The organism is Paenibacillus sp. MT124 (genome assembly GCF_058792755.1).
Map to the genome: position 1 here is coordinate 5,177,911 of NZ_CM179500.1, position 230,686 is coordinate 5,408,596.

The following is a 230,686-nucleotide window of genomic DNA, read 5'->3' on the forward strand; positions in this document are numbered from 1 at the left end:
AATCATCGCCGACACGAATGACGTCAGGGTCAGAATAATCGGCATGCAATATGGGGTTGCGATACGTCCCGTCTCCCTGATCCGCGACCCAGACGGCAGCCATTTTTTCCTGTTCTGAATGGGTTGTACTCATATGCGTCTCCTCCACATTTCCAAATTTATTCTTCAACTAATCCAATACCAGCCTCTTGCAAACTATGGCTATCCGAATCAAAATAGGTACCTTCGAGCAGACCAATCAACGTATTGGTGATGCGTACTTCAATCTCGTTGTCTCCTGAACGAAGCAAGGACGTTTCTCCACTCCAGCGATACGGAGACCAGCAGCGCACGCCAAGGCTATGACCGTTGACCAAAACCTCCGCCACATCCTGAACAAGCCATTCACTGAATTCAAGTTCAAAGGACTCGGCATCGGCGTCAGGCTGATCCAGCCAGAAGCTGCGTTTATAGCTCATCTCTCCTGCATAATACGGGTACAGGGGCTGTGGCTCAGGTGTGATTCGAATGGCCGTATCCGGATCACGGACCAAGGAGACCATCCCTTCGTGATGAAACTCCACGCCAAACCGTCCCTGCAAATACAGCGGATCGAGGATTCCTTCCTCATCCTTCGTGACCTGAACCGTAATCGTTATTTCATTCAAGCCTGTGCGCAGCCATTCATTGATATCACATGCAATGTTGGTATAATCTGTGATCTCAACAGACTCGAATTGATTAGGCCCAATCGTATGGCCGTTGATCTCCATGATCCATGCCCCTGCAATGGCTGCCTGATCCATAAATAGGCTGCACTCCGGCAAAGCCGTTCCCAGTTCAAAAGCTGTGGTGTACCGGCATTGAATCGGATAGGCAATTGCTGCTTTCTTCGGCGTGCCAAATACCTGATTAAACTGAACAGGCAAGTGATGATGTCCCGACAATTCAGCCGCTTGATCGATAAAAGGCTTCACGCCTGCATGCTTGTTCTCCAAGATCACGCCATTGTCATTCGTTGCCGTAAGACGGAACTGTCCAATCCGAAGGGTATTGGGCTGAATGGTCTCCAGTCGCCATGGCCCTTCTACAGGTAAAATAAGGGGCGCAGATGGCATATGTTCAGGATCAGGCTTGAATGGTGCAGCCACTTCGGTCTGAGCGATGTTACCCGGTATATCCTCAGAAGATTTTGCTTGCAGAGTCAGCCGCACAGCGTGTGCTTCATACCCGGCAAACCCGAGTGAAATACACCATTCGCCCCCGCTGCTGGTCAGCGGCAAGACTTCCCGTTCTCCTGTCTCCAGATTAAGCCGCTCTGCCAGCACACGTTTATCCGATGAGACATCCGTACTGCTCCATAACTGCTTGGCAACAACCTTCAATTGTCCCTTTAATTGCCCACCCTCCTGATTGGACAGGAACACCATATATTCACCATCCGATAATTGACGGGTCTGCATTAACAAGGAGGCACTCTCTTCCTCCATAATCCAACAGATAGGCTCTGGCAGCACCTGGTCCAGCAGCAGCGAGATTAATTCAAGCGTTGAATCATCCCCCTGACCTGCACCAACCGGAAGGAAGTAGGCTTCTCCCTCCCCTTGCTGCCACATTAATTCACAGCTGCCTTGTCTGAAATCCCCGGCATGACCCCAATACTCTTCCTCGGGTTGATCCCCTGCACCGAAGAAGTCTGCTGCTTCATTGCCTTCTGGACTTCCTTCCTGAATCGAGATGTACGGAGGCAGTCCGACTGATATGACGGTTCCTCCTTGCTCAGCAAAACGTCTAACCTGCTTCCAGGCATCTGCCTCCAGGTTTAGCATCGGCGGAAGGATAAGTACTTCGTATCTGGCAGCACCAATCCGAATCGTTCCATCCGCAAGTTCGGCTTCGGCCAGCAGCTCAGGGTCCAGATGGTCATAGTCACGTCTGTTCTCTAGCAGATGTACACCAATTCGCATCCAATCATTCGTAAGCCGTTCCAGTCTCGCCCGTTCGGCTTCATCCTCACCGCTGTATTCAAACCCATGCAGCGGATTTCCCATCAGGCTCCAGAAAGTGGTCGTCGGATCAAGAACGGCAATCCGAATATCGGCTGTCCCCGTGCTCATGAGATAACTTATTCGTCCCGTGTAATCTCCAAGCTGGCGGAAATGCTTCCAGTATGGATTTTGCAGAAACTGGGATGGCGGTGCATCATGCTTCGTTAACCCGCCAATTGTATAGAAAAAAGCGTGGAAATTATAGAAATTCGTGCCCATGGCTGCCATCCGGTCAATCATCCATTTCGCATCCTGCAGCGTCATCGACCAGCCCACACTATGAAAGCACTCGATCAAATTGCGGCTGCGTCCCAGCTGTCTGGCCAGGGAGCTCACCATCTTCGGATTATCACGCATTCTCTTGCCGTACCGTTCCAGAATCCAGGATAAGGGGCGTCCGATCTTCTCATGTGCGGAGTCTCCCCCGGGCATATGGCTGAACAACTGAGTCGTCATCCGTACGCCAGGAACCTCTGCGGCATACTGGATTCCCGCATCCTCGCACCAGTCATGCACCTGCTGATGGTATGACTCCCTGAGAAGCAGATGCAGCGATTGATAATAGTCATACCGAATACGGGCCGAGTCCGGAACATCACCGTATAACAGGGCAGGGAGCGAATCAACGAGACTGTATCCACAGCGTTCGCGGAAATATGCAGGCAGCTGAGGAGACCAGGGAATACGTCCGAGCGGCGCAATTTCATCCGAAAACATGCCTTTGATAACGCTGTCAAAATGAGTTCCAACAGCTGCCGCATATCGGTCATGTGTCAGTTCAATAAAACGGCTCATCGCTTCCCTGTGGCACGGGTCAACAAAATGGCCGTAATATTTGAAATCATCCATCTCCACTTCCTGAAACAGAATTACATCCCAATTCCCTGCCGGGGGGTCCCAAACCAGGCGGAAGGCCGTCCGATATGTAAAAAATCGCTTGCGATTATACGATGTCAGACCCGTCTCCTGATAGACCTGATCGGTCTGGATATTGCCGATGTGGTGCCGCAGATCGATAGACTCATCCCATAATCGTTTACCCTCTGTGTCTCTTGGAATGGCCTTGGCGACCAAAATTCGTCCCCACGGCAACTCATGATTCACAGCTTCTCCGCCCTGCACATGTAGCTGATGATGCACAAGCTGGCGCTGCTTGGCTTCAGGGAAATCCAGGGTGACTTCACCGCCTGCCATGCCGCTAGGATAAGGGTATTCGTCATACAGCCAGACTTGCATGCCACAGGTCTCGGCTGCTTCCACCGCAATCCGGACCTTGTCAAACCAAGCATCCGACAGATAGGGAATCTGCAGCCCCTGACGCGGACAAATAAAAAAACCGCCCACACCCTGTGCTGACATTTCATTCACTTGCCGTTGGATCTGCTCTTCCTCCATATCCCCATTCCAAAACCAGAAGGGATGAATCCGGTACTGCGCGGCGGGATTCGCAAATGTCTCTCCGTTCCACATGTCGCTTTCCTCCCTGTTTAAAAGAATCTTTTTCTTCCATTACGGTTCGTTTATGTTCATGTACGTTTGTTTGGCTATGATTATACCTTAAAAATGCGGTTAGGGAGCCTGTAAATACAAAATGTTTAAAAAATGATATAGATGGAAATACCCGACAGCTTCTGTTGTACTTACGTACGGCTGCCGGGCTCTGGTATTCTTCTACTTCAATGCAGCGTACAGTTCGTTGACTTCCTTCACGTACTCATCACCGCCACTGCTCTTCCACAGTGCGATTGCATCCTGGAATCCCTTCTCATCAATCTGTCCCACAATGAATTTGATACGGGCATCGTTGATGATGTTATCCAGCTGGGGTCCTTTCTGTGCATAAATGTCAGAGATCAAGGGTTCACCCGGATTCGGAACAACGATCTCCTCGTTGGCCTTTTGTACCTCTGCTACCTTCTCACGAACCGGCGTCGGCTCAACCCGGAAGGCGCGGTCTTCCGGAAGGAACATCAAAATTTGGTTCAGACCCTGCAGATCTCGCAGTGCAAGCTTGTCGGTGGTTGGAACAACATATTCCCCTTTTTTCTCATATTGTTTACCTTCCAGACCATTGGACAGCAAAGCCTGAAGCTCCGGCTCGTTCAATTGATCCAGGAATGCGAGCACCTTTTTCAGATCTTCTTCCGTTTTCACACCACTTTTGGAGACGGCAATCATACCGGAGTAGCCTGAGGTAGGCATGTCACGCAGCCCTTTGGGTCCTTCCACCGCCTGAAGCACATCCACCCGCCCTGTGGCCGATGAGTCCTTCTCCAGAATTTTCTGATCCATCCGCTGTGCGTTATCCGCTACATCGATCATGACACCCGCCTGCCCGTTGACAAACGGATCAGGCAGCTTGGTCGCATCCATCACGGCAAAGTCCTTGTTCACCAAACCTTCACTGTAGATCTGACGGAAAAATTTCAGTGCCTCCATATACTCGGGTGTTTCGTGTGCAGGAATCAAATTACCGCTGCCGTCATCGCCCCATTTATTGGGTGCACCAAACCAGATTTGCATATTATCCCACGGCCCGTTAAATTTGCTCGCTACCAAACCGTACGTATCATCCTTGCCGTTGCCATCCGGATCATCTGTAGTGAATGCTTTTAGCACATTATAAAGATCGTCCAGATTTTTGGGTGCTTCCAGACCCAGATTTTCCAGCCAATCCTTTCGGATCGTTATCCCGTTACGTCCCAGCGGTCTTCCCCGGTAGATGCCGTAGGTTTTGCCGTCAATGGAGGCATTGTTCGTAATAATTTCGTTCATCTGGCTCAAGTTCGGGTAGTCTTTCAGATAAGGCCCCAGCTCCCAGAAAGCCCCGGTACGTGCAGCGTTAATGAAGCTTGGGGATTTGCCAAGCACGACCATCACGTCGGGCAGCTTGCCGGAGGCCAGAGTAATGTTGAATTTGTCCTCATAGGAGCTGCTCGGCACCCACTGCAGATTCACATCCACTTTGGTTAATTCCTCAAGCTTCTGGATGACCGGGCTGTTTTCAGGCGGATTTTCGGCTTCAAAGTTCGGAAGCATGATGGTAATCTGATCAGTTCCACCTGCAGCCGCTTCGCCCGTATCGTTGGTTTTGTCCGTGGAGCATGCTCCCAGAACCGTGCTCAGTAACAATGCTGCCGAAAGTACAAGTGCTGTTTTTTTGATTCCCGCTATTTGTCCCATACGTTCTCCCCCTTGGCTTTTAGCCTTTGATTGAGCCTAACATGACACCTTTGGCAAAATGCTTTTGCAAAAACGGATACACGAGCAAAATCGGAATGGTACCTACCACGATGACGGCCATTTTAATGGACTGTTCCGGTGGCTGTACGAAATTGGGATCCATATTGGCCATATCCCCAACACTTGCCTGCGAGAGCAGAACAATCTGCCTCAGCATCACCTGCAGCGGCCATTTGTCACTGTCGGAAATGTACAGGAGTGCCGAGAAGAAGTTATTCCAATGCCCTACGGCATAAAATAACGCAAACGTGGCAATCACCGGTTTGGATAATGGCAGGACAATTCGCCAGAGTACCCCGAGATCCGAGCAGCCGTCGATACGGGCCGCTTCCTCCAGCCCGGGCGGCATTTGCTGAAAAAAGTTTTTGACAACGATTAAATTAAAAGCGCTGATTGCGCCAGGAAGCATAAGGGCCCAGTAAGAATCGAGCAATCCCAGTCCACGGATGACGAGATACGTCGGGATCATTCCTCCGCCGAACAGCATGGAGAAGATCACCATGTTCATCATGACGTTGCGTCCCCAGAAGTCGCTTCTGGATAGCGGATAAGCCATCGTCAGCGTGAAGAACAGATTGACCAGCGTGCCTGCTACCGTTACAAATACGGAGACGCCAATGCTGCGGAAGATGGTAGACGAAGAAAAAATATATTCATACGCGCTGAAGGAGAAGACTTTCGGAATGAGAAAGAAACTGCGTTCCGTAATCTCGGCTTCGGTCGCGAATGAATTCCCTATAATATACAGGAAAGGAAGGACAGTCAGTATGCCCAGAATACCCAGCATGACGTAGTTGAAAATATCAAATACTTTGCCGGCAGGGCTGTTGTAGAGACGGCTGTTCATGGGCTTTCCTCCTTATGAATTCATGCAGGATACCTGCTTAATAAATCCCCGGATGGCCAAATCTTTTGGCAAGTTTATTGCTGCCGAGCACCAGGATGATACCCACGACCGATTTGAATAATCCTACTGCGGTACTGTAGCTGAATGCCCCTTGCGTAATCCCTACCGTATAGACGTAGGTATCAAATACATCGGCCACGTCGCGGTTAAGCGAATTGGTCATCAGATAAATCTGTTCGAATCCCGTATCCAAAAAGTTCCCCAGTCTAAGGATTAGCAAAATGACAATGGTTGTGCGAATCGCCGGCAGCGTAATGTGCCACATGCGTCGTAATCGTCCCGCACCATCCACAATAGAGGCTTCATACTGCTCGGTGTCCACGCCTGCGAGTGCGGCCAGGAAGATGATTGTTCCCCAGCCCATCTCCTTCCACATCATCTGAATGATAATCAGTGGACGAAATGAACCCGGACTGGATAATACATCAATTGGCTTTCCCGTTATCCAGGCAATCAGGTCGTACAGTACCCCGCCTTGAGGGGTCAGGAAGACGTAAGTGATACTGGCGATAATCACCATGGACACGAAATGGGGTACATACACCAGCGTTTGAATCGTTCTTTTGAAGAACGCCACCCTAATTTCATTTAATAAAAGGGCAATGATGATCGGTGCCGGGAAAAAGAATATGAGATCATATATGGCAAGGACCAGCGTGTTACGCAGTAACCGGAAAAAGTCCGGATTGGAGAAAAAGGTCGTAAAGTTCTCCATGCCCACCCATTCACTGTTCTTGATACCGAGAAAAGGCTGATAGTCCTGAAAGGCAATGACGATTCCCCACATGGGCAAATATTTAAAGATAACAAAGTACAGAAATCCGGGAAGCACAAGCACGTACAGCCATTTGTTGCGCTTGATCTGCCTCTTCCAGTTGGACTCCCGCTTCATCGGCATGGTGGCCATATCTGCCTGGGCTGTCGCTGCGGTATTTCCATTCCATTTGGTCTTCCCGTTCATAATCTCTCCCCTCCCCAATTTATGTAAGCGTTATCAATTGAACTTGTAATTCAGACTATACAGAGCCCTCTTTTCCGGCAACCTTCATTTTTTGCTTACATACTGGGCGAGGCCACAAAGCCCGCTATGACGCCACTTTCGCTTCTATTTGGACATTTCGCATTGTACTCCATTGCACATTTTTGCAGCCTTATCCTTCTTTGTTTTCATTCTTCTCAACAAGAAAAACCGGAATCCGATGGTTCGGATCCCGGTGAGACGGCAAGGTGGTACACAGGTCATTTACCAAACCACTGATCCCGATACTGGCTTGGCGTTACCCCCTCCTGTTTTTTGAAGATGCGATTAAAATAACTGTGCTGATAGCCAACAGCAGCTGCGATGTCATTAATTTTCATCGTTGTCTCACGCAGCAGCTGTTTGGCCGCCTCCATTCGGACCTTTGTCAAATAATCAATAAAGTTCATGCCCGATACTTGCTTGAAGGCTTTGCTAAGGGCATAGGGAGTCATCTGTTCTGCATCTGCGCAGCCTTCCAGTGAGATTTCGTTACGATAATGCTCATCCATATACAGCATCGTCCGTTCCACCACCTGTTTCAGCGGCTCCTGCGATCGCAGCTCGATTTCCTGTATATAGGGCACCAGCACCTTACTCATCATCCACTGCTTCATCTGTGCAGGTTCGCGAATTGCAGACAATCGTTCGTACATATTGCTGCCTCCGAACAGCTTATAAGGTGTTACCCCCGTCTGAAGCATCATATGCTGAACACTTCCGAGCAGCTGCAGCATCATCTGCTGCACCTGAAACTCGGTACTGCCCGTCCGGGCGATTTCACCCATAAACTGTTCCAGCACCCGATCCGCTTCCTCCTGCTTACCGAGCCTGATTGCCTGAATCATCTCACGTTCCAAGCCCAGCGGATAAGCTGCTTCTTCCGCTCTGCGAAAACACTGCTCATCTTCCAGATCGAGTATCTGACTCCCTTCCTCTATGCTGCGATAAGCAACCGCCTGTTCCATCTCAACAAAGATGCCGGGCAGCTCATGCAAGGAATCTGTGGAGTGACTAATCATGACCGTGACATTCATTTTAAGCGTCTTCCCGATAACCTCTACCAGCTCCTGACCCCAGAGCAATGCCTGCGGCTTGAGCTGTTCATCCTTCGGTGCGATGACAAGCATGGCTGATGATAGGTCATGAAAGTTCATCATACTGACTTGGTTAAAATAGCTTTTGGCCACCTCTTCAATGATGTTTACAGCTGCAAAGGTCACCAGGCCGGTATCCTGGCTTCCAAATCGTCCCTGCAGCCGGGCATAACCCGTAAAATACATTTGCAGCAGCAAAAACTGCTGGCCCTCCACTTCGAATCCGAGATTCTTCATGCGCTTCTGGAGGTCTTCCTCGTTGTAGGCATATAAGTGTCCTTGAACCAGCTGCAATACAAAGCTGTCACGCAAATGAGGCAGCTGCTCCTGCAATTGACGGTGTGCGGTAAGACTCCGGGAAGTCAGCTCATTCCACTGCTGTTCCAGCAGCTGGAATTCGTCCAGCCTCGGATTGGCCTGAGCCTCATGTTTGCCTGGTGTCAGAAGATGAAGCATTCTCGCCACAGGGGAGTAAATCCGCCGTGAAGCAAGCCAGGATAACATGAGCCCCAGCAGCAGGCTGCCTGCGCTCGCAATGACAATAATTTTGGATACCAGTTTCACCGGTGATGTCACAGAAGTCAGCGGTGCAGCGGAGACATAAGTCCATTCGGAATCAATTCGGCTTAAGGAGCCGTAGGATACGGAGTAGGTCTGATCTTCATATTTGAACAAAAAAGACGTGCTGTCAGCATGCTGTGCAACCTCTTCCTTAAGCTGCTGTTCAAAGGCTGAATTCTGCTGGCCCCCTCCCGGATTACCGGTGACCAGCGTATTGCCTTCCTGATCCATAAGAAAGGTTAGACCTTCGTCATAAGGAGTAAGCGTTTTCAACAAACTGGCGACTTTTTCGTTGTCCAGGGTAATGATGAGTGCACCGAACGGATTATTATGTTCACCCGGGATTTTATGTACCAGAACCAGCGCGTTGCCTGCATCGGTATGCAGCAGACTGCTATTCATGGCAGCTGCTGGTTGAATGCTTCCGCTGGATACCCAGTCTGTCCAGTACACATGATTGCCCATGGCTAGGTAACGGTCATAGGCTTTTATTTTCGCATCATCTAATAATTCGTTATACTCCCGGTTAAACAGGATCGGCTTCGGTTCCTGCAAATACAGCTGTGCAGACTTAATCAGGGGATGTGACCCTTCCAGTACATATAATGTGGTGACGATCTCCTGCGTTTCATTAAAATAATAGACAAAGTCCAGGGTTCGCAGTGCATTGCCAAACCTTGGCTCAAAGGCCCAATGCGACAGGGTCATCTCCAGGTAGGCCAGCTGGTCGTCCACATTGCGTGCCCGATTCTCGATCTGGCTTTGATGCATGCGATTGAATTCATTTTCCATTCTGCCAACAACCAGCTGGTACATCACGATACCTGTAATCAATCCGGGGATGCTGGCAATGAGCAAAATAATCATCAGACTATTCCGGTAAAAACGTCCTTTGTGGCGTCCAGACGTGAACCCTGGGAAACGCGCCAATCGACCTGGCGGTCTCTCTCTTTTAGTCGTTTCCATCATCATTCACCTGCCTGCTTGCATGTGGTCTGACTATCATGGGAACTTCCCCAACTCCCCTGCTGAGAAAATATGGATGAAATCCGTTTCCTGTATTATACTCACAATTTCCGGCGGAATGGAACGATACACAGCCGATCATTTTTTAACCAATGTTTTATTAAGATGCCAAAATGGATTACAATAGGATAAAGCAAAACATGAAGGAGGCTTTTTTAATGAAAGAACAGACTTATTTTCAGGAGAATAGAGAAAAACATCTGGCAGAACTGAATGAATGGCTGTCCATTCCCAGCATTTCGGCCATTTCGGCTCATAAAGAGGATATTAACCGTGCTGCACAATGGGCGGCAGATGCACTGACACGTGCAGGCATGGAAAATGTAGAGGTTATTCAAACCGCTGGACATCCGATTGTCTATGCAGACCACCTGCATGCTCCTGGCAAACCAACAGCACTGATCTATGGACACTATGATGTACAACCTGTCGATCCGCTTAACCTATGGGAAACGCCTCCCTTCGAACCTACTGTTCGGGACGGAAAACTGTTCGCACGTGGAGCGACAGATGACAAAGGACAGATCTTCTTACATATCAAAGCCGTAGAAGCCCTGCTGGCTGAAAACAAGGAACTTCCGGTTAACGTGAAGTTCTGCATCGAAGGCGAAGAGGAAATCTCCAGCCCGAACCTGCCGATCTATCTGAATGATAATACGGACAAGCTTCGTGCAGACATGGTATTGATCTCCGATACTTCCCTGCTCGAAAAAGGAAAACCGGCGATCTCCACAGGCCTGCGCGGTCTTTGCTCGCTCGAGGTAGATCTGAATACGGCCAACACCGACCTGCACTCCGGCTCCTTCGGCGGCGGTGTACCGAACGCACTGCATGCGCTCGTATCCCTGCTCGCTTCACTGCATGATGAGCAAGGCCGCGTGAGCGTGGATGGTTTCTATGATGGCGTTCTCCCCCTCTCTCCGGAAATGAGAGAAGAGTTCGTGAAGCAAGGCTTCAATGAAGAGCAGCTTCGCCAGGATCTTGGACTGGAGCAATTGTATGGCGAGGAAGGCTACTCGTTCGTGGAACGTGTTGGCGCACGCCCAACACTGGAGCTGAACGGTGTATGGGGCGGCTTCCAGGGTGAAGGTACCAAAACCGTCATCCCAAAAGAGGCTCATGCCAAAATTACCTGCCGCCTAGTTGCCGACCAAGACCCGCAACAGGTGCTGGATCGCATTGAAGCACACCTGCGTGCACACGTACAGCCAGGTGCCACGCTGCATGTGAAACAAATCGAGAAAGCCTTTGCGTTCAATACCGATCCGACCGATCCGATCCTTCAAAAAGCGGCTGACGCTTACGAGCAGGTGTATGGCGTTCGTGCCCTGTTTACCAAAGATGGCGGTTCCATCCCGATCGTTGAGAAGCTCTCCCGTGTTCTCGGCGTTCCTGCCGTGATGATGGGCTTTGGTTTGCCGGACGAGAACCTGCACGCACCAAATGAACACTTCAACCTGGAGAACTTTGATAAAGGGTTGTTGACGATTGTACAATTCTTGAAGAGCTTGTAAGTTGAAAAACTCGTTACACGAGGACACTACGCAGGGAGAACAAGCTTCCGATCGCTGTTATCCCCGGATTTCTTTGATTCCCTTTGTTAAAGGGAGAAATCCCGGTGATAAACACGAACGCTCCGCTTCTTCAGCTTTTTTCTCCCCGCTCCGTTAATCGTGTAAATAGTTATCCAACTTAAGTATAGATAGAGGAATAACAAATAAAAGCGATGGCCCTAACGGCTGTCGCTTTTATTTGAGTCGATTTCGTTCCCTTCACTACTTTTGCAGCAATTGCCCAAACTTATCTTACGATTGAGGCCACCTTTACATGTGGATAGAGGTTAAGTGCAATTTAAAAAGAAGAGTGTCCCGTCTGTTTTATGACGGGACACTCTTTTTGTCGTTGAATTAGTAGCGCGAGGTTAGAAGTTAATGTTTAATCTGACACCTGGACCATTTAACGAACTGAGCGGGCGTTATTAGACTGATTACTTTGAAATGGTTGGTTTAACGAATTAGAGACGTGTTATTCCCTGCTGTGGACGTATCTCGAATAGGTAAACGTTGTATTAACGTGACTGATGTTCGTTAACTCTGGCATTCTGTACGAAACCTTGCGTTAAGGTGGCATGGATTCGTTAGACTGTTGTAATACAAAAGAGAGACTCCCCTTGAGGGAAGTCTCTCTTGGTTTACATCACTTATGTTCTAAACGTCGTAAATCTTAGCTTGTGCACCATCTGCGTCAGATGGGTAATCTCCTGCTGAACATTGGACGTATCCGTCCCCGCCATCGCCTGATTGGCCCGCAGTGTTCTACGGGTATTCAGCATGCCATCGATCAATTTCATGACGGTGTTTCGTCCACGATGATCGACAATCATATATTTTTTGCGTGCATCCAGCTCTACCCATACGATATTGCGGAATGAGTTAAACAGGTGTCTGCGGTACTGCTCCATATCGGCTTCATTGTAATGCTCACCATAAAAGGCATAATATCCGTGCACGTGCAGTTTTTCCGCCAGCTCTGTGAGGAATGGATCGAACTCGAGCATAGCGTTACGTTCCATGTTTCACGCCTCCGTTATGCGTGATCCGCAGATCCCGTCTTTTTTTGAGACTATTTTAACACATTACTCACCCGATTGCCTCTCCAGCGGAAAACCGTCATGCTTCTGATCTTACTCCTGAAAGTTCTGTTCCTTACCATACACCCTAACCGCCAATCATTCTGCCTTTAACCCATACACCCTCAATACCCAATTCCTGGTTAAGCAAAACGATATCTGCCTGTTTCCCTGCAGCCAGGGAACCGGTGCGATGGTCGATTCCGAGCAGGCGTGCCGGGGTGAGACTGGCTGCGCGAGATGCAGCGCTCAGGCTCATGCCCACGTCTTGTACCAGATAGCGGAAGCCACGAATCATCGTCAGTGTGCTTCCCGCTAGTGCGCCGCCGTCCTTTAATCTGGCTACGCCTTCCTTCACGATCACGGGCAGGTCGCCGATTTTGTATTCCCCGTCTTCCAGTCCGGCAGCCGACATGGCATCTGTGATCAGCACGAGCTGATCGTCAGACTGCTTCAGCTGGGCAAGGATGGAGATCGCCGCAGGGTGCACATGAATGCCATCAGCAATCACTTCAGCACTGATTCTTGGATCACTCAGCACGGCTCCCGCGGCTCCGGGATTACGATGATGCAGCGGAGTCATTGCATTGTACGTATGTACCGCGTGATGCAGCCCGGCTTCAACCGCTCGCTCCACCTCTTCGTAGGTCGCATCCGTATGACCGAGTGCCGCCGTAATTCGCTGCTCACACAGCCACGCAATGACTTCAAGTGCCCCTTCCCGTTCCGGCGCCAGCGTAACTTGGCGAATCAGGCCGGGGTACTCTTTTTCCCACGCTTCCAGCCAGGATACATTGGGCAGTACAATATGCTCCGGATTCTGCGCACCAGGCCATTTTGGACTAAAGAACGGTCCTTCCAGATGCACCCCCTCAAGCTGGGCGTATGGCATGGGCTTGGAACGATAACGGTCCACTTCAGCGAGCACCCGATCCAGTCTGTCCTTCGGAGCAGTCATGGATGTTGCAAGCATGGCAGTCGTACCCTGCGTACTGTGAAATGAAGTAATCTTGTCCAACACTTCTTGGCTCGCATCCATGAAATCCTCTCCATAGCCACCGTGGACATGGATATCAATAAACCCGGGGACGATAACGCCCCCATCGGGTACAGACACGGAGACCGCCTGATTACGAATAGATGCCGGCAGACCTTCCGGTGACCCGGCATATATGATTTTCCCTTCGGTCCAGGCGAGCAGGCCATCCTGCGCCAGACCTTCAGGCAGTACCATTTTACCGCGAAGAAGATAAATGGGGCTGCCGCTCTCTTTTTCCAAATGGGCTATGCCTTTATCGTTCATTTGACCAACCTCCCGGCAGCACGATCCAGCAGGACAACCACATTTGGATGGCATTGCAGCAAGGACGCAGGACACTGGGTTGTGATCGGCCCCATGAAGGCTTCGCGAATGATTTCGGCCTTTTCCTCACCGCGGGCGATCAGCAAAATTTGTTTGGCTTTCAGAATCGTACCTACACCCATCGTTATGGCCTGAGCAGGGACTTCATCGATACTTGCAAAAAAACGGGCATTGGCCTTGCGAGTCTCTTCTTTCAGATCCACCACATGCGTGCGTCCGGTCAACTCATTCCCCGGTTCGTTAAAGCCAATGTGTCCATTATGTCCGATACCCAGCAGCTGAAGATCTACAGGTCCCAGGTCATCCAGCCGCTGTTCATACATGGCACATTCCTGGTCCAGGTCGGCTGCTTGCCCGTTTGGTACATGCGTTTTCGCCAGATCGATATCAATATGATGAAAGAGCTGCTCATTCATGAAGCTGCGATAGCTCTCCTGATGCTCCACCGGAAGCCCGACATACTCATCCAGATTGAAGGAAGAAGCCTGCGCGAAGCTCACCAGACCCTTCTGATACAAGCTAATGAGCTGTTTATAAATGCCCACCGGAGAACTTCCCGTTGCGAGTCCGAGCACAGCCCGTGGTTTCGTTTGCAGCAAGCTGGCAATCAGGCCAGCACCTGTAGCATTAAGGTCTTCTTCATTTTCAAAAATACGTATATTCATCTCACGCACCTCCATGTTTTTGAACTCGATAGGACTGCACATTGTGATACGATTGTTCCAGTTTGGGGATAAAGCGGTCAAAATCGGCACTCATCATGCCTGTGAACAAAATATCAATGACATGCAGCAGCGCAATCCGGGAAGCCATATCTCCCCGTCTCATGCCCTCTTCCAGTGAAGACGTAAATAAAGGAATATCGGATACGCCGGCCAGCTTGTTGTTACCGTAGGAAGTAAGTGAGATTGTTGCAGCTCCCGCCTGTTTGGCGCAATGCAGGGCATCGATGGTCTCTGGCGTTTCCCCCGAGTAGGACACGGCCATGGCCACATCTCCTTCACTTAGCGAGGAAGCTGACGTAATCTGCATATGTGAATCCGAAAAGGCCGTACAGCTTTTGCCAATTCGCACGAGTTTCTGATAGAAATCCTGTGTCACGATGGATGAGGTCGCAACACCGTACAGGTCAATGCGACGAGCATGGCATAATAGCTGAACTGCATGCTCCAATCTGCCCAAATCCAGCAGCCGGGTGGTATCCGCAATGGAGGCAAGGTGGTTGGCTTCGATGGCCTCCACAATTTTGGACAACGGATTGCCTGCCAAGATATCCTGATAAGCCGTTTTGTCCGTCGAATGAGACAGCTCTGCGGCCAGCTTCATTTTGAAATCCGGGAAACCCTTGAAGTGAAAGGACTTACAGAAGCGGGTGACCGTTGCTGGACTGGTTCCGCTTTGTTCAGCAAGATAATTAATCGTCCAGCCGGGGATATCCGACGGAGATTGCAAAATAACCTCTGCAATCCGCCGTTCCTGCGATGGAAGTCCATCCAGCTCTTGCTGTAACGCATGTATGATGGCTGCCATAAGTCTTCTCCTCTGAAAATAATTTTTATATTTTTAAAATAAATAAAGAAAATAATTTTTATAATTTCATTTTAATCAAGCTCCATCTGCAAATCAAGGGAATTTACTCCATGTTCAAAATGAAAGTTTACATCAATGCTTCTTGAAGCAGACAAGACATAAGGCTTATAGTAAAGATGAATGCAGTCTATGGATCAACGAAGGAGCACCCTCAAGTGAATCAACGACAACAACAAAAGATGATCCCTTCCTCCTGGATTATTGCTGTCAAGCAAAGCGGTGGTCGGGACTATTATGCCCTGTATGCAGTCGACTGGAAACGTGGCGGAAGAATGAGCTGGGAAGGTTGGGACCGCCTGGAGGATTTGTTGCAGTTTCATATTCCGGTCAGGCGAAAAGCGGGAGGTCGGAAGTCTGCTTCGCAACCAGCTGCCAAAATCGCCAAAAAGGCGCTCTATCTACATCTGGATGAGGCCCGGTACGAGGCGTTTGAGCAGCTCTTTTATCAACCTTTTTCGAAGAGCTCATGGAGATTGTTTATTCGAGAAAACAGCCTTATGTAGGGAGTTCATTTCTTTTCAGGATATAACAAAAAAAGCCTCTCCCTAATCCGATTAAGAACAGGGAAAGACTTTGAAATGAAACCAAATATACTTCATTCCATTCCGTTAACTCATCTTATACATTGTGTGGCAAGGCTATCTTGTCTCCAATCAATAAACTACTCCAGACCATCATACCGCTTCAAAAACTCACTGGCCAGGCTACTTTCTGTCATCAATATAACCGATTGATTCTCCAGTTCTTCAGCCTCATCATCATCGGTCATGGACATGAAGAACGTAATGTCTGCTTTTGATTGTCCGTACCGGGCAAAAACTTCATTCGGTGTTTCACTCACAACCTTGGCAATAATATTAATCATCTCATCCTTATAATGCTGAACATCTTCCGTTGCATACAACAATCGGCTAATATGATTAAAATGTGTATCTTCGCCATACTGATATTCGGAGCAGCCCCATCGATAGTAGATTTCGTCCTGCTCACTGTCAGACAGTCCTTCTTCTTTCATCCTGGCAATATGCCTCGCTAGCGATTCCTCCGTATTTGCCGCCATAAACAGGGTAATCCAGTCACTGTCTGTTCCAAATGCGCAAGCATATACTTTTTCATCCTGCATCTCTTGCAGCGTTTGCTCCAGATCGGGAAGAAAGCCGGCTCTAAACTTGTCCTCAAATTCCTTTAAGAAGTGATTCATTTTTCTTTCCTCTCATTTCTTATGTAATCATGATCTATAAGCTTATTATGGTTGATTTTAACAATTGGAACAAGCTGCTATTTTCGTGACCTTGTTTGTCACTTATGCTTGCTTCCCTCGGCTAAAAAGCAAAAAAGCCTTGCCCCATTCTTCATCATTTAAAGAATAGAGAAAGGCTTTCATGCTGCTTCAACTTCCTAACTGTTATTCGCGTCAGATCTTCAGTTCTCCGAGCTTAATCAGCTCTACAACTGCTTGCGAACGACCCTTAACATTGAGTTTCTGCATCACATTCGAAATATGGTTACGCACCGTTTTCTCGCTGATGAATAACTGCCCTGCGATGTCACGCGTCGTTTTGTCCTGAACCAGCAATTCGAATACTTCGCGTTCACGGTGGGTCAACAAAAATTTGCTTTTATGATCGATACCCTTCAATGTTCACCCCTCCTTGCTCGGGTTGTGTTGGTGTAACAAGGTTAAGGGGATACAGTCAACTCATCTTATGTCAGGTCAAGGGCGATGGTTCAGTTTTATGAAAAAAATGGGCAGTCATTTGTTGATCCTTCGTAATGGAAGATACACACCGTTATGTAGTTCTGCTTTTTCTTAGATGTTGCGATAAAAAAATATGCCTTTGCCACTGATGTACCCATCAGCGCAAAGGCATATTTGTTTAGCTGTTCTACCGACGATTAGGATTCATAATGCCATCATTATTGTTGTTGTTGCGGTTCATCATGCCATCGCCGAGGATTCCATCACGACGCTGATCCATGGCATTCGTAGGGAAGATGCGCTCAACCATGGACTGGAACGTGTCGATCATACCGCTAACCGGCTTGCCGTTACGAATATCGTCGGCATATGTCTGCACATGATCAACGAAATCCGGGTTTGCCGATACATAGACATTCTCCACGTTTGGAGCAAATTGCTTGATTTTTGCAGCAACTTTTCCTTTGATCTCTTCAGAAGTATTATCATCCGAGCTGTCCTGGCGTTGCCCTACGCCTTGCCCTTCACTTTGCATTCCGTAATGACCATCACTCATGGTGCGTTCTCTGCCCGTGTTCGTGAGCCCACGCATCATGCCGAAGGTTCCGGTACCCATCGTTCCGTAAATGCTGCGGTCATTCCCCATATGGCTGCGGTCTGTAGCGGAACCGGTGTTCAACCCTGGCGCAATACCGCTCGTCGTGTACGGAGACATCGTTCCGTCGCCTGCATGCACACGCATACCACCCAGATCCTGATTCATGCTCTCGCTGCGCATGGTTCCGCTCGCACGATTACGCAGGTTACCATTCATTGTGCTGTTGCGACCACCGTTACCGTTACCATTCGCCTGGCTATCCATCTTGCCGGCATGACCATCTGTCAAACGGACAGCAACATATGCATTGCGATCGGTTAACAGTACATTGGCCGACTTGATCTCTTTCATTTCGGTAATGCGTTTTGCCAGTTCATCACTGGATTTCAGGTCAGTGACATTGTGCATGCGATAACTCTTGGCACGAATGCCATCCATTCCATTGGTCTCCACACCATAACGGTTGAGCCCTCGAACTTCCTGACCCGCATTATTGGTTTGCATATTGTTGTTATCCCGGCCATCACCACACCCTGTCAGTCCGGCCATTACAAAAATTGCAGTAGACAATGATAAGCTGATTGCTTTCGCCTTTTTGGCTGCTGGCATGTCTCATCCTCCAATGTGTATGGTTTAGGTCACAAGGATAGGATGCGCTTCTGGTGGACCCGATATGCTGAAAGGATATGGAACCTGTCCTGCACAACAAAAGAGCGGCGTCAGCACGTTATGTGCGACACCGCTTCTTTCCAAAAATAGCATATGGGTTTGGTTTACCTAAACCGGTTATATTCACATTTCCAAGACTACTTAGCGGATGAGGTTGAATCTTCACTTCCACTTCCTGCATCCGTCGATACGTCAGCTGCTTTCACCGTATCAGGAAATTTCTCCGCATCCTGCAAGGCATCTGCCTGAAGGGAATATGCCCACTGACCATCAGGTGTAATCACGTAAATGATACCGGGTTCCGATGCAACGGTAAGCCCCCGGTAGACGTCGGTTACATTCTCTCCATTTACCTTCTGCTCAACAGAAAGTGTGAATCGTGGCACAGCATCCTTGAGCTCGGAAGCTTTGCGAACGTCGTCCGCAGTGGAGAGATTTTTAATTTTGCCGATGAGGGATACGGCTTCCGTGGATTCAACCGTCTCACCATTTAGCGTCCATGTCCGCTCGGCCGCACCGTCTTCCGATGCCGACTTCAATACCCATGTCGCTGCTTCTCCTTCCCAGTCCAGAGAAGCTACATTCGTATCATCGAGATTAAACGGTGTCGTATCGAGCAGATCATGCCTTGTCAGCTCCATATTGCTGATCGACTCAGACTGCACAGCAACAATGGGCCCGGAATTCACCTGCACATAACGGGCGTCATCTGCCGGAAGCTGTCCGCCGATCTTTAATGTGATGTCACGGCTGTCCTTGGTTTTGATATCCAGACGGGAAGCAGTCGAACCCAGTCCATACTTCTCCAGATCCGTCGGCGTCTCTTCCACAACCAATTCCTGTTCTGCTCCACTTAGCGCGTCAAGCCAGCTGCTGATCGTGTAACCGTTAAGCGGATACCCTTTGGGTTCCACCATGCTCCACACACCGTCTTTCAGCTCCAATTGAGCAGATACAGAGGAAGAAGCCTCGCCTTCCGTCTTAACTGTACTCGGGTCATGAATGGTGATTGACTGGATATCATCAGACTGAATGCCAAGCAGCTGGACCTTCACCGCTTCTTCTTCGCGAAAATAATTCTGATTGGCCGCATAAATCCAGCCCACAATCAGTACCAACACGACCAGAATCGTCGGAATCCATTTCTTCATACGCGTCTGCGCCTCCACCATAAGAATACACCTATGATAACAAAGATAAGCGGGAAACCCACAATCGCAACGAAGAAAATCGTTCTGGCCTGCTCACCATTCAGGTAAGCCACTTCATAACCAGCCTGCACCCGCGGGCGAATGGTTAACCCTTCCTCTTTTTCACTTAAATAATTGATGGTATTCAAAATGAAGTCACGGTTGCCGCCATTCCCGATTTCCGAATCCTGCATGAAGATGGAAGATCCAAGAATCACGGCTTTTGGTTTGCCTTCGGTTGTATCTGCTGCATATCCTAGCTCGACAGGTCCCTGGATATCCTGATCCGGATCATTCTCTGTTTCGTTTTGCAGCAAGCCTTCAATATTCTTCTCGCCGTAACTATCATCCGAAGATTGAATGAGAGGCGACAGTGCATATTTCTCCTGTTCCTTGCTTGTCAGGGCAATGGACAGGGATAACATCGGATACAACTGACTTGCGGACAGTTTATCTGTAATGGCATGTGTACCGTATTCGGGTACAACCCATAGCGGCCCCATCGTGCCGGCCTGCTGGTTGTCCACCATCACGGCATGCTCATCAACCACTCCATAATCGGACATGAGCTTGTCGATATTTTTCCAGCTGGATTTCATATCCTCCACAAAACCAAGGGACAGCATCAGCTTGCCACCATTGCTCAGATAGGTTCGAATGGCTTTTAATTCAGCATCACTGAGATCACGCTGCGGGCCAATGATGGCGAGTACGTCCGCATCTTCGGGAACCACTCCGGCCTGATTGAGCTGCAGTTCTTCTGTTGCAATGTTGTTTTGCTCCAGGGACGAACGAAGTGTGGTCAACTGATCCAGACCAAGTTCCTCATGCCCTGTCAGGAATACCATTTTCTTCTTTTCGGTGGAAGACAGATTCATCAGAGCCTGCGTTAATTTTTCCTCCCCCGTGAACTGGTATGACCCATCACTGCCATCCCCGACTGCTGTAAACAGACTGGCGATATCAATCACTTTATATTGATCCCCCTGCTCCAGGACGATGGAACTGCCTGTGACGCCGTATTTGGAGGCCAGCGTTGGTTCCTGTGTCAGATTATACTGTTCCATCTTCAGCTTGCTGTTTCGCTTGGTATACTCTTGAACCATGTCCGTCACTTCGCGATTCAAGACGGTATTGTTGGCGTTCTCCACCGTTAATACCTTAATGCTCACATCATTCTTTACATTTTTGATCGCGGTCAGTGACTGGTCAGATAAGGTGTATTGTTTGTTTGCCGTCAGATCCAGCTGGAATCCGCCAAGTGAATTCAGAAACAGCGTAAGTAAAATAAAAATGCCGATGACCGCTACAGACAGCACCGTACTATTCGTATGACTTAACCATTTTTTCATCTTCTCACCTCCACCGCTTCCGTTCCACGATTTGAATGCTCAGTAGCAGAAATATGCCCGATAACGTCACATAATACAAGATATCCGGTCCACTGAGCACACCCTTCGTGAAGCTGTCAAAACGGTTCGTCAGCGCAAATGGATCAAGCCAGTTCTGCAGCGCAGAACCGGTATTGCCTGCGAATGAATCAAGCATCCACAATACGAGCAAAATAATAAAACCGGCCACCGCAGACACCATCTGATGCTGAGATAATGTAGAAGCAAACAATCCGATCGCCATCATACTGCCGCCCAGGAAGAAGAGTCCCAGCGCCGACAGCCAAACCGAAGTCACATCCAACGTTCCAAAGAACGACATGATGAACGGATAGACCAGACTGCACAGAATTAGCACGATCAGAATGGCCAGAGAGGCCAGATACTTACCAAATATAACTTCCGTTACCCGCGCCGGGGAGGTGAGCAGCAGCTCATCTGTACCCTGCCTGAATTCCTCAGCAACCAGTCTCATGGTTAATAAAGGCACCACAAACAGCAGCATGGATAAGGTATCACCGAGCACAAGGCGATAATCCACAATACTGGGCTGGTAATACACGAAACTGGAGTAAAATAATAAACTTGTCATCAGCACATAGACCGCGAAGGCGAAATAGGATGTGGGTGACAAAAAATACGCCTGAAGTTCCTTATTGCAAATAGCCATCATTCGTCTCATTTGGATTCCTCCTCTGTTGGCGAATCCGCAGAGTCTTCACTAACCAGGTCAGGTGTACCTTTATCAGATGACTCATTGTCTAGTTCCGTTGTAGTCAGCTTCAGGAAGATCTGCTCCAGACTGAGATTTTCCTTCTTCATTTCCAGGATAGGCAGACCCGCTCCAGATAAAAGATAAAACAGCTCTTCCCGGAAATCTTCGGATGATTCTCCGGTAAGCAGCATTTTAACCGTGTCCTGCTGCTCCGTACCGCGATTTCCATCCGTTGGTTGTATGACTTCACTCCGCACCTTCTCCCAAGGTGTGAGCAAGTTATGTAGCTGCTGCTCGGTTGCCTTAACTTCAATGGACACCTTAAACTGATCACCCATCGAAGAACCAAAGTGCTGTGGTGAACCGTCGAGTACGAGCTGTCCCTGGTTAATAATCAACATCCGGTTACATAGCGTGCTCACTTCAGGCAAAATATGCGTACTGAGCAGCACCGTATGATTTTCGCCGAGTTCCCGGATCAGATCACGAATCTCCATAATCTGATTCGGGTCCAGCCCCGATGTAGGTTCATCAAGGACGAGCAGATCAGGCTTGTGGATAATGGCTCCCGCCAGTCCCAGACGCTGTTTATAACCTTTGGATAGTCCACGCACCAGTTGTTTTTCCCGTTCCTGAAGCCCCAGCCTGCTGACCATCTCACTGACCCGCAGTTTAATCTCGCGTGCCGGAACATCCCTCAGGTTCGCGACGAATTTCAAATAGGACTGAACCGTCATGTCCGGATATAGCGGCGGTGTTTCCGGAAGATAACCGATTTTGGAACGAACAGCTCTGCCCTGATCATGCACAGATTGTCCATCAACCACAATCGAACCGGCGGTGGGTTGCAGGTAACCGGTGATCATGCGCATCGTTGTCGTTTTACCGGCACCATTGGGCCCCAGAAAACCAACAATCTCACCGCGCTCCATTGTGAAATCCAGTTGATGCACGCCGCGCCGTCCATCATACACTTTGCTGACCTGTTTCACTTCGAGCACATCATTCATCCTTTCCCGTTAAAATACCCGTGTGCCATCAAGCAATCCAGATGGTCTACACGGGAAGTTCCTTGTATCTTACGGGGTCTATCCTAAATCCAGCTTAATGACACTTAAAAGAAAGATTAAAAATATATGTCCAAAATGTGAACAACTTGGGTTTCACCCACACCCTGTGCATTGGGGAAACGTACCATACAGTACAGGAGTCAGCATTTTGCATCATTCGATTTCACTCGCTCCAAGGGACAATATTATAGACGAATAGGACCATTTCGATCTATATATTGAGGATTGGAAGTCGCTTATTGGATTTATGCAAAATGCTCAGGAGTATGAGATCCTGCACAAAAGTCAGAGGGTGAACCGTGTGAAAGTATTATTCACGTTTTTTGTACCAAGCGGTGGCGTGGATACCTTGAACCGATTGCGGACAGCAGTTCTGCAACGTCATGGCATTGAAGCGCATCTATTGTACCTTTATACAGGATCGGGTTTGCAGAACAGCACCGGCACTCCGGTCTTCACCGCGTCCAATGATGAAGAAATACGTTTTTTGATTCACAGCCAGCGTTATGACGCCATTATTGTGACTTCGGATATTTCCATGCCTGGTAGATTGAGAGGAATCGGCTATACAGGACGAATTATATTTGAAGCCCAGGGTCTCGGAACGAGAGATCAGGCACTGGAAACGATCCAGATGGCAATTCCTTACCTCCAGGCACATTGTGACGCTGCTGTTCTGCCTCCTACCGATCACTTGCTGGATATGTTTATTCATATCTGCCCTTGGCTGCACCGGTTTGTTATCCCCAATATGCTGGACACCGATACGTTTGCTCCAGTTCCCGTAGACACTCCACCCTACCCCGTTCTGGCTTGGGTCGGGCGGCTGGAACACAACAAAAACTGGCGAGAATACTTGAGCATATCCAGCCAAATCATCAAAAAAATTCCCAAAGCCAGACTATGGCTGTTTCATGATCCCAGCTTGGCCAATCCCGAAGACGAAGTGATGTTCCGTCATATGCTGGCTGAATATGGTTTGGAGGACCGCATCGGCATCTTTGTCAATGTTCCTCACTCGCAGATGCCTACGTTCTATTCCATGATTGCAGCTTCTGGAGGAATCATGCTCTCGACATCCCTTCTTGAAGGGTTTGGTTATGCGGTTGCCGAAGCCATCAGCTGCGGCTGCCCGGTACTCAGCACCGATTCGGATGGTGTACGTTCGTTCATAACCCATAACAAGACAGGCAAATTCTATCCTCTGGGCAATGTAAATGCAGCAGTAGATGAAGCGGTCGAACTCATGCGTAACCAAAAGTTGCGTAAATATATCCGTGAACAGGGCAGAGAGCATATGACAGCCTCTTTCTCTCCGGATCGGTACGCTATTTCCTTCCGGGAAATGATGACCGCCCTGAGCATCTTCTCATGAGCAATGCAAAAAGGCAGTTCAGAACATATCTGAACTGCCTCGGATTAAAGAGATTAAGCACCTATCCATTCAATAGGATGCTCCATTAGTGCCCCATCATCATGGCTGGATCAGGTTCATCCCCGCTCTGGAGCGTTTCTACCTGCATTCGTTTTGGTTTACGGAGGATAAGACTCAGTAAACAACCGAACAATGCAATACACGCGGCCAGGAAAAACGTGTCGTTGAAACCAGACACGAGACCCTTAATGACAGATGCAACGTCCGTACCACTTGTATTGATCGCAATTCGGGAAGTCAGGAACCCGGTCAAACCAGCAACCGCAAAAGATACAACGACTTGTTGCGCAGCAGCGGTAAGCGGTGTGACCCGACCAACCAATTTGCGCGGAGCAGCGTTTAGCACATGCGTATTCAGCGGCATCATGGATAGACCCATACCGAGTCCCATCATCACGAGACTAAGAATAATTAGACCCAGACCCGTCTCGGATGTAATGGAAGACAGGATAAAGAGTGCCCCCGAGATGATACCCAGACCCACGAATGCGAGGGGTCTCGCCCCGATTCTATCAAACAAACGGCCACCAAGCGGCATGCCTACACCGGATGCCAAGGCTTGTGGTAGTAGGATTAACCCTGTTTCCAAAGCTGTGTAGCCTTTGATCTGCTGCAGGTAGAGCGGAATCAAAATCATGGCCCCAAACAAAGCGATTTGTGAAACCCACGCCAAAATAATGCCTCGTGTGAAATCAGAAGATTTGAAGACCCGCAGTTCCAGCAATGGATTTTGGTGACGCAGCTCCACAATGATGAACAGGATCAACGCTACTCCTCCAACGATTACACCTGTCAGTGTTGAAGTGGAGGTCCAGCTTGTGCCTCCCTCACTTACACCATAGGCGAGCATAGAGAATGCGATCGGTGCGAGAATCATGCCAAGCAGGTCAAGCGCGGGTGTTCTTCCACGGTCCGTATCAGGCAGAAATTTGATACATAGAATAAAAGCAGCAATACCTATTGGCAGATTGATCAGAAAGATCCAGTGCCAGCTGAGGGACTGAATAAACCAGCCGGACAATACCGGTCCTAGCGCAGGAGCCAGCAGCATTGGAATCCCGAGCATGCCCATAATGGAACCCCTTCTTTCGGGTGGAGCCAGACGAAAAACCATAGCCATCCCAATAGGAGCCACCATTCCTCCGCCAAGACCCTGAATAACCCGATACACAATCAATTGCTCGGGAGACTGTGCAATCGAGCATAATACCGATCCGAGAGTAAACATGGCTATTGTGAACAGAAAGACTCTTTTGGCACCGAAACGATCCGTGAGCCATCCGGCTAATGGGATAACTGCAGATAAAGCCAAGGTATAACCCGTTACGGTCCATTGGATTGTCTTCAGATCCGTCTCGAAGTACTGTACCAGATTCGGAATGGCAACGTTCACGACCGTACTGTCCAGAATGACCATAATCATACCAACGATGATGGCTAAGAGCGGAAGAATAATCGTTTTGATCGAGAACTCCTCCGGATTCTGGTTAACTGCTGTTTGTTGTTTCATTGACCACTCTCTTTTCCGGCTTGGAGGAATTTCCCCTCACGTACAGCCTTATAATCATGACAGATTCAAACATTTGTTTTAAACCGTCGTTTTAAACTTTTGTTTTAACCATGGTTTTATTTTAATGAAAATACCTTTGCTGTCAAGCTATTTTCTTATGTAAAATGAAGTATAAGCAAACATAGAAAAGGGAACAGGCTCTTCCCTGCTCCACCGATTTGGCTAGTTTTCCATCATACGTTTTGCCTAACTAATCAGCCAGCTTAATCATCTGGTGTTCAGAGAGCACACCCAGCGTCTGCCCACAAGCGCTTCTGCAGTACACCCGCACCGCCAGATGATAGGGCCTGCTTTTGTTGCTGATAATTCGCAGTTCCCACATGGAGGATGAAACGTCCAGGTTATGAATGATGTGGTTACGGCTGCTACCGGTTGACTCAGCTCCAATATGAAAGATATGCCGATATAATTCTCCATTGGTTGGGCTGATCCCGCCCACATATACATCCGCCCCGTCGTCCCCTACAAATGCGACCTCCACATCTACGTACTTAATCGGAACAGCCGTTTGAAGCATGCCCTCATGGATTTCCATTATATATGCCCCCACACTTGTGCCTCCTTCTGCTGTGTACGACCTGGTAATAGTTTATGCTGCCCTACATCCTATGCCAGTTGTATTCACCCATTTTTGACAGATGTACCTTCCTGCCCGGCCTTTGGCACAGCTTCTCTCATAGAATAGAAGGATAGCAGAACCGCCTGTGCAGGCCGTGACAAGGAGGTACTTATGAAAGTTCTGCTCGTTACCTACTGGGAGCTTACACATATGGGAGGTGTCTGGACCTATGTAAAACAGCTCGCTGACAGGTTGATGGCACTTGGCGTCGAAGTCGATATTATGGGAACAAACGGCGCGAAAAATGAGGTTTACATCCGTAACCTGAATCGGACCTTTTCCAAAGAAAACGTATGGCCTATGCTGCAAGCCAAGCTCAATCCAACCGCTCTGCCGCAATTCACAGCCGACTCTCTTTTGGCGTACTACGAACTGAACCGATATGCATTTGAAATGGCTGCTGCCTGTCTGGGTGTAGATCAGTACGATATCATTCACGCACAGGATCCCGTTGCAGCGGTGGCGATGAAACGGATTCTGAAGAATAACACCCCCCTGATAACCAGCTATCACGGTGCACTTGCACGAGAAGCCTTTTATGATGAGCAGAATTCCAATCCGCAGCTCACTCTTCCAGCGTATTTGCAGTCCAGACGCGGACGCTATTTCCTCTCATTGGAGCAGCGCAGCGCCGCACAGTCCGAGCTGATTCTGGTCTCCAGCCGCTGGATCAAGAGTACACTGACATCACTGCAGGTTCCTGAAGAGAAGTTCCGCCTTATTCCTTATGCAGTCGACCTTCCTGCCTACCGCGCTCAGGCCGCGGTCAAGTTCCGTCAGCGCCCGCCGTCAGGCAAAAAAGTCATTGCCTTCACAGGCAGACTGGAGTTTATCAAAGGCGTTCATGTTCTGATCAAGGCTTTGGCCAGCCTGAAACAAGTACGTTCCGATTGGGTCTGCTGGATTGCGGGAGAAGGCAATCTGATGGAAGACCTGCGTTCCCAAGCCAAAGATCTTGGCGTCGGAGAAGACATCGTATTCTGGGGCAAATTGGACAACATCCCTTCGTTCCTGCGCCGTGCCGATATTTATGTACAGCCCAGCCTGCAGGACACGCAGCCCTTCTCGGTTACGGAAGCCCAGCTAGCGGGACTCCCCGTCATCGTAAGCGGTACGGCAGGTATGCCAGAGATGGTAGAGCCTGCACATACCGGTTGGGTCGTTCCCCCGCAGGATGTGGATTCCCTGAGCGCACTATTGAACGCCCTGTTGCAGGATGACGCCACTCGTCTGCGGGTTGGTGCACAGGCTAAGGCTTGGGCAGAGAAGCACCGCTCCCTAGAGGAAATGGGTATGCGCACACTACAGGTGTATCAGGAAGCAATTCAAAAAGGAGGGCACCCGATATGACCCTGCTCGTACCGAGTGATTTATATAATGGCTGGTTTTCCGTCCCTGTCTCTACCCCCCACATTGAAGTGAGTTACGAGATTATGAATGCCTTGGTAGAAACACTCCCCAAGGAGTATACCCTGCCTGATCCGGAGGCAATGGCTATTATGTGCTCTAATGATTGATCATATTGGGAATGCTGACCCTCTTGCTGCAAGAGGGTTATTTCCATTGAAAGACGATCTAAATCATGCAAAAAGCAAAAAGAGAGCATCCCACTGGTCCACAACTCAGGAGAACCAGAAGAATTGCCCTCTCTTTACGTGCTTTTTATCTTTCAAACGTCGGATTGTACCCATAATTACTGCCAATAACCGCCGATCTGAAGCAAATTCAGCAAAATGGGCCGATGTTTGGCCTGAACCATTTCCATCTCGGCTTTTAAGGCCTCAAAGTGTTTTTTGGTTCCCATTGAATCATGAACCCGGTAACACATCAAAGGCTCGTTGAAATAAAAAAGCTCATAGACCGGAAATAATCTCAGCCACATCTCATAGTCATGGGTATAGCGGAACTCGGTGTCAAACATGCCGAACTTCCGAAATGCATCCATCTCCAGCATCACGGTACAGCCGTTAATGGGACAGCCTTCGAGCAGCACCTGCAGCATTTCGAGACGGCTGCCTACTTCCGGCCGCACCGTATCCATCCATTCACTGTTTTCATTCACATAGTGGTAGGCTCCATGACAGAACGATGCCTTAACTTTCAGCATAAATTTCAGCTGTTTTTCCACACGGTCCAGCAGCATTACGTCATCCGAGCTGAGCCAGACGAAATAGTCCCCCGACGAACGCTTGATCCCTTCATTCAGAGCTGTAGCCGTCCCCCCATTCTCCTTTCGAACATAAATAATTCGATCCATAAATGGTTTCAGCTTCTCCACGTGCTTCGTAGAGCCGTCATCCACCACGATAACCTCGATATGAGGATATGTCTGGTTCAGAGCACTGTGAACAGCCTGCTCAATATAAGCACAGTTGTAAAACGGGATGACAATTGAAACTTTGGGTTCCATTCGGGCCTCCCCTTTCCTCGCCTGTCTCTATAAAACTCCTACCCTTATCATATGATGGAACTGCCTCCGATTCGCAGGCATCTGTGAGGGAAAGATTAAGAATTACGCATGAGCGGATACATAGAAAGAGGGTATTATGGCGACTTGCTCCCATAAACCCTCAATCCCTTCATAAGGCTCAACCACCCATGGCAGCAATTCGCTGCAGCAAAGGTTCACGATATCTGGACCAGACCATGGAGGCTTCCCTGCCAATCGTCTCCGCATGACGCACCGACCCCATCCCGCCGTGCCAGCGATATGCCGTAAGGGGTTCATTCAGGTATGGAAAACGATATCCATTCAGCAGGATACGCAGCCAGAGATCCAGATCATGCGTATATGGAAGCAGCTCATCGAAGAGGCCTACAGCTCCGAACAGATCCTTGCGGATCATGACGGTACAACCATTGACAGGATTGCCACCCACAAAACGGCGCAGCCATTCAACGTCAGCCATCGGTTCTGCTCCACCATGCAGCTTGGTAACCGCCGAATGTTCATTGATGTAATGAAAGTTGGTATGTGAGGCAAGCACATTTTCCCGCTGCATGAACTCGACCTGGTAACGTATTTTATCCGGATAGAGAAGATCATCCGAGCTTAGCCAGACCACATAATCACCCGAAGCATGACGAATGCCGTGATTAAGAGCCGAGGCTGTGCCGCCGTTGCTTTTGCCAAGCACATAGATATGAGGCAGGTAAGGCTGGAGAAGCTCCGCATACCTTGTCGAGCCGTCGTCCACCACAATGATCTCCACGTTGGTATACGTCTGGTTTATCGCGCTTTGAATCGCCTGCTGCACATAAGGGCAATTGTAGAATGGAATGACCACGGATACTTTTGGATTCATTTGGCCCCTCCCCCTTGCTTCCGAACATCGCTCAGAATATCCTGAAGGGATTGGGCAAATGGAATCTGAGGCTGCCATCCCAGTTTACGCAGCAGCGATAGTTCCTCCTCCTTGCCAGCCCCATCCGGTCCAGAAGAGGCTCCGTCCCAGCGGACAGGCACTTCTGCCTCTGACATGGAGAGCAAGGTATCCGCGATTTCGCCCAGACTGCGCTCTGTCCCGGAAACCACCGGATAGACAGTTCCCGTAGTTCCATGCACAAGAAGTGTGGCATAGGCTCTGACCGCATCCCGTACATCCAGGAAATCCCGTGTATTATCCCGCCCGGATAGACGAAAAGCTTCGCGTTTGCCCTCTTGCTCACAGGCAACCACATGCCTTGCGAGCAGCGAACAGATCCCTGTGGAAGGACCAGCCCCGATCAAATTCCCCGGCTCAGCCAGCATGATCTGCTGCCCAAACAGGGACATCCATGACAATGACACCATTTCTTCCAGCGCCTTGCTGAGACTGTAAGGATGAGGAGGCTCTGGTTTTCGGCCTGGTTCGACGGTGTATTTCAACCGGGATCCCACGATAACTGTCCGTGCTGATGGACAGCTTCGAAGAGCATCCAGTAAATACAGGACAGCCATCACATTCGTTTCCAGTACAAGCAGCGGGTCCGACCAAGAGTCAGGGACTGAGTTTTTCCCTGCGAGATGCAGCGCGTAATCCGGCTGCACCTCATCAATCAGTTGACGCACCTGCTGTTTATCATTAAGATCACACACATGTACAGCTACGCCTTCACCAAACGAATGCACGCCTGCTCGCCGGACCACGGCGGCAACCTTAGCACCGATGCTCTTAAAATATGCTACAGCATGCCGTCCGGTAAAACCGGAGGCACCTGTAATCAACACCTTCTTGCCCGTTAGCTCTGCTCCATCCATAATGCCAGCTCCTTCAGCATCGTAGAATAATCCGGAAGGTCTGTCTTCACATCCTCGCGTGTGGAAACGAGGGTGCGATCCTGCACAAGACTGTCATCAGGCACAATATTCACATCTTGCTTATTCCAGGTCTGCTGGAAAAGAAGCAGCAGATCGTGCTTGCTAACCGGTTCAGGATGCGCCAGATGAATCAGGCCGCTGACAGGTGACGCCAGATAATGATCCACCCATTTTGCCAGCTCCAGTGTAGTTACACCGTTCCAGAACACACGCGTATATCCACCCACTTCACCTGTGCGTGACATAAACCAATGCATCAGTCCGATGCCGCCCTTCCGGATTTCCGGCCCAATTATGGAGGTGCGGATCGTAAGGTGCCCTGGATCATGAACCTCACCCAGTGCCTTGGTAATCGCGTAGGATGATGTCCCATCCGTAACATCATTCTCCGTATAGGAACCACGGTCCCCGCTGAAGACACAGTCCGTGCTGATATGAATGAGTCGGGCACCAATGGTGTCGGCCACCCTCCGCAAACGATGCGGAAGGAAGCCGTTAATGTGATAAGCGGTAATTTTATCTTCATCTGCGAAGCTGTTCAGCACACCAACAGCATTAACGATAACGTCCGGGTGCACAGCCTCCACCAGACGATCCACCATATAGCTGTCATTTACATCCAGCAGCAGACCGTTCGGGTCAGACACATCCCGCGTGGTGTAGAAGACACTGTGCAGACCTTGACGGCGGAAATAGTCGACCATAACATGGCCGGCCATTCCGTTTCCCCCAAGTATCAGGAGCTTCATGACAGGAATCCTCCGCGTTTCAGAATGTCGCGAATCTCCTCTTTCGTCATCAACTGATGTTCTGAACTGAAGCTGCTAAAGGAAACCGGAGGGCAGTTCGTGTAATGCTCACGCAATCCCGGTATGCCGAGTGTAGGGAGAATGACCAGATATTGTTCGTCGTAAACAACCGTTGTCATGCTCTCGAATTCACTCATCAGAATTTCATGAATTTTCTCACCAGGCCGGGTACCACGTTCCACAATGGCCACGTTCTCTACGCCGGAATCCTCTATCAGCACTTCTGCAAGGTCCACAATTTTGCACGTAGGCATCGTCATGACAAAAATCTCACCGCCTACACTCTCCACGGAAGCCTTGAACAGCAATGTGATGGCATCCTTCAGTGTGAGGAAGAAACGGGTCATATTCATATCCGTGATGGATACTTGACCTTTCTGACGAATCTGGTTCTTGAAGAGATGCACAACGCTGCCGTTGGTGCCAAGTACATTGCCGCCCCGTACAGTCACAAATCGGGTATTGCTGTGCAGCAAATTCGCATATACGATTAATTTCTCGCCGATCGCCTTGGTCATGCCATAGAAATTGGATGGGTTGGCCGCCTTGTCAGTCGAGATATAAATGACCTTTTCAACATGGTTTTCGATGGCAGCCTCAATCACGTTCTGGGTACCAATCACGTTGGTTTTAAGTGCTTCATAAGGCTGATCTTCACATACCGGCACATGTTTGAGCGCCGCCAGATGGAATACATAGTCCACTTGCTGGCAAGCCGCCGTTAATGCTTCCTTGTCACGAATATCCCCAATTCGGAAGTGAAGACGAGGATCCTCGAACTCGCGGCTCATGGCCACTTGGCTTGATTCATTACGGGAGTAAACGATAATTTCCTTTGGATTTTGGGGCAGCAGTTGGGCCACGAGTTCATACCCCCATGATCCAGTACCGCCTGTCACGAGTATACGTTTATTTTCAAACATGTAGTTTCCCTCCAAGCAGAAATTTGACCACTTTACCGGATACATCTGTTGCCTTGTAACCTTGCGGGCATTCCCAGTCACTTGCCATCTCCGTCATGACCTTCACACATCCCGCAATGCGGGCTGCATCCAGACCGGAGACTACGTTGCTGCCGCAGTCCACCGTCTCCGGACGTTCGGTTGTGCGCCGCATGGTGACTGTGGGTACACCCATGATGCAGCATTCTTCCTGAACGGTACCGCTGTCCGTCAGTGCACAGCGTGCATGACGTTCCAACATGACGAAGTCAAAAAATCCGAACGGTTCGTGGAATTCCACAAGCGGATTCATCTCCAGCTGCAAATGTTCTGCGATACGGATGGCCGTTCGGGGATGGATGCTGCAGATCACCCGCAGGCCGTGTTCTTCCGCTACCTGGTTCAGTCCTTTCATGATCTCCAGCAGATGAGGCGGATGATCTACATTTTCTGCCCGGTGGGCGGTTACCAAAAAGTACTGCCCGGACTTGAGCTTGAGCTTTTTCAGTATTTTGCTGGCGTTCACCTGGGCGTCATAATGACGCATGACTTCATAGATCGGATTGCCCGTGAGCACAATTCGCCGACTGGGCACACCTTCATTAACTAGGTGCTTCTTGCTTTGTTCGGTATACGGCATATTAATGGTCGATATGGCATCTATGACTTTTCGATTTTTCTCTTCAGGTACATCCAGATCGAAGCATCGATTGCCTGCCTCCATATGGATGACCGGAATCCCCATGCGCTCAGCCAGCACGGCACAGAGTGCGCTGTTGGTATCACCCAGCAGCAGCACTTTGTCCGGCTTTTCCTGAAGCAGCAGATCTTCCATTTGAGTAAACATGGAGGATAGCTGACGGCCCAAAGAGGCAGCTTCGTCCTGAAGGACGTAGTCTGGCGCCCGCAGGCCCATCTCCTTGAAAAACTGACCGCTGAGACTTTCCGTGAAGTTCTGTCCTGTGTGCACAAGAATATGCTTGGACGCGTACTGGTCCAGCTTGGAAATGATCAGGCTGAGCCGGATAATCTCTGGTCTCGTGCCCAGCACCGTCATGATCTTCATCGTTATCCCGCCTTCATCGTGTATTGGAACCTTTCCGACGCGCCCGGCGCCTTGACCTGGCAGTCGTGCGCTTGCGAGCCGTTGGTTTCGCCCTGTACAGATGCTTTCTTTTTTGCTGAGCTGCCTTCCGGGTTCGCTTTTTTGCCCCCGTTTTCCGTTTGCTGACCCTGCTAGGCGGACGCTTTTCAACCACATCAGCGGGGACAGGATGGCCTACGGCAATCGGCGGAAGTGGGGAGAGTGGCAATGCCTGAATAACCGACAGCGGGAACAGAAGTGCTCTGACTGCCCCGGGGTCCAGAGCGAGTACGGTACGCAATCCGCCTTCTCCCCAGGTATACACCGGGCCATTCGGTGCCTGAATGTAAGGGAACCAGCCAGGGTACCGCAGCAACCACTGTGTCACCATCGTATGCATGCCAGCTCTGTAGGTTTCAATTCCATACAATCGTTCCGCTTCTGCCCGGCCTCGCCAGGCAATATCGGACGCCATCTCCGTGTCGTTCAGCAGGGTCGTCGCCAAAACGGCAAGTGCATTGCTGTCTCCCGGAGGAGCTAGAAATTGGCCGCTGCCCACCCCTTCCAGCAGCTCCGACAGGCCGCCCTGGGCAAAAGCAATAACCGGTTTGGCAAAATACACACCCTCCAGCGCAGTCATGCCAAAGCCTTCCTTGACCATGCTCGGGATAACCACCATATCCATCGCTGTATAGGCAAGAGATACATTCTCTTCAAATGTCGTAAAGGTAAATCTGCGTGCATATCCTGATTTCTTCACCCTTGCTACACATTCGTCATAGTACTTTTTGTCTGCTGGCGCACCAATGATCCAGTACCTGGCTTTCGAGTGGGTTTCGCAGAGCTGCAGAGCCATGTCGATAAAAGGTCTCAGCCCTTTGGCATCATATATAAAAGAAGAGATATAGCCGATACAGACATGCGAGTTCCTGAAACCGAGCTCCTTGCGCTTGCGTTCACGCAAATGAAGCCAGCGGTCCGGGGCAGGCAGTGCCGGGTCCCAGGTTGGTGGAAGAACTGACAGCTTCCCGCTCATGCCCGCATGTTTAAACGGGGCAGCAGCCGTCTCGGATATGCCGATAATCCAGTCCGAATACCGGTCTATCATCTGCACGGCTTCGTCTGTATGAGCATTGATCTGAATAATCTCCGTAATCTTCCAGATGACTGGAATCTGCAGCGATTTGGCTGCAACGGCAGGCAGCACATTCACACAGGTATTCGTCAATACCAGTGCAGGAGAAGTTTCCCTAATGAGGGAAACCACATCCTGATAAGCTGGTGTGTAGCGAAGCTGTTCTGCATCATTTGCAATGCCCTGGTAGGGTGTGTACACACCGTGAAGCATGGGCAGCGAGCATATCTTGACCTGAATATCGAATCTCCGCGCAAGTCCGGCGAGCTTGCCTTCCTGCGGGGCAACAAGCACGCAGTCGAAGATGGAGCCCATTTCCCGCATAAAATGGAGCAGCAGCTTCTCCGCCCCCGTAATACTCCGGGTATTGCACACATGGGAAAACAACATGAGTTTCGGTTTAGTCGCCATGGCTGCACGGACCACTGCATGCATATCGCATGCAGGTCTGTGCACACCTCCTCCCGACCGGAAATTAAGGGAATATGATCGTCAGCATTTCATTAATCCTTCTGCCATACGTGTGTTCCTTGAGCGTCCGTTCCAATCCGCGGAGGGCGATTTCACGGCGCTCTTTCTCGTGAGTAAGATAGTATTCCACCTTATCGAGCAGCTCTTGAGGAGAAGAATAGGTTTCGATCTCCACACCCGGTTTATAGAACCGCGCCAGGTCATCACGTGCATCCGTCAGCTGCAGTGTTGCGGAAGCCGAGATCTCGAATGTTCTTGGATTCGGCGAAGCTGGTGGTATTTTGAGATGGTTGTTATTGACGGAATCATCTTCGTGGGAACGGTGCAGGTTGATCACAATTTTAGTCCCGTTATATACATCATTGGTTTCCTGCGGACTCATCCAGCGTCCATGCTCAATCTTCTCGCCATAGGCTTCATAGCCAGGCAGACGGTCCCACCAGATGCCATTAAACACGGTATTGTGTGACATGATCTGTGCCATGATTGGATTGAAGAAGTAGACCCGATTCCAGTAGGCCGATCCGATAAAACTGACGTCCCGGTGCAAGGGTGATGGCGTCGTGATCGGGAAGTAATGATTGGTGAATGCCGCAAACGGCAGGTAGTGTACAGATGCACAGCCGCTCTGACGGTATAGTTCTACACAGTTCAATTCCAGTGTGAAGATATGATCGAAGTGATGGACACGTTCCATCGTCATATCCGTGTAGTACGGATCATCCGTCAGCCAGATTGCTGTGGGGATACCTGCCTGGCGAATCGCATCAATATGCTCAAGCGGAATGTCCATGCCATCCAGGACAAGAACCAAATCGGGGCGATTTTGCAGCGCAATTTCAGAAACCGGCTGCCGGGGATCAGTCAGCGTCACCTGAGCAACCATGCCTTGCAGGGTGGCCATAATCGCCTCATCCAGCGGTGAATAGGGGAATCCTTTACCCGAAGAGACGTACAGGACGTGGATCTGCCGGAAAGGCAGCGGTTCCTGTGCACAATTGACAATATAGTTGGCACGCCCGCGCAGGTATCCTTCTTCCTTGCCTGCATCATAACCGGCATGCTGCCCGTTTTTGCGTGCCTGATCAGCCAGGCTGAGTACTGGCGCATGAAAATTCCTCTTTTTACGGTGTTTGATAGACATACCGCCACTCCTTCTGTTTGAAATAACTTTCGCTGTATTCCTGGCTCGCTGTTCTACACATGTTCCAGCAGCTGGGCGATTCGGCGGGCAAACGTATGCTGGTTCAACGTGGTCAACAGCCCCCGCCAAGCCATGTCCTGCCGTTCTTGCTCATGCTTCAGGTAATATTTGATTTTGCTCTCCAGTTCGGCTGCTGTCGTAAACGTCTCAATGTCATAACCCGGTTGGTAAAAGCGGGGCAAGTCACCTCGTGCATCTGTAATCTGCATTGTGCCGCAGGCACTGATCTCATACGTTCTTGGATTAATGGATCGACCTTCCAGATGATGCGTATTGCGATTATCCTCACCATTCTCGCAGGTCCGGTGAACATTAATGACAATCTTGGCGCCGTTGTAATAATTAACAGTTGAGCTTGGATCGATCCATCCCTCATGGATAAAAGGGCCGAGCACATCCGACCGTGTCAGCCGGTGCCACTGGCCGCCGGCAATGAATACTTTTTTGTTAGCCAGAAAAGGGGCCAGTTCATCGAACAGAGCGATCCGATTCCAGAAGCCAGTGCCGATAAAACAAATATCGTATTGGTGCTGAGGCTCAATGCGACGAGGCTGGAACATGCCGGGATTAACCGCGAGTGGCATATAGATGACTCTACTCGCTCCGTTCCCTCCGTAAAATGGAACCGCCGCTTCTTCATGCGTGAACACCACATCGTAGTGCCTGCAGATGGTCGCCGTATCTTCGGTAAAATAGGGATCATCCACAAACCACACTGCTGTCCGAATACCGAGGGCCCGTATCCCGTCTACCTGCTCCAGGTGATCCGCAGGAAATACGTGCAATCCGTTCATGACCAACACGACATCCGGCCTGTGCTGACTTGCATCCTGCAGCATGGTTGCCGGCGACCCGACAACACATTCACGCACAGACTGCTGCAGAGCTAAGATGACACCTTCATCAATGGCATCAAATCCTTGCGGAATGTACAGTACTTTCATATCCCGCATAGTCGGCTCAAACATCTGAACTCGCTCCATCATGGCCTGACAGCCGCCGAATCTGCGGCCTTCAGCATATCCGCTGCGGTAAGCTATCTTCGCTTCCGGGAGCGATCGGTGTCGTTTTTTTGCCACATCCTTCACCCTGTCTTCCTTTCAGGAGATTCCGTATCCGTTTCTCCCCGAGATTGGTCTTCCCTCTAAAGGATATGCCCCGGGGTCAGATGCATCATGGACGGGTGTCCTGCAAGGCGCAAAATTGGCGTCTGCCCTCCACATTGGCCTGTACGGGCATGTCCGCTTCTGCGGCCATGCAAATCACCCGGGGGGAACTATCCCCCCGGGTGATCATATGTGCTGGACCTGCAGCAGTCCGTCTGCCGCTAATCAGGCCTATTCGGTTATTGTGCCTTGTACGCCAGCTGATGTCCGTCCTCGAAACCCTTGGCGAAACCCGCGTTGAATCCCTCGTTGTACGCCTCGTTGTAGCCCTGACTGTACGCGTTGTCCGGGTTCGGATCGGTAGGGGTAGCCGGGACGACTGGTTGTACCGGCTTCGGACTCCGGTGCCGCCGTACCGAACGTTTCTTTTTTTTGAGCCACGCACTACGTCCTTTAAGCGTGCGTTTGTGCAGTACACGTTTGCCTTTGATGGCACGCAGCTTACGGATTTTGCGCAGACGGGCACCACGTGCAAGCAAAGCTCTTTTCGTTCTAAGCTTCAACTTTTTCTTTCTCAACATATCAACATTCCTCCTGTATGTCCCGAACGATACGTACCGCATATTCAGGTTCTTTGAGCCACGGCAAGCCGGGCTCCCCTTGCTGAATTCGTGCCAGCCTGATCCCCGTAACCATACGGGACATTTCTTCCTGATACCTGCTCAGCAGACGAATGTTCTCGGCAAGATTGCGGGCAGATACTTCCGAATGAGCGGTTACGCTGGCTACACTGTCCAGAATGCGAGCCAGGGCCTGCTGGCTGTGTGCAATGGATTCAATGAGAGCCAGTTTAACTTCCTGCTCACGCTGCAGCAGACTCATTTTCCCATGTCTCCAAGATCCATGCCGCCAAACATGCCTCCGTCCATCCCGCCTTCTTCAGCACTGTTATCGACCATGACAGCTTTCAAGTTGTTGCAGAGCCCTGTTTCCATCCGGGTTAATCCTTCCAGCATTTCAACCAGTTGATCATGCATTTTCAGCGGTTCTGCCACCTGATCACCGTGCGTTAGAAATGCTTCACCGTTCAGGTGATTCAGCGCCCAATTCCGAACTTTCTCAGCTTCAATCGCCTTGGCTTCCAAGATCAGTGCGATGTTCCATTGCATCTTGGCTGCAGCATCCAGCATCAGTATGAGACTTTGTTCTCTGCTCATGTTCTCTCACCCGCCTTCCGGGCTTATTCTTCCTCTTGACCTGCCATCTCCCGCATGACCTGGGTCAGCGTTTCGGCAACAGCTTCTTCCAGATCCGCAAGGCCCCCCAAATAGGAGATGATGCTTTTGTTGATTTGTCCAGAGCTATCCAGCAGACCCTCTACGCCATCCAGCTCCGGTTCGATATCCGGCAAATGATTAATAATTTCAGACATCCGCACAGCGACTTGACGTTTGGCATCCAATACTCGTGCAAGCTGCTGGTGTGAGTGTGCAATATGTGTGAGTATTTCATCAACTTTGCTCTGCATGGTCCTCCTCCTTACCGTCACGGCCTGCTTCACCCATAGAAAAACCCGGCCTATCAGCATTTGCCTGCTACAGCATATGCCGGGCCGGGATCGTCAGTTACTCCAGCTTGCGCCTATATCGTTAAATGACATAACTCCAGTCAGATGAGTATCGGCTCAGGAATTGGCGGGTTCGTTCCTGCTTGGGCCGTAAAAAGATTTCCTCAGGTGTTCCTTGCTCCACGACATGCCCCCCATCCATGAAGATAACCCGATTCGCCACTTCACGGGCAAAACCCATTTCATGGGTAACAACGATCATGGTGATGCCCTCCTGGGCAATCGAACGAATGACCGATAATACCTCTCCGACCAGCTCTGGATCCAGGGCAGAAGTCGGTTCATCGAACAGGATGACCTCCGGATTCAGTGCCAGAGCACGGGCAATGCCGACCCGCTGCTGCTGTCCGCCAGACAGCATGCTTGGATACTCATTGATTTTGGCAGAAAGCCCTACTTGTTCAAGAAAACGCAGGGCACGTGCACGGGCATCCGCCTTGGACATCTTCTGTGCCACAATTAGCCCTTCCGTGACGTTATCCAGCACCGTTTTGTGTTTGAACAAATTGTAATGCTGAAAAACCATGGCCGTTTTCCGTCTGATCTGCATGATATCGTGTTTGCGCGCATGTTTGCAGTCCACGCCCAATCCGCTGATCTGGACCTTTCCTTCATCCGCACGTTCCAGGAAGTTCACACAGCGCAGCAATGTTGTTTTGCCTGACCCGCTGGGTCCAAGAATGGCGACCACGTCCCCCTGTTCTACCGTCAGATCAATGCCTTTTAGCACTTCCTGCTTGCCAAAAGACTTGTGGATATTGCTTAGTGTAATCATGAAACCCCTCCTTTGCTATACAAGGCAACCCGGCGTTCCAACAGAGCCGTAATCCGTTCGGCGATGATTGTCAGGCCCCAATAGATCACTGCCGCTGCAATGAAAGCCTCCAGAAATTTCAAACTGACGGATGCAACGACATCTGCCTTTCCGAGAATATCCATCTGTGAAACCGTAAAGGCCAGGGTCGATCCATGGAGAAATCCGACAAACATGCTGCACAGATTGGGCAATACAGCACCGATGGCCTGAGGGAGAATGATGCGCCGCAAGGCCTGTGAGGTACTCATGCCTACGGCATGCGCAGCCTCCATCTGTCCACGGTCTACAGCCAGAATACCCGAACGGATAATCTCGGACATATATGCTCCGGCTGTCAGCGAGAAGGCAATCAACACAAACACCAGAATAGGTATGGAAGCCGATTGAAAAGCCCATCCGTACCGTTCAGAGAGTTTATCAATTATCATCGGTATACCGTAATAGATCAGAAATAGATGCATGAGCATCGGCGTACCGCGCAGAAACGAAACGTAGAAGGCGGCTACCCGGTGAATCCATGGCACCTGATAGATTCGAATCAGCGCAGTGGCAAGACCAATCCCGAAACCTGCTATCAGCGGCACAATCGTGATCACGAGTGTCAGTGGCAATGCCGTTAGAATTTTGAAAAAAGACGTATAAATAAACTGGAGATCAATGGACATATGCTCACCCCGCTATTCGTTTCAGTCGTTCAGCTCTGACCGCTGGCTTAGGCATGGTGCTTTTGCGTTCATGACGCTGCAGTCTGCGTTCAGCAAGAGCAAACCCTTTTTCAAGGACAATAACAATGACATAATAAACAACCGACAAGCTGATATAAACTTCAAGCGCATGTGACGTTGCCGAGATCAGCGTCTGCCCTCTGCCCACCATATCCATGACACCGATGGAAAAAGCAAGGGACGTGTCCTTAAGCGAACCGATCAGCGTATTCGCCATATTGGGGAAAGCCACAATAAGCGCTTGGGGAACAACAATCCGCCGAAAGGACTGAAACGTAGTCATCCCTGCTGCATAAGCCGCTTCGGTCTGGCCCTTGTCAACACTGCGAACGGCTCCGCGGAAGATCTCCGCAAAGGAAGCAGCATCGCTAAGTGCATAGGTCACGATGACAAATACCAGCGGATCGGTTCTGGACAGGTCAATGCCAATTGGCTTAAGCAATTCGGGCAGGCCGTAATAGACCAGAAACAGCTTGATGAGAATCGGTGTGCCGCGCATGAAAGATACATACAGGGTGGCGAGCTGACTCAGTACCGGAATTCGGTAGAGTCTAGGAACTGCCAGCAGCACACCGCCTACTAGACCAAGTACAATAGACCCGCCCAGCACGATCAGAGTTATATGCAGATACCTTAGCAGTTCCGGGATGAAATCCAGAACCAAGGATATATCGAATGCTTTTCCCATTACGGCTTGCACACCTTTCTCATGCTACTCTTCAACCGTATAATCCGCGCCAAGCCACTCTGTGCTCAGCTTGCTTAATGTTCCGTCTTCCTTGATTGATTTGAGAGCTTCATCCACTTTGGCTTTGAGTTCCTGCCCGTCCTTGTTGAGGATGAAATATACTTTGGAATTCGATAAAGCTTCTCCCACCGTTTTTAATTGGGCATCCACAGCCTTATTCTGATAGTCAATGGCGAATTGCGTACTAATTGTTGCATCCACCCGGCCTGATTTGATCTGGGTAATCGTGTCTTCACCGGCTCCCGAGTATACGATATCAATGCTGTTGCCATTTTCCGCATTCCACTTCTCAGCCAGCACAGCCGCATTGCTCGTTGCACCCACAATCAGTTTTTTCCCTTTCAGATCGTCAATGGAATTCACATCCTGGTTTTTCTGACTCACGACTACTTTGTTGGGGAAAATATTATAAGCTTCATCATTAAACAGGAACTTCGCCTGTCTCTCTTCATTCACTTCCATCTGGTGAGCGATTAGATCAATCTTTTTCGTCTCCAGGCTGAGCAGCAGGTTTTTGAACTCCATGGTGCTGAACTCAAACTCATACTCAGGCAGCCGTTTATCAATCTCACGAATCAATTCCACATCGTATCCAGTCAATTTGCCATTCTCATCAATGAAGCACACATTCGGAAATTGCGTACCTGTACCTACGATAATCTTCTTCACTGTATCTTGACCGGACGCAGATGTGGTCTCCGCTTCATTTGAAGCATTGCCTGTGCTGCATCCTGCCAGCACCGCGAGCATAGTTACGAACAGCAGCGCTGTCCGAAATTGATGAATCCCCCATTTTTTAGCCATTCCCGATCTCCTCCACAGGCTGTGTTACACAGCCAATATAATGTAAACTCCCATTCTCCAAATTCTTAACTAACCATTCTTACTTGTATAGTCGGAATTAGGTTGATCAAAGAATATCACCCTGGGTTATCCTGAGGCAATACGAAGCCTAATAGGACATCCTGATAATGTTATAGAACTTCTCTATCCGGACATTGCCTATGAAATCCATATACCAAAAAAAGCCCCTCCCCGATCGGTCTGGCGGAGAAAAGGCTTCTTCGATTCGTGATGTTATCTATCTGCGACTGGCCCATTTAATTTTACGTGCGACTTCCAGCCGCTGGGATTGCAGGAGGCCAATTCGTTCTTGGCATTTGTCGCGTTCATCCTGGGTGTGTGCTGCATGCAGCTGGTTGCACAGCCCCGTTAGCTTACTGTTGATATAATCCAGCCGTGTCCATAATTCCTCTTCTGGTGTCCGCTGCTGCTCCGCTGCCGGCTGAAATATTTTGAGCTGGTGGATAAGGGACTGCTGCCATTCCTGATCCTGAATTTGGATGGCAAAATGCAAAAGATCCAGATAATCGTCGATTTGCAACGATACGCCGCAATCAGGTTTAGTATTCATTGTCGTCTCTCTCCTTATTTCAGTGCTTGGCTGGAATCAGTTACTTCTATTTTACAGGAAAAGGGCTGCTTTAGGCGAGGGTTGAAAGTACGAAATTTGGAAATTTTTTTGGTTTTTTTGTGCATAGAAGTTTTCTATCTACATACAGAACGTTCGGATTGGAGCATACAGCATAAAACCCGCTCCAAGGAGCACTCCTTGTGCGGGTCTTCATCATTTAATCCCTACTGTATCTGCCTTGCGCCCTTCAAGCCTTTTCCTGATTTGGCTGCCTCGTTAGAAGCAGCATGACAAATGAGATGATAATAATGGAAACGGTCCATGCCCATGCCATGGTCTGATTACCGGAATCCACTGCAACATAGATGGCTGTAGGTACGGTTTGGGTTTTGCCAGGAATATTACCAGCGATCATCAGTGTGGCCCCGAATTCCCCCAGTGCACGAGCAAATCCCAGTATAAAAGCAGTCATCAATGCACGTCCTGCAAGCGGCAGCGAAATGTAGCGAAACACCTGCCACTCATTCGCCCCGATCGACCTGCCCGCATCCTCCAGATCCTTATCAATACCGCTGAAACCGGACTTCATGGTCTGATAAATGAGCGGGAAGGCTACAGCCACTGAGGCAATCACCGCCGCCCACCAGGAGAAGATGACCGGCGCCGAGAAGATGGCTTCAATCCATTGTCCCAGCAGACTTTTGCGGCCCAGCAAAACGAGCAGCAGAAAGCCAACGACGGTCGGTGGAAGCACCAGCGGCAGCATAAACACGGTTTCCAGCACAATTTTGCCACGAAAAGAGCGGCGTGACATCTGCCAGGCTACCGCAATGCCGAGCACGCCTGCAATGATGCTGGACAACAGAGCAACCTGAAGTGACAGGCGGACAGGTGACCAGAACGCTGACCAGTCAATCTCCGTACCAATCATTCCGGAACAGAGAATCCGTATTTCGCAAATACATCCAGCACTTCAGGGGTTTGCAAATACGCGTAAAATTGTTCTGCTTCTGTCCGGTGTTTTGTGCCCTCAATAATGCCTACCGGATAATGGGCCGGTGTATAACTGTTCTTGTTCACCTCAAATGCAATTTCCACCTGATCCGAGGTCAGTGCATCCGTTTTGTACACAAATCCCGCGTCTGCGTTCCCGGTCTCTACATACTGCAGAACCTGTCTGACATCCTTGCCCTGCACAAGCTTGCTTTCGAGCTGATCCCACAGCTTGGCTTTCGTTAGTGCTTCCTTCGCATACGTTCCTGCCGGGACACTTTCCGGAATTCCGATAGCTACGGTTTTAACGGAATCCGCTGTCAGATCCTGCTCGCTCGATACTGCATTTTCACTACCTGCTGGAACGATGGCAACAAGGGAGTTTTGCAGCAAATTTTTCTGATCAGAAGCTGCAATCAGGTTCTCGTCCACCAGAGCGTTCATGTTCTTCGTTGCCGCCGATACAAAGATATCAGCAGGTGCACCCTGTTCAATCTGCTGCTGCAGTGCCCCCGATGCCCCGAAGTTAAAGTTGAGTTCAACAGAAGGATGGGCAAGCTCATAGCCTGTTTCGATTTCTTTCATCGCATCGGTCAGACTGGCTGCCGCGGAGATGGTTAATTCTACGGTTTCCTGCGGCTCGGTATTCCCTGCTGAGTTGACATCTCCTGATGTCGCAGGTGCCGAGGACACCGGCTCAACTGCTGTCGATGAATCCGCACTGTCCGCACCAGCACCACAACCCGCCAATACAAGTGTCATCCCTAGAGACATGCTCCCCAGTATGTATCCTATTCTTTTTTTCAATTCTTCTCCCCCTGATCCTTCTACACGTTATGTTTAGTTATATCTAGTTATAATTAATTATATTTCATTATACATAAGATCGATCAAATGGAAAGGTCTTGTTTCTGCACTCCAGCAGTTAATGGTATAGTACAAGAGACTGTTTCAAACCTTTCAGCAAACTACACATGATGTTGATGAACTTAATTATATATGCTTTTGCCATCCTGAAGGAGGATCTTCACACATGACAGAGGAGCAATCCTATACAACCGAAGAAATATCCAAGCTGCTCAAAATATCCAAACTAACCGTGTATGACCTGATTAAAAAAGGAGACCTTGTCGCTTATCGCGTCGGCAAACAAATGAGGATTGATGCCACCGACCTGGAAGCATATAAGCTGCGTGCCAAGCAGCTGCAGTCCTCAGCCGGACCGCTATCCGCTTCGAGTCAATCCTCGGGAACCGCGCCAATAATTGATCGTGCTGATTCAAGTAAATCTTTGGCTGCACCTGTACAAGACTATTCCAATGCCCCAGCCAGACCGGTATCCGAAGCATCCCGCATCGTACGCGGGGAGTCTCCTGCCCCCCATGCATCGCGGCATGTCGTCATTACCGGGCAGGATGTAAGCCTGGATATTCTCATGCGCCATATGGAGAAACAAACGCGGGACATTCGGCCACTGCGTTCTTTTATGGGCAGTCTCGACGGACTCATCTCCATGTACCGCGGTGAGTCTGACCTGGTCAGCACTCATCTGCTCGACGGGGATACGGGCGAATATAATTTGCCCTACATTCGAAAAATTTTGATTGGCTGGTCCTACGTCGTTGTAAACCTGCTCTCAAGACCAGCAGGATTGTATGTACAGCGAGGTAACCCGCGTGGCTTACAAGGCTGGGTAGACCTGGATCAGCCTGATCTGCGACTCGCCAACCGCGAGAAAGGTTCCGGGGCGCGTGTCCTGCTTGATGAGCAGCTGCGTTTGCACGGGATTCCTTCCTCCCGCCTGATCGGTTATAACCTGGAAGAAACCAGTCATATGGGTGTTGCCGCCAAAGTCAGTTCCGGTGAAGCGGATGTGGGCATTGGCATTGAAAAGGCTGCACGTCTTGTCGGTCAGGTTGATTTCATTCCACTAACTCAGGAGCGCTATGACCTGGTTATGTTAAAGAAACCGGGAAATGAGCTGTGGACCGATTCGGTCCTGCGCATTCTTCAATCTTCAGAGTTCAGACAGGAACTGCAATCCTTCGAAGGCTATGATGTTTCCCGTACAGGTGAGATTTTGTACGAAGTATAATATTGACTTCATGTACAAGTTTGCCAAAACACACACTTATGCTCCCATACGTCAACACTGTACAGCCCGTTAGTTAAAGAAAAGCAGCTGATCACATGATCAGCTGCTTTCTTAGATTTATTGAGCTATCGTTACCCTTTAGCCTGAACACCCTAATTAGAGCGTCTCAACCAATTTCTGAATCTTGAGTGGGAAATTAAATATACAGGACCCAATATTTCTATTTTGCCGTACTTTTACACGTATAGCGCTTTCCTGTTCTGCCGCATACACATCAATCTCTTCAGACAAAAGGAACAGGTAGAGATTCATAGGCAAATTGATCAGTCAATACCATCATAAATCGTAGTTGTTTCAACATCATTGCCAGTATTTGTGCAAGCTTAACCATTGGGCAGCCATGTTTAACGAGCCAGCACTAGCATACAGTATAACGGCACTGCTATTCTGAATCACATCCGATAATTCATAGTCCATTAAAAAGTCTTTTTGCAAAACCGGATAGCCGCCGCCTTGAAAAATGACTGAAGCGTTGTAAATGAATCGCTGGGCATCTTCCTTCTGCATGCGTCTGGTTCATTCATATTTAGCCCGCGTTCTAAAATCTTTGCTATCTCGATTAACTTTCATAAACATTTAGTATCGAATCTATTAAGCCAGGGAAGCGTTCATTCAGGTCTTCTGTTCGAAGTGACAACAAACGTTTGGTTCCTTCAAAGCGAGTATAAATAATTCCAGATTCCCGAAGTGTCCGGATGTGTTGTGACCTTGTAGAATTCGCAATGGGAACATCAAAATTCTTACAAGCCTGCTCTCCACTCCTATGCATTTGTGCCACCATATGAAGACGAATAGGATCACTGAGTGCATGCAGAACTGCTGGTAGCATGAAGTCTTTACGATCAGGATGATGTAGTGATTTCATTGTATTTTCCCCCATTATATTCCTATACCATATTTATTATTAGCTGATGTGAGCCTACATTTTAAGCTTATCTCCAAAAACAAATTCATGTTGTATTTTACAATACTACGATATATACTTCAATTGTTCGCTATTTTACGAACAACAAAACAATACGTATACATAAGTAATACAATCAGAAGGAGAGATCGTATGAGTTCAGAAAAAAATCCCTCGGCAGTTCAATCCGAGCAGCCACTTTTAGCCCGAGAAGGCTTTACCATTGGGGCCATATGCATTGCTATTGTATTGGCACTTATGAATACATCCATGTTTAATTTGGCACTGCCTAATATCATCTCAGATTTCAATATTTCCTCATCCACAGCTTCCTGGATTGTGTCCGGATATTCCATCATGTTTGCTGTTTCTTCGATCACATTCAGTCGGTTATCTGACTTCATACCTCTCAGACGGCTGCTGAATATTGGTGTCTTTGCTTTAGGACTAGCTAGCTTGATTGGATTCTTTTGTGACAGCTTTGTTGCATTGCTTCTATGTCGTATTGTGCAGGCAGCTGGTGCGGGCGGTATTATTTCCCTATCTATGGTGCTATATACGCGTTATATTCCTATAGAACGTCGTGGTGCTGCTATGGCCATCAATATGTCTGCTGTATCACTAGGACTTGGTGCAGGACCAGTTGTCGGCGGAGCAATTGTCGAAAATTTGGGATGGCACTGGTTATTTATTCTAACTTCATTCGTCTTGCTGCTGCTTCCATTATTTCTTACGTTGCTTCCAAAAGAGTTTCCACAGGCGGGATCCTTTGATCTGATCGGTGGGATATTGCTCGCTGTAGGTACGACTTCACTACTTCTGTTCACGACTAACCAGAAGGGGATTATGCTGATTGCTGGACTCGTTGCTTTGACACTCTTTGTTGTGCGAATTCGTAAAACCCCGGAGCCATTTGTACTCCCGTCGCTATTTGCAAACCGCCCATTTTTAATACTCGTTTTACTAGGAATGACAGGTTATATATGTAATTTTTCTACTTTGTTTCTCTTGCCTCAGATCTTAACTCAGAATTTCAACTTTACACCCGGAAATGCGGGATTAATCATTTTTCCTGGTTCGTTACTTGCTATCCTCGCTTCACGCCAAGTGGGTCGAGTAATTGACCGTTACGGAAATCGTACCTTTTTGAAATATGGACCTATATTGTTGTTAATCTCTACGATTCTCTTCGCTTTATTGATTGGACACTCTTGGATAGGAGCAATGATTACCTATATGATTCTTAGCCTGGCATTTACAGCACTTTCTAGCTGTTTATCCAACGAAATCTCACGTGTACTAGACAGGAAGTATATAGGTTCAGGAATGGGTTTATATCAACTTCTTCAGTTTTTCAGTGGAGCCTTTGGGGTCGCCATAGTTGCCATTGCTTTAGAAAAACAGCAACAACTCACCTTGGCCACAGCATATACGAATATTTACTGGGGCTTATGTATGCTAGCAGTCGTTGGTGTTGTTTCTGCTTTCATCTATAGAAAAAGCGGAAGTTTTACACAACCAAACTGAGGCTGTCACATACAATTTCATTGAATATCGTTGTATAAAAAAAGGAGCCGATCATATTGATCGGCTCCTTTTCCTCCCATTTTTCAACTAACGTTTCCCGTTAGTTGAATGAACCTCAATTATGCATTTGAATATTTAATCGAGACCAATCCTGGTTAACTACGGAACGAAGGAGTACCCCAAGTACCCGAAGAAGAACTTCGGCTCGTGCTCCTAGTTTTGCATCCTCCCATAGTTGAACGGTAAAGAAGTATCTTTATATACTAAATGTGAGACCTTTATATCTAAAGCAAACTTCAACTTCTTTAACAATAAGTTCATAACGTCTCTTTAACCATTTAAAGGACCTACTCATGATGTTTGTAATTATACGTGTATGAGGATCCGGTAGGACGTCCAAATTTTTTATAAAATAATCCCAACCTTTATTTCGCCTGGCACACTATATAATTGTCAGGAATTACAGATGCAACTATGGAGGCAAAAGATGGATTCAATTAGTAAAAACGAAAAAGAAGCGGCGGAAGCGATTCGGAGCTATGTCAAACCGATTTTCGGTTTTGCGTTAAACCGGGTCAAGCAGCGGGCCGAGGCGGAGGATCTGGCTCAGGAGATTATGCTGCAGTTGTTGAAATCCTTCTCCGGGGTGCGGGACATCAGAAGCCTTGACGCTTACGTCTGGACGGTTGCCCGATACACTTGGGTGAATTGGTTGAAAAAGCGTGCGCACGCTCCCCAAGCGATCGAAATCAACGGCATGTCCGAACTGTCTGCCGCCCCTTCCCGGGAGCCGCTTGACCGGCTGCTGTTAACTGAAGCTTACCGCGAGCTGCGCCGAGAAGTCGCGTTCCTGTCCGACATCCATCGCCGGATCGTGGTCATGCATTACTACGACGAGCTTAAAATCAGCGATATCGCGATTGCTCTGAACATTCCTGTAGGCACGGTAAAGTGGCATTTGAGCGAGGCTAAAAAAAAGTTACGGAAAGGGATGAAACGTATGCGTGCAACAGGAACTTTAAGTGTCAATCCGGTCAGCATGGGAGAAATGGGCCATTCCGGTTCGGCGGGCAGACTGGGCGAAACCAACGATTTTCTTGGACGCGCCTTGGCGCAAAATATCGTTTACGCGGCTTATCACAAGGCGCGGACCGTACATCAAATCGCGGAGGAGCTCGGAATGCCGCCGTCTTTGCTGGAAGGCGAAGTCCGGCACCTTGCCGATTATAATTTTCTCATCCAAACCTCTCCCGGCAAATATCAAAGCAATACTATCGTCTGGGACCTCTTCGAGTTGGCCGTAGCCGGTCATCAATTCTGGCAAGATTGCGCCGCCGAAGTGGCCGATGTTCATTTTGATGCGTTAATGGAAGTTCGCCGGCAAGTCGAGGATAGCGGAGTGTACGTTCCGGACGGCGACTATAACTTCCTGCTCTGGACCTTGCTGCCCAAGAACGTCGAGGAGCAATCTTGGCGGAGCATGCCGGCTGGCGAAAGCTTCGATGCGGTCGCACCAATACGAAAGGACGGAGGTCAGTATATTGCCTATGCGGCGTTAAACCGGAGCTACGATACCGATCCAGGTTTTGATATGAGTAGTTACGTCACCTTCGGTCCGTCGCTCCGCTACGTCGAAGACACTCCCTTATACTTGTGGCAATTCAATACGTACTGGAGTGACCGCCAGGTGGATTGGCGTTTCCTGGAGTACCGGAATGTCGAGATTTGTCATGCGTTCCAACAAGGGGAACTGCCCGACAACGAAGAGAACAGCGAGCAATATTCGTTCCTGCTGGAGAAGGGGTACATCCGCAAGACGGAGGAGGGGTACAAGTTCAATGCGGTTTGGATCGACTCTCCGCAAACGTTGGATCGGTTGAACAAGGCAATGCCGGATTTGTCCGCTCTGTATGCGCCTGCTGTCGGCAAGCTCTATGACAAAATGCTCAACCTGTTCCTGCAAAATCAGCCGAAGCATTTGGAGCCGCAGCTTGCTTACATGGTGAGAGGCAACACCGGCGGAGGTCGGCTGGTCGCCTATATTTTGAAGCATTTGGTCGATAACGGGAAGTTGAAACCGCCGTTGCCGCACCAGCAGAAGACGATCTCAACCTGGATGGGGCCGGTCAAGTAAGTCGGTTTGAAATGTATATGAAGAAAGGCCGTTCCCGGGCGATGGCCATTTTTACACAAAACTCTGTCTGTCCACTCTGTCTGTCCAATGAAGTGCTTAGGACATCGCTATTTCACACGGCCACCTCCTGAACGTATGGAAATGATCAAAACCTACCCATGACGCATGTGCGTCATGGGTAGGTTTTGATCGCAATCGTATCTACCAGATTTCTCCTTTACCTTACGATTTTTATCTTTCTTGTTCGCAACCAACTGTGAGAGGCCAGATGCTCCACATACTCACCAGATCTATTCAGCAAAACTGCACTGGCCGGCTTGAAGACACCTGGGCAGCAAATACCCCCTCATTGTCCGTTCCTGGCGCAACAATTGGGAGCACCTCTCCACCTTCTTCAAATACCCGCCGGAGATCCGTAAGCTGATCTACACGACGAACATGATTGAGAGCTACCATCGCCAGCTTCGTAGGGTCACCAAAGGAAAAAGCATTTTCCCAAGCGACGAAGCGCTGCTGAAAATGCTCTATTTAGCGACGATGGATGTCACTCGCAAATGGATTGGGCGTGTACAGAACCGGGGCTTTCGGATTTATCAGGTTTCCCTAACCCGTAACGTCATAATAGAAATTCCTTTTTTAATTCATTGAAATAGAAGCAAAAGCTTCTTTTAAAATCTCATACGCACGTATTTTTTTCTCAAAATTATACATATATGAACCAACGATCAGTTCATCTGCTTCATATGTTTTTTGCAGATCAAGCAACTGTGCTGTAATGGCTTTTGGATCACCGCTTAGCATTAGCCCCATTTGTGATGCATATCTTTTTTGCTCAGCTGGACTTAAATAAGCTAGACTCTCAGCAGACGGCGATAGTGGGTTATTACCCAGCGTCTTTATATATTGTTCGAACATGACAGCATATTCTTCTTCAACCTCCTTCTCCGTATCAGCCGCAATAATATTAAGACCAATCATCACGTACTGCTTTTGAAGATACGGCGATGGCTTGAAGCGCGCTCTATACAAGGCAATAGCTTCGCCCATAAGTGCAGGTGCAAAATGTCCGGCAAACGAGTATGGTAGACCTAACTCAGCAGCTAACATCGCTGAACTTATAGATGATCCTAAAATATAAATCGGTACGTTCGTGCCAGTGCCCGGAAATGCCTTTACAAAGCTTTGTTGCTCTTCAGGACCGAAATATGCAAGTAAATCTTTTACATCATTCGGAAATGAATGAACGGCGTCATTTCTTGAACGTCGAAGTGCTTGCGCTGTTAATTGATCTGTTCCAGGTGCGCGACCAAGTCCTAAATCTACTCGGTTTGGATACAGAGTGGCGAGTGTGCCAAACTGCTCAGCCACGACTAATGGTGAATGATTCGGTAGCATAATGCCACCTGCCCCTACACGAATTGTTTCACTATGTTCTAATGCATGTTTCATTAAAATGACAGTCGCAGAACTAACTGTCGTCGGCATATTATGATGTTCAGAAATCCAATAACGCCGATAACCTAATTTTTCAGTAGCTTTCAACAATTGAACCATTGATTCAATTGCTTGAATCGGTTGCTGTCCTTGATGAATTGGAACTAAATCAAGCACCGATAATTGAGGTTTTTTGAATACAGACATGCTATATTCTCCTTTTTAAAATAAACTTAATAATCGTTCAACGCCCCCCGGCAGACGCCAAGGCGCCGGCCGGAAGCATGCATTGAATGTGGCCTAAGGAGCTCAGCGAATGAATATAACCTATCCCTGATAGACGGCTTCCAGGTCGCCCCCGGACAAAACGCGCGTAAAGCCATCACGGCCAGCGTGAGAATGGTCCAGACCGCCGAGACCCACGGCTTCACCCGGGTCTGGTACGACGAGCATCACAACATGCCCGAGTTTGCGTCGTCTGCGACGAGCGTCATCATCGGGCACGCCGCCTCTCAAACATCAGTGATTCGGGTAGGAGCCGGAGGGTTTCATGCTTCCCAACCACGCGCCGCTGATCATCGCAGAACAATTCGGAACACTCGAAGCTATGCATCCCGGCAGGATCGATCTCGGGCTTGGTCGCGCACCGGGCACCGACATGGTAACGATACGCGCCCACTTCGACGATCGAGCTCCGAGGCCGGCAAGTGGAACACACCCGCCGGCCAGCTTTCTGCGGCAGTGAGCGCAGAGGCGATTCAGCCCCGCCAAGTATGACGGGGCTGAATCACAGGTCAGCTGGTGATGTCTCGGTAGACCTGGACGCCCCGGACCATGTCCATCGTCCCGGTCTCGGGATCGTAGATCGCCATGGACCCTGCAATCCGGTCATGGGCATGACGGGATCGATCGGCCCGGGCAAGTGCTGCTCGCAGGGTGTCAGCGTCGAGGTCCGTGCAGTAGGCCGGCGAGCCCGGCTCCATCCGCCACGACTCGGCAAGGTCGCCGGCGTCGACGGGTTCAAAGCCGGTGGCCTCGACGAGCTGCATGACGATCTTCTTCGCTGCCGGGTCATCGCCAGCTACTGGCAGTGCGATCCTGTCAGGCGCGCCGGCGGCAGTGCCCTTCAGTGCCAGGCTGCGGGAGAAGATGGTATTCCATGCCTTGACGATCGGACGTCCGATCTGCTCGCTGAGCCAGGAGCTATCGGAGGCTGTGCCCTCGATTCCCTCAATGACGCCGGCTTCGGGATAGTAGTTGGACATGTCCACGATGACGGTCGAGGCCGGTGCCTGACGCAGGGTTTCGGCCAGCGAGGGAATCGCGACGAATGGGATCGAGAGCACGACGACGTCCGCGGCGGCGATGGCATCAGCAGTGCTCATCGCTCGTGCGCCAAGCTCGCTGGCCAGGTCCGTGATGGTCTCTGGGCCCCGCGAGTTGGCCAGAATGAGGTCCTCGCCTCCACGTGCGAGAGCGCGTGCTAGCTGGCTTCCGATGTCTCCGGTTCCAATGACAGCAGTGATCATGTTTCTACTTTGAGTACTCCGGTGCGTGGTGCGCTCGGGATGTTTGTTGCTGTTCATGAAAACAACTCCTTATAAGTGTTTGATTACTCATTTATAGAACAATACAGTTCCATAAATGAATCATAGCAGGAATAATTATAGAACGCAACATTATCGAATTACCCTTAATAAAATGGTATAATTACATATGAGACAAAGAAGTCTACCTATTAGGAAGGGTGGCCAAGGTTTAATGTCAGATGAAAAACATCAGCAAACCGACGGAAAAAGAGGACGTCCTCTAGATTTGTCACGTAATAAAGTAATACTGGAAACAACGTTAGATTTATTAGCGGAATATGGATATGACGCATTAACAATAGATGCGGTTGCTATTAAAGCAAAAGTGGGGAAAGGGACCATTTATAGACGTTGGTCTTCTAAAATGGAACTTGTTATTGAAGCTTCCACTATGATGAGTCCTTTCGAGACATCGTTAGAGAAGTTGAATAAAAACCAAGATGTGCGAGGACAGTTGATTGACCTGCTTTCTCTACTATTTATGCAAGAAAATGAAAAGTATCAGAAAGCGATGAATGCGATTTGTAATGCTGTTAATAAACAATTAGAGGAAGGTATGCGTGATGCTTTTTACAGGCGTTACAGAAACGGTATCGAGTCGATTCTCAAACCCTATATAGAGAAACATCATATTACTCACGACGATTTAGAGATCATTACAGATATTGGCCCTGCCTTAGTTATGTATAGAAACAACTATAGGAATCAATCTGTTACTATTCATTATGTAGAGCGAATCGTTGATAAAATAATGATGCCAATATTGTTAAAACAAGTGTAAATGATGAACATTTCTTTTCTTCGATTTCTTAGTGACAAGCAAACAGTGCAACATCAGTAAGTATTTCAGTACAGATATTGAAAGATCTCAATCGACTTAACTCCTGAGAAAGCACTACGATTCCTGGGGCTGCTGTTGTCGATTATGTTATAGTCGTAATCTTGTTGGCTGTGATGATGAGTTTTTTAGGAAGTGGTAGCGATGTATCGCTTGGCTTATTAATCGGTAAGAAGATTATTTTCTTCGTTGTGATTGCTGTAGCTGGCTGGTTCGTTGTACCAAGATTTATGAAACTGCTTGAACGAATCAATGTGATAGAGCCTGTAATTACAATGGCTCTTGTCGTTTGCTTCGCGTTCGCTGATTTTGCCGACTTGATGGGGATGTCCGTATTACTTGCAAGTGAATATTTCACCTCTGTTGTTATCCTTGTTATTCTAAGACCTTATTTGCCCCTCAGTTGCTAAATGCATTTTTTAGCAAAACCGAAAAAAGAGGCGCACGCTGAAACCGGAGCCTCTTTTTCCTTATAAAACAGATTGTTTTCGTTAGTCTAAGATATCCCACCTTGGAGGTAACGAGGTGGCATTTCTTATTCAACGAACTTAAAATTTCCAATGTCAACTTTGAACTAATCTGCCCGTTAGCTTAATAAACTCGAGCAATTCGGTACAGTTCTTATAGAATTCTGTATATGGCTCATGTAAAATTCGTTGGCAGATTGCGATTGCGAACAGCGCCATACAGCATGGGAATAGTAATCAGAAGGCTGATGATAACCGGAACTACAGACCCCTCAAGTCCAAAGTCACCTCCAGTGAGAAGTGAAGGACCGGTCACTTTCACAATAAACAGACCGTCTGAACTGTGTCCAGAAACAGGGATCCCAAGCAAACCTTCAAGTGCATTCCAGGAAAAGTGCAGTCCCATGGCAAACCACAGGTTCCATCGCCACATAAACGCGGCTCCAAGCAGAACACCTGCTTCTAAGGTTATGGCGAACGCGCTCCATAATGTTGCTCCTGTATTCCCAAGATGGGCTATTCCAAAGAATAGAGAAGTCACAGCGAGTGCGGCCCAGTTTCCCAGCAATTTATTCATGGCTTGAAACATTAGTCCACGAAAGATAAGTTCTTCGACAATGGCTGCGCCTAAAGCTGCTTCAATAGAAGCGATTAGAACTGTAACCGTATCCACATTATTCACCCATTGAAAAGAGTAACCTCCCAATAAAACAATAATAATAGTAGATAAAGCAATAAAAACAACCCCGGTTAGTGCTCCCATAACAGCTTCAACCCCTGCGCCCTTTCTGGATAACTCAGGAATGGACCGACGGGCTAAATATTTCATGGTAAGCGTATAGACCATGATGGCCAGAAAGCCCAATATTAATGTCAACAGCAGAGAAAGCACGTCCGGTACTTGCTCTGCTAGCGGCCGGATGGACGCATCCACAACAATTATGCTGATAGCTCCCACAATCATCCAGATGATTGGAAAGCGCCAAAACAAACTCCATTTACTTAATTTCTCATCCATCTGCGAATGTTCTTTGTGTGCAGATCTTTTCTCCATGTCTTGAGTCAGCTCCTTTATAGCTTGATGATAGTTATGAGTATAGGCTGAAAAAGTCATAAAGTGATAGTGCACTTTGGTCATGATAAAGTCATATGATTAAACGCCTAAAAAGCCGGTAACTTTAAAAATTACCGGCTTTAGGATGTCGTCTTAGTAATTCATGATTCCCGACTCTCTGGCTTTACGGGCTGCCTCTTGTCTTCCCTTAACATTAAGTTTTGAGTAAATCGTTGAAATATAATTCTTAACGGTTCCTTCACTAAGAAACAAAGCCTCTGCAATTTCTTGATTACGCATGCCTGAAGCCAGCTTTTGCAATATTTCAATTTCACGGCTACTTAGCCCGTATTCATTATGTTTAATAGTGGATCCCGGATTCATACTTTTGATCATTTTACTCGCCATCTCCTGCGAAATTAACGTCCCTCCCGCATGAACCACCCGTATGCCTGCAGCTAGATCCTTGGGGTGGATGGCCTTGAGAAGATATCCTTCTGCTCCATTGCTTAATGCCGCCATGACATATTCGACTTCCTGATAGGAGGTCAGCATCATCACTTTGATGATAGGCATTCGCTCTTTGATCAGAGCTGTTGCGTCAACACCATTCATGACTGGCATATTAATATCCATCAGTACCATATCGGGCTGAAACTGATGACAGCATTGGACTGCTTCTTCCCCATTTTTAGCTAATCCAACGATTTCTATATCATCTTCCATGGACAGTACGATATGTAGGCTCTCCAGAATTAATTCCTGATCATCGGCAAGTAATACTTTAATTTTCCCCATGTAGCCCCACTCCTTTCAGGGGGATTTCACATCTGACTTCGGTGATCGTTTCATCTCCTACCTCTGATGATACAAACAGGCTGCCCCCCAGCCGCTCAACTCGATGTTTCATCGTAGTCAACCCGAAGCCATATTCCAATTTATCAATCGGTTTCCCATTATTTCGAATAAACAGGTGCAGAACGAATTCGGAAAATTGAAGCTCCATATCCAGTTGAGACGCTTTTCCATGTTTTAGTGCGTTCGTAATAGACTCCTGGATGACTCGCAGAATCGCCTGTCGTACTTCAAAATGCGTGTGTTGCTCTGTTCCTAGTACATTTAACGTCAGGAGAATTCCTGTATGTTCCCGAAAATTGGCCACATGTGCCTCAATCTGCCGTACAAGATTGGACTCCTCTTCTCCTCCAATCTCATGAACAATACTTCTCATTTCATCCAGATTTTGTTCAGCCAGTGCTCTTAAGCGAATTAACCGTTCCTTGACCTCGGCAGGCTTACGATCCATAAGAGCGATGGAAGCATCAAGACTCATAATGATTGAGATAAAGGAATGCCCCAGGGTATCATGAAGTTCCTTGGACATACGATTGCGTTCTTCAAGCAGAGTCATTTTCTCAATTTCAGCAGCGTAGTGGGTTAACAGCTTATTTTGCTGCTCTACTTCGACTACAAGTTCATTTTTTTGGTAATACGCTTTGGCCACGAAACTGGCCCATATGCCGATGAAGCAGAATAATACATTATCTGTCCCGCTACTAAAGGCTTGTTCCCAAGGTAACTTTAAATAAGACTGGAAGATAAAAGGAATGAATAGAATTGCGGGAATGACCCAGAATGTCTTCTTAATCAATAAGTACCCCATTGTTAGACTCGGCAGCAGATAGTCTGCTTTAGAAGTCAATTCCGGATGGATGACAGAGTTCACATAATAAGAACCTCCCAGTAATAGCTCTGCGATACAAAACCAGACCTTATTCATCCTTCGTTGAGGAAACCAGAATATCAGTGGAACGAAAAGCGCTGCCATTAGCCAACTGACGTTTAACCATGTTGTGTTCGACAGATCACTTTCTGTAAACAGTCGTGATGACAGCAAAATGTAATGGTACAAACGAAGAGCAAAAATACCCCAATCCATAAAAGATAATATCTTCCTCATGTCATCATCCTACACTATTTTTCATAAAAACATCAGTACCTGTGAATTTAGTGTATCACTATCTAATTTGGAACCCTTGGTGCGCAATTTTTTCCCCGAAGATAAGTGAGGATAAAACCAACGATAGACCTACTGCCATCTGCAGCACATAACCGTAAACTCCACCGTCGATCTCCTTAGTCTTAATCGTCGGAACCACAAGAATCGGAGATATCGATATGATCAATCAAAATGCGGAAATCGGTTGGACATAGCTTACACCAACTTACTAGCGTATAGGTGTAAATACCGAATGTAAGTTTTTATTGTTAAATTATTGCTTCGAACGATTAGAGCTAGTCCGAGTGCAATTTTCCATCAGCGGTCAAAAGACTAGGTCACAACGAGCGATAGAACGGATTGGAGCAACTAGAGAAGGGGCGGGACAATCAAGGTGGATATCATGATAATGTCTTTTATAGCATTACAGATAACGACTGGCCTGAGGTTAAAAGCACTCTTGAACATATGATCCATATAATATACTCGCCCAAAAACACGAAATAGATGTTTGTCCGAAGGAAGGTAAAAAAAGTACGCGATAGTTCCCCAGGCGAATGCCACTGGTAAGCTAGGAAAAATGCGCATCGCAGCATGGGCTTTTAATGAGCTATCCTGCCCGTTAGTTGAACAAAAGCAGCCGATCATATTGATCAGCTGCTTTCTCAGTTTTGTTGAGCTAACGTTTCTACGTTTGCGTAATTAGGCATCGATAAAATTCGCGACAACCCATAGTATTGGAATTAATCTCTTTTGCCTGATTTTAGACAAGAGGAACACATAGAAACCCCTTAAACCACAGTTATTGTAGATATCGTCTGAGTTGTCCTAAAAAGTTAACTATTCTTGTAAACTAATCGTTGTAAAAGTCGTTCTAACGGTCCATTTATTTTGTTTATTTCTAAGATTGTTGCCAATAAAACTGAACTGATCCAAATACCTACTGCAATCAGAGCTGCCACACCATTACTCACGCGTCCCCCTAAATCAAATGCGACTGGTGATAGATATAAAACTAGCAAAGCTTCATTCCACACAAAGAATGTCAGCGAACGCTTCCCTACAGCCATAAGAGACCGTGTGATTATTCCTACCTTAGCCATTTTGGCACCTATGATACCGAAGATCGCTGCATAAGCTGCACCTCCGGCGATTCCGGTTAGAATATGCAATCCGCTTAAAAAGCCTACTGTATGCGTTTCTGGATTCCATATGTCACCAATTAGAGATACAGGCAACGCTCCTACCAATGAGACTGCTAAGCCTATAATAGAAATATAGAGGAGTTTTTTTAAATGCTGTTCAGGTCTGGTCAATAATTGATACCTAGCCATCCACATTCCAAGCAAAACAGAAGGCAAGATAGGAAACAATACATGAATTAACAACGGATAAATAGGGAATACAATTAAATTAGAAATTGCTACATCAAGATAGGTGTCATTTGCTGAAAAACCCGGTTGAAATCCATTCCCGCCTATAGCTCCCCATAGAATAGGAATTAACAAAACATAAAACAATGTAATTAATACAAAATTACGGATTAAGGTTTTGTTCTCCCGCCTTACTAACCTACTTAAAATGAGTCCCGCTATCCCGTAGGCCATCAATATATCTTGGCCCCCAATAAAGATTGTTAGGGCCATTCCAAAACCAATTAAGTACCAAGAACGTCGTCGAATTGTCTTTACGGCATCTTCTTCCCTTTTTCCCTTTTTGATTTGACTGTTATAAATTAAAATTAGACCATACCCAAATAGTACAGCAAACATAGCTCTGGCACGGTTATCAATCGCTAGTAAACCCAGAACATTCACTACGTGATCAAACCAAGTAACAGCTTCAACCTTAAACATAATACCAGGTTTACTGTTATACAAATACAGTGGGGCATGAGCAAGAGCAATGAGCAGAAGCATAGCGCCTCGAGCAAGATCTAATGAAACAGCGCGTTTTGAGTTATTCGTTGTTTCTATTGTTGACGTGTTGGACATAATGATTTATCACCTCTAATCGCAGGATGAATTTCTACGTTTCAGTTTTCCGATTAACCTCTAAAATATCTAAAAAGAAAATAAATATAGGGATTCCCACAATTAATCCCCATACGCCGATGTAATGTTCTGAGAACAATAACACCACGAGAGTATAAAACATGGGCAGGTCCATTTTTGAGGCCATTAGTTTAGGGTTCAAAAAGTACCCTTCAACAAAATGCAATACAAAAATCATAATCAGTACATAGAAAACCATGTCTATTCCACCGATCGTGTAACCTATTATGCACAGTGGAACAAGCGATATCACAAAGCCGACAACGGGAATTAAGCTAAGCAAGAAGATCATAATGGAGAGAGCAAACAAATAAGGATAGCCCAGTAACAGCAGACCTAATACCGAAAATGTGGTGTTTAGCAAAGCGATCAGAATTTGCGCTTCAATTACTTTCCCAAAAGAAGATACAAACTTTTTCCCAAGGTTTTTGACTTCAATATAAAACCAAGCTATTTTACTGCTCTCCAACTTAGAAGTAAAAGTGACAATACGGTTTTTTTCAAGTATGAAGATAAAACTTAATATGATTGATAAAATGAAGCTTGAGCCCCAGTTACTTATCTTCAAAACGTAGTCAATGCCATTCTTAAGGTAACTTTGATAATTTAAACTATTGATGGTATCAAACAAATAGAGGGTAATTTTGTTCTGTGGTAGATCATCAGGGCTTAAGTTCGTCAAGAAAGTAGTTAATTGCATCATTTGTTCATAAATTTTAGGGAGATAATTCACGAGCGAAGCAATAATAAGAGCAATAAGTATGAGATACAGTAAAATAACTATTACTTTACTATTAACTGTCACAAACTTACTGATTCTTTTATGAAGCTGTATTTGAATGCTATTCATAATAAAAGCTATCAAGAATGTGAGAAGTACTACATTAAGCATTCCTTTAATGAAATACAGCAGTAATCCAATCAATACTAAAACTATGAATCGTCGAGTGTTTATATCCGAGAAGAATCTTTTAATAAAATCCATGTTAACCGTCCTTATACTTAGAATTGAGATTGATGCCATAGATTTGATTTTTCTTGGATGCGTCACCTTAACTCTTTCTAATTACGAACCATCTAAATAAGATTATTTAAACTTGTCCATAGTTTCGTAAAAAAGATTGTGTCTCAATCAGCTTGTCCTTGTTGATCAATTCCATAACGAATGGTGGATCTAATACATAAAGCTCGGTAGTCAGTAATGGCCGATCCTCGATTCATATTACTCCCCCAACTCCGTATCCGATTGTTACAAAGATTAGACACCATATCAAAGCACCAATGCTTGAAATAATGAAATACTTCCTGAAATTAATCCCGCTGATTCCTGAGACATAGCATGTTAAATGACGTACGCCGGGGATGTAGTATCCAAAAATAATTGTCCACTGCGCATACCTTTCGAATAACCTTTCCACTTTCTCCAATTTATTCGGTGTGAGAAACAGATATTTTCCAAACCGAAGTAAGAGCGGTTTCCCAAATCTTCGACCAATCCAATAACTCACCGTCATTCCGGTGACTGTCCCTAAAAAGCCAAACAGCACAGAAAGTGGATAGCTTAATACATGTATTGAAGAAAGATATCCTATGGTCACCATCATGATTTCGTCTGGGATCGGAAGACCGACAATCCCTATTGCCAAGAGTATATAGATAGCCCCATAACCATACTGTCCAATTACCTCTGTAACCCATTCCATAAAGTGTTCCTTCTTTCTAAATTCTCATCATTTCAACCACTTCTTCAAACTTGGAAAACGTACTCGACTAACCATAAGAACACTTAGTAAAATGATAACAATTACGGTAAAACTCATTTTTAATTGTGAGGCCAAAAGACTAAATACAGCCAAGAATCCTCCAGCAATCGTAATAGGGACCCCAAGGAAGTCATTCATCTGATCTGCCTGTATATTAAAGCGCGCTAAACGAATTGCACCACATATGATAAATAAAGCTACAAGTAACACACCTATCATGTTGAGATGATAAAGTTTTTCTACGTAGATTAGTAATGCTGGAGCAACACCAAACGTCACCATGTCACACAACGAGTCAAGCTCTTGTCCAAATAAACTTTGTGCATGCAGCTTACGAGCAGCAAACCCATCCAGTAAATCAAATATCATCCCTATGATGATTAGTAGTACCGCAGCTTCACTATCCCACGACAACATCAAGATTGCGAAGATACCACAGCTCAGGTTCCCAAGTGTAAGAATTGATGGTATCCATTTGATGAGATCCTTTCTTCTTTTGTTAACAGATACCGATCGTTCTTTATACATTGTTTGCCCACCTTAAACAGCATAATTATTTTGTTTGGTTGTAATACCATGATAAATAGGGTTTTGGATTTAACACGCCTTGTAGAAACACCTGTGCCGCTTTACGATAAAGAATCTTCATTTCATTGCCATTCATACGAGAAGCCATAAGACCTAGCCCCTGTATCATGGCCTCTAAGATAGTGGCTAATGATTTACTATCGTCAACAGCTATTTCACCATCTAACATAGCGACTTCAATGATGTCACGAATAAAGGCGATATGGCCTTCGACATAGTTAGTCACACTCGCTTGGATCTTTGTATTGTTCCATTCCTTGCTTAAAAATTCATCCATCACATTGGTTAGTGGATGATACATATCATTTGCCATCGTCTGAAATAATCCATCGATTTTTTCTGAAAACGTTGAAAGAAGCGGTTCCTTCTCCAACCAAGAGCTTCTCCATTCCTTTTCCCAATCTTCGAGCAAGTAAAGGAATAAAGCCTCTTTGCTTCCAAAATGATAATAAATATTGCCTTTACTTTTCCCCGTAATGGCTACTATATCTTCAATTGAAGTTGCTGAGTAACCTTTTTCTCTGAACAATTGTCCAGCGGCTAACAGAATTCCCCTTTTTGTTTGTTCGCTCTGTATATGCTTTTTGTTCATATGAAATTTCCCCCAAATTAAATCCGTACTCCGCAAGATGATATTTTTACTCTTTTAGTAACCTAAGCCATTGGAGATGTAATTTTGAAACACTAGGGATGCTTCTTGAGAATATCCACGTAAAAATGAACGAATTTCAGCATCCCTCCCGCCACCTGTTACATTAGTCAGGCAACGGGCGATCACATCAATGCCTGTTTGCTCGGTATACACCGATACAGGGACATATCGGTAAACCAAACGATGCGGCTACGGAAGCTATAGTGATGGAATTGAGTCCTTCTCTGTCAGCCATATCAACTTGCCGCATCGACTAAATTAAGCCTAGCTTGGGGCCGCGGGAAGGCTTTTTCCGGAAGATAAGTCTTAAAGGACTTGCTTGTTAGAGAAATTCGTTTTACATTTCTGCTAACCTCCATCAAATGGATGAACTGCTGCCAACTTACGCGGATTGCTTTAATCCTTGTCGAAGTCTCAACCCAGCTAGACAAATGAGAAATGTAGCACCCGCAGCTATGTAGGGCAGCGACAATGATACATCGTATAAGATTCCAGCTGCCACTGAGCCAATAATTGTTCCGAGACTGGTGAATGTTGAATTCAATCCCGCCACATACCCTTGTCTTTCTCCTGCAGCTTTTGACAGTAGGCTGCTGGCAGCAGGTCTAATCAAATCAAAAGAAGCAAAGATAAAGATAGTAACAATGGTAATTGCCCAATAGGAATGAACGAATAATATAACGAATATCGAGGCCCCACCAATTGCAAGGCTTAGATACATGACCTTCATCTCACCCAATCTTTTTACAAGCAAATCTAACAAACCAATTTGAATAACAACACCCACAATAGCGCCGATTGTCAGAACAAATGCGATATCATTAGGGCCGAATTGATGCTTGGCATCCAAATACAGTCCAAAAACAGTTTCAAAGTTCGAAAGACCGAACCCAAGTACAAGTAGTACGACTAATGTTACAAAGTATGATGCTTTTCGACTCTGCCATATTTGGCGGATGAGCCCTTCTTTCTCCAAAGGCAACCGATTTTCAATAAGATCAGCTTTTTTCATTGATTCCGGTAAGACGATCACCGACAGGAGAGCAACAAATCCGACCAGAGCTGCAGCAACATAAAAAGGAACTCTAACGCCGTACTCTGCTAAAAAACCGCCTAAGCCCGGACCGATAATGAAACCAGTCGACATCGCTGCCGATATATATCCAATCCCTTTGGCACGTTCATTCTCCGTGGTTATATCTGCTGTAAATGCCATAACCCCTGGAAAAATGAAGGCAACTCCTACACCGCCAAGCAGTCTGGACAGAAATAGCATGTATACGGAAGAGGAAAATCCAAAAATAGCTTCCGAAACAGCCAGCAGGGCTAATCCAATTATGATTATTTTTTTTCTGCCAATGGTGTCACCAAGTCTTCCGCCCCATGGTGAAAATAATAATTGTGTGACTGCATAAGCCGCCGTCAAATACCCACACTTGCCCCCGTTAGCCCCAGGTTCCGCATTAGAGTTGGCATTACAGGAACAACTAACCCATAAGCAGCCATAGCAAGAAATATATTAACCATGAGTAAAGCTAAGGCTCCCTTGTTTCTAAACAAAAGATTCATTTATCATCTCTCCACTCGAATAACCAAACTTATGATCATAATGTCAGTGCGTAAAGCTAACATCTGTATACTGAACGTTCGTTATAAATTAACATGAAGCTCAGACTCTCTCTTAAACCAAACAACGAACTATACCTCTTATTTCAAAGAACCTTGCAGCCGAGCATACGCTCGACTGTTAGATTCTTAATTGAGCTATACCTTTAATTTATTTGGACGATCGTCCGATATTTTGCAAAAAAAAAAAATCTATCATGTTACTTCTATGACATTTCCTTAAATACACTTATTCACTTTTATCCCAATTGACGCTTAGTCCTTCTCCAAAGAACGCAAAATCTTCAGTATTCTCCAAAGTGAGATTATCTAATATTGAAGCACTATGAAATACTTTTGCCGCTCTATCCTTACGATCGGTTTCATAATAATGAAATGCGTCATCATAATCATGATCTCTAAGCAACTTAGACAAATAAAGTGCGTCTTCTAATCCTAGGGTAGTACCCATTCCTGCATTCGGATCTGCCGTATGAAGTGCATCGCCAATTAGTACAACTCTGCCGTATGAGTAATGCTTCATTAGATCAATTTTAAACAACTGCTTAGGTATGAAGTTATCCGTGTTTTCAATTAATTGTTTAATTGGAGCTTCCCAGTCTGAGAACTGATTGGCCAAGTCTGATCTAAAGGCTTCTATTGGCTTTTCTTCAAAGTGTTTCTTAGAGACCTTTTTTTCCTCGTTAACAATCATTGACCATGAAATTTCATTATCTGTCGGATGGTGTTTGGATATAAATAAATTGAAATTTTCGTGAAAATAAATTAGCGAAGTTTCGGAATCAAAAAACTCTCTATGCTCGTTAAGCTTGTCAAGGCCAACTAAGCCGTACACTCCCCATTTGCCAGCATACTTTAGTGGATAGTTAGGGAACGGGAATAAAATGGACCTTGTTTTAGAACGTACTCCGTCCGCTCCAACAAGTAATGTACCTTTAGCTTCTGTTCCATCCTCAAAGAAAACCTGAATATGATCATCACCCTCAGTGAATGATTTTAGTCTTTTTCCAAAATTAATTTCTATTCCTTGTTCAATAGATTTCTGATAAAGGATATCAATTAAATGGAAACGGGCAATGTTGATTAAATGAGGCATCTCCTCCTTTTCCCCATCCATTTCCATGTCTTCAAATATAGAGTTACCTTCTTTATCCATTACTTTAATGTCAGTCATCTGATGACTATTGGCCTTTAATACTTCGCCTAACCCTAATTCCTCCAAAACTTGAACCCCACTTGGATGAATCACAAAGTTTCCACCTGCATTACCATACTTCGTCGCTTGTTCATAAACTACACTCTCGATATTAGCCCTTTTCAAGAATAGCGCCATCGCTAATCCAGCTATTCCCCCACCAATAATAATTATTTTCTTAGTCATTTCAAAACCACCCCTTTCAGAAATATTTATTCGAATTATCGTCCGAATAATACTAAAAAAATAAGGATCTGTTTCATCCTATGCAATCATTATAAATTTATTCGGACGATCAGTCAATTAACATGTCGCATAGTTGATTCTTTTAAGCTACAATAGAATAAAAACACTGGAGGAATTATGAGCAGACCAACAGGTGTGAATAGTGAGGATACGAAACAATTCATTGTGGATGTAGCAACGAAAATATTTGAACAAAAAGGCTATAGTGTTACATCTATGGCCGATATAAAAAATGAAACAAACTTAAGTAAAGGGACAATTTATTACCATTTTAAAAATAAAGAGGAACTGTATCTTTACTGTATTCAACAAGTATCTAACGAATTTATTCGAAATTGGGACATTACATCGAAAACTGAGCGTTCCGCTGAGAAAAAGTTATATATTTGGGCGAACTTAAATAGTATTATGCTGCAAAAGCCGATTATGAATACCATTCAAGAATATTTCGTTTCAACAAATAAAAACAATTATGACGCTGTACTTAAACTGTATGAACCCGAATTTCAGATTGTTAGCCGAATTTTAGAGGAAGGTATAAATCATGGGGAATTCAAGGGAGATTTGCATATTGATGATGTATCGGTACTTTTATATAATTTTATCACATCATTAGCAAATGTAGAATTGTTTGGCTACCATTCAAGTCAGGAACAGAAAAATTTATACAAGCTAGCCATTGATTTAATCTTACCTGGGCTGAAAGAATAAATAAATGTTATTGAAGCCTCCCCAACATATTCTCAAGCTGTTACATGAAGTATTGATCTACATTCGTCTTGTCCCCTTTGCTGAAAGACCAAGAATCAGGATCTTGTCTCCCCTGAGAGCAAGATCCTGATTCTTGGTCTTTTTCCCTATTTACTAAGAAGGCCAAATGAAGCGAGCTACTTAATGTTTGGAGACTTATCTTCGAATTCTTCAATAGATACTGCACAAAAAAGATGAATGCGGTATCCGATCTTGTTTGGCAAGGAGCTTGATTATCAGGATACACATAATTATTTGACCGATCGTCCGAATAAAGTTATACTTTGAGAAACAAATTTTTTTCGCACTTAATCGGACGAATATCCGATTGTTTTGGAAGGAATGTTGAGTCACAAAATGGACCTGTCCTATTTAATTGTCATCCAAATCTTACTTTGAGCGATATAAATCATATAAAAAATATGAAAAAGAAAAATGAGCCAATAATAACCAATTGAGAAACGATTATAAGGAGCAGTGATTTTTGTGACTTCACTTTTAAGGAATAGAGTTTTTAAAATTGTGTTGATCGCTGATTTATTACAGCAAGCAGGTATCTGGATCCGTAACATGTCCTTGCTCTTTTATATAATGGATCAATCCAATAACAATCCGACAGCTGTTTCTTTGCTTACAGCTTTAGAGTATTTACCAATTTTCATTTTCTCATTAATAGGTGGTACTTTTGCTGACAGATGGGAACCAAAAAGAACGGTGATATTTGGTGATTCTTTAAGTGCTTTATCTATGTTATTGATTTTACTATTAATATCTCTGGGTATATGGCAAGCAGTGTTTGCCGCAACAGTCATTTCAGCTATCGTGAGTCAATTTTCCCAGCCTTCTTCGTCCGTCCTTCTAAAGAGACATATTCCTTCTGAAGACGTTGGAACGGCTGTTGGAATAAACCAAAGTTTATTGGCTTTGTTCACCATATTTGGTCCAGTCTTCGGAACATTTGTATACACTCAGTTGGGGATTAGATCTGCTGTTATTGCTCTATTCATTATCTTTGCTTTAGCTGCAGCAATTCAATTATTCTTACCTTCGTCGAATAGGGAGAAAAGTCAAGAAAAGAACACTGCAATAACTGATATAAAAAGTGGGTTTAAGTATGTTCTTGGCCATGTAAATCTAAAACTCATTGCTATCATGTTTGCGGTAAGTGGAATTGCAATGGGTATAACACAACCTCTCGATGTCTTTGTAACAATGGAGAGATTAGGTTTACCTAAGGAAAGTGTTCAATGGTTTGCTGCTTCAGAAGGAGTAGGAATGCTCTTTGGAGGTATCTTAGCTGCGGCAATTTCATCAAAAATAATAAGGTACAGGCGTGCGGTATTAACAGTTACAATGATCATTTGGTCAATGATAACATTGATCGAGGTATTATCAACTTGGCCGACATTAACCGTTATAGCAAGGGTACTGTCAGGGGTGGCAACAGCTTTTTTCCAGGTCGTTTTTAGTGCGATGATGATTAAAGAAATTAAGGAAGACTACATCGGAAGAACGAATGGAATCGTACTACCACTTTTGATGGGGGGAATGTTGTTAGGAAGTACTTTGTCTGGTATTATTGTAAATCAAATTGAATTATTCGGTGCATATTTTATTGCATCTGTCCTAACCCTCTCATGTGTAGTTTTCACTTTACGTTTAAGAACAGATTATATGAATGTGAATGACAAGCATCATAATTAAAATATAATAACTACACTCTACTGCCCATTTGTGAAACAGAACAAAAGCAGCTGATCACGTAACAGCACCCCATTTTAAAGACAAGACTCAGAAATGGAGGTGCAGTTCCCATAATACGTTGATCGGCTGCTTCGTTATTTTTATTGAATTATCGTTCAACTATAGTAAGTAGTTTAGAATGAGATCCACCGATAACACTGGTTAAATGACTTGCCTATAGAGTTATCTCCGTCGTTACCCGGGTAGTAGAGCATAGATTTGTCTGATTATGCTTTTTAAAGCCCTAATATGACTTGGTTAAATCAAGTAATGGATATGTCTAATTATGTCTAGTTCATTGAAGATACACTTTCGAAGCAATCAACGTTTGTTGATCAATTGCTTTCATTTATTCAACTAACCTGTCCGTTTGTTGAATAAGATCCCCAGTTTTTGACTTTGTAGACGCTGTAGAATAAATCTCGGGCAGACCAAGGGAGGAAAGGATGACCATCAGCCTGCCGAGTCATTCACTTTGACGAAGTTCATCCATAATTGTTGTTTAATCTCTTTAAAATAAGGTCTACAATTTCAGTTGTTTTTAAGTGATCCGTAATTAAATGCTCTTGATAAATTTCCCTCCTAAAAGCTTCGACACAAGTAGCTGTCCGTTGGAACGACCATCCCCCTACCTTGTCACCGCGCTTGACTAATCTGTTATAAATGGTGTCCTCTGAAGCTATCAAACAAAAATGATACAGTTCTTCATCCAATTCTTTAAATCCATTGTAAATGTAATTGAAGTTCTCTTCTTTATATAGGGTCATAGGCACAATTAAGTGTTTTTGATACTTCCTCTTTACCTCCCCCGCCACATTTACAGTCAAGGTTTTCCAAAGCTCAATGTCCTGGAAGTCATCAGTTTGTTCGTGGGTATGCCTCACTTCTTCAGGTACAATTTTCCAAGTCATAAGTCCAATATTTTCAGGATCAAATATCATACTATTGGCAATTAAGGGTTGAAGCATATGAGCTGTGGAGGTCTTACCAGAACCAAACGCCCCATTAATCATGATAATCACGTAATCACTCCTCTGGTAATATAGCCTTCCTAGAACATCATTGTACTTCATTGGTTTTTGTCCAAAATAGTGCAATTTTTATGCATCATCTTTACATGTTAATCTGGTCATTTCCACGTTAAACTGCTCGTTAAATAAATAAATAAATAAATAAATAAATAAATAAAAGCAGCTGATCATTACGATCACCTGCTTTTATTTATCTATCGTTTCTACGTTAGCATAATGACTTACTGTGATACGGTTCACCGTACTGTCCCTAACCGCTAAGTTTAATGGTCATCTACCCAGATAGCCTTTGGGTTATAAGTTACAAATTTTAAAACGGTTACTCCGATAACGGGACGATAGCATCAATGAGAACAAGTTGTAGGAAACGAACGCGTTTACGAAATGGTTTGTAAAATGCGAATGATTTCTTTTTCGATAACCGAATCGTCTACAGTATCCAGATATTCAGGACTAATCACTTGATACTGTTTCATTCTATAAAACTCCATAACGGCTTGTTTCAAGGTCAGATCATACCATTGAATACTAAAGGTCGGTTCCATAATGCGCCGAAGCGTCGCATCATCTTGAACCAAGGACAGCTCAGCGTGCATTCTGTTAAAAATCTTCTTATCCATACCGGATTGAAAAAAAGATTGTAAATTTTTAATTCTATTTTGTTGAGCAACGGAAATTTTTTCAAAAAGTCGTGGATAAAACTCCTTGAGGTCTTGCAGGAACAAATCGGATAAATAAATAACACCTATTAACGATTCTAGAAACGTATTTTGAAATCGATCAATATATGAAACGGAATCATCATATACAACGGTGTCAGCCTGCTGCAAATACTGAATTCCATACTCTACAACCTGTTCGATGATTTCATCTTTGGATGAAAAGTGCTTATAAAGCGTCACTTTACTAATATCCATATGTTTTGCGATATCGTCAATTTTTAGTTGGCTGAATCTGGTTCTTCTAATTACAGGTTTGATTTTATTTAGATATTGATCTGCGCTCACGGGTTTTCTCACGATTGAAGCCTCCTCTAATGCTCATCAAATCATATTATACCAAAATGGCTGTATCAATAAACAATATTTAATAAAATTATTAAGTTAACTAATTTAATTAAATTAGTTTACTTAGTAAATTTATCGTTGTATAATCTCTCTTGTAATGAATAGCCAATCGAGAAAGGGATAACGGTCTCCAAAGCGATATACATTTCTCGAGATCACATTATTTTAAAAGGAGAATACACAATGAAAATCACAGTTCTCGGCTCACTGGGCAATATCAACCGCAACTACCTGCCATCCCTAATCGCAGACGGCCACGATGTCACCGTCATCACAAGCTCCAAAGATCGTATCGCCGACATCGAATCGCTCGGTGCCAAACCAGCAGTCGGCTCAAACCTCGACGTCGAATTCCTCGCGCAGGCCTTCGCAGGTAGTGACGTTGTTTACCTCATGATTTCGGGCATCAATTATGCCTCTGGCACCGACATGTGGCAGACCGCTATTAATCTTGCTGAAAATTATAAGGCCGCTGTGCTAAAATCAGGTGTAAAAAATGTCGTCAACCTCAGCTCAGTCGGCGCCGACAACCCAAACGCCGGTATTCTCTACAGCTATCATTTTGCAGAAGACGCGCTAAACTCGCTTGAAAGCGTGAACGTTGTCCACATCCGGCCTGTCGGCTTTTACAGCAATCTTTTTGCCGACATGCAAAGCCTCAAAACCCAGCAAACCATCTTCAGCCCAATTTCAGTTGATATCCCACAAGGCTGGGTCAGCCCCGTTGATATTGCAGACGTCGTTTACGCCATGATTTCTCACACCCCAGCGGGTAAAAGCGCGAAGTTCATAGTTAGTGACTGGGCCACAGGCAACGACTGGCTCAACGCCCTTGCTGAGAAAGGTATCGAAGCCAAATACCAACAAATCCCCGTTGAGGCTCTTGCTGAGAATATGAAAAAAATCGGCTTCCACGAAAACACTGCCAACGGCTTTGCCCAAATGAACCGCGCCTGTGAGAACGCCGACGAGTTCTACGCCAGCCTTCGTGCAACTGACTATCACCTTGGTAAAGTCAAGGTCGGAGACTTTGCGAAGGTTTTTGCAGACGTATATAATAAATCTGTTTAAACAGTCCAGAATACTGTTAACCTGCAAATGAGAATGCGCCTAAGTGCGCTATTTTTCTTTCGATAACTTGACCCGGAGAATCTTGAGATGGCAGCCTGTTCATCCTGTTCTAATCTCAGACCTCGAATAAGGTTTTACTCTGACTTGGTTTTGACATATAAAGAACAGAGCTCGCTGAAGTGATAGCGAGCTCTGTTCTTTATTGATAAATGTGCACAAAAAACCCTTACCTGGGATAAGGTTCATATCGAATGACTTTAAAATAACCTGCCCGTTAGATTGAAGTTTAAAGTTACAGTATGACAATTAAATAGAAAAGAACTGCTAATACAAAACGATATAGAGCAAACCACTCCAATCGAAGTCGCTTGATCAATCTAATAAACGTTACTACCGCAATCATAGCCACAAGGAAGGATGTCATAAATCCAATTAACATCAGATACATATCGTCTAAATGAAGTAGATCGATGCTATCGTATAAGTCCAACAAGGTAGCACCAAACATAACAGGTACAGAAATAATGAATGTAAAATCTGCTGCAGCTTTTTGGCTAGTACCGAGCAAAAGGCCACCTGAAATCGTCGAACCTGATCTCGAAAAACCCGGCCACAAGGCCAGACATTGGAATAAGCCAATCCCAAAAGCCTGTTTGTAACTAATCCTATCCATTGTGTCAACCCTGGTAGTTCTCTTACTCCGTGCTGCGATGATCATTAACAAACCACCAGCAATTAAACCAAATAAGACAGGTGTAGGGCCGAATAATTGACTTTTTATAGTGTCCTTTAGTAGAAGATATACGATTAATGCTGGTAACATAGCCAAAATCATATGTATTACGTTTAATCCTTTACTTGCTGAAAAATCCATTTTAATTAAGTTTGTCCCAATCTCCATATACCTTTTCCAATAAAGAATTAGAACTGCCATCACCGCACCCAGCTGTATAACAATTTTAAAGGTTATTGCTGCGTCTCCCTCAAAGTCAAGTAGATTGCCTGCTAAAATAAGATGTCCAGTAGACGAAACTGGTAAGAATTCAGTTAACCCTTCTATTATCCCAAGTATGATTGCTTTTATTGGATCAGTCATAGAAGATATCCCCTTTACGAAATAAACTCGCTTAGCAAGTTCAAGTATAAGGGTGAATGACTATATATTCCCATCGATTAGCATAACAATATTCATTTCAGTGTGACATTATCGTCACATCATTTAATGGATATACAGATCATATTGATGAATCTTGTTCAACTATCCTGCCAAGGCACATATCACTTTATTTATGCAATACCCAAGCAAAAGACGCCGATGCTTCTGCACGGCGCCTTTCCTATTACTACATCTATAATAGAGCCTGCTTCTCCATCATCAATCCAGAGTCACTTCGTAGAACCAGAGACAGGTTATTTCAGCTCTGCATTGGTTGGACTCAGCGCCAGAATATGCCCGTCTCATCCCGTTCAACTTGTTCGAGCAAATCCTCAAAGTCGGGACAAGGCTCAATAACGTCTACAGCATTCCAGCTGCTATATTCATCCTGGGCGTATACCTTCCATTGTTTACCTTCCCAATGAAACCGGGCGATCGGCAGCACATCCCATTGATACCTTTCACCCGCTGGCCTTTCCTCCGTAAGAATGAGCTCGTCGTTATTCATCACATAGGTCAGCTTCACCATCGTGCGGAGAGGTGCAGGCACCTTGTCGTGGATGTACCCATTCATGAGTGACTGAATTCTTCGAATGGTAAACGAGTCAAGCATATCAGTTCACAGCCTTTCATCGCCAAAATGAATGTCCTCTGCGTTACCAGCTGGACTTGGTCACACCCGGAATCTGTCCCTGATGGGCCAGCTCGCGGAAGACAATTCGTGAAACCTTGAATTTGCGTAAATATCCTCTTGGACGTCCTGTCAGTTCGCAGCGATTTTTCAGTCTCGTTGGAGAGGCGTTACGCGGCAGCTTCTGCAACGCTTCGTAATCTCCTTTTTCCTTCAGCTCCCGGCGCAGCTCTGCGTACTTGGCTACCGTTGCCTGACGCTGTTTTTCACGTACGACTTTTGATTTTTTGGCCATCATTTACAGCTCCTCTACGATTTTTTTGAACATGTTACACCTTACAATCCAATTACAGAACCTTCATCCGATCAGACGGGTTCAACGGGCCACGGCAGCGGATTATCAAACCCTCCCCAGTCGGCTTGCATCTCCTCATCACTGAGCAGGCACTGGTCCAGCTCATCCTCAATCATGTGACGCTCCATCTCAATCCCGATCATCACCAGCTCGGTCTGGCGGTCTCCCCACTGGGCATCCCATTTGTCCAGGACATCCGGCTCGGTGCGAAAAATCAATTCCTTGTCCGCTTCCGGCAAGGCCGCGACCCAATGTCCGGCAGGTCCAAACTGAATGGAAGGCCCCGCCTGGCTCAGGCTTGCTGCTAGATCTCCTTCAGCCGCCAGCCAAACCAGGCCTTTGGCACGAACGACCTCTTCCGGCCAGTAGCTCATGAACTCAGCCAGACGTGCGGGATGGAATGGCTTCCTGCGACGGTACACGAAGGAGCCAATTCCGTACTCTTCCGTCTCGGGGGTGTGTGATTCTTTTTCCAGCTCCTGAATCCATCCGGCCGACATGCTCGCTTTTTCAAAATCAAAGAGACCGGTATTCAAAATCTCAGCAGGATTCACCTGTCCCTTCACGGTTCGAATAATCTTGGCATGGGGCTGAAGTTTACGGATGATACCTTCAAGCTTGTTCAACTCCACGTCATCGACCAGATCACATTTGTTCAGCAGCAGGACATCACACGTCTCAATCTGGTCAATCAGCAAATCCACCACGTCTCGGGTATCTTCCTCTCCTGCTGCCTGACTCCGATCCAGAAGGCTCTGTCCTGAGGCAAAATCATGCCAGAACCGGTTGGCATCCACCACCGTTACCAGGCAATCCAGCTTCGCCAGACGGGTCAGATCAATCCCCGATTCTTCATCGGCGTATGTAAAGGTCTGCGCTACCGGAACAGGCTCACTGATGCCCGTGGATTCAATCAGGATATAATCGAACCGGCCTTCGTTCACCAGTTTCTCGATCTCCTGCATCAGATCATCCCGTAGCGTGCAGCAGATGCAGCCATTGGATAGCTCAACCAGCTTCTCTTCGGTTCGGGACAACGTGGCTTCTCCCTTGACCAGCGCTGCGTCAATGTTCACCTCACTCATGTCATTCACAATGACGGCTACTTTAAGACCCTGGCGATTGTGCAGTACATGATTAAGCACTGTCGTTTTACCTGAACCAAGGTAACCGCTGAGGACCGTTACCGGAACTTGCTTTTGTGTCATTTCGATCTGCTCCTTATAGTGACAGCCAATAAGTCATCGGCCTTAATAGTAATTATTACGATTAACAACAATGACTATAATCCTGTTGGCTTCTCTTGTCAAATCATTTTTGTAAAAAAAAGACCTACGATCTGGTTCCGGCAGTTCACATCATCATGATGCGTCCCGAAAAATCCAGTCTGTAAGCCTTTAACTTTTGCATCCAAATAGCAGCCTAAGTCAGTCATCACGAGTTGTTAAAACCAGCACACAACAACGCATTGCCTGTATAGAGGGCTTCCTCAGTTTGCAGTAGAGAACCTTTCTCTATTTTCTGATTCCATCCGTTTTCTAAATATGACGACCAGCATCATGGCAACCAAGGAAAGTAACGTACAGATCGTAAACATCGTGGAATAGGAGCTGCTCTGAACAATCAAACCCATGGCGAGTCCGCCCAAGGAGAAGCCCAGATCGTAGGAGGACATAAATATGCCCATCAATACATACCTGGAATCGGCAGGGAGCACGAAGGACAGGTACGTCGTTAATGTGGGATACATGAGTGCCAGGGCAAAACCACTAAACACCGCAGACAAATACACCAGTGGACCAATGAGCTCCAGCAGCGCGAGCATCTGGGTTCCCAGAGCTGCACACAGCAGTAATCCGGCAATTAGCCAGGTATTCCAGCTGCCGTCGGAAGGTATTTTTTTGCGCAGCACAAATCGGCATAGAATAACAACCAGTCCCTGGATCGTTAAAAACACTCCGGCACTCGCAAGTCCCGTCGATACCATATACAGCGGAAGAAAGGTAGCGGTTGCTCCAAATACGCAGGAAGCAAACAGCATGACCACACTGCTGATCAACAGGGGCGTGCTGCGCCAAATACCACTAAAAGAACGTACCATATCCCTTAGCGTATATGACTTATTTTGTACCGTATTCCTTGGCAGATCCACGCGGTATCCGATCAGAAGCGGAAGTGCCGCCAAACCAATCATGAGGACCGTAAACCATATCTCGCGGGCACTTTCCCAGATTTGTATCGCCAGAATCGGAATGATAAGAGAGGGAACCATCGTAAAGAGTGTATACATGGATAGCCCCTGTGCGCGGTCCTTGTCTTCGAGCTTTTCCACAATGCCAGCCTGCATGGTCATGGAGAAAAACGCAGTCGCCACGCCTTGCAATGCCCGCAGCCAGAGGTATGCTTCCACATCACCAATCATGAAGAGCACCAGCGTTACGGCATGCAGAAGAAGCAGCCATTGCATGACCCGGAGGGGACCATGTTTCCCCAGAAGCTGTGCAGCCAGCGGCCTCAGAAGCATACACGTGAACATGTAAGCTCCCATCATGAGTCCAATTTCGGCCTGACTCAATCCTGCTGCCTCACTTCTCAGTGGAAGAATAATCGTTAAGGCCGAATTTGCGGCGAAAAATAAAAAAGCCAGCATATAAAACCGGATAAAGGAAAAAGAGACCGGATTTAATTTGCCATGATTGTTTGCAGAAGCATCCAAAAGTTTGTCCCCACTTTCTCACTATTGCCAGAACAGACAAGTCAAATAATCGTAATCATTATGATTAAAAGGACAATTTATCGTATACCGCTTGTCTTGTCAATGCTTGGTATGCGTACTTCCTATGCTAACAATGAAACAACAGAAAAAAGCCGACGCATTCCGCATCAGCCTTCCTGCTAGCTCATCGCTGACAATAGTCCCCTACGGTCATACGCAAAAATAATCATCAGTGCTCCAAGTACGGCACATATCAAATACATCCAGGAAAATGAAAACAGATCAGCAACCGGTCCCATAACGACACCCCCAAGTGAAACGCCCAAGTCCGCCGTTGCAATGAATAAACCAATGAGCACGTTGCGGTTCGTCTGTGGCAGGACAAAAGACAGATAGGTGGTCAGCGTTGGATATACGATTGCCTGCGCAATGCCCATGAGTCCCGCGCCCAGATAAAATAGGATTGCACCTGCCTGAATAGACAATCCTACGCACGCAGCAGCGAGTGTCAGCAGCAGCATCGTACCCATCATAAATGAAGAGTGCCATGTTCCGTCCGACGGGATTTTTTTTCTAAGCGCAATACGGGCAACCACGACGACCGCAGCCTGTATCATCAGGAACACTCCGGCATTTCCGTGATTCAATTGTGGAGCGTACAGCGGAATAAACGCAGTTATAGCACCGAACACAATCGACGAGATGAGCATAATGACACTGCATTTGAACAAAAACGGATTTCGGATCAGCTCCCCGAAGGAAGCCAGCATACCGAACTTCTGTCCAGTCTTATCCTGTGTTGTGTCAATCCCTGGTTCCTTCGTCTTGTCCATCCGGATACTGTAACCAAACAGCCCCGTTATCATGGCAATTCCAATCATGAAGATGGAGAAATAATCCATTCCGCCCGCATTCCACAGTCCCAGAGCAAGCACCGGCCCGGCTATGCCCGGAATATAGGAAAAGAGGGAATAGTATGAGATCCCCTGTGAACGATCCTTTTCTGGTAATGCATCAATGATGCCGATCTGGAGCGCCATGGAGAAAAAGGCGGTAGACACACCTTGTAGGGCTCGGGCTAAGAAATAGCCGCCCAATCCCGTAAAGGTATACAGGATTAGCGCCAGCCCATTCAGAATCAGAATGATTCGAAGTATCCTGATCGGGCCATGCTTTTGGATAATCTGACCTGCCCATGGCCTGAAAAACATCGTTGTGAACATGTACGCTCCCATGACGAGACCAATGACAGTGCTGCTTGCCCCCAATGATTCACCTCTTAGAGGGATGATGACATTGAGGATGGCGTTAGCGCTAAAGTATAAGAGCGTCAATAGATATAAACGTAGAAAAGGCCATGACAATGCTCCACTCACGGTGTGTTCTCCTTTAGAAAGTAATTAAATGATCCAGCAGCTTTCTCGCATACTCGGACTTCACGGTTCTCAGCTGCTCGATAGGCACCATTTCTTCGATGCGACCCTCCCTGAAAATGACCACTCTGTCACAGATATAAGCCGCTGCCTGGATATCGTGGGTGATGAATATATAGGTCAGCTGATAGATCTCCTTCAGCTCTTTCAGCACATGGAGCACCTGAGTCTGAACCGATACATCCAGCGAACTGATTGCTTCGTCCAGCACAATGCACTGAGGCTCTGTTGAGATGGCCCTGGCAATACAAACCCGCTGCACTTCTCCCCCTGACAATTCATGCGGATATCTGGAGCGATATGAGTTATCCAGCCCAACCTGGCTAAGCAGCACATCGATTTTGAGCGAATGGGCATGGCCTTCCGGGTTCTTTTTTTGTAGGCGCAATGGTTCCATAATGGCTTCCTCGACCGTAAAAAACGGATTGATCGACGACTTGTAATCCTGAAAAACGGCACTGATCCGGCCCCTTCTCGCCTTTCTGTCCAGCACAGATCTGCCTTCGAGCAAAATCTTTCCTTGCTCCGGGCGTTCCATCCCCAAAATCAGTCTGCCCAAGGTGGACTTTCCACTCCCGCTCTCTCCGATGATACCCAGGCATTCTCCGCGCGAGCATTCAAAACTGACATCATGCAGAACGGATTTTCGGACTCCGGAAAACAAGCCGCCTAGTGGATAGGATTTATGAACATGGTCAACGTTTAGCAATATGCTGTTCCTCCTGCATCAATTGCCTGAAATGATTGCTCAGCTCCCGGCGGGTGGACACCAAGAACTGTGTATACGGGTGCTGCGGTTTCGAAAAGACGGAGTGAATGCTGCCCGACTCCACAATATGTCCATCCTTCATGATCAGAACCTCATCCGCGATCTTTCGTACGACTCCAAGATCATGCGAAACAAAGATCATGGAGCATCCCATTCGTTCCCGCAATTGGATCAGCTGCTCGACCACCTCGTATTGGGAAATCGTATCCAGAGCCGTTGTAGGTTCATCCGCTATGATCACATCCGGTTCCAGCACGAGTGCCAGCGCAATCATGATTCGCTGCAGCATGCCTCCTGACAGCTGGTGAGGATATTGATTCATGATGTGCACCGGATTTCTCAGCATGACCCGTTCCATGGCCGATTTCATGTTCTGCTCGACTTCCTTGGCATTCCATCCGTAATGCGCATGAAGGGTCTCTTTCAGATGAACGCCGATCACACAGGAAGGGTCAAATGCACTCATTCCGTTCTGGAGAATCATGCACAGATTCCGGCCCCTTTTTTTGCGCATGTCCTGCTCCGTGAGCTGGTTCAGATCTACCCCTTGGAACAGAATCCGGCCGGACTGCCGGATGGCTGGTTTATTCAGGCGCATGATGGACCTGCATGTCATCGACTTGCCGCTCCCACTTTCCCCTACAATGGCCAGGCACTCACCTTGCTTCAACTGGAATGAACTATTGGGCACAATAACTTCTTCCGTAAGGGCATCCCATATTCGCAGCTGCTCAACTTCCAATATATTCATAAGAGACCTGTTCACCTCTCTTCCTTCCGCGGAGCTTGCCGCCCGGTTTGGACGTCATCAATTTGGGGTCAAGCGCCACTTGCAGCGCATCGGACAGAAAATTGAATGACGATACGACCAAAACAATCGCCAGACCTGGCGCAAGCATCAGCTCTGGCCTGGAGAACATGACTTCTCTGGCCTCATTCAGCATCATGCCCCACTCGGCTTGCGGTGCCTGAACGCCCAATCCGAGAAATGACAGCCCGGAAATTTGCAGGATCATGGAGCAGATGGAACTGCTCGAAATGACAGCAATGTCGGAAAAGGTAACGGGCAGAATGTGCTTGTGAATGATGCGCAGGTGGCTGATTCCCGAAGCCCTGGCGAATCTCACATAATCCATCTCGGAATATTGCATGACCGATGTACGAATAACCCGGGCAAACCATGCCCATTTCATGACCACAAAGGCGATCAGGATATTTTCAAGACCAGCGCCCAAAATGCCGACTACCGCAAGCGTCATCACGTATCCCGGAAAAGAAAGCATAATATCACAGATCCTCATGAGGATGGCGTCGGTTTTTCCTTTGAAGTAACCAGAGATGAACCCCACGAGTGCCCCCAGAAGAACAGAGGCCAGCAGAGCAACCAACACCCACAGTACACTTGGTCGAATGCCATAGATCAGCCGCGACAACACACATCTGCCCAGATGATCATTGCCAAGGAGATACGACCACGATGCTGATGCATACCTGAGCTTCATGTTCACTTCCTCGGGATCATGCGGTGCAAACAAGGGAGCAAGAACGCCAGCAACGATCATCACCACGATAAAAGCAAGAGACACCATGGCGAGCTTATCCTGGCTTAAATGACGAAGGTTTCTCATTCGAATTCCTTTCTGAGCTTGGGATTCAGTGCCGCGTTCACGATATCGGAAAGTGTATTAAACAGCACAAACGTGACAGCCAGAATAAGCACGTACGCCTGGATAATCGGAAAATCCCGACTCAGGATGGATTTGACGCTTAATCGGCCCAGACCTGGCCAGGCGAACACATTTTCAATCACAACCGTGCTTCCAAGTACAATAGGGATGGCCATACAAAAGATGGAAACAGACACCTGCAGCGAATTCCGCAAGATATGCAGTGTTACCTTTCTCTCCGGGATTCCGCTGGCTCGCGCGTATAGAACATAATCTTCGTTTAGATTGTTAAGCATGGAACTTCTGACGCTCCTGAAGTAGATCCCTACATAACTTACGGTAATGACGATGACCGGAAGAACATAGCTCTGCGGCGAATCCATTCCACTGGTGGGCAGCAGATCAAGCTTGACGGAGAAGTACCAGATCAGCATAGCTGCAAGCCAGTAGGAAGGTATTGCCGTCAGCAGGAAGGAGAAGCCTCGTACGGACTTATCCATCATTCTCCCTTCCCTCATCGCACAGATCACACCTAACAGGATCGAGAAGAGGATAATGAAAACAGAAGATATAAGCGTTAATTTGAGTGTGTTCACAAATGCCGGGCCAATCATGGACCAGACGGAATTTCCGGTCACATAGGACTCGCCAAAGTCCAGCTGAAGGCAGGCCAGCAGCCAGTTCCCGTATTGAATCATAAACGGCCGATCCATGCCGAGCTCCGCCTTGGTCTGCGCAATTAACTCATCGGTAATCTGCGGAACTTCCTGCGCCTGCAGCACAACAACGGCAGGATCCAGCGGTGACAGATTGATCAGAACAAAGGTTAGAAACGAAATAATCAGCAGCAGGGGTATTGCGAGCAGAATCCGTTTGACGATAAAACTCCCCATATCCATCTCCTTTTTCACACAAAATCCAATGGACCCTATTGAAATTTCATTCGCTCAAATGGCAGCTCAAATTGGGTCTGCTTAAACGCAATGCCATCCAGATTTTTGGGTGCCACGATCGTCATGCTTCCGTTGGTTAGAGGGATAAACACGGCCTCCTCATGAACTATCCTCATGATGTCAGCATACAGCGCTTTCCTTGTATTTTCATCGGTGGACACCATCACGTCTTCAATCTTGGTGTACATTTCCTGGGCACCAGCCATCCCGCTTGTTGTATGCAGGTAGGCTGAGCTGGAGGCAAAAGCCGAAATGGTGCTCTGAGGATCATAAGCCAATCCCCACGTTTGATTGAACAGCAGATCATACTCGCCCGTAGATCTTCGGTTAGCGATGGATGAGGATTCTTCGCCGATGATCGATAGCTGGATACCGATGTTTTTCAATTCATTTTGAATGTATTCAGCCTGTGTTTTCTGCGTAGAGGAATTGCTGTCATAATACAAATCCATCTTCAGCTCTTTGCCTTCTTTGGTTCGTACAGCATCACCACTACCTACACGCCAGCCCGCTTCATCCAGCAGCTTCTCTGCAGTCCTTACATCGTAAGGTCGTGTCTTCAATTCCACGTCGGCGTAATTCACATTGGAAGAGAATAGGGTCTGAGCAGGGGTCTGTGTTCCCTCAAAGATGTCGTTGCTGATGGTGTCCCGATCAATGGCATGCCAAATGGCTTCCCGAACGGCTGTTTCACTGACGGGGTTATCCTTTTTGCTGCTGTTGGCCGCAATGATGCTCGTGTTCATCGGTTCACTTCGTATCACCTGATACTCCCCTGATTCAGCCAGTTGATCCATCGCATGAACATCAATACTATCGGCACCCCGGTCATCGGTGAACACGAAGTCAATTTCACCTTTTTGCAAAGCCAGAAACGTTGTCTCTCCTGCCGGGAGAACTTTGGCTACAATTTTTTGAATTTCAGGTTTGCCTCCCCAGTAATTTTCGTTCGCCACAAACGTTGCATTCTCGTCTACATTATGCTCCGTAAGCATGTATGGCCCTGTTCCATGGTAACCATTCACACCATCTTTGGTCCCGCCATTGATCATGTCTTTGGGAGAAATGAACACATAGGGTCTGGTCATGGATAATTCCACCAATGTCGGATAATAGGTACTGGACAGCACCAATTCCACGGTGTGTTCATCAATGACATTTGTACTCACAATTTTGGTAGACAGCTTAATCCACGCATGTTTCTCACTATTGGCCTGGACCGCATCAAAGTTAGCCTTGACCGCCTCGGCATTGAACGGTTCTCCGTCCTGGAATTTCACGTCTTTTCGCAAATGAAAGGTATAGACCTTACCGTCCTCGGAAATATCCCATGATTCCGCAAGCAAGGGCTGAATGCCATCTGCCGTGTTCTCTACCAATGACTCATATACCATACCTTGAGCAGGCATGGAGCCTGTATACAAATGAGGATTCATATCATTAATATCCTTGGCGGAAGCATAGATCAGATCCGTCTTCTTCTCACCTTCTGCTGCCCCCGTCTGTGCAGTTCCCTTCTCACCGCAACCGGCCAATACGACCAACACCAGCGCAAATATAATACTTAAGCTCATACCGGATCTTTCCTTTTTCACAACGTTTCCTCCTGATGATCAATTTCAAGTCCTTCACAGATCATGTTCAGATCACCAGCAAACGTCCGGATCTGAAATGCGCTGGATAAAGGTAACTCTCTCTGTTCCTGTGCCACTTGCACCAGTTTGTTCTCATAGGTTGCGATGAATTTGTCTATGGTGGGGCAGTCCACCCGGAGATGCCTTGCAATGCCCTGAATGATTTTGATGCGGTAATAATCTTCCTGGGGCATCCTTGGGATCTCAAGCTGTCCTTCGTGATTGATGAACATCTTCCGGAATGGCACGGCCGAAAAGTCAAAATATTTCCCTTGTTCGTCCGGCTGCGAGAAAGGGTCAATCAGTAATGAGGTATACCGTATGTACAGCAAATACTCCTGATGTATGTCCTGTAAACCGACAAATTCTTCGATATCAGAGCGCGATAAACTCTGCAAATGAACCGGGTAGTTATCATCCGTCATGAATTGAAGCAGGTTGAGCGGCCTTATGTGCAGCCTGTCTGTAATCCTCATGATTTCTTTCCATCCTGCGAGCATATCCCGAATGAGATGTTGGTTGATAGGCCCTTCCGGGTAGAGCTTGTAGACATACGTCTGGACGTCAGCATTTCCAAAGATCGCGTTCAAAGAAAAGTCATTCATGAATAACGCCGGATGCACATACAGCGAGATGTTTCGCGTCTCCGCCTCAAACGGGGAGGCCATCACTTCCATCACCACTCCGAGCTGATCAACCATTTTGCATAATTCGTTCACTGCTTCTGAAGGGGTCCGAGTGGAACCGATATACAGTTTTTTCTTCACTCCGGTTGTCACGACATGATTGGAGGGCTGACGATCTGCCCATCGCGTATCTCCGCAATAGGTGGAGAAACTGATCACTTCGGGCGTGCACCCTAACTCGCTTACATACTGATGAACAAGCCGGTTCGATCCAAATGTGGGAGATACCAGCACGATGCACTGAACTTGCTTCAGAACGTCCAGATTCATCTGACTTAATACCTGAACATAAGCATCCGTCGTGACAGCAAGAATCAGCGTATCCCAGCTGTCTTCAATCCGGCTGTACCCGGTAAAAATCCGATCCACTCTACACTCGCCTGCCACACTCCGATGCTTCTCATTCTGAACGCTTACGCGAATGTGCTGATCATGACGGTCCAATGCGCCGAAGAATTCATTGGATCTAACCGATTCCCTTCCTGCCACACCAATGGTGGAGCCTCGTTGTTTCTTGAATAATACAGCTAGTTGAACGGATGCAGGCCCGGTTCCCATGATTAAGACTCGTTCAAAACCACTCATATGTGCCTCCTCCTTATCCGACATGCGAAGGTTTCTGATACAGTGCAATGTCAAACACATCGTGTGGACGCAAAATGTTATCAACCAATCGCCATTTCAGCGGGTCTGTCTCCTGCTGAGGGTAATTGAATAAGGACTTCAATCCATTGCCATATCTCATCGCGACAACAACGTGTTCATTGGTGAGCGAATGAAGCTGATCCAGGATGTCATACTTCATGGCGACCGTGGAACTGAAAATGATATGCGTGGCTTCTTTCGTAAAATCGAGCTCGTGAACAGATGCCTTCTGCAAATGGATGCGGAGACCGGCCCCCAATGTATTCACAACCGTCCGGCCTAACCCGATCGCCTCTTCATCAATATCAATGCCTACCACCTGTGCCCCCGTCCTTCTGGCGATAAGCAGGGGAGTCATTGGAAATGCTCCCGATCCGATCAGAAGCACCTTGGAATCTGAAGTCACATGGAAACTGCCGAATTCCTTCTCGATGCATTCCTCAATATTTTTGAAATAATCCGCAATCTCCACTTCTCCGTGCTGCAGCTTCAATGCCCGATATTTCTCCATGATCGCTACGCAGCGGGAGGATTGATGCCTTAAATCCAGTACAAGCTGTGTGAACCCGGTGCCCCCCTCATGCTCTTTCTCAGCCCAGAACGACTCATGGCGCTTATCGGTGATCCAATGGGAATAGGCATTGATGGCCAGCTCCATCTGTTCCGCATGATGAATGGAATGATCGTATTTCCGGGCAAGTTGTTCAAAGGTATTCAGATAATCATTCAACTGTCTGGTAAAATCCACGACCGTATTCATGTGCTTCCCCCTTATTCATGTCCATCTGTTGTACATCAATAAAAGCTGTCCCTTGTGCCACAATGCCGACAGAACCTTCAATGTGAATGCTGCCCAGCCCATGTTCATCAAACCGGGCCATGACGTTGATCGAACCTCCGGGCTGTTTAATTCGGGCGGTAATCTCTCTTCCTGTCTTCCATGCAAGGTAAGCGCCAAGCGAAGCTGTACCTGAACCGCATCCTCTCTCCCATATCAGGCTATCCAGTCCCGGAACATAAATCAGTGGAGCCAACTCTTCCGAACGTGGATTGAACAACAAAATGCCAACCAGTTTGTCTCCCAGGGTTAGTCCAAGCAGACGCGCGAGGTTTTGTGCTCTTTTACGGATCCCATCATTGAACCCGTCCACCTCCACCACGATATGAATGAATTCCTCATACCGGACAATAATCATATCCAGATCGATTCCTTCGTACGTTATGGCCTGCCGTTCAATCTGTCTGGGAATCGGCATGGTCACCTGACAAAAGTATTCATTCAGCTGCTTCTTCACTTGGCAGGTGATCAACTGCTCTGTACCCGAGACCTCAAGCAGCAATTCAGTATAATCTTGAGAACCCATCTTCTGTTCAGATGCAAGGTAGGCTGCCAAAGCCATACAGGCATTACCACAAAACTCCCCTCCGGCCATCTGCAACCGTGCTGCAGCTCCGCGCTGAAAGGATGGCACAATAAATCCGACCTGCTCCGCATATACATGATCGTAGGACATGATGCTTGAAGCGATATGTTGGTACTCCTCTGCTGGATGACTTGTTTTCACCAAAACCGTCATATTCTGTGTTGGATTAAACTTGATAAATTCGATCTCCTGTTTCATCCCAGCTACCTCTATTCCTGTTCATTCAAATTCGGATGAGTTTGACTTGTACGCTGCCCGCTGTCCTTAATAGTAATTTTTACGATTAATATCCGAGAAAAATATAGCATACAAAATTGAGGTCGTCAACAATATTTTTCCATTTTGAAACAACCCTATAAGCCTCCTGTACCGTAGTGACTTGATGCTTTTATATCCTGAGCTACTCATGTTTCGTTTTGCATCCATCTCTTTGTTTGGCATTCCTTCCTCTACCAAGCAGCATAGAAAAAACGATTACCCCATGCGGGTAACCGTCTCTGCGTTGCATTGTATTCATTTCTTACATATGTCACAATAGTCACGCTGGAGCTGCACGTTTTGCAGTGCTTGCTCTGCCAAAGCAGCGAGCAGATGCGCTCCCAGCGGCAGCGCTCGTTCATCCAGATCAAATGCAGGATGATGCCACTCATGCGGTCCGGATGTACCCAGGAAAAGGAACAGGCCCGGAACCTCCTTCTGATAAAAGGAGAAATCTTCACCAGCCGGAGAGGGCAGCGGTCTAACACTGTTCAATCCCACTTCAGCCGCCACCTGTTCTGCTGCGGAAGCCAGCGAAGCATCGTTAACCACCGCAGGTGGTCCCTGAATCCAGCGAACCGTCGCCCGTGTACCGTATGCAGCCGCCACACCAGACACGACCTGGTTGAATCGTTCGCGAATCCGTGCACGGACTTTCTCGTCAAAGGTACGCACCGTGCCATCCAATATGGCCTGATCCGGAATGACATTCCAGGCTGTTCCGCTGTGAATCTTGGTCACGCTAATCACGGCGCTCTCCTGTGCACCCACATTGCGGCTCACTATTGCCTGCAAAGCCGTTACAATATGCGAGGCAACAACAATCGGATCGATTCCTGCTTCCGGTACCGCAGCATGTGTGCCCACCCCTTCGACGTTTACTACAAAACCATCCGCCGCTGCAAGGAGTGCTCCTTCCCGGATGCCGACTGTACCGACCTGAAGATCCGGTTTGTTATGCAGACCAAACACGGCACGGACGTCAGACAGCGCTCCGCTCTGAATAACCTGCCGTGCGCCCGTTGCTTTTTCCTCCGAAGGCTGGAACAGGAGCCTTACTTTGCCCAGCAGCTGGGACTCCCGCTGTTTCAACAATCGTGCAGCACCAATCAGAATAGCCGTGTGTGCGTCATGCCCGCAAGCATGCATTTTGCCTGCGGCCTGGGAAGCAAACTCAAGCTTCGTCTCTTCCTGGATCGGCAGAGCATCTATATCAGCTCTGAGGGCAACAACAGGGCCGTCCCCTTGACCAATTTCGGCAATAAGACCCGTACGCAGTGAATATTCATCTGCGATACGTATCCCTTCCTCCTCCAGCCAGCCGCGGATGGCGGCCGTTGTTTCCCTTTCCTCGCCCGATAATTCCGGATGGCGATGCAGATGCCGCCGAATCGCGATTAACCGCTCCACAAATGCTTCATCGGTCTCAGCAGGGATGCGCTGCTTGCCTCTTTCTTCTTGCCCTGCCTGCTGCTTGGGCTGTTCCAGCTCACTCTTCATAACGCTGCCTCCTTCATCGTCATCTATGTGCTGCAAAAAAAGCGGGTTCTGAATTTCGATCTAACCAATAGCCGCTTGCGCAGGTTCGGATTCACTCCAGAATTCACCCAGTCCCTGTTCATCCAATGCCTCGCGCAGCAATTCAAAAGAGCGAATGCGTTTCGCGAAATCACGTGTGGCTGTTGTGACAATCAACTCATCCACGGCAAACTCAGCCTGAAACTTTTGCAGAGCCTGACCCACCGTTTCCTTCGTGCCGCGGGTTACACTCGGCTCCAGAACCTCTATGCGATATTTCTCGTTTGATTGCCGTCCGAATTCTTCTGCCTGCTCCACCGAACCAACCGTCAGTACTTTGCCATTCTCCAGGTGGATCTTGACCAGCATATGCTCACTTGCCAGCTCTTCAGCCTCTTCCTTACTCTCTGCCACAATTAAGGAGATCGCAAGAACGGCGTAAGGCTCCCGGCCTTCTGAACGGTTGAATTGCTCGCGGTAGACACGAAGGGCTTCTTGTGCCACTTCAATATTACTATTAATAAACAAGGAGAACACATAAGGGAGTCCTAGTTCCGCCGCCATGCCAGCGCTATCGACACTTGCTCCAAGCACATACAGCTCGGCAGGTACTTCGGACACAGGTGCAGCACTTAAACCGGCAAGTGGATGGGATTCATCTGCATGCGGTTCATTATGAATATACTGCTTCACTTGACGTATTTTCTCCTTCAGTGAAGCTGCCTCCTGAATGCCCTGCTGCAGAGCCTGCGTAGAACGGGGCAGTCCTCCTGGCGCACGTCCTATGCCCAGATCGATCCTTCCCGGTCCAAGCGCTGCGAGCACATTAAAATTCTCGGCAACCTTGTAAGGACTGTAATGCTGGAGCATCACCCCACCGGAACCCAAACGAATTCGCTCTGTATGTGCCAGCAAATGCGAAATCAGCACCTCTGGCGAAGAACCTGCCACATGTCCTGAATCATGATGCTCCGATACCCAGAACCGGTGAAATCCAAGCTGCTCTGCTCGCTGCACCAGCTCAATGGTATGCCGGAATGCATCCACCGGTGTCTCCCCTTCATAGATTGGGGTCTGATCCAATATGCCAAGGCGAATCCCCATACGTTTCTCCTCCTCCAATTGTGCTGCCGTATTCGGCTGCCAAGCCCGTTCTTGCTTCTATAACTGCCGCAGCAGCTCCCCAAAGGGCTCTGCAAACGGTGAATGTTCTTCTTTTAACGTCACGACACTAATCTGCAGCGATACACCAGCAACTTCATGAACCTGAATGGGAAACAGCTCCTGGTCCTGCACTTCCTTCTGCACCGTCAGTCCCGGCAGGAAGGCAATACCCGCTCCCTGAAGAACCAGTTTCTTCGCCGTTTCCGAATGGTCCACATGATATGTAATATCCGGCGGATGGTCCAGGGAGTCGAACGCACGGTGAATACGCAGCCAGTCCAGGGAACCGCATTCGAAGAAAACCAGCCGCTCATTGCGAATCGCTTCCATGCTGACGTGTCCGCGTTCTATAAATGGGTGTCCCTTGTAAACATACAGCTGGATCGGGTCCTCATAAAAAGCAATGGTACGTATGGCCGGGTGCATAACCTTGCGAACAAATGCCAGATCAATCTCCTGATTCAGCAGCTTTGCGATCAATTGATCGGTTGTAGCCGTTGTGAGCTTGATGTTGACCTCAGGATAGGCTTCCTTGATCTTGGGCAGGAAGTCTGGAATGACATAGTTGGATACCGATACGGTACTGCCGAGACGCAGCGCGTCTGGTGTGGTCCGGCGCTGCTGAATCTTCTGCCTGCCCTTTTGGATAACCTGAAGCACCTGCTGCGCGTACGGTAGGAATTTTCTGCCCTCATCCGTGAGCACGATTTGTTTACCAAGCCGATCAAACAGCTTGCAGCCAAGCTCACGTTCCAGGGATTGAATACGAGCCGTTACAGATGGTTGGGACAAAAAGAGTACTTCGGCAGCCTTATTGAAGCTTCCGTAATGATTGATATATACAAATGCTTCAATGTTCTCAATATTCATAAGCGCCTCCGCATCCAGGTCCACAGACGTTTGACCTTATATCAATTTAACCAATCAACTTACTTGGTTTTAAGTAATCGTAATACCATCCTTTTCCAGTGTCAATATCAATTCATCCAGCGAACGGTCCAATCGGGTTGTAATGTCGGCCGAAAGTGCATATTTTCCGTCATCCAGACGCTCTACGCCTTGATCAACCGCGTAAACCCCACCTAAAATATGTCTTCCCCCAAGTGCGGCCAGTACAGGCTTCAATGCATAATCGATAGCCAGCAGATGCGCAATGGAGCCGCCAATAACAAGCGGAAGTGACACTTTACCGCGAAGCCCCTCCTGTGGGATCAGATCCAGGAACAGCTTCAGTACACCGGAGTAAGATGCTTTATACACAGGCGTAGCCACAATGACCGCTTCTGCTGCTTCAACTACGGCTAGCGCGTCTCGCACATGCGAACTGTCGAACCGGGCCTGCACAAGGTCTTCAGCCGGCAGATCCGCTACATGTATCACCTCAACAGTAATACCTGCTTCGGTTAATTTATTGCTGCTATAATCGGTTAGGCCGGTCAAACGTGAACGTTTGGAAGGTGCTCCGGCAATAATAACGACATGAGACATCATGAATCTCCTCCTTGGAATAGCGGTCAAGCCGCTCCTTTTACTCTTGGATCAAGCCGGTCACGGATATCGTCTCCAATCAGATTCACTGCGAGTACAAACATGGTAATGGCGAGTCCAGGGAAGGTACAGATCCACCAGGCTACGGTCAGGTAACCGCGTCCCTGCGAGAGCAGTGCTCCCCAATCCGGAATTTCCTTCAACACCCCAAGTCCAAGAAAACTGAGACCGGAACCCGTCAGGATGGAAGTACCCACCCCCAATGTTGCCATCACAAGCAGAGGAGACAGGGAATGCGGCAGGACATGCCGCCAGAAAATACGTCCATTCGAGCCGCCAAGCGATCGTGTCGCTGTGATAAACGGCAGGCTTTTGACCGACATCACCTGCCCGCGCATGACCCTTGCATATCCCGGAATGGAGGCTACCGCAACGGCCAGTGCAATGTTAAGCAGTCCAGGACCCAGTGCCGCAGCTACGGACAAGGCCAGCAGTACTCCCGGCACAGCCATCAGAATATCGACAGTACGCATAATCGCTGTATCTACCATTCCACCAGCATACCCGGAGATAATCCCCAGGGCACTTCCCACCAGGCCTCCGACAAGCACCGATGCGAATCCGATTAGCAGTGAATCCCTGCTGCCGTGCACGACGACGCTGAAGATATCCCTTCCGAAATAATCAGTTCCAAACCAATGCGCAGCAGAAGGTGCCTGCAGGATCGCATCCGTCATCATCTGAGTTGGATCATAAGGAGCAATCCAGCCCGGAACAATGGCACAGGTAACGGTGAATAACACGACCAGCAGCGCTGCATAAAAGAATAACCGGGAAACCGCGAACGAGAAGCGGTGACGTCCCAAACGGCGATTCCATAGGCGTACACGCCCTTTGCTGCCGGTCCATGCCTTTTTGTCACCCACCAATGGTTTCATGCTCATAAGAGTCCTCCTTCCTCATCCCTCAAAGTACAGATGGTCCTCACCGATCAAGTACGTACTGCACGTCTGACCCTTGGATCGATATAGGCATACGAGATATCCACCAGCAGATTCAGCACCACGTAGATGATTGCCGTAAAAAAGACAACGCCCTGTACAACAGGCAGGTCTTTCGCCATCAAGGCATCGGCAATAATTCGGCCGATTCCCTGTCTGGAGAATACCGTTTCGACCACGACGGTTCCCGCGAGCAGATCCCCAATTAACATGCCAATGACCGTTACGGCCGGAATCAGTGCATTGCGCAGTGCGTGAACGTACATGATCGTTCGCTCCGTAAGCCCTTTGGCACGCAAGGCGACGATAAACGGTTCATTAATGATTTCAAGCATACTGTTACGTACCATCCGTACGATGAAACCTGCACCAACCAGACCCAGTGTGGCTGCAGGAAGAACCAATGAGCCAAAGCCCTCCGAACCCATGGCCGGGAACCAGCCGAGCTGAACCGAGAACAGCAGGATCAACAGAATGCCGGTCCAGAACGTTGGCATGGAGATACCAAACAGTCCAACAAGACGGGCAATAAAATCAATCACGCCATTTCGGTGGATGGCGGACAGCACGCCAAGCGTGATGCCGATGGTAATCGCAATGATGGAGCTCAGTGCCGTCAGTGCCAGGGTGGCCGGGAAATGTTCCAGAATTTTGGGAAGCACTGGATCCGAGTTAATCATGGACTTACCAAAATCGCCGCGCAGCATGTCGCCGAAATAGTTAGCAAATTGAATGTAAAATGGCTGATCCAGACCAAGCTGCGCCCGCAAATTCTCGATCATCTCCGGTGTAGCCGAGGATGGATCCAGCATGAGCAGGACCGGATCACCCGGCAGAAGATACATGATGCAGTACACCAGCACCGAAGCTCCGAATATTACAAATAGTGATGTTGCAAGCCGAGTCAGTATCGTTTGAACCATACCGGGTCGTCTCCTTCCTGAATGCGTGATGGGCTGCTCATGTTAGGGTTGAATTCGCACGTCGTTGAACAATGGGTACCCAAGCGAATCAAACTTGACTCCCTGAGCGGATTTGGATGCTGCTACCGTATAAGGAAATACATAGATCGGTAGAATAACCGCCTGATCAATCAGGAATTGCTGAATCTCGTTATAGATCTTCACGCGTTTTTCGGGATCCGTTTCCACCGCTCCCTGTTCCAGCAGCTCGTCGATCTTCGGATCGGACAACCCGGACAGCGTCGGACGCTCCCCTTCTGCGCTTGTATGATAGAAGGCGTATAGGGCATTCGGATCGGAATTAACCTGGCTGTTGCCATACAGATCATAGTCCCAGTTCTGATAAATGACAGTGGCAATGTCTTTTGTAATTTCAACTTCAACGGCGATGCCAACCTGTTTCAGCTGCTGCTGAATGATGGCGGCGATATCATTGCGCTTCTCCCGGTTTGGGGAACCATCCACATAACGCAGCGTCAGTTTCTGGCCATCCTTTTCACGTATGCCATCCGCACCCTTCACCCAGCCCTGCTCATCCAGCAGCTGATTGGCTTTGTTGATGTCCGGGCTGATGCTTCCTTCCAGCGAGGCATCGTAACCCAAAATGCCAGGCGACAATGCAGACCAGGCTCGTTCGTAGTTGCCCAGATACAACGTTTTGACGATAGATTCCACATCTACGGCGGATTGTACCGCCTGTCTGACCTTCACATCATCCCAAGGGGCTTTGCGCAGATTGAAGAAGAGAGTATACGGCAGTCCCACCGTATTGGCCTGCAGCAATTGCTGGTTCGGGTCATTCTTCAGAGCCGCAACATTTTGCGGTGGAACGGTCTCTGCAGCGAGTACCTGACCGCTCTGTACGCTTCCGATCCGTGTCGCTTCCTCTGGTACAATTTTGAACTTGATCGTATCCAGATGAGGTGCGGCTTTGTTTTCAACCGTCTCTGGGCCCCAGTTGTAATCCTTGTTTTTGGCGACGACGATATCCGCATTTTCATCCCATTTCACGAAGGTATATGGTCCGGTGCCCACCGGATTTTTGCCCAGTTGATCGCCATATTTCTTGGCAGCTGCAGGTGACACGATACCCAGCAGGGCCTGGCTTAAGTTGCCCAGGAAGGCCTGTGAAGGTGTTTCCAGATTCACCTTGATGGTGTGTTCATCAATGACCTCGGAAGATTGATAGGGTCTGATCAGCGCAAGGGAATTGGCAGCTTTGGTAGCAGGATCGATAATGCGATCCAGGTTGTACTTCACGGCTTCTGCGTTAAACGGCGTGCCATCGTGGAACTTCACGTCTTCACGCAGCTTGAACGTGTAACTCTTGCCATCCTCAGATACGCTCCATTCCGTGGCAAGCCATGGTTTGATGGAACCGTCAGGCAGCTGCACCACCAGATTGTCGTAAATGGTCCGGATGGCACGTACCGTAACGGCGAGCCCGCTCCGGTGAGGGTCCAGCGTATCCGGTGAAGTTGCGAGAGCGAAAGTCAGATTCCCTCCCTCCGCTTGACTCGCCTGTTCACCACCAGATGCCTGAGCCGCACCGCTGGAGCTGCTGCCCGCACCGCAGCCGGACAATACCATAACCAATACTGCTGCCAGTGCCATCCATTTCATCCATGCGATAGACCTGTTCATATCGTTTCCCCCTCTGTGTATACAGGTGTCATTTTTATTTTATATATAACCTATGAGATAAGTCGGTTTTAAAACACGGAAGTATTGCAATTAAGAATTCATATGGCTGTAGCGCTCATCTCACGTGCAGTTCGTCTTATGCCTGCTGCACTTGCTCCCGGGCAGCCGTATAACGATTAACCGGAATCTGCACACCGAGATTGCCACGGAGGGTATCGTGCTCGTACTCCGTACGATAAATGCCGCGATCCTGCAGAATCGGAACGACCAGTTCCACGAAATCAGACAGACCACTTGGCAATTCCGAATGGATAATGAATCCGTCAGCGGCCTCTGCTTCAAACCACTCCTGTATTTTGTCAGCTACCTGTTCCGGTGTACCCAGGAATTTGCTCTTCGGCGTAGCCGCACGCAATGCCACCTCGCGCAGCGTCAATCCCTGCTCTTTGGCATCCTTCTTGATTTTATCCGTGCCGCTGCGGAAGCTGTTGCTGCCAATGCCGTTCAGTTCAGGGAACGGCTCATCCAGCGGATATTGGGAGAAGTCATGGTGCTCGAAGAAACGTCCCAGATAATCCAGCGCTTTGTCGATCGTAACGAGGCTGGCAACCTCCTCGTATTTACGTTCGGCTTCTTCTTCTGTCCGTCCTACAATCGGGCTGATGCCTGGCAGAATGACGATATCCTGAGAGGAACGTCCATAGGAAGCGGCACGCGTTTTGACATCCTTGTAAAAAGCCTGTGCATCCTCGATCGAATCATGTCCGGTAAACACCGCATCGGCTTCTTTCGCTGCAAGGGTCTTGCCATCATCAGAGGAGCCTGCTTGGAAGATCACCGGCTGGCCTTGGCGTGAACGGGCAATGTTCAGTGGTCCCTGTACGGAGAAAAACTCCCCTTCGTGATTGAGTGTATGCAGTTTGGATGGATCGAAGAAAACACCGCTCTCTTTGTCTCGGACAAACGCATCATCTTCCCATGAATCCCACAGGCCTTTGGTTACCTGCAAATATTCTGTTGCAATTCGGTATCGTTCTGGATGGGTAGGGTGATTGCTTTTACTATAGTTTTTGGCTGATCCTTCAAGCGGGGAGGTAACTACGTTCCAGCCTGCGCGGCCGTCACTGATTAGATCAAGCGAACCAAACTGTCTGGCAACCGTAAACGGATCACTGTAGGACGTGGAGAGCGTTCCCACCAGACCAATCCGTGAAGTGACGGCGGCCAAGGCAGACAACAGACTGATCGGTTCAAATCGATTCAGGAAGTGGGGAATGGATTTTTCGGTGATGTACAGACCATCGGCAATAAAAACGAGATCAAACTTACCTTCTTCCGCTTTCAGCGTCTGGCGCTTATAGAACTCAAAATTCACACTCGCATCCGGTTGAACCTCCGGGTGTCTCCATGTGGTCATGCTGCCTCCGACACCGTGAACAATGGCTCCAAATTTCAAACTGCGTTTTGCCGTCATATACATTCCGCCTTCCCTCATATTGGATTTAGGATGATGCATCAGGATCCAAGACACGACATTTACATTTTCGAAACTAAAAAGCAACTATTCCTATGAGTTTGGTCAGTTTTATAATTTCACAAATCTTATCACTGCCCTGTGAAAGGGTCAACGGGGTGACTAATAGAACTTTTCTATATATAAATCAGAGATCTGTATAAGACAGGTCATTCGTACGCTCCCGGCTAAGTTCCACTATCCCAGCAGCTTTCCATAGCCGGAAACGACGAATTCAATCCGATAGTGCAAAGGACGATCAGACCGCTGCTGCCTCATCCGGATGGGCCAAAAGCGCGGCAAGCTTCTCCAGATCCGGTTCCAGCAAAGCCTCAAACTTGCCTTCTCCTCCAACTTCAATCACAGGAACATGCCGAATGCCGTATTTCACTTCAAGTACATCCCTCAGCACATCATTGCCTTCCACTTCAATGTTCTCAAAAGGCTGATTCCGGGACGTCAAAAACGCTTTTACCTCTCCACAGAAATGACAGCCTGTTTTGCTCCATAGCACTACTTTTTTGGGTGATGTAGACATCGATAACCCTCCTGATTGTATTCAAGGATAAGATCGAGGCACGCCTCAGACCTTTAATTCCTACCTGTTAAATAAGAATTATGGCTATAAATGTACTCTTCGTACCATCAAGCGTCAATGGAGCTCCTAATAGAATAAACCTATAGCAGCATAGAAAGATTAAATTTAATTTTTTTTAAAAAAGCGATTACATCCATCCGTCTCCCCTTGCTGCTTTGACCAAAGTAAGGACTTTCCGGGCCATCCCGGCGTAAAAATCAACCTCATCCGGACTTTGATCGATAGCCCATCGAAGCGTATCAAAGGTCTTCAAGACCATCACAAGTCTCATCTGATCCAGCTCATACTCATTCAGCCCGTAACTCTCTATAAAGGCTTCCAATTCTGCACTGTTTGGCCCTTCTCCATGGATCTGGCATCGAATCATATGTATGATATCGCCATACGGCACCACAGTGACTTCTGCATTTCCCCAATCCAATAGTGTAATTTGACCTGCCAAATCAACCATCGTGTTCTTCAATGAGAGATCACCATGACACAGGCCAAAACGGAACGTTTCCATTTTCAAACGCTCGAACCACTGTCTTACCCTTTTCGATTCTGCTTGAGTTAGTACACCCAGCTCAATTAAGGGATCATGCTCTGTCAAGCTATTGATATTGTACTGGACGTATCCCTGCCAGCTGCCATCTGATCCCGCATGCGGCGGGGAATAAAATGTACCCGAGACAGGGTCCATCCATTCTCCGAAACCTTCCGCCGGAATGGAATGAATCCGTTTGGCGTACTCGCCGAGCTTTCTCCAGATAGCAATGGGGTCTATTGTTGCTTCCAGTCCGTTATCCCCTTGGACTACCGTTTGAATCATATATGCTGTTTCATCCGTGATTCCAACGGATAACGTCTCTGGACCAGGAATCCCAGCGGCGGCGGCTTGCTCAATGCACCATTTTTCTTTCACGAAGATGGGATACTCGTCTTTGTCGTTCATGCGCACAACCACTTGATGACCTTCCGTCTCAACTACGCAAACCTGATTGACGAAACCCTTCCCAACAATCTGATGTGCTGCCTTAACTTTTTCCTGCAAAAAATGACTGGCTATTCGTTCGGCCAGTACAATGCTTTCATTCTTCATCATGCACCATCCCCATACCGCAGCTTAAGTTAGCTCTGCGATGATTCAATTGGTCATAGTGTAAAATGAAATCGCTTACTTTTCAACCTTCTATAAACATATGATTGCCTTGTATGTAACCTATGGAAAGCCTGGATGCGAAATGAAATGGAGCCGTATGCTGCACATTACATCTCGCATCATGCCGAACCGGTTCACAGCGAGCCTCATCTTTACAGATCTTCGTTTAAGAGCTGCGGCGGTGCGATGATGGGCAAGCCTTCCTGAATTGCATGCAGCTGTTCCGGAGACACGCTCAATACATGACCGGAATGTACGCCCCATCGTTCTGCTGCATACACCGTTGCGAACTTTCTCCGTCTGCCCTCGCTGATCTGATAGCGAACCTCCGGCGCATCAGCTGCCGCAAGGATACAGCCTTCCGTCCAACCCGTGTCCGAGTCATGAATCGATGAAACATGCACATGCCTCACTTCAAGCGGCCAGCCCCGAATTTCACTTGCAGACACTACAGGGTCTCCAGCAGGGACCCCCAGCAGATCCGGCTTGGCTACCTGAACAGGGGATATGCCGCGCGGTACCGGAATATTCAGCTTGCGGCGCAGTCCTCCCGCCAGACGGTATACATCGCCTTTCGCATCGGACACGAAGCAGCCTTCCGGATAAAAGTCGCTGCTGCGTCTTGTCTTCGGTCCCCCGTCCTGACTGCCCTTCGTGGACAATTGCTGGCGCGGGTTGGCTTTGCCCAAATCGGCGGAATCCGGCACTGCCGATGAATTTTCCTGTGCCATATGATGTGCCAGCTGCAATGTTTTTGCGACCAGAGCGTGAGGATCTCCCCACTTCCTGGAATGAAATTGTTCGTTCCCCTTGTTCACAGCTGCAAAATCTGGTTCGCCCAGCGCCTTCATGCTGACGCTGCCAAAATGATGAATGAAGGCATCTCCTGCGACCGCAAGCTTATATCCTGCCAGCTTCACCCGAATCATCCAGTCATCATCTTCGAAGTTGCCCACCGCATAACCTTCATCCAGATATCCCACCCGCTCCAGCAGCTCTCGTGAGAACAGCCAGCAAAAGCCGACAAGCCGTTCGGTTACCCGGTGTTTACCAGGGTCAGGCCGGTTGTGTCTGGCGGCAAAGGACCACATATCCTGCACCTCGGAATACGGAACATCGATCTGCTGATCGCCTCCTATATAGTTGGTGACTGGGCCGACCAGGCCAATCTCCGGATCACTGTCCAGGCAGGCCATCATGTTATCAAGCCAGCCTGGCGTGACCAGCGTATCGTTATTCAGCACCACGATATGACGGCCTCTCGCCATCATTAGACCCTGATTGACACCTCCGGCAAATCCGCGATTGACATCCAGTGCAGCCACTCTCACCATGCCGCCTTTACGCAGCATCGCTTCTGCCGTTCCATCCTTCGAACCATTATCCACTACAATGATTTCGTAGGGAGCAGGCGTATGCTTCTCGATACTGGATACACATTTAAGGACATACTCCCGCTGATTATAGGTCGGAATAATGATGCTGACTCCTTCAAATAACAATCCAAACGAACTCTGACCCTGTCTAACCCCTTCGTCGTATCCCCTACTGTACCCTTGTTTGTACAGTTTGACAGCTCGGGCCCCCCGCTTGCCTTTCCCTCTCTGCCCCGATTTCCGCACTGCGCTCTTTCCAGCGGAATGCAGAACAACTTTGGCGGGTCCGGAGCCCCGATGCTTGGAGATGATACCTGGTTTGCTCATGTTGCTTCCTCCATTTCCCCTCGTCCGGATGCGTCGCGTCGCGTCAACCATCCGCCAGACTCCATTAGAGATGAAGCTCTCCTGTAACCAATTTATCAGCCAAATGCCCAAAATCCAGAGCAACCCTGCCGAGTTCGCCGGCAATGCGCCGACACAGGATTACGGCCGGAACCCCTGCAGCAACCAGAGCAATATCGAAGGAATGCGCTGCCGTTTCCTGCACCACCCTGGGCACATCCATAACCCCGGCAACGGAACCAATCATGCCCGTCACATGGATCCCGTGACTGAGAAGCAGTGCACCGAGCCCGCTCGCCTGGCTGCCGATCACCAGCACGCGGCGGCCTTGCAGGATAGGCAGCAGCAGCCCAGTCTGGTGCAGGCTATAGTTGATTGTGGAACTGGTCAGCTTCAACCGGGACCAGTCAATCCCGAAGTGGCGCATCACCGGGAATAACAAGCCTTGAAACGTGGGCGCCCGCGAGATGGGAACGCCTACCCAATCCGCCCCCTGTATCGCTTCGGCCAGCGCAGCCCGAATCTCGGGAACGGAGCGCGGCACCCCTGCGTAAGGCAGGAACGGTGCCAGCTCCTGCACCTGCTCGCCGGGCAGCACCGTATCGGCTGCCAGCGTCAGCAGTTCGCCATCTCCGAGGCGAACGACCGACAGGGGCCGCTGTGCATCCAGCGCCCCCCGGATCTGGTCAGCCACCTCGTGGGGGCTGGCCAGACGGGTGAGGCTGGGCGCATATTGGCGAAAACCCGCCGCGATCAGATCTGCCGCCGCTACGGCAGGCAGAATGTGGTCCGGCGGGATGTGCTGCGCCACCAGCGCTTCTCCGCCCGCGAATACGCCGTCGCGGTAGCCCTCGGCGTAGCCGCCGGGTGCGCCTGCCGGCTCTGCAGGCGGCAGGGCCTTGGCGCTGCCCGCATGTGCAGCAGCAGCGCCAGCTTGCCCCGCGGGGGCGACACCACCGTGCGGGTGGTGTGTCGCCCCTAGCGGGGCCGTGCCCGCACCGCGGGCAGGCACCGCCTTCGGCGTGCTGGCTTGCGGTGCGGGCACAGGCGCACGTCGCGCAGCCGGGCGCGGCGCCCGCCGGGGTGCTGCGCGGCGGCGGCTGTGAGCCGCGGCATGCCCTCGCCTGCCAGCGGAGCGGCGGCGTGCAGCGGCCTTCCTGCCGGCAGGCTTACGCGCCAAAGCAGTACGTGCGCCCGCCGGGGCACGCGCAGTGCGATGCCCGGGCTTGACGGCAGCCCGCCGGGTTCCAGCCTCTGGGGTTCCTGTCACCATCAGAACGCCTTGCCCTTGAAATGCTGCCGGGCGAGTACCTCGCGGCTTACCTATCGCCTTGGCTTCCGTGTGCCCGGTCCGTTTCGCTACTCTCATGGCATTCCCTCCCTTGACATGCACGGGGGCGCCGCTGCACAAAGCGCCGGAGCCTCCTTCCAGCTCCGGCGCAGGTTACTCGGGTCCCATGGGGCACCGCACAGCGGCAGCATCAGGCGCATGATGTTATGGCAGTTGTCCCTTCATGCGGACTGCAGCTTCCTGCAGCGATTCGAAGGTACCTGCATCGCTCCAGTATTTTTGCAGGATGTCATACTCCAGGCCTCCAGCAGAGGCATAGTGGTTATTGACATCCGTAATTTCAAGCTCCCCGCGTGCAGAAGGCGTAATGCCGTCAATCAGATGGAATACATGATCATCGTACATGTAAATCCCCGTTACGCAGTAAGAGGTTTTCGGCTGGCTTGGTTTCTCCTCAATGTACGATATGCGCTCCGGATGCTTCGCGTCAAAGACAGGTACACCGTAACGTCTGGCATCATCCACCTCTTTCAGCAGCACACGTGCTGTTCCCGCAGGCTGCTGCACATAACGATCAACATAAGGTTTCAGATCATCACTGAACAGATTGTCACCCAGCAGTACGACAAACTTTTCACCAGGAAGAATAAAGGACTTTGCCAGATCAAGTGCTTCAGCAATGCCTCCCGCCTGCTCCTGAATCCGGTAGGTCAACCGAACTCCAAGCTCGGCTCCGCCGCCCAGATACTCCGTGTACAGTCCCGCCGAATGTTTGCCCATTACAATCAAAATATCCTCAATACCCGCCTGACGGAGTCTGTCGATGCCATACACAATCATCGGATGTTTACCGACCGGAAGCAGATGTTTGTTAATCAGCCGCGTCAGAGGATACAGCCGTGTTCCCGTTCCTCCAGCAAGAATTACACCTTTCATTCCACATTCCCTCCCTCATCGGATGTCTCAATATATTCAAGTGGATCGACATGCCATTTATGGATAAATATCGAGCGATTACGTTCCAGCAATTGCTTCCATGCAGCCGGGTCCGTCTTCTGAAAACTCGCGCTGCCGCGATGATGCACAAGTACATCTCTGCATACAAGCAGTCGATACCCTTGCATGCGAGCCCGGTAACAATAATCATCATCCTCATAATGTCCAGGCGAATAGGCTTCGTCAAGCAAGCCGATGGACGCCATGACCTCTCGCCGAAACAACATGCACAGTCCTACAATGCGGCTGACTTCCTTCCACCTGGTTGGGTCGGAGACATTGTTGGCTGCCGCTAATTGCTGGAACTGTTCCATGCTCCCAAAGTCCAGGTCAACCTGCTGAATCCCGCTTGCATAATTGGTTACCGGACCGGTGATTCCGATGTTTGCTTCACTGTAGAGTCCGAACCGAAGATTTTCGAGCCACCGCGGGGTCACCGTGACATCATTGTTGAGCAGCAGCAGCTCATCACCGCAAGCCGCACGTAGCCCGGCATTACAGGCTGCTGGGAACCCCCGGTTCTCCGGTAATCGAACAAATCGGACTCGCTCACGGGCACAATAGGCTGCCGTACCATCGACGGAACCGTTATCTACAACCACAATCTCGTAAGGCGTGCCTGCTCCGGTATACTCCCGAATGGCATCAATACACGGCTTCAGCAGGTCCAGTCCGTTATACGTTGGGATCACGATACTTGTCAGTGTCATCGGGCGTTCCTCCTGTAAGCCACTTCAGCTCGGGATAACATCCGCGAATCTGGCCCATGCTCTGCTGAAGCCATCCAGGCTGCAATCGCCTCCAGATGGTCCCCAATGATCAATCCCGCGACTTCGTTACCACTGCCTGTATTCGTGGTACGCAAACGATTGGAGCGAATCACGTCCACCTGACAAGGCGCCGTGATGCTAAGACCGTGCCGGATCGCCATGGCTTGCGCCTTCGGTGGGACTGCCAGGGACTCAGGCTTAACAGTCATAACCATTTTGCGGGAAAGAGCATGCGGGACGGCAGTCAAGGAATTGGACCCCAGATCAGGTCTTCCGAGAGTACGGTTGAGATACGCCTTGATCCGGCTCACATCATCCTGCCGGGCAAACGGTGGCAGCAATGAATTCAGATCATTCAGGGCCACATCGCTTCCACGGTCTACTGCATACAGAAATGGAGCCAGCTGTTCTGCCGGAAGCACCATGTCCCCATCCACAAAAAGAATCACTTCCGCTTCGGTCATCTTCGCTCCAAGTGCGCGGCCCACATCATGTCCTGCCCGATCCGGTTCATACACAAGGGTTATATCGGACTCGGCCAGCACCAGATTCAAACTGTCGTCCGTTGTTCCATTCAACACAACAATGATGTCCTTCAGCGGCAGCCGCTTTAACTGTGCCATTACTATACCCAGTGTCCGTTCTTCATTGCACGCACAGACAACGGCGGCAGCAGAATAATGGAGGGGGAGTGGAACAATATCCACTGGATATCCTGCACCCTGCACGTATCCTTGCATATATGCTTTCCCTGCCTGCATGGCAGCTTCATAGCTTCCGAAATCTCCCGAGATGGACTGCCAGTGCTCACGCCAGGCGAGACGTACATGTTGGGCAGCCAACGCTTTATCTTCAGGTGCACTGCGTCCTGCCTGATGACCCGACTTCCATACTGCATTCAAACGAGGTTCTGGAGCTTTGGCTGCTCTACCCTTCGGCCGCCTTCTCCCGGGAATGTTCCGTCTGGACGCCAGTTGTCTCTTCATCGTCCGACGATGGCGGACAACTCTCGAACGTTCTTTCATTTTCTCACCTCGTCAGACAGCGAACACGCTGCAGGTCGGAATACCCTCCGCGTGGACCGAGTTCGTCGGTGATCCACCTGATCGCTGTCAGATGATCATTCAGCACCACTTGGCTCAGCGGATCTGGCCCGCTTCGCCGTTTCACCCGAACCGCATTCATTTTACCGACAGGTACATGATGAACGGCGCGTACCTCTAATCCACTCGATACGGCTTTGGCTAATGCAAGCGGAGGAACCTCCAGCGAAGGAACGCCTATAACATCAAGTGCCCTGCGGCTTAGCGCATGCGGAATGGCTGTCATTGAAGCCCCCTGCAGGTCCGGCCTGGCCAGGATGCTGTTCAGGACATGCTTGGCCTCCACCACTGGATGTACAGGATTTCGTTTAACCGGACCGTCATAATCGTTAAGCGCTACATCTGTTCCATCCAATATGGCCTGCACATAGGGAGCAAGCTGCTCTGCAGGTATGGGGATATCTGCATCGGTAAAAAGGAGGATTCTTCCGCGGGCAGCCGCTGCCCCCATTCGTCTTCCTGCATCGTGACCCAGAGCCTCTGTATACAAAAGCACTCTTGCGCCTGCTGCCTGTGCCGCTGCTGCCGTGCCGTCCGTTGAGCCGTTGACAACGGCAATCACTTCGGAATCCCTGCAGATGCGAAGCGCCTGCCTAACAACTCTGCCAATCGTCTTTTCTTCATTCATTGCCGGTATAATCACCGAAAGCATGGGGATGTTTGGATGGATTTCCTCCCGTATTGGGGGGATGACGTATCTGGGGGTTCCCGCACCCTTCTTGCTCACGGGTTTTACACGTCTTTTGTGCAACTGCTTCCTCTTTCGGCTCACTACTTTGGCGGCTGAATGAACAGTACGACGACGCTGCTGCAATACTGTCACCTCCCACCCTCAAAAATACTCATCATGCCAAGGGAGTACACGTTATTCTATGTAATTAGGGAATAGTGGAAACGGCGTTTGTCCTTGATTTCCATAAGCTTCTGGCAGGAAAAGAGTTGTTCAGCCTCCTCCTTCACTTTTTTAGAGGACCTTCTGATATAGAAACAAAAGCGGTATCCCGGACAATTCCAGGAACCGCTTTTGTGCATGAACTTCGTGAATTGACGTTTCTTTTTTAATTTGCAGGACCCGCTGCAATCCAGGACAACAAACCATAGGTGTGCTTGCATCCAGGTGTACGGAACACTTCCAATACTGCTTCATCCTCACTCTGGGACAGCAGTGATACCTGGAATCCGCGATCATTACTCATTCCTACAATCACATAATGTTCTGATGCAAATGATTGCTCGAATGCGACGGTTACCTCAACGCATACTTCATTTTCAGGCAGGATAAAGGCCTCCATGCCGAACTGCTGAACGACCGGCTGACGACTCACACTGCGAACCGGCTGGAATGACAGGTGTTCCGGACCAACTGCTCCAAGCTGCAGCTGGCTGCTTCCAACAGCACCATCACTCAGATGCTCCTGCTTTACCGCCTGCTCACTCAGCTTAAACTCCGTAATTGCACCAGTTTCCTGTGCAAGTTCACGTGGTGGCTCCTGAAACTGTGGTTGGATTCCGTTATCTGGTTTCGAGGAATCCGCCGCTGTTCCTCCAAGCTGATTCACTTGTGACGGCTGTTCCTGTTTTTGACCCAGTTCTCCGAGGATCGCCGGTGGCGTTGGCTGTGCAGCCTCATTTCCCCCCTGAAGCAAGGCTTCCTGCCTTTTGATCGCTGCCAGCTGTTCCAACGTCTCTCCACTAAACTGTCGAATCGCATTCCAGATCTCTTCGCTCAAGTGCGCCGGGCCTACAATGCCCGCGTTCAAGTGACTAGAGGTAATACTTTGTTCAGCCAATTTGCTGCCGTTTACGCTGCCGTCTGCCAGCTTCGCAGTCGTTACCGATCCATTCTGCAGATGAATTCCGCTTACCAATTCTTCTGCCAAATGGGATGTGCGGATGCTGCGTTCCTGAATATGATCAGCCAGAATCGTTCCATCCTGGATATGACGGGATTGCACGCTTTTGTTGGCCAGGTGGGCAGCCGCGACTGCACCTTCAAGCAATTTGTTGCTGTTTACACTCCCATCAGCCAGTTTGGCACTTGTGATTGAGCCATTATGCAAATGAATTGCACTTACCGATTCGGCTTTCAGATGGGAAATTCCAATGCTGCGTTCCTGAATATGATCGCCATGAATGGCTTTCACCTGAATATGCCGGGATTGCACACTTCCATTCGCAATATGGACATCGGATACGGCATCTTCAAGCAATTTGCTGCTGCTTACGGTGCCATCAGCCAGTTTGGCACTCGTAACCGACCCATCTTGCAGATGGTCCGCACTTACGGCTTCCTCTTCCAAGTGAACCGTGCCGATGCTGTTCTCCTGGATATGGCCAGCCAGGATGGCTCCTTCCTGAATGTGGCGGGATTGCACGCTTTCCGATGCAAGATGAACTCCCGTTACCGTATCTTCAAGTATTTTGCTGCTGCTCACACTGCCATCGGCCAGTTTGGCACTCGTGACGGACCCATTTTGCAGGTGAACCGCATTTACGGCTTCCTCTTCCAAATGGTTTGTGCCGATGCTGCGCTCCTGGATGTGATTGGCATGGATGGCACCTGCCTCAATGTGCCCGGATTGCACACTTTCCGCTGCGATATGAATTCCGGATATCGTTCCATCCAGCAGCTTGCTGCCGCTTACACTGCTATCGGCCAGTTTGGCACTGGTTACAGATCCATTTTGCAAATGGATTGCACTCACCGACTCCTCTTCCAGATGAGTTGTGCCGATGCTGCACTCTTGAATATGGCCAGCATGGATGGCCCCATCTTGGATATGCCGCGATTGCACACTATCATCTGCAATGTGAATATCGGATACGGCTCCCTCAAGCAGCTTGCTTCCGTTTACACTACCGTCGGCCAGTTTGGCACTGATTACAGATCCATTTTGCAAATGAATCGCACTTACCGCTTCCTCTTCCAGATGGGGCGTGCCAATGCTGCGCTCCTGAATATGGTCAGCAAGGATGGCTCCTTCCTGAATATGACGGGATTGCACACTTTCGGAGGTGATATGAATACCGGATATCGCACCTTCGAGCAGCTTACTTCCACTCACACTGCCGTCGGCCAGTTTGGTACTCGTTACAGATCCATTTTGCAGGTGAATTGCACTTACCGCATCTTCTTCCAGATGAACTGTACCGATACTCCGCTCCTGAATATGATCGGCATGGATCGCATCTGCCTGTATATGCTCGGATTGCACACTTTCCGCTGCGATATGAGCTGCGGATATCGTTCCTTCGAGCAATTTGCTGCCGCTGATGCTGCCTTCCGCCAGCTTCGCACTCGTTACCGACCCATCTTGCAAATGAATCGCACTTACCGACTCCTCTTCCAGATGGGCTTCGCCAATACTGCCCTCTTGAATATGATTTGCGAGGATGGCTCCCTCCTGGATATGACGGGACTGCACACTCTCGTCTCCAATATGGGCGGCTTCAATCGTTCCTGCGGCCAATTTGCTGCCATCCACACTGCCGCTTGCCAGCTTGGAGCCTGTTACTGCTCCTTCCTGCAGTATAATTGTACTTACTGCTTCTTCCTCCAGGTGAGCCGTTCCGATGCTGCGTTCATGAATATGATGCGGAAGTATTTCACCATCCTGAATATGGCGGGAATGTACTGCGCCCTGCTGCAGGTGAACCGCACTTGTCGACTCTGCCTGAAGGTGAAGCCCACTGATCAAGCCGGGCTGAAGGTGAGCTGCTGTGATGGATAAAGGTGCCAGATGGTCTGTTTCAACAGACCCCGGAGCCAGGTGATGGGAAGTAATGACCTGTTCAGCAATATGCTCACCATGGATAATGTCTGGCTTCAGATGCTCTGAGTTTACGACATGCTGACCCAGATGGTCGGACTTCACACTGCCCTCTGCCAGATGTTCCGTTTGCACAACGGAAGCCTGCAGATGCTTACTGCTTATGGCATTCTCTTGTAATTCGGTCCCCGATACCGAGTCTGCTGTTAAGTGGTCTGCAGTTACGGACCCATGGCGTAGTTTGTTGCCTGTGATACTGCCATCGGCAAATAATTCCGGTGAACGTATTTCCTCCGATAAATGTTCCAGAGAGACAGCATGCTGCTTCAGATGATACCCACGTATGGTTCCGGCAGGAATATGCTTGGCGTTAATACTTTCTGCCATGATCTTGGAAGAAGTCACGCTACCGTCGGCCAGTTTGGCTGATGTGACAGCAAAATCCGCCAGTTTATCCGTAGCAACACTCTCTGGTGAGAGCTTGGGGGAGGTAACCGAATGATCTGTCAGATGCGGCGGAAAAATGGACCCTCCCGCCAGCTGAGCGGAAGTGATGCTGCCAGGAGCCAATTTGTCCGTTGTAACTGCCGCACGTGCAATGGCATCCGTTTCAACACTACCCGGCTGAAGGTGAGGGACACCTACGGCGTGTTCCGTCAGATGCTCCGATTTCACGGCATATGGCCTCAGGGCCTCGGACCCCACGCTTCCTGGAGCCAGATGTGTACCCGTAACACCACCGTTTGCAAGATGCGAGGATGCGACACTTCCCGGAGCGAGCGCTCTGCTGCTAACCGATGCTGTTCCCAGTTTTTCGGATGTCACACTTTCATCCGCAAGCTTCACGTCTGTCACTGCACCATCCTGTAATTCATACGTACCCACCGCAGCCTCAGCCAGATGCCGCTCGGATACTACGCCATCTGCAAGCGCTTCTCCGGACACACTTCCGGTAGACAAATGAGGTGCCTCAATGCTTCCACTTGCAATGTGAATCGAGTGAATCGCAGCATTATCCACATGTACCGGTGTAATTCCCCGATTAACGATATGTTCTGCTCGAATGGAGCCTTTGGCAAGATGTTTGCCCTGTACTGCTTCATCCGCAATTTTGGAAGCAATGACACTTTGGTCCGAGATCTTGGAAGCCGTAATCGACTGCTCCAGCAATTTTGCCGTTCCAACCGACTGGTCTGCCAGCTTGCTGCTGGTTACGGCTCCCTCAGCCAAGTGTTCACTGCCGACTTCCCCTTTGCCCAGCTGTTCCTTACCCACCGCCTGTGCACGAATCTGGTTTGAACCGATGGAACCATCCAGCAAATGCTTTCCACTGAGTGAACCCTCAGCCAAATGTCTAGTTTGTATGGATCCATCCTCGATCTGATCGCTCCCAATGCTGCCAATCGATAATTGCGAACGCCCGACTGCTCCTTCCGCCAGATGGGACTGTTTCACTGCTCCCTCTTGGATATGGTGAGACTCAATGGAGTTATCTTCGATCTTGCTGCCTGTGACAGCACCTTCACGAATTTTGGAAGTGGTCACTGCATCGTCAGCCAGTTTGGACGTATGCACGGCGCCTCCCGTGAGATGCCGGGTATCCACACCGCTAATGGCGATCTTATCTCCGGTTACCGCATGATTCTTGATTAAATCTTCCGTAACCAGCATGCGGCTGAGATGTCTGGTGCCGATGGAGCCATCGGCAATTTTGGCCGAATCGATGACCTGATTGCCGAGCTTCTGTGACGTAATGCTGCCGTCTTTGATTTTCTCGCCGGCAATTGACGCATTGCGTATTTTGTGACCGGACACAGAGCCATCAATCAGGTGTTCCTCGGATACCGAAGCCTCTGCAAGTTTGGCAGAGACAATCGCTCCGTCTGCAATGTGAATGCTGGTCACCGCATAATCCTGCAATGCTTCACTGCCGACTGCACCCGGTTTCAGCTTGGAGTCATCCACAGAGAATGGAGCCAGCTTGCTTTCCGTAACTGCAAAATCACTCAGATCATCCGTGTAGATATAGTGTCCGGTATGGCCCGGCATCTGGTTCTGGTTCAGAATCTCCAACCGGTCTCTACCTGCGGTCTCCTGCTGGATGATATTTTGCTCTTCCAGAGCAAGCGAAGCCACACTGCTCACCTGAATTTGCTTTTCTTGGTTATCTTGCGTCTGGGCATCCTCACTATCCGATGCGGCAGGTTCCGGATCATTCGTTTCGCCTGCGATAACCAGGTCCTCCAGCTCGTTCATAGAGGCAGGGAGTTCCGTTGATTCGTTCAAGAATTCTTCGGGTGCCTGATTCGCTCTCGAATCCAGTTTATTTGTATTCAAGCGCTCTTCCCTATTCTGGGTTAGACCTGAATTCATGGTGCCTGCACGGCGTTCGGTCAGTTCCAGTTCCTTAAATTTGGGGCTCACATGCCGCAGTTTCGGTGTAGGAACCTTCTTATTGCCTTTTTTACTCATGCAGCTTGCTCCTTCCTCTAACGTTCATCTCCGGCATCATATGCTCTGGTATGGGCATCTGCCACTTCATATCACGACTTTTGAAGGCAAGATTGGATGGATGAGCAGGTCAAACTGCAAACGATGAACCTGTCCATAGTGAAATAGGCTGTGCCTGGCTATAGATGTAAGGCGGCTGTCCACGCCCCTGCTGGAAAAATGTCATACGATACTTCATAAGCCTTCCGTATACATCCGTAAAACGGCTTACAATGCAATCCGCTTGATTCATTTCACCCTTACCTGGGTTCACAATTGGATGTGTGGAGCTATTAATAACACGCCGGTGCATGAAGGTGCATCATCATTCCGGTCTGCGTGATTGTGATGTCCCATCATGCGTTGACAGACCGGCATCCCATATATGGACGATCCATGTCGCGATAATATTGAAGGAGGAACGGTCATGCCCCCAGAAACGATCGGCATCATGTTCGATTCACGCATGTACCGGGGGATACCGGCCGGAAGGACCGGTCAGGAATCGCTCGCGAATTATGAGCAGGCAGCGGCCTGTTATGGATTAACGCCTTGCTTTTTGCGGCTTGAAGATGTGGATTCGGAGACGAAGACGTGTCTGGCATATGTCAAAAAGGATGGCGTTTACGTTCGTCAAAAAATGCCTCTGCCTGCCGTTATCCATAATCGGGCTCTCCAGCTTCGCCGGGCAGATCAGCATGAGGTGACCAGGCTGCTGCTGCAGGGCATACAGGTATTTAACGTTCGGAATCGGTATCGCAAGGATCATATTCATGACATGCTGCACCAGGATCCTGCACTGAAGAAACATCTCCCTTATGCTGCCAAAGCTACGCCAGAGTCTCTGGCTTATATGATGGAACATTATAATGATCTGATCATCAAACCGTGCAGCGGCAGTATCGGACACGGTATCATGCGTTTGTATAAACGAGACGGGGACTGGAAATTGACGTGCCAGACCAAGGCTTCCCGCAAAGGCTGGGCAACCTTCCGGCTCAGCAGGGGACAACTGCCCTCCGCCACCTTAAGACGAATTTTTCGCCATGCATATCTCATTGAGGAACGGATTCCACTGGTTCGTTACGAAGGAAGACCCGTAGATCTGCGTGTATCTGTACAGCGGGGGATTGACGGTCTATGGGGCATTACGGGCATGTTCGCCAAGGCAGCACCAGCACACACCTTTGTCACCAATATTGCTCAAGGGGGTAAGGTGATGACCCTGGCAGAAGCAATGAGTGAAGGAGAACTGGGAATCAGCATTCCAGAGCTCGAAGCCCGGATCAGTTCAGTTGGACTCCGAATTGCACGCACACTGGCTTCCAGCCTGCCGCATCTGGCCGACCTGGGCCTTGATCTGGGGATTGCCAGAAACGGACAGATTTACTTCATCGAATGTAATGGACGGGACCAGCGCTACGGTTTTCGCAAGGCGGGAATGCCCGAACACTGGAAGGCCAGCTACCGTGAGCCCATGGCATATGGACGTCTGCTGATGGAGCAAAACTCGCAGATTCCGCGTCAACCGCAAACCTACCGTAAGTACCCATATTGATTTCGCTGGCATTCTGTGTCAATATTATGCAGAACGGCCGGTCCTGCCGGCCTTGAAGTTCGCACTAACCCTAAGGGGGATATTCATGGCAAAAACGCTGTTGCGGTTAATGACCGAGCTTTCTTCTCGCAAGTGGATCTCCCGGACCGTGGGAGCCTTCTCCAAGAGCAGGGGAAGCAAGGCATTTATCCCTTATTTTGTCCGGACCTACAACATCCCTGTTCAGGAAGCCGAGAAAGACTGGAAGGAATATCGTTCACTGAATGATTTCTTCACCCGCAAATTAAAGCCGGGCATGCGCCCGCTGGATCTTTCGGAACATGCACTCATCAGCCCCGTCGATGCCAAAATCACGGCAGCAGGGCCGGTATCTGCAGGTACACTCCTGAATGTTAAGGGACAAAATTATACACTTGCTGAATTATTAAACCACTCACCACATCTGGAGAAGTACAAGCACGGTTATGCATTCGTCCTGTACCTCAGCCCTCGTGACTACCACCGGATTCATGCACCCGTTAGCGGGCACAGAATCGAAAGTGAGCATATCAAGGGGAAGGTTTACCCTGTAAATGATTTTGGTCTGACTCATATGAAGTCGGTGCTAAGTCGAAACGAACGTCTGATTACGTATATCGGTCACGCTTATGGAGAAGTCGCTGTCGTCAAAGTCGGCGCCATGAACGTAAGCAGCATTCAGTACGCGGATACGGCTGTAAGTACTTGGGCACAAGGGGATGACCTGGCTTATTTTGAATTCGGTTCCACTGTGGTACTGCTGACGCAGAGCGGCACATTTGAACCTGAGCCCAGTCTCCAGCCGGGTGATTCCGTCAAAATGGGTACACTGCTTGGCCGCCTGAAGCCAAATCGCTGAATACTCCAGGACCAAATAAAGAGGATGGCGCAAGACCTGATTGCAGGTGCTTGCGCCATCCTCTTTAGGATTGAAATATGATTGTTCCACGGTAGTCACTGGAGATTCCTTATATACATTCAATACGAAACATCGCTCCGTATGTATAGGCCCTCTGACTCTTCTTCAAAACCACACGTCTTGCAGTTCCTCTGCCGGTTTGAAGCGACGCAGACGGTTCCGGAAAATAGTGCATCCCTTCATAGAGCATCCCCGGTTGCGGATCCGCCGTTTTCCGTTCATCACAAGTTCCCCCTTTCGTTTCGTCTGGAATGCTACTTACTTACCCCTGGCCTCCAGACTTGAAACGTTACCCTGATCTCATGCATCGTACCTAACGAATCTCGGAAGGACTTTTGCCGGTGTATTGCTTGAACTGACGACTGAAGAAAAAGATATCCCGATACCCGAGGGCATCTGCGACCTCGGTTACATTCATGCCCGTATGCACCAGCAAATGTTCTGCGCGCTCAATGCGCATGCGAATGATATACGACTGAACAGAAGAGCCAATTAATTCCTTGAATTTGATGGAGAAGTATCGGGGCGACAAGCCCGCACGTGCAGCCAGATCCTCCACCCGGTGGGTAATTCCCGGATGCTGGCGTACATAATTTGCCACTTCCTGAATGACATCCGACAATTGGTTGCTGACCCTTTTCTCCACAGGTGATTCCGTATCCGCACGCAGCAAATGAATCATCAGCTGTTTCAAAATAAGCCGACTCTCCTCGTCCCGCCCATATACATCGGATAAGAACAGTCTTACATACCGGGCCAGCAAATGCTCGAATTCCACGGTTTCCTGTACCTCACGATAAGACTGAGGCACATCATTCACAGGTATATCTACATCAAAATGAATATACGTAAGTACCAACGGTTTTTGCTTATTATGTGTTGCAGTAGGATGATCGCCTGGTCTAAATAGGAAACAGCTGCCTTTGCCGACCTCATACGACCGGTCATTTAGCACAACGGTCCCTTCCCCACTCCATACATAAAATAAGTCATAGTTCTGCATCGGTTTTTCCCGCTTCTGCCACTTCCATCCCGGTTCGCAGACAATTTTGGCGACGGCGGGCAAAATAACAAAAGATGACGGCGATGCCTGCAGCATGTCGCCACTCCCCCTTGAAAGTTAATCTCTCCGCATGTTGCATCATCATTGAATTCCAATCGCTTATAGTTCGCTTACGGTTATCAGGCCTTAGAATTAGAACACAATCCTTTCGGTTCAGCCTGTCCCTAAACTCAGTACGCTTCCTGGAATCTGATGCAAAGTGCTTGTATGTGATTTCTGCTCCTCCCGGAGCGAAATGTCTTCATCCATTATACAGCGAATTTCAGTGAAACGAAAATGTACTCTTCTCCCATGCCAGCCGCAGTCTTCTGATGCCTTCCGTGATCTCCTCTTTCTCCAGATGCGCAAAGCCAAAACAAACAGAAGGAGGACCAGGGATCAGTTGATAACGCTCGGCATCCCGAAATAATACACCTTCTTCCTTCGCTATCGTTTTGAATTTCAGAAAGCTGTCCGGACTGCCATTCCAGGTCGCGTAGATGTGAAGTCCTGCATCTCCTGGCTGCATGGTGAAAGCCTCTGGTAACTGATGTACCATCTCCTGGACAAAAAAAGCATGCCGTTCCCCGTATAGCCGGGTTAACCGTCTCAAATGCCGCAGATATCCGCCCCTGCTCATGAATTTGGCCAAGGCTCGCTGTTCCAATAACGCAGGGGGTACCGGCTCATATAGGGCTTTCGCTGCAAGGAGTGGCTGCACCAGACTTGAAGGCAGGACCGCATAGCCCAGCCGGAAGGAAGCAATCATTGTCTGTGAGAATGATCCGACATAGATCACCCGCTGCTCGCGGTCCAATACTTTAAGCGGTTCAATCGGTCTGCCTCCCCAGCGAAATTCACTGTCGTAGTCATCTTCAATGATGACGGCGTTGCGCCTCGAGGCCCAGGCTAGCAGCGTTTTGCGTCTATCCAGTCCTAACACCGCCCCAGTCGGGAACTGCCGGGTTGGGGTAACGAACAGCGTCTGGGCGTTCCAATCTTCAGGGATGATGCCCTGCGAATCAACAGCTGTCGGTACAGCTCTGCCCCCACACGCGTTCACCGCATGTGCGATTCCCTGGTACCCCGGATTTTCCAATATGACCTGCGCCCCTTCCGGGATCAGCAGTTGTGCCAGCAATGTAATACCTTGCATCGAACCACTGAACAGTACAATCTGGGATGCATCCGCCTGAATCCCCCGTGTCCATCTCAGATGTGAAGCGATGGCCTCACGCAGTTCAGGGTCTCCTGCTGCACCGCTTTGCTCCCGCCAATCGCTTCGGTGTACGGCGGCGAGTGCGCTTTTCCATTCCGATGTGGGGAAGTGGCCTGCCGGCATGCGATGGACATGAAAATCGATGATATGCCGATCCTGAACAGAGACAGATTCCGTTCCTTTTTGGGTATCCAGTCTGCTTACGCGTTCTCCCCATGGGGAGAGCTGAATGACTGCTTCCTGTTCCCCTTGGGCCTCTGTCCTAAATGTGCCTTTAACGAACGTACCTCTGCCCCGATGTGCCTCTACGTAACCATCCGCGAGCAGCATGTCATATACCTGTGCCACAGAACCGCGTGACATGTCATACTGGCTCGCGAGTTCTCGCGTAGAAGGAAGACGTGCCCCTTCCGCGAGTGTTCCCGCATGAATGGCGTCGCGCAAGGCATGATACAGTGCCGTGTATTTATAACGATGCTGATGCTCATAGGAATCCAAGGGCAGCCACAGTTCCATGACTCTCGCTCCCCTCTCTTTCATATTTTCAAACCATATGGCGGTGCCTCTTACTCCAAGTTCATTATATTCTCCATCTTTCACCTCAGTAATTGGCCTATAAAAATGAATGTAAATTGGATCTATTTTTATGTCAATGCATGTTTTATCGTTAGAGCAACATTTCAATTGCCATTCAAGTTCAGATGAATCACAACCAAGGGGGAAAACCATATGAGACGCAAAGAATTTACAGTGGATGAAGAGAAAGAAATTACTGCATTTCTGGATCAGTGCTCCTTCGGATTTCTGGGAACTGTCAGTCCGGCTGGACAACCACGGGTTACACCACTCAATTTCGTCTATATGGACGGATGCTTCTACTTCCATGGCAGTCTTGCCGGGGAGAAAATGAAACAGATCAAGCATGATTCCTCGGTCAGCTTTACGGTGGCTGAAGAGTTTTCCCTGATTCCCTCCTATTTCAGTGATCCCGAACTGGCTTGTCCTGCAACCTCCTTTTTCAAAAGTGTCATGGCATCCGGTCAGGCAGAGCCTGTTCAGGATTTGGAAATCAAGGGCAAGGTGCTGCAGCGCTTCATGGAGAAGCTTCAGCCACAGGGGGGATATGTTCCCATTGATGCTGCCGATTCCCGGTATAAGGGGAACCTCAAAGCTGTTGCTGTCGTTCGGATTGTACCGGAACACCTCAGTGCCAAATTCAAATTTGGTCAGAATCTCTCCACCCAGCGATTCGAGCATATTAGCGGGCAGCTGGAACAGCGCAATGAAGGAAGAGATGCCGAAACAGCCGAAATGATGCGGAAATATTGTCCTTTTCATCAGCAATAAACCGGTATTTCCCTGCCACACCCTAGGGAGCAACGTGCCTAAATCCTTTCTTTTGACCTCCTGCAACAACGCGGTGAAGTGATATAACTGTCATATTGCGTAATTTCCGTGACGGGGGGATGTCAAGGTGATATAATGTTAGGCAGTTGAATCCCAAAGACTTGGAAGGATGAAAAGAATGAATCCACTGGCTGAACAGTTGAACGAAAGTATTCAGGCAGGCAGCAGTCACGTCTACTCCATGCTGTCGCAGCTCGGCAAAGAGATCTATTTCCCAAAAGAAGGTATCCTGAGTCAGTCTGCTGAAGCAGCAAGCCTGGCCAAGACCTATAATGCTACGATTGGTATTGCTCTGGAGGGCGGTGTGCCGATGCATCTTCCGGTTATTCAGGAGAAGCTGTCTGCATTCCAACCGAAGGACCTCTATCCTTACGCTCCGCCTGCGGGTAAGCCTGAACTGCGGACGGTATGGAGAGACAAGATGCTGAAGGAGACCCCTTCACTAGAAGGCAAAACGTTTGGCAACCCTATTGTTACCAATGCATTGACTCATGGACTTAGTATTGTAGCCGATCTCTTCGTTGAAGAAGGGGACGCTGTTATATATCCGGATAAAAACTGGGAAAATTACGAGCTGACTTTCGGAATTCGTCGTCATGGCCAGCTGGTTCATTATCCCCTGTTCGATGAGCAACTGAACTTTAATAGTCAGGGACTGCTTGAAGCACTGCTTGCACAGAAGGGCAAAGGCAAAGCCATCGTGCTGCTCAACTTCCCGAACAATCCAACAGGCTACACACCTGGCGGCCAAGAAGCCGATGCGATTGTGGACACCATCCGTCAGGCTGCGGAAGCAGGCGTAGATGTGATTGCCGTGACAGACGATGCTTACTTTGGTCTGTTCTTCGAGGATTCCATTCACGAATCGTTGTTTGGCAAATTGGCTAACATTCATCCACGCGTGCTCACTGTCAAAGTGGATGGTGCAACGAAGGAAGAGTTCGTATGGGGCTTCCGCGTTGGTTTCATCACTTATGGACATGAAAATGCTGCGGTTCTGCATGCGCTGGAGCAAAAAACGCTTGGCATTATCCGGGCAACCATCTCCAGTGGTCCGCATCCTTCACAGACCTTTGTCTTGGATGCTCTAAAAGCACCGGAGTTTGAAGCGCAGAAACAGGAGAAGTTTGAGATCATGAAAGGCCGTGCGAACAAGGTGAAAGCCATTCTTGATAGCGGCAAATACGGTGAGGTCTGGGATTACTATCCATTCAACTCCGGTTACTTCATGTGTCTGAAGCTAAAAGACGTTGATGCAGAAACACTTCGTTCCCACTTGCTGCACAAGTACGGTGTAGGTACCATTGCACTGGGTGAAGCTGATCTACGCATCGCCTTCTCCTGTATTGAAGAGTCAGGACTGGAAGATCTGTTTGATACCATCTACCGTGGAATTACGGATCTGAAGAACAACTGATTCCATACAGCGGCTTCGCTCTTGTAAAAATGAATAACTCGGGACATTCCCAGTCTTCCGGGCAAGTCCTGTAATATAAACAGCCCTCTATACGGTGACGTGTACACTATCGTCCCATAGAGGGCTGTTTGGCATGTTTTATTTTCATCAGCAGAAGCTGTGCTTCACCTGAAATATATTTATTTCTAAATGATTCCGGGCAGTGGCCCAATCAGCAGAAACCCAAGGCACATAGTATACGGTGTACGCAAGGGCGTGCCAAACACCACTCGAAAGGGGAATGACCCATGTCTGGAGTTGAAGAAACAAGAGGCGGTTATGGATACGGTTATGGATGCGGCGGTTTCGGAGGATTTACAAATACAGGTGCGATTCTTGTTCTGTTCATCCTGCTCGTTATCATCACGAAATCGTTCCTCTGCTAGTTCAATCGCTCTGGTCAAGCGGCAGCGCCACGTGATCTGACCGCAACAAAAAAGACGGTTATTTGGGGACTCAGCCTCAACATAACCGTCTTTTTTTCGATATTGTTTGTTTATATCAACAGTACCCTCGTTGCTGTAGTTTACCTTCACCAGTCCAGGTCTGCATCAATAAGGTCAAGTTTCATTCGTCTTCTTCTTCCTTCAACCATTTGTTGCCCTGCGAACGCCTCATGAGGTAGATCACCAGCGCGCCGAGCACCAGCGCTATTCCCGTAACACTCAATCCACTCATTCCGGCAGCCCACATCGGAAGCCACATCAATAGAGCAGCAATAGCATGCAGATTGAAGATGAATCCGAGCACCTGGGAACGGCGGCTCTCTGCAGAGATGGGATAGATCATGATCCAGAAGGATTCACCATGACTGCGGCGTAATGCGCCAAGCTGAACACCAACCAGCAGAAGGAAGAACAGATATACACCTACGCCAAAGTAACTTCCCGCTGTCCACCAGCTGAGCAGCATGCCCAGTACGATCAATCGCAATACAATGGTGAACACTTCGGTTCGAATGAATGTTTTGGTAATGAGATAGCGATAGGCTTTCCCTGCATTCCAGGGTAGTCTGCTTCCCCATTTACTGAGCCAGCGGCGAGCACTTACTTTCTGGCCAGATGATGGTACATCCACGAACCAGCCTAGGGTCCGCATGACCCGGCCAGCCTGGCCCTGCTCCACCTGAATCAGACGTTCCCATGCAATCCGGTGCTTCACCGGGATACGCAGTGCGACCACATAGAGGACCGCTAGCAGCAACAGGAACCAGACACTACGCAGTGGAGGCTGCCACAACCATGCGGCAATCGCAAGTATAGACAGTGCCCAGCGCAGCAAACGATAGCCTCTGGCCGCCCCGGCCTGAACCATCCGCAGCTCCTGCCAGGCGCCGTAGCTCGCCAGTCCCTTCCAGAGGAGCAATAGCACGATAAACCAACCAAATGGTCTTGCATCCTGGTCTGCCCGAACATAGAGAGGCCACAGCGTAACAAATACGAGCAGCATGCCCAGACTTTTGTAGATGATTCCCCGGGCAAAACTATTCTTCAGGTACTCCTGCATCCGGTACTCCTGAGGTCTCAGAAATACGATATCGGCAGGATGCAGGTATGTACGATAACTGCTGAACAGGACTAGCGGTGCCAGCAGCAGCAATGCAATCCAGCGAATTGGAAATCCAGCAGGAATGTTTTGTACAAACGAGGTATACCAGGCAGAGAATGCAATGACAAGAAAGAGAAAGACCATGGCCACGCCACTCTGTATGACATAGCCCAGATAAGGAAGAATTCCGTTCCAGAATCCCGTGCGTCTTTGCTTCCATAACAGCTTGAGATCCATGCCTAATCCCTGCCCTGCACAAGAGAATAGAACATGTGCTCCAGCGCCGCATCCGAATCTCCGAACTGGGTGCGCAGCTCATTCAATGTTCCATGAGCGATAACCTGGCCCCGATGCAATACAACAAAGCGATCGCAGTAGTTTTCAATCGTGGACAGAATGTGCGAACTCAACAAAATGGATGATCCGGATGCCTTCATTTCCAACATGAAATCCAGCAAAGAACGAATTCCGAGCGGGTCGAGCCCGAGGAACGGTTCATCAATAATGTAGAGCGGGGGCCCTGCAACAAAAGCACACATGATCATCACCTTCTGCCGCATTCCTTTGGACAGATGGGTCGACAGGCTTGTGCTTTTCTCCCGCATGCGGAACAGGTCCAGCAATTTCTCCGTACGGTGTTTGAAATCCGCTTCGGATACGCCATATGCCCTGGCTGTGAACTCCAGATGCTCCATTACGGTCATCTCGTCATACAATTCAGGTGACTCCGGTACAAATGCCATCGCCGATTGATAGATCTGCGCGTCCTCGTCCCGCTTCTTGCCCATGACTCGAACCTCCCCTTGCTGGGGAGTCATCAAGCCTAAAATATGTTTCATTGTGGTACTTTTTCCGGCACCGTTTAATCCGATCAGTCCGACCATCTCTCCGCGTCCAACTTCGAGATCGATACCGTGGAGAACCGGCCGTTTGGCACTGTATCCCCCGCTTAACCCGCTGATTTTAAGTACGGGCGTTTGTCCGTTATCCATCAATCCCTGCACCTCTTTCGTCAGGTTTTATTCTTCGGAACGCGGTGTGTTTCCCTTGCTCCATTTGGGTGCACCCCTATTTTTACGATCCTGATCCCGTTCTGTTCTTCCAGCATTACGAGCAGGCTTGCTGTCTGCTGTACGCTGATTCGACACAGCAGCTCTTGCTCCGCCGTTACGGCCTGCCTGGCCTGTCTTGCGGTCTCGGGACGGTCCCGGTTTTCTCGAGAAAGAATGACCTTCAGGCCGGGTATCGGGACGTGGATCAGCTTCAAGTACTTTGCCGCCAAACAGAACGCGTTCTGGCAATTCAATGCCAAGTTCACGCGCAAATTTGCGCATGATGAAGATTTGCGTTTCATCCACGATGGACAGCACAATTCCGCTGCGTCCCATTCGTCCCGTGCGTCCCGCACGGTGAACATAGTGCTCCGAGTCAAAAGCAGGGTCATAGTTGATGACCATTGGCAAACCTTCAATATCCAACCCTCTGGCCGCGACTTCGCTGGCAATCAGCAGTTTGATTTTCCCATTGCGAAACGCAGAAAGGACGTTGCTCCGGGTGACCTTGTCCGCATCACCATACAATGCGGCTGCGGAAAGTCCCAGATGATTCATTTTGGCCTCTACCTCGCCGATGTCTTCTGTAGCGTTCACAAACACAATGGCACGATCAGGGTTATACTGCCTAACCAGACGACGCAGCATATCGATTTTGTTACGGGTCTCTTCCACAAAATAATAATGCTCCAGTCCCGCAGCAGTTGCCCGGTCCGGTTCAATTCCGATCTGGACAGGTTCCTTCATCTCACGCTTGGCAAGTCCAGCAGTGTGCTCATCAATGGTCGCAGACAGGAAAATCAGCTGACGGTCCCGCAGTGCACTGCGAAGCACAAACTCCACATCACTCACGCCACCCAGCTGGAATACCTGATCAGCCTCATCAATGACAATCGTGGAAACGTTATGCATTTTCAGCTTTTTCAGCGTGATCAGTTCTTTCAGTCGTCCCGGCGTGCCTACAACCAGTTCGGGATGCTCACGCAATTTCTCGATCTGGCGTTTGACAGCAGCGCCCCCAATGAGGCCAAGTACGCCGATGCTGCGTCCCTCTCCATATCGCTGTGCTTCGCGCACGATCTGCATTGCCAGTTCTTGGGTAGGGGCTATAATAAGCTTTTGTGTACCTTTGACATCACTTTTGATGGATTGCAGCAATGGCAGAAGATAAGCAAGCGTTTTGCCTGTACCCGTCTGGGATTTCGCAACCACATCGCGGCCTTCCAAAATAACGGGTATGGTCTGGGCCTGTACCGGAGAAGGTTCGTTAATCCCGTGCGAAGCGAGTATCGTCTCCAGATCCTGTGCCACGCCTATTGAAGCAAATGTTTCATTCGTCATGTATGTCCATCCTTTAAATTTATTCTTACGATGCTACTTCCTGCTTGTACTTCTGGAGCATAAGCCTGTCATCACATTATCTTTCATTATATGCGAAAAAAGGCTGTGGACCAAATCTTATTCGGTAACACTCCGCTTGGGCGCAAAAAAAGAAAAGCCCCTCGGCGGAGCTTTTCTCTTATTCCCTATATGATGCTCAGGTTGCTGCATTTCTACTTCTGGTTCATGACCCCATGCGACAGCCGGTCAGCAAGTCGTGGAAACAGCTGATACAGCCATATGCCAGCCGAAGCGAGTCTTGGCAGATTCACTTCTTCCTTGCGTTTCTTCATCGCCCGGATCATATGCCCTGCAACCTCTTCCGGTTTGAGCATCATCCAGCGCACGTTGTTAACGTAATTACCGGATGGATCTGCACGATGAAAAAACGGCGTATCAATGGGACCCGGATTAATGGTCGTAACCGTCACTCCGGTCTTACGCAGCTCCTGACGCAAAGCATTGCTGAATCCAAGTACGGCATGTTTGGTTGCTGTATAGGATGCCGATTTTGCAGTTCCAATTTTGCCAGCCATGGAGGCCACATTCACGATCTGTCCCTTGCCACGCTCCAGCATGTGCGGCAGCACTGCCTTCGTACAGCGAACAATTCCCATGTAATTGACGTCCATCATATCTTCGAATTCCTGCACCGTCATTTCCGTCATTGCGGCAAACTTTCCGTAACCTGCATTGTTCAGCAAAATATCGATTCGTCCATACTTCTCTAGCATCATGTTAAACGCTGTCTGTACTTGCTCATCATTGGTTACATCCAGCGTAAGCAGCTCATGCGGCCCTTTTAATGAAGCACCAATCTGTTCAAGCTTGTCCCGAGATCGGGCAGCAAGAATGGGAATAGCTCCTTCTTCAATCAACATCTGTGCACAGAGCGCACCAATTCCGCTCGACGCACCTGTGATGAATACAACCTGATCTTTCAGCATACCCGAAGTCCTCCCGTAATGAACACATTTGCCTGTTCAGGCTATGGTTCTATTCTACGAGATCATGACCTGAATATCCATCTCGCCAATGCCGTCCATCAGCAATGGGATGCTCAATGCCTTCGTTGCATTAAATTCAGTCAAATGTTCGGACTTCAACACTTGCGGAGGTGTGATGTCCACCACGACACCCTGGTTGGACAGGATCGTGCTCGCATTGCCGCTAATCATGTTGCCCAGTTCCGAGATGGCGCTTTTACTCATTTCATCCATTTCGGTAATTACAAAACCGCCCATCATGGCGGAGACAATTCGCAGTGCAACTTGTTCCTGAATTCCGAAAACAATGTTTCCGCTCAGCTGGCCGGTCATTCCGATCACGATCCAAACATGGTCTGCTATGTACTCTACGTTCTTCACGCCAAGACTCCCCGTGGAAGGCGAAACCTGGATGAGCTGTTCGAATACGTTGCGTGCGGATTCCAGGAAAGGATTAATTACTTCCGCTTTCACTGTCTAATGTCCCCCTTACACTGGGTTATTGGTCACGTACCAAAAGTCCCATATTCAATAATTTTATTATACTTTATCACGTACAAGAATTCACTATGAATTCGGTAAGACATGTGTACTATAATTTATCGTCATGCGTGGGCCAATAGTTTATAGCTGTTTTTGACGAAATAACAGAACTCTGCACCCCTTTTGTAGGAAGACTTTTGATTCAATTTGTGGTGCATTAAGATTTAGGACTTTTTTACTGTGTTTTAACAAATGTAATTTTTTTAAAATTCTTGATATTAAGTTTAATTGACGCTCATGTATTCTTCTTAAACTCCACGTCTCTCCTTCATTGCCCTGCCGTCCCGAATCACCTATAATTTAAGATAACAAACCCAAAAAAAAGTTACGGGATTCCATTCCTCACAGGAACACTCCATGACACGACATCTTACCCGCAAGGAGGCCATACATGAATATCAGCCAACTGGAGACGCTGATTACGATCTCAAAAACGATGAGTTTCCGCAAAGCGGGAGAACTTCTGAACCTAACCCAGCCTGCCGTCTCGGCCCAGATTAAAAGTCTGGAGGATGAATTCAACACCGTTCTTGTAGATCGCAACCAACCTGTTACTTTAACCGATCGCGGACAAGTGTTTTTGGAGCATGCCGAGCGCATGCTAGATATTGTAGACGAACTGAAGCAGAAGCTGTCCGATCTCGATGAAACGCCTCAAGGCCATATCGTACTGGGCACAACAACCTCCATTGCGATTCAGATTCTCCCCCGGGTGCTATCCTACTTCCAGGATCAGTTCCCATTGATCAAAACCAGCATTCAGTCCCTGCCTTCCTCACAGATCTATACGCAGGTCGAAAATGGGTTAATTGACGTTGGTATCGGTTATCTCACCGAGCGCAATCCCAATCTGAACACCTCTGTTCTCTATTACGACACGTTCGAACTTGTTGTGTCTCCTGCTCATCCCCTTGCGAAGCAGAAGCATGCCGCGGTGGATGTGCTGCGCAGCACCCCTCTGATTATGCTGTCGCCAGATACAGTTGGCAGAAGGTTTACGGAGGGCATTTTCAAAAAACATGGCATTGAGCCCAATATTGTGATGGAATTGTCGAGCAGTGAGGAAGTCAAACGGATGGTCGAGATCAACCTTGGAGCGGCCGTGATATCCAAGCAATCCGTCGCACATGAACTGCGTCAGGGTACACTTCGGATGATTCCGCTAAGTGAGCTTGAGGTTAGTCATCCTGTAGGCGTCATTTACAAATCCAGTCGTTATCTGAATTCGGCCATGCATCAATTCCTGAGCGACCTGAAAGGCATGCCGGAAACCCAATTTATCAGTTCGGAATGACAAACAAGGCAGGAGAAAGGAAGGATCATTCATGAAATTCGATCTTCATACGCATCACTTCCGCTGTGGGCATGCGGATGGCAACATTCGGGAATACATCGAAGCTGGCATTCAGGCTGGTCTTCAAGCCATTGGAATCTCCGATCACACACCCTATTTCGCCAGTAAGGAAGAACAAGCATTCCCCCGCATTGCGATGGCCAAGTCCGAATTGCGCCATTATGTGGAAGAGGTGCTTGCACTGAAAGAGGAATACGCAGGGAAAATTGACGTGCTGCTAGGCATCGAATCCGATTTTTTCCCTCTCCATGCCGAATTGTATCGCAGTACGCTGGGACAGCATCCTTTTGACTATATTATTGGTTCGGTTCACCACACGGAGGATGTCAGCATTTTCAATAAGACCCGGTGGAAGGGACTCAGTGATGCACGGAAAATCGAAGTGAAGGAACGCTACTACTCATTGATTTCGCAGTCTGCCCGGAGTGGCATGTTCCAGATTCTTGGACACATTGATGCCATGAAAGGCAACTATCCCGCATTCTCCGAGATTGTGGCTGATCATGCCATTGATGAAACCTTGCAGGTTATTGCGGAGGCGGGTGTGGCGATTGAGATCAACACCTCCGGCAAAACGAAGCTAAGCGGCGGCTGGTATCCCTCTGATGCCATTTTGGAGAGAGCGAATCATTACGGCGTAAAAGTCACCTTCGGATCCGATGCGCACAAGCCTTCTCGCGTAGCGGACGAGTTGGAAGACGTTCAGGCTCGCCTGAAAGAGATCGGCTTTACGGAATGGGTTTATTTTAAACAGAAACAGATGCAGATTGTTCCTTTGTAACGACAACAGAATAACAAGCCTGAAACCCTACGATCTGCGGGACGATCCCTATCGTAGGGTTTTTCTTTTTGGTCAAAAAAAATGAACCCGCTCGCGGCGGGTTCCAACAGCATATCTATTTATCAAAAAGGGGGTCATGAGATAAGTTTACCCGCTGTCTGTTAGAGTTCAATTGCAGCTATATTTCAATTGTGTAACAAATGATTGAAGTTCGATTCAACTGATTTTGCTATTTTATTCTATGTTATTTTTGTTTGTTGGATACCTAGGTTTGCAAGCTTTTATCCTTTTGTAGTCGCACATGCTCTTCCCGATATAAAGCATAGACTTTGACGTCGAGCAGAGTGTCTTGTGTCTGACCATCCTCTTGACTCCATCCAAATGAAGGAAGAGTGCGTTCGTACGACATCCCGCTTTTGCGAAGCACCCGTTCGGATGATACATTGGCTTCATAGCAGCGCGCTTCCACTTTTTGAAGGTTCAGCTCCGTAAAACCAAAGTGCAGCAGTCGCTGTACCGCTTCGGTTGCTACGCCCATGCCCCAGCAGGATCTGTTTAAAATATAGCCAATCTGGGCTGTGCCGCTATGCTCATTCCAGTGCTGAAAAGACGTGATGCCAATGATCTGCTCCCTGCCTTTCCAGCAGATGCCGTAATGCAGCGAATCCAGCTTCGAACTGCTGCTCCGGATCTGATTGAGGAGTCGCCGGGCACGAATTGGCGTTGGTTGGCCTCCCCTATTCACATATTGAATGACTTGCGGATCGGAAAACAGTTCCGATAATGTGCTGAAATCACTCTGACGCAAAGATCGAAGCAGCAGTCGGTCTGTCCATAACACAGGAAGTCCTTGACCCAGCATTTTTCGGGTAAGCATGGCAATCGCTCCTTTTGTCTATCGGGTTCTGGTCCGGTAAGACAAGCAAGCTCTGGGATGATCCGGCTCATGTAAAAATGGTGGATAACACGCCGTCTTGGTATTCAAACGTTAGTATGTCGATTCATTGCCATTATTTATTCCTCTGCCGAGTTCTGTTCCTGCAGTCCCCGATAGATCCCCGTACGAATCTCCCGGATGTAAAAGTCCAATGAAGGTACATTGGCTTGTTGTGCAGCCAGCACTTCACGCTCAATATCATAGGGAACCCGGACAAATTGAAGGTTGAAGGCCTTGTTTCGATCACGGCCACTCTCTCCTTCAAGGATGCAGTAAGAGGCCTGGGTCATATCGAGAGGATTACCTACGCTTCCGGCATTAAACAACATTTTCCCATTAAAATGCTGCAAGTAAGCGTTATGCACATCTCCATATCCCACGATATCTGCTTCACCAAGATCCGGATGATCTGCCGGAGCATCAAACATGGCTATCCTTTTCTCCATTTCGTCCCATGGCTGCACCCGGTGATACACACTCTGCGGCGAGGCGTGCACCAGACGAATGGTGCGCCCACTGAGTTCAAATTGGTGGCTGAAGGGAAGGCTCTTCAAATATGCAAGCCGTTCTGCTCCCAATCGTGCAGCCTGCCAAGTAAAATTCTCATTATCCTGGTTCACCGCAACCAGCTCATCCCAATTGCCCCGGATCACGTATTCACACGTCTCTCTCACCGAATCAACCACCTGCACCGGATCCGGACCTTTGCCCACGAGGTCGCCCAGACAAAAGATACGCTCCATCCCGCGACTCCGGATATCTCTGAGTACAGCTTCCCAAGCTGTCATGTTGCCATGAATATCGGATACAATCGCAATTCGTTCCATCTGGCCAACCTCCTCGTCGAATACTTTGAAGACTTAGAAAAACTCAAAAATTAAATTCATTTTGTATAAACGCTATGTTCGTGTTCCCCTTAATTCAAAAACGGTCAATTCCGGTCTGCACAAAAAACGAATCGGCAGCTGGGTCATGCCAAAACCGCGATTCACATATACAGGCATACGTGCCTTGCCTGCATAATATAACCCTTGAATATACTTGCGTGAACCTCGAGGCGTGGTAACGGCTCCAATCCAAGGGAAACGAACCTGCCCGCCATGGCTATGACCAGATAACTGAAGTCCAAATCCGAACGGCTCCGCCATATCGGCATAATCCGGCTCGTGCATCAGCAATAGTTTCCACGTATCGTTGTCCAAACCTTCGATTGCTTCCAAAGGATTCGGCTGGCTTGTAAGAGCATCATCCAGACCTGTCACCGCGATTTGCTCGTTCCCTTGTTTAATGACAGCATGACTGTTGCGAAGCAACGTGAAGCCGGCTTCCTTGAACATCGCTTCCACTTGTTTCTGCTGTCTGCCCCGGTAATCATGATTCCCCAATACGGCGAATTTGCCATACTTGGCCTGCATGGATGCCAGCACGGGTATACACTCCCGCATCGGTTCAGCTTCCCGTTCCACCATATCTCCGGTAAAACAGATCAGATCCGGCGTTTGCTCCTGTATGGTCTCAGCCAGCTTCTCCATTTCCTTCAAACCGGTATGAAAGCCGAGATGTGCATCGCTAAACTGTACAACACGCAGCCCCTCGAATGACTGAGGGAATCCTGGCAGTTCCAAGGGTACTTGCTTCACTTCCAGACGGCGCGGCTCCCAGAGCCATGCATATCCCCCTGTGAACAAGGCGGCACCTGCCGTCATCACAATCATCCGTAACAGGAAACTGCGCCGGGAGGGATCGTGATCCTTCTCCTCACCGGGAAAAATGGACCCTTGCTCGGATCCAGCGTCTGAGCGCCGGGGCGGTGGCCATGAGCTGCCCTTACGCGGTGTCTCTGCCATGTCTTCCCCTCCTTCTCCGCTCTACATGCATCTCTACAGTATACCATATTCTGCATGACGAGCCCGGTTCCTTCGCAATTGTAGAAAAAGAAGCCGTGATCTTCAGCAGCAAGCTGCCGAAGGTCACGACTTCTCCTAATGTTGCAGATTCCACATCTGCAAGGATTTTCACGATACTATACGCCCAACCAGCGTTTAAACATATGCTTGGTTGTTTGTTTGTTCATTTCCGCAATGGACGTTGTCAGCGGGATGCCTTTTGGACAAGAGCGCACACAGTTCTGCGAGTTACCGCAGCCCTCAATTCCCCCATCTTCCATCAGGGCTTCCAAACGATCCTCGGCGTTCATTTCTCCTGTTGGATGAGCATTGAACAGGCGAACTTGGGAAAGTGCTGCCGGGCCGATAAAGTCTGTTTTTTCATTCACGTTAGGACAAGCTTCCAGACATACACCACATGTCATGCACTTGGAGAGCTCATAAGCCCATTGACGCTTCTTCTCTGGCATCCGCGGACCTGGACCGAGGTCGTAGGTACCATCAATTGGAATCCAGGCTTTAACCCGTTTCAGGGCATTAAACATCCGGGTACGGTCAATGACCAGGTCACGAACAACCGGGAAGGTTTTCATCGGTTCGATACGAACCGGCTGTTCCAACTTATCGATCAGGGCAGCACACGCTTGACGTGGCTTACCGTTGATCACCATGGAGCATGCTCCGCAGACTTCTTCGAGACAGTTCGATTCCCAGCAGACAGGGGCAATGGACTTGCCGTCTTTGTTAACCGGGTTCCGCTGAATCTCCATCAGGGCACTAATAACGTTCATGCCGGGACGGTACGGAAGTTCAAATTCTTCGTTGTACGAAGACGACTCCGGGCTGTCCTGACGGGTGATGATAAACTTGACGGTTTTGTTCGCTGTAGCTTGTTCCGCCATATCGTTGTCCCCTCCTTTGGTGACGATGATTGATTGCTATCGTTACAAGACCACAATGGTTCACACATGGTCACTCCGCCGGCAGAAGCTACTTCCGATCGCTGTTATCCCCAGATTTTTTTTATCAACCCCTGACAGGGTTAAAATCCGGGGATAAAGGCGAACGCTTCGCTTCTTCAGTATTCTTCTGCCTTCTCCGTTAAGGTGTTAACTTTTAATCTTATAAATATAAAATAAAATCCTCTTCGTGCTATATAGTAGAGGCGGACGCTACGCTTCTTCAGGTCATTTCCGCTTCCTCCGCTATGTCGTGCTGCTGAGTCTCTTTACTTAATCCTTCGAATAGTCCCGGATCCGTGGTGGAATCAGGGATACATCTACAGGCTCGTACGAGATTTGCGGGCCTTCCTTCGACCAGCTGGCGATGGTCGTTTTCAGGAACTCCTCATCGTTACGCTCCGTGAATTCCGGTTTGTAGTGTGCCCCGCGGCTTTCGTTACGCAGCAGTGCACCGAGTGTCATCGCTTCAGCAAGTTCAAGCATGTTCCACAGCTGACGTGTGAAAGCTGCACCCGGGTTATTCCAGCCGGATGTATCGTACATGTTGATTTTGCCGTAACGCTCTTTCAATTCCTTGATTTTGCCGATAGTGGCTTCCAGTTTATCGTTGTAGCGTACAACGGTCATATTCGCCGTCATCCACTCGCCAAGCTCCTTATGAATGACATAGGCATTTTCGTTACCCTGCATTTTTAGGATGCCTTCATATTTATCCGTTTGACGTTTGGTGTAGCCGTCAAATACAGAAGAATTTACATCAGCGGACGATTTTTTGAGTCCTTTGATATATTCAACTGCTTTCGGGCCAGCTACCATACCACCATAAATGGCCGATACGAGCGAGTTTGCACCCAGACGGTTTGCACCATGGTATTGATATTCACATTCACCAGCGGCGAACAGCCCTGGAATGTTCGTCATTTGATTGTAGTCCACCCACATGCCGCCCATGGAATAGTGAACTGCCGGGAAGATTTTCATCGGGATTTTACGTGGGTCATCCCCCATGAACTTCTCGTAAATTTCAATGATACCGCCGAGCTTAACATCCAGCTCCTTCGGATCCTTGTGAGACAGGTCAAGGTAGACCATGTTCTCCCCGTTAACTCCAAGTCCCATATCCACACACACGCTGAAGATTTCACGCGTTGCAATATCGCGAGGAACGAGGTTACCGTAGGAAGGATACTTCTCTTCAAGGAAGTACCATGGCTTACCGTCCTTGTACGTCCAGATCCGGCCACCTTCACCACGCGCCGATTCGGACATCAGACGAAGCTTGTCATCTCCTGGAATGGCTGTTGGGTGAATCTGAATGAATTCCCCGTTGGCATAGTTCACACCTTGCTGGTACACCGCACTTGCTGCTGTACCTGTATTGATAACGGAGTTCGTTGTTTTACCGAAAATAATACCAGGGCCGCCGCTTGCGAGAATAACCGCTTCTGCAGGGAACGTCTGCACCTTCATCGTTTTCAGGTCCTGTGCCACAATTCCGCGACAGATCCCCTCGTCATCAATAACTGCCTGCAGGAACTCCCAGTTCTCATATTTGGTAACGAGACCTGCTGCTTCCCAGCGACGAACCTGCTCATCCAATGCATAGAGCAATTGTTGTCCTGTCGTGGCTCCGGCAAATGCCGTACGGTGATGCTTGGTTCCCCCGAAACGACGGAAATCAAGCAAACCTTCCGGTGTCCGGTTGAACATAACGCCCATCCGGTCCATCAGGTGGATAATGCCAGGTGCAGCTTCACACATGGCTTTCACCGGTGGCTGGTTCGCAAGGAAGTCGCCGCCGTACACGGTATCGTCAAAGTGAACCCATGGGGAGTCGCCCTCACCCTTGGTGTTTACCGCCCCGTTAATGCCACCCTGTGCGCATACGGAGTGGGATCTTTTTACGGGAACCAATGAAAATAAATGAACATGGACTCCGGCCTCAGCCGATTTGATCGCCGCCATCAACCCCGCGAGACCTCCGCCCACAATAATTACATTAGATGATGCCATTGCTGTTCACTCCCTTATAAGTCAGCATTTATCACAAATGCTTAAATCAGAACTGTCTTAATCGTATCAAGCATCGTTGTTGCTGTTTGGAAATCAATGCTCCGGAAAGCAAACAACGAAGCGATAAACATAATAGCCACAATACCGAACAGACTCATGCACACATAAGAAGATACACGCTGCGCACGCGGTCCAACGGTAATCCCCCAGCTAACCAGGAACGACCATAAGCCGTTAGCAAAGTGGTAGGAGGCTGCAACCACACTGATCAGATATAAAATAAACGTTACCGGGTTCATCACGACGTCATGAATGACACCGCCAAGTTGTTCGTGCGTTACATTACCCAATGCAACCTGCACGCGAGTCTCCCAAACGTGCCAGATTACGAAAACAAACGTAATGACACCACTGATCCGCTGCAATGTGTAGCGCCAGTTGCGTTCATTGCCGTAACGTCCGACATTAGGCTTGGCCTGGTAAGCAATGTACAGACCGTATACACCGTGATAGAACAACGGCAACCAGATGAGAACCGTTTCCAAAACAATAACGAGAGGCAGACTGTTCAGGAAGGCAACAGCACCGTCAAAGCCTTCTTTGCCGCCTTCAACTGCCGAGAAGTTCGTCACCAGGTGCTCAAGAAAAAACAAACTGAGCGGGATGACGCCAAGCAAGGAGTGCAGCTTTCTGGAGTAAAACCCTTTCATAAAATGTCGTTCCCCTTTCGCTAAATACAACGTTTTCATAAAATATTTCGCTTATCATGACACAAACCTTTCCCATGGAAAGGTTCGACAAATTGTTCCGTTTTCATCAGGTGTGAACAACTTGTGTCACAATTCATGTTACTCCTTTTTTTCTTATAATGGAATTGCAATATAATTATTAAATGTTATAACCTATAGGTATAAGAACTGAAACATCGGACAGGCAGGCATATCGCATTGAAAACGATTTATCAAGGACAACAATCACACCCCATGGAAAAGAGGTTAGTGTTTATGTTCGAGGATTTAAATGCATTTGCGGCAGTCGTGGAGCAATCGAGTCTGAATCGTGCATCCAAATTGCTGAATCTGTCTCAGCCTGCCCTCTCGCGCAAAATTGCGAAACTGGAGGATGAACTGGGGGTATCGCTTTTTCACCGCCGAGGCAAACGCCTTGAATTAACCAGTGTCGGCCAACTTGCCTACACCTTCGCCGTGGAACAAAAGCAGCAGCAGCAGAAGTTTCTGACCATGCTTGCCCAGTATAAGGACGAGGAGCAGAGTGCCATTACGCTTGGAGCGTCCCTGACTACACTTCAGACCACACTCCCCCCTTTGGTCAATGCTTTCATGGAGAAGCATCCCAATGCCGAGATCAAGCTCGTGACTGGGAAAACACATGAGATTGTTTCCTTCGTCCGGGACAAAAAGGCGGACGTTGGCATTGTTGCCTCTTCCATTAATGAAGCCGGGTTGAACTGTGTACCTCTCTTCGATGATCACCTGGAGCTGGTTGTACCGCTTACGCACCCTTTGTCCGGCAAAGAGGCCGGGATGGAGCACTTGCAGGATCTGCCTATGATTACCTTTTCCAAAGGCACTTGGTATCGTAAGCTGACAGATGATCTGTTTCAGCGCTGTGCCGTCATGCCGGATATTCGCATGGAGATTGATTCGTTTGAAGCCATCGTCCGCCTCCTGCCCACCTGCAAGGCTGCTGCGCTGCTGCCCAAGTCCTATCTCCGTCCCCAGCTGCTTGCTGACAATGATCTGGTTTCCGTGTATCTGCCCCAGCTGCAGCAGACTCGACGGACCACCTGCATGATCTACGGGGAAAAGGAAGATCTCAGCGAGACGTCCAGACAGTGGGTCAAAGAAACCGCAGCGCTCTTTACAGCAAAGGCGCCGCTGCCCTCCAGGAGGACTACGACGCCTTAATAGATCGATATGAACTTTATCTGCACCTGCTCTTGCCTGAACGCCAGGATCGGATCAACCCTCCTGGCTGATTATCTCTTGTTCGAACCGGTCGATATCATCGTTCATTCCGATAATGACCATGATGTCTCCCATCTGGAGAGAGTCCAGTGCAGTCGGTGCGATAATGACTCCTGTCTCCTTCTGCAGGGCCACAATACTGCAGCCGTAGCGTACACGCGCATTCAGGCTGGACAGCGTTGTATTATGCAGACATGCCGGAACTTTCATTTCCACAATGCTGTAATCATTGGAAAGTTCAATGTAGTCCAGCAGATTCGGGGTGACGAGCTGATGGGCTACCCGAATGCCCATGTCCCGTTCCGGATAAACAACGCGATCAATGCCCAGCTTATCCAGAGCTCGCCCATGCAAGACGGATATTGCCTTGGCAACGACCGTTTTCACGCCCAGTTCCTTTAACAGGATTGCGGTAAGAATGCTGGTCTGAATATCGTCACCGATGGCTACAATGCCGCAGTCGAAATTACGGATTCCCAGTGAGCGCAGCACTTCCTCATCCGTAGCATCCGCCACAACCGCGTGAGTGACCAGTTCGCTCATGTCTTCAACGACCTCTTCATTTTTATCGATGCCAAGCACCTCGTAGCCAAGTTCCATTAATTCCTGTGCCAGACTCGAGCCGAAGCGCCCCAGCCCAATCACCGCAAACTGCTGTCTTTTCATTGTTCTTCACGAACCCCTATCCAATAATCATTTTTCCTTCAGGATACTTATACAGTTCCTTACCCTTTTTCTGTCCAAGTGCATACGCCAGCGTAATCGGTCCAAGCCGGCCTGCGAACATCATAAAACAGATCATGAGCTTTCCGAATGTGGTCAGCTTCAGCGTCAATCCCATTGATAATCCGACGGTAGAAAAGGCCGATGTCGTTTCAAATAAAATCATGAGAAAACCGCTATCTTCCGTCATGGTGAGAAGCATGGTAACGGCAATGATGAGCAGCAGCGCAAGAAGCGTAACTGTCAGTGCCTTGAAAATACGTTCCTGTTGCAGCCGATATCTGAAAAAAACAATATCCTCTCTGCCGCGCATCATCGCGATGACAGCTCCGACCATGATCATAAACGTTGTCGTTTTGATCCCGCCTCCGGTGGAACCTGGAGAAGCCCCGATAAACATTAAAATAATAATGAAAAACTGCGTTGCCTGTCTGAGTCCGGCAATATCCAGGGTATTAGCTCCTGCCGTTCGCGGGGTTACCGACTGAAAGAACGAACCGAGAATTTTGCCTCCCCAGTTCAAGCTGCCCAATGTCTGTGGATTGCTGTATTCAAACACAAAAATGACCAGCGCACCGAAGCCAATCAGCAAGCCTGTGGTTAGCAGCACCACCTTGGAATGAAGCGAAAGTTTTCGGGTTTTACGATAATCCACCAGATCGGATAAAACGACAAAGCCAATGCCTCCAGCCACAATCAAAAACATCGCCGTAAAATTCACAAGTGGATCATAAACATACCCGGTCAGACTGCGGAAGTCGCCAAACATATCAAACCCTGCATTATTGAACATCGAGATGGCATGCCAGTATCCGTAATAAATCGCCTTTCCGACAGGCATGTCGAATGACCAGCGGATTGCAAATAGCGTGCCGCAAACGGCTTCCAAAATGAGCGAGTAGGCCACGACCTTGCGGATAAGCCGCACAATGCCTTCCATCGTGTTCTGGTTCATCGCTTCCTGCAAGATCAACCGCTCCCGCAGGGAGATCCGCCGCTTAAACGCAATGGCCACCAGCGTGGACATGGTCATGAAGCCAAGACCACCGATTTGAATCAGAACAGCAATAATCACCTGACCTAGTACAGTAAAGTGAGTACCCGTGTCCACAACAACCAAACCGGTAACACAGACCGCCGATGTAGCCGTGAATAATGCATCAATAAAGGGAAGACTATCCCCGCTCCGGCTGGAAACCGGAAGCATGAGCAGCAATGTTCCGAGCAGGATAATTCCCGCAAATCCCAGGACAAGAATACGTGGGGGCGATAGCTGCACCCATTGATTATTCAGTTTCACTTGTGTATCATCCACCTCTGCCAAAAAGAAAATGACCCCACATTGTGGAGCCTTTCTCCGAATCACTTATCCTTGGCACAGGGCCAAAAAACTAAATCTTGGATAAGCTCCGATCGGAGCATATAAACATGAATGATTGTAGTCATAACCACATATGCATTAAGGTTGGAATACTCTTATTCGTTCCCTTGCAAGGCTAAAGACATGCAAATATTGCACATTTGTTTCAAAATTATAAGCGCTGCGGCTGTTGCAGACAAAACGATTTTTGTGTAAATAGGATCGAATTCGGGCAAAAAGGGAAAAACTCAGATATATCAATGAATAGATCAGATTCATTCGATCATTTTCATTCATTTTCAGGGATTTGCACGTCTTTTCGTTTCATCATTGGCATTCAGGGTTCGGCCTGTGCTATCTTTACTTTAATATCCAAATTAATAAAGGAGGAACACTATTACATGAACCCCTTAGGGCAGCCTTTGGTACTCAAAGCTAACTTCAAGCGTTTAGGGTTGCTGGCGGCGATTGGCCTGATTTTGTTTTTTGTCTTTCAGATCTTCCCTGCTACTTCATCACAAACCACGGATATTCCGTCTACATCTTTTATAAGCAAGGAACAGGCAACCCAATCCGCACGATCATTCGCAGCCTCCATGGCCGATTACACCCTTCCTTCGGATAACGGCAAGACACTGGTCACCTATCAGACCCATTCCGATATCTATGGATACATGGCCAAAACCAAACAGCTTGATTCGTATAATCAAAAATGGGAAGCAGCCTATCCCTACGATGTGTTTCGCGTTCGTTTGCCTGATGAGGACAACGGCGGTTATTTGAATGTGGACGTACATATGAGAACTGGCAAAGTCGTTGGTTTCAAACGAGAACTACCTTCTTCCCTGTATGCTTCCGCTGAGGCTGAGCAGGACAAGAACAAACGCAATGCCACGATTCAGCTCGCCGAGGGCAATCTCCCATTGGACGAAAAGGAGCAGCTGGCATCCGGAATTCTTGCCGAATTCGGCTATGACGCCCCCAAGCTTCAGCTGGATACCCGCGAAGGTGAAGGTGGATTAACCTATACGGATGCGGATAAGCAGATCGGTGAATCGAAGCTGGAACTGAATTTTACCTTTGAAAACGGAGCGGTTCGCTCCTTCGAATCAGTCTTCTCGGTTCCAGACGAGCATATCAACTATGTAAAGGATCAAACTCGCCAGGCCAACTGGATGACTTATGGAGGTTATGCTTTCCTGACCTTCGTGCTTGGTGTGCTGGCGATTATCTACAGTATTCTCACCCGGGCACATACGTCATTTAAACGCGGGATTATTCTGTCCCTGGTGTACTTCGCCGCATCCGTGATTGGTACACTAAACATGATTCCACTGTTTCAGGCACAGGGCCTGTCCAGCTTCATGCTGGCCTTCCTGATGCTCATGCAGACGGGGATCACTCTGGTCATGAGTGCCACGATCTACCTCTCACTCGTTGCAGGAGACGGCATGTGGCGCAAAATCGGACTAAATCCTTGGCCGCGTGCAAAAGAGTCCGGATACGGCAAATATGTCCTTCACAGCATGTATGCAGGGTACCTGTGGGCGTTCATTTTGCTTGGCGTTCAATCCATCCTGTTCTTCATTCTGGAACGCAGCATAGGAAGCTGGTCCACCACCTCGGCAGACCAATCAACTTATAACATGTCTTACGCATGGATCTTTCCCATCATGGCCTGGATGGCCGGCATTGGAGAGGAAACGGTGTACCGGCTGTTCGGGATTCGCATGATGCAGAAAATCGTGCGCAATACCTTTATCGCCTGTCTGATTCCAACGTTGATCTGGGCACTTGGACATACACTTTATCCAATCTACCCGGTTATCACACGCCCCATTGAGCTTATGGTCATCGGTTTGCTGTTCAGCCTGGTCATGCTTCGCCACGGCTTTATCGCGGTTGTGTTCAGCCATGTCATCTTCGACAGCCTGCTGATGGGACTCAGCCTGATCTTTATGGGTGACGCCCTGAATATCTCTGCAGGCATCTTCTGGATTGTGCTTCCAGCCATCGTTGGTTATGTAATTTACAAATGGAATCCGCAAAAAAAAGAGAAGCCGTATGTTACGACTCCTCATCCCGAAGTGCTGCAATAATTTGATTAGCTAGTTTATCACCGATAGATAGAGGCCGGAAGTCTTCGACGCTGGCCTCTTTTATTTTGCGTAAAGAACCAAAATGCTTCAGCAGCAGCTTACGACGCTTCTCGCCGATGCCAGGAATGGAATCCAGACGCGAAGTGACCATGGACTTGCCGCGCTGCTCCCGGTGGAACGAAATGGCGAAGCGGTGAACCTCTTCCTGAATACGTTGAAGCAGATAAAACTCCTGGCTGTCCCGCGGCAGTGAAATAACTTCCGGCGGATTGCCAATCATGAGCTGAGAAGTTTTGTGTTTGGCGTCTTTCACCAGACCACACACGGGAATAAACAAACCCAGTTCATTCTCCAATATATCCACAGCTGCCGAAATCTGCCCTTTTCCGCCATCCACAACGATCAGGTCAGGCTGAGGCAAGTTTTCCTTTAATACCCGCTCATAACGTCTGCGGATGACTTCACGCATCGTTTCGTAATCATCGGGTCCTTCTACTGAACGAACCTTGTATTTACGGTATTCTTTCTTGTCCGGCTTGCCATCGGTAAATACAATCATCGCCGACACCGGGTTGGTTCCCTGAATGTTGGAGTTATCAAACGCCTCGATTCGGCGCAGTTGATCCAGACCGATCCAGCGCCCAAGACCCTCGGATGCTTTGGATGTACGTTCCTCGTTACGCTCAATCAGACGGAATTTCTCTTCCAAGGCCACACGTGCGTTATCCACAGCCATGGTGATCATTTGGCGTTTCAACCCGCGCTGCGGGATGTGAACCTTGATCTCCAGCCACTCCTGCAGAGCCGCCGCAGCCTGGAATGGGTCTTCCAATCCAGGGCGATTCGTATCCACAGCCGCATCCTCCTGTTGATCGGACAGATCCTGAGCCATTGTTGTTTCTGCTTCATCCTCGTCCGAAGCATGGTTTTCCCCATAAGCTGCACGGGATTCCGCAACTTGTGGTTCAGCAGACACATCATCTAATGCTGATGACAATGGATCCGATTCCGAGGTTACAGCCGCTGGCACATCCGCAGCCATTACTTCCGTGTTATCCATCGAGTCTTCAGTGACCAGTTCTTTCGGAACTTCAGGCAGCAAGATTTCCTGCGGCAGTGCAGGATTATCGCTATAATACTGCGTCACGTAGGACATAAAGTCACTGTACGCTTCGCCATAAAACGGAAACGTCGATACATGACGCTCGATCATTTTCCCCTGACGCATATATAGAATCTGGACGCACATCCAGCCCTTATCAATGGCGAACCCAAACACATCGCGGTCTCTGGCGTCCGCCATCGTAATTTTCTGTTTTTCCATCATGGCGTCAATCGCTATGACCTGGTCCCGCAGTTCCTTGGCACGTTCGAAATACAGATCCTCTGCGGCTTCCTGCATTTTGCGCTGCAGATCCTTCTTGATTTCTTCGTGACCTCCGCTCAGGAATGAACCGATTTCTTGGGAAATCTGGTCATATTGCTCCTTGCCTACTTCCTTCACACAGGGAGCAAGACATTGTCCCATGTGGTAATACAGGCAGACTTCCTTCGGCATTACGCCGCATTTACGCAGCGGATACATGCGGTCGAGCAGCTTTTTCGTTTGGTGTGCCGCGTACGAGTTCGGATAGGGTCCAAAGTACTTGGCTTTATCTTTCAGCACACGCCGGGTCACTTCGAGCCGGGGATGCTTTTCATTCGTAATTTTAAGATAAGGAAAGGTTTTGTCATCCTTGAGCAAGACGTTATAACGCGGCATGTGTTTTTTGATCAGGTTACACTCCAAGATGAGTGCTTCCATATTGCTGCCGGTTACAATGTATTCGAAATCGCGGATTTCGGATACCAGACGCTGCGTCTTACCGTTATGACTGCCAATAAAATAAGAGCGTACACGGTTTTTCAGCACTTTGGCCTTACCTACATAGATAATGGTACCTTCGCTGTTCTTCATCAAATAACAGCCAGGCATATCAGGCAGCAGTGCAAGCTTGTGCCGTATCTGCTCCAGGGCCTGCTCCTGTTCTTGCAGAACATTGATGAATTCATCCATAATTCGGTGGGTCCTCCCTCCCGATCGATTCTGAGAAAGTTGAAAGCTTCTTCTTACATGTGCCACTCCGATGCCAGAATGATCTTCCAATCGCTGTTACCCCCGGATTTCTTATGATTGCTTTTTTTTAAGGTATAAATCCGGTGATAAAGGCGACCACTTCGTTTCTTCAGATCATTTCTGTCCTCTCCGTTAAACATGTAATTTTCAGACCAACTTATAATAATCGTATACCACTATATTGTCCTATAAAAAGATATTCGACGCAAAACGCCCCCGGCGCATAAACCGGAGGCGTATCTGTTAGCCTAGTGAATTATTGGTGTTTCTCGATGATTCCTTTGAGTGCTTCTTTCGAGTTCAATCCAACCACTTTATCAACCGGTTGGCCGTCTTTGAAGAAGATCAATGTCGGAATGCTCATTACGCCGAAGCGGGAAGCGGATTCCGGATTTTCGTCAACGTTGACTTTGGCAATTTTCACTGCATCGCCAACTTCGGTGGACAGCTCTTCCAGGATTGGAGCGAGCATTTTGCAAGGACCGCACCAAGGCGCCCAGAAATCAACAAGAACCGTTCCTTCTCCTTCGACTTCAGCGTTAAAGGATTGATCGGATACGTTAACAATAGCCATGAAATTGTCCTCCTTATATATACTTACGGTTTATTTTAACCTGTAACGTCGTGAACGACACTTCCAGTATAACACAGGTCATCTTAACTTGTGAAATGAACGTGCAATGTTCATCTCTCCACCATCAAATCTTCACAATTGGTCATCTTGACACGATTGCTGCAAAATCTTTACAAACGCTTTCTTTTCCAAGTATACTAAAATTACTCCGGGCTTCAGCTCCCTGGAAGGGCAAGCTGTTGATCCACATAAGGAGGCAATACCATGGACGCAAATGTGCGGATCAGCGACCCGCGTGAACATGTGAACGAGGAGCCCCGTAACGATCTATTCGATCTGATTGCGGGTGTTGCCGGCATGGGTGGCCTGATGACAGTTATCTTCTTCGGCATGGTCATCTTCAAATTCCTGACCGAATAGGATGTCAGGCCCGCGCAGGACCAAAAAAGCCCGGTTTCCGCGACTACCGCGAAAAACCAGGCTTTTTTGTGGACTACTTACCGTATGAATATAAAAATTATCGCTTGCCTCGCTGATTCTCTCCGCGAACAGAAACGACGTCAACAAACGGACGAATGCGATCCATCAGACGCTGCCCCTTGTTCATTTCCTCGCCATCCCTGCTCGTAAAGCTGAGATGCTTCTCCAGCCCATCCAGATTGTAGTTGGACGTGTAGAACGTCGGTTTCCGATTCATGCGGTAGTTCAAAATGGAACCCATCACATGATCTCGAACCCAAGGATTCAGATTCTCTGCGCCAATATCATCGAAGATGAGCAGGTCACAGCTTTTGAGTATATCTGTCGTTTCCTTCAGCTTCTGCCCATCCGTGATCATGGATTTCAGATCCTCCACAAAGTCAGGCATGTAGATAATGACCCCTGTGTATCCCGCAACGGCTAATTCGTGTAACAAATAGCACATCAGAAACGTCTTGCCTGTTCCAAATGATCCCTCAAGAAACAGTCCTTGCGGAGATAATCCGTTCTCCTTCGTATCATTGATATAACGCAGAACCTGGTTTACCGCCGGAGCCCGCATCCGATCCTTGCCCATAATTTCCACATCGTTATATCCTGCACTAAGCGCACGCTCGTCCACATAGAAGCTGCGGATTCTCTTCTTGATCACATGCTCATTTTGCCTGGCAATATGTTTGGAACACGGAGCTTTTTTATCTATAATTTCGGGTTTACCGTTAAAATGCTCTACTTCCAGTTTGCAAAAGTGACCCTGGAAATCGTTAGGACAGTTATCCAGTCCCGGACAATTCGCACAGTTTTTCGAATCTCGGGCATACTGATACAGCTTGCTCAGATCGGTCATGAGCTGCGCATCTTTCAGTTCCGGGTGACCTGCTCGGAATTCGCGTACGTACGGATCATCCATCAGCTCCGCCGCAATTCGCCGCGACTGCTCACGAAAGGAAGGATTAAGCTGCTGAAGCAGTCCTCCCAAGGATTCCATGGCTTCAAGCCCCCTTAATGTATTCAATATAGAATGAACCACCTGAATTTTACCAATAACCATGATGACGGCAAAGGTTCCTTCGATCGATTGCAATTCTATTGTTCATTCTATAGAAACTCGGGGCATAACTCAACATGTTCCGTCTGGAAAAAACGATCTCCTTCGTAACACATCGTATCGCGAATGGTGTGGATGACAGTACCTGCCTGCTCTCAGGGTGTTTCCTTTAATGAGGGAGCCCTACCGTAACAATCTCGCAAGGTCCTGCCGGGATGGACCATTGTTTGCCGCTGAATAGATTAGTAGAAACATTTGAAGAGGATACGAGTTTCTCCCCCTTCTCCTCCAAAATATTGCTCTTGTATGCTTCTTCATTCGTATCCAATTCGGTCGCAGCCAAACTCAGCAGCGATGTGTCCGGCTTCATATTATACCAGCGCATCATCAGATCACCTGATTCCTCATTCACTTTCAGTGAGGAGAATGCCATACCTTCCCCTTGCCATGCAAATGGCGTATGCGTTGATGACAGCGTACCTGAGTGAACATCCGTTTGAACCAGCGTCCATGGAACCTGGAACTGGTAAGCCTCGATGTATGCATCTGATGATGCACCGCTTCCATCATGCGGAATGATCTCCATCTGGAACGCATGCTCCCCCAGACATTGTGCTTCCGGTGTCGGGAACAATCCCCAGTCCCCGAGCTCCCCTACGGCACGGAGCAGCGTTACGGCGATCGTATTGCGCCCATCCTGAAGAACTTCATATTCATTCAGTCCCAGATTGGCTACGACCAGTCCAGCCTGTTCTTCACTCACATCCACAAAGCTTTGCTGATGCTGTGTATTGCTTGGATTTTGCCACTCCGGTGCGGGTACATTATCACGAGTAGCAATCTCAAACATGGAATCCACATGGTGAACCGCAGTCGCCAGATCGGTTGGGAACAGGGCACGTACACGGTGATCCTTCGCCTGATTGTTGAACGTGGTTTGCACATGAACTCCTTTTCCGCTGCGGCTTAACGACAGAATCGTACGAATACGCAGTGTGGTAGTCTGTTTGGAACGCTGTGCCTTGCGATACGGGTAATAGATGAGCTCACGCTGTTCACGATCCAGCACCTCATCCGCCGAAGCTGGAATTTCCCAATCATGTATGATTTCGTAGGAGACACGGTACGGCGTATCCTCTATGATCTGTATGCCGGCAGTTAATTCTTTCGTAGTCAAGGCAACTTCATTCTCCGGCTGCTTGAACATATACTCGTTACCGATATCCCCAACATTTTCGTATACGCCAAGGTCTTGGTACGTACGTCCTGTACGTTTATCCTTCAGTGTAAAGGAGCCATTGTCTGCGATTGTAACGGCAACATATTCATTCTCCAGGCTACGTTCACCACTGCGCAGTGCAGTCCCATTCGAGACAGAATCATCCTGAGCTTCACTGCGAATCCAAGCATATGCCTTCAATCCAAGCGCTGGCACGTTCTCAGCTTCAAATGTAATTCTGACCCGGCGGCAGCTGTACGGCTGACGGAATCGGTCATCCGGCAGATCATAACCGAACTGCAGGCCCAGATCTTTAACTGTACACGGAACGTGCGCACCCTTTTCATCAACGAGGATACGACCCGACAGGTCTACGTTGTTCATTTGGGCAGCCATACCCTCTAATGAAATTCCATCACGGAAGTAGATACGAGCTGCATCCAGTTCGATCTGAACAACGCCGCTGCGCTCCCAGCCTGTCGTATTAAACGTGATCAGCGGCCGCGCATCCTCACCGTAACTGGCAAAGATTGAGGTATCCACTGAAGCAGCAATCTGACTTGTGCTCTCTTCAATCATGGCTTCAGCAACGTGACGGCTCTTCTCGAATCGAGTGACCATCTCGCGGTGAACCTCATCTACACTGCAGCCGCAGATGCTATCATGGGGATGGTTCTGCATCAGCGTTTTCCAGGCATATGTCAGCTGGTCATGCGGATAAGCATGCCCAAGAAGATGGGCGTAGGACGCCAGTGGCTCAGCCACCTTTTCCAGCAAGGCTTGACCAAGCTGGTTCATCTGTTTCAGATAAACCCGTGCCGAAGCCGTGTTCACCAATGTACCCCAGCCATCGGTACGCTGGCTGCGCAGCTCTCCTTTTACCGTGGACAGCTCATGTTCCGATGATTCTTTCAGGGCCGTCAGATAATCCGGAAAGTTGGAGTGTACGAATTCAATGTCGGGATGTAATTGCTCGGCCATTCGGATCGCCTCAGGCAGATCCCGCTGAATAGGCTGGTGATCACAACCGTTCATATACAGCAGCTCATTGGTCGAGGCATATTTCTCGGCATCTGCCAGTTTGGTTTCCCAGAACTTGCGAGCTGAAGCCTCATCTACCGGAATTTCATTACCATTGGAGTACCAGTTGGCAAACAGCACCCCCAGCACCTTCGATCCATCCGGCCCTTCCCACATGAGCTCCGAGAAGCTGGATTCGTATCCTGCATCCGATACGGTATTATTGAAGCCTGTAGGCTTCACGCCTCTTCCAAAAAAGACGTTATCGATGCCAGATTGCAGCATAAGCTGCGGCGTCTGTCCAACCAGCCCGAACGTATCGGGAAAATAACCGATCTTGGAGGGCGTGCCGTAACGCTTCGCATCCCGATGTCCAACCTGCATATTGCGCACATTGGCTTCACCACTGGTAAGGAACGCATCCTGCAAAATATACCATGGCCCAATCACGATCCGGCCATTACGTATATGCTTCTCCAGTCGCTCCTTCTGCTCCGGACGGACCTGAAGATAATCGTCGATAATGATCGTTTGTCCATCCAGATAAAAGCTTTTGTAGTCTGCTCCCTCATCGAGCTCATCCAGCAGTGAATCCACCAGTTGAACGAGCCGCATATGGTGCTTCTCATAGGGCAGGTACCATTCCCGATCCCAGTGAGTGTGCGAAATGATATGGGCTCTTTTGGTTTTTGGTTTATCCTTTTGTTCCGTCATGCGTTAGCCCACCTCTCCATTTTGTTGTACAATCTCAACTTCTTCCGGGCGATACACCGTATGCAGCTTTCCTGCAGCATCTGTGGCAAACAGCACGGACCGATTTTTCTCCAATTTGAATTCATAGGATACGCCAGTGCGAGTATCTCTGACTTGAACCTTGTGATGGAGTGAAGACTCTGACACAAATACATATAGATTTCCTTTTGGAAAACTGAGCTTCCGGCCATAGATTCCTGCGATTTCTCCTCCAGATACCCATTCCAACTCCTGATGGATGCCAGCCGTTTCGGCCGCATAACGATACAGGTCCGCCAGCGGCTCATCCCGTCCGTTAAGCTCGAGCGGCAGCGGGGTCCACATGATTTTTCCTTTCCCCCATGGCAGAACAGTCACTCCATCTGGAGTGTCATGATCTTGATGAAGCAGCGTCTCTTTAGCCACCTCAGCAATACGACGCCGGCCATATGTTACCCGGTGATTCACCCCATTGATATTCAGCAGTTCTTCACGCTGCACATTACCCAAACTGCGTTTACCCACAATGTGAACGGCCCGGTCACTGGCCTTCCAGTACGCGTCCAGTCCCAGTGGTCCAGTGATCAGCAGACATGCGCCTTCCTTCTCCGTGAATGCAAGCAGCTGAAGCAATGCATCATTATCCATATTGTGTGGACTCGGCACGATAATCAGCTTGGGCGGCTGCTGCTCCAGTGCTTCCAAATGATATTCGGATACGGCACGGAATGGCAGTTTCAGATCATAGGACATCACACGCGTAAGCTTGGTTGTTGCATCATACGCAAGGGAACGGTTGGAGAAGTCATTGGAATACGGGAACACGACCGCAATCTCCTCCAGCTCACGATCCTCGAAGAGATCACGCACCTTCTGCATGAAGCGGCCAAAGTCATAGGATACATCCGCTTCAGGCTTCTCTGTACCATCTGCACGGAGGGCTCCAATATGAGATTCATTGGCATTATCCATATAGAAGTTGGTATTCCAGATCCATTGCACTGCTCCGGCACCACCTGTGGAGAATGCATAGGCATACTTCCGTTCAAGAATGCTGCGAAGCTCTTCTTCCGTGCGCTTGGCACGTCCATCCGGGGTCTCCACATACATGATGCCCGTCTCTTGAATTAAATTCGGTTTATGCGGAGTTTTGGTGAAAATGCCGTCCCAGATCAGATCATCGTTCAACCACCAGGAATGCACGGTGGTATAATCCACTTCACGTTCATAGAAAAACGGTGAAGGACGCTGTGCACCCAGAGCTTCGTCCTGCCCTACAGTAACGAGATGATTCGGCACCAAATCCTTGATCGTACCTACGAGCTCTCTTGCCCAAACATTGTGCATCTCCATGGAGAAGAGACAATAATCGAGCCAGCGGGTTCCTTTTTTCGCCTTATGCATGTCCTGTACATCAAAGTTAATCTCTTCCGGTTCCGGAATGACCGCTGCTGCAAAGTTCGGAAGCTGCTTCGGCGACATGTTCCATGCTTCCTGCAGCGCTTCAATGGTTTCATGACGCTGCTCAAGCCATTTCACAAAAGCCTGCTGTTCGTGTGAATCCCGGGCTGAGCGCGGGCCAGCCGAGAAGATGCGTACCGGATCAAACATCGATGGCTCGTTAATCAGATCCCAATCCACATGGGTGGTGTGTGTATGCCGGCTGACGATACTGCGAATAAAACGCTTCTGTGCCTCGACACTTTGCGGATCCAGATACGGATTCGTTCCTTCCCACGTTTCAGGCGTAAAGGAAAAGAATGTGAACGTGACCTGCAGGCCGTGGCGCTTCGCCGTTAACAGGAAGGCATCAATCGCGCGAAGCACATCCTCTGCCATGTGTCCGTCCACCTGCATCATATTGCGATATGCCGTCCAGATTCCGGTCCGAATCCAGTTAATGCCCGCTTTCGCCATCTGTGCCATGTCCCGATCCCATACGTCGGCATTCGGCAGAAACAGAAATTTCCGGGCTACGTCGGAGGTCATGTACGTCATGCCCACAACAGGGAGAGGTCGTCCTTCTTTTACAAAGTAGTCTCTGCTGCGGGTGATGACTTCACCTTCTGCAAGCAATGCGTCATCCTGGCCCCAGAAGCCTTGGCACAAGACCCGAACTTCACCGTCAGGTGCTTGCGCACGACATACGATTCGGTACAGCCCGCTTTCTACTGGAACCGGAAGAGGGAGGCGTACAAATTGCTGTTCTCCGGTAAGCTCCATCTGCAGCTTATGGCTCCATACCTTCTCAGCTGTGCCTGCCCGATCCTCCCGTTCAACAGTCAGATCAAACGTCCACAACTCGGAAGCTGTACTTCTGTCACCCGCGCGCTGTAAAATCTGTCCCTGAAGGGTAAGTAAAGCCCGTTCACCTGTTCCATACGTAGCATAGTTAGGCTTGAGGGACAGTTCAGTTACCCCTTTGGCACAGAATTGTGCCCACTTCACAATCTCGTTAGCACCGTCCCGCTCCCAGAATGAAGCGGTCAGCGGCAGATTCACAAACATCCAGCGTGAACCAGCAAATGTACTGCGGGAGTTCTCCCACAAGACGACCGGAGCGGCAATGCTGCGTTCATCCTTACTCACTCCGCAAAGTAACGGATAGATCTGCGTGCTCATCGGTCCTGCCGAACCCATCTGGTGAGGCAGATCACTGGACTTTGTGGTATGCGGGACCAGATTCCACGTGTCTGCAATCTCAAACAAGCCCTCTTTGCCAGCAAGCAATGAAATGGGTTCAGAGGAAGCATACGTTTGAATATTCTCTGAAGATACGTTCAGCGCCTCGTGAATATAAAGCTCCTGGTGATACACCGTCTGCTCTGACTCCACAACCCAAGCTCCATCCTGATCCCGGACAGGGCGCTTAAACGGTACTCCACCCACACTAATCAGGCTTCCTCCCTGATGCAGATAGGCTGCAATTTCTGTCCAGGCCGATTTGGGAAAATAGGGTGCATGCAGGTTTACCAGACAGCCCTCGCCTGCTGCTGCTTTCAACACCTCAGCCAGTTCACGCGCGCCTGCAACGATGACTTCATCAGACCTTTGCCAAGTATCCAGAGCTTCGCGGGATGGCCGCTGGCCTTCTGCCGGAAAATCCGGATCAGCGAAGATAATCAGCTTGTTGTCCTTCACATGTGTACTCATAACAGGCCATCCTTCATGGATTTATAGACCAACTGGGAGAACAGGCTGTTGGACCATGCAAACCATTTTCTCGTAAATATTGTTGGATCATCCGCATGGAAACCTTCATGCATATAACCTGTATCCGCATCTGTCGCTTCCAGCATACGAATGATCTCCAGCTTCTCCTCGGCAGATTGTGCCGTCAGTCCCTGCATGGATAGACCCATATGCCAGATGTAATCCGGTGGTGTGTGCGGGCTGCCGATCCCTTTGGCAACCTTGCCCTCATAATAAAACGGGTTCTCTTTGCTCAGGGCGAATCGGCGGGTATTTTGATAGATTGGATCATCCGCTGTGACGTAGCCGAGATACGGAATGGACATCAGCCCCGGTGTACCGGCATCATCCATGAGACAGTAATTGCCGTAGCCATCCGTCTCGTACGCGTAGATGGGACCAAATTCCGGATGACGATAAATGCCGTACAGCTGAATGCCGTGATCCACGTCCTGCTCCAGATCCTTAAGCTCCTGCAGCAGCGCCATATCCCGGAACACCCACTCGGCAAACTCCTGCATCTGGCGCAAAGCTACGACTGCAAACATGTTGCCTGGGATATTGTAGTGAAAATCGCACGCATCGTCGCTGGAACGGAAGCCAGACCAGATCATGCCTGTATAATTGACCGGCATGCCCTTCCCATGATTACGCAGAGAATCTGTTGGAATGCCGTTATTGCGCGTAAAGCGATATGGAGATTGTTCCATGTGATGCTGTTCCACCTTGAACAGGTCCACGATTTTGCGCATGGCTGCTTTGAAGCTGGAATCGAAAATGTCGGTTAGCTCCGTTTCCTTCCAATATAGATAGGCCAGTCTCACAACAAAGCACAGCGAATCAATCTCGAATTTTCGTTCCCATACCCATGGCGACATGTCAGTCTCGTCCGTCGTGTTCCAGTGCCAGTCATTGGCCGTCTCATTGAAGGCATTGGCATACGGGTCAATATGAACATACTGGATGTGGCGCTTGATCAGGCCGCCAATGATCCGCTGCAGGTCCTCATCTTCCTTCGCAAACGGAATGTAGTGCACCACCTGCTCCACGGAATCACGCAGCCACGAGGCTGGGATGTCTCCGGTGATGACAAAAGTCGTGCCATCGTCCATCAATTTTGTAGTTGTTTCTATTGTATTAGGGAAACAATTTTTGAATAATTGAAGCAGCTTCGGTCGATGAGCCAGCTTCTGTTCCGCCTCTTCGAGCACTGCCTGAATGGATTGCGGCACAGCAACGGGCGGCATTGGTATTTTGGGTAATCTGAATTGTTCCATGGATGAGTGCAACTCCTTAAACGTATTGAATGGTGTAGCTAGATAAGATGAACCCGTGAACTGTTACACATGGCCACTACGATTGCAGTACCATCTTCGGATCGCTGTTATCCCCGGATTTTTTTGGATTCCCTTCTTCAAAGGGAAAAATCCAGTGATAAACGCGAGCGCTCTGCTTCTCCAGACTGGTTCTGCACTCTGCGTTATGGTGTAAATGTTTAAGTTCATCTTGCATAGCTCTGAGATCTTTCAAAAAGGTTTACCGCAGCAGCACGGTTTTAATTTCGTAAGGGGCGAAGGTCAATGTAATCTGACCATTCGTCATATCCAAAGGCTCACCCGATTCTTCCAACGCGTTGGAGAGATAGGCCTGCTCAAAGGCATGTGGCCATTGCAAGGTTACACGTTCACGTTTACCTGAAGATTCATAGAAACGAAGTACCGTGCCGTGTCCATCCTCTGCCATTTTAACCGTATCCAAAATGACATGTTCGCTATCCCAATCAATCCATGCTCCGGTTGCCGGGCGTGCAGGTGAGGCAGTTGCAGCAGTTGACTCAACATCAGTCCCTGTACTCTGCTGTACCTGCTGTACCGTCACCTCATGATTCAGCTCTGCAGCATGACGTACCGTGTGCGCATTACGCCAATCCCCTTCATGCGGATACAGGGAATAGGTGAATTCATGCTCTCCCAGATCGGCGGTTCGGTCCGGCCATTTCGGTGCACGAAGCAGGGATAAACGAATGGTGCTTCCCTGTACGTCGTATCCGTATTTGCAGTCATTAAGCAAACTCACTCCGTATCCATATTCGGATACATCTGCGAAACGGTGGCCACAAACTTCATACTGGGCTTGTTCCCAGCTGGTGTTACGGTGGGTTGGCCGCTCCAATGCGCCAAACGGAATCTCATACGTCGCCTTGGAGGTCACGACATCAATTGGAAAACCGACTTTCAAGAGTTTGTGGTTTTCGTTCCAGCTCACTTGTGTTTGGAAGTCAATACGCCGTGAATCATGGTAGAAGACGATATCTTGTGTAATCTCCGATTGATGGAGTTTCCAGCGGAAGCGCAGTACGTCCTTCGTTGTACCAGCCAGCACCAGCTTTTTCTCCAATAGCTCGACTTCCCCGGCAACCTGTTCTTCATAACGGCTATCAATATCCCACGCATCCCAGAGCGTCGGACGGTCGTGAAAAAAGTGGAATTGATTGCCCCGTTCACCCGGCTTCAGCATTTCCCGCTCTGCTGCCTTATCCCACAGACGAGTAATCTCGCCTCGGTTGTTAAACTCCACATGATAAAACGCCGTATCCCATGTATCGTCAAAGACAGGTTGACCGGCAAGGCTGGTCACTTCTTGTGCATTCGTTTCCCTAGTATTTTCAGATACCAGCCAAATCGTCTTATACCCAAACGCCGGAATGTCATCCACAAGAATCGAAATCGCGTTATCTTCCCGATCCATTCGCAGGTGCTGGCCTTCTACATCTACCGCATAACGATCCAAGCCATCGTGCACGGGGAACTGAATGACTGCACTACGCTTCCAGCCAAGGCTGTTGAACACCACATAGGCCGCTGAACCTTCTGGACCCTTTGTGTTAATACCTGCCGTTAATGCCGCAGTACCTTGATTCAGCCCTGCTCTACCTAACTCAAAAACTCGTACATATTCCTCATCCGAAGTAACGTAGGACTCCGTAATCGCTGAGCCTGGAATAATATCGTGGAATTGATTCAGCAAGATCAGCTTCCAGCCCTCATGCAGTGCCGAACGGACTTCAGCTTCTGTCTGCGCCTCCATGTCCGGCAGAGCGAGTGTGTTCCACAGCTCGGCTTCACGATACAGGACCTCTGCCTTGCGATTGTTCCGCTTGTTGCGTGCATGTGTCGTGTACGTGCCTCGATGCAGTTCCAGGTACAGATCACCGTGCCATTCCGGAAGTGTAGGCTGCCCTGCTTCAATACCTGCAAAAAAGGCTCCCGCTGTACTGTAACGACTGGCAGGCTGCCCTACCATCAGGTCTGCACGATCCACGTACTCCAGCATTTCGCGGGTTACTCCGCCTCCACCATCACCATGCCCGTATAGAAGCATGTGCTCGGGATGTGCTGCTTTCTCACGGTAGGACTGCCAGTGATCATGAATATCCTTCGGTAAAGTGTGTTCATTGACACCATGGTTGAGATAAGACAGGATCGGTGTACCGTCAATGCCAACCCAGTGAAAGAGATCGTACGGGAATACATTGGTATCGTTCCATCCCAGCTTCGTCGTCATGAAATAGTCCACATTGCCATGTTTCAATATCTGAGGCAGGGAGGCACAGTACCCGAATGTATCCGGCAGCCATTCAATCTGTGACGTCTTGCCGAACTCCTCCATGTAAAAACGCTGGCCATATAACATTTGGCGAATCAGCGACTCGCCGCTCGGAATGTTCAGATCCGGTTCAACCCACATGCCGCCAACCAGTTCCCAGCGTCCTTCTGCAATGCGCTGCTTCACCCGTGCATACAATTCGGGATCATGTTCCTTCAGAAAGGCGTACAACAAAGGTTGGCTCTGGGAGTACACATAATCGGGATACTCATTCATTAGTGCATCCACGGTTGAGAATGTACGACTTGTCTTGCGTACGGTCTCCCGTACAGGCCACAACCAGGCAATGTCGATATGGGACTGTCCCACCATATGTTCAAGACCTTCGGCGTTACCACCAATCTCTCGCACATGATTCGCTAAACTCTCTTCAATCTGGCGAATGCCTTCCCCCTGCTTGATCTCTTCATCTGTCATGCCGACGAATTGATCCATCGCACGATAGATGGCTTCCAGCAGACGTACACGCCGGAAGTCGCTTTCGGGCAGCAGTATGGCCGAATCGCGTACAATAATGACCGTATACATCAGGCTGCGAACCGCCTCGTTCGGTCTCACCAGCAGACTGGTGATTGATGTGATCGGCGGCTGAATAACGGCCTGCTGGTTCAACGGATCGACAGGTTCAGGTACAGGATCGAACAGTTCGATTTCAAGCTCCGGATGAACTCCAATCTTGGACGGGTCCAGCGTAACGTACGTATGATTGCGATCCAGACCCTGATAAGAACGACCATTCACCCGCAGCAACCCTTCTCCTCCCGATTGAAATAACAGTCCGAATGGGGCATGCTGCCAGGAAGCAGGAACTTCTAAACGGGTTCGAAAAAAGTAGGTGGTCCCCTGTGTGCTTGGAAAACGTTCCAGGCCTTCTCCCTCCGGATAAGGCCCTTGATTCTCATATTTTCCCGGCACGTCATAATAAGCACGGGTGATGTTCCAGCTGCGCAGATCCACCTGCTCCAGCCACTGATGTTCAGACAGTTCACGAATAAATCGTCTAATACGTTCCATGTTTTACGCCTCCCTTACCGTAAGCTCGGCCATTTGTGTGTCGTTTACGCTGCTGCCGATATGAATACGGAATAGTCCCGGTTCAACCACGGGTTTCAAATGCCGTCCGATATATTGCAGCTGCTCCGCACCAACAAGGAATTCAATCGTTTGCGTCTCACCAGGTGCCAGATTCACTTTTTTGAATCCTTTCAGCTCCTTGGCCGGGCGAGTCATCTGGCTGACCACGTCGGTGATGTACATCTGTACCACTTCTGCGCCACTACGCTGGCCTGTATTGGTCACATCCACCGATACCATAACTGATTCGTCAGCTGTCATGGATGCCCTGCTGACTTTCGGCTCGCTGTATTCAAAAGTGGTATAGCTAAGTCCATATCCAAATGAATAACGAGGCTCCAGATCCTCTTCGAGATAACGCTTGCCACGGGAACGTTTGCCGTTGTAATAGATAGGTAACTGACCGACATGCTTCGGAATGGAAATCGTCAATTTGCCCGATGGATTCACATCGCCAAATAGAATGTCTGCAATGGCATGCCCGCCTTCTTGCCCCGGATACCAGGCCTCCAGAATGGCATCGGCATGTTCATCCACCCAAGGTTCAGTGATAGGGCGGCCATTGATGTAGACAACAATCAGCTTTTTGCCGAGCTTGTGAATTTCCTGAATGAGTTCCAGCTGAACTCCCGCAAGCCCTAACGTCATACGGTCGATACCCTCGCCGCAATCCATGTCATTCCATGAATGATCGGACACATTGGATGCCCCTGTCTTCAGGTCGATCGTTCCTTCGCCGAAATCGCGGGCACTTGACCCGCCAACCACCATGATGACGGTATCTGCCTTGCCGGCGATCTCAATGGCATGCTCGAAGCCTTCTCTGGAATCGCCTTTGATTCGGCAACCTGGCGCATAAAGCACCTCACGTACAGCTTCATTCTCCGCGAGCTTGGAGCGGATACCATCCAGTACGGTTGCCACTTTGGATTTGGGCTGCGGTGACGTGTAATCACCGAGCTGATTGTAGGCATGATCCGCATTCGGGCCAATGACAGCAATCTGCCCAGCTCCTGTTATGGATAGCGGGAGAGCGGATTGCTCATTTTTGAGCAGAACCACTCCTTCTGCTGCCAATTGCCGTGCCAGCTGGATATGCTGCTCACTGCCAATTACTTCTGCGGCCCGGTCAGCGTCTACATAAGGCTGCTCGAACAAGCCAAGTTTGAATTTCAATGCCAGTACGCGGCTGACAGCCCGTTCCAAAACCTGCACATCAAGCTTGCCCTCCGAAACAGCCTGCACCAGATACTGTCCAAACATCTCACCGGACATTTCCATATCGATGCCTGCCTGAATAGCCTGAACAGATGCATCGAGTCCATCTGCTGCAACATCATGCCCGCCTGCCAGCATGTTGATTGCACCGCAGTCCGTAATGACCAAACCCTCAAAGCCCCAGTCTTCACGTAAAACACGATCCAGTAATTCCGTATTTACCGTACAAGGTGTGCCATCAATTTCGTTATAAGCAGGCATAATGGATGCTGCCCCTGCTTCCACTGCTTTTCGGAATGGATACAGATCCACTTCCATCAGTTCACGCCAGCCCATGTGTACAGGTCCTGCATTGCGGCCGCCTTCCGAGCTGCCGTAACCGACAAAATGCTTCAGCGTTGCAGCTACCGCATCATCCCGGTCAAGGCTTTCCCCCTGAAGTCCTTCGACAGAAGCTACCGCCAGTTCCCCAATGAGATACGGATCTTCGCCAAAGCATTCCTCCGTACGTCCCCAGCGAGGATCACGCACGACATCCAGTACCGGAGAATACGTAACCGCTCCACCCTGAGCACGCGTTTCCTTAGCTACGGCCTGGCACATCTCTCGGTATAAGTCCAAATTCCAGGTGCTGCCGAGCAGCAGCGGTACGGGATATACCGTTCCGTCAATGGCCATATGGCCGTGAGAGCACTCCTCCCCAATCAGGATCGGAATCCCCAGTCGGGAATGCTCCACAGCATGACGCTGAATCAGGTTAACAGCTTCCGCACCTTCTCTCGCGGATAAACCATTTTCAAGTGTAACGCCAGTCCAGGGATCGGCCCGAAGGGCGCCATAGAGAGAGCCGACGCCGCCGTTTTTCACTTGCTCTATAAAGGAATCATTTAGCGTGATATTTCCCTTGTCATTCGTATAGGTCTGCCAGCCAAAAGGCTGAATGAGCTGGCCTACCTTCTCTTCCGTAGTCATCAGGCCAAGCAGGTGCTGCACCCGTTCTTCGACGGGCTTGCTTTTGTCCTTATATGTCATCATCCTGAAACTCTCCAATCCTATAGAGTGATCCGGTTATTCCTTCACCGCTCCAACCGTCAGACCTTGTACGAAATAGCGCTGGAAGAACGGATAGGCAAATATAATCGGCAGCGTTGCAAGCACGACCATCGCCATCCGGGAAGTATCCTGCGGAATGGACTGCATGGCTGCCAGACTCATGGAGCTGTTGGCGGAGTTCTGCTGAATAAACTGAATGCTGGACTCGATCCGCATCAGCATGGATTGCAGCGGTACCAGGTTGGGATTATCAATGTATAAGAGTGCGTTGAACCAGTCATTCCAGTAACCCAGTGTACTGAACAACCCGATCGTTGCCAGCCCTGGCAGAGACAATGGAATAACGATTTTCATAAAAGTATAAAACTCCCCGGCGCCATCAATTCTTGCGGATTCAATAACCGCATCCGGTACACTGGTGGAGTAGAACGTACGCAGAATCATAATATAGAAGGCATTCATCGCCAGCGGCAGAATCAGTGCCCATACGGTATCTTTCAATCCAAGCAGTTGGGATACGACCATATAGGTCGGGATCATCCCGCCGTTGAACAGCATGGTCAAAATGGCAAACACGGAGAAAAATCTCCGATATCTGAAGCTCTTGCGGGAAATGGCATAGGCATACAGGGACATGAGGATCAAACTGATGATTGTTCCGAGTACCGTGACCAGAATGGTAACCCCATACGCACGCAGCAGTGTATCACCGCTCTGCCAGACAAATTGATATGCCGCGAGACTCCATTCCGCCGGAATCAGGCGGTATCCGTCACGGGCCAATGCCTTTTCATCCGTAAACGAGATGATGACGACAAATATAAAAGGAAACACACAGATCAGAGCGAATAGTCCGGCCATGATATTCATGATGACGTTCCAGCCGCTGGATACATGATGGAAATCGCGTTTTTTTACGAGTTGAGCCACAGTGGTTCACTCCTTTCCCTTGTCCTAGAATAAGCTGCTATCTTTATCGATCTTGCGTACCACATAGTTGGAGATGATAACCAGTACAAAGCCCACAACCGATTGATACAATCCGGCAGCGGTACTCATGCCAATCTCACCGCTCGTTTTCAAACCGCGATATACATACGTGTCAATGACATTCGTAACGGAATAGAGCGTACCCGAATCCCTTGGCACTTGATAGAAGAGACCAAAGTCAGCGTAGAAGATACGGCCTACAGCAAGAAGTGTCATAATCGTGATGATTGGGGATAGCAATGGGATCGTAATGTTGCGAATCTGCTGCCATTTGCTCGCACCGTCAATCATTGCAGCTTCATAGAGCGAACGGTCAATGCCCAGTATAGATGCCAGATAGACGATACTGTTGTAGCCGATCGTTTTCCAAAGTGCGACGAAAATCAGAATGTACGGCCAATACTTGGCTTCCGAATACCACTGGATGGGTTCCATCCCGAACCAGCCGATGATCTGATTCAACATTCCCCGGTCCATGCTCAGGAAACTGAACACAAAGTAACCTACAATGACCCAGGAGAGGAAATACGGGAGGAACATCCCTGTTTGATATATTTTGGCGAGCCGTTTATTAATAAGTTCCGAGAGTAGAATGGCCAAACCTACAGCGAACACTAACCCCAAGAATATGATGGCGATGTTATACAGAAGTGTGTTGCGGGTAATCAGCAGCGCGTCATTGTTGCTGAACAGGAATTTGAAGTTGTCCCAGCCCACCCATTCGCTCTTCGCAAGGCTGGCCCAGAATCCCTCACGACTAAAGCGATATTCCTTGAATGCCGCTACAGTACCCACCAGGGGCAGATAAGAGAAGAAGAAGAACCAGATGGCGCCAGGCAGTACCATGAACAGCATGACTCGGTTTTTTATCAGGTTTTTCAAAAATGCAGTCATTGGGATATCCTCCTTCAAGCTTGAATGAAAAAAAAGGATCGGACGCTACATGCAGCCGCCCGATCCTACGAATGTAACCTTACTTATTTTCCGCTCTCCAGGCATCAAGCTGGCTTTGGGCTTCAGCCATTACCTTCTCAAGACCGGCTTGATTGAACTTCTCAATGACCTGATCCAAGTTGGTCGCCGGGTCCAGCGTACCAGTCATCAATGCGGCCCAGTATTGTTCTTTCACGTTTTGTACAGCTGTCAATTCAGTAGAAACGTTGCTTGCATCAAAGTTGAAGCTGAGAATTGGGGAGTTCACGCCTTCAGCATTAAATTTCTTGAACTCATCCCATTTGTTATCCGGATCGTTGTTGTTCAGATAGAGCAGCATGTTGTTACCAAGGGAATACGAAGGCATGTCATAGTTCTTCGATTCAGCCAGGTTTTCCATGTGTGTATCGTCCACTTTTTTGTAGTGAGTGCCCTCGATACCGGAGTCCACCATGTTGCGCAGCACTGGATCGGTATTGAGCAGGTTCAGGAATTCCATTGCTTTTTCCGGGTACTCGGAGTTGGCGGAGATCGCCATGATGGATCCTTGTACAGAAGTGTTTGTGATGATTGCATCACTTGCCGGTGTGGAAACGACAGGATATCCATAACTTGCAGACCATTGATTGTCAGCCAGCGGTTGAGTCTGTGCGCGATCCAGGAACCAGTTGCCCGATGTCGTCAGATCGTTGGTTGATCCTGTTGTTGCTGCCTCTGCAGATACATAGCCAGCTTTGTAATATTTGTTCATCGTTGTGAGCGCTTCCTTCATTTCAGGAGTCTCCAGGATGTTAACGAGCTTGTAATCCGTTGTATCTAGCTTGATTGCCATAGGCAAATTTTGAATGACATAGTCATAAGGAACGTAAGGGACATAGTTTTTATCCATCGCAAACGGCGTCACACTTGGCTCATTTTCCTTGATTGTTTTGAGCAAAGGTTCGAGACTGTCCAAGGTGCGGATATTGGAGATGTCCAGGTTGTACTTATCGAGCAGTGTTTTGTTGAAACGCCATACCTCTTGCTGCGGCAGTTCCTTGTTCGCTGGAATACCGTAGTTATGACCATCCACTTTGGAACCGCTGAGGAATGCCGGGTCAATCGTGTCCATCAGATCCTTGCCATATTTGGGGAGCAGCTCATCCAGTTCCAAGAACGCGCCTTTTCTCGCATTCTGAACGTAGTCGAATCCGCCCGAAGAGGTGAACAGAATGTCCATAGGCTCACCGGAAGCCACATTCACCTGCATCTTTTGAGGGTAGTCACCCCAATCGACCATTTTCATGGTTACGGTAGCATTGATTTTTTCCTTGGTATACTTGCTGACTTCTTCCATGACCTTGTTCACATCTTTTTGCGGGGTACCGATGGTGTACCAGATCAGTTCGACTGAATCATCTCCAGCCCCGCCGGATTCCGAAGCACTCTCGCTTCCACCGCAGGCACTAAGTACAAGTGTAACGGCCATTAATAATGCCAGGACGAGAGAAAAACTTTTTCTTTTTTTAAGCATTGTTTAGATCCTCCCTTTTCGTTTTCCCTTAAGCACTAACGAACTAACTGCTATAACCTTATCGAATGAAAGCATTTTCAAAAAGAAGATAAACTTAAGTTTTCGGGGTACAAATTAAAGAGATATTCTCCCTGACTCTTGTTTTTGTCCCTGATTTAATAAATCGCTTACATGAAAGAGACATGCCGGGTAACATCTGGCATTAAACTCTTCCCATGCCACTGCTGTTCCCGAAATGTCTCTTATACGTTGAGTCCGCAGATCGAATCTTCCCGTCACCGAATTAATTAAAAACCTTGAAATCGGTCGGTGAAATGCCTACATATTTGCGGAATTGCTTATAAAAATATCCTGTCTCCCAATATCCAACGTTTCTTGCGATCTCATGCACCTTCAGATTGGAACTGCGCAGCTGTTCCTTGGCACGCTCGATCCGGTATTTATTGATGTACTCGGCAAAGGTCTCTCCTGTCTCCTTGTGAAACAGCTGTCCAAGATACACGGGATGCAGATGATAATGAGCCCCTAGCAGCTTAAGGGAAAGCTCTTCTGCGTAATGCTTCTCGATATGCTGAAGCACTTGGCTCACAATCGGGTTTTTCAGATCCTGCAGCAGAGATTCGATCGTCTCGCTCCCCACTTGCTGAAGGGCCTGCACCAGTTCGGCAAAGGTACTACTATCCAGTACCCGCCTTAACCCCTTTTGGTAAATGACAGACTCATCCGTATGCTTAATGCTCTCCAGCTCCATTTTGAAACGAATAACCAATTCGAGCGCCGTATGCTGCAGTTCCACAGGAGTCATCCCGTCGCGATACTGTTCAAAATCCGTTTGAATTCGTTCTGAAAGCTGTTCGGTATTTCGGGATAACATCAGCTTGGCATATTCCTTCCAGTCGAAGGAGAAACGACTGCCAGCACTGCTTCCCGTTTCAAGAATCGCATGATCGATCACTTTAAGATCCGGGTAGATCATCACATACTGCAGAGCGCGCTTGGCTTCTTTGTAACTCGCGGGTGCCTGATGAATGCCCTTCGCCATGCTCCCCATACCCATATAAACCGACGGGTGTGCTTCAGAGATCTGCCTGGATAAACCGGTGACGCAATCCATAAACATCTGTCTATCGACCTGATGCTCGTCCACACTCGCGATCATGACGATATCGCCATCCAAATCATGAAAAGTACTCACATAAGGCTTGTCTGCAAGTAGACGCTGCACTTGATCAAATATGCCCGGCTCTTCTCCCTTCGTACGGAGAATGGCAATGCCATAGCATGGACCATCAAGTGTAAGATTCATGAACAGAGAACGCTCTTCGAATTCCGCCGTTGCGATCTGCCCCGTCAACCATCGATGAAGAATGTTGTCCTTCAAAATTTGAATGCCGTAGGCATCATAACTTGTTTTTGCTGGTGCTTGATCCAGCTTGGAGGCCGTGTTTCGCAGCGTTGATTCCAGCTCCTCCACATTGATCGGCTTGAGCAGATAATTTTCGATCCCCAGCTGCATCGCTTCCTTCAAGTATTCGAACTCATTGAACCCGCTGAGAATAATCACTTTAAGGTCAGGCTGGACACGCCTTGCTTCCCGAATCAGATCCAGTCCATTCATAATGGGCATGGAAATATCCGTGATCAGAATGTCGACAGGCTGGGCAGACAGCGCTTGGAGCGCCGCCTGGCCATTGCCGGCATGGTTCACAATTTCCATTCCAAATGAAGACCAATCCACAATCTCGTATAATCCTTCAATGATGAACGGCTCATCGTCCACAATAAACACGTTGTACATGCTAAACACCTGTCCCTTCCGTATGAGGATAACGCACCCTTATCAGGGTTCCTTCTCCAAGCGTACTCTCTATCGTCATTCCAAACTCCGGTCCATACAGGTAGCGCAGACGACTGTGCACACTGCGCAGCCCAAACATTTGTCCTGATTCCTCTGGACGATCGAGCTCTTCACGAATTTCTGCCAATCGGGCAGGATCAATGCCTTTGCCATTATCTCTGACTTCCACCTGCAGCACATCTCCAATCTCCTCCACCACAATGGACAATTTGTTATCCGAGCGTTCCGTCTGGATTCCGTGCACGACATAGTTTTCAATGATCGGCTGCAGGGACAGCTTGACCACAGGATGTTGATTATGCACAGGATCCAATTGAATCGTATAGGTGAAGATATCCTTATAACGGATTCGAAAGAGTTCCAGATATAGACGGCAAGCCTCCATCTCATCCTTCAATGTATAGTTTTTCTTCTGTTGAACAAGGCTCTTGAAGAGCACCGATAAGCTGTAGATCATCTCACCAACATCCCTTGCCCCCTGGGAAATGGCTCTCATACGAATCACTTCAAGCGTGTTATAGAGAAAATGAGGATTAATTCTGGCCTGCAGAGCAACCAGCTCCGTCTCCTTTTGTTTGATCTCGGCCTTGTACACCCGCTCAATATACAGATTAAGTTCATCGAGCATATCGTTAAAGCTGTGCGAGATCTGCCCAAGCTCATCGTCACGGGTATCATCAATCCGTGCACTCAGATTGCCATACTTCACTTTCTGCGTAAATCGGATAATTCTCCGGGTCCGCTTCGCAAAGTTAATGATAAAAAACGCCGGCACGAGCACAGCAAACAGGGTACATACGGTGCTGATCGAAATAATGGTATTCCGAATACCTGCATAGGCCTCAGCCATCTCTTCCACAGGAACTGTGGCCACTATCACATAGCCCTGGTCTGCCGAGACAAACTTGTTTACATACATGTTTTTTTCCTTTTTCATCGAATCCATATCGGTCTGATCGAATAGCGAATCTGCAACTTCAACATAAGGATACTTCTTGCCGTAATAGTTGCTGCTGGAGTCAAATAACACGTTACCTTTGGCCGACAATACCACAATTTCTCCCTTAAAGTTGCTCTCATAACTATCAAGTGCATTTCCAATGCCTGCAGAGTCAAAAAAAACGAGGAATTGCCCCAGATTCCGCAGCGTCTGTGTATTGTTGATGGGAACACGAATCGCGTACAGATCCGGGCTCCATTCATTGATCTCTTTGCGAATCCAGTAGTTGGGTGCACTGATATTAGGCGTCTCCATGGCCATCACGTCAGGAATATAGGAATGGGCAGCACTCGTGTCCAGCTTCTTGAATTGCTTATTGGGGCTGAACATGGACATGTCCTGGCGCTCTGCACTATATAACATCAACTGATGAATGTCCGCGTTTCGATCCATGATATTCTGGAAATGTTTCAGTACATCTGCGGAATAGTCATCCTGATTGGCGTAATATCCATTGGTGAGATGCTGGACATAATCTGCATAGGTGTGGCTCATCAGATAGGAGATATTGGCTGACAGTGCCTCGTTCTGATGCATATCTCTCACCATATTTTGCACGGACTCATACTGCTGATGAATATATCGGTCCACACTTTCCATCGCAGCCTTTTGGATAGCCAGCTCACGGCGGATGGTAGAATCGGACACCGATAGAAAAATGATATACGACAGCGTAATAATCGTCACAATCGAAATCATCGAGAAAATAAACAGCATTTTCATAAACATATTATTTTTGAAGAAATTATTGTAAACGCTAACAATTTTCAAATCGCATGTTCCCCCCGATGCGGCTTGTCCTGTCTGAATTATATCATTTGCCTTCTGACATTAACTTCCCACCTTGAACTTTTCTTTAGTTTATACCTGCCTTTCTTTAATTTCGCCCTATTTGAAAATGCTTTCATGCTCTATCGTTAACCATAAGTTTATATTTGTGTAAACGAATACCTTACATTCAGTCCACTTGAAGGAGGAACAGCATGACAAGCAAACTCAAACCGAAAGGCATCATTCCCAAGGTAACTGCACTGGCCATCACATCAGCCCTGGTCGGCCAGTTGGTCGCCTCATCTGTCTATGCAGGGGATACACTTCCCTACACAGGTGACAGTGCCAAAGGCGCCAATCAGCCTTATCAGCATGGCTACACCTCTGCACAGATTCTGAATTGGACACCCGAGAGTGACATCTATGGAGAACTGCTCCGTGCACATGTACCTTTACAGCCGCGAAATGATGCTTTTGCCGCCACACAGGCCTACCCCGAACTTAGTCCGGATACCCAACTCTTTACGATGAGTGGTGACTACGGCAATGCGTTCTTCGATAGTACCCCTTATACGAACGAATTCAGCCAGTATCTGTTTAATTATTGGCAATATACAGACTATTACAGCTACTGGCATGGCATGGCTTCTGCCGGAGTGCCAGAAGAGCTGTATGACCCGAACAAGGAGTGGACAGAGCGATATTTCGAGTTCGGTATTCTGAACATTCCGAACCCGGCTTACACCAATGCCGCGCATAAAAACGGCGTTCGTTCCATTGCCAACATTTTCTTCTCTGACAATGACCGTGGTCCCCAAACGTACAAGCAGATGCTCGTACAGGATGAAGACGGCAATTTCCCGGTCGCTGTCAAATTGGCCGAGATGGCCAAGTACTATAATTATGATGGATACTTCTTCAATCAGGAAGAGGTAGCGAGGGGCGTTGCGCCTGAAGACATTCCATCCTACAAAAAATTCATGAAATATTTAAGAGATCAGGGTCTCTATGTTCAGTGGTATGACTCAACCATTAATACGACAGGACAGATACAATATCAGAATGAGTTTAACGAACTCAACAGCCCCTTCGTACAGGATACGGCTCTCGGCAGGGTTTCGGATTCCATTTTTCTGAATTATGTCTGGAACCATGAGATGCTGCAGGATTCACGTGATCATGCCTTCAGCCTTGGCCTGGATCCACTGGAAACCGTCTTTGCCGGCGTTGAAGGCGGCCATGACCGGTTTGGACGGTGGAAACAGCTCTATGACCTGCGCAACAATTTGAATGAGAACGGTCAGCCGATGAACAGCATAGCAACGCTCGGTGCAGATTTTACCCATAATGCCCTTGACGAAGAGATGGGCGATGGAAGCACCAATCACAGGGCTGAAGACGAGTATCAGTGGATGACCTTTGTACGCGATCGTGCCTGGTGGTCTGGACCGAATCAGGATCCTACCGAAGCCCGCCGCAATGCATCGGTTGATCTGTCGGATGTCTACGCTTCTGGCGCCAATTGGGACGGCATAGCCGCCTACCTTACGGAACGTTCCGTCGTTCATGGTTCAAACTTTGCTACGAACTTCAATACCGGACATGGTCTGCAGTATTATGAAAACGGGAAAGTATCCAATGATACCGAATGGTCCAACATCAACATCCAGGACATCCCTGTCACCTGGCAGTGGTGGATGGATAGTGAAGGGGACAAGCTGAGTGTTGATTTTGACTATGGCCCAACCTATGAAAAAGGTGCCCGTTACCAGTACGATGCCATTGGGGCCTTCAATGGCGGCAGCTCTCTTGTCGTTAACGGTGATCTGAACGCGGAGAACTTCCTGCGTCTGTATAAAACGGATCTGTCGGTTAATGCGAAGTCTACATTGGAACTCACTTATAACAAACCATCGAAGAGCGATAAGTCCACCCTGCAAGTCGGTTTAATTCTCGAAGATGATCCATCCCATGTGGTCAAAGTCAATGTTCCGAATTCAGGCAAACAAACGAAAGGCTGGACAACAGCTTCCCTGGATTTGAGTGCCTATGCGGGCCAAAACATTGCGGCTTTCGGACTGGTATTTGACCCAAATGGAAACACAATTGAAGATTATCAGATGAACATCGGTGAAATCCGTATCTTCGATGGATCTGCGGCCAAACCAGATACTCCTACAGGTTTCCACATCGCCAAGTCTCTGACCAATACAGATGAACTTGTTGTGGAATGGGATATGGAAGACTATTCGAAGGTTAAGCAATACAATTTATATGAAAATGGATCCTATGTTGGCGGAATATATGATTCCACCTATTACATTAAATCTTTGAAGAATCGCTCTGGTGAGCTGTCCATCCGTGCCGTAGGCGCAGATGGCCGTGAGAGTGAGCCTGCAACCCTGTCCTATAATTTGGATGCAGCCGTTCAGGATATCCAAGTGAAATTTAACAAACAGGGCGACGCCACTGTCAGCTGGAAATACCCTAAGAAAACCAAAGGCAAGGAAGCGATCGAGCTCACCCTGCAAACCGAATATACGAATGAACCTTTCACAAAGACCGTTCAGGTCAAGAAAGGAAAATCTTCAGCTGTCCTGACGGGATTGCCAACAAATGGTGAACACTACGTGCTCAACATTGCCATAGGCAAGCAGCAACCAGTTACATTGACTGGACAACTGGCTGATCATCAGATTACACCATACGCGAAGGAAAAGGTTACGGTAAATGATGGAAAATACACCCTCGCCCTGCCTGATCTGGAGGACTGGTACAAGATCTATGTTTACGAAAATGAAGTACCTCGCGAATTCGGGGTGACTTACGTTACGCAAAAATTCCCGTATATTATCCGGGGAAGAACCAAGCTGAGTGAGATGACCTTCACACCAGCTTCCAGCAGCAGCTCGCTCAAGCTCGTGATCGAAGATTATGCCGGCAATAAAGCAACGACCATCTTAAGATAGCCATTTCAGCAGGTTAACGGTTAACCTTGCTAAGGATATAAGTCAAGATAAGATCGGTCATTAGAATGTTCCAAATAGTGTAACCCTAGACTGTATTACTTGCAAAAAGGCGAGCTCCTTTTAATAAGGGGCTCGCCTTTTGTCTTTAGTGAAAATAGTACTATATTTATGAAGTTCCTTTTTGCTTGCTCGCCTGCATCTGCTGGGCAAATCGCATCATCTCTTCGAACTCTTCCTCGGATACTCCATCGCTTTCAGCGGCAACATCCTGAACAATCGGGATTTCGGGTTTGGCTTTGGCTCCTTTGCCGTATGTACGGGAACGGGTTCCGGCTGCACCAGCAGCCTGCTTGCCTTTTACCTTGGCCTGGTCACGAATATATTGGACTGCCTTCTCATATGAATTGACCTGCTTCAGCAGCATATTGGAAGCGATCGCTTCAACGAAATTACGGTTAATCCGCTGTTCTCCGCCTGACACAAGGAGCTGCATCAAGTAATGGATAAGAACATTAATGACTTCACCAGGCAGCTTATAGCTCAGATCAATTTTCTCAAAGATATCGACCAGATTATCAGGGACGGCTCCTGGGAAAAACGTCTGTAAAAGCCGTGTATATGGTTCGTTACGAAGCATCATATTGTATTGGTGAATATCGCATTTGGTTGCAAACTGCGGTGGAACCTCCACATAGTATTCCATCTGCACCACATGTTCCACTGGGGGTTCCCCGGAATCGCTCTGCTGCTCAGGCTCGTCCAGATGCTGCCTCAGTGCGACCACTTTGGCTGCCTGTACGGTCTGCTGCTCCTGACGTTTCTTCGTCTGACGGAACTGCAAGCTTGCCTTATGCTGAAGATCGTCCAACATCAGCTGTCCTTGCGGACTGAAAATATCATCCTCATCCAGTAAACGGCACACGTCCTGCACACTGAGATTGAACTTATTTACCACATAATTCACAATGCCCAGCTGCTCATGATCAAACCGGAGTTTTTCCACATGACGACGGTTCACTGACTCGCGCGGAAAACGCAAAATAATGTCGGCGTAGTTTAACGTAAGCTCTTCCGCCGCGACACTTGTCCCATTCCGCTGAGCGGATGTGGATACTTCCGAGAGCGCCTGCTCCAGCTCGTAATCTATCACATGCGTATTCAGTTCGAATATATCGTAAAAAGGAACCGAGATATTTTCTTTACTCGCCGCAGGATAAGGTGCGTCCCCGTTCTCTACTGCCGAAAATCCCGAACGCAGGGAGAGAACAGCAAACTTGCCAATCTTGTCACGAAGCAGCAGTGTCAAATGCTGTGTACGGAAGAATTCTGCCGGTGACAGCGGTGGCTGCAGCTCATATTCATAGATGTAATCATCATTCTCCGGAATGTAAAGGCGCGACGTCTGAAGCAATCCGACCGCTTCCAGCTTGGAAGCCTGCTCCACCAAATACTTGCGGCCCTTTTCACTGGGCTCGAGTCCAAGTGTCATGAACAATTTTCGCTGCTGTTCAAGGGGTGAGTAACCGACCTGTTCACCGGGAAGATGCTGAAACAACAGCCGATACAAGCCAATTGCGAAAGCACCTACCATGGGCTGATATGCCCCGGTAAGCATACGGTCGTCCAGAGCACTAAGTCCAAACTCCCTGTATACGCAGTAGCGATGATGTTCAGTGTAATGCAGCAAATTCTTCATGCGCATGGCTTGATCTCCTTCTCCCCAAAAGTGTGTTTATCTATTCTATCATAAATGCCTGATCTTCAAATGTTCAAAAACAGGTAAAAAGATGGCCTGTTCTCGCTCCGTTTCGTCCTAGGTCGACAGCATTCACGTTTTCGCAGAGTTGCTAGAATACTATAAAAGCTCCAGCCATATAAAACAAGTGAAACTATTTAGAAATGGTTATCCACATGTGTATGCAGCTCAGCGGTTCGTTTATGTCTATTTTCATTACATATGACAAAAAGCCCTCCCTTTGCTCGCGTAAGCGGTTACGAGAAAGGCAAGACTCTTTGTTTCCATTAGCCATGGCAGTCAGGGCAAGATATGAAGCTCAGCCGGTTAAAACATTTTATACCCGCCCAGTCGAAGTTTGCGAATGGTCCAACCACTGATTATTGCGCCTGCGAGCCCAGCCACACCGGTCAGATAATCGACGATCTGGAACGAGCCCAGATGGGTCATCAGTGAAGCCGTGTGATCCCACAAGGAATACACCACGACAGGCAGGATTACAATGATGAACAGGTAAGAAGGAAACCAGGTAGTCTTCATCAACATATTCAGAATGAAACCGATCCCAAACATCATCACGAAAAATAACACCATTAATACCAGCACAGGTATAAACTGCATCGGGTGACGTTCACCTCTTCTTATGAACTAAGGGCTTATTTTGCATAACTTACTGTATTTTCTTCTCTGGCTAGTAGATAGTGTACCGCAAAAAATGTGGCGAAGCAACGAACTTTCTGGATAAATCCTCCTATATTCATGTTCTCTTCATTTGCCCTTGTGCTCGGTGTTGGGATACAATGTAAACGATATAGTTTTTCTTAACCGTCCCTCATGGGATTTGGAAATATAAACTGCAGGAGGAACAGAACCAATGAACGAAGCTGCATCAACACTGGAGGGCTGGTATGCCCTGCATGACTTTCGCTCAATTAACTGGGCCGCTTGGAAAGCAGCCGATGACGAGGAACGTGCCGTAGCACTGGACGAGCTTCAGGAGTTTTGGAAAGAATGGAAGGATGTCGAAGATTCCTCAAAAGGAAGCACTGTGGTCTATACTGTAGTCGGCCAAAAGGCTGACCTTGTCATGATGCACCTGCGTGAAACACTTGAGGACCTCAAGGCCGTCGAGAACGCGTTCAACAAAACGATGTTTGCACAATACACTACCAAATCGTATTCCTACGTCAGCGTCGTGGAACTGAGCAACTATCTTGGCAAAGAAGGCGAAGATCCGATGCAAAACCCGGAAATCGTTGCACGTCTCAAGCCGGTATTGCCGCAGCGTCAGTACATCTGCTTCTACCCAATGAACAAAAAACGCGACTTGGCCGACAACTGGTATATGCTGTCCATGGACGAACGCCGCAGCATGATGCGCAGCCATGGCATGATTGGTCGCAGCTATGCGGGTAAAGTTAAACAGATCATTACCGGATCCGTTGGTTTCGACGATTGGGAATGGGGCGTTACCCTGTTTGCAGACGATGCACTCCAGTTCAAAAAACTGGTTTACGAAATGCGGTTTGATGAAGTTAGCGCTCGTTATGGCGAATTCGGTTCGTTCTATGTGGGAAGCCTGCTGGGCGAAGGTTCGCTGGAAGACATGTTGAAACTGTAAGTAAAACACAAAGCACCGATGACACTCCCCAAGGGGAGAGTCATCGGTGCTTTTTTTATGGTATTCATTTTATTCAGAAATGTTCAAACTCCGAATTAGTCCCGGTCCTCTTCTTCTTCCATTGCCTTGAGGGATTCCAGAAACTCGGCCGTGGCCCGGTCACGATCCCGTCCCTTTTCCTTCAACCGCTCAATTGCAGGCAGGATAAGAATGTCCACTTCCTTTTGCACAATATAAGCCAGGTCATACTGGTTCTGCTCCTCCAGATAACCACCTACCTGCATCAGGGCGTTATAACGATCCAGCTCATCACGCGTAAGCAGGCCGCGAACTTGAACACTGCAATGTCTCATCCAAAAAACCGCCCCTTCTTCAGCACAAGCGGGATTCCACCGATGATGAACAAATACCGGAGATCCACCAGTTTCTTCAGCTGGGCAGCTTTCCAGCCCTTGTATTTTTTACCCCCAACCACAGCAATGGCCTCCCCTTTACCGAGCGAAGCAACCGTTCCCTTGCTGGTAAACACAAAGGGCTGTGGCTGTTTTTTGCGAATGGCAGCGACAACGTTTTTGGCGCAGTTCACACCTTGCTGCATGGCAATCTGGGCTGTTGGTGGATATGGACGTCCTTCCCCGTTAAATACGAGTGAATTGTCACCAATAACATAGACATGCTCATGTCCCGGAGCTCGCAAATATTCGTCCACTTTTACCCGGCCGCGCATCACTTCGAGGCCAGCCTGTTCAAGCAGCGCGTTACCGCGGATTCCACCGGTCCATACCACCGTGGCAGCATCAATTTTTTCACCTTCACCCACAATGACACCATCCGGCAAGCATTGCTTGATCGGAACACCGATTTTGAAGGTTACGCCTTTCTTCTTGAGCACATTCATTGCATGCTCTACCAGCTCCGGATCGAAGCCAGGCAGGGCTGAAGGCGCTGCCTCTACGTTGTAAATATGAACATTTTTGGGATTAACGTCGAATTCCTTGCACAACTGCGGAATGCGGTCAGCAAGCTCCGCCACAAACTCAACTCCGCTGAAACCTGCTCCGCCCACTACAAAACGAATGCGGTTACGTTTGTTATCGTTTTTGTACATGGCAAACTGATATTCGATATGCTCACGAATGAGTCGTACCGAGTTGATGCTGCGAATGGTCATGGCATGATCCAGCATGCCCGGAATACCGAAGGTCTCCGGTTCACCGCCGAGTCCAATAATCAGATAGTCATAAGATAACGTTCCATCTTCCAAAATGACCTTGCGATCCTGCAGTCGTATCTCCTTCACCGACGACTTGACCAAATCAATCTTGAATTCATCAATCAGCTTGGAAATCGGCACCCTCGCATGCTCAATCGAATCCGTACCGGCTGCTGGCATATGTAGGTGTGTTGTAATATAGTGATAATCATGCCGATTCACCAATGTGACGTCGGCTTCATTATAATTTAATTCCTTCTGCAGCCGCTGGGCTGTTAAAATCCCGCCATAGCCCGCGCCGAGAATGACGATTTTGGGAATGCTGCTCATGTCTTAACCCCTTCCGGTTTCACTCACATCATCTACTTTTACAACATTTTGTATCTTCATTCGGGTAGCATACTTCAGCTGTAGTACTTACTACAAAATATGGATGAGGTCTTATCCATATGACGACAAATGTTAACTTCACGAATTTATTTGAATATTTTGTATGTACATGTCCAATTAAAGTTGTGAAATTATACACAAGAATCAACAAATTACAGGTCTTGTCTTCGTTTTACAAATTGGCTTTTTTTTAGACAAAAAAACACATAGTACAGGTCAAGAATATCTGTATTTCTGGTAAATATCAAGGTTTTTTTTGTTATCTTTCATAACCTTTCATTTCCAATTTCATCCTATTCTCACCTGATCTTCATCAATTGTTCCCATGTTAGTCCCGTTACCAACTTTGCAACCCAGTTTACACCGTTTATAATGAGAAAGACAGTTCAGCAACAAACGCTGGCTACATGAGGTATCCGGCTACATTATTTCTGTTAACTACCTATTAAAATAAGAAAGGTGTTGTTGATTCTTGACTGCACAAACTGCCGGTCATGACATGACCGATTTACTTATTATTGGTGGCGGCCCTGCGGGTCTGTTTGCCGCATTTTACGGAGGGATGCGTCAGGCATCCGTTACTCTGGTTGAAAGCATGCCACAACTTGGCGGACAATTGGCTGCGCTGTATCCCGAAAAATACATTTATGACGTTGCAGGGTTCCCCAAAGTGACGGCTCAGGAACTGGTAAACAATCTGATTGAGCAGATGAGTCACTTTAACCCGAATATTCGTCTTGAGGAGAAAGTAGTATCCGTTGAAAAACTGGACGAGCGTCATTTCATCGTTAAAACCGATGTAAACGAATATCATGCCAAAGCTGTAATCATCACTGCCGGTGTCGGTGCTTTCGAACCACGTCGCCTGGAACTTGAAGGTGCAGCCAAGTTCGAAAAATCAAACCTGCATTACTTCATCAGTGATCTGAACGCTTTTGCCGGCAAAAAAGTACTCATCAGTGGTGGCGGTGACTCTGCCGTAGACTGGGCACTTATGCTGGAACCAATCGCAGAACAAGTAACCCTGATCCACCGTCGTGACAAATTCCGTGCACATGAGCACAGTGTGGAGAACCTGATGAACTCCAAAGTCAACGTGGTTACGCCTACGGAGATTACAGAACTGCACGGGGATGAAGCTATTACCAAAGTCACGCTGTCACACGTCAAAACCAAAGAAACACAAGAAATTGACGTTGATGCCGTGATCGTCAACTTTGGATTTGTATCATCGCTCGGGCCTATTGCCGAGTGGGGTATTGAAATTGATAGCAACTCCATCGTTGTTGACTCCCGTATGGAAACATCCATTCCAGGCATTTTTGCCGCCGGGGATATTACAACATATCCAGGCAAGCTGAAGCTGATCGCTGTTGGGTTTGGTGAAGCACCAACCGCTGTTAACAACGCGAAGGTTTACTTCGATCCGGATGCAAAGTTGTCCCCAGGACACAGCAGCAACATGAAACGATAGTTTTACGCGAATCACATAAAAGGTACAAAAAAGGGTATCTTACTCCTGAACATTCAATATCAGGAGGGATACCCTTGTCTTATATATGCCCGCTGTGTAACGGTCTGGTTGTACCGGAGCAGGCTTGTCCCCACTGCCTTCAGGGACTGTCAGAATGCGGCAAATTGGAAGATTACACCGGACCGTACAGCCCCTATTCGTTACAGAATTCCATGATAGAGGAAGACGGAAACGAAAACGGTTGCATGCATATGTTGTACTGTCACCATTGTCATACCAGCACCCTCTGGTCTGTAGCACAATGGGACATGTCCGGAAACCTGTAACATTGCCTGCAATGAGGATCTCTAGTGAAGAATGGCAGATACGTCGGTACCCAGTTTGCGCTTATGGATTTCTGCCAATAGCAGCGCGATGAAATCTCTCTCGAGATTAAGCTCAATCGCCTTATGGTAGGAATCCAATAACATCTCATCGGATAACATAGCCATTTCCCGCCACAACCTTTCCTTTTTTTTCCTCAAAACTATCATATCAGAGATTTATAAAGAGAACAAGCGTTCTGTTATCCACAAGGTTTTGTGGAAATCCTGTGCATAGGTTGTTGATAAATGGTAAAAATGTTGATTAAGCAACGTGGATAATGTGGACATTACTTATGCACAGGATCGTAACGTTTCTATTAGAACGAATGTGAGAGAATTTTTTTTAGCTTCAACTCATAGTTTTAAGACGTATTGCGAGTAAATTACCCAATTACATTTCATTTCAAACGTTTTCCAGAATATTTTCTCTATATGTTTATCGGTGTAATTTTGGTTTTTTTTATATTTTCCCACTATTTTTATTGGGGTCTGGTGTTCACTTCCAAAATCCATATCTTCCCGGAGTGATCGAGCCCATAATCGAAACCGAGTTGACCTACACCTGGAAAATGCCTTTCCATAATCTGAGTGCATGTCAACGTCAATGAACGCATCTCCCGGCGTTTATGTCTGGTGGATATATGAGGGAGGGATAACCCAAGTGCCCTTCTGCCTTGCAGCATCGTCCCGCCTTTGCTCAGATTGGTTACACACAATCCGGGACGAGCCAAGCGCCCTACCATGGAACGGAAAACCCAGCCTCGCTCGGTTTTGACGACTTTCACCCTGTAATCCACAGGCCTGCCTTGTATCGTTGCCAAATGAATTCCCTGTTGGATCAGGTATCTCCGTCTGACTTTAATCCGTACCAGCGAGCGATACATCTGGCCGTAGTTGGTAAATGTACGTGTAACTTTCATATGCGTATAGCGGTAGTTCCCCCCGCTTGTGGATACCCTGATAACACCATAACCTCCGCCACCGACTACAGGTTTGATATACACCATTCCATAACGGCTGAGCATGTGCAGCAGATTTCTTGAATTAAATGCCATCGTCTGCGGGATATGGACAGCTGCTATCGGATATTTTATCAGTGCCGCCGTCTTCAGCCATTTGCTTGCAAGCTGTCTTGACATGGGTTGATCTCCTTTCCTGAACAATGGTCCTTCCATATACATACTCAACAGAAGCCGTCCCCTCTTGGATGTCTGTCCAAGGCGGTTGCCCCTTTTCCGCAAGAAGTGTCTATAGGCTTGTTTATAGAAAGGCACACACGCCTGGTTCACTTTTCAAACGCATCAATCTGTCGTATGCTACTAAGGAATGTAATGGAAAGGCTTAAATATGAGGATCTAAGGAGCGTTCAGAAAATATGGAAGCATTTTTCAAATCACTGTATGGCGTAGCCTATGTCGCAATGTCCATCGTGCTGGTCGCCGTCACAGTACTTCTTTTCGTTACAGGTATTCGGCTGTTTATGAAGAAACGCAATCGCGGTTTTGCCGTAAGCTGCATACTGTTTGCCTGTTTCATTGTCTTCATTATTGTGGTAATGCTGACCACGCCCTTCTCCTCCACCCCTCCAGGTTCACCGGAAGCCATGGCTGCCCTGCTGCAGCTTGGGTAGAATACCTGTCTAGAAGGAGATGCATATGAACTCAAAAGGAACTCTCGGCATTATCGATATTGGCTCCAACTCCATTCGTCTCGTCATTTACGAATTGGATCATGAAGGAGCCTACCGGATCATTCATGAAGATAAATATGCTGCGCGCCTCAGCAACGTGGTTGAAGAGGATGGCCAGATCCTACGTCATTCGCTGGAACAGGCCATCACCGTCTTGCAGCAATTCAAGGCTACTTGTGACGCATTCCAAACGAAAGTCATTCGTGCTGCGGCTACAGCTGCCATTCGCAATGCACGCAACGCTGCTCAGATCATTGGCTGGCTTGAAGAGGAGACTGGACTTGAGATTGAATGTGCCTCCGGAGATCAGGAAGCGTATTACGGCTTTCTTGGGGTTATTCAGTCCATTGATCTGCAGGATGGCTATGTCGTGGATATCGGTGGCGGCAGTACGGAAGTAACCGTATTCCGGGATCGCAAAAGACTCCACAGTATCTCACTGCCCATTGGTGCCGTAAACTCGCATGCCAGGTATGGCGGGGAGGATTCCTGGTCTGAAGCAAATGTTGCTGCGCTGTGTAATGATGTCATTCAGGCACTGAAGGATCAGGATTGGGTCCGTCAGCATCCAGGTCTTCCGCTCATCGGTCTTGGAGGTACCATGCGTACTCTGGCCAAAATTGAGCAAAAAAGAACACAATACTCGTTACCCGTAACTCACCACTACGAGATCAACGCTTCAGCCATGGAAAACCTGGCCAAATCACTGCCTTATCTCACATCAGGTCAGCGCAAAAAGGTCCCTGGTCTGGCGAAGGATCGTGCTGACATCATTGTGCCCGGTGTTCTGATTCTCAGAACAGTCTTCGACATTCTTCAGGGAGATCGTTATGTCGTAAGCGGAGCAGGATTGCGTGACGGCATTTTGCGTGATCTGATGGCCCCGCACCGGCCAGCCTCTCCTACTGCACTGGAGGACAGCATCCGCAACTTCATTCATTTTGGCCCGCCAGTTCCCGAGAAGAAGCTGAAACGAATCCATCAGGATGCAACCGTGCTCTATGAGGCATTGGATGGGGACGCACCCAAGCCAGCAGATGCACGAATCCTGTATACCGCCTGCATGCTTCATGGGGCAGGAAAACAGATCAATTATTTCCGTTATCCCCAGCACTCGGCGTATTGGATTATGAATGCGGGCATATACGGACTTTCCCACCGGGAGACCGTGCTGACAGCTATCGCAGCCGATTATCATCCCAAAAAAAGAACGCCCCAGCTGCTGAATAAGCACCGGGACATTCTGAAGGATTCCGATGAACGGCACGCTCACCGATTGGGCTCCATCTTGCGCATAGCCGAGGCCATTCATCGTTCGGAGCGAGTCTCTGCGATACGTGTAACCAAAGAAAACGGCTCGCTGCAGATCAAACTCATCTGCTCAGCCGAGCCGTTACTGGAAATGCATGGCCTGGAAGAGGCCTCCAAGGATCTGGAAGAAGCTTGGGACGTTAAGTTGACATACTCCACTCTGCAGGCTTCCAAGGAATAATGCCCATTGCCTCCGTCTGACTTCTCAGCGGGGGCTTTTCGTTTTCCACAAAGACATAATTGCCCCCAGGCATCAATTCCCTTGCCTTCACATTGTCATTTAGGGACAGATTCAGGATGTCGACAAGCATCTTCTTGAGTGACGGATCAAATACCGGGCACATCAGCTCAATTCTCCGTTTCAGATTCCGGGTCATCCAGTCTGCACTGGAGATATATACATCCGGGTTCCCGCTATTCTCAAAGTAAAACAGGCGAGAGTGCTCCAAAAATCGATCCACGATACTAATCACCCGAATATTTTCGCTGAGTCCCTCAACACCTGGGCGAAGGCAGCACACCCCGCGGACAATTAAATCGATCTGTACACCTGCCTGGGATGCAACATATAATTCATCAATCATATCCTGGTGAGATAACGAGTTGATTTTGGCAATAATGCGGGCCCGTTTCCCCTTAAGTGCATGCTCTGTCTCCCTCCGTATGAGTGAAAACAGTTCATCTTTCATGCCATCCGGAGCAACGCGGAAAGCCTGCATGGCCTTCGGTCCCGAATAACCGGTTATTTCATTAAAGAGCTCCGATGCATCTTCACCAATGATCGGATTGGAGGTGAACAGTCCTACGTCAGTGTAAACCTTCGCCGTACTCTCGTTATAATTGCCTGTTCCAACGTGCACATAACGTCTTAAGCCATTCTGTTCCCTGCGCACAACAAGAATAATTTTTGCATGGGTCTTCAAACCGACCAACCCATATACAACGTGGCATCCTGCCTTTTCCAGCTTGCGCGCCCACGCGATGTTGCGTTCTTCATCAAAGCGTGCCTTCAACTCCACTACAACGGTCACTTGTTTGCCACTCTCTGCTGCATGAGCCAGTGCCGGAATGAGACGTGAATCCCCGTTTACCCGGTACAATGTCATCTTGATTGCCATGACTCGTGGATCTTCCGATGCCTCAAGGACAAAATCAGTAACTGGTTCGAATGATTCATAAGGATGATGAACAAGTACGTCCCGTTTGCGCAGCAGTTCAAAATGGCTCTCCCGCGGTAAAAATTCCGGTGGATACACCGGCTGAACCGGGCTATATTTCAAATGAGAGAAGCCTTCGATGCTGTCTACAAATCCAGCCAGGAAACTCAGATCCAGCGGACCATCAATTTCATATACCGGATCCTGAATCTCGAATTCCTCCTGCAATTCAAGCAGTGCATCCGCACGAAAATCCTTACGCACTTCCAGCCGGACCGGAGCTCCCCGGCGACGACGCCGCAATTCCTTCTCGATGGCTTCCAGCAAATCCTCCGCTTCCTCTTCATTAATGGAAAGGTCCGCGTTACGGGTCAGCCTGAATTCCTGCACAGCCAGCGGAATATATCCGCTAAACAGGGTATGTGTATGATGTTTAATCAAATCTTCTATTAATATGAATGTTTTCTTTTTGCTGTTTGCACGCAGAGGTACGGGAACGACACGCGGCAGATTCGAGGGGACCTGAACGATCGCAAAAAACGGTTCATCCTCCTGCTCCTCTTCCTTCTGAAGCATCACGGCGAGATAGACCGATTTATTATGCACCAGTGGAAATGGACGGCTCTGATCCACGGCCATGGGTGTCAATACAGGGAAAATAATATCATGGAAATATTGATCCATTGCCCGTTGCTGTGTTCCATTAAGCTCGTTATACTCTTGTAGAACAACTCCCTTTTTGGCGAGCAGGCGAATCAATTCCCGATAGGTTTTATATTGCTCAGCCACCATGGCACCTGTTCGTTTGATCAATCTCCGATATAAACCGGACGGGGTGTATCCTGTGAAATCCTTTTGGGTAAATCCTGCTTTAATTTTCTCTTTTGTCTCTGCTACCCTTACACTCATGAACTCGTCCAGATTACTGGCTACAATTCCGAGAAATCTCAACCGTTCCAATAGAGGTGTGGTAGAATCCTGCGCCTCCTGAAGCACACGACGATTAAATTCAACCCAGCTTAAGTCACGGTTAACATAGTTGCCTGTTTTAATATCTCTATGCATGTATGGCCTCCGAATGTGTTGCATATCAATCCTTGTTTAGTTGGTTCTACTATAATTGTACTATCCGTGATTGGATACAAGCGTCATCGCAGTGTAAAAGCAGTGTAAAATTTATGTAAATGATACCTCATGACGATAACTTTTTCCATCCCTTTACAAAGTGCAGTAGACAGAGTAAAGTGAGGTACAGTGCGATTTGGTCCGGTTGCTGTTCTTCTTCCAAATACGTCGTTATTAAAGGAGTATATAATGAAATCAAATAAACCTAGAACGTTACAAAAAAATATAGAGTTTTTCACCGCTGCCCTGTCCCAGTGTGTCGTAACGGCATGGCAAGAAGACCCGGCTGGTGTATATTGCGAAGTGGGTCGCGGGATTGTCGAGCGGATCAGCGAAGACAGCGTGCGTATCCGTAACGAGAACGGAACGAAGAGTCATTATGCACGAGATATGACGATGTTCCAGACCGAAAAATAATTTGCGTTGATACGAAAAAAAGACTAGCTTTCCGAAACCAGGTGTTGTATACTCTTGCCACAAGGAAAGGAGGTGCGTCAACATTTCTAATCACATGTTGAACGTGTCCCTTACCCGATCCACTAGCTCAAATTAAATGAGACTGGTGGAGGCGCGGGATACGGATCAAGGTTTTAAAAAGCGCCACGGGTAGAAAAGCCGTCTTCGGACGGCTTTTTTTATTTGTCCTTTTTTGGGTAGGAGCGAATAGAATGAAATGAAAAGAAAATGAAATTTTCAAATTTTTCTTAACTTATTGTCAATTAATTTATCAAGTGTTATGATTCAAATAACACAATGATACATTATGTATCATAAATCGGAACACACTGGCTGTTAACCCTTGGTTGTATTTCAAAGGCTGTAACGAAAGGTGGGTTGTTAATACATACACGATACGCTTGCCTCAATAGACAAATAATCATTTTATAAATTGGAGATGGTGTAGACGTGAGTAAGAACCATACAATTCACGGGCTGCGTGGATTATGTGCACTAATGGTTTTTGTCGGACATGTTATATCCATGTCGATTAACGGCGGTTACCTTACCATGAACGAGCACGCTACCTTGGTCTTGGCAGAAATCGGTGTTGATGTTTTCTTCATGATTAGTGGTTATCTTATTGTGCAGAGTTTAGTGAAACACGGGAAGATTGGACAGTTTGTCTATAATCGCATCATACGAATCTATCCTGTGTATCTCCCCTTGCTTGTTATCATGTTTGTGGCAGGGCCTGTGATCCAATTTGATTGGTTGGCCAATTTGACGGCTTCGGAATACATTCTCAATTTCATTTATGGATTGTTCATGCTTCCAGGTGTTTTTCCACTTGAAGAAGCTGTTCGTAATGCAAGAACACTCAGTTATGAATTTGCGTTTTACCTGGTCAGCGTCATTTTCTTCGTATCACTCAGACCCTTAAACAATAAATACATGAAGTGGTTTTTAATCATACTGGGTCTTGCTATTACCTTGGCTGTCGTCATTCGCATGCCGCGGGCACTGTTCTTTCTCACAGGAGTTCTGGCCTATTATGCTAGTGAAAAGTTTAATTTCCTCCCCTCCAAGTTGCACTCGCTCTTAGCTTTAATCATCATTTATCTGGCTACATACTTCGGGGATATTTATTTTTCCATCATCTTCGGCGTATATTTCTTCTATCTGATCATCAAGGAACATGGGGTTTTATCGAATGTGTTGAGTACTCGCTTTTTCCAGTACTTCGGAACGATAAGTTACAGCTTTTATCTCCTGCATCCCTTTGCCCTATTTCCCTTCCAGCGTGTTATGGCGCGCTTCAATCTGCCTGATTATGTATTGGTAACCATCACATTTGTGGCCGGTCTGATTATCGCAACCTTAATCTCTCATATTTCTTATGAAGTCATAGAAAATCGCTTCACCAATCGTTATCTCAAACGCAAAAAACGTCCTGTTACACCTCATGTACCCACTCCATCGCCACAGACAACACCGGTTAGCTGAAGCAGAAGCTGCTGCTTATGAACAACCGTGCTCACTCATTTAGTACAGAACATATCAGAGGCTGTCCCAGTGCGGGGCAGCTTCCTTGCATATTTCCGATAAATCCATCAGAAGAATGGTTTAAAAAACAACCAAAATATTGGAAATAAACCCTGTAGCGGCACAGTTCTCCCGCCTATAATTAGATTGCAACTCATTCTAATATTCAGGGAGGAATATTTTAATGGTCAGATTTGTAAGGGGTTACAAAACTTCAATTGTCCTTGTTCTCATTTTGTTGTTCACTTCGATTATGCTGCCTGCAGGTCAGCATGCCAGCGCAGCTCCCAGCTTCGCCAAAGGGGCAGATATCAGTTGGGTACCGGGCATGGAAGCGCAAGGTTACAAGTGGAAAGACAAAAATGGTGTACAGCGTGACATTATTGATATTTTGAAAAATGATTATCAGATCAATTCGGTTCGTATTCGGGTGTTCGTTAATCCATCCAATGATTATGGCAACGGATATATGAATAAGGATCGCGCCGCAGCTTTGGCACAGCGGGCCAAGAATGCGGGCATGAGCGTCATGTTGACTTTACACTATAGTGATTCTTGGGCTGACCCTGGTCAACAAACCAAACCGGCTGCCTGGAAAAATTATACTTTCCAACAGCTGATGGATGCGGTATGGAATCATACACGTGATGTGATGACGGCCATGCAGAGCAAAGGGGTAACGCCTGACTGGGTGCAGATCGGTAACGAAACCAGCAACGGCATGTTATGGGAGGATGGCAAAGCTTCCACGAACATGAAAAATTACGCTTGGCTGGTGAACACGGGCCATAATGCCGTCAAGTCCATGAGCACTGGAACCAAAACAATCGTGCATCTGGCAGGCGGAGACGATAACGCACTGTATGTATGGAATATTGGTGGATTAATCAATAATGGGGCTAACTTTGATATGATTGCCATGTCCCTCTATCCTTCGGCTTCCGGCTGGAACACAGCGGTGACGAACACGGTGAACAATGCGAAAGACCTGATCAATCGCTACGGCAAAGAAATCATTATCTCCGAGATCGGCATGGACAATAACCAGGCTGCTGCAGGCAAAAGCTTCGTGGCCGCCATGAAAAATCAAATCCGCAATCTGCCAAACGGCAAAGGAAAAGGCGTATTTTACTGGGAGCCGCAAGCTACTCCAGGGTATAACGGTGGTTACGGCAAAGGCGCTTGGCAGTCGAATATGATGCCGACAGTGGTCATGGAAGGATTTATCGACTAGCCCGGTCGAGTATGTGAAAAGGCGCTGACCCCGGTGGGGCAGTGTCTTTTTTTACGATGCCTGGGCTGTCACCGTTGGTTTTTTGGCATGCATACGAATATAATAAGCTATAAGAGAACTTATCGTTTCTAGAGGAGGTTTAGGGATGAGCTTTTTAAAAGATTTAGGGCAGTTCGCAGGGGAAGTTACCGGCAAAGTAGTTGGCGGCAGCGTAAGGGTTGTCGGTGAGATCGCAGGCAGCCCCTTTATCAAGGAAGTTGGCAACGGTGTAGAGAAAGCTACGATGAACACAGGGAAAACGGTGGGACAATTAGCAAGTGGTACATATGATCTGGCCAGCGGTGCCATTCGAAAAGATGATGCTGCGGTCGAGGCAGGACTTGCCGATTTGGGAGATGCCGTGACCAACACGGCAAAGGGCGTTGCCGTTTCAGCCAAATATGTATATAACGGTGGCAAGAATGTTGTCGTAGGCATGAAAGAAGAAGATATGGACCGAGTGAAGCTTGGTGCCAAGCATCTTCTGGCGGCGGCTGCAGTGACTACTCTTGCCGTGGGTGTCATCGATGCCGTTGATGGTGCTGATGGAATGGATACGGCTAGCATTGTGGAGCCCACAGATATCACCTAATCCGCCGAAAATCCGGTAAAACGAACATACACTTAATTCTTTTGCTGCAGCATTAGCTACATCCATAACTCTATTATAAATGAAACGGACGCTGATCTATTGAAATGATCGGCGTCCGTTTTAGTTTTATGGCTAAACAGGGTTACTTCGCTTCGCCTACGACTGTAAAGCGTTCGTTTTTGTGTTTTGCATTTTCAATTTCATCCACTAAGGCAATGGCATAGTCTGCATAGCTGATATAACTTTTGCCTTCACTGTTCAGAATGATGTGATCTTTACCCGTTTGATATTTTCCAGTGCGTGCACCTTCTGGATTGAAGAAGCTTGCGGGGCTAAGGAATGTCCATTGAATGCCCGAGGATGCTTGCAGGTCCTGCAGGTTTTTCCCTTGGTTTGTCGCTGTTGGTTTGTATGCATCAGGGAACCCTGGCGCATCAACGACACGCAGGGAGTGCGTCTCATCGGTGAACAGACTGCCCGCCCCGCCTATTACGATCAGGCGAGTTTGAGGAGCATCTTTCAGAATGTTGATCAGAGCCTGTCCCACTTCCACATGCAGATGTTCTTTTCCAGCAGGTGCACCGAATGCATTCACGATAACATCAAATGCTTGAGCATCCTGCGAAGTAAGATCGAATACATCCTTCTCCAATACGTTCAGGCTTTTGTCTTCCACCTTGGATGCGTTACGTACAATTGCAGTTACTTCATGGCCTCTGCTCGCTGCTTCTTTCAGGATCAGATTACCTGCTTTGCCTGTTGCGCCAATAATTCCGATTTTCATCATAATCTCTCCTTTAAGTTTGATTTGTGAGAAAACTTATATTGTAACTATATTAGTTACAACTAACTTTGTCAACTATTCATCCATGTCAAAAATGATTGTTCCTTTAAAACAAAAAGACCCTGATTAGGTTATCCATTACAGACGATCCTCATCATTGCGGGTCTTCAATTTAGGCTTCACCGTATATTATTGCCCGTACAGAGCTCCATGGTCGTTCTCTTTTCCTATGGTCACTTTGCCTTCTCTCTGAATCGACTCGTACGCCGCCAAGGCAATGGAAGTGGCAAGCAAACCATCTTCCCCGGTCACGGGAACACCTTTTTCAGCTACAAGAGCATCCACGAAATCCTGCAGCATGTAATAATTCATACGCTCTCCCCAGTAGCTCCACCTTGCTTTATCCTCCAGATCGCTGTATATCTCATTCGTCTGTGCAAAAGCATCCATATGTATGACACCTTTCGTACCGATGATATCCAGCTTCATATCTCCCCAGAACGGATAGTTCCGGTTTCTTGACCAGCTTGTATCAATGAACGCAATCATTCCCTGTTCGAATTCGATATGTACCATCCCCGAATCCTCCACTTCCAGATCATGAAACAGATGCCCTTGCTCCGCATATACCGCTAGCGGTTCCCGCTTAAACAACCACCGAAGCAGATCAGAGATATGAACCGTATGATCCAAGATTGCTCCACCGCCGGATAGAGAAGACTCCACAAACCATCCCTCTGGTGCTGTCCCGCGATTGTACCCTTTAACCGCAACCACTTGCCCTATGTCACCTCGTTCCAGCGCCTTCTTCGTCTCTACTACGGCAGGCAAATATCTGCAGGGGAATGCAGTCATCAGCTGCACCCCGTATTTGAAACAGATTTCGATCATAATCTTCATTTCATCCATAGCTACTCCAAGTGGTTTTTCACATAAAACATGCTTGCCCGCGCGGGCACTATCCATGACCATGCTCGCGTGATTCACATTCTCTGAACATATAATCACGGCATCAATCTCAGGGAGCTTCAGCATATCGCGATAATCATCGTAGTAGGAGAGATTCCCATGTTCAAGAAGGCTCTGGACCCGCTCCCTATTCTCATCAGCGATGGCAACGACCTCCGCATTCTCAATCGCGGCAAGCTCACGATAGTAACTGAAGGCATGAGAATGAGCGAAACTAATCATACCAATACGTAGCCGTTTCATCCGATTAATCCCCCCTTTTCCTCGAAACCCAACATGTTCACAGGCAGCCCGCTATGAGCAGATTCGAGTGCAGCCCGTGCGACCTTGGAAGCCATACAAGCATCCTGGAAAGTGACCTCCGGCTGAGCCCCGGACTGGATACATTGGATGAAATGAGACAATTCACGTTCATAGGCAGTTTCAAACTCAGGACTTTTCCGTAAAACGATAGGTGTATGCTCCCTGCTTGGGTCTGCTCCTATCGTTGACATGCGCTCTGCTGATACCACAGCCCGATGAATCATCAAGGATTTGGCAACTTCAGAATTGGCATAGATGACTCCCCGATCGCCTGCGAATTCCATTGCTGTCTGAAATGGTCCCGGGTATCCCCACATGCCTTCAAGATTGGCAATGGCTCCCTGTTCGAATCTCAAGGTTACCCAAGCATAATCCAGGTGAAGAAAAGTTCTACGCTGGGCATATACGGAGCGTACCTCTCCAAGCAGGCTGCGCATATAATCAATGTCATGGATCATCAGATCCATAATGACACCACCGCTGTCCCACTCATTGTTGTACCAGTTCTTCATCAGCCCCGGATGGGGCCCGATACGTCTTGCATGAACAACCCCAGGCTTTCCTATTACCCCGGCTTTGATCTGACGGGCTACATCAGTATAGGCAGGAAAAAAACGGCCCACATGGGCAATCAACAACTGCACCTGATTAGCACGACAAATGACATCCATCATTTCAGCTTCCTTGGCCGTTGAACTAACGGGCTTCTCACAGATCACATGCACGCCCGCTTCTGCAGCCATCACCGTATACGTACAGTGCAGCGATGTAGGCAGACAGATGCTCACCACATCCAGATGCCCTTCTTCCAGCATTTCCTCGAAACGGCTGTACGCCGTCGTTCCACATGCATTTGCCAGCCTGACTGCTTCGTCCTCCTCGACATCACAAACACCAACCAGTTCAACGTCTTTCAACTTGGCATAACTTCTCGCATGAACTCCTCCCATCGTTCCACACCCCAGTACAGCAACTCTCACATCTTATCCCTCCTTCATTCAGGTCTTTGTTCCAGTCTTCAATTCATTCTGTCTTATATCTGTCATAGGCTGCTTGATATACCTTCATATACTCCTCCAGCCCCATCTTGTTTAGGGTGTTCACATACTCATCCCACTGATCAAAACTTGCGCTTCCATTCACGAATTTCGCTTCCATCTCGGTCACGTAATCCTGTATGTCTTTGCCGACAGAGGACATGAATTCGGATTCTTCCTGCGTGAAGTTAAAGTTATACCAGATGTCCTCTACAGCATGATCTTTCGCCTTGTCGGCTGCCTGCAGTGAGCTTGGTAGAGTTTCCGAACCTTTGAAGTAATCTTCTTTAACCAAACCCGGGTAGCTGCCGCCGAGCCACGTAAAATATTTGGCTAAGGCCTGATCCTGGGTCAGCCCGTCCGGATTCGATGTGATATCCTGCGTATACTGCAGATTTCCTTCTGCATCCTTTTCATAGGTCTCCCCTTCTTTCCCCATAAAGTAGAGCAGGGCTCCTTCATCACTATAGAAATGATCCATCCAGCGGATCGTTGCTTCAGGATTCTCGTTTTTGTCCGTAATCGCAAAGGCGCCCACATGCACCATAGGCACTTTCACATGGGAATACAACTGTTCGCCGTCAGGGCCTTCGAGGGCTCCAAGACCGATGAAATTCTTTTGCCCCATCACCGTCTCCGGATTAGGTACCGTTGTGGCCCCAAGCGTTCCTGCCTGACCTTTTGCATTCAAGGCTCCGCCATCCAGTGTAAATATCTCGGGATCCAGCAGTCCTTCCTGATGCAGCTTGTTCACATATTGCAGCACTTCCTTGTACTGAGGCAATGTTTTGGTGAAGCGAAGCTCACCTGTGCCGGGTTCCACATCGACCAACTTGTGTCCAAGTCCACGGTTACCAAGGCCCCATGCTCCTTTGACATGATCAATAATGCCCGTAATGCCTGCTGCGCTAAAAGGAATCTCATCGTTTTTACCGTTACCATTGAGATCCGTCGTTTTGACGGCTTTCAGATACTCATAAAAGCTCTCGGTTGAATCCGGTTCTTCCATATTCAGCTGCTCCAACCAATCTTCATTAATCCACAGCGGTGCACCAATCAGCATGGATAATAGTGCCGGATCATAGAAGGACGGCATGGAATAGATGTTTCCATCCGGCATCGTCAGTCCTTTACGAATATCGGGGTACTGCTCCATTAACCTTTTAAAATTCGGGGCATACTGATCAATCAGATCATTGAGGGGAAGAAACACACCCTGGGCACCATAGCGGGTCAATTCATCCGAAGTCACACGAGCCGAATAAAATACATCCGGATAATCTCCGCCTGCCAGAGCCAGGTTCCTCTTCTCGGTCAGAGTCTCAAAGGGAACCAGATTGAAGTTAACTTTGACGTTCGACATCTCACTATATGTTTTCCAGATCAGCGTTTCTTCAAAATTGCTTCCATTGGTGGTCGATTTTCCTGTAAAAAAATCCAGTTCAATCGGTTCCTTCACGACCGGCATACCAGTAGCATTCAGATTGGCCTGACTGTTCTGATCCTGTTCTGATGGCGTCTCTCCTGAACCGCAACCAGCCATTAGTCCCGCTGTAATTACAATGGATAAGGTCAAGCTGCCCCACTTTTTAAACAACATCCATATGCACTCCTTTATAAAAAAATGAATTATGATTTACCCTTTAACTGCACCAATCATGACTCCTTTAATGAAGTACTTTTGCAAGAACGGATACAGCATCAGCATGGGCAGGTTCGTAATGATTACAGCGGCATATTTGATGGCTTCAGCATCCATCATGCTTCTGGCCAGGGAATCGTCACTGATATCCACCATCTCTTGCATCTGTCCCTGAACCAGAATTTCGCGTAAAAACAACTGCAGCGGATACTTGTCCCGGTCTGACAAATAGATTAAGGCATTAAAATAGCTGTTCCAGTGCCCCACCGCGTAAAAGAGAACCATTACGGCCAATACCGGGCCAGATAAGGGCAGAACAATTCGCAGCAGCACCTTCATATTCGAACAACCATCCATAAAAGCAGCCTCCTGAATTTCCTTCGGAATAGAATTCTGAAAGAATGTCTTCATAATCAGCATGTTCCATACAGACAATGCCGACGGAATAATCATGACCCAGAAGGTGTCAAGCATCCCAAGATCCTTGATGAGCAGATAGGTTGGAATCATCCCGCCACTGAAAAACATCGTAAACACAATCAGAATGGTAAAAAAAGTTCTGCCTCTAAAATCGGATCTGGATAACGGATATGCTGCCGCAATGGTCATCACCAGATTAAGCATGGTTCCCGCAACCGTGTATAACAACGTGTTTCCATAGCCCTTCATCAGTTCGCTATTCGCAAACAGACGTTCATAACCAACCAACGAGAGGTTTTTGGGCCACAACCAGACTTCCCCGCGCATCACGTTTTCCGGATTACTGATCGACGCAATCCCTACAAAAAATACGGGATACAATACCACTACAGATACCAGTGCCAGAGCTGCATAGATCATCCATTCGACTGCCCGGTCACCACGACTTTGTGCCATCCCCTCACCTCCCTTACCATAGACTGCTCGAGCCGACTTTGCGGGCAATCCGGTTAACGGTCAGCAGCAATATAAAATTGATAACCGAGTTGAACAGGCCGACAGCTGCAGAGTAACTGTACTGCGCACCCAAAATACCGCTGCGGTATACATTGGTTGCAATAACGTCAGATGCTTCCATATTCAACGCATTCTGCATAAGGAATACTTTCTCAAACCCCACACCCATGATGGATCCTATATTAAGAATTAGAAGCACGACCATGGTCGGAGCAATCCCCGGAATGTTCACATGCCAGATTCGTTGAACCCTGGTGGCTCCATCCACCTTGGCTGCATCATGCAGCTGTTGATCTACTCCGGCGAGCGCTGCCAAATAGATGATCGAGCTCCACCCCATCGTCTGCCATATACCTGACCATACAAATATACTCTTGAACCAACCGGGCTCCGTCATGAACGAAATGGCTTCTCCACCCAGAGCGGTAATTGCCAAATTAACTAATCCACTGACAGGAGACAGGAACATCATAATCATACCGACCATAACGACCGTTGATAAAAAATGAGGCATGTAGGTCACTGTCTGCACGAATCTTCTGTACTTCCCGGACCTGACTTCATGGATCATTAACGCCAGTAAAATGGGAATAGGGAAGCCAACAATTAATTCGTACAGACCAATGCCAAGCGTATTTTTCATGATTCGCCAAAAATAAAAGCTGTCAAAGAACCGTTCAAAATGTTTGAATCCTACCCATGGACTTCCGGTAATGCCTTTGTTGGCGATAAAGTCCTTAAACGCAATCTGCACACCATACATGGGTACATAATGAAACACTACAAAGTAGATGATGACAGGCGAAAATAACAGATACAAATCCCAATTTCTACGAAACGAACGAAAACGGGATTTCTTCGCACGGCTTCCACTCACTCGACTCCCGTGTGCCTGCTCATTAACGGATGTCGTCTGTTCCAAAATCAGCAATCCCCCCTTTTTTTGCCTGCCTTAACGACGGGCTCGGCTGCAAGTCGAATGTTACAGCCCTTCTGCGCGATTGGGTATAAACCGTTTTTGGGATTTTGGTCTATCCTTGCGAAATTTACATAATTCTTGATTTTTCCTGAAAAAATAGCCATTTTCGCAAAAAAGGTATAGCTCCTTTTTACAGTGCGTTCATATTTTGCTCCCTGCGTTTTAACAGTTCACGCGTAGAATGGGCCAGATAATCTTGTTCTCTCTAGAAGAATGAAAATGAGGGGTTGTCTTATGAACTGGATCATGAATAAAAAACGAACCCTGTTTTTCAAGATATTTGTCAGCTTTTTGGCGATTATATCGCTGTTCTGCCTATTCTACATTCTGATTTATTATGTATTCAAAACGAGCCTTCAGGAGGAAATCGTTCAGAACAGTCATAACGAAACAAAGAACACAGCGGAACGCTTCTCCAATCACATGGAGCAAATTCAGATCATGCTGTTCCATGTATACAACAATCAGGATCTGGTTGCCTTCAATCGGCAGCTCCAGAGAGTGGGCTTTCAACAGGCGGACTATCTAAAGGCCAAAAATGTAATGAAGGATATTCGGGGATATGTGTATAATTCGTTGTTTTTGCTGGAAGATATCATCGTCCATTTTCCCAATGAACGCTTGACGCTCGGTAAATCAGGAAGTGGCAGCTCAGACTACATGTTCAATACATCCTACCAAAGTGCCACCTATCCATTGGAACATTGGAATACACTCAGCTCGGAGCCCAGTACGTTCCTGATCTTGCCAGCTGCCTCCTTTCAAATGAAGGCAGGTTCTCCCGAGAGCAGACTTTTGCTGCCGTATACGTTCAAAAACTCTGGCTCTGCTTATCAGATCATTGCCATGATTGATATACGGAAAGCCGTACAATCCTTTTTTGGTACCACGGACGGACATACTTTGACCATTACAGATCAACAGAGCAACATCCTGTACCACTCGGGTTCCACTTCAGCAGAAGCAAAGATGCCTTTTTTTCAAGAAGGGGAGACAACACACAAGCAGAATGGGAGATATTATTTCAAAGCGGAGGCTGCTGATGGGCTTACCTATATCACATCACTGGCAGATACACGTATTACAGACCAGTTGCAGCGATTGACCGGTTATATGATTCTTATCTTCGTTTTTTCACTTTTGGCAGCCACGCTGGTATCCCTTTATCTAAGCCGACGTCTGCATACCCCGGTCAAGGATATGTTATCCTCGTTGCTAGACCGTACATCACTAAATGATGTCGGTGAATTCAGGCAGGGAGAGAGTCAAATTTTGGAATATGATCTCATTCAGAGCAGAATTGGTGAGCTAAAAAAAGAAAAATATACCATTGTGGCCAAACTTAATCGCCAGAACGCCATTCTAACCAATTACTCCTATATGAACCAGTTGAAGAACATCAATACGGATCTTAGTGAGTGGAACGATTTTCTGGCAGATGGAGGAAGTTATCAGATTGTGTATTACGATATTCGTTTCCGTATATCAGATAAAGGCACTATGCCTCTTGACCGGGAACGGGCGGTACGTCACTTGCTGGATTACATTCATTTGCAAACCAAAGAGAAATTCCATTCTAATCATACGTTCCAAATGGAGAAAAACGAGATTGTCTCCGTATTAAAGGAAGCTCCGGCCTTCCAGCTTCAAACGCTTCTAGAACAGCTTAAAGCAAGCCTTGATGAGGAAAAACATTATTATGTCGTGACTATCTGTACCCTTCCCGCTACGGATCAACCGACTAAATTCAATGAAACCTATCAACAATTACGGGATCTGGCTTCGGAGGCTCGGTTGCTGAACGAAACCCAACTCGTCAGCGAGGCGCGTTCCCTGCCCGATCTGGACCAACCTCTGTTGAAACGAGGACGTGAGCTTAATCAGGCAATTCAAGCACTGGAAGAAGATGCCTGTATGGAATGGATTCATCAATCGTTTACCTACTTCGTCAAGAAGGATGCAAGCGTTCTTCAATTCAGGCAATTGGCTCTCTCTATAATGAGTCATATCGTTGAATACATGAATCAGCAGCTGTCTTATAAAGCCTCTGGCATACCACAGAGTGAATGGGAAGATATGCTTCAGGATTGTCATACGCGGGAAGACTATGAGACTGTTTTCAAGCACATCGTTAGCTCTGTCTTAACCATCATGCGTGACAGCAAACTTCCTGCACCCGAAGAACCTGCCATCGCCATGTTTTACGAAATCATCAACTCTCATTACATGGAGGATATTTCACTCGAATATCTGTCCGAGAAACTGAATTTGTCAACGACGTATCTGTCTGTGTATATCAAAGAAAAAACCGGCATCAACTTCAGCGAGCATTTACAAAAAACTCGCATGCGCAAAGCTTGCGAATTGCTAGCTACGACGAACTGGACCATCAACGAAATCAGCGTCTGCGTCGGATATCAGAACATCACTTCTTTTAATCGCCTCTTCAAAAAGACAACCGGAATTTCGCCTAGTGTTTATCGAAAACAGCATCTTATGGAAATCCAACAGCAGCGAAAACATGTGGACTGATGTTTTCTGAGCAGTGAGCATGGCTAGACCTCCTCACGATTAGTCTAATGTGAATGAACACATCAAAAAGCGCAGTTTAACGGCCATTACCGTCAAAGCTGCGCTTTTCCATTGCATTGTGTTTATAGCGGTGTTGTCATAATTACTGTAAGAACCAGATGATCGGAAATGGATGATTTAAACCTTTACTTCCTTCTCAACCCAATTTTCATTCTGTATATTTTTAGTTTTTATTCTAATGCTGCCTCCAATCTTACCCACGAAATAACTTCCAATCTTCAATTTATGGAGCACAAAAGTGAGTAGTATTGATACCCCAATACTCAGAACAAAAGTTAAAGGTATATTGATCCATGGATTGAGCCCATCAAAAATTTCGCTAAAGTTTTGCACGAATATCAAATGCAATAAGTAGATACCAAAGGAATACCTGCTTACCAGATCAATAATCCAAGGTATCTGTTTTATTTTTGAAGTAAGATAAAAGGCAACAAAGATTACGCTTATCGTATACAACAACATGTCTATTCGCTTGGAGTTCCCTTCAGGTAACAAATCTGAAAAACGAAAACTCAATATGACAAAGAAACTGACAATAGAGGATAAAATGAACCATTTGATGTATCGATCCAGGAATTCCCGAAAAGCAGCATGATTTCTACCACAATAGTAAGCTACCGAGAAATAAAATAACCAGCCAGGGAAAGGTATCCAGTAGAAACGGTTCCATATATACTCCGCACCAGTGATTAAATAAAGCGGGGGGACAAAGTTGAAGAAGCCGAGGTAAATTAGATTAACCACTAAGCACAGAAAAATCATGAGCCTAGGGGATATCTTTTGGAAATACTTCGTAAATATGATGTGCAGGACATAGAATTGAAAAATAACAATAATAAAGTATGCGATATAATCTGCTGCAACAATGTTTCTAACAATTTTAAAAAGCAAGGCGGTAGTTGTTAAATCCCCTGATCTGCTTAAACTATATAATGCGTAAACCACTGCCATCGTTATGTAGGGAATCAGGATGTACCTAACACGTTTCCATAGGAATTGATCAGGAATATGATGGGGATATGATTTCGCCAAAAGAAATTCAGAAATAAAAACAAACGTGGGTGTCCCAAACAAGAGAGCAAGTTTTACGACCTCTAGGAACGTTACGGATGGGTTAGAAAGTACCCCCTCATAGTTTGTAAAGGTCATATTGATACAATGAATGGCGACAACAGTGAGACAGGCAAGACACCTAAGCCAGATAACTTCTGAGACCAATTCTTTTTTCAATATCAAACTCCCCTTCTCCCTTTGATTGATACATATTGTATCATTAATGGATTTATTTAGTAAATATTAAATTATATTGTCAGTTTTCAAATCTTTTGCTTTTGCTTACGTTCAAGAACATGACAAAAAGACCTCTACAACGCAATTAGTCCGAGACTAACACGCTATAGAGGCCTGATTTCAATAGTTCATTTTATGTTTGGAAAATTACGTCGAACTGTTGAAGTCTTAACAATCCTTATCCGGTACCCCAGCTTCTTCTCTCGTACGGAAAGAAGATCCGCAGCCGCATGTCGCAACCGCATTGGGGTTATGGATGGTGAAGCCGCCGGACATACCGGACTCTTCAAAATCAATTTCAAGACCGTTCAGATATTTCAGGTTTTCTTTCTCGACTACAACCTTCATATCGTGAATATCCATATAAATATCCTCTTCGGATTCTTTATCATCAAAGCCCATGGCGTACGAAAATCCGGTACAACCTCCCGGAGCTACGCCCAGACGCAGGAACATGCCAGGTGTCTCTTGCTGTGAAAGCATCTCTTTCAATCGATCGGCAGCTGTTTCGCTGATGCTAATCATGCCAGGTCACTCTCCTTTTCGTTAACTCTCTTTAAATTATACTCCACCCCGTCAAGAGGCTCAAGCCATGTTTATCCTTATTCCCGAGTCTGTCCTCGGCTCCTTTTTCTTGCCAGTGTATTGAACCCCCGGGACACGAGGTTTATAATGGATAGGTGATCGCTCTGAAATGTCGATATTTTGTCATGACTTATTCAAATGATGATCATATATGGAGTTGTAATTTTTTTCACATTTCGAGACTGCCACGCAGTCCCCAATGCATATAGAGTCATCAGACTCACTTTTAGATTTTACATCCATGAGGCCAGAAATTTAAAAAAAAATTCAGCTTTACACATGCAGCATATGCTGCACCGGGTAATGGAGGGTTAGTCCTCTAAGGAGGCGGCAGATGACCGCATCTTTTGTATGTAGTTCTGTAAACAAGACCTACATTTAACACAAATCCGGTTAAGAACAGGAGGAAACAAAATGTCTACATTGGTAACACCATTCACAGACAAAAGAATGGCGGAAATCGTTGAGAAAGTGCAGAACGGCGTAAGGCTGAGCGTAGAAGACGGCGTCTATCTGTATCAAACGGATGATCTGCTGACTCTCGGCCAACTGGCCAATGAGGCTAACCTGCGGAAGAACGGCAAGAAAGTGTATTTTATTGAAAACATGAGCCTATACTTTACGAACGTTTGTGAAGCACACTGTGCTTTTTGTAATTTCCGCAAAGACCAGGGCGAAGAAGGCTCCTACACACTATCCGGACAGGAAATGATCGACTACGTGGAACAGCATATTCATCCTGGTGTACGTGAGTTCCATATTGTAGGCGGACATAACAACCATGTTCCTTTTCAATATTATGTCGATTCCCTGCGTGCTTTAAACGAAAAATATCCGGATGTTACGCTGAAGGCCTACACGGCTGCTGAGATCGATTTCTTCACCCGGATCAGCGGACTCAGCATTAAGGAAGTACTGCAGGAGCTGCAAAAAGCTGGCCTGAAATCACTGACGGGCGGCGGAGCAGAAATTCTGTCCGATGAATACCGCAAAAAAATGCGTGTCGACAAAGCAAACGTGGATCGCTATCTTGAGGTACACCGTACCGCTCATAATTTGGGCATGCGTACGCATACTACAATGCTGTATGGATCGATTGAATCTTACGAGGATCGCGTTAACCACATGGCACAAATTCGGGAACTGCAGGATGAAACCAACGGTTTCATGGTATTTATTCCACTCTCCATGCAGCCTAAGAGCAAAAATGCCAGCATTATGCGCCGCAACTCGGCATACGAGGATCTTAAAACCATTGCGATTAGCCGCCTCATGCTGGATAACATCGACCACATTAAAGCATACTTCATCAATATCGGCCCACAGCTGACCCAAGTTGCACTTGGATTCGGGGCTTCGGATGCCCATGGTACTATCGTTCGCGAACGGATCAGTCATGCTGCAGGTGCGTTAACACCTGAAGGTCTCACCCGCAAAGAGCTCATCTGGCTCATTAAGGGCGCTGGACGCATTCCTGTTGAACGCGACACCTTCTACAACGAAATTCAAGTATACGAATAAACCTGCTGCATCGTCTCGATAGCCTCTTTCATCCATACAAGGAGAACGACCATTCGAATCGATGCATCAAGTGGGTATAATACCTCTAATTTTAAACTCCAAAATTTTCGATATAATAATGAATTAAAATAAAACAAAAGGAGCAGCTATGTGAAAGCATAGCTGCTCCACAGGTTACAGCCCCGATCATACGGGACTGATGCAGAAAGGAAGCCGAGTCATGAAAAATTTCGTCATTCTCGGGGGCGGCTATGGCGGCCTCACAATCATCAAAGAACTTCTGGAAGGCAAAATACCGTCAGATACACAAATCGTGTTGGTGGACCGGAGCCCCTTTCAAGGATTGAAGACTGAATATTACGCACTCGCAGCAGGTACCGTATCCGACTATGACCTGCGCATCCAATTTCCAGTCCATGAGAAAGTTACTTACCGTTATGGAGAAGTCACTTCGATTGATCTGGAGCAGCGTCAGATTGAATTTGAAGGCCAGGATCCTTTGGAGTATGACAAGCTTGTCATCGGACTTGGCTGTACAGACCGTTTCCACAATACTCCGGGAGCGGAAGAATACAGCTGTACCATTCAAAGTTTTAGCAAAACGCGGGAAACCTACCTCCGTCTGAACGAAGTTAAAGCTTACGGACACGTGCATATTGTTGGCGGTGGCTTGAGCGGTGTCGAGATGGCTGCCGAACTACGAGAAAGCAGACCCGATCTCAACATTAGTATTCTGGACCGCGGTGAGCGCGTATTATCGGCATTCCCGCAGCGATTGTCCGCTTACGTGCATGAGTGGTTTAACGAACATCAGGTAGAGACACGCGGACATGTCGCCATCTCTCGTCTTGAAGGGAACGCTATCTATAACCGGGATGAAGAAATTCTGACGGATGCTGTAGTATGGACAGCCGGAATTCAACCCGTTAAAGTCGTGCAGGATCTCGACGTTACAAAGGATCCTCAGGGCCGGGTTGTACTGAATGAATATTATCAAATTCCTGAATACACAGATGTTTATGTTGTCGGTGACTGTGCCAGTGTACCTTATGCACCAAGCGGTCAGGCTGCAGAAGTACAGGGTGAACAGATCGCTCATATTCAGCATGCCCTTTGGAAAGGCGAAAAGCCCAACCCGCAGCCGCTCAAGCTCCGCGGCACGCTAGGTGCACTCGGCAAGAAGGCTGGGTTTGGGCTGATGGGCAAAACGTCCATGATGGGACGTGTACCTCGTATCTTGAAAAGCGGCGTGCTCTGGATGTCCAAGCGTCATCTCGGTTAGTCGAGATCCAGCTCATCCCAGGCATCGGCTTCAGCAATTTTGGCCAGAATGGCGTTATATAGATCTTCCACTTTGTCCGTGATGACAACTTCACCATTAACTAGTGCAAAAGGAGTCATATAACATTGGCCACAGTTGCTGAGGCAGCCGTATTCTATCACATCATAGTCTGGATTCTCTTCGAGTTGCTCCAAGACTTCATCTGTGCCAAAATGCATATTGTTGGCACAAAATTCAATAATCGGTCTCATGTAGGTTCACCTGCTTTGTTTGACCATTTTAATTTACGGCCAATTGTAATATAATATATAGAGGAAAGGAGTTGAAAAATATGAGCGAAAACGCACAAAGCACCATGTATGATGAGGTATCTGACGTGCTTGACAAACTTCGTCCGTTCCTGCAGCGCGATGGCGGTGACGTGGAACTGGTCGACGTGGAGGACGGCATCGTTAAGCTGAAACTGGTCGGTGCCTGCGGCAGCTGCCCAAGCTCCACCATTACCTTAAAAGCCGGGATTGAACGCGCCCTTCTTGAAGAAGTTGACGGTGTCGAAGAAGTCGTACAAGTATTCTAATCAATCCTTCACGAAATAAACCTCAAGAGCCTTTCGCTTCAATTGAAGCGGAGGGCTCTTTTTTTGTGCGTTTCCTCTATTGTCCCTCTTCACGCTGGATGGTTGGACGTATAGGATCGAGCCCGCCCGAAACATCCATAATGTTGCCTGTAATAAAATCGGAGTGATCCAGGCACAAATACGTAATCACCCGTGCAATATCTTCACCGCTTCCAGGACGTCCTCTCGGCGTCTCCTGATCGGTTATGCCAGCTAATTCATCAATGGTTTTTTCCTTATTGGCCCCCCGGATATCGCCCGGACATACCATATTCACCGTAATGCCGTAAGGAGCCTCCTCCACAGCAAGCGTCTTCGTAAAGGATACCAGACCTACCTTCGCAGCAGCGTAAACTGCACGATGAGGCCAAGATCGCGCCTCTCCCGCATGACTGAAACCAAAGTGAATAATTCGGCCCCACTTTTTGCGTCGCATCTCCGGAAGCACGCGTTGATCCAGAAGCATGGGTCCAAGCAAGTTACCTTGTACCAACATCTGAATCTCAGCCTCGGTATAGTCAGCAAACAATCGGCGTTCGCGAACAAAAGGTCCTGCATTATTCACCAGGATATCAATACTGCCCAGCTCGACTTCAACCTGTTCTACCAACATGGCGATGTCTTCCGTTTTGGAAATGTCTGCTTGAATGGCAATGCACTGTACACCTTTTGCAGTGATCTGGGCCTGAAGCGCTTCAGCTTCGGTACGGCTGTGCACGTAATTCAAGGCAATATGGCATCCCTGATCTGCCAGACGGAGGGCCGTCATTTTTCCAAGACCTTTGGCACTTCCCGTTATGAGGGCAATCTTCCCCTTCACGTCCATCCCCCTCTTCAAAGAGCAGTCACTCATCCAGTATAAAAGATTTATCATCCCCTCACAACTTGCTTCTCCCTTTATCTAATAAATCCCTTTTAATCCAAAAATACCTTGATGGAAAACCTATATGTTAATGTCGATGAGGCCAAAGAATCTACATTGAAGGTTGATTAAAATACATAACATTTGAAAGGGTCCCGAAATGAAGAACAGCAACCAAGGTTTTATCACCTTCCTACTGGCATTATTGCTAATATTTCATTTAACACATCTCTTTGCTCCGCCCATCTTCGCTGCAAGCGAAACTACTCCATCTCCTTATGAATATGACTGGATTGATGGACCTGCTTCCGTGTCTTTGGATCATAAGGCAACACTTCAAATATTCAAGGATCATTCATTTTTGGACAAAGCCAACACTCAGCGTTCTATGCTAAACAGTGGTTCCAAACCTAATGGCAACGAAATCGGAAGTCTGTACAGCACCAGTGAGCATGGATCTTGGTATGTGGTGTTTGAGTACGTCAAAACTGGGCATATCCATGATCAAGATCAGAACTTAGATGCTGAAGAATTGTTAAGCAGTTATATCCGAGGCACTGAAGAAGAAAATAGGGAACTCGCTCCTGAAGATAAAATATCTATTACGGGGTGGGAAATTGAACCAACATATGACCCTATCAAGCGTCAATTGGTTTACTCCGTTGGTTTCAAAGACGCTGATGAGCAAGCTATGGTTAATTACAATGTGAAGTTTCTGACTCGTGAAGGGTACATTACGGCCATTCTCGTTACAGATCAGCCTAGTTTTGAACAAAATCGCCTGGCATTTGAAGAAGTGGTTCTGAATCAGCTGAGCGTTACTCCAGGGAACACCTACGAAGATTATGATGAATCAACGGACAAAACATCTACCGTGGGACTCAAAAGCATTCTGGTAGGCGGGATCGGTTACAGCGCCGGACAAAAATTCAGTATTTTGCTTTTATTCAAAAAAGGGTGGTACGTTACTCTTCCTATCGTGGTTATCCTATTCTGTTGGCTGAAATTCAGACGTAGGAAGCAAGGGACAGATGATGATACATTATCCCCTAATGAAAAGGCCTATCTGCAAGAAGCAGATGAACAGCAATACGCCGATCAGAATGAATTGTCCTACTATAATCGGAAATCGGAGCACATATCTCCTGAAAATAAACAATAAGGATCATCTGCGTATACCAATCAATCCAAGAACAATAAAAAAACCGAGTAACTCTCAGGCAGAGAGGCTCGGTTTTTCGTACATTATTCAACTCAATTTCGAGTAGCAGTGAATGGGCAATTTAAAATGCAGGCTCAACTGCACCTTGGTAACGTTCCTTGATGAAGGTTTTAACTGCTTCGGAATTCAGGGCTGCAGCCAGCTTCTTGATGGCATCTGCATCCTTGTTGTCTTCACGGGCAACGAGAATATTAGCGTAAGGGTTGCCTTGCAAATCCTCGATGAGCAAAGAATCCTTCTCTGGGTTCAGGTTAGCTTCAAGCGCATAGTTGGCATTGATGAATACCAGATCCGCTTCATCCAGTTGACGAGGCATCATGGCTGCATCAAGTTCAATAATATTCAGGTTCTTCGGATTAGCTGTAATATCTTGAATGGTGGATGCAATGTCCGTATTGTCTTTCAGCGTAATGATTCCTTCTTTTGCAAGCAGCAGTAGTGCACGACCACCGTTGGACGGGTCATTAGGAATGGCTACTTTGGCGCCGTCCTGCAGCTCATCCAAGGATTTAATTTTTTTGGAGTACCCAGCAAAAGGTTCGACGTGGACAGGAGTTACAGTTACAAGGTTAAAACCACGTTCTTTGTTTTCAGTATCCAGATAAGGTTGGTGTTGGAAAAAGTTTGCATCCAACTGTTTGTCCGCCAGTTGTTGGTTTGGTTGAACATAATCGTTGAACGTTACAACCTGCAAACGAATGCCTTGAGCTTCCAGCTCAGGTTTGATGCTCTCCAGAATTTCAGCATGCGGCGTAGGTGAAGCGCCGACTTTCAGTTCCACGGTACGCGGTGCGCCCGCTTCATTATCTGCGCCACTGTCGGAATCCTTGTTGTTTCCGCATGCAGCCAGTACCGCAATCAGCATCAAGCTTAGCAGTGCAAAAGACCATTTTTTCATGTGTAAAACCCCTTCTCCAATAAATTTTTTTGTTGCATCTTTACATTCATTCAGTATTGAATGGATGCAGTATGCTATATATGTGTTATTTCCGGGTGAACAGTTTAACCAGTTGATCGCCAAACATTTGCAGTACTTGTACGAGAATAACCATAAATGCAACAGAAATAATCATAATTTCATATTGGTATCTGAAGTACCCATAGTTAATTGCTAGCGTACCCAGTCCGCCTCCGCCGACCATACCCGCCATGGCTGTATACGAAACCAGCGTTACAATTGTGATTGTAATTCCCGCGAGCAGACCAGGCAGTGCCTCGGGAAGCAGTACACGTCTTACAATCTGTCCGGTGGATGCACCCATGGCCTGAGCCGCCTCGATGACACCACGGTCTACTTCACGCAGCGTTGTCTCAACCAACCTCGCAAAGTAAGGAGCAGCTGCGATGACGAGCGGCGGTATGACGCCAAGCACCCCAGTGGCTGTACCGACGAGTGAACGTGTAAACGGAATGAGGGCAACAATCAGAATAATAAATGGTACTGATCTCAGTATATTAACAATAATGGATAACACGGTGTAGATTGTACGTGACTGGATGGAAGCCGATCTTGCTGTCATGAATAGCAGCACACCCAGCGGCAACCCGATAATGATGGTGAACAAACCGGAAGCTCCCAGAATTTGCAGTGTTTCAATGGAGGCCTTACCGATCTCTTCCCAACGTACAGTTGAAAAATCCATATTAACGAAGCACCTCCACATCAAGCCCTTGCTCTTTCAATTCCTGCACAGTCCGGCTGATCGCATCCGCATCGCCTTCAAACCGCACGGTCAACTGACCATATGGAATCTGTTTGATCCTTGAGATGGTTCCTTGCAGAATGGCAAAGTCCACTCCGGTCTGACGAACGGTTCTCGACAGAATGGCTTCATACGTCTTCTCACCCAAAAACGAAATTTTGACCAATTGTGATCGGCCATCCTGCTGTACTGTTCCTCCCGCATGTGCCATTGCCGCTTCTTCCAAGAGAAGCTCAGAATCGTGATCACGCTGCATGAAGTCACGTGTGATGGCATGCTGTGGTTTAAGGAAGACATCCGTTACAGGGCCTTGCTCCACAATTCCCCCCTGATGAATGACAGCAACTTGATCACAAATGCTCTGAATAACATGCATCTCATGCGTGATCAAAACAATCGTGAGATTGTATTTCTGATTAATGTCCAGCAGCAGCTTCAGAATTGAAGCTGTCGTCTGCGGATCAAGGGCAGATGTCGCTTCGTCACAGAGCAGAACGGCAGGATCGCTGGCAAGTGCCCGGGCGATACCAACTCTTTGTTTCTGTCCACCTGACAGCTGAGCCGGATATTTGCTGCTATGATGCTCCAATCCAACGAGAGTCAGCATCTCCTTCACCTTGCGGTCAATATCAGCTTTAGGTGTATTCACCAGCTTTAGGGGAAAAGCTACATTGTCATATACTGTAGCCGAGGATAACAGATTAAAATGCTGAAATATCATGCCAATCTTGCGTCGCTGCTTCTGCAGCTCTGTCTTATGGAGACCGGTTAGGTTGACTCCATCTACCCATACCTCACCAGATGTTGGTCTTTCGAGCAGGTTGATACAACGGATCAATGTACTTTTCCCTGCACCCGAGTGTCCAATCACTCCGAATATTTCACCTTTACCGATCTTTAGATCCAAATCGGCTAAGGCTGTCGTTTGTTTTGAACCTCTGCCATACGTCTTAGTTAATCCTTTTAATTCGATCAATATGACTTCTCCTTCCCACCGCCTACATGTATCTTTACCCGAATGAAAGGAAAACTCCCCTCTGACATATAAAAAAGAGCCCTTTTGCAGAAACAAAAAGGGCTCTTCACGCGAAAGAATATACCTTCTCATCTGCCAAAATCGTGCTGTGCACCATTTTGTAGGAATTAGCACCTAACATCTATAATGTATGACTGGTCGTCATGTCGTTATAAATCGGTTGCCGGGCTTCATCGGGCCTGTCCCTCCGCCGCTCTCGATAAGAAATATTAAATTTATAAGTTCAGTGGTAAAATGTAAATGGTATGCATGTTAATATCATGTAACGCTTAATCAGAAACTCAGTATAATCCAAGTATTCCGCTTTGTCAAAGGTAAATATTGCACAATTATTTTGCCAGTTCTGACATGCCCTGCTTGTGCCACATTTTATTGATGTAACCATAAGCCGCTTTTAGCGTTTCGCAAACCATATCCACGCCCTGACGCAATTCCTCCAGGTGCTGATCTAGATCTTCAAGCTTCACTTTCCCCTGCAACGTTTGATGAAGCTGCCACAGATCATCCTGCATCTCGGAATTCATGTAGTGAATCTCCATATTCCGACGTTTGCGCAGTTTACTCATCGGTTCCCGGTATGCATCCTTAATTTTAATTAATTCAACAGCAAGATCATTATGCATTTTCGAATACCCAAACTGTCTCATCACGGTAAAATACGAAAAATGGGATTTCACCTTGGATGTGTTCAGATTAAATATTTCATTTAGTACCGTGCCTGTCTTATCTAGAATCGCAAAACAACGAATGAACCCATCCTTGTAGAAGTAAACATATCGGGCGTACTCGGCCTTCTCCTCAATGGTCATATCATCGGTGGAGCCAGCCCTGACCCTCTGGCGGAAGTGGGAAGCAGCGAAGCAGGCCTGCTCCAGCTCGTCCAGTGAAGAAATTAATCCCTGCGTCCATACGTACAGTTTGCGATAATCGTGAGTCGGGTCCTGATTCAAATCCAGCTGTCGTTGTAAAAGTCCGAGTGTCTCCACCATGGACTCGATCGCTTCTTCCAATACGCCCTCATTCTGACGCGGCAATTCACCCAGCAACGTTCGCAGCATATACAGCCTCCTCTTTCCACTCTGCTGATCAATAAGATGATTTATAATATTAAACCTAATCGGAATCAGAGTAAACGTGTGGTCGCTGCAAACTTAGGGTGCCCTGACCCGCCTGACATCAAACAAAGTCCACCTGTCCAATGATGTGCATCATTGGATGATGGACTTGGCAATGTGGAGACCAGAACGACTGACTTTCGAATGAAATTCTAGAACCGATCAGCCGGCCGATGAAGCTTGTACACCAGGAAACTCATATAGGTTAATATCCCGAACAATATGGCGATATCAAGCATATGAGCCAGAGCCACGAACATGTACACTTCCGGACGGCTGATGGTAAGCATCATGCCAAAACCGATCAGGACTTGGAGCAGAATGAGCACCACAGATACAACACCCAATGCCCGAAGTTCCGTGTTATCCGGATGTTTACGATATGCATAATGCCCCAGGATCGCAATCACAATAACAAGGGAAGCAGCGGCTACACGGTGAGCAAACGCTACGGCCACGCCACCAGACAGTTCAGGTATAATCTGTCCGTTACAGAGCGGGAACCCTGAGCAGCCCCCAGCTGAGTCGGTATGACTTACAAAGGCCCCTGTGTATACCACAAGATACGTGTAGACGGTTGAAAACCATACCAGGTTGCGGAAGTTTTTGCTGACCCGCGGGTATTTGTTTAACCTTTCGAGACCACCATGACGAGCCTCCTGCCTAATACCGAGTGCCATCATCAGGGAACTGGCAAAGGCAATCAGGGCAAAACCAAAGTGCAGCGCCATGACCGCCGATGATTGGGAGAAGACGACGGCAAAAGCCCCCATAATCCCCTGGATAATGACAAAGATCAACGTTAAGAATGAAAACAACTGCAGATCACGACGTGATTTGCCATATCGTAGAAATGCAACAAAAGAGGCAATGGAAAGCAATCCAGCCAATGCGCTTACCGCGCGATGCGAATATTCAATCAGTGAGGCTACAGTATGTGCAGGAACGAGTTTACCGTTACATAAAGGCCACTCCGTGCCGCACCCCAGTCCGGATTCCGTCTTGGTAACAACCCCACCGCCGAACGTAGCCAGGAACATAACAAGACAAGTTAATACGGTTAACCATTTAAACAAGGTTAAGTGCTTCAATTTTTTCTCACCTGCTGTTGGTTTAAGATGGCGAAGAACGATCTCTCCGCTTGTTTCGATACTTTGACACTTATTTCACAACTAAATACATTATACCGGATAAAAGTGTCATTGACGCCTCGCTTTGTGACAAAATGTTAACGTCTGTCGACAAAATGACCAACAAGTCACATCCTTATATGTACCTTTGTATTGTCCCCCCAAAAAGCAAAAATAAAAACGCCATTTCCCCTTTTCAAGAGGAACGGCGCCAATTAGAATTCACAGACGAATTCGCCCGTGCCTTCCTTTATTTATGAATCGTATTGTACACTTCAACCGCACGCTGCAAAAATTGCTCTATCTCTTCTCTCGACTTGCGAAGTTTGTTCACGTAGCGAACAAGTTCGCGACCATCGGTGTATGCAACAAAGCTTGGAATACCCAAAATATTTTGTTCCTCACTAACGGTGCCCACCTGATCCACATCGACCTCAATCAGTGTCAAATCGCGAGCAAATTTTTCCTCGACCTCAGGCATAAACGGATCAATGTACTTGCAGTCTCCGCACCAATCCGCCTTAAATACCGCTACGGTAAGCCGAGGAGATTGAATGGCCACATCAAACGCAGGTTTGGATGTAATCTGTTCCATGACAACATCTTCCTTTCTGTACCTTGTCTTATCCTTAGTGAAGCAAATTGCCGAGTGGAAGTCAAATATTCAGCACATACTTATTTTAAAACCAACCCTGATGAAAGGATGACAGGCGATGACTTCCACCCGAAACGATGCTGTATCCCCTGATTCGCTCTTTCGTATTGTTCGTTCCATTCCTGGAGCCGCCAGAGAAGTATGGCGTGGTAAACAGGCCGCTTGGAAGGCTTCAGCGCAGCTTCGTCATCCTTCACGAGATCTGGCTTGGGAAGCTGAAATGGCTGAGACGCTAAAGGGGGAAATAGAACGTCTGTTACCCGGTACGGAGACGGCTTCTGCCCGCCATGCCAAAAGCGCCCCATTATGTGAAGAGGATTGCATCATTCTGGAAGAAATCAAAACGCTAACGGTGGAAAATAATCGAAGCAATATCACACGTACAGCAGCCTATTTGGCATGTTATGACCAATATCCCGAACTGCATTGGGCCCTGCTTGCCCACATGGTTTCCCGCAATGGTGGTTATCATATGACCGATCTGCAGAGCAACCTTATGCATAATCTGCAAAACCAGACGGATCGGGAACATATGTATCGGTTGCTTGAGCGCTGTAATGCACTCATTTTCCAGGATGCCTATCCTCAGCTTCTGCTCTACATGAACAGCAGGCGAATCGGGCGAAGCTGCTTCCACCTGCTATCCCATTTTCACGTATCGGCGTTCATGACACCCATCTGGGAGCGGTTCTGGTTGGAACGGTGCAGTTCCCTGCTTAGTGTAGCATTAATTATTAACGAGCAGAATTATATTGAGAGCCGGGTCGTACAGCATCCTTATTTTCAAAAGGAAGTATTGTCCAAGCCCGCATTTCATTTGCATAATCTCGCCGGGCTGAATCATATCGTGTTTCCACTCGGGCGTGGAAAAGGGCTCGCTGGCAGAGTTATCGAACATTTTGGCAAGCTGGACGAGCGGATCATGTTTGGCAAAGGTTTATACGCCATGTTATTTGGCATCGAACAGGTGTACACACAGGTGCTGGAGTTCGCACGTTCCGTTCCCCACAGAGGCTCACGTGCCGAATATTGGCCGGGTCTATTCACAACGAGCTTGGAGGGCGCAGCAGATTCGAAACTCCATACTCAGGAACTGCTGGAATACGAATGGATGCCAGAAGATGGGCGATTATACAGTCCAGAGCTGCTCGCCGTATGGAAAGACACGCCGTATGAACCGATCACCAGACAGGACTGGCTGCAAAATCGGGATAGTCTTGGACACCTCAGTGCACCGCGTCGTCCCTGGTTATTTGAAATGAGCCATGAACACCGATATGGGATGCTCAAAACAGCCCTTGCCCATGATGCCAAGACATTGCTGCATTAAGTGACCTAGAGTAAGGTTTTCTCGAATCGGCTGTCAGCAGTTCATCTTGTACGATTTCAAAAAAAAAGCCCTGCCCGCTTAAGCAGCAGACAGAGCTTGTACTTATTTATTTAAAAGTTTGGCATCAACCTATGCCCGCTGACCCGTACCACGCTGAAGACGCATGAGCGGCCGCAGTACCTTTTGCAAAATACGTGGGTAGCTGCCAAGTTCATCTCTGCGCAATACGCGAAGAATGACAAGCATGACCAGATATACGACCACAACGAGCGCACCGACAACCAGGCAGGTCATGAGGAAGGATACACGTGCTGGCAGGAATAAACCAAAGAGCCAATTGCCAGCCCAGTTTGCACCGAAACCAATACCTGCAGCAAGCAGGACAGTTACCACGAAACCAGCCCAGCGATCACCCATGATTGAGAAGGTTACGATTTTTCTCAGTACTCGCAGGTTCAGATACGTAATCACCAGGAAACATAATGCTGTTGCAATAATGATCCCATAGATGCCGAATATCGGAGCCAGGATCAAACTTGCTACAAATTTAACGATAATCCCTGCAGCTACACTGATCATTGTAATCCGCGGTTTACCAACTCCAAGCAGAATGGAGTTGGTCGTCATCATCGTAATTTGGAAAATGGTACCGAAGGTCAGCAAGGTAATGATGGGAGTCCCATCTGGTGTACTGAACAGTAATCCATTTACCGAATAGGCTGCCGCACAAAGGGCAATGACGATCGGCATCCCTGTCAAAATCGAAATGCGCATGGCCAGCGTAATTTGATTCTGGAGATGGGCTTCATCTTTGCGTGCAAAGGCTGCCGAAATGACAGGCACAAGCGATTGGCTAAGCGCAATGGCCAGAATCGGCGGGATTCCCGCAATACTTTGCGCCTTCGCACCGAGGATCGCCAGCACCCCTGTTGCCTCTTCCAGACCAATACGACCGCTGAGCAGCGGGACCACAAGCGATGAATCGATAAAGTTAATCGCCGGAACCGCAAGGGACGATAACACAATGGGAATCGACAGTTTGAAGATATCACTGTATATCCCTCGCATTGGCAGCTGCTCTGCACGAACAACCTCCAGCCCAGCTGAACGATCACTACGGCGCAGCTTCAAGGTGAAGTAGAGCATGACGGCAAAGGCACCGATACTCCCGAGCACCCCACCGAATGAAGCTCCTGCAGCAATCGTTCTGTCATCATAATTCCATTGCAGCATGACATATGCCACGATAATGGCTGTACCTACCCGGGCGAACTGCTCTACGATCTGAGATATACCGCCTGCCGTCATATTGCCGCGTCCCTGGAAGTAACCACGCATCATGGCAATGGCCGGGAAGAGCAGCAGCGCCGGAGCAAGGGCCCGAATTGCACTAACAGCTTCCGGTACCTTGGATACATATGTTGCATAATAAGGCGCTGCAAACCACAGTAAGGCTGACATGACAACCCCGGCTACCGCAGCAAAGATCAGAGCAGCCTTATAAATTTGCTGTGCTTCTCCCGCGCGCCCCAGCGCGTAGCGTTCAGACACCATCTTGCTGAGCGTGCTGGGAATTCCCGCCGTTGCGACGGTTAACAGCATTAAGTATACCGTATTGGAGATGGTAAACGATGCGTTACCGATATCGCCAAGGATATGCTCCAGCGGTACCCGCTGCACAAGACCAAGTACTCTGGCAATGAGTGCGGCGGCCGCCAGGATGAGCGTACCCTTAATGAATGTTTCCTTCTTAGACAAACTAATTCCCCTTCTTTCCCCCACACGGACGTGCATCTGGTTGAAGCCCATCCCGAACGTCTATGCGAATCTTGCTACCCAGATAATAAACAGAACAATCATGACGATTTGCAAAATAATTTTCATTACCGTACTGGTGAAAAGACCAACGACGGAACCGAACCCAACCTTTGTAGCCTTGGAAGGTGATGATCCGCCGATTAATTCCCCGATAAATGCACCGATAAACGGTCCCAGTACCAACCCGAATGCGGGGATGACAAATGGACCAATAATGACACCAATCGTACTCAGGGTTGTAGATAGCTTGGAGCCTCCGAACTTCTTGACCCCCCATGCACTAACCACATAATCCGCTACGAACAGGACCACCACGATTAGAATCTGGAAAATCCAGAACCATACACCAAACGGATCGAAACTGAAGAACCAGCCATAGACCAGAAACGCGAAAAAGATCGCTATAGCTCCAGGCAGTATCGGGTATACCGTTCCGGCCATTCCCACTGCAAACAAAAGCACAATTAAAATCCAGCCAACGGTTGCAAGCAAAGGTTATTCCCCCTTCAAAATGTGTTCTCGAATGACTTCCACAATTCCATCTTCATTGTTGCTCGCCACAATCAGATCAGCGGCTTCCTTCACTTGGTCCTGTGCGTTCCCCATGGCAACACCCAGACCTACCGCCTCGATTACGGCCAGATCGTTCAGGCTGTCTCCCACTGCCACGACTTCGGACATTTCTATGCCCAGCAGTTTGCAGACTTCAGCCACGCCACTCGCTTTTGATATGCCAGCCGGGTTAATCTCGATATTAACAGGTGAGGAATTCGTCATTTGAAGGCCTCCCAGCTGCTGCAGTTCCATCATGATCTGATGACGAACTTCATCATCTTCCGTATTGAAACCAAACTTCAGCCATTCGAGATCTTCAATATTTTCTGTCCAACGCTCACGGTTGAACAGCTCCTCTACGGAATATGCCCAGTACCAGCTGTTATATTTCTCTCCAATTTCCTGCATGGTACGGATCAGGGCCGGGTCCATCAGATGACGAATGTGCAGGTCATGTGGAGCTTTCCAGACTTCACTGCCATTCACCGTGACCATCGGCGTTTCCAGTCCCAGCTGTACCGCGTACGGCATCGCATGGAATACGGCTCTTCCTGTGGACAGGCACACATGCACCCCGCGCCGGATGGCGATCTGTATCCACTTGGTGGTTTCCTGGGTAATTTCATGGTTATCGTTGAGCAATGTCCCGTCCATATCCAGCGCCAGCAATTTGTATTTAAGTTCACTCATGCAGTATTCCTCCTCGGTTGTCTCTCTACTTCTCTCTATCCAACTATTCTCTCACAAAAAGACCGCCCGGTATCCGCAGGAGGCGGACGCTCCGGACGTCACAGCTAACGACATTTTACCACAGATCATCCAGATGCAACAAAATAACGGTCAATCCAAATAACGATATGAAGGAAGACAAGATCATATGCACTTATGTGCTGGAGCAGATCGAGGGAAATCCTCATCTATATGGATGTCATACCCGATATCACACCTCCCAAACATCAAAAACCGCCTGCGTATGCAGACGGTTGTTATCTAGTTCTTATCTTGTCGCAAATTTACGACGAGCGTAGCGGAGGATAATGCCGTGTTTCGGAGACAGCAGGAGTGCCAAAACAAACAGAATTCCAGCTACTGCCACCATGCAGCCTGCAATGGAAGCATCCAATGCATATGCCATCATATATCCCCCAACAGAGGAAGCAGCCCCCACCAGTACGCTGTACAAAATCATTTTTCCCAATCGATCCGTGAGCAGATAAGCTGTCGCCGCGGGTACAATCAACATGCCCACCACGAGGATGGACCCCACACTTTCAAAGGAAGCCACGGACGTCATGGATACAAGCCCCATGAGCAGGTAATGGAACAACACGACCGGTATACCGCAGGCAGCTGCCAGCGCCGGATCGAAGGCACACAGTTTGAACTGTTTATAGAACAGTCCGATAACAATCAGGATGACCAGAAGCGTAATACCCAGCATCCAGACAGCCCTTGGCCCGACATCCGTACCCCCAAGTGTTAACGTATCCCACTGAACGTAGGCAATCTCACCAAAGAGCACACAGTCCAGGTCCAGATCAATATGCTGGGCATTTAGACTGATCAGAATAACACCAACGGCAAACAGTGCCGTAAATACAATGCCAATGGACGCATCGGAAGACAGTCCTCCGGCCTGCAGGCTTTGAATGAAGAATACCGTTAATAGACCGAAAATAGTGGCTCCAAGCAGCATCCATAAGGAATCCCTGGAACCGCTCCATAGAAAAGCAATGGCAATCCCGGGAAGCACAGCATGGCTGATGGCATCCCCAACCAATGCCATTCGCCGCAAGATAAGGAAACATCCGAGAATGGCGCATGCGGACGAAACAAGTACAGCCGTTAATATGATCCAAAATGTAGCCATTACAGCTCACCCCGTTCCTGCTGTGTTCCTTGGGCGGAAAGTGTCTGAAGCGTAGCACGCTCTTCTCGAAGATAAGCCGATTTGGCCTGCATGCTTCGCAAACGGCGAGCCAGTAACCCCCGACGCGGAGCAAGCAGCGCCGAGCCGGCAAACAATACCGTAGCCGCAAGGACCGTCACGGGTCCTGTCGGCAGATTAGGAACGAGCGTGCTGAAGATGGTGCCCGTGGCACCACTCAGAGCACCAAATATGCCTGCGAGCAGCACCATAAGTGCAAGTGAATCCGTCCAGCAGCGCGCTGCTGCCGCAGGAGTCACAAGCAAGGCAGCGACAAGTACGACTCCTACCGCCTGAATTCCCGCTACAACCGCGATGACTGTCAGCAGCAAGATCAGCTGTTCCAGCATCGCTACAGGCAGCCCCATGCCTCGGGCGAATCCGGGATCAAAGCTAACAAGCTTGAATTCCTTGAACCAGACCAGACAGGCAATGAGTAAAACGAGACAGACACCGCCCATGACGTATACATCGGTCATCACCATGGAGGCCGCCTGACCAAACAAATATTTATCGAGCCCGCTTTGGCTTCCGCTGGCCCCATGCTGGATGCGGGTCAGCATGACTACACCGATGCCGAAGAATACCGTCAGCACAATCCCCATCGCTGCATCCTGCTTAATCCGTGAATATCGGGTAATCCAGGATATCCCGAAGGTCGCAATGATTCCTGCAGCCAGTGCACCAAACAGAAAGAGACCTACGGACTTGGTTTCCGTCAACATAAAAGCAATACAGATCCCTGGCAATGCCGCATGTGCCAGTGTATCACCCATCAGACTCTGGCGGCGCAAAAATGTAAATGAACCAATAATGCCACTACTGAACCCGAGCAACAAACAGCCAAGCAAAATCCAGCGTGTGTTGGGGTCCGACAGAATGGAAAGGATCCAGTTCCCCATTACTACACCTGGCCCTTCTCCGTCCGGCTTCCGATCATCGCAATCCGGCCTCCGTAAGTTTCCTGCAGCGTATCCTGTACAAACACTTCGCTTGTCGGCCCGCCTGCAACCAGTCGCCCATTGAGCAGCAGTACATGGTCGAAATATTCCTCCACCGTCGCAAGATCGTGATGAACTACGAGTACCGTCTTTCCTTGCTTTTTCAACTGTTCCAAAAGGGAAATGATGGCCTTTTCCGTTGTGGCATCCACGCCTGCAAACGGTTCATCCATGAAATACAGATCCGCATCCTGAACCAGTGCACGAGCCAAAAAGACTCGCTGCTGCTGTCCGCCGGACAGCTGGCTAATCTGGCGATGCATATAGTCGCCCATACCCACTTGCTCAAGGCAGTGTGCAGCCAGATCCCGTTCCTTCTTGCCTGGACGACGGAACCAGCCCAGGTGACCGTACCTGCCCATCATCACCACATCCAGTGCATGGGTTGGGAAATCCCAATCGACCGACTCCCGCTGGGGAACGTAGCCGATCCGTCGCCGCTGTTCACGGTAGGACTGACCAAATATCCGCACCTCACCGTGCATTTTAGGTACCAGTCCGAGTACAGCCTTGATCAGGGTAGACTTCCCGGCCCCGTTTGGACCGAGAATGCCGATGAGCTGTCCTTCAGGTATATCAAAGGAAACCCCGCTGAGGACTGGCTTTTTATGATAGGCCACAGCCAAATCCCGAACACTAAGAGGAGCCGTTGTAGGCTGCGTACCCTGCAATTCATTCGGATCCCTGGATGTAATCATGTTCTCAGATAACGTTGTCTTGCTCATGCTGTTTCCACTCCTCTCTGGATAAAATCATTATTTCAACGCCTCTACAATCGTCTCGGTATTGTGACGGATCATGCCAATGTAAGTACCTTCTTCTGTTCCTTCAGCACCCATGGCATCCGAGAACAGTTCGCCGCCAATGCTAACCGTATGTCCTTTTTCGGCAGCTCCGGCAATAATGGCTTCCATCGCTTTGGCTGGCACACTCGATTCCACAAATACCGCCTTAATATTGTTATCCACGAGGTAATCCCGCAGTTCACTGACATCCTTTGCACCATATTCGGCTGCTGTACTGATACCCTGAAGTCCCATCACTTTCATGCCGTAGGCCTCACCAAAATAGCCAAAAGCGTCGTGTGCGGTAACGAGTACCCGGCTTGCTTCAGGGATCTCCTGAATTTTTGTGCGCACTTCGTTATCCAGCTCCTCAAGCTTTGCCAAGTACGCTTCGGCTTGAGCCTGATATGCCTCAGCATGATCCGGATCTGCCTCCACAAGTGTATCGCGCACGGCTTCTGCCGCATGCATCCAGTGGCTCACATCAAACCAGACATGTGGATCATATTCCGTACCTCCGGTTTCCTGACCCGAATGCAATTCATCTACCGGGATGCCGTCTGTTACGGCAGTTACTGTTTTGCTCTTGGACATCTTCTCCAAAATATCAGTCATTTTACCTTCCAGATGAAGCCCGTTATAAAAAATGACTTCGGCTTGCTCCAGCTTGCGGATATCCCCTTGCGAAGCCTTGTACAGATGGGGATCAACGCCTGGACCCATTAGCCCGGTAACGTCAACATATGCCCCTCCGATCTCACGTGCTACATCTGCAATCATGCCTGTAGTTGCTGTAATCTGCATCTTCCCTTCCGTGCTTCCCGTTTCGGCTGAGCTGGAACAAGCGGTCAAAACCACAATCAACACCAGGGCTGTCAGCGTCATGAATCCTCTTTGAATACTCCTCATTTTCACCATTAACAATTCCAACCTCTCCTTTCCCTCTCCTAACATAATTGTCCACATCTAATTTTGTTGTACAAGGTATTAAAATTTATACACGACTAATAATGTTTCCCTTGTGCAAATTTTAGCCGATGCAAAATAAAAAGGCAAGGGATAATTTCCCTTGCCTGTCCGGTCCCGTATATTAGCCTTTTCACTGACTGTTTTGCGGGATCATGATATGGAATAACCCACTGCACATGTGTAAATCTCCGTTACTTTGGTACCTCTCCTCAAAAATCTTGCTTTACTCTTTGTCCTTCTCCTGACCCTTTTTCCCTTTTGGCGTCCCATCCAGACCGTACACCTCGTCGTATGCATCGAAGATTTTGCGTGCAATCGGCGACGCACTGACAGACCCGAATCCACCTTCCGGTACAACAACCGCGATGGCCAGTTTTGGATTCTCACGCGGTGCAAATGCGATAAACACACCGTTCTCCTTCTTATTCGGTCCGGTTCCCTGCTCGGACGTACCTGTTTTACGGGCATAGTCATAAGGGAATCCGTCAAACGAGCTTACTTTGGTGACCATGCCGCGGTGTACTTCATTCCAGTATGCATCCGCAAAATCAACTTCGTTTAAAACTTTAGGTTTGATTTTCGTAACGACATTGCCTTCTGCGTCACGAATTTCTTTCACCAAATGAGGCTCCATCCGTTTACCCTTATTGGCAAGCATCGTGGTATATTGTGCGAGCTGAAGTGTCGTGTACTTCGCTTGTTGACCAAACGAGGCAAACGCGAGCCGTGTCAAGGCGGATTCATGATCTTCGTTGTATTCAAGTGTACCCAAGTACTCACCTGGAAGATCCACGCCTGTCGAAACACCCAAGCCGAAGTCTTTCATGTATTCGTCCCAAACTTTGATTCCTTTTTCTGAGCCATATTTATTCAGCAAACGTTTGCCTACCATATCAATCATAAACGCATTGGAAGATTTCTCTATGGCGCGTCTTGCAGTAATATGACCATTATAAGCAGAGTGGGAGTTTCTCACCTGTCGTCCGTCTTTCCCCAGAATGGCGTATCCCTGATCGTGATAGGTCTGGCCTGCTGTAAACAAGCCTTCTTTCAGACCGATAAGTACACTAAGAGGCTTGATGACAGAACCTAGCAAAACCACGGATTCCGCATGCCTAGGCTTGGAATCATTCGGTGGGAAGGAAGCGATTGTCCCATTCCGATAGACGTATTTGATCTTCTCATAATCCCAATCATTCGGATCATAGTCCGGCATGCTGGCCATGGCCACAACATTTCCGGTATCTACTTCCATCGCCACTGCATACCCCGTAATGGCTTTGGGCAGCTTGCGCAGTTCATCTGTAATCGCTTGCTGAGCTGCCAGCTGAATTTCCTTGTTGATTGTGGAGACTAGGCTGTAGCCTTTCTCCGGCGGAGTCTGCATGATTGTTCCTTCAGGAAGATTACGTGCATTAATATCGATAGATTGATAGCCACTTCTTCCACGAAGTTCCTCCTGATATTGAAACTCCAGTCCACCTACTCCAACCATTTCTTGCTGAGTGTAGCGAAGACCCGGGTCCCTTTCCGTTGCCAGCGACTTACTAATTTCTTTATACTTATCTAAGTTATTTTGTTGACCCTTGAACTCTCTAGTGTAGCCAATGACCTGAACTGCAACCCGATCAGGGTCATACTTTCTCACATTTTCCTCCAGTACCATAGCCCCTGGATATTCAGCCTTTTTTTCCATGAAATAAGCGATTTCTTTCTTATTTAGATCGGATTTAACCAACCTTGGCGTATAACCGTGTGTCTTCTGGTAATCCAGATCGAGGCGTTTCATGATCTCCTCAGCATCCGGCTGTTCCTTGTCACCAGGGTTAAACTCCTTGAACACTGCAGCTAGATCATCTGCGAGTTTTTGAGCTTCTTCCTGCCGTGAACCGTTACTATAATCTTCATACAACAATACATACAGAGACTGCACAGGCTCGGAGTATGCTAACGCCACTTTTCCCGTGGCATCATAGATCGGTCCACGCACAGGTGCCAGCGGAATGTCTTTTGTATTACGTGTCGTTTCCATATACGTCAATTCAGGTCCCTCGACAAACTGCACAAAGGCTAATCGAAAAATAAGAATACTGAAGATGACAAATGCAGCGAAAAAGAACAGGTTTATTCTTGCTGCAGATGGCTTGTTGACAGCTGTGTCTTCATCGGATGCTTTCTTGCTCCTCCATCGTTTAAACATGTATAAGCCTCTCCGTTCTATATCAATAATGGTTAACAGTCTAAATTATTAATGTAAAGCTCAGATATTTTCCCTATATAAGTTTATCAAAGGTTGATTGACACGTCTTCCTAATTTTGGTTACATTTTCGTAAACTAGAGAGAGCCCCTTCTCCATTGTTGATCTGGAATATTGTGTATCGATTCATTCAATTGTTTAAACGTATTAACTCCCTATGAAGTTACAGGTATTATGTAAATGTCTGTCCCATTCTTAGCTCCATACACACAAAAAAGGACCCCAAAGGGCCCCTCTCTTTAACCATATGAATTACTGCGCTGCTGTTTCATCTGTTTCTTCTGTTTTATCTTTCTTCGGAACACCGTCCAAACCGAACTCCTCGTCATACGCATCGAAGATCGCACGTGCAACAGGAGCCGCACTGTTGGAACCGAAGCCCCCTTCCGGGATAACCACGGCTACAGCCAGTTTTGGATTTTCCCGCGGCGCATACGCGATAAATACCCCGTTGTCGACCAATTTTCCGCCGACTACCTGTGTAGAGGTTCCTGTTTTTCTGGCAAAGTCATAAGGGAATCCGCTAAATGCAGTAACCTCTGTAGCCATGCCTCGTTGTACCTCATTCCAATAAGCGTCATTGAAATCGACCGTACTTAGCACTTTTGGTTTCATTTTCTCTACGACATTCCCTTCGGAATCTCGGATCTCACTTACCAATTGCGGCTCCATTCGTTTACCCTTGTTGGCCAGCATCGTTGTATATTGGGCAAGCTGCATGGCCGTGTATTTCCCCTGTTGACCAAAAGAAGCATACACAAGACGAGTCAGAGAACTTTCCTGTTCATTCGTGTATTCTCTGTATCCCAGCCATTCGTTTGGCAGATCGATTCCAGTCGAAACACCGAGACCGAATTGCTTCATGTACTTATCCCATATATCGATCCCTCCGGCACCATATTGGGTGTACAACTTCTTACCGATTTCATCGATCATAAAAACGTTGGAAGAGTGACGAATCGCATCATGTGGAGTCAACGGACCGTATACGTGACCGGAAGAGTTCTGTACTCTGCGGTTATCCCCACCGAAAGTTGTAGAACCCCTGTCTGGATATACGGTATTCGTAGTGAAGAAACCTTCCTTTAGACCGATCAATACACTCAGAGGTTTGATCGTGGAACCAAGCAATACAACCGATTCAGCCCGTTTTTTGGAATCATCCGGAGGGAAGGAACGAATGGTACCATTTTGATAAACATATTTGATGTCATCATATTGTTCGTTCGTGATGCTTCCTGTTCTCCAGATGTTCGTATCGTAGTCCGGCATACTGGCGATCGACACAATTTTCCCAGTGTCCACTTCCATTGCTACCGCAAAACCTGTCTTGGCATTCGGGTGCAGTCTACCAGAAACCGGGTGTGTATGCAGCCAGCTCAGTTGATCCAGGATCGCCTGCTCTGTCTTCACCTGCACGTTTTTGTTGATGCTCGTAATCAGGTCATAGCCCTTCTCAGGTGGAGTAGACCCTGCAACGCCCTCAGGCAAATTCCGCAAATCCACATCCACGGAGTTATAACCGCTTTTGCCGCGCAGTATGTCCTGATACTGCAGCTCAAGACCGTCGAACCCGACAAACTCGTTTTCCGTGTATACCAGTCCCGGGTCCGTTTGTGTTTTGTTCGCTTCATCAACTTCTTCGTACTTGTCCAGTGTTTTGGAACTTTTAAACTTTTTCAAATATCCGATGGTCTGAACAGCCACCGTGTCCGGATCATAGTAACGCACACTTTCTTCAACAATCTGAATTCCCGTGAATTCATCCTTGTGCTGAAGGAAATAAGCCACTTCTTCCTCCGACAGATCGCTCTTGATAAGTCGTGGCATGAAGCCATTCGCCTTGCGGGAGTTGAGGTCCATCGCTTCAATGATCTGCTCAACGGTAAGGGACTCCGACTCCTTGGTTTTGTACTGTTCAAACACATCATGCAGCCTTGTTGCAATATCCTGAGCTTCCGGGAAGTTTGGACTTGGTTGTCCGTTTACATCACCATAGTTTTTATAAAGCGTCAGGTATAGAGACTGAATCGGCTTGGAATACGCCAGCTTCACCTCACCGGTTGAATCATAGATGGTTCCCCTCACCGGAGCGAGCGGCACATCCTTGGTAATGTTGCTGGCCTCTTCCTGACTGAGCTCAGGCCCTTCCACGAATTGAAGAAACGCCAGCCGTACGATAATAACGCTAAAAATAACAAAGGAAGCGAAGAAAAATACGTTCATCCGGTAACTGAAGCGCCGTTTGTCGGTAAGTTCATCCTTCTCTTTTGAATGATTGTTCATTCATCCTACCTCTTTCATGACTTGATGCATACCGCTCTTAGAAGTCCAGCCGCGGCATGATAACCTGGCAACGTCGTCATAATCCGGAACCCTGTCCGGTGTAATGTTATGCTGTCTGATCTTTCAGATGGGTATCGGCAAAATTCGGAGGATTGAACCAGTCACCGCTCACCGCCCATGTCGGATCAAGCGGAATCCAGCTCTGGGAATCACTCAAATAAATTTCATTCCATGCATGTGGGCCATACCCGCCCTGGCCGTTATATCCAAGACCCGTAACGACTTTAACATCCAGTCCTTGTGAACGGGCCATGACCGCATACAAACGTGCGTAATCAATGCATACCCCTTTACGCGTATCAAACGTGTTCTGCGGTGTCTGTTCATGCCATATGCCTTTTTGCTCATAATCATCCACTTTCCCGTAATCATATTGAATGCGGGAACCAACCCAATCATACAAGGCCCGTGCTTTCGCTTCATCCGTCGTGTGACCTTTCACAATCTCACTGGCTGCAGATTCAATATCTGCCGGAATATTGTGGTCAATGACCTCATACTTCCGCTGCAAAATTCCGCCCAGTTCCTTCTGAACCGCTTGGGTAAATACCGGCAGCTTGTCCTTGATCAGGTTACCGGATAACGGTTCAATAACGGACTTTGCTCCCTGCATGTAGATCGGCGAAGCCTCTACATATCGGCTGAACATGCTTCCGGGATACAGGCTGACAATCATAAAAAGAACGGCAATGACAATCATCCCGCGGGCAGATCCAATGACCGCTCCTATGATTGCACCCATGAAGCGGCTAATAATCCCCTTGGGACTGCTCTCTTGTTCTGCCGAATGATATCTCCTTCTGAAGAAAAGGGAAGAGAACAAGCCAAGAATCAAACGAATAAATCCATAGCTAAGCACAAACAACACGGCAAACCGCATCAATGGAAAATCAGCAATCGCCGTAACCAACGTATAATACATCTGCTCCCATCGGTTCAGATCCCGATTCGGCATGGCTGAAGCATGTGCAGACAACCACTGCTGCACATACGGCGCCAGCCAAAGGGTCAAACCAATGGACAGCAGAATGCCAATGACCGCCATAATGCCATCCATCAGGAATCCAAATAGTCTTCCTGCAGAACGCGAAGCCCCTCTGGACCATCCCTGAAGCAATGAAGCTGCCACAATCAATAACAGCATGATCGTGATGCCATTGAATTCCTTCAGGCTGTCCAGCCAACTCTGCAACACGTATTCATTCCCCCTTTGCTAAGAAGCTGGTACAGTTCCATTTCCTCTGGCCTGTTCGACAAACGTACGTATCGTTTCATTGTCGAGATTCCATTCGCCAAGTGAAATTCCGCGCAAGGTCACATTGACCTTGTTCGACCCGGCTGTCCCCTTAATTTCCACATTGGGACTCGTAATGGTAAATTGTCCATCCTGTCCTTTGGCGTAGGTCGCCTTGGAGGCTTCCTTCACCATGATATTGGTCGCTTCCTTTTTCAATGTGTCCATGGTGCTGGACTGCACATCCGAAACCGTCTCTTTAATCTGATCGATGGAGATGCCGCTGTATATCAACAGAGCCGCAATAATGATGATGGCAATCGCCCATTTCAATACGGTTTTGACCACATTCAGAACAAAGAACAAAATGATCAGTGCAACGACGATCACCAGCCAGTTCTGCATCACAAACTCTTTGATCACTTCTATGTTCATGATTACACCTTCCGTATTAGAGTTAAGAAATCACACTTCCCGAATATTATACATGATTTCCGAACCCGCTGTCAGCTAAGCACTCTCTCGTAAAAATAAAGGTCTAAGTTCGTCCAGATGAACGTACAAGTAGTACCATGAGGTTTTGCATGAAGAATCGGGAATACATTTTGACGACCTGGCATGAACATGTATCGTTTAACAAGGAGGGGCTTTTGTGAAAACGGCCATCTGGCTCTATCTATTTTTGTTTCTTGCTGTTTTTGACCTGCACGCCCAATATCCCATCCTGACCCCCTTTGCCATCTCGCTTGGAGCTGCACCCACCTTCATCGGGTGGATGATGGGAATCTACTCCTTGACTCATCTTCCCGGCAATTTAATTGCCGGCACACAAATCGATAAACACGGCAGTCGGCGTTATATCGTGTTTAGTCTGCTTGGAGCAGGTATTATTCTGCTGCTGCAAGCCCACATTCACACGCCATGGCAGCTGCTTGCGCTTCGTTCCATCAGCGGATTTGTGCTCGCTTTTCTGTCTCCGGCCTGTCTAGCCCTGCTTGCTCAGCTGTCGACCAACCCGGTCACTCAGGGCAAGTATATGTCCGGACATGGTGTCGTGCATACGCTGGCGTCTGTTGTATCTCCAGCTGCTGGAGCACTGATTGTTGGTGCTTTAGGATTCTCTGCTACATTTGCAAGTCTTGGATACCTGCTCATTCTGTCGGGTATGATCGCCTGGTTGTCCATGCCCAAGGGACTTGTCGATGTTCAGCGCGAGAAAGAAACCGTGCCTCCCAAACCTGCTAACCTCGGAGGAAATACGAATACCTTCATTCCTGTCTCCTGGCGTTATTTTGCATTGCCACTGGTCATTGCTTGTGCACAAGGGATTCTGTTTTTTGAATTGCCTCTTCGGGGCGGTGGACACTCGTCCATGATGTCTACAGGGTTATTGTTTTCGGTCATTAGTATCGGAGCACTCCTCACCCTCAGCATGCTGTTTCTTAATCGTTATTCGCCCAAGCTGCGTTTAACTGCAGGGGTCCTGCTGATGTCTCTCTGTTTCTTCACGCTGGCAGCCTTCCCGGACATCCCTCTCGCTGCTGTACTCTTTGTACTGGGCATGTCCAAAGGGATTACTTTTCCAGCTATGGCTACCCTGTTTATCCGTTTAAGCGGCGGAAGCAAGCTGGGACGTATTTTCTCACTACAGTCCATCGCTACCTCCATTGGATCCTTCATTGGGCCAATCGCCGCAGGTCAGCTGCGTGTAGGTGTCTCGCCGTATTTCATCGCGTTTATTCTATTAATGGTCGGCATTCTGCTCCTTCCTTACTTCACCAGCAGACGTGAGGCATCCCTGTCTTCAACCGATCCGAATAGCGTACTGGGATAAACGTAATCCATGATGTAAGTCCTTTTTTTATTAAAATGGCTTGTATTCACCTTTGCTTTGCATCATTCCCCCATTTACAGCTAAACTATATATAATCCAGTCGATTTTCGCTGCAACATTTCCCGGGGAATGTCGACACTAGCTCTCGAACAAGAGGTGAATATCATGCCTATTCATGTCATTGTGGAAGGTAAGAATGATCGCAGCAAGCTGAAACGTCTCGTTGGGCCGGAAATCAACATTTTATGTACATTCGGCACTCTCAATTCGCTCAAGCTGGAGTCCCTGCGCAAACAGGTTGGTTATGATGAAGTATATCTGTTTATGGATAATGACAGTTCGGGTAAAAAAATCAGAGGTGTGCTGCGAGACGCCTTCCCTGATGCAGTGCAGATGTATACCAGACGTGGTTATGCGGGTGTGGAAGGAACCCCTGATGAATACATCATTGCCCAGTTGGAGAAGGCAGGATTGGAAGAGTATATTCAATACCCCGAGTACCCGTCATTCTAAACGTAAAAAATTGCAAAAGGCTGCTTACCGGTTATTTTCCAACCGGCATGCAGCCTTTTTTTATGGATACTAACAGGATTCTAATATCATTTAGAACAGATTATTCATTGATCAGATTGCGGATATCCTCTGCGATGACTGCAGGCTCGACATCTTCTGTATTAAATGCATTATACACCTTGCGCAGCTGATTGTTCTGGTCTACGAGACCAATCATGTTCATATGTGCAAAGTCATCCTTGCTCTCGCCTTCAATCAGAATCTGAAATGAATCCTTGGCGAGCTGCTTTGTTTTATCCATATCCCCTCGCAGGAAATACCACCCGTCATAATCCGCGTGGAAACGGTCCGCGAATTCCTTAATTTTCTCCTTGGTATCAACTTCCGGATCAAATGAAATCGAAACAAAGGATGCATCCTTGCCGAATGTGCCATCTTCCTTCAACAAATCCTGCACCTGGGACAACGTAAACGTCGTAATCGGGCATACATCAGGACAACTGGTGAAATAGAAATAGAACAGCCGCACCTTGCCTTTGGTATCATCGAGCGAAACGGTTGTCCCATCCACATTTTCCATGGAAAAGGATTGGATCTCCCGAATCTCGGGTAATTTCTCCTTGCTGGCAAAGACGGTGCCCCACATGAGGTATACAGCCATAATCAGTGCGAGACCCAGCAGCATCCAGGTCCATTTGTACTTTTTCAGCATCATCCTCGTCCTTTCTCTGTACTTTCGATATGAATGCGCATACATATCTTACTTTGAATTACATGGCTATCGTTTCTTGCCCGGGATGTCACCTTATGAAGAAATAAGTAACTTCTTTTGCTTGAAATTGCATATGTATACGAAGAACCCCACTCTGGATGGGACCCTTCCTTATTGTAACCGTTCTTGATGCAGATGCCCAAGCATTTATTTTGCACCTTCACCTTAATCCATCCCATTATTTATGAACCGTATCCAGAATCATCAGTATGAAGCTCAGGGACAGATAATTAATGGAATAAAGAAACACCTTTTTGGCCCAGGCGTCCGTATCCTGCGCACGAAATCCTTTGAGTGCATAATATAGCCACAGTACAGATAGCACCAGTGACACCGTCAGATAAAAAATACCGGCATACCCGTATGCATACATTAGAATAGGAACAAAAATCTGCAGCACCAGATAAGGAATCATTTGAATCTTGGTCCGTTCAATGCCCTTCACTACGGGCAGCAGCGGAAATCCACCGGCCCGATAATCCTCTACCCTGCGGATGGCGAGCGCCCAGAAATGCGGAGGCTGCCACAGGAACAACATGGCAAGAAGCAGCCATGCCCCCAGGTCCAAACGTCCCGTTACAGCGACATAGCCGATAACTGGCGGCATGGCACCTGACAAACCACCTATGGATGTGCTCCATGTTGAAGAACGTTTTAACCAAAGCGTATAAATAACAACATAGACAAACATGCCAAAAATGCCGCATAATCCGGCAAGTATACCCGAAAAAGCAAAAAGAACAGTTAAGCCTAGCACGCCTAAACTAATGGCATACGACAATACCACCTTCGGTGTTAGCCTTCCTGTCGGTAAGGAGCGGTTGCGGGTACGTTCCATTTTCAAATCAAGTTCACGATCAAAATAATTGTTAAATACGCAGGAAGAAGCCATAACAAGTGCAGTCCCAAGTAGGGTCAGCAGCATCTTTACCCAATTGATATCCCACTGGGATGCCAGCCAAAACCCTCCAAAAACAGCAATAAGATTGGTCCGAAGTATTCCCGGTTTGGTGATATGAATAAAGTCTTTCCACGATCCCGACTTGGTCGGAGGCGAGGTCAATGTTGCAGAATCGGAAGAAGCCTGGTATCCCAACTGATTGTCCACGCTCGGTTAATCCCCCTTAATCTCGGCTTGGAGGTTTCTCTCTTTGTCTCCGATATAAAGTTTATCATAGGAAAATGGCCAAGAGTATGACAATGCTCGTACAAATGTTGGGTGTAATGAACTTCTTATGACATCTTTTTCGGGTTTTGGCTGTTTTGCTTCAAGACAGGCGGATAATATACACTATATATGGGTATCACCTAGATAGAGAATCATTAATATGATGAAATCGAGCTACACCACAAAGGAGACGTTTATGGATACTTCTACACATTTTGTCATGGGTATTGGTTTGGCAGGTCTGGCTTATGTCGATCCTGTCGTAGCTTCCAGTCCCATGCTCGCGGCTGCGGTGATGGTGGGAACCATTGCTGGCTCGCAGGCCCCTGACATTGATACGGCGCTGCGTCTCAAAAGCAACTCATTGTACATTCGAAATCATCGGGGTATGTCCCACTCGCCGCCCTTTCTTCTATTATGGGTTCTGCTCATCACGGGCGTCATTGCACTGATTTTCCCGGATGTTCCTATTGGACACGTCGCTACCTGGACAGCTGTCGCTGTGGGCGTTCACGTGTTTACCGATCTGTTTAACACTTATGGAACCCAGGCAGCAAGGCCGTTCTCGGAACGATGGATTGCCTGGAATATCATTCATATTTTCGATCCGTTTCTGTTCGCTTCGCACGTGGTGGCAATCCTGCTGTGGGCCTTTGATCTGATCGCCCCTGCTCCGTTGTTTGTCACACTGTATATCGTTATAGCTCTCTATTATGTATGGCGAATCATTGCCCATGCCCAAGCTGTAGCCAAAGTGAAAAGACTGGATAACAACAAACCGGCGCTTCGCTATATCGTCATTCCAACGATATCCTGGAACCGCTGGCATGTGGTGAAGCATTTTGCGGATAACAGTTACGAAATCGGAAAAATGGATGGAGCAGAGCTGACCTGGCATCTGCATGCCTCGTCTTCCACCCATGCGGCTGTCGCCGCCTCACGGAAATCACCAGAGGTAAATGCTTTTCTCTACTTCACCTCCTATGCGGTTGCCGAGGTAGAGGAGCTGCCTGCAGGATACAAGGTCCGCTGGGCGGATGTGCGGTATCGACACCGCAAGCAGTATCCGTTTGTCGCCGTGGTCGTGATGGACCGTAATTTTGAAACGATTGATACGTATGTCGGCTGGTTAAGCGATGAGAAAATGGATAAAAAACTTTTATCCGCCCGGTCTTGACGAGAAGGACCGGGAAAGGCACAATCAAGTAAGGAACGGTTGCGCGATGAAAAGCCCGGAGCGTTTCCGCTCCGGGCCTTTGTTTTGTTGCTTGCTTTTATGATAAATTATTTGCCAGACCCAGACAATTGTTGCTCAGCGATTTGTACCAGACGTTTGGTGATGTAACCACCAAGAGATCCTGTCTCACGGGAAGTGTAGTTACCGTAGTAACCGTCTTGCGGGATTGTTACACCCAGTTCCTGTGCAGCTTCCATTTTCAATTGTTGCAGTGCTGCAGTTGCTTGAGGTACCACCAAGTTGTTAGAACGAGATCCTTGAGCCATATTTAAAATCTCCTTTCAATCTGTGTCTGTAATGTATTGCAAGCTTGCAAGATTATTATGGCTCGCACGCTTCAAGTTATACGGAGATTCATTAATTTTGTGATGGAGGTTTTTCCCAATGAGTAAAGGCTTGTCCTTATGGTTCGCATTCTCTTCGATTGTTTTGTTAACGGTTTCAGCCATATCGATTTCTTATAACGGCTGGTTAGCCTCGCTGCTGTTCATCCTGTCCATTGCCAATATCGGCTGGGGTTTCGTCATTCGTGCCAAGAAGGAACGCCAGGAATTGCGTTCTACATCCGAATCGACATCCTGACCTGGAAGGTTCCAGATTTCTATTTGAACAAAAAAGAGAGGAGCTGCTGGCTCCTCTCTTTTTTTCATCACTTTATATCGTGAAGTTTTAACATTGTTGAACGATGTCCGTGATGGCCTATACTGTACGTCTAGGAACAAACCCCATGCGTTCCTTCACATCATGAAGCGTTTTGGCAGCGACTGTTTCAGCACGACGTGCTGAAGTCTCCAAAATCTCGGCCAATTCGCCAGATTCACGAATTTCGCGATATCGTTCCTGTAACGGTTCAATAACAGAGACAACCACTTCGGCCAACTCTTTTTTGAACGGACCATACATTTTACCCTCGTAACGCTCTGCTACTTCATTCAGCGTAATGCCTGCACACTCTGCATAGATGCTCATCAGATTGCTGACCTCTGGCTTGTTGGCCGGATCGTAAACCACTTCACGTCCGGAGTCCGTCGTGGCACGGCTGATTTTCTTGCGGATCACATCCGGCGGGTCCAACAGGGCAATGTAGCTGCCCGCATTTGGATTACTTTTACTCATTTTCGAGGAAGCATCGTCCAGGGACATCACGCGTGCGCCCACCTGCGGAATATATGGATCCGGAATGGTAAAGTATTCTCCATAACGATGATTGAAACGGCCCGCCAGATCGCGGGTGAGTTCCAAATGCTGTTTTTGATCCTCTCCTACAGGAACGAGGTCCGCATTGTACAGCAAAATGTCGGCTGCCATCAATGAAGGATATACGAACAAGCCTGCCCCCACCGAGTCCTTGCCTGAAGATTTATCCTTGAACTGGGTCATCCGCTCCAGTTCACCCATCGATGTCAGCGTGGTCATCAACCATCCAAGCTCAGCATGCTGAGGAACATGGGATTGCAGGAACACATTTGACTTTGTTGGATCGATCCCCGCTGCTAGAAACAGTGCAGCGACGGCTTCAGACTGTTCACGCAGTGCAGCTGGCTCCTGAGCCACGGTTACTGCGTGGAGATCTACCACCATAAAATGGCATTGGTAATCATGCTGCAGCTTCACAAAGTTCTTGATTGCACCAATATAGTTGCCCAGCGTAAGTTTACCGCTTGGCTGGATTCCAGATAATACAGTTTTCATAAGTCACTTGCGCCTCCTCATGTTTTGTTCAAGTCTGTTTCTTCTCCGCGGACGCAAAAAAGCCTCACATCCGCAAGGGACGTGAGACCGTGGTGCCACCCTTATTCGTGTTTTTCAATCATGCGAAAAACACCTTCATTTTCCCGTAACGTGGAATAGACGTCCAATTCTACTGAGGTACGGTTTGCATTTCTTCAAGGCACCTGTTCCAATCGGCACTCCAGGGTCCATTCGGTAAAGAGTTCACACCGGTTCGCATCACCCACCGGCTTTCTGAAGAGTTTTCTCCTGACTTACTTGTCCCTGTCATCGCTTTAATTTAATTCATATGTTATTTCCTTCTGCATTCCATCTTAATCCGCTTCACGCAGATTGTCAAAAATGGAATCAGCTTTTTTTACCCGCCAAGCCGAAATCTGTTATGATGGAATTGCTTATCCTGTTTAGCCCTCCCACGGAAGGCTGTATGGGATTGCTGGCATGTACTCAATGACACGCCTGCAGCGGAGGATGTTAAGCCGCTTGCAGACAGATTTCAAGTGGGAAAAGGAGCATCGATATGAAACAAGTGACCAAAGGCCAATGGAATGGTTACGACACGTATATCCTACATAGCCGTGAATTGGAGATCACCCTGCTGCCGCGTCTAGGAAACAATATCATCTCGATTCGTGATCTGGTGCAGGATCGTGATGTCGTCCGCAGCCCAGAAGAAGATGATTTAGCATTTTATTTGCAGAAACCTTATCACTTCGGTGTTCCGCTTCTGGTTCCGCCAGGACGCATACATCGTGGACGCTTCGAATACGAAGGGGTTCAATACCAGTTCGATCAGAATACGGCAAATGACAACCATATTCACGGTCTCCATCGCACCCAATCCTGGTGTGTCAGCGACATTGAAGAAGATGAAGAAGGCTGTGCCATTACAACCGAATTGCTGACTGCAAATGAAGAGCATTGGATGGAACAATTTCCGGTGCCTCTGAAGCTCGAAATGACGTTCAGGCTGCAAAACTCCGTACTGAGCCAGCGTCTTCGTGTTACCAACCTGGGTTCGACTCCCGCTCCGTTTGGAATGGGATATCATACATGGTTCCTGCTAGACGGCAAGCCTGCCGATTGGACACTTCAACTACCTGTCTCTGGCGTATATGCTCAGAACGAGGAACAGCTGCCCACGGGTGAGCTTGAGCCTCTTGGAGATTGGAACGCCTTAAATCAAGGTGTTAATATGCAGGGACGCAACTGGGATACGATTCTCAAAGCTACGGAAGGTCAGGCAGCGACTGCCCAGCTCCGTCGTCAGGATGGATATATGCTGAACTACTCAGCAGATGAACAGTATTTTAAACACTGGGTGCTCTTTACAAAGGGTGAATCCGATCAGTTTCTGTGCATTGAGCCCTACACCTGGCTCTCCGATGCCCCGAACCTCCCTCTGACGGATGAACAAACCGGGTTAATTCGTCTGGAACCTGAACAACCCGTTGAACTTCTCACACGGATTGAGGTTATTGCTCCTACCAAGGAGTAGTCCCTTTCAATCTTGTACGCGTAGTACAAACACCTATAATATTTACCTTATTAGCAAAGAGGCCGATCCTGTCTGGATCGGCTTTTTTCATGTGTTTCTTTACAATTAAATCCCAATTATTTCCTTACGCCATATCACGTATATTTCCTCATTCTCTAACCATACTAACATCACCAAGCCATAAGGAGGTGACACACATGTACGGAGGTCAAAACAGAGGTAGCGGAAGCCGTTCCAACAATCTGGTTGTTCCTCAAGCAAACGCAGCATTGCAACAATTGAAAATGGAAGCTGCGCAAGAGCTGGGTGTAACAATTCCACAAGACGGTTACTACGGTAACTACACTTCCCGTGAGACAGGTTCTCTGGGTGGATACATTACTAAACGTCTGGTACAAATCGCTGAGCAACAATTGTCTGGTCGTTCTTAAGTTCGGACTAATGCTTGGATGATTTAAAGCCAAAAAGCGGCCTTCTCCGGAAGCGCCGCTTTTGTGCATGTCTGCACAATTAAGATGTCGATTCCATTCCTGAATCCTTGTATGTATTTGTTCTAGGGTAACGAATCATAAGGTTAGCCATGTTGTAATTGGATTCCATCGTAGCGTCCACCAAAATGACGCCTTGTCTTACGGTGAAGTCATACGATATTTCTCCATGTGTCCAGTTCTGCTTAAACTTTAAAGTCTCAAGTGCCATAGCGCGGAATGAGGAGCGCTGACTTCCAGTTAACCCCTGATCCTCTGTTTCCATTTGTCCATTCCGTCCTGAAATCGGATTATGTCGAATACCGAACTTTCCAATTACATTATTGCGTATTTGCACAAAAACTACACCTGAGTCTAACCCTGACAGTTCCTTATCAAGTTCTTTAAACACCAAATCCAACTGTCTTGCTAATGAAAGCTGGTCAATATTTACCATTATTGCTCCTCCTTTATGCACTTCATCCCTCAAAACAAGGACTTACGAACCATTATATGACAACAAATATACTCATTCAACAAAATGAAACAAACTTGGGTATTTATGACTATAAGTTGCACAATTAATTGCCAATCCAATGCTTTAAAACGAGTTAATTCTTGATAATCCGACAAATTATACGAATCAGTCCCACGAATAGAATAACCAAAGAGAGCTGCATCCACATGCTAGTTAACATGTGGTGCAGCTCTCTTTTTCACATACGAGTATACGAAGCATTTCATTCAAAATGCTTGGGTACTACTCCCCGTATTTGTCACTTCGCGGTTGCTGTCATTTCAAGAAATTGCTCAATATCGGCAATCACCAGATTCGCAGCATTTTGCCAGAAGTCAGGCTGTGTCAGATCTGTACCCAGATGTTTCTGTGCAAGCTCTTCCACCGTCATTCGTCCGGTATCCCGCAGCAAATCATCATATTTGTCTGCAAAGGCTGTACCTTCCTGCTGTGCTCTGGCGTAGATGCCCGCACTGAACATGTAGCCAAAGGTGTAAGGGAAGTTGTAGAACGGTACACCTGTCAGATAGAAATGCAGCTTGGATGCCCAGAAGTGAGGATGATCCGTTGCAAGAACACCACAGAAGGCTTCCTGCTGAGCCTCGACCATCAACTTGGATAACTCATCTGCATTAACCAAGCCTTTTTTGCGCTGTTCATAGAAGCGATTCTCAAACAGGAAACGGGCATGAATATTCATGAAGAAGGCAACGCTGCGCTGAATCTTATCTTCCAGCAGAGCTAGCTTTTCCTGTTCATCTGTTGCTGACTGCACCAATGCGTCGGCAACAATCAGCTCGGCAAATGTGGAGGCCGTCTCCGCCACATTCATGGCGTAACGTTGATTCAGTGCCGGAAGTTCCTCCATAATATGCTGGTGGTACCCATGACCCAGTTCATGCGCCAGTGTAGACACGTTGGATGGCGTTCCGGAGAACGTCATGAATATGCGGGTAGCTTTGCTTAGCGGCAAAGAAGTACAGAATCCGCCTGGTCGTTTTCCTGGGCGATCTTCCGCTTCAATCCAGCGTTTCTCAAACGCCATCTCTGCAAATTTCGAGAGCTTAGGGCTGAATTTGGCAAATTGTTCAACGATATTGATTGCCGCCTCATCATAAGTCACTTTGCCACCCGACTTGCCTACAGGTGCATCTATATCACTCCAGCTGAGCTTATCCACACCCAGCAGCTTCGCCTTGCGTTCCAGATACTTCACGAGTGCCGGTTTGGCTCCGTTAATGACGTCCCACATCGTATCCAGTGTTTGTCGAGACATCCGGTTGATGGCGAGTGGTTCTTTCAGAATGTCGTCCCAGCCGCGGTTCTCATACAACTTAAGACGGAATCCGGCTAGATGGTTTAATGTATCGGCACAGAAGTCTTCTACATCCGTCCAAGCCTTTTCCCAGCTCGCAAATACCGTTTCACGCACGTTGCGATCACTGTCACTCAGCTTGTTGGCAGCCTGTCCGGCGGATAGCATGATCGTTTCACCGTTTTGTTCAAACGGAATGTTCACTTTACTTACGATCGTATTATAGAACTTGCCCCAACCATGATAACCATCCACGCCCAGATCCAGCGCAAGTCCTTCAAGTTCAGGGGACAGCTTCTCACGAGCCTGTGTCCGGCTCTCATTCAGTACAAAAGCCAAGGGCTCGATATCTTCGCGAGCAATCCACTTCTCCCATACGTCATCTGCTGTCTGACTAAGGAGGTTGTCAAAACGGGACTTGCTGCTGTTCAGCATGGCTCCAAGAGTACTAACGGTGCCTTGCAGCTGAGTAGCCTTCTTATCCTGCTGATTTTGCGATGATAGGCAGGACACAAATGCAGAACCTTCCGAAATACGAATGTAACAGCTCTGCAGTAATTCCAGAATGGCGTCGAATGCATAAGTTTCTTCAAGTGTCTTTGGTGCAGCGGTTTCAATCAACAGAGTTTGAAGTTTGCGTACATCCTGTTCCAGCAGGGTCAAGTAGGCAGCGAACGATTCGGAGGAAGAACCTCCACTAAAAATGGACTCCAGATCCCATACAGGTTTTAATGGTGTTTTCATTTAATAAGGCACCTCTCTTTTTGGAATTCAAGGATTTGAGCTAAAATACTTCAATTAAAAACTGGTTTTATGAGTGCTCTATCTCTATACTAGAGAAATAGTTTAAGCCACTTTTTCAGGAGGTAAATGTGATGAAACCTTTACAAATATCGGCTGACACAGCCGTCAAATTAGCAGAATCCCTTGGCGTACCGCTTGAGCACCTGATGCACATGCCCCAGCACATCCTGCTGCAGAAGATTGCCGAATTGGCCAAAGAAGAAGCATCCAAACCAGCCCCTTCAGAAGGCGAGCAGGAATGATCCCTTTTGAAAACAGCTGGCCCTATGATATTGTCATGGGGGACATCTATGTACAGCAATGCCCGTTTTGCCAAGCAAGCAATGTGCTGCTGCCCCTCAAACCGAGAGAGCTTGTACGCATTCGTGAAGGCAAAAAGAAATTGCTGGTCTTTCCTTGTTGTAATGGCAGCATGACCGTTATTGATAATGACAGTGATTATCTGCTCTCCAGTAAACCTGTCCGCAAATAATCAAAGTTCAATTAGATGGGGCTGCGCTTAGCAGCCTCTTTATCTGCTTCAATCATTTCTTCAGGCAGTTCCATCTTGCCGGATATCATCTGTTCCCTCAGCAGGGCCCACTGCTCTCTGGATGCCCGAATCATGGCCGCATCCGTGATCCGTTTATCGTGAATGACACGCCCGAACCATTTGACAGCCTCGTGGAAGTGGCCTGCTCTGCGGTTCAGCTCACCAAGCAGATACAGCAGTCTTGCTTCATTACTGCCTGCGCCTTCCCGCTCGAACACTCTAACATAAGCTTCCAGACTAAACTCCAGAAAGCGCCGTTCCTGCTCATGATCTTCCCGGTAACGATACAGCCAGGCGATATGGTGCAGCAGTCCTGCTACAATGCGATCCTTCTCCTGGATCACCTGAGCACAGAATAGACCGAGCTTGTATGTGGCCAGTGCCTGATCTAATGTCCGTGCTCCACTGTAATCCCGCTTCTCCCAACGATTACCGATCTGTTCCTTGAACGCAAGCCGCTGCTTGTCAGTCAGTTTATCTGTCGAGTTCTCTGTCGATGCAAACCCGCATTCAGGGCAGATCCGCACAACATAGAAATCCGGATTCTCCAGCTTATAGTAGGCACAAAAATCGGAATCTGTCCGATAGGGCCGCTTCAAGCTCGGTCTGACTCTGGAGGTTTCAAACTCGGTTTCACAATAATGACATGTGACCTTCACTTTATATAGAGGTTCTAATTCCACTCGTTTCCATCCCTCTCCCGTTTTACCTATATTCGGAGTTACGGCGTATTCACAAAATGATGTGCCGGCCCCGACAAACGCTGCAGGACAAAAGAATGCAGCGGCTCTTCCACACCGATCTGTGTCAACGCTTGATCCATGCATGCCAGCCAGGCGTGTGCCCGTTCAACGGTCACCTCAAAATGCATATGGCGGGCACGCATCATCGGATGACCATACGCTTCAGAGAACAACGCAGGTCCACCGAAAAACTGAGACAAAAACATGTATTGCTTGTCCATAACCGGCTGTATATCTTCCGGAAATAGAGGAGCCAGTTGTTCGTTTTGCTGGACTATAGGGTAAAAGGCTTCAACTAATGCCCGAACACCCTGCTCTCCGCCCAGATTTTCATAAATACTCAGATTGGGATTCATTCATCTAACCCTCACTAGTCGTGTCGAATTTTGGCATATCTTACACATCAATGCTTAAATGTGAAAACAAAATCGAGATCAGGTTGCCATCACCTTTATCTTCATTCTATCAAAAAAATCCCAAAAGTCCTATCTAACATCAGCAAGTCAAGATGTCTTTGATCCTTTTCCTCTAGAGCCTCTTCACTTCGGAAGACACAAAAAAAGCACCAATCGCAAGATTGGCGCACCATATATTCCATTAATAACTTCGCCAGTCCTCTTCTTCAGAGCGTACAAGCGAGGCACGTATCACATAGACAAAAGCACAGACCAGGATTCCGGTGACAAGACTCATAATCATCACTCCATCCGATTTGAATTTCACCCTATTGGACAAATAGGTGACGTTCAGGCGTTTTTTATCATTTTAGCATACATCGTTTAAAAATACAGCCATTTTTGCAAGCGCTTTCCGGATATTAATTTGTACTGTTTGTCCGCCTTGGTTCATATATTGATGGCACAAGCGACACTCACTGCAGCAGGCTTAGCGACCATTATCATATAAAGGAGAGGTATGCATGGCAGCTTCATACAAACTTACCCATGTTCTGATTACACTCGCTCTCCTCGTTCTCTGTTTTCTTATGGTCCTGTTCCCTGCAGAGACCTGGCATGCAAGTGTGAGAGGGCTCTCCATCTGGTGGGATGTGTTATTCCCGTCGCTTTTTCCCTTTCTGGTTCTTTCCGAGCTGCTGCTCGGTTTCGGCATTGTCCATTTTCTCGGGACCCTGTTAAATCCACTCATGCGCCCCCTGTTTCGTGTTCCAGGAAGCGGAGGTTTTGTATTTGCGGTCAGCTGCGCCTCCGGCTATCCGACAGGAGCGAAATTAACCGCTCAATTATGGGATCAAAAGCTGGTCACGCGGGAAGAGGGTGAGCGGCTCGTGGCGTTCACTACTTCATCCGATCCC

Annotated in this window: 204 protein-coding genes, 2 pseudogenes, 1 riboswitch and 1 other annotated feature (2 of these 208 running past the window's edge); of the genes and pseudogenes, 50 read left to right on the forward strand and 156 right to left on the reverse strand. The window is 48.0% G+C overall.

Annotation, left to right across the window (positions count from 1 at the left end; translation table 11 throughout):
• From AC3RCI_RS23405 to AC3RCI_RS23430, 6 genes are all read right to left on the reverse strand, one after another.
• Nucleotides 1-133 carry the 5' end (the start) of a glycoside hydrolase family 43 protein gene (locus AC3RCI_RS23405; protein WP_492526637.1) on the reverse strand. The gene continues 1,529 nt to the left of window position 1, outside the view, so the window shows 133 of its 1,662 coding nt (coding positions 1-133); the start codon lies at nt 131-133; its stop codon lies beyond the left edge, outside the window.
• A 25-nt stretch (nt 134-158) separates the two neighbouring features.
• Nucleotides 159-3,497 carry a glycosyl hydrolase gene (locus AC3RCI_RS23410; protein ID WP_492526639.1) on the reverse strand — a complete coding sequence of 1,113 codons (3,339 nt, stop codon included), beginning with the start codon at nt 3,495-3,497 and terminating at the stop codon, nt 159-161.
• Nucleotides 3,498-3,698: 201 nt separating this feature from the next.
• Nucleotides 3,699-5,210 carry an extracellular solute-binding protein gene (locus AC3RCI_RS23415; protein WP_492526641.1) on the reverse strand — a complete coding sequence of 504 codons (1,512 nt, stop codon included), beginning with the start codon at nt 5,208-5,210 and terminating at the stop codon, nt 3,699-3,701.
• Nucleotides 5,211-5,229: 19 nt separating this feature from the next.
• On the reverse strand, nt 5,230-6,117 hold the full coding sequence (locus tag AC3RCI_RS23420) for a carbohydrate ABC transporter permease (protein WP_095293262.1): 888 nt from the start codon (nt 6,115-6,117) through the stop codon (nt 5,230-5,232).
• A 37-nt stretch (nt 6,118-6,154) separates the two neighbouring features.
• On the reverse strand, nt 6,155-7,084 hold the full coding sequence (locus AC3RCI_RS23425; protein WP_186812132.1) for an ABC transporter permease: 930 nt from the start codon (nt 7,082-7,084) through the stop codon (nt 6,155-6,157).
• Nucleotides 7,085-7,416: 332 nt separating this feature from the next.
• Nucleotides 7,417-9,825 (reverse strand): helix-turn-helix domain-containing protein, encoded by a 2,409-nt coding sequence (locus AC3RCI_RS23430; RefSeq protein ID WP_492526643.1) that lies wholly within the window; start codon nt 9,823-9,825, stop codon nt 7,417-7,419.
• A gap of 212 nt (nt 9,826-10,037) precedes the next feature.
• On the opposite strand from AC3RCI_RS23430, the gene AC3RCI_RS23435 reads away from it, so the two are divergent.
• Nucleotides 10,038-11,393, forward strand: a complete 1,356-nt coding sequence (locus tag AC3RCI_RS23435; protein ID WP_336782825.1) for a dipeptidase — start codon at nt 10,038-10,040, stop codon at nt 11,391-11,393.
• Nucleotides 11,394-12,079: 686 nt separating this feature from the next.
• Here AC3RCI_RS23435 and AC3RCI_RS23440 read toward each other — a convergent pair.
• The 4 genes from AC3RCI_RS23440 to AC3RCI_RS23455 all read right to left on the reverse strand — a co-directional run bounded on the left by AC3RCI_RS23440 (nt 12,080) and on the right by AC3RCI_RS23455 (nt 15,401).
• Nucleotides 12,080-12,451 carry a hypothetical protein gene (locus tag AC3RCI_RS23440; protein WP_336782827.1) on the reverse strand — a complete coding sequence of 124 codons (372 nt, stop codon included), beginning with the start codon at nt 12,449-12,451 and terminating at the stop codon, nt 12,080-12,082.
• A gap of 145 nt (nt 12,452-12,596) precedes the next feature.
• Nucleotides 12,597-13,811, reverse strand: a complete 1,215-nt coding sequence (nagA, locus tag AC3RCI_RS23445) for an N-acetylglucosamine-6-phosphate deacetylase (RefSeq protein ID WP_492526645.1) — start codon at nt 13,809-13,811, stop codon at nt 12,597-12,599.
• Nucleotides 13,808-14,536: a glucosamine-6-phosphate deaminase gene (nagB, locus tag AC3RCI_RS23450; protein WP_492471961.1), complete on the reverse strand. Its 729-nt coding sequence runs from the start codon at nt 14,534-14,536 to the stop codon at nt 13,808-13,810. The genes nagA and nagB overlap by 4 nt, the downstream gene beginning before the upstream one ends.
• 1 nt (nt 14,537) lies before the next feature.
• Complete coding sequence (locus AC3RCI_RS23455; RefSeq protein ID WP_492526647.1) at nt 14,538-15,401, reverse strand: MurR/RpiR family transcriptional regulator; 864 nt, start codon at nt 15,399-15,401, stop codon at nt 14,538-14,540.
• Between the two features lie 215 nt (nt 15,402-15,616).
• Between AC3RCI_RS23455 and AC3RCI_RS23460 the strand changes: the two genes are divergently transcribed.
• A complete protein-coding gene (locus AC3RCI_RS23460) occupies nt 15,617-15,964 on the forward strand; it encodes a hypothetical protein (protein ID WP_336782836.1) in 348 nt (115 codons plus the stop codon).
• Between the two features lie 158 nt (nt 15,965-16,122).
• Here the strand turns inward: AC3RCI_RS23460 and AC3RCI_RS23465 are convergent, their stop codons facing one another.
• The 7 genes from AC3RCI_RS23465 to AC3RCI_RS23495 form a co-directional block, all read right to left on the reverse strand.
• A complete protein-coding gene (locus AC3RCI_RS23465; protein WP_492526649.1) occupies nt 16,123-16,662 on the reverse strand; it encodes a DUF4303 domain-containing protein in 540 nt (179 codons plus the stop codon).
• Between the two features lie 213 nt (nt 16,663-16,875).
• The gene (locus AC3RCI_RS23470) at nt 16,876-17,100 is read right to left on the reverse strand and encodes a helix-turn-helix domain-containing protein (protein WP_017692532.1); all 225 of its coding nucleotides are present in this window, start codon (nt 17,098-17,100) and stop codon (nt 16,876-16,878) included.
• A gap of 247 nt (nt 17,101-17,347) precedes the next feature.
• A complete protein-coding gene (locus AC3RCI_RS23475) occupies nt 17,348-18,367 on the reverse strand; it encodes a YhcN/YlaJ family sporulation lipoprotein (RefSeq protein ID WP_154896327.1) in 1,020 nt (339 codons plus the stop codon).
• 197 nt (nt 18,368-18,564) lie between these two features.
• Nucleotides 18,565-19,578, reverse strand: coding sequence for a DUF4340 domain-containing protein (locus AC3RCI_RS23480; protein ID WP_492526651.1), 1,014 nt, complete (start codon nt 19,576-19,578; stop codon nt 18,565-18,567).
• Complete coding sequence (locus AC3RCI_RS23485; protein ID WP_492526653.1) at nt 19,575-20,969, reverse strand: GldG family protein; 1,395 nt, start codon at nt 20,967-20,969, stop codon at nt 19,575-19,577. The genes AC3RCI_RS23480 and AC3RCI_RS23485 overlap by 4 nt, the downstream gene beginning before the upstream one ends.
• A gap of 4 nt (nt 20,970-20,973) precedes the next feature.
• Entirely contained in the window at nt 20,974-21,690 is a 717-nt protein-coding gene (locus AC3RCI_RS23490; RefSeq protein WP_492526655.1) for an ABC transporter permease subunit, read from the reverse strand.
• Nucleotides 21,687-22,724: an ABC transporter ATP-binding protein gene (locus AC3RCI_RS23495; protein WP_261780109.1), complete on the reverse strand. Its 1,038-nt coding sequence runs from the start codon at nt 22,722-22,724 to the stop codon at nt 21,687-21,689. The genes AC3RCI_RS23490 and AC3RCI_RS23495 overlap by 4 nt, the downstream gene beginning before the upstream one ends.
• 370 nt (nt 22,725-23,094) lie before the next feature.
• On the opposite strand from AC3RCI_RS23495, the gene AC3RCI_RS23500 reads away from it, so the two are divergent.
• Nucleotides 23,095-24,168 (forward strand): glycosyltransferase family 4 protein, encoded by a 1,074-nt coding sequence (locus AC3RCI_RS23500; protein ID WP_492526656.1) that lies wholly within the window; start codon nt 23,095-23,097, stop codon nt 24,166-24,168.
• An 85-nt stretch (nt 24,169-24,253) separates the two neighbouring features.
• Here AC3RCI_RS23500 and AC3RCI_RS23505 read toward each other — a convergent pair whose 3' ends face one another.
• Together AC3RCI_RS23505 and AC3RCI_RS23510 are read right to left on the reverse strand one after the other, a co-directional pair.
• Entirely contained in the window at nt 24,254-25,738 is a 1,485-nt protein-coding gene (locus tag AC3RCI_RS23505; protein ID WP_492526658.1) for a DHA2 family efflux MFS transporter permease subunit, read from the reverse strand.
• A gap of 250 nt (nt 25,739-25,988) precedes the next feature.
• Nucleotides 25,989-26,348 (reverse strand): hypothetical protein, encoded by a 360-nt coding sequence (locus AC3RCI_RS23510; RefSeq protein WP_492526660.1) that lies wholly within the window; start codon nt 26,346-26,348, stop codon nt 25,989-25,991.
• A gap of 180 nt (nt 26,349-26,528) precedes the next feature.
• Between AC3RCI_RS23510 and AC3RCI_RS23515 the strand changes: the two genes are divergently transcribed.
• Both AC3RCI_RS23515 and AC3RCI_RS23520 read left to right on the forward strand, forming a co-directional pair.
• Nucleotides 26,529-27,767: a glycosyltransferase family 4 protein gene (locus AC3RCI_RS23515; RefSeq protein WP_492526662.1), complete on the forward strand. Its 1,239-nt coding sequence runs from the start codon at nt 26,529-26,531 to the stop codon at nt 27,765-27,767.
• On the forward strand, nt 27,764-27,934 hold the full coding sequence (locus AC3RCI_RS23520) for a hypothetical protein (RefSeq protein WP_164764285.1): 171 nt from the start codon (nt 27,764-27,766) through the stop codon (nt 27,932-27,934). The genes AC3RCI_RS23515 and AC3RCI_RS23520 overlap by 4 nt, the downstream gene beginning before the upstream one ends.
• Before the next feature lie 176 nt (nt 27,935-28,110).
• On the opposite strand, the gene AC3RCI_RS23525 is transcribed toward AC3RCI_RS23520, so the two are convergent.
• The 20 genes from AC3RCI_RS23525 to modA all read right to left on the reverse strand — a co-directional run bounded on the left by AC3RCI_RS23525 (nt 28,111) and on the right by modA (nt 44,565).
• The gene (locus AC3RCI_RS23525; protein ID WP_154896336.1) at nt 28,111-28,827 is read right to left on the reverse strand and encodes a glycosyltransferase; all 717 of its coding nucleotides are present in this window, start codon (nt 28,825-28,827) and stop codon (nt 28,111-28,113) included.
• Nucleotides 28,828-29,005: 178 nt separating this feature from the next.
• Entirely contained in the window at nt 29,006-29,722 is a 717-nt protein-coding gene (locus AC3RCI_RS23530; RefSeq protein ID WP_492471971.1) for a glycosyltransferase, read from the reverse strand.
• A complete protein-coding gene (locus AC3RCI_RS23535; protein WP_492471972.1) occupies nt 29,719-30,657 on the reverse strand; it encodes an NAD-dependent epimerase/dehydratase family protein in 939 nt (312 codons plus the stop codon). Before AC3RCI_RS23535 ends, AC3RCI_RS23530 begins: the two co-directional genes overlap by 4 nt.
• A complete protein-coding gene (locus AC3RCI_RS23540; RefSeq protein WP_095291943.1) occupies nt 30,639-31,466 on the reverse strand; it encodes a dTDP-4-dehydrorhamnose reductase family protein in 828 nt (275 codons plus the stop codon). The genes AC3RCI_RS23535 and AC3RCI_RS23540 overlap by 19 nt, the downstream gene beginning before the upstream one ends.
• Nucleotides 31,463-32,449, reverse strand: a complete 987-nt coding sequence (locus AC3RCI_RS23545) for a polysaccharide biosynthesis protein (protein WP_095361348.1) — start codon at nt 32,447-32,449, stop codon at nt 31,463-31,465. Before AC3RCI_RS23545 ends, AC3RCI_RS23540 begins: the two co-directional genes overlap by 4 nt.
• Nucleotides 32,442-33,533: a non-hydrolyzing UDP-N-acetylglucosamine 2-epimerase gene (gene wecB, locus AC3RCI_RS23550; RefSeq protein WP_492526664.1), complete on the reverse strand. Its 1,092-nt coding sequence runs from the start codon at nt 33,531-33,533 to the stop codon at nt 32,442-32,444. Before wecB ends, AC3RCI_RS23545 begins: the two co-directional genes overlap by 8 nt.
• Nucleotides 33,534-33,546: 13 nt before the next feature.
• The gene (locus tag AC3RCI_RS23555; RefSeq protein WP_492526666.1) at nt 33,547-35,142 is read right to left on the reverse strand and encodes a glycosyltransferase; all 1,596 of its coding nucleotides are present in this window, start codon (nt 35,140-35,142) and stop codon (nt 33,547-33,549) included.
• A gap of 19 nt (nt 35,143-35,161) precedes the next feature.
• Nucleotides 35,162-36,301 (reverse strand): glycosyltransferase family protein, encoded by a 1,140-nt coding sequence (locus AC3RCI_RS23560; protein ID WP_154896340.1) that lies wholly within the window; start codon nt 36,299-36,301, stop codon nt 35,162-35,164.
• A gap of 53 nt (nt 36,302-36,354) precedes the next feature.
• Nucleotides 36,355-37,449: a CgeB family protein gene (locus tag AC3RCI_RS23565; protein ID WP_336782868.1), complete on the reverse strand. Its 1,095-nt coding sequence runs from the start codon at nt 37,447-37,449 to the stop codon at nt 36,355-36,357.
• 257 nt (nt 37,450-37,706) lie between these two features.
• Nucleotides 37,707-38,048, reverse strand: a complete 342-nt coding sequence (locus AC3RCI_RS23570; RefSeq protein ID WP_095291948.1) for a FliH/SctL family protein — start codon at nt 38,046-38,048, stop codon at nt 37,707-37,709.
• 1 nt (nt 38,049) lies between these two features.
• Nucleotides 38,050-38,349, reverse strand: coding sequence for a hypothetical protein (locus tag AC3RCI_RS23575; protein ID WP_095291950.1), 300 nt, complete (start codon nt 38,347-38,349; stop codon nt 38,050-38,052).
• Complete coding sequence (locus AC3RCI_RS23580; RefSeq protein ID WP_095291951.1) at nt 38,346-38,684, reverse strand: alpha-helical endospore appendage domain-containing protein; 339 nt, start codon at nt 38,682-38,684, stop codon at nt 38,346-38,348. Before AC3RCI_RS23580 ends, AC3RCI_RS23575 begins: the two co-directional genes overlap by 4 nt.
• 23 nt (nt 38,685-38,707) lie before the next feature.
• Entirely contained in the window at nt 38,708-38,995 is a 288-nt protein-coding gene (locus AC3RCI_RS23585; RefSeq protein WP_095291953.1) for a nucleoside-diphosphate sugar epimerase, read from the reverse strand.
• Between the two features lie 121 nt (nt 38,996-39,116).
• Nucleotides 39,117-39,869: an amino acid ABC transporter ATP-binding protein gene (locus AC3RCI_RS23590; protein WP_492526668.1), complete on the reverse strand. Its 753-nt coding sequence runs from the start codon at nt 39,867-39,869 to the stop codon at nt 39,117-39,119.
• On the reverse strand, nt 39,866-40,576 hold the full coding sequence (locus tag AC3RCI_RS23595; RefSeq protein ID WP_154896342.1) for an amino acid ABC transporter permease: 711 nt from the start codon (nt 40,574-40,576) through the stop codon (nt 39,866-39,868). The genes AC3RCI_RS23590 and AC3RCI_RS23595 overlap by 4 nt, the downstream gene beginning before the upstream one ends.
• 4 nt (nt 40,577-40,580) lie before the next feature.
• Complete coding sequence (locus AC3RCI_RS23600) at nt 40,581-41,324, reverse strand: amino acid ABC transporter permease (RefSeq protein WP_095361342.1); 744 nt, start codon at nt 41,322-41,324, stop codon at nt 40,581-40,583.
• Between the two features lie 24 nt (nt 41,325-41,348).
• Nucleotides 41,349-42,188: a transporter substrate-binding domain-containing protein gene (locus AC3RCI_RS23605; protein ID WP_154896343.1), complete on the reverse strand. Its 840-nt coding sequence runs from the start codon at nt 42,186-42,188 to the stop codon at nt 41,349-41,351.
• Between the two features lie 277 nt (nt 42,189-42,465).
• A complete protein-coding gene (locus AC3RCI_RS23610; protein ID WP_154896344.1) occupies nt 42,466-42,798 on the reverse strand; it encodes a hypothetical protein in 333 nt (110 codons plus the stop codon).
• A 247-nt stretch (nt 42,799-43,045) separates the two neighbouring features.
• Nucleotides 43,046-43,729, reverse strand: coding sequence for a molybdate ABC transporter permease subunit (gene modB / locus AC3RCI_RS23615; RefSeq protein ID WP_492526670.1), 684 nt, complete (start codon nt 43,727-43,729; stop codon nt 43,046-43,048).
• Nucleotides 43,726-44,565, reverse strand: a complete 840-nt coding sequence (gene modA, locus AC3RCI_RS23620) for a molybdate ABC transporter substrate-binding protein (RefSeq protein ID WP_492529989.1) — start codon at nt 44,563-44,565, stop codon at nt 43,726-43,728. Before modA ends, modB begins: the two co-directional genes overlap by 4 nt.
• Before the next feature lie 259 nt (nt 44,566-44,824).
• Between modA and AC3RCI_RS23625 the strand changes: the two genes are divergently transcribed.
• Complete coding sequence (locus AC3RCI_RS23625) at nt 44,825-45,886, forward strand: helix-turn-helix transcriptional regulator (protein ID WP_492526671.1); 1,062 nt, start codon at nt 44,825-44,827, stop codon at nt 45,884-45,886.
• A 360-nt stretch (nt 45,887-46,246) separates the two neighbouring features.
• On the opposite strand, the gene AC3RCI_RS23630 is transcribed toward AC3RCI_RS23625, so the two are convergent.
• Together AC3RCI_RS23630 and AC3RCI_RS23635 are read right to left on the reverse strand one after the other, a co-directional pair.
• Complete coding sequence (locus tag AC3RCI_RS23630) at nt 46,247-46,453, reverse strand: hypothetical protein (RefSeq protein ID WP_336782881.1); 207 nt, start codon at nt 46,451-46,453, stop codon at nt 46,247-46,249.
• Between the two features lie 52 nt (nt 46,454-46,505).
• The gene (locus tag AC3RCI_RS23635; RefSeq protein WP_127538989.1) at nt 46,506-46,811 is read right to left on the reverse strand and encodes an ArsR/SmtB family transcription factor; all 306 of its coding nucleotides are present in this window, start codon (nt 46,809-46,811) and stop codon (nt 46,506-46,508) included.
• 192 nt (nt 46,812-47,003) lie between these two features.
• On the opposite strand from AC3RCI_RS23635, the gene AC3RCI_RS23640 reads away from it, so the two are divergent.
• The 3 genes and pseudogenes from AC3RCI_RS23640 to AC3RCI_RS23650 all read left to right on the forward strand — a co-directional run.
• Nucleotides 47,004-48,377, forward strand: a complete 1,374-nt coding sequence (locus tag AC3RCI_RS23640; RefSeq protein WP_492526673.1) for an MFS transporter — start codon at nt 47,004-47,006, stop codon at nt 48,375-48,377.
• A 487-nt stretch (nt 48,378-48,864) separates the two neighbouring features.
• On the forward strand, nt 48,865-50,511 hold the full coding sequence (locus AC3RCI_RS23645; RefSeq protein ID WP_492526675.1) for an RNA polymerase sigma factor: 1,647 nt from the start codon (nt 48,865-48,867) through the stop codon (nt 50,509-50,511).
• Between the two features lie 330 nt (nt 50,512-50,841).
• A pseudogene (locus AC3RCI_RS23650) lies at nt 50,842-51,159 on the forward strand (transposase); the annotation flags it as partial.
• Here AC3RCI_RS23650 and AC3RCI_RS23655 read toward each other — a convergent pair.
• Complete coding sequence (locus AC3RCI_RS23655) at nt 51,148-52,152, reverse strand: LLM class flavin-dependent oxidoreductase (protein ID WP_492526677.1); 1,005 nt, start codon at nt 52,150-52,152, stop codon at nt 51,148-51,150. The pseudogene AC3RCI_RS23650 and the gene AC3RCI_RS23655 overlap by 12 nt on opposite strands.
• A 126-nt stretch (nt 52,153-52,278) precedes the next feature.
• Between AC3RCI_RS23655 and AC3RCI_RS23660 the strand changes: the two are divergent.
• Nucleotides 52,279-52,621, forward strand: a pseudogene (locus AC3RCI_RS23660) (MsnO8 family LLM class oxidoreductase); the annotation flags it as partial.
• A 118-nt stretch (nt 52,622-52,739) separates the two neighbouring features.
• Here AC3RCI_RS23660 and AC3RCI_RS23665 read toward each other — a convergent pair.
• Nucleotides 52,740-53,531, reverse strand: a complete 792-nt coding sequence (locus AC3RCI_RS23665; protein WP_154896349.1) for an NAD(P)-binding domain-containing protein — start codon at nt 53,529-53,531, stop codon at nt 52,740-52,742.
• 175 nt (nt 53,532-53,706) lie between these two features.
• Between AC3RCI_RS23665 and AC3RCI_RS23670 the strand changes: the two genes are divergently transcribed.
• Together AC3RCI_RS23670 and AC3RCI_RS23675 are read left to right on the forward strand one after the other, a co-directional pair.
• On the forward strand, nt 53,707-54,315 hold the full coding sequence (locus AC3RCI_RS23670) for a TetR/AcrR family transcriptional regulator (RefSeq protein WP_336782889.1): 609 nt from the start codon (nt 53,707-53,709) through the stop codon (nt 54,313-54,315).
• Between the two features lie 164 nt (nt 54,316-54,479).
• Nucleotides 54,480-54,782, forward strand: a complete 303-nt coding sequence (locus AC3RCI_RS23675; protein ID WP_336782891.1) for a cation:proton antiporter — start codon at nt 54,480-54,482, stop codon at nt 54,780-54,782.
• 232 nt (nt 54,783-55,014) lie between these two features.
• Here the strand turns inward: AC3RCI_RS23675 and AC3RCI_RS23680 are convergent, their stop codons facing one another.
• From AC3RCI_RS23680 to AC3RCI_RS23725, 10 genes are all read right to left on the reverse strand, one after another.
• Nucleotides 55,015-55,893 (reverse strand): CPBP family intramembrane glutamic endopeptidase, encoded by an 879-nt coding sequence (locus tag AC3RCI_RS23680; RefSeq protein ID WP_336782893.1) that lies wholly within the window; start codon nt 55,891-55,893, stop codon nt 55,015-55,017.
• A 153-nt stretch (nt 55,894-56,046) separates the two neighbouring features.
• On the reverse strand, nt 56,047-56,691 hold the full coding sequence (locus AC3RCI_RS23685) for a response regulator (protein WP_492526678.1): 645 nt from the start codon (nt 56,689-56,691) through the stop codon (nt 56,047-56,049).
• Nucleotides 56,678-57,619, reverse strand: a complete 942-nt coding sequence (locus AC3RCI_RS23690; RefSeq protein ID WP_261780115.1) for a sensor histidine kinase — start codon at nt 57,617-57,619, stop codon at nt 56,678-56,680. Before AC3RCI_RS23690 ends, AC3RCI_RS23685 begins: the two co-directional genes overlap by 14 nt.
• A 1,109-nt stretch (nt 57,620-58,728) precedes the next feature.
• Nucleotides 58,729-59,886 carry a DUF418 domain-containing protein gene (locus AC3RCI_RS23695; RefSeq protein WP_336782898.1) on the reverse strand — a complete coding sequence of 386 codons (1,158 nt, stop codon included), beginning with the start codon at nt 59,884-59,886 and terminating at the stop codon, nt 58,729-58,731.
• 34 nt (nt 59,887-59,920) lie between these two features.
• Nucleotides 59,921-60,931, reverse strand: coding sequence for an AI-2E family transporter (locus AC3RCI_RS23700; protein ID WP_336782900.1), 1,011 nt, complete (start codon nt 60,929-60,931; stop codon nt 59,921-59,923).
• Nucleotides 60,932-61,163: 232 nt separating this feature from the next.
• On the reverse strand, nt 61,164-61,649 hold the full coding sequence (locus tag AC3RCI_RS23705) for a DedA family protein (protein WP_095360884.1): 486 nt from the start codon (nt 61,647-61,649) through the stop codon (nt 61,164-61,166).
• Nucleotides 61,650-61,676: 27 nt separating this feature from the next.
• Nucleotides 61,677-62,237, reverse strand: coding sequence for a CDP-diacylglycerol--serine O-phosphatidyltransferase (gene pssA, locus AC3RCI_RS23710; protein WP_336782902.1), 561 nt, complete (start codon nt 62,235-62,237; stop codon nt 61,677-61,679).
• 25 nt (nt 62,238-62,262) lie between these two features.
• Nucleotides 62,263-62,889 carry a TetR/AcrR family transcriptional regulator gene (locus AC3RCI_RS23715; RefSeq protein WP_336782904.1) on the reverse strand — a complete coding sequence of 209 codons (627 nt, stop codon included), beginning with the start codon at nt 62,887-62,889 and terminating at the stop codon, nt 62,263-62,265.
• Between the two features lie 442 nt (nt 62,890-63,331).
• Nucleotides 63,332-64,375 (reverse strand): MFS transporter, encoded by a 1,044-nt coding sequence (locus AC3RCI_RS23720; RefSeq protein WP_492526680.1) that lies wholly within the window; start codon nt 64,373-64,375, stop codon nt 63,332-63,334.
• 429 nt (nt 64,376-64,804) lie between these two features.
• Nucleotides 64,805-65,956 carry an FAD-dependent oxidoreductase gene (locus tag AC3RCI_RS23725; protein WP_492526682.1) on the reverse strand — a complete coding sequence of 384 codons (1,152 nt, stop codon included), beginning with the start codon at nt 65,954-65,956 and terminating at the stop codon, nt 64,805-64,807.
• 177 nt (nt 65,957-66,133) lie between these two features.
• On the opposite strand from AC3RCI_RS23725, the gene AC3RCI_RS23730 reads away from it, so the two are divergent.
• Nucleotides 66,134-66,727, forward strand: coding sequence for a TetR/AcrR family transcriptional regulator (locus tag AC3RCI_RS23730; RefSeq protein ID WP_110821555.1), 594 nt, complete (start codon nt 66,134-66,136; stop codon nt 66,725-66,727).
• A 525-nt stretch (nt 66,728-67,252) separates the two neighbouring features.
• Nucleotides 67,253-68,470: an MFS transporter gene (locus AC3RCI_RS23735; RefSeq protein ID WP_492526684.1), complete on the forward strand. Its 1,218-nt coding sequence runs from the start codon at nt 67,253-67,255 to the stop codon at nt 68,468-68,470.
• Between the two features lie 524 nt (nt 68,471-68,994).
• Here AC3RCI_RS23735 and AC3RCI_RS23740 read toward each other — a convergent pair.
• Nucleotides 68,995-69,522 (reverse strand): tunicamycin resistance protein, encoded by a 528-nt coding sequence (locus AC3RCI_RS23740; protein ID WP_336783131.1) that lies wholly within the window; start codon nt 69,520-69,522, stop codon nt 68,995-68,997.
• Between the two features lie 395 nt (nt 69,523-69,917).
• A complete protein-coding gene (locus tag AC3RCI_RS23745; RefSeq protein ID WP_154896354.1) occupies nt 69,918-70,559 on the reverse strand; it encodes a TetR family transcriptional regulator in 642 nt (213 codons plus the stop codon).
• 231 nt (nt 70,560-70,790) lie between these two features.
• Here AC3RCI_RS23745 and AC3RCI_RS23750 point away from each other — a divergent pair, with 231 nt between their 5' ends.
• Nucleotides 70,791-71,678, forward strand: coding sequence for an NmrA family NAD(P)-binding protein (locus AC3RCI_RS23750; protein ID WP_336782914.1), 888 nt, complete (start codon nt 70,791-70,793; stop codon nt 71,676-71,678).
• A 292-nt stretch (nt 71,679-71,970) separates the two neighbouring features.
• Here the strand turns inward: AC3RCI_RS23750 and AC3RCI_RS23755 are convergent, their stop codons facing one another.
• The 31 genes from AC3RCI_RS23755 to AC3RCI_RS23905 all read right to left on the reverse strand — a co-directional run bounded on the left by AC3RCI_RS23755 (nt 71,971) and on the right by AC3RCI_RS23905 (nt 109,157).
• Nucleotides 71,971-72,774, reverse strand: a complete 804-nt coding sequence (locus AC3RCI_RS23755; RefSeq protein ID WP_492526685.1) for an undecaprenyl-diphosphate phosphatase — start codon at nt 72,772-72,774, stop codon at nt 71,971-71,973.
• A 340-nt stretch (nt 72,775-73,114) separates the two neighbouring features.
• Nucleotides 73,115-73,447, reverse strand: coding sequence for a DUF3024 domain-containing protein (locus AC3RCI_RS23760; RefSeq protein WP_492526687.1), 333 nt, complete (start codon nt 73,445-73,447; stop codon nt 73,115-73,117).
• A 43-nt stretch (nt 73,448-73,490) separates the two neighbouring features.
• Nucleotides 73,491-73,760 (reverse strand): 30S ribosomal protein S14, encoded by a 270-nt coding sequence (rpsN, locus tag AC3RCI_RS23765; protein ID WP_063566651.1) that lies wholly within the window; start codon nt 73,758-73,760, stop codon nt 73,491-73,493.
• A gap of 71 nt (nt 73,761-73,831) precedes the next feature.
• Nucleotides 73,832-75,028 carry a GTP-binding protein gene (locus AC3RCI_RS23770; RefSeq protein ID WP_492526689.1) on the reverse strand — a complete coding sequence of 399 codons (1,197 nt, stop codon included), beginning with the start codon at nt 75,026-75,028 and terminating at the stop codon, nt 73,832-73,834.
• 281 nt (nt 75,029-75,309) lie between these two features.
• Entirely contained in the window at nt 75,310-76,536 is a 1,227-nt protein-coding gene (gene cntE / locus AC3RCI_RS23775; RefSeq protein ID WP_492526691.1) for a staphylopine family metallophore export MFS transporter CntE, read from the reverse strand.
• A gap of 179 nt (nt 76,537-76,715) precedes the next feature.
• Entirely contained in the window at nt 76,716-77,912 is a 1,197-nt protein-coding gene (gene cntE, locus AC3RCI_RS23780; protein ID WP_492526693.1) for a staphylopine family metallophore export MFS transporter CntE, read from the reverse strand.
• A 13-nt stretch (nt 77,913-77,925) separates the two neighbouring features.
• Nucleotides 77,926-78,678, reverse strand: a complete 753-nt coding sequence (locus AC3RCI_RS23785; protein ID WP_492526695.1) for an ABC transporter ATP-binding protein — start codon at nt 78,676-78,678, stop codon at nt 77,926-77,928.
• The gene (cntD, locus tag AC3RCI_RS23790) at nt 78,665-79,489 is read right to left on the reverse strand and encodes a staphylopine uptake ABC transporter ATP-binding protein CntD (RefSeq protein WP_492471988.1); all 825 of its coding nucleotides are present in this window, start codon (nt 79,487-79,489) and stop codon (nt 78,665-78,667) included. The genes AC3RCI_RS23785 and cntD overlap by 14 nt, the downstream gene beginning before the upstream one ends.
• Entirely contained in the window at nt 79,470-80,366 is an 897-nt protein-coding gene (gene cntC / locus AC3RCI_RS23795; protein WP_492526697.1) for a staphylopine uptake ABC transporter permease subunit CntC, read from the reverse strand. The genes cntD and cntC overlap by 20 nt, the downstream gene beginning before the upstream one ends.
• On the reverse strand, nt 80,363-81,298 hold the full coding sequence (gene opp1B / locus AC3RCI_RS23800) for a nickel/cobalt ABC transporter permease (RefSeq protein WP_492526699.1): 936 nt from the start codon (nt 81,296-81,298) through the stop codon (nt 80,363-80,365). The genes cntC and opp1B overlap by 4 nt, the downstream gene beginning before the upstream one ends.
• Before the next feature lie 35 nt (nt 81,299-81,333).
• Nucleotides 81,334-82,932, reverse strand: a complete 1,599-nt coding sequence (gene cntA / locus AC3RCI_RS23805) for a staphylopine-dependent metal ABC transporter substrate-binding lipoprotein (protein WP_492529991.1) — start codon at nt 82,930-82,932, stop codon at nt 81,334-81,336.
• 17 nt (nt 82,933-82,949) lie between these two features.
• On the reverse strand, nt 82,950-84,263 hold the full coding sequence (locus AC3RCI_RS23810) for an opine metallophore biosynthesis dehydrogenase (RefSeq protein WP_095291998.1): 1,314 nt from the start codon (nt 84,261-84,263) through the stop codon (nt 82,950-82,952).
• 13 nt (nt 84,264-84,276) lie between these two features.
• Complete coding sequence (locus AC3RCI_RS23815) at nt 84,277-85,083, reverse strand: nicotianamine synthase family protein (RefSeq protein WP_095292000.1); 807 nt, start codon at nt 85,081-85,083, stop codon at nt 84,277-84,279.
• Entirely contained in the window at nt 85,046-85,945 is a 900-nt protein-coding gene (locus AC3RCI_RS23820; protein ID WP_492526701.1) for a histidine racemase CntK family protein, read from the reverse strand. Before AC3RCI_RS23820 ends, AC3RCI_RS23815 begins: the two co-directional genes overlap by 38 nt.
• Nucleotides 85,946-86,260: 315 nt before the next feature.
• Nucleotides 86,261-87,505 (reverse strand): amidohydrolase, encoded by a 1,245-nt coding sequence (locus AC3RCI_RS23825; RefSeq protein ID WP_336782936.1) that lies wholly within the window; start codon nt 87,503-87,505, stop codon nt 86,261-86,263.
• Nucleotides 87,506-87,565: 60 nt separating this feature from the next.
• Complete coding sequence (locus AC3RCI_RS23830) at nt 87,566-88,627, reverse strand: LLM class flavin-dependent oxidoreductase (RefSeq protein WP_336782938.1); 1,062 nt, start codon at nt 88,625-88,627, stop codon at nt 87,566-87,568.
• A 57-nt stretch (nt 88,628-88,684) separates the two neighbouring features.
• The gene (locus AC3RCI_RS23835; protein WP_095292004.1) at nt 88,685-89,557 is read right to left on the reverse strand and encodes a LysR family transcriptional regulator; all 873 of its coding nucleotides are present in this window, start codon (nt 89,555-89,557) and stop codon (nt 88,685-88,687) included.
• 69 nt (nt 89,558-89,626) lie between these two features.
• Nucleotides 89,627-90,175 (reverse strand): NADPH-dependent FMN reductase, encoded by a 549-nt coding sequence (ssuE, locus tag AC3RCI_RS23840; protein WP_492529993.1) that lies wholly within the window; start codon nt 90,173-90,175, stop codon nt 89,627-89,629.
• Between the two features lie 26 nt (nt 90,176-90,201).
• Nucleotides 90,202-91,119: an ABC transporter permease gene (locus AC3RCI_RS23845; RefSeq protein ID WP_127538970.1), complete on the reverse strand. Its 918-nt coding sequence runs from the start codon at nt 91,117-91,119 to the stop codon at nt 90,202-90,204.
• Between the two features lie 47 nt (nt 91,120-91,166).
• Nucleotides 91,167-92,099 carry an ABC transporter permease gene (locus AC3RCI_RS23850; RefSeq protein ID WP_127538969.1) on the reverse strand — a complete coding sequence of 311 codons (933 nt, stop codon included), beginning with the start codon at nt 92,097-92,099 and terminating at the stop codon, nt 91,167-91,169.
• Between the two features lie 42 nt (nt 92,100-92,141).
• On the reverse strand, nt 92,142-93,782 hold the full coding sequence (locus AC3RCI_RS23855) for an ABC transporter substrate-binding protein (protein WP_492526703.1): 1,641 nt from the start codon (nt 93,780-93,782) through the stop codon (nt 92,142-92,144).
• 136 nt (nt 93,783-93,918) lie between these two features.
• The gene (locus AC3RCI_RS23860) at nt 93,919-95,256 is read right to left on the reverse strand and encodes an LLM class flavin-dependent oxidoreductase (RefSeq protein WP_492471995.1); all 1,338 of its coding nucleotides are present in this window, start codon (nt 95,254-95,256) and stop codon (nt 93,919-93,921) included.
• Nucleotides 95,257-95,554: 298 nt separating this feature from the next.
• The gene (locus AC3RCI_RS23865) at nt 95,555-95,833 is read right to left on the reverse strand and encodes a glutaredoxin family protein (RefSeq protein ID WP_127538966.1); all 279 of its coding nucleotides are present in this window, start codon (nt 95,831-95,833) and stop codon (nt 95,555-95,557) included.
• Between the two features lie 187 nt (nt 95,834-96,020).
• The gene (locus AC3RCI_RS23870; RefSeq protein ID WP_492526705.1) at nt 96,021-96,977 is read right to left on the reverse strand and encodes a phosphotransferase family protein; all 957 of its coding nucleotides are present in this window, start codon (nt 96,975-96,977) and stop codon (nt 96,021-96,023) included.
• Between the two features lie 209 nt (nt 96,978-97,186).
• On the reverse strand, nt 97,187-98,737 hold the full coding sequence (locus AC3RCI_RS23875; protein ID WP_492526707.1) for a glycosyltransferase family 2 protein: 1,551 nt from the start codon (nt 98,735-98,737) through the stop codon (nt 97,187-97,189).
• 64 nt (nt 98,738-98,801) lie between these two features.
• On the reverse strand, nt 98,802-99,566 hold the full coding sequence (locus AC3RCI_RS23880; RefSeq protein WP_492471999.1) for a GT-D fold domain-containing protein: 765 nt from the start codon (nt 99,564-99,566) through the stop codon (nt 98,802-98,804).
• Between the two features lie 684 nt (nt 99,567-100,250).
• Nucleotides 100,251-100,982, reverse strand: coding sequence for a sugar phosphate nucleotidyltransferase (locus tag AC3RCI_RS23885; RefSeq protein ID WP_336782951.1), 732 nt, complete (start codon nt 100,980-100,982; stop codon nt 100,251-100,253).
• Nucleotides 100,979-101,752: a glycosyltransferase family 2 protein gene (locus AC3RCI_RS23890; protein ID WP_127538962.1), complete on the reverse strand. Its 774-nt coding sequence runs from the start codon at nt 101,750-101,752 to the stop codon at nt 100,979-100,981. Before AC3RCI_RS23890 ends, AC3RCI_RS23885 begins: the two co-directional genes overlap by 4 nt.
• Entirely contained in the window at nt 101,749-102,837 is a 1,089-nt protein-coding gene (locus AC3RCI_RS23895; RefSeq protein ID WP_492526709.1) for a glycosyltransferase family A protein, read from the reverse strand. Before AC3RCI_RS23895 ends, AC3RCI_RS23890 begins: the two co-directional genes overlap by 4 nt.
• A 4-nt stretch (nt 102,838-102,841) precedes the next feature.
• Complete coding sequence (locus tag AC3RCI_RS23900) at nt 102,842-103,729, reverse strand: glycosyltransferase family 2 protein (RefSeq protein ID WP_336782955.1); 888 nt, start codon at nt 103,727-103,729, stop codon at nt 102,842-102,844.
• 244 nt (nt 103,730-103,973) lie between these two features.
• Nucleotides 103,974-109,157, reverse strand: coding sequence for a WIAG-tail domain (locus AC3RCI_RS23905; RefSeq protein ID WP_492526711.1), 5,184 nt, complete (start codon nt 109,155-109,157; stop codon nt 103,974-103,976).
• 445 nt (nt 109,158-109,602) lie between these two features.
• On the opposite strand from AC3RCI_RS23905, the gene AC3RCI_RS23910 reads away from it, so the two are divergent.
• Entirely contained in the window at nt 109,603-110,733 is a 1,131-nt protein-coding gene (locus AC3RCI_RS23910; protein ID WP_336782959.1) for a YheC/YheD family endospore coat-associated protein, read from the forward strand.
• Nucleotides 110,734-110,818: 85 nt separating this feature from the next.
• Nucleotides 110,819-111,610, forward strand: coding sequence for an archaetidylserine decarboxylase (gene asd, locus AC3RCI_RS23915; RefSeq protein WP_154896376.1), 792 nt, complete (start codon nt 110,819-110,821; stop codon nt 111,608-111,610).
• A 373-nt stretch (nt 111,611-111,983) separates the two neighbouring features.
• Here asd and AC3RCI_RS23920 read toward each other — a convergent pair whose 3' ends face one another.
• Complete coding sequence (locus AC3RCI_RS23920) at nt 111,984-112,769, reverse strand: helix-turn-helix domain-containing protein (RefSeq protein WP_095292024.1); 786 nt, start codon at nt 112,767-112,769, stop codon at nt 111,984-111,986.
• A gap of 226 nt (nt 112,770-112,995) precedes the next feature.
• The gene (gene pdxR / locus AC3RCI_RS23925; RefSeq protein WP_492526713.1) at nt 112,996-114,447 is read right to left on the reverse strand and encodes a MocR-like pyridoxine biosynthesis transcription factor PdxR; all 1,452 of its coding nucleotides are present in this window, start codon (nt 114,445-114,447) and stop codon (nt 112,996-112,998) included.
• A 213-nt stretch (nt 114,448-114,660) separates the two neighbouring features.
• On the opposite strand from pdxR, the gene AC3RCI_RS23930 reads away from it, so the two are divergent.
• The 3 genes from AC3RCI_RS23930 (at nt 114,661) to AC3RCI_RS23940 (ending at nt 117,180) form a co-directional block, all read left to right on the forward strand.
• Complete coding sequence (locus tag AC3RCI_RS23930) at nt 114,661-115,278, forward strand: pyridoxamine 5'-phosphate oxidase family protein (RefSeq protein WP_492526715.1); 618 nt, start codon at nt 114,661-114,663, stop codon at nt 115,276-115,278.
• A gap of 178 nt (nt 115,279-115,456) precedes the next feature.
• A complete protein-coding gene (locus AC3RCI_RS23935) occupies nt 115,457-116,755 on the forward strand; it encodes an aminotransferase class I/II-fold pyridoxal phosphate-dependent enzyme (RefSeq protein WP_492526717.1) in 1,299 nt (432 codons plus the stop codon).
• A gap of 287 nt (nt 116,756-117,042) precedes the next feature.
• Complete coding sequence (locus tag AC3RCI_RS23940) at nt 117,043-117,180, forward strand: hypothetical protein (RefSeq protein ID WP_164764282.1); 138 nt, start codon at nt 117,043-117,045, stop codon at nt 117,178-117,180.
• A 181-nt stretch (nt 117,181-117,361) separates the two neighbouring features.
• Here the strand turns inward: AC3RCI_RS23940 and AC3RCI_RS23945 are convergent, their stop codons facing one another.
• The 5 genes from AC3RCI_RS23945 to AC3RCI_RS23965 all read right to left on the reverse strand — a co-directional run bounded on the left by AC3RCI_RS23945 (nt 117,362) and on the right by AC3RCI_RS23965 (nt 122,234).
• Complete coding sequence (locus tag AC3RCI_RS23945) at nt 117,362-118,579, reverse strand: ABC transporter permease (protein ID WP_336782972.1); 1,218 nt, start codon at nt 118,577-118,579, stop codon at nt 117,362-117,364.
• A gap of 2 nt (nt 118,580-118,581) precedes the next feature.
• Nucleotides 118,582-119,334, reverse strand: a complete 753-nt coding sequence (locus AC3RCI_RS23950; protein ID WP_095292035.1) for an ABC transporter ATP-binding protein — start codon at nt 119,332-119,334, stop codon at nt 118,582-118,584.
• A gap of 27 nt (nt 119,335-119,361) precedes the next feature.
• Complete coding sequence (locus AC3RCI_RS23955; RefSeq protein ID WP_492472007.1) at nt 119,362-120,735, reverse strand: DEAD/DEAH box helicase; 1,374 nt, start codon at nt 120,733-120,735, stop codon at nt 119,362-119,364.
• A gap of 212 nt (nt 120,736-120,947) precedes the next feature.
• Nucleotides 120,948-121,721 carry an SDR family NAD(P)-dependent oxidoreductase gene (locus AC3RCI_RS23960; RefSeq protein ID WP_095361304.1) on the reverse strand — a complete coding sequence of 258 codons (774 nt, stop codon included), beginning with the start codon at nt 121,719-121,721 and terminating at the stop codon, nt 120,948-120,950.
• Nucleotides 121,722-121,775: 54 nt separating this feature from the next.
• Entirely contained in the window at nt 121,776-122,234 is a 459-nt protein-coding gene (locus AC3RCI_RS23965) for a chemotaxis protein CheX (protein WP_095292039.1), read from the reverse strand.
• Between the two features lie 460 nt (nt 122,235-122,694).
• Between AC3RCI_RS23965 and AC3RCI_RS23970 the strand changes: the two genes are divergently transcribed.
• Together AC3RCI_RS23970 and AC3RCI_RS23975 are read left to right on the forward strand one after the other, a co-directional pair.
• Nucleotides 122,695-123,597, forward strand: a complete 903-nt coding sequence (locus AC3RCI_RS23970) for a LysR family transcriptional regulator (RefSeq protein ID WP_127538953.1) — start codon at nt 122,695-122,697, stop codon at nt 123,595-123,597.
• Between the two features lie 31 nt (nt 123,598-123,628).
• Entirely contained in the window at nt 123,629-124,438 is an 810-nt protein-coding gene (locus AC3RCI_RS23975) for a histidinol-phosphatase (RefSeq protein WP_492526719.1), read from the forward strand.
• Between the two features lie 265 nt (nt 124,439-124,703).
• On the opposite strand, the gene AC3RCI_RS23980 is transcribed toward AC3RCI_RS23975, so the two are convergent.
• From AC3RCI_RS23980 to AC3RCI_RS24005, 6 genes are all read right to left on the reverse strand, one after another.
• Nucleotides 124,704-125,315: a GNAT family N-acetyltransferase gene (locus AC3RCI_RS23980; protein WP_110757061.1), complete on the reverse strand. Its 612-nt coding sequence runs from the start codon at nt 125,313-125,315 to the stop codon at nt 124,704-124,706.
• A 137-nt stretch (nt 125,316-125,452) separates the two neighbouring features.
• Complete coding sequence (locus AC3RCI_RS23985; RefSeq protein ID WP_127538951.1) at nt 125,453-126,202, reverse strand: metallophosphoesterase family protein; 750 nt, start codon at nt 126,200-126,202, stop codon at nt 125,453-125,455.
• Between the two features lie 72 nt (nt 126,203-126,274).
• Nucleotides 126,275-127,222 (reverse strand): metallophosphoesterase, encoded by a 948-nt coding sequence (locus AC3RCI_RS23990; protein WP_492526721.1) that lies wholly within the window; start codon nt 127,220-127,222, stop codon nt 126,275-126,277.
• A gap of 176 nt (nt 127,223-127,398) precedes the next feature.
• Nucleotides 127,399-128,163 carry a succinate dehydrogenase iron-sulfur subunit gene (sdhB, locus tag AC3RCI_RS23995; protein ID WP_127538949.1) on the reverse strand — a complete coding sequence of 255 codons (765 nt, stop codon included), beginning with the start codon at nt 128,161-128,163 and terminating at the stop codon, nt 127,399-127,401.
• A gap of 330 nt (nt 128,164-128,493) precedes the next feature.
• On the reverse strand, nt 128,494-130,236 hold the full coding sequence (gene sdhA / locus AC3RCI_RS24000; RefSeq protein ID WP_127538948.1) for a succinate dehydrogenase flavoprotein subunit: 1,743 nt from the start codon (nt 130,234-130,236) through the stop codon (nt 128,494-128,496).
• 41 nt (nt 130,237-130,277) lie between these two features.
• Nucleotides 130,278-130,946, reverse strand: a complete 669-nt coding sequence (locus AC3RCI_RS24005; RefSeq protein WP_127538947.1) for a succinate dehydrogenase cytochrome b558 subunit — start codon at nt 130,944-130,946, stop codon at nt 130,278-130,280.
• 294 nt (nt 130,947-131,240) lie between these two features.
• On the opposite strand from AC3RCI_RS24005, the gene AC3RCI_RS24010 reads away from it, so the two are divergent.
• Nucleotides 131,241-132,164: a LysR family transcriptional regulator gene (locus AC3RCI_RS24010; RefSeq protein WP_095361296.1), complete on the forward strand. Its 924-nt coding sequence runs from the start codon at nt 131,241-131,243 to the stop codon at nt 132,162-132,164.
• 54 nt (nt 132,165-132,218) lie between these two features.
• Here AC3RCI_RS24010 and AC3RCI_RS24015 read toward each other — a convergent pair whose 3' ends face one another.
• Nucleotides 132,219-132,890 carry a potassium channel family protein gene (locus AC3RCI_RS24015; protein WP_127538945.1) on the reverse strand — a complete coding sequence of 224 codons (672 nt, stop codon included), beginning with the start codon at nt 132,888-132,890 and terminating at the stop codon, nt 132,219-132,221.
• A gap of 16 nt (nt 132,891-132,906) precedes the next feature.
• Complete coding sequence (locus AC3RCI_RS24020; RefSeq protein ID WP_492526723.1) at nt 132,907-134,247, reverse strand: TrkH family potassium uptake protein; 1,341 nt, start codon at nt 134,245-134,247, stop codon at nt 132,907-132,909.
• Between the two features lie 461 nt (nt 134,248-134,708).
• On the opposite strand from AC3RCI_RS24020, the gene AC3RCI_RS24025 reads away from it, so the two are divergent.
• Entirely contained in the window at nt 134,709-136,406 is a 1,698-nt protein-coding gene (locus AC3RCI_RS24025; protein WP_492526725.1) for a CPBP family intramembrane glutamic endopeptidase, read from the forward strand.
• On the opposite strand, the gene uvrC is transcribed toward AC3RCI_RS24025, so the two are convergent.
• On the reverse strand, nt 136,375-138,462 hold the full coding sequence (gene uvrC / locus AC3RCI_RS24030; RefSeq protein WP_492526727.1) for an excinuclease ABC subunit UvrC: 2,088 nt from the start codon (nt 138,460-138,462) through the stop codon (nt 136,375-136,377). The two genes, AC3RCI_RS24025 and uvrC, sit on opposite strands and share 32 nt — an antisense overlap.
• Before the next feature lie 316 nt (nt 138,463-138,778).
• Entirely contained in the window at nt 138,779-139,096 is a 318-nt protein-coding gene (gene trxA, locus AC3RCI_RS24035; protein WP_095292059.1) for a thioredoxin, read from the reverse strand.
• A 264-nt stretch (nt 139,097-139,360) separates the two neighbouring features.
• On the opposite strand from trxA, the gene AC3RCI_RS24040 reads away from it, so the two are divergent.
• Entirely contained in the window at nt 139,361-139,516 is a 156-nt protein-coding gene (locus AC3RCI_RS24040; RefSeq protein ID WP_095292061.1) for a YqzM family protein, read from the forward strand.
• 97 nt (nt 139,517-139,613) lie between these two features.
• Here the strand turns inward: AC3RCI_RS24040 and dnaI are convergent, their stop codons facing one another.
• From dnaI to AC3RCI_RS24095, 11 genes are all read right to left on the reverse strand, one after another.
• Nucleotides 139,614-140,564, reverse strand: a complete 951-nt coding sequence (gene dnaI / locus AC3RCI_RS24045; RefSeq protein WP_127538941.1) for a primosomal protein DnaI — start codon at nt 140,562-140,564, stop codon at nt 139,614-139,616.
• Nucleotides 140,565-140,793: 229 nt separating this feature from the next.
• Nucleotides 140,794-143,577, reverse strand: coding sequence for an alpha-mannosidase (locus AC3RCI_RS24050; protein ID WP_492526729.1), 2,784 nt, complete (start codon nt 143,575-143,577; stop codon nt 140,794-140,796).
• A gap of 3 nt (nt 143,578-143,580) precedes the next feature.
• Complete coding sequence (locus AC3RCI_RS24055; RefSeq protein WP_492526731.1) at nt 143,581-146,748, reverse strand: beta-galactosidase; 3,168 nt, start codon at nt 146,746-146,748, stop codon at nt 143,581-143,583.
• The gene (locus AC3RCI_RS24060) at nt 146,745-148,064 is read right to left on the reverse strand and encodes a glycoside hydrolase family 125 protein (protein ID WP_127538938.1); all 1,320 of its coding nucleotides are present in this window, start codon (nt 148,062-148,064) and stop codon (nt 146,745-146,747) included. Before AC3RCI_RS24060 ends, AC3RCI_RS24055 begins: the two co-directional genes overlap by 4 nt.
• A 259-nt stretch (nt 148,065-148,323) precedes the next feature.
• Entirely contained in the window at nt 148,324-151,467 is a 3,144-nt protein-coding gene (locus AC3RCI_RS24065; protein WP_492526733.1) for an alpha-mannosidase, read from the reverse strand.
• Nucleotides 151,468-151,470: 3 nt separating this feature from the next.
• Nucleotides 151,471-153,780, reverse strand: a complete 2,310-nt coding sequence (locus AC3RCI_RS24070) for a glycoside hydrolase family 3 N-terminal domain-containing protein (RefSeq protein ID WP_492526735.1) — start codon at nt 153,778-153,780, stop codon at nt 151,471-151,473.
• A gap of 33 nt (nt 153,781-153,813) precedes the next feature.
• Nucleotides 153,814-154,668 carry a carbohydrate ABC transporter permease gene (locus tag AC3RCI_RS24075; RefSeq protein WP_217506623.1) on the reverse strand — a complete coding sequence of 285 codons (855 nt, stop codon included), beginning with the start codon at nt 154,666-154,668 and terminating at the stop codon, nt 153,814-153,816.
• A gap of 84 nt (nt 154,669-154,752) precedes the next feature.
• Complete coding sequence (locus AC3RCI_RS24080; RefSeq protein ID WP_095292071.1) at nt 154,753-155,682, reverse strand: ABC transporter permease; 930 nt, start codon at nt 155,680-155,682, stop codon at nt 154,753-154,755.
• A 79-nt stretch (nt 155,683-155,761) separates the two neighbouring features.
• On the reverse strand, nt 155,762-157,234 hold the full coding sequence (locus AC3RCI_RS24085; protein WP_127538935.1) for an ABC transporter substrate-binding protein: 1,473 nt from the start codon (nt 157,232-157,234) through the stop codon (nt 155,762-155,764).
• Nucleotides 157,235-157,517: 283 nt separating this feature from the next.
• Complete coding sequence (locus tag AC3RCI_RS24090) at nt 157,518-159,032, reverse strand: response regulator (RefSeq protein ID WP_492526737.1); 1,515 nt, start codon at nt 159,030-159,032, stop codon at nt 157,518-157,520.
• Between the two features lies 1 nt (nt 159,033).
• A complete protein-coding gene (locus AC3RCI_RS24095) occupies nt 159,034-160,863 on the reverse strand; it encodes a sensor histidine kinase (protein WP_492526739.1) in 1,830 nt (609 codons plus the stop codon).
• Nucleotides 160,864-161,075: 212 nt separating this feature from the next.
• On the opposite strand from AC3RCI_RS24095, the gene AC3RCI_RS24100 reads away from it, so the two are divergent.
• Nucleotides 161,076-163,832: an endo-beta-N-acetylglucosaminidase gene (locus AC3RCI_RS24100; RefSeq protein ID WP_492526741.1), complete on the forward strand. Its 2,757-nt coding sequence runs from the start codon at nt 161,076-161,078 to the stop codon at nt 163,830-163,832.
• Nucleotides 163,833-163,998: 166 nt separating this feature from the next.
• Here the strand turns inward: AC3RCI_RS24100 and AC3RCI_RS24105 are convergent, their stop codons facing one another.
• Together AC3RCI_RS24105 and AC3RCI_RS24110 are read right to left on the reverse strand one after the other, a co-directional pair.
• The gene (locus AC3RCI_RS24105; RefSeq protein ID WP_492526743.1) at nt 163,999-165,534 is read right to left on the reverse strand and encodes a replication initiation and membrane attachment family protein; all 1,536 of its coding nucleotides are present in this window, start codon (nt 165,532-165,534) and stop codon (nt 163,999-164,001) included.
• A gap of 360 nt (nt 165,535-165,894) precedes the next feature.
• Nucleotides 165,895-166,188, reverse strand: coding sequence for a YuiB family protein (locus AC3RCI_RS24110; RefSeq protein WP_095292079.1), 294 nt, complete (start codon nt 166,186-166,188; stop codon nt 165,895-165,897).
• Nucleotides 166,189-166,441: 253 nt separating this feature from the next.
• Between AC3RCI_RS24110 and hemQ the strand changes: the two genes are divergently transcribed.
• Nucleotides 166,442-167,188 (forward strand): hydrogen peroxide-dependent heme synthase, encoded by a 747-nt coding sequence (gene hemQ, locus AC3RCI_RS24115; RefSeq protein ID WP_154896404.1) that lies wholly within the window; start codon nt 166,442-166,444, stop codon nt 167,186-167,188.
• A 95-nt stretch (nt 167,189-167,283) separates the two neighbouring features.
• On the opposite strand, the gene AC3RCI_RS24120 is transcribed toward hemQ, so the two are convergent.
• The gene (locus AC3RCI_RS24120; RefSeq protein ID WP_095361278.1) at nt 167,284-167,541 is read right to left on the reverse strand and encodes a hypothetical protein; all 258 of its coding nucleotides are present in this window, start codon (nt 167,539-167,541) and stop codon (nt 167,284-167,286) included.
• Nucleotides 167,538-168,731: an NAD(P)/FAD-dependent oxidoreductase gene (locus tag AC3RCI_RS24125; RefSeq protein ID WP_095361277.1), complete on the reverse strand. Its 1,194-nt coding sequence runs from the start codon at nt 168,729-168,731 to the stop codon at nt 167,538-167,540. The genes AC3RCI_RS24120 and AC3RCI_RS24125 overlap by 4 nt, the downstream gene beginning before the upstream one ends.
• 559 nt (nt 168,732-169,290) lie before the next feature.
• Between AC3RCI_RS24125 and AC3RCI_RS24130 the strand changes: the two genes are divergently transcribed.
• Both AC3RCI_RS24130 and AC3RCI_RS24135 read left to right on the forward strand, forming a co-directional pair.
• Nucleotides 169,291-170,265 carry an NAD(P)/FAD-dependent oxidoreductase gene (locus AC3RCI_RS24130; protein WP_218029840.1) on the forward strand — a complete coding sequence of 325 codons (975 nt, stop codon included), beginning with the start codon at nt 169,291-169,293 and terminating at the stop codon, nt 170,263-170,265.
• Between the two features lie 74 nt (nt 170,266-170,339).
• Nucleotides 170,340-170,591, forward strand: coding sequence for a hypothetical protein (locus AC3RCI_RS24135; RefSeq protein ID WP_154896405.1), 252 nt, complete (start codon nt 170,340-170,342; stop codon nt 170,589-170,591).
• Nucleotides 170,592-170,612: 21 nt separating this feature from the next.
• Here AC3RCI_RS24135 and AC3RCI_RS24140 read toward each other — a convergent pair whose 3' ends face one another.
• Complete coding sequence (locus AC3RCI_RS24140; RefSeq protein ID WP_017692430.1) at nt 170,613-170,756, reverse strand: sporulation histidine kinase inhibitor Sda; 144 nt, start codon at nt 170,754-170,756, stop codon at nt 170,613-170,615.
• 353 nt (nt 170,757-171,109) lie between these two features.
• A complete protein-coding gene (locus AC3RCI_RS24145; RefSeq protein ID WP_154896406.1) occupies nt 171,110-171,769 on the reverse strand; it encodes a YheC/YheD family protein in 660 nt (219 codons plus the stop codon).
• 236 nt (nt 171,770-172,005) lie between these two features.
• Between AC3RCI_RS24145 and AC3RCI_RS24150 the strand changes: the two genes are divergently transcribed.
• Together AC3RCI_RS24150 and AC3RCI_RS24155 are read left to right on the forward strand one after the other, a co-directional pair.
• Nucleotides 172,006-172,260: a hypothetical protein gene (locus AC3RCI_RS24150; RefSeq protein WP_127538927.1), complete on the forward strand. Its 255-nt coding sequence runs from the start codon at nt 172,006-172,008 to the stop codon at nt 172,258-172,260.
• Nucleotides 172,261-172,285: 25 nt separating this feature from the next.
• A complete protein-coding gene (locus AC3RCI_RS24155; protein ID WP_492472021.1) occupies nt 172,286-173,812 on the forward strand; it encodes a Ppx/GppA phosphatase family protein in 1,527 nt (508 codons plus the stop codon).
• On the opposite strand, the gene ppk1 is transcribed toward AC3RCI_RS24155, so the two are convergent.
• The gene (gene ppk1 / locus AC3RCI_RS24160; RefSeq protein ID WP_154896408.1) at nt 173,772-175,853 is read right to left on the reverse strand and encodes a polyphosphate kinase 1; all 2,082 of its coding nucleotides are present in this window, start codon (nt 175,851-175,853) and stop codon (nt 173,772-173,774) included. The two genes, AC3RCI_RS24155 and ppk1, sit on opposite strands and share 41 nt — an antisense overlap.
• Nucleotides 175,854-176,102: 249 nt before the next feature.
• Between ppk1 and AC3RCI_RS24165 the strand changes: the two genes are divergently transcribed.
• From AC3RCI_RS24165 to AC3RCI_RS24180, 4 genes are all read left to right on the forward strand, one after another.
• Nucleotides 176,103-176,330, forward strand: a complete 228-nt coding sequence (locus AC3RCI_RS24165) for a hypothetical protein (protein WP_095292093.1) — start codon at nt 176,103-176,105, stop codon at nt 176,328-176,330.
• A gap of 489 nt (nt 176,331-176,819) precedes the next feature.
• Entirely contained in the window at nt 176,820-177,857 is a 1,038-nt protein-coding gene (locus AC3RCI_RS24170) for an acyltransferase family protein (protein WP_492472022.1), read from the forward strand.
• Nucleotides 177,858-178,149: 292 nt separating this feature from the next.
• The gene (locus AC3RCI_RS24175) at nt 178,150-179,130 is read left to right on the forward strand and encodes a glycoside hydrolase family 53 protein (protein WP_397332805.1); all 981 of its coding nucleotides are present in this window, start codon (nt 178,150-178,152) and stop codon (nt 179,128-179,130) included.
• 145 nt (nt 179,131-179,275) lie between these two features.
• The gene (locus tag AC3RCI_RS24180) at nt 179,276-179,761 is read left to right on the forward strand and encodes a hypothetical protein (protein ID WP_492526745.1); all 486 of its coding nucleotides are present in this window, start codon (nt 179,276-179,278) and stop codon (nt 179,759-179,761) included.
• Nucleotides 179,762-179,903: 142 nt separating this feature from the next.
• On the opposite strand, the gene AC3RCI_RS24185 is transcribed toward AC3RCI_RS24180, so the two are convergent.
• From AC3RCI_RS24185 to AC3RCI_RS24210, 6 genes are all read right to left on the reverse strand, one after another.
• Entirely contained in the window at nt 179,904-180,545 is a 642-nt protein-coding gene (locus AC3RCI_RS24185) for an NAD(P)-dependent oxidoreductase (RefSeq protein WP_153980842.1), read from the reverse strand.
• 189 nt (nt 180,546-180,734) lie between these two features.
• Complete coding sequence (locus tag AC3RCI_RS24190; protein WP_492472023.1) at nt 180,735-181,757, reverse strand: Gfo/Idh/MocA family protein; 1,023 nt, start codon at nt 181,755-181,757, stop codon at nt 180,735-180,737.
• A complete protein-coding gene (locus tag AC3RCI_RS24195; protein WP_492526747.1) occupies nt 181,754-182,797 on the reverse strand; it encodes a Gfo/Idh/MocA family protein in 1,044 nt (347 codons plus the stop codon). The genes AC3RCI_RS24190 and AC3RCI_RS24195 overlap by 4 nt, the downstream gene beginning before the upstream one ends.
• 43 nt (nt 182,798-182,840) lie before the next feature.
• Nucleotides 182,841-184,454 carry an extracellular solute-binding protein gene (locus AC3RCI_RS24200; RefSeq protein ID WP_492526749.1) on the reverse strand — a complete coding sequence of 538 codons (1,614 nt, stop codon included), beginning with the start codon at nt 184,452-184,454 and terminating at the stop codon, nt 182,841-182,843.
• Nucleotides 184,455-184,490: 36 nt separating this feature from the next.
• Nucleotides 184,491-185,372, reverse strand: a complete 882-nt coding sequence (locus AC3RCI_RS24205) for a carbohydrate ABC transporter permease (protein ID WP_492526750.1) — start codon at nt 185,370-185,372, stop codon at nt 184,491-184,493.
• A 13-nt stretch (nt 185,373-185,385) separates the two neighbouring features.
• On the reverse strand, nt 185,386-186,309 hold the full coding sequence (locus AC3RCI_RS24210) for an ABC transporter permease (protein ID WP_336783146.1): 924 nt from the start codon (nt 186,307-186,309) through the stop codon (nt 185,386-185,388).
• A 336-nt stretch (nt 186,310-186,645) separates the two neighbouring features.
• Here AC3RCI_RS24210 and AC3RCI_RS24215 point away from each other — a divergent pair, with 336 nt between their 5' ends.
• Nucleotides 186,646-188,943: a helix-turn-helix domain-containing protein gene (locus tag AC3RCI_RS24215; RefSeq protein ID WP_492526751.1), complete on the forward strand. Its 2,298-nt coding sequence runs from the start codon at nt 186,646-186,648 to the stop codon at nt 188,941-188,943.
• Between the two features lie 177 nt (nt 188,944-189,120).
• On the opposite strand, the gene AC3RCI_RS24220 is transcribed toward AC3RCI_RS24215, so the two are convergent.
• Together AC3RCI_RS24220 and AC3RCI_RS24225 are read right to left on the reverse strand one after the other, a co-directional pair.
• Nucleotides 189,121-190,233, reverse strand: a complete 1,113-nt coding sequence (locus AC3RCI_RS24220) for an acyltransferase family protein (RefSeq protein WP_492526752.1) — start codon at nt 190,231-190,233, stop codon at nt 189,121-189,123.
• A gap of 228 nt (nt 190,234-190,461) precedes the next feature.
• Complete coding sequence (locus tag AC3RCI_RS24225; RefSeq protein ID WP_127538919.1) at nt 190,462-190,818, reverse strand: HesB/IscA family protein; 357 nt, start codon at nt 190,816-190,818, stop codon at nt 190,462-190,464.
• A gap of 474 nt (nt 190,819-191,292) precedes the next feature.
• Here AC3RCI_RS24225 and mqnE point away from each other — a divergent pair, with 474 nt between their 5' ends.
• Together mqnE and AC3RCI_RS24235 are read left to right on the forward strand one after the other, a co-directional pair.
• Nucleotides 191,293-192,399: an aminofutalosine synthase MqnE gene (mqnE, locus tag AC3RCI_RS24230; RefSeq protein WP_127538918.1), complete on the forward strand. Its 1,107-nt coding sequence runs from the start codon at nt 191,293-191,295 to the stop codon at nt 192,397-192,399.
• Between the two features lie 220 nt (nt 192,400-192,619).
• Nucleotides 192,620-193,681, forward strand: coding sequence for an NAD(P)/FAD-dependent oxidoreductase (locus tag AC3RCI_RS24235; RefSeq protein ID WP_095292109.1), 1,062 nt, complete (start codon nt 192,620-192,622; stop codon nt 193,679-193,681).
• On the opposite strand, the gene AC3RCI_RS24240 is transcribed toward AC3RCI_RS24235, so the two are convergent.
• Nucleotides 193,678-193,932 (reverse strand): YuzB family protein, encoded by a 255-nt coding sequence (locus AC3RCI_RS24240; RefSeq protein WP_336783043.1) that lies wholly within the window; start codon nt 193,930-193,932, stop codon nt 193,678-193,680. The genes AC3RCI_RS24235 and AC3RCI_RS24240 overlap by 4 nt on opposite strands.
• 80 nt (nt 193,933-194,012) lie before the next feature.
• On the opposite strand from AC3RCI_RS24240, the gene AC3RCI_RS24245 reads away from it, so the two are divergent.
• Nucleotides 194,013-194,258, forward strand: coding sequence for a NifU family protein (locus tag AC3RCI_RS24245; RefSeq protein ID WP_062324083.1), 246 nt, complete (start codon nt 194,013-194,015; stop codon nt 194,256-194,258).
• Between the two features lie 76 nt (nt 194,259-194,334).
• Here the strand turns inward: AC3RCI_RS24245 and AC3RCI_RS24250 are convergent, their stop codons facing one another.
• Entirely contained in the window at nt 194,335-195,117 is a 783-nt protein-coding gene (locus AC3RCI_RS24250; protein WP_336783048.1) for an SDR family oxidoreductase, read from the reverse strand.
• Nucleotides 195,118-195,319: 202 nt separating this feature from the next.
• Between AC3RCI_RS24250 and AC3RCI_RS24255 the strand changes: the two genes are divergently transcribed.
• Complete coding sequence (locus tag AC3RCI_RS24255) at nt 195,320-196,321, forward strand: DUF2167 domain-containing protein (protein ID WP_492526754.1); 1,002 nt, start codon at nt 195,320-195,322, stop codon at nt 196,319-196,321.
• 121 nt (nt 196,322-196,442) lie between these two features.
• Here AC3RCI_RS24255 and AC3RCI_RS24260 read toward each other — a convergent pair whose 3' ends face one another.
• From AC3RCI_RS24260 to AC3RCI_RS24285, 6 genes are all read right to left on the reverse strand, one after another.
• Nucleotides 196,443-197,279 carry a MetQ/NlpA family ABC transporter substrate-binding protein gene (locus AC3RCI_RS24260; RefSeq protein ID WP_239304152.1) on the reverse strand — a complete coding sequence of 279 codons (837 nt, stop codon included), beginning with the start codon at nt 197,277-197,279 and terminating at the stop codon, nt 196,443-196,445.
• 85 nt (nt 197,280-197,364) lie between these two features.
• On the reverse strand, nt 197,365-198,024 hold the full coding sequence (locus AC3RCI_RS24265) for a methionine ABC transporter permease (RefSeq protein ID WP_170948264.1): 660 nt from the start codon (nt 198,022-198,024) through the stop codon (nt 197,365-197,367).
• A gap of 1 nt (nt 198,025) precedes the next feature.
• A complete protein-coding gene (locus AC3RCI_RS24270) occupies nt 198,026-199,060 on the reverse strand; it encodes a methionine ABC transporter ATP-binding protein (protein ID WP_492526756.1) in 1,035 nt (344 codons plus the stop codon).
• Between the two features lie 125 nt (nt 199,061-199,185).
• Nucleotides 199,186-199,326: riboswitch (SAM riboswitch) on the reverse strand.
• Nucleotides 199,327-199,449: 123 nt separating this feature from the next.
• A complete protein-coding gene (locus AC3RCI_RS24275) occupies nt 199,450-200,178 on the reverse strand; it encodes a Cthe_2314 family HEPN domain-containing protein (protein ID WP_336783057.1) in 729 nt (242 codons plus the stop codon).
• 209 nt (nt 200,179-200,387) lie between these two features.
• Nucleotides 200,388-201,326: a COX15/CtaA family protein gene (locus tag AC3RCI_RS24280; protein ID WP_336783059.1), complete on the reverse strand. Its 939-nt coding sequence runs from the start codon at nt 201,324-201,326 to the stop codon at nt 200,388-200,390.
• Nucleotides 201,327-201,615: 289 nt separating this feature from the next.
• Nucleotides 201,616-201,960 (reverse strand): thioredoxin family protein, encoded by a 345-nt coding sequence (locus AC3RCI_RS24285; RefSeq protein WP_095292122.1) that lies wholly within the window; start codon nt 201,958-201,960, stop codon nt 201,616-201,618.
• A 118-nt stretch (nt 201,961-202,078) separates the two neighbouring features.
• Between AC3RCI_RS24285 and AC3RCI_RS24290 the strand changes: the two genes are divergently transcribed.
• A complete protein-coding gene (locus tag AC3RCI_RS24290; protein WP_492526758.1) occupies nt 202,079-203,350 on the forward strand; it encodes a DUF2515 family protein in 1,272 nt (423 codons plus the stop codon).
• A 129-nt stretch (nt 203,351-203,479) separates the two neighbouring features.
• On the opposite strand, the gene AC3RCI_RS24295 is transcribed toward AC3RCI_RS24290, so the two are convergent.
• The 11 genes from AC3RCI_RS24295 to AC3RCI_RS24345 form a co-directional block, all read right to left on the reverse strand.
• Nucleotides 203,480-205,108, reverse strand: coding sequence for a putative polysaccharide biosynthesis protein (locus AC3RCI_RS24295; protein WP_492526759.1), 1,629 nt, complete (start codon nt 205,106-205,108; stop codon nt 203,480-203,482).
• Nucleotides 205,109-205,168: 60 nt separating this feature from the next.
• Nucleotides 205,169-205,660: a DUF456 domain-containing protein gene (locus tag AC3RCI_RS24300; protein ID WP_488168294.1), complete on the reverse strand. Its 492-nt coding sequence runs from the start codon at nt 205,658-205,660 to the stop codon at nt 205,169-205,171.
• A gap of 3 nt (nt 205,661-205,663) precedes the next feature.
• Nucleotides 205,664-206,413 carry a Cof-type HAD-IIB family hydrolase gene (locus AC3RCI_RS24305; RefSeq protein WP_336783066.1) on the reverse strand — a complete coding sequence of 250 codons (750 nt, stop codon included), beginning with the start codon at nt 206,411-206,413 and terminating at the stop codon, nt 205,664-205,666.
• A 307-nt stretch (nt 206,414-206,720) separates the two neighbouring features.
• Nucleotides 206,721-207,593, reverse strand: a complete 873-nt coding sequence (locus AC3RCI_RS24310) for a metal ABC transporter permease (protein ID WP_153979903.1) — start codon at nt 207,591-207,593, stop codon at nt 206,721-206,723.
• On the reverse strand, nt 207,593-208,552 hold the full coding sequence (locus AC3RCI_RS24315; protein WP_154896420.1) for an iron chelate uptake ABC transporter family permease subunit: 960 nt from the start codon (nt 208,550-208,552) through the stop codon (nt 207,593-207,595). The genes AC3RCI_RS24310 and AC3RCI_RS24315 overlap by 1 nt, the downstream gene beginning before the upstream one ends.
• Nucleotides 208,553-208,554: 2 nt before the next feature.
• A complete protein-coding gene (locus AC3RCI_RS24320) occupies nt 208,555-209,349 on the reverse strand; it encodes a metal ABC transporter ATP-binding protein (RefSeq protein ID WP_492529995.1) in 795 nt (264 codons plus the stop codon).
• Nucleotides 209,350-209,406: 57 nt separating this feature from the next.
• Nucleotides 209,407-210,354: a metal ABC transporter solute-binding protein, Zn/Mn family gene (locus AC3RCI_RS24325; protein WP_492472064.1), complete on the reverse strand. Its 948-nt coding sequence runs from the start codon at nt 210,352-210,354 to the stop codon at nt 209,407-209,409.
• A gap of 274 nt (nt 210,355-210,628) precedes the next feature.
• Entirely contained in the window at nt 210,629-212,605 is a 1,977-nt protein-coding gene (locus tag AC3RCI_RS24330; protein WP_492526761.1) for a peptidoglycan D,D-transpeptidase FtsI family protein, read from the reverse strand.
• 310 nt (nt 212,606-212,915) lie between these two features.
• Nucleotides 212,916-214,949, reverse strand: a complete 2,034-nt coding sequence (locus tag AC3RCI_RS24335) for a peptidoglycan D,D-transpeptidase FtsI family protein (RefSeq protein WP_492472037.1) — start codon at nt 214,947-214,949, stop codon at nt 212,916-212,918.
• 106 nt (nt 214,950-215,055) lie between these two features.
• Complete coding sequence (locus AC3RCI_RS24340) at nt 215,056-216,204, reverse strand: transglutaminase domain-containing protein (protein ID WP_336783071.1); 1,149 nt, start codon at nt 216,202-216,204, stop codon at nt 215,056-215,058.
• Between the two features lie 18 nt (nt 216,205-216,222).
• Nucleotides 216,223-216,678, reverse strand: a complete 456-nt coding sequence (locus tag AC3RCI_RS24345) for an ATPase (RefSeq protein WP_336783073.1) — start codon at nt 216,676-216,678, stop codon at nt 216,223-216,225.
• Nucleotides 216,679-216,895: 217 nt separating this feature from the next.
• On the opposite strand from AC3RCI_RS24345, the gene AC3RCI_RS24350 reads away from it, so the two are divergent.
• Complete coding sequence (locus AC3RCI_RS24350) at nt 216,896-218,077, forward strand: MFS transporter (protein ID WP_193724214.1); 1,182 nt, start codon at nt 216,896-216,898, stop codon at nt 218,075-218,077.
• 165 nt (nt 218,078-218,242) lie between these two features.
• Nucleotides 218,243-218,590, forward strand: a complete 348-nt coding sequence (locus AC3RCI_RS24355) for a toprim domain-containing protein (RefSeq protein ID WP_095292165.1) — start codon at nt 218,243-218,245, stop codon at nt 218,588-218,590.
• A 100-nt stretch (nt 218,591-218,690) separates the two neighbouring features.
• Here AC3RCI_RS24355 and AC3RCI_RS24360 read toward each other — a convergent pair whose 3' ends face one another.
• A complete protein-coding gene (locus tag AC3RCI_RS24360; protein WP_095361390.1) occupies nt 218,691-219,302 on the reverse strand; it encodes an SCO family protein in 612 nt (203 codons plus the stop codon).
• A gap of 238 nt (nt 219,303-219,540) precedes the next feature.
• Nucleotides 219,541-220,470, reverse strand: a complete 930-nt coding sequence (gene cyoE / locus AC3RCI_RS24365; RefSeq protein ID WP_193724213.1) for a heme o synthase — start codon at nt 220,468-220,470, stop codon at nt 219,541-219,543.
• A gap of 256 nt (nt 220,471-220,726) precedes the next feature.
• On the opposite strand from cyoE, the gene AC3RCI_RS24370 reads away from it, so the two are divergent.
• A complete protein-coding gene (locus AC3RCI_RS24370) occupies nt 220,727-221,707 on the forward strand; it encodes a metal-dependent hydrolase (RefSeq protein WP_110756980.1) in 981 nt (326 codons plus the stop codon).
• A gap of 107 nt (nt 221,708-221,814) precedes the next feature.
• Here the strand turns inward: AC3RCI_RS24370 and AC3RCI_RS24375 are convergent, their stop codons facing one another.
• Nucleotides 221,815-222,033 (reverse strand): alpha/beta-type small acid-soluble spore protein, encoded by a 219-nt coding sequence (locus tag AC3RCI_RS24375; RefSeq protein WP_095292170.1) that lies wholly within the window; start codon nt 222,031-222,033, stop codon nt 221,815-221,817.
• Nucleotides 222,034-222,151: 118 nt separating this feature from the next.
• On the opposite strand from AC3RCI_RS24375, the gene AC3RCI_RS24380 reads away from it, so the two are divergent.
• Nucleotides 222,152-222,349: a hypothetical protein gene (locus tag AC3RCI_RS24380; protein WP_095292171.1), complete on the forward strand. Its 198-nt coding sequence runs from the start codon at nt 222,152-222,154 to the stop codon at nt 222,347-222,349.
• 117 nt (nt 222,350-222,466) lie between these two features.
• On the opposite strand, the gene trpS is transcribed toward AC3RCI_RS24380, so the two are convergent.
• Complete coding sequence (gene trpS / locus AC3RCI_RS24385; RefSeq protein WP_095361233.1) at nt 222,467-223,459, reverse strand: tryptophan--tRNA ligase; 993 nt, start codon at nt 223,457-223,459, stop codon at nt 222,467-222,469.
• Nucleotides 223,460-223,531: 72 nt separating this feature from the next.
• Nucleotides 223,532-223,778 (reverse strand) — a binding site (T-box leader).
• A gap of 240 nt (nt 223,779-224,018) precedes the next feature.
• Here trpS and AC3RCI_RS24390 point away from each other — a divergent pair.
• Nucleotides 224,019-224,996: an aldose 1-epimerase gene (locus tag AC3RCI_RS24390; RefSeq protein WP_154896428.1), complete on the forward strand. Its 978-nt coding sequence runs from the start codon at nt 224,019-224,021 to the stop codon at nt 224,994-224,996.
• Nucleotides 224,997-225,193: 197 nt separating this feature from the next.
• Nucleotides 225,194-225,427, forward strand: a complete 234-nt coding sequence (locus AC3RCI_RS24395; protein WP_095292177.1) for an alpha/beta-type small acid-soluble spore protein — start codon at nt 225,194-225,196, stop codon at nt 225,425-225,427.
• A gap of 79 nt (nt 225,428-225,506) precedes the next feature.
• Here the strand turns inward: AC3RCI_RS24395 and AC3RCI_RS24400 are convergent, their stop codons facing one another.
• Nucleotides 225,507-225,920 carry an O-methyltransferase gene (locus AC3RCI_RS24400; RefSeq protein ID WP_095361230.1) on the reverse strand — a complete coding sequence of 138 codons (414 nt, stop codon included), beginning with the start codon at nt 225,918-225,920 and terminating at the stop codon, nt 225,507-225,509.
• 319 nt (nt 225,921-226,239) lie between these two features.
• Nucleotides 226,240-228,039, reverse strand: a complete 1,800-nt coding sequence (locus AC3RCI_RS24405; RefSeq protein WP_492472043.1) for a M3 family oligoendopeptidase — start codon at nt 228,037-228,039, stop codon at nt 226,240-226,242.
• Nucleotides 228,040-228,170: 131 nt separating this feature from the next.
• Here AC3RCI_RS24405 and AC3RCI_RS24410 point away from each other — a divergent pair, with 131 nt between their 5' ends.
• Together AC3RCI_RS24410 and AC3RCI_RS24415 are read left to right on the forward strand one after the other, a co-directional pair.
• Complete coding sequence (locus AC3RCI_RS24410) at nt 228,171-228,341, forward strand: YycC family protein (protein ID WP_095361228.1); 171 nt, start codon at nt 228,171-228,173, stop codon at nt 228,339-228,341.
• Nucleotides 228,338-228,571 (forward strand): hypothetical protein, encoded by a 234-nt coding sequence (locus AC3RCI_RS24415; protein ID WP_095292183.1) that lies wholly within the window; start codon nt 228,338-228,340, stop codon nt 228,569-228,571. Before AC3RCI_RS24410 ends, AC3RCI_RS24415 begins: the two co-directional genes overlap by 4 nt.
• An 11-nt stretch (nt 228,572-228,582) precedes the next feature.
• On the opposite strand, the gene AC3RCI_RS24420 is transcribed toward AC3RCI_RS24415, so the two are convergent.
• Entirely contained in the window at nt 228,583-229,314 is a 732-nt protein-coding gene (locus tag AC3RCI_RS24420; RefSeq protein ID WP_127538891.1) for a DUF2225 domain-containing protein, read from the reverse strand.
• 38 nt (nt 229,315-229,352) lie between these two features.
• Nucleotides 229,353-229,730, reverse strand: a complete 378-nt coding sequence (locus AC3RCI_RS24425; RefSeq protein ID WP_095361226.1) for a globin domain-containing protein — start codon at nt 229,728-229,730, stop codon at nt 229,353-229,355.
• A 563-nt stretch (nt 229,731-230,293) separates the two neighbouring features.
• Here AC3RCI_RS24425 and ylbJ point away from each other — a divergent pair.
• On the forward strand, nt 230,294-230,686 hold the beginning of the coding sequence (gene ylbJ, locus AC3RCI_RS24430) for a sporulation integral membrane protein YlbJ (RefSeq protein ID WP_492526763.1). 861 nt of this gene lie beyond the right edge of the window; only the first 393 of its 1,254 coding nucleotides appear in the window; its start codon is at nt 230,294-230,296; its stop codon lies beyond the right edge, outside the window.

Excerpts from the sequence above, each read along its gene's own strand:
- AC3RCI_RS23960 (WP_095361304.1), bottom strand. The coding sequence starts at position 121,721 with ATGCTGAAAGATCAGGTTGTATTCATCACAGGTGCGTCGAGCGGAATT.
- AC3RCI_RS24310 (WP_153979903.1), bottom strand. The coding sequence starts at position 207,593 with ATGGCTACATTTTGGATCATATTAACGGCTGTACTTGTTTCGTCCGCA.
- cntA (WP_492529991.1), bottom strand. The coding sequence starts at position 82,932 with ATGAGCTTAAGTATTATATTTGCGCTGGTGTTGGTCGTATTGGCCGGT.
- AC3RCI_RS23975 (WP_492526719.1), top strand. The coding sequence starts at position 123,629 with ATGAAATTCGATCTTCATACGCATCACTTCCGCTGTGGGCATGCGGAT.
- AC3RCI_RS24055 (WP_492526731.1), bottom strand. The coding sequence starts at position 146,748 with ATGAGTACACATGTGAAGGACAACAAGCTGATTATCTTCGCTGATCCG.
- opp1B (WP_492526699.1), bottom strand. The coding sequence starts at position 81,298 with ATGGGGAGTTTTATCGTCAAACGGATTCTGCTCGCAATACCCCTGCTG.
- AC3RCI_RS23570 (WP_095291948.1), bottom strand. The coding sequence starts at position 38,048 with ATGTTGAGAAAGAAAAAGTTGAAGCTTAGAACGAAAAGAGCTTTGCTT.
- AC3RCI_RS24215 (WP_492526751.1), top strand. The coding sequence starts at position 186,646 with ATGAACTGGATCATGAATAAAAAACGAACCCTGTTTTTCAAGATATTT.
- AC3RCI_RS23770 (WP_492526689.1), bottom strand. The coding sequence starts at position 75,028 with ATGACACAAAAGCAAGTTCCGGTAACGGTCCTCAGCGGTTACCTTGGT.
- AC3RCI_RS23520 (WP_164764285.1), top strand. The coding sequence starts at position 27,764 with ATGACCCTGCTCGTACCGAGTGATTTATATAATGGCTGGTTTTCCGTC.
- cntC (WP_492526697.1), bottom strand. The coding sequence starts at position 80,366 with ATGAGAAACCTTCGTCATTTAAGCCAGGATAAGCTCGCCATGGTGTCT.
- AC3RCI_RS24235 (WP_095292109.1), top strand. The coding sequence starts at position 192,620 with ATGAAAAATTTCGTCATTCTCGGGGGCGGCTATGGCGGCCTCACAATC.
- AC3RCI_RS24085 (WP_127538935.1), bottom strand. The coding sequence starts at position 157,234 with ATGCTTAAAAAAAGAAAAAGTTTTTCTCTCGTCCTGGCATTATTAATG.
- AC3RCI_RS24335 (WP_492472037.1), bottom strand. The coding sequence starts at position 214,949 with ATGAACAATCATTCAAAAGAGAAGGATGAACTTACCGACAAACGGCGC.
- AC3RCI_RS24245 (WP_062324083.1), top strand. The coding sequence starts at position 194,013 with ATGAGCGAAAACGCACAAAGCACCATGTATGATGAGGTATCTGACGTG.
- AC3RCI_RS23415 (WP_492526641.1), bottom strand. The coding sequence starts at position 5,210 with ATGGGACAAATAGCGGGAATCAAAAAAACAGCACTTGTACTTTCGGCA.
- AC3RCI_RS23640 (WP_492526673.1), top strand. The coding sequence starts at position 47,004 with ATGAGTTCAGAAAAAAATCCCTCGGCAGTTCAATCCGAGCAGCCACTT.
- AC3RCI_RS24080 (WP_095292071.1), bottom strand. The coding sequence starts at position 155,682 with ATGACTGCATTTTTGAAAAACCTGATAAAAAACCGAGTCATGCTGTTC.
- AC3RCI_RS24260 (WP_239304152.1), bottom strand. The coding sequence starts at position 197,279 with ATGAAAAAATGGTCTTTTGCACTGCTAAGCTTGATGCTGATTGCGGTA.
- AC3RCI_RS24190 (WP_492472023.1), bottom strand. The coding sequence starts at position 181,757 with ATGAAACGGCTACGTATTGGTATGATTAGTTTCGCTCATTCTCATGCC.
- AC3RCI_RS23665 (WP_154896349.1), bottom strand. The coding sequence starts at position 53,531 with ATGAACAGCAACAAACATCCCGAGCGCACCACGCACCGGAGTACTCAA.
- AC3RCI_RS23730 (WP_110821555.1), top strand. The coding sequence starts at position 66,134 with ATGAGCAGACCAACAGGTGTGAATAGTGAGGATACGAAACAATTCATT.
- AC3RCI_RS23810 (WP_095291998.1), bottom strand. The coding sequence starts at position 84,263 with ATGAGTGGTTTTGAACGAGTCTTAATCATGGGAACCGGGCCTGCATCC.
- trpS (WP_095361233.1), bottom strand. The coding sequence starts at position 223,459 with ATGAAAACTGTATTATCTGGAATCCAGCCAAGCGGTAAACTTACGCTG.
- AC3RCI_RS24320 (WP_492529995.1), bottom strand. The coding sequence starts at position 209,349 with ATGATTACATCCAGGGATCCGAATGAATTGCAGGGTACGCAGCCTACA.
- AC3RCI_RS23845 (WP_127538970.1), bottom strand. The coding sequence starts at position 91,119 with ATGAGCATGAAACCATTGGTGGGTGACAAAAAGGCATGGACCGGCAGC.
- sdhB (WP_127538949.1), bottom strand. The coding sequence starts at position 128,163 with ATGGCGGAACAAGCTACAGCGAACAAAACCGTCAAGTTTATCATCACC.
- AC3RCI_RS24065 (WP_492526733.1), bottom strand. The coding sequence starts at position 151,467 with ATGGAACGTATTAGACGATTTATTCGTGAACTGTCTGAACATCAGTGG.
- AC3RCI_RS24425 (WP_095361226.1), bottom strand. The coding sequence starts at position 229,730 with ATGAATCCCAATCTGAGTATTTATGAAAATCTGGGCGGAGAGCAGGGT.
- AC3RCI_RS24255 (WP_492526754.1), top strand. The coding sequence starts at position 195,320 with ATGAAGAACAGCAACCAAGGTTTTATCACCTTCCTACTGGCATTATTG.
- AC3RCI_RS23865 (WP_127538966.1), bottom strand. The coding sequence starts at position 95,833 with ATGTCTACATCACCCAAAAAAGTAGTGCTATGGAGCAAAACAGGCTGT.
- AC3RCI_RS24145 (WP_154896406.1), bottom strand. The coding sequence starts at position 171,769 with ATGTCAAGACAGCTTGCAAGCAAATGGCTGAAGACGGCGGCACTGATA.
- AC3RCI_RS24285 (WP_095292122.1), bottom strand. The coding sequence starts at position 201,960 with ATGGAACAGATTACATCCAAACCTGCGTTTGATGTGGCCATTCAATCT.
- trxA (WP_095292059.1), bottom strand. The coding sequence starts at position 139,096 with ATGGCTATTGTTAACGTATCCGATCAATCCTTTAACGCTGAAGTCGAA.
- AC3RCI_RS24105 (WP_492526743.1), bottom strand. The coding sequence starts at position 165,534 with ATGCGCATGAAGAATTTGCTGCATTACACTGAACATCATCGCTACTGC.
- AC3RCI_RS23935 (WP_492526717.1), top strand. The coding sequence starts at position 115,457 with ATGAATCCACTGGCTGAACAGTTGAACGAAAGTATTCAGGCAGGCAGC.
- AC3RCI_RS24125 (WP_095361277.1), bottom strand. The coding sequence starts at position 168,731 with ATGAGCAGCATTCCCAAAATCGTCATTCTCGGCGCGGGCTATGGCGGG.
- AC3RCI_RS23950 (WP_095292035.1), bottom strand. The coding sequence starts at position 119,334 with ATGGATAACGGACAAACGCCCGTACTTAAAATCAGCGGGTTAAGCGGG.
- AC3RCI_RS23820 (WP_492526701.1), bottom strand. The coding sequence starts at position 85,945 with ATGAAACAGGAGATCGAATTTATCAAGTTTAATCCAACACAGAATATG.
- AC3RCI_RS24090 (WP_492526737.1), bottom strand. The coding sequence starts at position 159,032 with ATGTACAACGTGTTTATTGTGGACGATGAGCCGTTCATCATTGAAGGA.
- AC3RCI_RS23655 (WP_492526677.1), bottom strand. The coding sequence starts at position 52,152 with ATGTCTGTATTCAAAAAACCTCAATTATCGGTGCTTGATTTAGTTCCA.
- AC3RCI_RS23440 (WP_336782827.1), bottom strand. The coding sequence starts at position 12,451 with ATGGAACGTAACGCTATGCTCGAGTTCGATCCATTCCTCACAGAGCTG.
- AC3RCI_RS24165 (WP_095292093.1), top strand. The coding sequence starts at position 176,103 with ATGAAATCAAATAAACCTAGAACGTTACAAAAAAATATAGAGTTTTTC.
- AC3RCI_RS23980 (WP_110757061.1), bottom strand. The coding sequence starts at position 125,315 with ATGCTTACCCGAAAAATGCTGGGTCAAGGACTTCCTGTGTTATGGACA.
- AC3RCI_RS23970 (WP_127538953.1), top strand. The coding sequence starts at position 122,695 with ATGAATATCAGCCAACTGGAGACGCTGATTACGATCTCAAAAACGATG.
- AC3RCI_RS24370 (WP_110756980.1), top strand. The coding sequence starts at position 220,727 with ATGGATACTTCTACACATTTTGTCATGGGTATTGGTTTGGCAGGTCTG.
- AC3RCI_RS24410 (WP_095361228.1), top strand. The coding sequence starts at position 228,171 with ATGAAACCTTTACAAATATCGGCTGACACAGCCGTCAAATTAGCAGAA.
- AC3RCI_RS23985 (WP_127538951.1), bottom strand. The coding sequence starts at position 126,202 with ATGGAACGAATTGCGATTGTATCCGATATTCATGGCAACATGACAGCT.
- AC3RCI_RS23635 (WP_127538989.1), bottom strand. The coding sequence starts at position 46,811 with ATGAAATCACTACATCATCCTGATCGTAAAGACTTCATGCTACCAGCA.
- AC3RCI_RS23435 (WP_336782825.1), top strand. The coding sequence starts at position 10,038 with ATGAAAGAACAGACTTATTTTCAGGAGAATAGAGAAAAACATCTGGCA.
- AC3RCI_RS23645 (WP_492526675.1), top strand. The coding sequence starts at position 48,865 with ATGGATTCAATTAGTAAAAACGAAAAAGAAGCGGCGGAAGCGATTCGG.
- AC3RCI_RS23545 (WP_095361348.1), bottom strand. The coding sequence starts at position 32,449 with ATGTTTGAAAATAAACGTATACTCGTGACAGGCGGTACTGGATCATGG.
- AC3RCI_RS24275 (WP_336783057.1), bottom strand. The coding sequence starts at position 200,178 with ATGCTGCGAACGTTGCTGGGTGAATTGCCGCGTCAGAATGAGGGCGTA.
- pdxR (WP_492526713.1), bottom strand. The coding sequence starts at position 114,447 with ATGGAACTGTGGCTGCCCTTGGATTCCTATGAGCATCAGCATCGTTAT.
- AC3RCI_RS23455 (WP_492526647.1), bottom strand. The coding sequence starts at position 15,401 with ATGGCAGCCATCATACATGCGTTACAGCAAGAGCTGGATGGACTTCCA.
- dnaI (WP_127538941.1), bottom strand. The coding sequence starts at position 140,564 with ATGGAATCCTTGGGAGGACTGCTTCAGCAGCTTAATCCTTCCTTTCGT.
- mqnE (WP_127538918.1), top strand. The coding sequence starts at position 191,293 with ATGTCTACATTGGTAACACCATTCACAGACAAAAGAATGGCGGAAATC.
- AC3RCI_RS23760 (WP_492526687.1), bottom strand. The coding sequence starts at position 73,447 with ATGCTTGACTCGTTTACCATTCGAAGAATTCAGTCACTCATGAATGGG.
- AC3RCI_RS23955 (WP_492472007.1), bottom strand. The coding sequence starts at position 120,735 with ATGACGAATGAAACATTTGCTTCAATAGGCGTGGCACAGGATCTGGAG.
- AC3RCI_RS24225 (WP_127538919.1), bottom strand. The coding sequence starts at position 190,818 with ATGATTAGCATCAGCGAAACAGCTGCCGATCGATTGAAAGAGATGCTT.
- AC3RCI_RS24415 (WP_095292183.1), top strand. The coding sequence starts at position 228,338 with ATGATCCCTTTTGAAAACAGCTGGCCCTATGATATTGTCATGGGGGAC.
- AC3RCI_RS23740 (WP_336783131.1), bottom strand. The coding sequence starts at position 69,522 with ATGATTAATGGGGCGTTTGGTTCTGGTAAGACCTCCACAGCTCATATG.
- AC3RCI_RS23600 (WP_095361342.1), bottom strand. The coding sequence starts at position 41,324 with ATGGGAAAAGCATTCGATATATCCTTGGTTCTGGATTTCATCCCGGAA.
- AC3RCI_RS24010 (WP_095361296.1), top strand. The coding sequence starts at position 131,241 with ATGTTCGAGGATTTAAATGCATTTGCGGCAGTCGTGGAGCAATCGAGT.
- pssA (WP_336782902.1), bottom strand. The coding sequence starts at position 62,237 with ATGTATAAAGAACGATCGGTATCTGTTAACAAAAGAAGAAAGGATCTC.
- AC3RCI_RS23475 (WP_154896327.1), bottom strand. The coding sequence starts at position 18,367 with ATGCCAGCAGCCAAAAAGGCGAAAGCAATCAGCTTATCATTGTCTACT.
- AC3RCI_RS23680 (WP_336782893.1), bottom strand. The coding sequence starts at position 55,893 with ATGGAGAAAAGATCTGCACACAAAGAACATTCGCAGATGGATGAGAAA.
- cntD (WP_492471988.1), bottom strand. The coding sequence starts at position 79,489 with ATGAATATATTGGAAGTTGAGCAGCTGCGAATATGGGATGCCCTTACG.
- AC3RCI_RS23585 (WP_095291953.1), bottom strand. The coding sequence starts at position 38,995 with ATGCAGAGCAAAGTTGATGAAATACTCACACATATTGCACACTCACAC.
- AC3RCI_RS23815 (WP_095292000.1), bottom strand. The coding sequence starts at position 85,083 with ATGAATACGGTCGTGGATTTTACCAGACAGTTGAATGATTATCTGAAT.
- hemQ (WP_154896404.1), top strand. The coding sequence starts at position 166,442 with ATGAACGAAGCTGCATCAACACTGGAGGGCTGGTATGCCCTGCATGAC.
- AC3RCI_RS23670 (WP_336782889.1), top strand. The coding sequence starts at position 53,707 with ATGTCAGATGAAAAACATCAGCAAACCGACGGAAAAAGAGGACGTCCT.
- nagA (WP_492526645.1), bottom strand. The coding sequence starts at position 13,811 with ATGAACGATAAAGGCATAGCCCATTTGGAAAAAGAGAGCGGCAGCCCC.
- AC3RCI_RS23485 (WP_492526653.1), bottom strand. The coding sequence starts at position 20,969 with ATGAAAAAATGGTTAAGTCATACGAATAGTACGGTGCTGTCTGTAGCG.
- AC3RCI_RS24060 (WP_127538938.1), bottom strand. The coding sequence starts at position 148,064 with ATGGAACAATTCAGATTACCCAAAATACCAATGCCGCCCGTTGCTGTG.
- AC3RCI_RS24130 (WP_218029840.1), top strand. The coding sequence starts at position 169,291 with ATGACCGATTTACTTATTATTGGTGGCGGCCCTGCGGGTCTGTTTGCC.
- AC3RCI_RS24075 (WP_217506623.1), bottom strand. The coding sequence starts at position 154,668 with ATGAATATCATGGCCGGACTATTCGCTCTGATCTGTGTGTTTCCTTTT.
- AC3RCI_RS23700 (WP_336782900.1), bottom strand. The coding sequence starts at position 60,931 with ATGGATTTTATTAAAAGATTCTTCTCGGATATAAACACTCGACGATTC.
- AC3RCI_RS24390 (WP_154896428.1), top strand. The coding sequence starts at position 224,019 with ATGAAACAAGTGACCAAAGGCCAATGGAATGGTTACGACACGTATATC.
- AC3RCI_RS24070 (WP_492526735.1), bottom strand. The coding sequence starts at position 153,780 with ATGATGACATATAAGGACAAAAGCAAGCCCGTCGAAGAACGGGTGCAG.
- AC3RCI_RS23560 (WP_154896340.1), bottom strand. The coding sequence starts at position 36,301 with ATGTCTATCAAACACCGTAAAAAGAGGAATTTTCATGCGCCAGTACTC.
- AC3RCI_RS23490 (WP_492526655.1), bottom strand. The coding sequence starts at position 21,690 with ATGAGACGAATGATGGCTATTTGCAATAAGGAACTTCAGGCGTATTTT.
- AC3RCI_RS23535 (WP_492471972.1), bottom strand. The coding sequence starts at position 30,657 with ATGGATGGAGCAGAGCTAACGGGCAAGAAGGTGTTGATTACAGGTGCC.
- ppk1 (WP_154896408.1), bottom strand. The coding sequence starts at position 175,853 with ATGCATAGAGATATTAAAACAGGCAACTATGTTAACCGTGACTTAAGC.
- AC3RCI_RS23860 (WP_492471995.1), bottom strand. The coding sequence starts at position 95,256 with ATGACGGCAAAACGCAGTTTGAAATTTGGAGCCATTGTTCACGGTGTC.
- AC3RCI_RS23870 (WP_492526705.1), bottom strand. The coding sequence starts at position 96,977 with ATGATGAAGAATGAAAGCATTGTACTGGCCGAACGAATAGCCAGTCAT.
- AC3RCI_RS23425 (WP_186812132.1), bottom strand. The coding sequence starts at position 7,084 with ATGGCCACCATGCCGATGAAGCGGGAGTCCAACTGGAAGAGGCAGATC.
- AC3RCI_RS23465 (WP_492526649.1), bottom strand. The coding sequence starts at position 16,662 with ATGAATCACTTCTTAAAGGAATTTGAGGACAAGTTTAGAGCCGGCTTT.
- AC3RCI_RS24380 (WP_095292171.1), top strand. The coding sequence starts at position 222,152 with ATGAGTAAAGGCTTGTCCTTATGGTTCGCATTCTCTTCGATTGTTTTG.
- AC3RCI_RS24175 (WP_397332805.1), top strand. The coding sequence starts at position 178,150 with ATGCTGCCTGCAGGTCAGCATGCCAGCGCAGCTCCCAGCTTCGCCAAA.
- AC3RCI_RS23990 (WP_492526721.1), bottom strand. The coding sequence starts at position 127,222 with ATGGCAGAGACACCGCGTAAGGGCAGCTCATGGCCACCGCCCCGGCGC.
- asd (WP_154896376.1), top strand. The coding sequence starts at position 110,819 with ATGGCAAAAACGCTGTTGCGGTTAATGACCGAGCTTTCTTCTCGCAAG.
- AC3RCI_RS23910 (WP_336782959.1), top strand. The coding sequence starts at position 109,603 with ATGCCCCCAGAAACGATCGGCATCATGTTCGATTCACGCATGTACCGG.
- AC3RCI_RS23855 (WP_492526703.1), bottom strand. The coding sequence starts at position 93,782 with ATGAACAGGTCTATCGCATGGATGAAATGGATGGCACTGGCAGCAGTA.
- AC3RCI_RS23850 (WP_127538969.1), bottom strand. The coding sequence starts at position 92,099 with ATGGTTCAAACGATACTGACTCGGCTTGCAACATCACTATTTGTAATA.
- AC3RCI_RS24315 (WP_154896420.1), bottom strand. The coding sequence starts at position 208,552 with ATGGGGAACTGGATCCTTTCCATTCTGTCGGACCCCAACACACGCTGG.
- AC3RCI_RS23715 (WP_336782904.1), bottom strand. The coding sequence starts at position 62,889 with ATGAACAAAAAGCATATACAGAGCGAACAAACAAAAAGGGGAATTCTG.
- AC3RCI_RS24395 (WP_095292177.1), top strand. The coding sequence starts at position 225,194 with ATGTACGGAGGTCAAAACAGAGGTAGCGGAAGCCGTTCCAACAATCTG.
- AC3RCI_RS23530 (WP_492471971.1), bottom strand. The coding sequence starts at position 29,722 with ATGAATCCAAAAGTATCCGTGGTCATTCCATTCTACAATTGCCCTTAT.
- AC3RCI_RS23885 (WP_336782951.1), bottom strand. The coding sequence starts at position 100,982 with ATGAAAGGTGTAATTCTTGCTGGAGGAACGGGAACACGGCTGTATCCT.
- AC3RCI_RS24205 (WP_492526750.1), bottom strand. The coding sequence starts at position 185,372 with ATGGCACAAAGTCGTGGTGACCGGGCAGTCGAATGGATGATCTATGCA.
- AC3RCI_RS24405 (WP_492472043.1), bottom strand. The coding sequence starts at position 228,039 with ATGAAAACACCATTAAAACCTGTATGGGATCTGGAGTCCATTTTTAGT.
- AC3RCI_RS24120 (WP_095361278.1), bottom strand. The coding sequence starts at position 167,541 with ATGAGACATTGCAGTGTTCAAGTTCGCGGCCTGCTTACGCGTGATGAG.
- AC3RCI_RS24360 (WP_095361390.1), bottom strand. The coding sequence starts at position 219,302 with ATGCTGAAAAAGTACAAATGGACCTGGATGCTGCTGGGTCTCGCACTG.
- AC3RCI_RS24265 (WP_170948264.1), bottom strand. The coding sequence starts at position 198,024 with ATGGATTTTTCAACTGTACGTTGGGAAGAGATCGGTAAGGCCTCCATT.
- AC3RCI_RS23625 (WP_492526671.1), top strand. The coding sequence starts at position 44,825 with ATGACAGAGGAGCAATCCTATACAACCGAAGAAATATCCAAGCTGCTC.
- AC3RCI_RS23480 (WP_492526651.1), bottom strand. The coding sequence starts at position 19,578 with ATGAAGAAATGGATTCCGACGATTCTGGTCGTGTTGGTACTGATTGTG.
- AC3RCI_RS24240 (WP_336783043.1), bottom strand. The coding sequence starts at position 193,932 with ATGAGACCGATTATTGAATTTTGTGCCAACAATATGCATTTTGGCACA.
- AC3RCI_RS24325 (WP_492472064.1), bottom strand. The coding sequence starts at position 210,354 with ATGGTGAAAATGAGGAGTATTCAAAGAGGATTCATGACGCTGACAGCC.
- AC3RCI_RS23945 (WP_336782972.1), bottom strand. The coding sequence starts at position 118,579 with ATGGATCTCAAGCTGTTATGGAAGCAAAGACGCACGGGATTCTGGAAC.
- AC3RCI_RS24015 (WP_127538945.1), bottom strand. The coding sequence starts at position 132,890 with ATGAAAAGACAGCAGTTTGCGGTGATTGGGCTGGGGCGCTTCGGCTCG.
- modB (WP_492526670.1), bottom strand. The coding sequence starts at position 43,729 with ATGATTGGTACGGAGATTGACTGGTCAGCGTTCTGGTCACCTGTCCGC.
- AC3RCI_RS23835 (WP_095292004.1), bottom strand. The coding sequence starts at position 89,557 with ATGAATATTGAGAACATTGAAGCATTTGTATATATCAATCATTACGGA.
- AC3RCI_RS23940 (WP_164764282.1), top strand. The coding sequence starts at position 117,043 with ATGTCTGGAGTTGAAGAAACAAGAGGCGGTTATGGATACGGTTATGGA.
- rpsN (WP_063566651.1), bottom strand. The coding sequence starts at position 73,760 with ATGGCCAAAAAATCAAAAGTCGTACGTGAAAAACAGCGTCAGGCAACG.
- AC3RCI_RS24005 (WP_127538947.1), bottom strand. The coding sequence starts at position 130,946 with ATGAAAGGGTTTTACTCCAGAAAGCTGCACTCCTTGCTTGGCGTCATC.
- AC3RCI_RS24180 (WP_492526745.1), top strand. The coding sequence starts at position 179,276 with ATGAGCTTTTTAAAAGATTTAGGGCAGTTCGCAGGGGAAGTTACCGGC.
- AC3RCI_RS23595 (WP_154896342.1), bottom strand. The coding sequence starts at position 40,576 with ATGTCCATTGATCTCCAGTTTATTTATACGTCTTTTTTCAAAATTCTA.
- modA (WP_492529989.1), bottom strand. The coding sequence starts at position 44,565 with ATGTCTCTAGGGATGACACTTGTATTGGCGGGTTGTGGTGCTGGTGCG.
- ssuE (WP_492529993.1), bottom strand. The coding sequence starts at position 90,175 with ATGTCTCATGTCGTTATTATTGCCGGAGCACCTTCCAAACGTTCACGT.
- AC3RCI_RS24025 (WP_492526725.1), top strand. The coding sequence starts at position 134,709 with ATGAACCCCTTAGGGCAGCCTTTGGTACTCAAAGCTAACTTCAAGCGT.
- AC3RCI_RS24140 (WP_017692430.1), bottom strand. The coding sequence starts at position 170,756 with ATGGCTATGTTATCCGATGAGATGTTATTGGATTCCTACCATAAGGCG.
- AC3RCI_RS23890 (WP_127538962.1), bottom strand. The coding sequence starts at position 101,752 with ATGACACTGACAAGTATCGTGATCCCAACGTATAACGGACTGGACCTG.
- AC3RCI_RS23685 (WP_492526678.1), bottom strand. The coding sequence starts at position 56,691 with ATGGGGAAAATTAAAGTATTACTTGCCGATGATCAGGAATTAATTCTG.
- AC3RCI_RS24290 (WP_492526758.1), top strand. The coding sequence starts at position 202,079 with ATGACTTCCACCCGAAACGATGCTGTATCCCCTGATTCGCTCTTTCGT.
- AC3RCI_RS23875 (WP_492526707.1), bottom strand. The coding sequence starts at position 98,737 with ATGAGCAAACCAGGTATCATCTCCAAGCATCGGGGCTCCGGACCCGCC.
- AC3RCI_RS23725 (WP_492526682.1), bottom strand. The coding sequence starts at position 65,956 with ATGACTAAGAAAATAATTATTATTGGTGGGGGAATAGCTGGATTAGCG.
- AC3RCI_RS23430 (WP_492526643.1), bottom strand. The coding sequence starts at position 9,825 with ATGATGATGGAAACGACTAAAAGAGAGAGACCGCCAGGTCGATTGGCG.
- AC3RCI_RS24305 (WP_336783066.1), bottom strand. The coding sequence starts at position 206,413 with ATGAGTGAACTTAAATACAAATTGCTGGCGCTGGATATGGACGGGACA.
- AC3RCI_RS23705 (WP_095360884.1), bottom strand. The coding sequence starts at position 61,649 with ATGGAATGGGTTACAGAGGTAATTGGACAGTATGGTTATGGGGCTATC.
- AC3RCI_RS24100 (WP_492526741.1), top strand. The coding sequence starts at position 161,076 with ATGACAAGCAAACTCAAACCGAAAGGCATCATTCCCAAGGTAACTGCA.
- AC3RCI_RS23590 (WP_492526668.1), bottom strand. The coding sequence starts at position 39,869 with ATGATTACACTAAGCAATATCCACAAGTCTTTTGGCAAGCAGGAAGTG.
- AC3RCI_RS24355 (WP_095292165.1), top strand. The coding sequence starts at position 218,243 with ATGCCTATTCATGTCATTGTGGAAGGTAAGAATGATCGCAGCAAGCTG.
- AC3RCI_RS24110 (WP_095292079.1), bottom strand. The coding sequence starts at position 166,188 with ATGCAGTTTATACCTGTGCTGGTATTAATGGTGTTATTTTTCGTGATG.
- AC3RCI_RS23905 (WP_492526711.1), bottom strand. The coding sequence starts at position 109,157 with ATGAGTAAAAAAGGCAATAAGAAGGTTCCTACACCGAAACTGCGGCAT.
- AC3RCI_RS23540 (WP_095291943.1), bottom strand. The coding sequence starts at position 31,466 with ATGAAGCTCCTGATACTTGGGGGAAACGGAATGGCCGGCCATGTTATG.
- uvrC (WP_492526727.1), bottom strand. The coding sequence starts at position 138,462 with ATGGATGAATTCATCAATGTTCTGCAAGAACAGGAGCAGGCCCTGGAG.
- AC3RCI_RS24200 (WP_492526749.1), bottom strand. The coding sequence starts at position 184,454 with ATGTTGTTTAAAAAGTGGGGCAGCTTGACCTTATCCATTGTAATTACA.
- AC3RCI_RS23895 (WP_492526709.1), bottom strand. The coding sequence starts at position 102,837 with ATGAAAGAACGTTCGAGAGTTGTCCGCCATCGTCGGACGATGAAGAGA.
- AC3RCI_RS23825 (WP_336782936.1), bottom strand. The coding sequence starts at position 87,505 with ATGAAGAGTGAGCTGGAACAGCCCAAGCAGCAGGCAGGGCAAGAAGAA.
- AC3RCI_RS24155 (WP_492472021.1), top strand. The coding sequence starts at position 172,286 with ATGAACTCAAAAGGAACTCTCGGCATTATCGATATTGGCTCCAACTCC.
- AC3RCI_RS23575 (WP_095291950.1), bottom strand. The coding sequence starts at position 38,349 with ATGAGTCTGCTGCAGCGTGAGCAGGAAGTTAAACTGGCTCTCATTGAA.
- AC3RCI_RS24150 (WP_127538927.1), top strand. The coding sequence starts at position 172,006 with ATGGAAGCATTTTTCAAATCACTGTATGGCGTAGCCTATGTCGCAATG.
- AC3RCI_RS24185 (WP_153980842.1), bottom strand. The coding sequence starts at position 180,545 with ATGAAAATCGGAATTATTGGCGCAACAGGCAAAGCAGGTAATCTGATC.
- AC3RCI_RS23695 (WP_336782898.1), bottom strand. The coding sequence starts at position 59,886 with ATGTCCAACACGTCAACAATAGAAACAACGAATAACTCAAAACGCGCT.
- AC3RCI_RS23525 (WP_154896336.1), bottom strand. The coding sequence starts at position 28,827 with ATGGAACCCAAAGTTTCAATTGTCATCCCGTTTTACAACTGTGCTTAT.
- AC3RCI_RS23410 (WP_492526639.1), bottom strand. The coding sequence starts at position 3,497 with ATGTGGAACGGAGAGACATTTGCGAATCCCGCCGCGCAGTACCGGATT.
- AC3RCI_RS24345 (WP_336783073.1), bottom strand. The coding sequence starts at position 216,678 with ATGAACATAGAAGTGATCAAAGAGTTTGTGATGCAGAACTGGCTGGTG.
- AC3RCI_RS24400 (WP_095361230.1), bottom strand. The coding sequence starts at position 225,920 with ATGGTAAATATTGACCAGCTTTCATTAGCAAGACAGTTGGATTTGGTG.
- AC3RCI_RS23605 (WP_154896343.1), bottom strand. The coding sequence starts at position 42,188 with ATGGCTAAAAAATGGGGGATTCATCAATTTCGGACAGCGCTGCTGTTC.
- AC3RCI_RS24375 (WP_095292170.1), bottom strand. The coding sequence starts at position 222,033 with ATGGCTCAAGGATCTCGTTCTAACAACTTGGTGGTACCTCAAGCAACT.
- AC3RCI_RS23755 (WP_492526685.1), bottom strand. The coding sequence starts at position 72,774 with ATGACTGATCCAATAAAAGCAATCATACTTGGGATAATAGAAGGGTTA.
- AC3RCI_RS24040 (WP_095292061.1), top strand. The coding sequence starts at position 139,361 with ATGGACGCAAATGTGCGGATCAGCGACCCGCGTGAACATGTGAACGAG.
- AC3RCI_RS23515 (WP_492526662.1), top strand. The coding sequence starts at position 26,529 with ATGAAAGTTCTGCTCGTTACCTACTGGGAGCTTACACATATGGGAGGT.
- AC3RCI_RS23830 (WP_336782938.1), bottom strand. The coding sequence starts at position 88,627 with ATGGGGATTCGCCTTGGCATATTGGATCAGACCCCAATCTATGAAGGG.
- AC3RCI_RS23610 (WP_154896344.1), bottom strand. The coding sequence starts at position 42,798 with ATGAATACTAAACCTGATTGCGGCGTATCGTTGCAAATCGACGATTAT.
- AC3RCI_RS23750 (WP_336782914.1), top strand. The coding sequence starts at position 70,791 with ATGAAAATCACAGTTCTCGGCTCACTGGGCAATATCAACCGCAACTAC.
- sdhA (WP_127538948.1), bottom strand. The coding sequence starts at position 130,236 with ATGGCATCATCTAATGTAATTATTGTGGGCGGAGGTCTCGCGGGGTTG.
- AC3RCI_RS23505 (WP_492526658.1), bottom strand. The coding sequence starts at position 25,738 with ATGAAACAACAAACAGCAGTTAACCAGAATCCGGAGGAGTTCTCGATC.
- AC3RCI_RS24330 (WP_492526761.1), bottom strand. The coding sequence starts at position 212,605 with ATGTTTAAACGATGGAGGAGCAAGAAAGCATCCGATGAAGACACAGCT.
- wecB (WP_492526664.1), bottom strand. The coding sequence starts at position 33,533 with ATGAAGATCATGACGGTGCTGGGCACGAGACCAGAGATTATCCGGCTC.
- AC3RCI_RS24050 (WP_492526729.1), bottom strand. The coding sequence starts at position 143,577 with ATGACGGAACAAAAGGATAAACCAAAAACCAAAAGAGCCCATATCATT.
- nagB (WP_492471961.1), bottom strand. The coding sequence starts at position 14,536 with ATGAATATACGTATTTTTGAAAATGAAGAAGACCTTAATGCTACAGGT.
- AC3RCI_RS23580 (WP_095291951.1), bottom strand. The coding sequence starts at position 38,684 with ATGAGCAGAGAACAAAGTCTCATACTGATGCTGGATGCTGCAGCCAAG.
- AC3RCI_RS23420 (WP_095293262.1), bottom strand. The coding sequence starts at position 6,117 with ATGAACAGCCGTCTCTACAACAGCCCTGCCGGCAAAGTATTTGATATT.
- AC3RCI_RS23930 (WP_492526715.1), top strand. The coding sequence starts at position 114,661 with ATGAGACGCAAAGAATTTACAGTGGATGAAGAGAAAGAAATTACTGCA.
- AC3RCI_RS23920 (WP_095292024.1), bottom strand. The coding sequence starts at position 112,769 with ATGCTGCAGGCATCGCCGTCATCTTTTGTTATTTTGCCCGCCGTCGCC.
- AC3RCI_RS23630 (WP_336782881.1), bottom strand. The coding sequence starts at position 46,453 with ATGCAGAAGGAAGATGCCCAGCGATTCATTTACAACGCTTCAGTCATT.